General features: G+C 70.1%; 192 protein-coding genes, 2 pseudogenes and 1 riboswitch (1 of these 195 only partly in view). Of the genes and pseudogenes, 139 read left to right on the top strand and 55 right to left on the bottom strand.

Features of this window, described 5'->3' with window-relative positions:
- The 11 genes from ACLQ2Q_RS14925 to ACLQ2Q_RS14875 form a co-directional block, all read left to right on the top strand.
- Positions 1-236, top strand: the 3' end of a protein-coding gene (locus tag ACLQ2Q_RS14925) for a lyase family protein (RefSeq protein WP_425821260.1). The gene continues 1,114 nt to the left of window position 1, outside the view; 236 of the gene's 1,350 nt are visible here — the last part of the coding sequence; its start codon lies beyond the left edge, outside the window; its stop codon occupies positions 234-236.
- Positions 233-1,036 (top strand): alpha/beta fold hydrolase, encoded by an 804-nt coding sequence (locus ACLQ2Q_RS14920; RefSeq protein ID WP_425821259.1) that lies wholly within the window; start codon positions 233-235, stop codon positions 1,034-1,036. The genes ACLQ2Q_RS14925 and ACLQ2Q_RS14920 overlap by 4 nt, the downstream gene beginning before the upstream one ends.
- Positions 1,017-1,433, top strand: a complete 417-nt coding sequence (gene pcaC, locus ACLQ2Q_RS14915; RefSeq protein ID WP_425821258.1) for a 4-carboxymuconolactone decarboxylase — start codon at positions 1,017-1,019, stop codon at positions 1,431-1,433. The genes ACLQ2Q_RS14920 and pcaC overlap by 20 nt, the downstream gene beginning before the upstream one ends.
- A gap of 43 nt (positions 1,434-1,476) precedes the next feature.
- The gene (locus ACLQ2Q_RS14910) at positions 1,477-2,484 is read left to right on the top strand and encodes an acyl-CoA thioesterase (RefSeq protein WP_425821257.1); all 1,008 of its coding nucleotides are present in this window, start codon (positions 1,477-1,479) and stop codon (positions 2,482-2,484) included.
- A 184-nt stretch (positions 2,485-2,668) separates the two neighbouring features.
- A complete protein-coding gene (locus tag ACLQ2Q_RS14905) occupies positions 2,669-3,844 on the top strand; it encodes a zinc-dependent alcohol dehydrogenase (RefSeq protein WP_425821256.1) in 1,176 nt (391 codons plus the stop codon).
- A gap of 60 nt (positions 3,845-3,904) precedes the next feature.
- Positions 3,905-5,146, top strand: coding sequence for an NAD(P)/FAD-dependent oxidoreductase (locus tag ACLQ2Q_RS14900; protein ID WP_425821255.1), 1,242 nt, complete (start codon positions 3,905-3,907; stop codon positions 5,144-5,146).
- A gap of 30 nt (positions 5,147-5,176) precedes the next feature.
- Positions 5,177-6,103, top strand: coding sequence for an RNA polymerase sigma-70 factor (locus ACLQ2Q_RS14895; protein WP_425821254.1), 927 nt, complete (start codon positions 5,177-5,179; stop codon positions 6,101-6,103).
- A 111-nt stretch (positions 6,104-6,214) separates the two neighbouring features.
- Positions 6,215-6,982, top strand: a complete 768-nt coding sequence (locus ACLQ2Q_RS14890) for a 3-oxoacid CoA-transferase subunit A (protein WP_425821253.1) — start codon at positions 6,215-6,217, stop codon at positions 6,980-6,982.
- A complete protein-coding gene (locus tag ACLQ2Q_RS14885) occupies positions 6,979-7,620 on the top strand; it encodes a 3-oxoacid CoA-transferase subunit B (RefSeq protein ID WP_425821252.1) in 642 nt (213 codons plus the stop codon). The genes ACLQ2Q_RS14890 and ACLQ2Q_RS14885 overlap by 4 nt, the downstream gene beginning before the upstream one ends.
- A 1-nt stretch (position 7,621) precedes the next feature.
- Positions 7,622-8,788 (top strand): thiolase family protein, encoded by a 1,167-nt coding sequence (locus ACLQ2Q_RS14880; RefSeq protein WP_425821251.1) that lies wholly within the window; start codon positions 7,622-7,624, stop codon positions 8,786-8,788.
- A gap of 240 nt (positions 8,789-9,028) precedes the next feature.
- Complete coding sequence (locus tag ACLQ2Q_RS14875) at positions 9,029-9,892, top strand: IclR family transcriptional regulator domain-containing protein (RefSeq protein ID WP_425821250.1); 864 nt, start codon at positions 9,029-9,031, stop codon at positions 9,890-9,892.
- A gap of 128 nt (positions 9,893-10,020) precedes the next feature.
- Here the strand turns inward: ACLQ2Q_RS14875 and ACLQ2Q_RS14870 are convergent, their stop codons facing one another.
- Positions 10,021-11,010 carry a LysR family transcriptional regulator gene (locus ACLQ2Q_RS14870; RefSeq protein WP_425821249.1) on the bottom strand — a complete coding sequence of 330 codons (990 nt, stop codon included), beginning with the start codon at positions 11,008-11,010 and terminating at the stop codon, positions 10,021-10,023.
- Positions 11,011-11,238: 228 nt separating this feature from the next.
- Here ACLQ2Q_RS14870 and ACLQ2Q_RS14865 point away from each other — a divergent pair, with 228 nt between their 5' ends.
- From ACLQ2Q_RS14865 to ACLQ2Q_RS14850, 4 genes are read left to right on the top strand one after another with little or no spacing between them, the layout of a single operon-like run.
- Positions 11,239-12,528, top strand: a complete 1,290-nt coding sequence (locus tag ACLQ2Q_RS14865; RefSeq protein ID WP_425821248.1) for a C-glycoside deglycosidase beta subunit domain-containing protein — start codon at positions 11,239-11,241, stop codon at positions 12,526-12,528.
- Between the two features lie 26 nt (positions 12,529-12,554).
- Positions 12,555-14,033 carry a C-glycoside deglycosidase beta subunit domain-containing protein gene (locus ACLQ2Q_RS14860; RefSeq protein WP_425821247.1) on the top strand — a complete coding sequence of 493 codons (1,479 nt, stop codon included), beginning with the start codon at positions 12,555-12,557 and terminating at the stop codon, positions 14,031-14,033.
- A gap of 20 nt (positions 14,034-14,053) precedes the next feature.
- Entirely contained in the window at positions 14,054-14,995 is a 942-nt protein-coding gene (locus tag ACLQ2Q_RS14855) for an alpha/beta hydrolase (protein WP_425821246.1), read from the top strand.
- A complete protein-coding gene (locus tag ACLQ2Q_RS14850) occupies positions 14,992-16,473 on the top strand; it encodes a family 43 glycosylhydrolase (RefSeq protein WP_425821245.1) in 1,482 nt (493 codons plus the stop codon). The genes ACLQ2Q_RS14855 and ACLQ2Q_RS14850 overlap by 4 nt, the downstream gene beginning before the upstream one ends.
- Before the next feature lie 12 nt (positions 16,474-16,485).
- On the opposite strand, the gene ACLQ2Q_RS14845 is transcribed toward ACLQ2Q_RS14850, so the two are convergent.
- The 4 genes from ACLQ2Q_RS14845 to ACLQ2Q_RS14830 form a co-directional block, all read right to left on the bottom strand.
- A complete protein-coding gene (locus ACLQ2Q_RS14845) occupies positions 16,486-17,115 on the bottom strand; it encodes an SGNH/GDSL hydrolase family protein (protein WP_425821244.1) in 630 nt (209 codons plus the stop codon).
- Between the two features lie 50 nt (positions 17,116-17,165).
- Positions 17,166-19,334 carry a glycoside hydrolase family 3 N-terminal domain-containing protein gene (locus tag ACLQ2Q_RS14840; RefSeq protein WP_425821243.1) on the bottom strand — a complete coding sequence of 723 codons (2,169 nt, stop codon included), beginning with the start codon at positions 19,332-19,334 and terminating at the stop codon, positions 17,166-17,168.
- 86 nt (positions 19,335-19,420) lie between these two features.
- The gene (locus ACLQ2Q_RS14835; protein WP_425821242.1) at positions 19,421-20,722 is read right to left on the bottom strand and encodes an ABC transporter substrate-binding protein; all 1,302 of its coding nucleotides are present in this window, start codon (positions 20,720-20,722) and stop codon (positions 19,421-19,423) included.
- A gap of 249 nt (positions 20,723-20,971) precedes the next feature.
- Entirely contained in the window at positions 20,972-24,190 is a 3,219-nt protein-coding gene (locus tag ACLQ2Q_RS14830) for a glycosyl hydrolase (protein WP_425821597.1), read from the bottom strand.
- Positions 24,191-24,359: 169 nt separating this feature from the next.
- On the opposite strand from ACLQ2Q_RS14830, the gene ACLQ2Q_RS14825 reads away from it, so the two are divergent.
- The 12 genes and pseudogenes from ACLQ2Q_RS14825 to ACLQ2Q_RS14770 all read left to right on the top strand — a co-directional run bounded on the left by ACLQ2Q_RS14825 (position 24,360) and on the right by ACLQ2Q_RS14770 (position 35,835).
- The gene (locus tag ACLQ2Q_RS14825) at positions 24,360-25,319 is read left to right on the top strand and encodes a carbohydrate ABC transporter permease (protein WP_425821595.1); all 960 of its coding nucleotides are present in this window, start codon (positions 24,360-24,362) and stop codon (positions 25,317-25,319) included.
- Between the two features lie 5 nt (positions 25,320-25,324).
- Entirely contained in the window at positions 25,325-26,161 is an 837-nt protein-coding gene (locus tag ACLQ2Q_RS14820; RefSeq protein WP_425821241.1) for a carbohydrate ABC transporter permease, read from the top strand.
- Positions 26,162-26,320: 159 nt separating this feature from the next.
- The gene (locus ACLQ2Q_RS14815; protein WP_425821240.1) at positions 26,321-27,115 is read left to right on the top strand and encodes a TIM barrel protein; all 795 of its coding nucleotides are present in this window, start codon (positions 26,321-26,323) and stop codon (positions 27,113-27,115) included.
- Positions 27,112-28,650: a GMC oxidoreductase gene (locus ACLQ2Q_RS14810; protein WP_425821239.1), complete on the top strand. Its 1,539-nt coding sequence runs from the start codon at positions 27,112-27,114 to the stop codon at positions 28,648-28,650. Before ACLQ2Q_RS14815 ends, ACLQ2Q_RS14810 begins: the two co-directional genes overlap by 4 nt.
- Positions 28,651-28,724: 74 nt before the next feature.
- Complete coding sequence (locus ACLQ2Q_RS14805) at positions 28,725-29,141, top strand: C-glycoside deglycosidase beta subunit domain-containing protein (RefSeq protein ID WP_425821238.1); 417 nt, start codon at positions 28,725-28,727, stop codon at positions 29,139-29,141.
- Positions 29,138-30,238 carry a sugar phosphate isomerase/epimerase family protein gene (locus tag ACLQ2Q_RS14800; protein WP_425821237.1) on the top strand — a complete coding sequence of 367 codons (1,101 nt, stop codon included), beginning with the start codon at positions 29,138-29,140 and terminating at the stop codon, positions 30,236-30,238. Before ACLQ2Q_RS14805 ends, ACLQ2Q_RS14800 begins: the two co-directional genes overlap by 4 nt.
- A gap of 35 nt (positions 30,239-30,273) precedes the next feature.
- Complete coding sequence (locus ACLQ2Q_RS14795) at positions 30,274-31,314, top strand: sugar phosphate isomerase/epimerase family protein (RefSeq protein ID WP_425821236.1); 1,041 nt, start codon at positions 30,274-30,276, stop codon at positions 31,312-31,314.
- Positions 31,315-31,333: 19 nt separating this feature from the next.
- Positions 31,334-32,152: a nuclear transport factor 2 family protein gene (locus ACLQ2Q_RS14790; RefSeq protein ID WP_425821235.1), complete on the top strand. Its 819-nt coding sequence runs from the start codon at positions 31,334-31,336 to the stop codon at positions 32,150-32,152.
- A 24-nt stretch (positions 32,153-32,176) separates the two neighbouring features.
- The gene (locus tag ACLQ2Q_RS14785) at positions 32,177-32,593 is read left to right on the top strand and encodes a C-glycoside deglycosidase beta subunit domain-containing protein (RefSeq protein WP_425821234.1); all 417 of its coding nucleotides are present in this window, start codon (positions 32,177-32,179) and stop codon (positions 32,591-32,593) included.
- 32 nt (positions 32,594-32,625) lie between these two features.
- A pseudogene (locus ACLQ2Q_RS14780) lies at positions 32,626-33,788 on the top strand (Gfo/Idh/MocA family protein).
- 24 nt (positions 33,789-33,812) lie between these two features.
- The gene (locus ACLQ2Q_RS14775) at positions 33,813-34,814 is read left to right on the top strand and encodes a sugar phosphate isomerase/epimerase family protein (protein WP_425821233.1); all 1,002 of its coding nucleotides are present in this window, start codon (positions 33,813-33,815) and stop codon (positions 34,812-34,814) included.
- A gap of 25 nt (positions 34,815-34,839) precedes the next feature.
- A complete protein-coding gene (locus ACLQ2Q_RS14770) occupies positions 34,840-35,835 on the top strand; it encodes a Gfo/Idh/MocA family protein (protein WP_425821232.1) in 996 nt (331 codons plus the stop codon).
- Between the two features lie 157 nt (positions 35,836-35,992).
- Here the strand turns inward: ACLQ2Q_RS14770 and ACLQ2Q_RS14765 are convergent, their stop codons facing one another.
- The 4 genes from ACLQ2Q_RS14765 to ACLQ2Q_RS14750 form a co-directional block, all read right to left on the bottom strand.
- Entirely contained in the window at positions 35,993-36,862 is an 870-nt protein-coding gene (locus ACLQ2Q_RS14765; RefSeq protein ID WP_425821231.1) for a ThuA domain-containing protein, read from the bottom strand.
- Positions 36,859-37,851, bottom strand: a complete 993-nt coding sequence (locus ACLQ2Q_RS14760) for a restriction endonuclease subunit R (protein WP_425821230.1) — start codon at positions 37,849-37,851, stop codon at positions 36,859-36,861. Before ACLQ2Q_RS14760 ends, ACLQ2Q_RS14765 begins: the two co-directional genes overlap by 4 nt.
- Positions 37,852-37,867: 16 nt before the next feature.
- Positions 37,868-38,281 carry a hypothetical protein gene (locus ACLQ2Q_RS14755; protein ID WP_425821229.1) on the bottom strand — a complete coding sequence of 138 codons (414 nt, stop codon included), beginning with the start codon at positions 38,279-38,281 and terminating at the stop codon, positions 37,868-37,870.
- A 102-nt stretch (positions 38,282-38,383) separates the two neighbouring features.
- Positions 38,384-39,649 carry an ROK family protein gene (locus tag ACLQ2Q_RS14750; RefSeq protein WP_425821228.1) on the bottom strand — a complete coding sequence of 422 codons (1,266 nt, stop codon included), beginning with the start codon at positions 39,647-39,649 and terminating at the stop codon, positions 38,384-38,386.
- Positions 39,650-39,777: 128 nt separating this feature from the next.
- On the opposite strand from ACLQ2Q_RS14750, the gene ACLQ2Q_RS14745 reads away from it, so the two are divergent.
- From ACLQ2Q_RS14745 to ACLQ2Q_RS14700, 10 genes are all read left to right on the top strand, one after another.
- Entirely contained in the window at positions 39,778-40,839 is a 1,062-nt protein-coding gene (locus ACLQ2Q_RS14745) for a Gfo/Idh/MocA family protein (protein WP_425821227.1), read from the top strand.
- Positions 40,836-41,606: a hypothetical protein gene (locus ACLQ2Q_RS14740; RefSeq protein WP_425821226.1), complete on the top strand. Its 771-nt coding sequence runs from the start codon at positions 40,836-40,838 to the stop codon at positions 41,604-41,606. Before ACLQ2Q_RS14745 ends, ACLQ2Q_RS14740 begins: the two co-directional genes overlap by 4 nt.
- A gap of 105 nt (positions 41,607-41,711) precedes the next feature.
- On the top strand, positions 41,712-42,734 hold the full coding sequence (locus tag ACLQ2Q_RS14735) for a VOC family protein (protein ID WP_425821225.1): 1,023 nt from the start codon (positions 41,712-41,714) through the stop codon (positions 42,732-42,734).
- 88 nt (positions 42,735-42,822) lie between these two features.
- The gene (locus ACLQ2Q_RS14730; protein ID WP_425821224.1) at positions 42,823-43,815 is read left to right on the top strand and encodes a fumarylacetoacetate hydrolase family protein; all 993 of its coding nucleotides are present in this window, start codon (positions 42,823-42,825) and stop codon (positions 43,813-43,815) included.
- Positions 43,815-44,861 (top strand): cyclase family protein, encoded by a 1,047-nt coding sequence (locus ACLQ2Q_RS14725; protein ID WP_425821223.1) that lies wholly within the window; start codon positions 43,815-43,817, stop codon positions 44,859-44,861. The genes ACLQ2Q_RS14730 and ACLQ2Q_RS14725 overlap by 1 nt, the downstream gene beginning before the upstream one ends.
- A 64-nt stretch (positions 44,862-44,925) precedes the next feature.
- Complete coding sequence (locus tag ACLQ2Q_RS14720) at positions 44,926-46,062, top strand: FAD-dependent oxidoreductase (protein ID WP_425821222.1); 1,137 nt, start codon at positions 44,926-44,928, stop codon at positions 46,060-46,062.
- Positions 46,059-47,063 carry an amidohydrolase family protein gene (locus ACLQ2Q_RS14715; protein ID WP_425821221.1) on the top strand — a complete coding sequence of 335 codons (1,005 nt, stop codon included), beginning with the start codon at positions 46,059-46,061 and terminating at the stop codon, positions 47,061-47,063. Before ACLQ2Q_RS14720 ends, ACLQ2Q_RS14715 begins: the two co-directional genes overlap by 4 nt.
- A complete protein-coding gene (locus tag ACLQ2Q_RS14710; protein ID WP_425821220.1) occupies positions 47,060-48,217 on the top strand; it encodes a fumarylacetoacetate hydrolase family protein in 1,158 nt (385 codons plus the stop codon). Before ACLQ2Q_RS14715 ends, ACLQ2Q_RS14710 begins: the two co-directional genes overlap by 4 nt.
- A gap of 250 nt (positions 48,218-48,467) precedes the next feature.
- Positions 48,468-49,967 carry an MFS transporter gene (locus ACLQ2Q_RS14705; protein WP_425821219.1) on the top strand — a complete coding sequence of 500 codons (1,500 nt, stop codon included), beginning with the start codon at positions 48,468-48,470 and terminating at the stop codon, positions 49,965-49,967.
- 20 nt (positions 49,968-49,987) lie between these two features.
- Positions 49,988-51,580, top strand: a complete 1,593-nt coding sequence (locus ACLQ2Q_RS14700) for a GMC oxidoreductase (RefSeq protein WP_425821218.1) — start codon at positions 49,988-49,990, stop codon at positions 51,578-51,580.
- Positions 51,581-51,813: 233 nt separating this feature from the next.
- Here ACLQ2Q_RS14700 and ACLQ2Q_RS14695 read toward each other — a convergent pair whose 3' ends face one another.
- A complete protein-coding gene (locus ACLQ2Q_RS14695; protein ID WP_425821217.1) occupies positions 51,814-52,590 on the bottom strand; it encodes an SDR family NAD(P)-dependent oxidoreductase in 777 nt (258 codons plus the stop codon).
- A gap of 91 nt (positions 52,591-52,681) precedes the next feature.
- Here ACLQ2Q_RS14695 and ACLQ2Q_RS14690 point away from each other — a divergent pair, with 91 nt between their 5' ends.
- The gene (locus ACLQ2Q_RS14690) at positions 52,682-53,701 is read left to right on the top strand and encodes a hypothetical protein (protein ID WP_425821216.1); all 1,020 of its coding nucleotides are present in this window, start codon (positions 52,682-52,684) and stop codon (positions 53,699-53,701) included.
- On the opposite strand, the gene ACLQ2Q_RS14685 is transcribed toward ACLQ2Q_RS14690, so the two are convergent.
- Entirely contained in the window at positions 53,698-54,954 is a 1,257-nt protein-coding gene (locus ACLQ2Q_RS14685) for a glycoside hydrolase family 1 protein (RefSeq protein WP_425821215.1), read from the bottom strand. The genes ACLQ2Q_RS14690 and ACLQ2Q_RS14685 overlap by 4 nt on opposite strands.
- 285 nt (positions 54,955-55,239) lie before the next feature.
- On the opposite strand from ACLQ2Q_RS14685, the gene ACLQ2Q_RS14680 reads away from it, so the two are divergent.
- From ACLQ2Q_RS14680 to ACLQ2Q_RS14665, 4 genes are read left to right on the top strand one after another with little or no spacing between them, the layout of a single operon-like run.
- Positions 55,240-56,814, top strand: a complete 1,575-nt coding sequence (locus ACLQ2Q_RS14680) for an ABC transporter substrate-binding protein (protein ID WP_425821214.1) — start codon at positions 55,240-55,242, stop codon at positions 56,812-56,814.
- Positions 56,815-56,872: 58 nt separating this feature from the next.
- A complete protein-coding gene (locus tag ACLQ2Q_RS14675; protein ID WP_425821213.1) occupies positions 56,873-57,814 on the top strand; it encodes an ABC transporter permease in 942 nt (313 codons plus the stop codon).
- Positions 57,811-59,928 (top strand): oligopeptide/dipeptide ABC transporter ATP-binding protein, encoded by a 2,118-nt coding sequence (locus ACLQ2Q_RS14670; RefSeq protein WP_425821212.1) that lies wholly within the window; start codon positions 57,811-57,813, stop codon positions 59,926-59,928. The genes ACLQ2Q_RS14675 and ACLQ2Q_RS14670 overlap by 4 nt, the downstream gene beginning before the upstream one ends.
- Before the next feature lie 8 nt (positions 59,929-59,936).
- Entirely contained in the window at positions 59,937-60,779 is an 843-nt protein-coding gene (locus tag ACLQ2Q_RS14665) for an ATP-binding cassette domain-containing protein (RefSeq protein WP_425821593.1), read from the top strand.
- A gap of 92 nt (positions 60,780-60,871) precedes the next feature.
- Here the strand turns inward: ACLQ2Q_RS14665 and ACLQ2Q_RS14660 are convergent, their stop codons facing one another.
- Positions 60,872-61,786, bottom strand: coding sequence for a LysR family transcriptional regulator (locus ACLQ2Q_RS14660; RefSeq protein ID WP_425821211.1), 915 nt, complete (start codon positions 61,784-61,786; stop codon positions 60,872-60,874).
- A gap of 108 nt (positions 61,787-61,894) precedes the next feature.
- Here ACLQ2Q_RS14660 and ACLQ2Q_RS14655 point away from each other — a divergent pair, with 108 nt between their 5' ends.
- Together ACLQ2Q_RS14655 and ACLQ2Q_RS14650 are read left to right on the top strand one after the other, a co-directional pair.
- Complete coding sequence (locus tag ACLQ2Q_RS14655; protein ID WP_425821210.1) at positions 61,895-62,455, top strand: quercetin 2,3-dioxygenase; 561 nt, start codon at positions 61,895-61,897, stop codon at positions 62,453-62,455.
- Complete coding sequence (locus ACLQ2Q_RS14650) at positions 62,445-63,266, top strand: alpha/beta hydrolase fold domain-containing protein (protein WP_425821209.1); 822 nt, start codon at positions 62,445-62,447, stop codon at positions 63,264-63,266. The genes ACLQ2Q_RS14655 and ACLQ2Q_RS14650 overlap by 11 nt, the downstream gene beginning before the upstream one ends.
- A gap of 203 nt (positions 63,267-63,469) precedes the next feature.
- Here the strand turns inward: ACLQ2Q_RS14650 and ACLQ2Q_RS14645 are convergent, their stop codons facing one another.
- The 4 genes and pseudogenes from ACLQ2Q_RS14645 to ACLQ2Q_RS14630 all read right to left on the bottom strand — a co-directional run bounded on the left by ACLQ2Q_RS14645 (position 63,470) and on the right by ACLQ2Q_RS14630 (position 66,784).
- Positions 63,470-63,769: a tannase/feruloyl esterase family alpha/beta hydrolase gene (locus ACLQ2Q_RS14645; protein ID WP_425821591.1), complete on the bottom strand. Its 300-nt coding sequence runs from the start codon at positions 63,767-63,769 to the stop codon at positions 63,470-63,472.
- 73 nt (positions 63,770-63,842) lie between these two features.
- Positions 63,843-64,964: pseudogene (locus tag ACLQ2Q_RS14640) on the bottom strand (tannase/feruloyl esterase family alpha/beta hydrolase); the annotation flags it as partial.
- A gap of 407 nt (positions 64,965-65,371) precedes the next feature.
- Positions 65,372-66,175, bottom strand: coding sequence for an IclR family transcriptional regulator (locus tag ACLQ2Q_RS14635; RefSeq protein ID WP_425821208.1), 804 nt, complete (start codon positions 66,173-66,175; stop codon positions 65,372-65,374).
- A 39-nt stretch (positions 66,176-66,214) separates the two neighbouring features.
- Positions 66,215-66,784, bottom strand: a complete 570-nt coding sequence (locus ACLQ2Q_RS14630) for a carboxymuconolactone decarboxylase family protein (protein WP_425821207.1) — start codon at positions 66,782-66,784, stop codon at positions 66,215-66,217.
- A 147-nt stretch (positions 66,785-66,931) separates the two neighbouring features.
- Between ACLQ2Q_RS14630 and ACLQ2Q_RS14625 the strand changes: the two genes are divergently transcribed.
- The 7 genes from ACLQ2Q_RS14625 to ACLQ2Q_RS14595 all read left to right on the top strand — a co-directional run bounded on the left by ACLQ2Q_RS14625 (position 66,932) and on the right by ACLQ2Q_RS14595 (position 75,336).
- A complete protein-coding gene (locus ACLQ2Q_RS14625; protein ID WP_425821206.1) occupies positions 66,932-67,882 on the top strand; it encodes an alpha/beta hydrolase fold domain-containing protein in 951 nt (316 codons plus the stop codon).
- Positions 67,883-67,943: 61 nt separating this feature from the next.
- On the top strand, positions 67,944-68,753 hold the full coding sequence (locus ACLQ2Q_RS14620; RefSeq protein WP_425821205.1) for an SDR family NAD(P)-dependent oxidoreductase: 810 nt from the start codon (positions 67,944-67,946) through the stop codon (positions 68,751-68,753).
- Positions 68,754-68,844: 91 nt separating this feature from the next.
- Positions 68,845-69,624, top strand: a complete 780-nt coding sequence (locus tag ACLQ2Q_RS14615; RefSeq protein WP_425821204.1) for an SDR family NAD(P)-dependent oxidoreductase — start codon at positions 68,845-68,847, stop codon at positions 69,622-69,624.
- A gap of 45 nt (positions 69,625-69,669) precedes the next feature.
- Positions 69,670-70,545, top strand: a complete 876-nt coding sequence (locus tag ACLQ2Q_RS14610; RefSeq protein WP_425821203.1) for a fumarylacetoacetate hydrolase family protein — start codon at positions 69,670-69,672, stop codon at positions 70,543-70,545.
- Positions 70,542-71,417, top strand: a complete 876-nt coding sequence (locus ACLQ2Q_RS14605) for a fumarylacetoacetate hydrolase family protein (protein ID WP_425821202.1) — start codon at positions 70,542-70,544, stop codon at positions 71,415-71,417. The genes ACLQ2Q_RS14610 and ACLQ2Q_RS14605 overlap by 4 nt, the downstream gene beginning before the upstream one ends.
- A 176-nt stretch (positions 71,418-71,593) precedes the next feature.
- Entirely contained in the window at positions 71,594-72,475 is an 882-nt protein-coding gene (locus ACLQ2Q_RS14600) for a nucleoside hydrolase (RefSeq protein WP_425821201.1), read from the top strand.
- Positions 72,472-75,336, top strand: coding sequence for a family 78 glycoside hydrolase catalytic domain (locus ACLQ2Q_RS14595; RefSeq protein WP_425821200.1), 2,865 nt, complete (start codon positions 72,472-72,474; stop codon positions 75,334-75,336). Before ACLQ2Q_RS14600 ends, ACLQ2Q_RS14595 begins: the two co-directional genes overlap by 4 nt.
- Here the strand turns inward: ACLQ2Q_RS14595 and ACLQ2Q_RS14590 are convergent.
- Positions 75,311-76,687 (bottom strand): peptide MFS transporter, encoded by a 1,377-nt coding sequence (locus ACLQ2Q_RS14590; RefSeq protein ID WP_425821589.1) that lies wholly within the window; start codon positions 76,685-76,687, stop codon positions 75,311-75,313. The genes ACLQ2Q_RS14595 and ACLQ2Q_RS14590 overlap by 26 nt on opposite strands.
- A 309-nt stretch (positions 76,688-76,996) precedes the next feature.
- Between ACLQ2Q_RS14590 and ACLQ2Q_RS14585 the strand changes: the two genes are divergently transcribed.
- Positions 76,997-78,445, top strand: coding sequence for a M1 family metallopeptidase (locus ACLQ2Q_RS14585; RefSeq protein ID WP_425821199.1), 1,449 nt, complete (start codon positions 76,997-76,999; stop codon positions 78,443-78,445).
- Between the two features lie 12 nt (positions 78,446-78,457).
- Here the strand turns inward: ACLQ2Q_RS14585 and ACLQ2Q_RS14580 are convergent, their stop codons facing one another.
- Complete coding sequence (locus ACLQ2Q_RS14580) at positions 78,458-79,861, bottom strand: MFS transporter (RefSeq protein ID WP_425821587.1); 1,404 nt, start codon at positions 79,859-79,861, stop codon at positions 78,458-78,460.
- A 181-nt stretch (positions 79,862-80,042) separates the two neighbouring features.
- On the opposite strand from ACLQ2Q_RS14580, the gene ACLQ2Q_RS14575 reads away from it, so the two are divergent.
- From ACLQ2Q_RS14575 to ACLQ2Q_RS14545, 7 genes are all read left to right on the top strand, one after another.
- Positions 80,043-80,243: a hypothetical protein gene (locus tag ACLQ2Q_RS14575; RefSeq protein ID WP_425821198.1), complete on the top strand. Its 201-nt coding sequence runs from the start codon at positions 80,043-80,045 to the stop codon at positions 80,241-80,243.
- Between the two features lie 151 nt (positions 80,244-80,394).
- Positions 80,395-81,048: a GNAT family N-acetyltransferase gene (locus tag ACLQ2Q_RS14570; protein ID WP_425821585.1), complete on the top strand. Its 654-nt coding sequence runs from the start codon at positions 80,395-80,397 to the stop codon at positions 81,046-81,048.
- Positions 81,049-81,205: 157 nt separating this feature from the next.
- The gene (locus tag ACLQ2Q_RS14565) at positions 81,206-82,126 is read left to right on the top strand and encodes a cyclase family protein (protein ID WP_425821197.1); all 921 of its coding nucleotides are present in this window, start codon (positions 81,206-81,208) and stop codon (positions 82,124-82,126) included.
- Between the two features lie 324 nt (positions 82,127-82,450).
- The gene (locus ACLQ2Q_RS14560; protein WP_425821196.1) at positions 82,451-82,831 is read left to right on the top strand and encodes a hypothetical protein; all 381 of its coding nucleotides are present in this window, start codon (positions 82,451-82,453) and stop codon (positions 82,829-82,831) included.
- A 9-nt stretch (positions 82,832-82,840) separates the two neighbouring features.
- Positions 82,841-83,974 (top strand): o-succinylbenzoate synthase, encoded by a 1,134-nt coding sequence (gene menC / locus ACLQ2Q_RS14555; RefSeq protein ID WP_425821195.1) that lies wholly within the window; start codon positions 82,841-82,843, stop codon positions 83,972-83,974.
- 2 nt (positions 83,975-83,976) lie between these two features.
- Entirely contained in the window at positions 83,977-84,894 is a 918-nt protein-coding gene (locus tag ACLQ2Q_RS14550; RefSeq protein ID WP_425821194.1) for a hypothetical protein, read from the top strand.
- Positions 84,895-85,010: 116 nt separating this feature from the next.
- A complete protein-coding gene (locus ACLQ2Q_RS14545) occupies positions 85,011-86,513 on the top strand; it encodes an alpha-hydroxy-acid oxidizing protein (RefSeq protein ID WP_425821193.1) in 1,503 nt (500 codons plus the stop codon).
- Between the two features lie 48 nt (positions 86,514-86,561).
- Here ACLQ2Q_RS14545 and ACLQ2Q_RS14540 read toward each other — a convergent pair whose 3' ends face one another.
- Complete coding sequence (locus ACLQ2Q_RS14540) at positions 86,562-91,100, bottom strand: DUF7507 domain-containing protein (RefSeq protein WP_425821192.1); 4,539 nt, start codon at positions 91,098-91,100, stop codon at positions 86,562-86,564.
- Between the two features lie 199 nt (positions 91,101-91,299).
- Between ACLQ2Q_RS14540 and ACLQ2Q_RS14535 the strand changes: the two genes are divergently transcribed.
- Positions 91,300-92,685, top strand: a complete 1,386-nt coding sequence (locus ACLQ2Q_RS14535) for a glycine--tRNA ligase (protein ID WP_425821191.1) — start codon at positions 91,300-91,302, stop codon at positions 92,683-92,685.
- A 26-nt stretch (positions 92,686-92,711) separates the two neighbouring features.
- On the opposite strand, the gene ACLQ2Q_RS14530 is transcribed toward ACLQ2Q_RS14535, so the two are convergent.
- Positions 92,712-93,278: an HhH-GPD-type base excision DNA repair protein gene (locus tag ACLQ2Q_RS14530; RefSeq protein WP_425821190.1), complete on the bottom strand. Its 567-nt coding sequence runs from the start codon at positions 93,276-93,278 to the stop codon at positions 92,712-92,714.
- Positions 93,279-93,429: 151 nt separating this feature from the next.
- Here ACLQ2Q_RS14530 and ACLQ2Q_RS14525 point away from each other — a divergent pair, with 151 nt between their 5' ends.
- From ACLQ2Q_RS14525 to ACLQ2Q_RS14510, 4 genes are read left to right on the top strand one after another with little or no spacing between them, the layout of a single operon-like run.
- Complete coding sequence (locus tag ACLQ2Q_RS14525; RefSeq protein WP_425821189.1) at positions 93,430-96,117, top strand: FtsX-like permease family protein; 2,688 nt, start codon at positions 93,430-93,432, stop codon at positions 96,115-96,117.
- Positions 96,114-98,870, top strand: coding sequence for an FtsX-like permease family protein (locus tag ACLQ2Q_RS14520; RefSeq protein ID WP_425821188.1), 2,757 nt, complete (start codon positions 96,114-96,116; stop codon positions 98,868-98,870). Before ACLQ2Q_RS14525 ends, ACLQ2Q_RS14520 begins: the two co-directional genes overlap by 4 nt.
- Positions 98,867-99,907, top strand: coding sequence for an ABC transporter ATP-binding protein (locus ACLQ2Q_RS14515; RefSeq protein WP_425821187.1), 1,041 nt, complete (start codon positions 98,867-98,869; stop codon positions 99,905-99,907). Before ACLQ2Q_RS14520 ends, ACLQ2Q_RS14515 begins: the two co-directional genes overlap by 4 nt.
- Positions 99,904-100,689 (top strand): ABC transporter ATP-binding protein, encoded by a 786-nt coding sequence (locus tag ACLQ2Q_RS14510; RefSeq protein ID WP_425821186.1) that lies wholly within the window; start codon positions 99,904-99,906, stop codon positions 100,687-100,689. Before ACLQ2Q_RS14515 ends, ACLQ2Q_RS14510 begins: the two co-directional genes overlap by 4 nt.
- Positions 100,690-100,706: 17 nt before the next feature.
- Here ACLQ2Q_RS14510 and ACLQ2Q_RS14505 read toward each other — a convergent pair whose 3' ends face one another.
- Entirely contained in the window at positions 100,707-102,008 is a 1,302-nt protein-coding gene (locus ACLQ2Q_RS14505; protein ID WP_425821185.1) for a glutamyl-tRNA reductase, read from the bottom strand.
- Between the two features lie 63 nt (positions 102,009-102,071).
- On the opposite strand from ACLQ2Q_RS14505, the gene hemE reads away from it, so the two are divergent.
- The 11 genes from hemE to cofD all read left to right on the top strand — a co-directional run bounded on the left by hemE (position 102,072) and on the right by cofD (position 112,030).
- On the top strand, positions 102,072-103,127 hold the full coding sequence (gene hemE / locus ACLQ2Q_RS14500) for a uroporphyrinogen decarboxylase (protein ID WP_425821184.1): 1,056 nt from the start codon (positions 102,072-102,074) through the stop codon (positions 103,125-103,127).
- On the top strand, positions 103,124-104,569 hold the full coding sequence (hemG, locus tag ACLQ2Q_RS14495; protein WP_425821183.1) for a protoporphyrinogen oxidase: 1,446 nt from the start codon (positions 103,124-103,126) through the stop codon (positions 104,567-104,569). Before hemE ends, hemG begins: the two co-directional genes overlap by 4 nt.
- A 123-nt stretch (positions 104,570-104,692) precedes the next feature.
- Positions 104,693-105,109, top strand: coding sequence for a hypothetical protein (locus tag ACLQ2Q_RS14490; RefSeq protein WP_425821182.1), 417 nt, complete (start codon positions 104,693-104,695; stop codon positions 105,107-105,109).
- Positions 105,109-105,519 (top strand): phage holin family protein, encoded by a 411-nt coding sequence (locus ACLQ2Q_RS14485; protein ID WP_425821181.1) that lies wholly within the window; start codon positions 105,109-105,111, stop codon positions 105,517-105,519. Before ACLQ2Q_RS14490 ends, ACLQ2Q_RS14485 begins: the two co-directional genes overlap by 1 nt.
- A complete protein-coding gene (locus tag ACLQ2Q_RS14480; RefSeq protein ID WP_425821180.1) occupies positions 105,509-105,811 on the top strand; it encodes a hypothetical protein in 303 nt (100 codons plus the stop codon). Before ACLQ2Q_RS14485 ends, ACLQ2Q_RS14480 begins: the two co-directional genes overlap by 11 nt.
- A gap of 52 nt (positions 105,812-105,863) precedes the next feature.
- Complete coding sequence (gene hemQ, locus ACLQ2Q_RS14475) at positions 105,864-106,577, top strand: hydrogen peroxide-dependent heme synthase (protein WP_425821179.1); 714 nt, start codon at positions 105,864-105,866, stop codon at positions 106,575-106,577.
- A 46-nt stretch (positions 106,578-106,623) separates the two neighbouring features.
- A complete protein-coding gene (gene hemC / locus ACLQ2Q_RS14470) occupies positions 106,624-107,625 on the top strand; it encodes a hydroxymethylbilane synthase (protein WP_425821178.1) in 1,002 nt (333 codons plus the stop codon).
- Complete coding sequence (locus ACLQ2Q_RS14465) at positions 107,622-108,431, top strand: uroporphyrinogen-III synthase (RefSeq protein WP_425821177.1); 810 nt, start codon at positions 107,622-107,624, stop codon at positions 108,429-108,431. The genes hemC and ACLQ2Q_RS14465 overlap by 4 nt, the downstream gene beginning before the upstream one ends.
- Positions 108,428-109,417, top strand: a complete 990-nt coding sequence (gene hemB / locus ACLQ2Q_RS14460) for a porphobilinogen synthase (RefSeq protein ID WP_425821176.1) — start codon at positions 108,428-108,430, stop codon at positions 109,415-109,417. The genes ACLQ2Q_RS14465 and hemB overlap by 4 nt, the downstream gene beginning before the upstream one ends.
- Positions 109,414-110,763 carry a glutamate-1-semialdehyde 2,1-aminomutase gene (gene hemL / locus ACLQ2Q_RS14455; protein ID WP_425821175.1) on the top strand — a complete coding sequence of 450 codons (1,350 nt, stop codon included), beginning with the start codon at positions 109,414-109,416 and terminating at the stop codon, positions 110,761-110,763. The genes hemB and hemL overlap by 4 nt, the downstream gene beginning before the upstream one ends.
- A 304-nt stretch (positions 110,764-111,067) precedes the next feature.
- Complete coding sequence (gene cofD, locus ACLQ2Q_RS14450; RefSeq protein ID WP_425821174.1) at positions 111,068-112,030, top strand: 2-phospho-L-lactate transferase; 963 nt, start codon at positions 111,068-111,070, stop codon at positions 112,028-112,030.
- A gap of 94 nt (positions 112,031-112,124) precedes the next feature.
- On the opposite strand, the gene ACLQ2Q_RS14445 is transcribed toward cofD, so the two are convergent.
- Genes ACLQ2Q_RS14445 through cofG form a run of 4 tightly spaced genes read right to left on the bottom strand, consistent with a single transcriptional unit; the run spans position 112,125 to position 117,965 of the window.
- On the bottom strand, positions 112,125-112,808 hold the full coding sequence (locus tag ACLQ2Q_RS14445; RefSeq protein ID WP_425821173.1) for a 2-phospho-L-lactate guanylyltransferase: 684 nt from the start codon (positions 112,806-112,808) through the stop codon (positions 112,125-112,127).
- Positions 112,805-113,824, bottom strand: coding sequence for a glucose-6-phosphate dehydrogenase (coenzyme-F420) (gene fgd / locus ACLQ2Q_RS14440; protein WP_425821172.1), 1,020 nt, complete (start codon positions 113,822-113,824; stop codon positions 112,805-112,807). The genes ACLQ2Q_RS14445 and fgd overlap by 4 nt, the downstream gene beginning before the upstream one ends.
- Positions 113,821-115,287 (bottom strand): flavin-containing monooxygenase, encoded by a 1,467-nt coding sequence (locus ACLQ2Q_RS14435; RefSeq protein ID WP_425821171.1) that lies wholly within the window; start codon positions 115,285-115,287, stop codon positions 113,821-113,823. Before ACLQ2Q_RS14435 ends, fgd begins: the two co-directional genes overlap by 4 nt.
- Positions 115,284-117,965, bottom strand: coding sequence for a 7,8-didemethyl-8-hydroxy-5-deazariboflavin synthase CofG (cofG, locus tag ACLQ2Q_RS14430; protein WP_425821170.1), 2,682 nt, complete (start codon positions 117,963-117,965; stop codon positions 115,284-115,286). The genes ACLQ2Q_RS14435 and cofG overlap by 4 nt, the downstream gene beginning before the upstream one ends.
- Before the next feature lie 115 nt (positions 117,966-118,080).
- On the opposite strand from cofG, the gene ACLQ2Q_RS14425 reads away from it, so the two are divergent.
- Positions 118,081-118,524, top strand: a complete 444-nt coding sequence (locus ACLQ2Q_RS14425) for a hypothetical protein (protein WP_425821169.1) — start codon at positions 118,081-118,083, stop codon at positions 118,522-118,524.
- On the opposite strand, the gene ACLQ2Q_RS14420 is transcribed toward ACLQ2Q_RS14425, so the two are convergent.
- Positions 118,525-119,349, bottom strand: a complete 825-nt coding sequence (locus tag ACLQ2Q_RS14420; RefSeq protein WP_425821168.1) for an ABC transporter permease — start codon at positions 119,347-119,349, stop codon at positions 118,525-118,527.
- A gap of 2 nt (positions 119,350-119,351) precedes the next feature.
- Positions 119,352-120,698: an ATP-binding cassette domain-containing protein gene (locus ACLQ2Q_RS14415; protein ID WP_425821167.1), complete on the bottom strand. Its 1,347-nt coding sequence runs from the start codon at positions 120,696-120,698 to the stop codon at positions 119,352-119,354.
- Positions 120,699-120,835: 137 nt separating this feature from the next.
- Here ACLQ2Q_RS14415 and ACLQ2Q_RS14410 point away from each other — a divergent pair, with 137 nt between their 5' ends.
- The 9 genes from ACLQ2Q_RS14410 to ACLQ2Q_RS14370 all read left to right on the top strand — a co-directional run bounded on the left by ACLQ2Q_RS14410 (position 120,836) and on the right by ACLQ2Q_RS14370 (position 128,530).
- Positions 120,836-121,906, top strand: a complete 1,071-nt coding sequence (locus ACLQ2Q_RS14410) for an enoyl-CoA hydratase/isomerase family protein (protein ID WP_425821166.1) — start codon at positions 120,836-120,838, stop codon at positions 121,904-121,906.
- Between the two features lie 36 nt (positions 121,907-121,942).
- Complete coding sequence (locus ACLQ2Q_RS14405) at positions 121,943-122,821, top strand: LssY C-terminal domain-containing protein (RefSeq protein WP_425821165.1); 879 nt, start codon at positions 121,943-121,945, stop codon at positions 122,819-122,821.
- Positions 122,818-123,342 (top strand): hypothetical protein, encoded by a 525-nt coding sequence (locus tag ACLQ2Q_RS14400; RefSeq protein ID WP_425821164.1) that lies wholly within the window; start codon positions 122,818-122,820, stop codon positions 123,340-123,342. The genes ACLQ2Q_RS14405 and ACLQ2Q_RS14400 overlap by 4 nt, the downstream gene beginning before the upstream one ends.
- 307 nt (positions 123,343-123,649) lie before the next feature.
- Positions 123,650-124,474 carry a hypothetical protein gene (locus ACLQ2Q_RS14395; RefSeq protein WP_425821163.1) on the top strand — a complete coding sequence of 275 codons (825 nt, stop codon included), beginning with the start codon at positions 123,650-123,652 and terminating at the stop codon, positions 124,472-124,474.
- Between the two features lie 10 nt (positions 124,475-124,484).
- Positions 124,485-125,099, top strand: coding sequence for a DUF222 domain-containing protein (locus ACLQ2Q_RS14390; RefSeq protein ID WP_425821162.1), 615 nt, complete (start codon positions 124,485-124,487; stop codon positions 125,097-125,099).
- A 470-nt stretch (positions 125,100-125,569) separates the two neighbouring features.
- On the top strand, positions 125,570-126,502 hold the full coding sequence (locus tag ACLQ2Q_RS14385; protein ID WP_425821161.1) for a DnaJ domain-containing protein: 933 nt from the start codon (positions 125,570-125,572) through the stop codon (positions 126,500-126,502).
- A gap of 70 nt (positions 126,503-126,572) precedes the next feature.
- Positions 126,573-127,406 (top strand): endonuclease/exonuclease/phosphatase family protein, encoded by an 834-nt coding sequence (locus tag ACLQ2Q_RS14380; protein WP_425821160.1) that lies wholly within the window; start codon positions 126,573-126,575, stop codon positions 127,404-127,406.
- 58 nt (positions 127,407-127,464) lie between these two features.
- Positions 127,465-128,076, top strand: coding sequence for a hypothetical protein (locus tag ACLQ2Q_RS14375; protein WP_425821159.1), 612 nt, complete (start codon positions 127,465-127,467; stop codon positions 128,074-128,076).
- A 241-nt stretch (positions 128,077-128,317) separates the two neighbouring features.
- The gene (locus tag ACLQ2Q_RS14370) at positions 128,318-128,530 is read left to right on the top strand and encodes an SLC13 family permease (RefSeq protein WP_425821158.1); all 213 of its coding nucleotides are present in this window, start codon (positions 128,318-128,320) and stop codon (positions 128,528-128,530) included.
- Positions 128,531-128,568: 38 nt separating this feature from the next.
- Here ACLQ2Q_RS14370 and ACLQ2Q_RS14365 read toward each other — a convergent pair whose 3' ends face one another.
- On the bottom strand, positions 128,569-128,919 hold the full coding sequence (locus ACLQ2Q_RS14365) for a VOC family protein (RefSeq protein ID WP_425821157.1): 351 nt from the start codon (positions 128,917-128,919) through the stop codon (positions 128,569-128,571).
- Positions 128,920-129,128: 209 nt separating this feature from the next.
- Between ACLQ2Q_RS14365 and ACLQ2Q_RS14360 the strand changes: the two genes are divergently transcribed.
- From ACLQ2Q_RS14360 to ACLQ2Q_RS14345, 4 genes are read left to right on the top strand one after another with little or no spacing between them, the layout of a single operon-like run.
- Complete coding sequence (locus ACLQ2Q_RS14360) at positions 129,129-130,856, top strand: ABC transporter ATP-binding protein (RefSeq protein WP_425821156.1); 1,728 nt, start codon at positions 129,129-129,131, stop codon at positions 130,854-130,856.
- Positions 130,853-132,928, top strand: a complete 2,076-nt coding sequence (locus ACLQ2Q_RS14355; protein ID WP_425821155.1) for an ABC transporter ATP-binding protein — start codon at positions 130,853-130,855, stop codon at positions 132,926-132,928. Before ACLQ2Q_RS14360 ends, ACLQ2Q_RS14355 begins: the two co-directional genes overlap by 4 nt.
- Before the next feature lie 47 nt (positions 132,929-132,975).
- Positions 132,976-133,917 carry an HAD family hydrolase gene (locus ACLQ2Q_RS14350; RefSeq protein ID WP_425821154.1) on the top strand — a complete coding sequence of 314 codons (942 nt, stop codon included), beginning with the start codon at positions 132,976-132,978 and terminating at the stop codon, positions 133,915-133,917.
- Between the two features lie 37 nt (positions 133,918-133,954).
- The gene (locus ACLQ2Q_RS14345; protein WP_425821153.1) at positions 133,955-134,332 is read left to right on the top strand and encodes a PLDc N-terminal domain-containing protein; all 378 of its coding nucleotides are present in this window, start codon (positions 133,955-133,957) and stop codon (positions 134,330-134,332) included.
- Between the two features lie 63 nt (positions 134,333-134,395).
- Here the strand turns inward: ACLQ2Q_RS14345 and ACLQ2Q_RS14340 are convergent, their stop codons facing one another.
- Entirely contained in the window at positions 134,396-135,289 is an 894-nt protein-coding gene (locus ACLQ2Q_RS14340) for a formylglycine-generating enzyme family protein (protein ID WP_425821583.1), read from the bottom strand.
- A 70-nt stretch (positions 135,290-135,359) separates the two neighbouring features.
- On the opposite strand from ACLQ2Q_RS14340, the gene ACLQ2Q_RS14335 reads away from it, so the two are divergent.
- Positions 135,360-136,505, top strand: coding sequence for an AI-2E family transporter (locus tag ACLQ2Q_RS14335; RefSeq protein ID WP_425821152.1), 1,146 nt, complete (start codon positions 135,360-135,362; stop codon positions 136,503-136,505).
- Between the two features lie 28 nt (positions 136,506-136,533).
- Here ACLQ2Q_RS14335 and ACLQ2Q_RS14330 read toward each other — a convergent pair whose 3' ends face one another.
- The 4 genes from ACLQ2Q_RS14330 to ACLQ2Q_RS14315 are packed head-to-tail and all read right to left on the bottom strand — an operon-like array spanning position 136,534 to position 139,839.
- Complete coding sequence (locus tag ACLQ2Q_RS14330; RefSeq protein WP_425821151.1) at positions 136,534-136,908, bottom strand: SHOCT domain-containing protein; 375 nt, start codon at positions 136,906-136,908, stop codon at positions 136,534-136,536.
- 9 nt (positions 136,909-136,917) lie between these two features.
- On the bottom strand, positions 136,918-137,346 hold the full coding sequence (locus ACLQ2Q_RS14325) for a DUF6325 family protein (protein WP_425821150.1): 429 nt from the start codon (positions 137,344-137,346) through the stop codon (positions 136,918-136,920).
- 47 nt (positions 137,347-137,393) lie between these two features.
- A complete protein-coding gene (locus ACLQ2Q_RS14320; protein ID WP_425821149.1) occupies positions 137,394-138,065 on the bottom strand; it encodes a GAP family protein in 672 nt (223 codons plus the stop codon).
- 10 nt (positions 138,066-138,075) lie between these two features.
- Entirely contained in the window at positions 138,076-139,839 is a 1,764-nt protein-coding gene (locus tag ACLQ2Q_RS14315; RefSeq protein ID WP_425821148.1) for a SulP family inorganic anion transporter, read from the bottom strand.
- 159 nt (positions 139,840-139,998) lie between these two features.
- Between ACLQ2Q_RS14315 and ACLQ2Q_RS14310 the strand changes: the two genes are divergently transcribed.
- Positions 139,999-140,658, top strand: a complete 660-nt coding sequence (locus ACLQ2Q_RS14310) for a hypothetical protein (RefSeq protein ID WP_425821147.1) — start codon at positions 139,999-140,001, stop codon at positions 140,656-140,658.
- A gap of 23 nt (positions 140,659-140,681) precedes the next feature.
- Here ACLQ2Q_RS14310 and ACLQ2Q_RS14305 read toward each other — a convergent pair whose 3' ends face one another.
- On the bottom strand, positions 140,682-142,553 hold the full coding sequence (locus tag ACLQ2Q_RS14305; RefSeq protein ID WP_425821146.1) for an alkyl/aryl-sulfatase: 1,872 nt from the start codon (positions 142,551-142,553) through the stop codon (positions 140,682-140,684).
- A gap of 67 nt (positions 142,554-142,620) precedes the next feature.
- Positions 142,621-144,066: a DUF2252 domain-containing protein gene (locus tag ACLQ2Q_RS14300; RefSeq protein ID WP_425821145.1), complete on the bottom strand. Its 1,446-nt coding sequence runs from the start codon at positions 144,064-144,066 to the stop codon at positions 142,621-142,623.
- Positions 144,067-144,193: 127 nt separating this feature from the next.
- Here ACLQ2Q_RS14300 and ACLQ2Q_RS14295 point away from each other — a divergent pair, with 127 nt between their 5' ends.
- Both ACLQ2Q_RS14295 and ACLQ2Q_RS14290 read left to right on the top strand, forming a co-directional pair.
- Positions 144,194-144,892 carry a hypothetical protein gene (locus tag ACLQ2Q_RS14295; protein ID WP_425821144.1) on the top strand — a complete coding sequence of 233 codons (699 nt, stop codon included), beginning with the start codon at positions 144,194-144,196 and terminating at the stop codon, positions 144,890-144,892.
- Positions 144,889-146,376 (top strand): hypothetical protein, encoded by a 1,488-nt coding sequence (locus tag ACLQ2Q_RS14290; protein ID WP_425821143.1) that lies wholly within the window; start codon positions 144,889-144,891, stop codon positions 146,374-146,376. Before ACLQ2Q_RS14295 ends, ACLQ2Q_RS14290 begins: the two co-directional genes overlap by 4 nt.
- Here ACLQ2Q_RS14290 and ACLQ2Q_RS14285 read toward each other — a convergent pair.
- Positions 146,281-147,693, bottom strand: a complete 1,413-nt coding sequence (locus ACLQ2Q_RS14285; RefSeq protein WP_425821142.1) for a D-alanyl-D-alanine carboxypeptidase family protein — start codon at positions 147,691-147,693, stop codon at positions 146,281-146,283. The genes ACLQ2Q_RS14290 and ACLQ2Q_RS14285 overlap by 96 nt on opposite strands.
- Positions 147,694-147,729: 36 nt before the next feature.
- Positions 147,730-147,840, top strand: a riboswitch (TPP riboswitch).
- On the opposite strand from ACLQ2Q_RS14285, the gene ACLQ2Q_RS14280 reads away from it, so the two are divergent.
- The 3 genes from ACLQ2Q_RS14280 (at position 147,832) to ACLQ2Q_RS14270 (ending at position 150,706) form a co-directional block, all read left to right on the top strand.
- Positions 147,832-148,470 (top strand): ECF transporter S component, encoded by a 639-nt coding sequence (locus tag ACLQ2Q_RS14280; RefSeq protein WP_425821141.1) that lies wholly within the window; start codon positions 147,832-147,834, stop codon positions 148,468-148,470. Its footprint overlaps the riboswitch before it by 9 nt.
- A gap of 8 nt (positions 148,471-148,478) precedes the next feature.
- On the top strand, positions 148,479-149,927 hold the full coding sequence (locus ACLQ2Q_RS14275; RefSeq protein ID WP_425821140.1) for an ABC transporter ATP-binding protein: 1,449 nt from the start codon (positions 148,479-148,481) through the stop codon (positions 149,925-149,927).
- Positions 149,924-150,706: an energy-coupling factor transporter transmembrane component T family protein gene (locus ACLQ2Q_RS14270; RefSeq protein ID WP_425821139.1), complete on the top strand. Its 783-nt coding sequence runs from the start codon at positions 149,924-149,926 to the stop codon at positions 150,704-150,706. The genes ACLQ2Q_RS14275 and ACLQ2Q_RS14270 overlap by 4 nt, the downstream gene beginning before the upstream one ends.
- A 139-nt stretch (positions 150,707-150,845) precedes the next feature.
- Here ACLQ2Q_RS14270 and ACLQ2Q_RS14265 read toward each other — a convergent pair whose 3' ends face one another.
- The 3 genes from ACLQ2Q_RS14265 to ACLQ2Q_RS14255 all read right to left on the bottom strand — a co-directional run bounded on the left by ACLQ2Q_RS14265 (position 150,846) and on the right by ACLQ2Q_RS14255 (position 153,712).
- Positions 150,846-151,349: an SRPBCC domain-containing protein gene (locus ACLQ2Q_RS14265; protein WP_425821138.1), complete on the bottom strand. Its 504-nt coding sequence runs from the start codon at positions 151,347-151,349 to the stop codon at positions 150,846-150,848.
- A gap of 12 nt (positions 151,350-151,361) precedes the next feature.
- On the bottom strand, positions 151,362-152,702 hold the full coding sequence (locus tag ACLQ2Q_RS14260) for a glutamate decarboxylase (protein WP_425821581.1): 1,341 nt from the start codon (positions 152,700-152,702) through the stop codon (positions 151,362-151,364).
- 287 nt (positions 152,703-152,989) lie between these two features.
- Complete coding sequence (locus ACLQ2Q_RS14255; protein WP_425821137.1) at positions 152,990-153,712, bottom strand: phosphotransferase; 723 nt, start codon at positions 153,710-153,712, stop codon at positions 152,990-152,992.
- A 30-nt stretch (positions 153,713-153,742) separates the two neighbouring features.
- Here ACLQ2Q_RS14255 and ACLQ2Q_RS14250 point away from each other — a divergent pair, with 30 nt between their 5' ends.
- The 4 genes from ACLQ2Q_RS14250 to ACLQ2Q_RS14235 all read left to right on the top strand — a co-directional run bounded on the left by ACLQ2Q_RS14250 (position 153,743) and on the right by ACLQ2Q_RS14235 (position 156,770).
- Positions 153,743-154,276, top strand: coding sequence for a YbhB/YbcL family Raf kinase inhibitor-like protein (locus ACLQ2Q_RS14250; protein ID WP_425821136.1), 534 nt, complete (start codon positions 153,743-153,745; stop codon positions 154,274-154,276).
- A gap of 68 nt (positions 154,277-154,344) precedes the next feature.
- Positions 154,345-155,118 carry an SDR family NAD(P)-dependent oxidoreductase gene (locus ACLQ2Q_RS14245; protein ID WP_425821135.1) on the top strand — a complete coding sequence of 258 codons (774 nt, stop codon included), beginning with the start codon at positions 154,345-154,347 and terminating at the stop codon, positions 155,116-155,118.
- Positions 155,119-155,151: 33 nt separating this feature from the next.
- Positions 155,152-155,937 carry an enoyl-CoA hydratase/isomerase family protein gene (locus ACLQ2Q_RS14240; RefSeq protein ID WP_425821134.1) on the top strand — a complete coding sequence of 262 codons (786 nt, stop codon included), beginning with the start codon at positions 155,152-155,154 and terminating at the stop codon, positions 155,935-155,937.
- Positions 155,934-156,770, top strand: coding sequence for an SDR family oxidoreductase (locus ACLQ2Q_RS14235; RefSeq protein WP_425821133.1), 837 nt, complete (start codon positions 155,934-155,936; stop codon positions 156,768-156,770). The genes ACLQ2Q_RS14240 and ACLQ2Q_RS14235 overlap by 4 nt, the downstream gene beginning before the upstream one ends.
- A gap of 19 nt (positions 156,771-156,789) precedes the next feature.
- Here ACLQ2Q_RS14235 and ACLQ2Q_RS14230 read toward each other — a convergent pair whose 3' ends face one another.
- Together ACLQ2Q_RS14230 and ACLQ2Q_RS14225 are read right to left on the bottom strand one after the other, a co-directional pair.
- Positions 156,790-157,428, bottom strand: coding sequence for a LysE family translocator (locus ACLQ2Q_RS14230; protein WP_425821132.1), 639 nt, complete (start codon positions 157,426-157,428; stop codon positions 156,790-156,792).
- Positions 157,429-157,504: 76 nt separating this feature from the next.
- A complete protein-coding gene (locus ACLQ2Q_RS14225; protein ID WP_425821131.1) occupies positions 157,505-157,972 on the bottom strand; it encodes a GNAT family N-acetyltransferase in 468 nt (155 codons plus the stop codon).
- Between the two features lie 107 nt (positions 157,973-158,079).
- Here ACLQ2Q_RS14225 and ACLQ2Q_RS14220 point away from each other — a divergent pair, with 107 nt between their 5' ends.
- The 3 genes from ACLQ2Q_RS14220 (at position 158,080) to ACLQ2Q_RS14210 (ending at position 161,732) form a co-directional block, all read left to right on the top strand.
- Complete coding sequence (locus tag ACLQ2Q_RS14220) at positions 158,080-160,047, top strand: ABC1 kinase family protein (protein ID WP_425821130.1); 1,968 nt, start codon at positions 158,080-158,082, stop codon at positions 160,045-160,047.
- A 68-nt stretch (positions 160,048-160,115) separates the two neighbouring features.
- Complete coding sequence (locus ACLQ2Q_RS14215) at positions 160,116-161,129, top strand: aldo/keto reductase family protein (protein ID WP_425821129.1); 1,014 nt, start codon at positions 160,116-160,118, stop codon at positions 161,127-161,129.
- A 120-nt stretch (positions 161,130-161,249) separates the two neighbouring features.
- Positions 161,250-161,732: an NUDIX domain-containing protein gene (locus ACLQ2Q_RS14210; RefSeq protein WP_425821128.1), complete on the top strand. Its 483-nt coding sequence runs from the start codon at positions 161,250-161,252 to the stop codon at positions 161,730-161,732.
- Between the two features lie 68 nt (positions 161,733-161,800).
- Here the strand turns inward: ACLQ2Q_RS14210 and rox are convergent, their stop codons facing one another.
- The gene (gene rox, locus ACLQ2Q_RS14205) at positions 161,801-163,228 is read right to left on the bottom strand and encodes a rifampin monooxygenase (protein WP_425821127.1); all 1,428 of its coding nucleotides are present in this window, start codon (positions 163,226-163,228) and stop codon (positions 161,801-161,803) included.
- Between the two features lie 62 nt (positions 163,229-163,290).
- Between rox and ACLQ2Q_RS14200 the strand changes: the two genes are divergently transcribed.
- Complete coding sequence (locus ACLQ2Q_RS14200) at positions 163,291-164,316, top strand: alpha/beta fold hydrolase (protein WP_425821126.1); 1,026 nt, start codon at positions 163,291-163,293, stop codon at positions 164,314-164,316.
- A gap of 122 nt (positions 164,317-164,438) precedes the next feature.
- Positions 164,439-165,104, top strand: coding sequence for a methyltransferase domain-containing protein (locus tag ACLQ2Q_RS14195; protein WP_425821125.1), 666 nt, complete (start codon positions 164,439-164,441; stop codon positions 165,102-165,104).
- 27 nt (positions 165,105-165,131) lie between these two features.
- Here ACLQ2Q_RS14195 and ACLQ2Q_RS14190 read toward each other — a convergent pair whose 3' ends face one another.
- The 4 genes from ACLQ2Q_RS14190 to ACLQ2Q_RS14175 all read right to left on the bottom strand — a co-directional run bounded on the left by ACLQ2Q_RS14190 (position 165,132) and on the right by ACLQ2Q_RS14175 (position 169,118).
- A complete protein-coding gene (locus tag ACLQ2Q_RS14190) occupies positions 165,132-166,010 on the bottom strand; it encodes a hypothetical protein (protein ID WP_425821124.1) in 879 nt (292 codons plus the stop codon).
- A gap of 75 nt (positions 166,011-166,085) precedes the next feature.
- Positions 166,086-166,541: a GbsR/MarR family transcriptional regulator gene (locus ACLQ2Q_RS14185; protein WP_425821123.1), complete on the bottom strand. Its 456-nt coding sequence runs from the start codon at positions 166,539-166,541 to the stop codon at positions 166,086-166,088.
- Between the two features lie 4 nt (positions 166,542-166,545).
- Positions 166,546-168,207, bottom strand: a complete 1,662-nt coding sequence (locus ACLQ2Q_RS14180) for an ABC transporter permease (protein WP_425821122.1) — start codon at positions 168,205-168,207, stop codon at positions 166,546-166,548.
- Positions 168,204-169,118, bottom strand: a complete 915-nt coding sequence (locus ACLQ2Q_RS14175; protein ID WP_425821121.1) for an ATP-binding cassette domain-containing protein — start codon at positions 169,116-169,118, stop codon at positions 168,204-168,206. Before ACLQ2Q_RS14175 ends, ACLQ2Q_RS14180 begins: the two co-directional genes overlap by 4 nt.
- Before the next feature lie 190 nt (positions 169,119-169,308).
- Here ACLQ2Q_RS14175 and ACLQ2Q_RS14170 point away from each other — a divergent pair, with 190 nt between their 5' ends.
- From ACLQ2Q_RS14170 to pulA, 8 genes are all read left to right on the top strand, one after another.
- Positions 169,309-170,010, top strand: a complete 702-nt coding sequence (locus ACLQ2Q_RS14170) for a GntR family transcriptional regulator (RefSeq protein WP_425821120.1) — start codon at positions 169,309-169,311, stop codon at positions 170,008-170,010.
- A complete protein-coding gene (locus tag ACLQ2Q_RS14165) occupies positions 170,007-171,533 on the top strand; it encodes an MmgE/PrpD family protein (RefSeq protein ID WP_425821119.1) in 1,527 nt (508 codons plus the stop codon). Before ACLQ2Q_RS14170 ends, ACLQ2Q_RS14165 begins: the two co-directional genes overlap by 4 nt.
- Positions 171,534-171,654: 121 nt before the next feature.
- The gene (gene prpB / locus ACLQ2Q_RS14160) at positions 171,655-172,554 is read left to right on the top strand and encodes a methylisocitrate lyase (RefSeq protein WP_425821118.1); all 900 of its coding nucleotides are present in this window, start codon (positions 171,655-171,657) and stop codon (positions 172,552-172,554) included.
- A 10-nt stretch (positions 172,555-172,564) separates the two neighbouring features.
- The gene (locus ACLQ2Q_RS14155) at positions 172,565-173,749 is read left to right on the top strand and encodes a bifunctional 2-methylcitrate synthase/citrate synthase (protein WP_425821117.1); all 1,185 of its coding nucleotides are present in this window, start codon (positions 172,565-172,567) and stop codon (positions 173,747-173,749) included.
- Positions 173,746-174,201, top strand: a complete 456-nt coding sequence (locus ACLQ2Q_RS14150; protein WP_425821116.1) for a hotdog fold thioesterase — start codon at positions 173,746-173,748, stop codon at positions 174,199-174,201. Before ACLQ2Q_RS14155 ends, ACLQ2Q_RS14150 begins: the two co-directional genes overlap by 4 nt.
- An 85-nt stretch (positions 174,202-174,286) precedes the next feature.
- The gene (locus ACLQ2Q_RS14145) at positions 174,287-174,616 is read left to right on the top strand and encodes a YciI family protein (protein WP_425821115.1); all 330 of its coding nucleotides are present in this window, start codon (positions 174,287-174,289) and stop codon (positions 174,614-174,616) included.
- 2 nt (positions 174,617-174,618) lie between these two features.
- Complete coding sequence (locus ACLQ2Q_RS14140; RefSeq protein ID WP_425821114.1) at positions 174,619-175,803, top strand: thiolase family protein; 1,185 nt, start codon at positions 174,619-174,621, stop codon at positions 175,801-175,803.
- A 173-nt stretch (positions 175,804-175,976) separates the two neighbouring features.
- Complete coding sequence (gene pulA / locus ACLQ2Q_RS14135; RefSeq protein WP_425821113.1) at positions 175,977-182,063, top strand: pullulanase-type alpha-1,6-glucosidase; 6,087 nt, start codon at positions 175,977-175,979, stop codon at positions 182,061-182,063.
- A 111-nt stretch (positions 182,064-182,174) separates the two neighbouring features.
- On the opposite strand, the gene ACLQ2Q_RS14130 is transcribed toward pulA, so the two are convergent.
- Positions 182,175-182,663, bottom strand: coding sequence for an Hcp family type VI secretion system effector (locus tag ACLQ2Q_RS14130; protein WP_425821112.1), 489 nt, complete (start codon positions 182,661-182,663; stop codon positions 182,175-182,177).
- A 373-nt stretch (positions 182,664-183,036) separates the two neighbouring features.
- Positions 183,037-185,265 carry a choice-of-anchor I family protein gene (locus ACLQ2Q_RS14125; protein ID WP_425821111.1) on the bottom strand — a complete coding sequence of 743 codons (2,229 nt, stop codon included), beginning with the start codon at positions 185,263-185,265 and terminating at the stop codon, positions 183,037-183,039.
- A 177-nt stretch (positions 185,266-185,442) separates the two neighbouring features.
- Here ACLQ2Q_RS14125 and ACLQ2Q_RS14120 point away from each other — a divergent pair, with 177 nt between their 5' ends.
- The 3 genes from ACLQ2Q_RS14120 to mmsB are packed head-to-tail and all read left to right on the top strand — an operon-like array spanning position 185,443 to position 189,073.
- Positions 185,443-186,963 carry a CoA-acylating methylmalonate-semialdehyde dehydrogenase gene (locus tag ACLQ2Q_RS14120; RefSeq protein ID WP_425821110.1) on the top strand — a complete coding sequence of 507 codons (1,521 nt, stop codon included), beginning with the start codon at positions 185,443-185,445 and terminating at the stop codon, positions 186,961-186,963.
- 2 nt (positions 186,964-186,965) lie between these two features.
- The gene (locus ACLQ2Q_RS14115; RefSeq protein ID WP_425821109.1) at positions 186,966-188,111 is read left to right on the top strand and encodes an acyl-CoA dehydrogenase family protein; all 1,146 of its coding nucleotides are present in this window, start codon (positions 186,966-186,968) and stop codon (positions 188,109-188,111) included.
- Between the two features lie 53 nt (positions 188,112-188,164).
- The gene (gene mmsB / locus ACLQ2Q_RS14110; protein WP_425821108.1) at positions 188,165-189,073 is read left to right on the top strand and encodes a 3-hydroxyisobutyrate dehydrogenase; all 909 of its coding nucleotides are present in this window, start codon (positions 188,165-188,167) and stop codon (positions 189,071-189,073) included.
- Between the two features lie 102 nt (positions 189,074-189,175).
- On the opposite strand, the gene ACLQ2Q_RS14105 is transcribed toward mmsB, so the two are convergent.
- A complete protein-coding gene (locus tag ACLQ2Q_RS14105; protein WP_425821107.1) occupies positions 189,176-194,335 on the bottom strand; it encodes a glycoside hydrolase family 3 N-terminal domain-containing protein in 5,160 nt (1,719 codons plus the stop codon).
- A 224-nt stretch (positions 194,336-194,559) separates the two neighbouring features.
- Here ACLQ2Q_RS14105 and ACLQ2Q_RS14100 point away from each other — a divergent pair, with 224 nt between their 5' ends.
- The gene (locus ACLQ2Q_RS14100; protein WP_425821106.1) at positions 194,560-195,336 is read left to right on the top strand and encodes an enoyl-CoA hydratase-related protein; all 777 of its coding nucleotides are present in this window, start codon (positions 194,560-194,562) and stop codon (positions 195,334-195,336) included.
- A 12-nt stretch (positions 195,337-195,348) separates the two neighbouring features.
- Here ACLQ2Q_RS14100 and ACLQ2Q_RS14095 read toward each other — a convergent pair whose 3' ends face one another.
- Complete coding sequence (locus tag ACLQ2Q_RS14095; protein WP_425821105.1) at positions 195,349-195,882, bottom strand: MarR family winged helix-turn-helix transcriptional regulator; 534 nt, start codon at positions 195,880-195,882, stop codon at positions 195,349-195,351.
- A gap of 107 nt (positions 195,883-195,989) precedes the next feature.
- On the opposite strand from ACLQ2Q_RS14095, the gene ACLQ2Q_RS14090 reads away from it, so the two are divergent.
- The 3 genes from ACLQ2Q_RS14090 to ACLQ2Q_RS14080 are packed head-to-tail and all read left to right on the top strand — an operon-like array spanning position 195,990 to position 199,637.
- Positions 195,990-196,766, top strand: coding sequence for an electron transfer flavoprotein subunit beta/FixA family protein (locus tag ACLQ2Q_RS14090; protein WP_425821104.1), 777 nt, complete (start codon positions 195,990-195,992; stop codon positions 196,764-196,766).
- 9 nt (positions 196,767-196,775) lie between these two features.
- The gene (locus ACLQ2Q_RS14085; protein ID WP_425821103.1) at positions 196,776-197,762 is read left to right on the top strand and encodes an electron transfer flavoprotein subunit alpha/FixB family protein; all 987 of its coding nucleotides are present in this window, start codon (positions 196,776-196,778) and stop codon (positions 197,760-197,762) included.
- A 3-nt stretch (positions 197,763-197,765) separates the two neighbouring features.
- The gene (locus tag ACLQ2Q_RS14080; RefSeq protein WP_425821102.1) at positions 197,766-199,637 is read left to right on the top strand and encodes a cytochrome b/b6 domain-containing protein; all 1,872 of its coding nucleotides are present in this window, start codon (positions 197,766-197,768) and stop codon (positions 199,635-199,637) included.
- On the opposite strand, the gene cofE is transcribed toward ACLQ2Q_RS14080, so the two are convergent.
- Both cofE and ACLQ2Q_RS14070 read right to left on the bottom strand, forming a co-directional pair.
- Positions 199,634-200,431, bottom strand: a complete 798-nt coding sequence (gene cofE / locus ACLQ2Q_RS14075) for a coenzyme F420-0:L-glutamate ligase (protein WP_425821101.1) — start codon at positions 200,429-200,431, stop codon at positions 199,634-199,636. The two genes, ACLQ2Q_RS14080 and cofE, sit on opposite strands and share 4 nt — an antisense overlap.
- A gap of 10 nt (positions 200,432-200,441) precedes the next feature.
- Positions 200,442-200,948 carry a GNAT family N-acetyltransferase gene (locus ACLQ2Q_RS14070; RefSeq protein ID WP_425821100.1) on the bottom strand — a complete coding sequence of 169 codons (507 nt, stop codon included), beginning with the start codon at positions 200,946-200,948 and terminating at the stop codon, positions 200,442-200,444.
- Positions 200,949-201,066: 118 nt separating this feature from the next.
- On the opposite strand from ACLQ2Q_RS14070, the gene ACLQ2Q_RS14065 reads away from it, so the two are divergent.
- The 6 genes from ACLQ2Q_RS14065 (at position 201,067) to ACLQ2Q_RS14040 (ending at position 210,010) form a co-directional block, all read left to right on the top strand.
- On the top strand, positions 201,067-201,627 hold the full coding sequence (locus ACLQ2Q_RS14065) for an acyl-CoA thioesterase (protein WP_425821099.1): 561 nt from the start codon (positions 201,067-201,069) through the stop codon (positions 201,625-201,627).
- 144 nt (positions 201,628-201,771) lie between these two features.
- Positions 201,772-202,440: a hypothetical protein gene (locus ACLQ2Q_RS14060; protein ID WP_425821098.1), complete on the top strand. Its 669-nt coding sequence runs from the start codon at positions 201,772-201,774 to the stop codon at positions 202,438-202,440.
- 116 nt (positions 202,441-202,556) lie between these two features.
- On the top strand, positions 202,557-206,255 hold the full coding sequence (locus ACLQ2Q_RS14055) for a proline dehydrogenase family protein (RefSeq protein WP_425821097.1): 3,699 nt from the start codon (positions 202,557-202,559) through the stop codon (positions 206,253-206,255).
- A gap of 168 nt (positions 206,256-206,423) precedes the next feature.
- Positions 206,424-208,301, top strand: a complete 1,878-nt coding sequence (gene nhaA, locus ACLQ2Q_RS14050; protein ID WP_425821096.1) for a Na+/H+ antiporter NhaA — start codon at positions 206,424-206,426, stop codon at positions 208,299-208,301.
- Positions 208,302-208,506: 205 nt separating this feature from the next.
- Entirely contained in the window at positions 208,507-209,094 is a 588-nt protein-coding gene (locus ACLQ2Q_RS14045; protein WP_425821095.1) for a hypothetical protein, read from the top strand.
- The gene (locus tag ACLQ2Q_RS14040; RefSeq protein ID WP_425821094.1) at positions 209,048-210,010 is read left to right on the top strand and encodes a DUF222 domain-containing protein; all 963 of its coding nucleotides are present in this window, start codon (positions 209,048-209,050) and stop codon (positions 210,008-210,010) included. The genes ACLQ2Q_RS14045 and ACLQ2Q_RS14040 overlap by 47 nt, the downstream gene beginning before the upstream one ends.
- A 246-nt stretch (positions 210,011-210,256) precedes the next feature.
- On the opposite strand, the gene ACLQ2Q_RS14035 is transcribed toward ACLQ2Q_RS14040, so the two are convergent.
- Positions 210,257-210,607, bottom strand: a complete 351-nt coding sequence (locus ACLQ2Q_RS14035) for a nuclear transport factor 2 family protein (protein ID WP_425821093.1) — start codon at positions 210,605-210,607, stop codon at positions 210,257-210,259.
- Positions 210,608-210,770: 163 nt separating this feature from the next.
- Between ACLQ2Q_RS14035 and ACLQ2Q_RS14030 the strand changes: the two genes are divergently transcribed.
- From ACLQ2Q_RS14030 to rocD, 5 genes are all read left to right on the top strand, one after another.
- Entirely contained in the window at positions 210,771-211,241 is a 471-nt protein-coding gene (locus ACLQ2Q_RS14030) for a hypothetical protein (RefSeq protein WP_425821092.1), read from the top strand.
- Complete coding sequence (locus ACLQ2Q_RS14025; RefSeq protein WP_425821091.1) at positions 211,241-211,465, top strand: helix-turn-helix transcriptional regulator; 225 nt, start codon at positions 211,241-211,243, stop codon at positions 211,463-211,465. The genes ACLQ2Q_RS14030 and ACLQ2Q_RS14025 overlap by 1 nt, the downstream gene beginning before the upstream one ends.
- Entirely contained in the window at positions 211,462-212,574 is a 1,113-nt protein-coding gene (locus ACLQ2Q_RS14020) for an NAD(P)-dependent alcohol dehydrogenase (RefSeq protein ID WP_425821090.1), read from the top strand. The genes ACLQ2Q_RS14025 and ACLQ2Q_RS14020 overlap by 4 nt, the downstream gene beginning before the upstream one ends.
- 123 nt (positions 212,575-212,697) lie before the next feature.
- The gene (ddaH, locus tag ACLQ2Q_RS14015) at positions 212,698-213,603 is read left to right on the top strand and encodes a dimethylargininase (protein ID WP_425821089.1); all 906 of its coding nucleotides are present in this window, start codon (positions 212,698-212,700) and stop codon (positions 213,601-213,603) included.
- The gene (rocD, locus tag ACLQ2Q_RS14010) at positions 213,600-214,820 is read left to right on the top strand and encodes an ornithine--oxo-acid transaminase (RefSeq protein WP_425821088.1); all 1,221 of its coding nucleotides are present in this window, start codon (positions 213,600-213,602) and stop codon (positions 214,818-214,820) included. Before ddaH ends, rocD begins: the two co-directional genes overlap by 4 nt.
- On the opposite strand, the gene ACLQ2Q_RS14005 is transcribed toward rocD, so the two are convergent.
- A complete protein-coding gene (locus ACLQ2Q_RS14005; protein WP_425821579.1) occupies positions 214,817-216,445 on the bottom strand; it encodes a molybdopterin-dependent oxidoreductase in 1,629 nt (542 codons plus the stop codon). The two genes, rocD and ACLQ2Q_RS14005, sit on opposite strands and share 4 nt — an antisense overlap.
- Before the next feature lie 201 nt (positions 216,446-216,646).
- Between ACLQ2Q_RS14005 and ACLQ2Q_RS14000 the strand changes: the two genes are divergently transcribed.
- From ACLQ2Q_RS14000 to ACLQ2Q_RS13980, 5 genes are all read left to right on the top strand, one after another.
- Positions 216,647-218,968: a CHAT domain-containing protein gene (locus ACLQ2Q_RS14000; protein ID WP_425821087.1), complete on the top strand. Its 2,322-nt coding sequence runs from the start codon at positions 216,647-216,649 to the stop codon at positions 218,966-218,968.
- Positions 218,969-218,979: 11 nt separating this feature from the next.
- Complete coding sequence (locus ACLQ2Q_RS13995; RefSeq protein WP_425821086.1) at positions 218,980-219,306, top strand: CU044_2847 family protein; 327 nt, start codon at positions 218,980-218,982, stop codon at positions 219,304-219,306.
- A gap of 74 nt (positions 219,307-219,380) precedes the next feature.
- Positions 219,381-221,120, top strand: coding sequence for a circularly permuted type 2 ATP-grasp protein (locus ACLQ2Q_RS13990; protein ID WP_425821085.1), 1,740 nt, complete (start codon positions 219,381-219,383; stop codon positions 221,118-221,120).
- Between the two features lie 192 nt (positions 221,121-221,312).
- Positions 221,313-222,245, top strand: coding sequence for an alpha-E domain-containing protein (locus ACLQ2Q_RS13985; protein WP_425821084.1), 933 nt, complete (start codon positions 221,313-221,315; stop codon positions 222,243-222,245).
- A complete protein-coding gene (locus tag ACLQ2Q_RS13980) occupies positions 222,242-223,087 on the top strand; it encodes a transglutaminase family protein (RefSeq protein WP_425821083.1) in 846 nt (281 codons plus the stop codon). The genes ACLQ2Q_RS13985 and ACLQ2Q_RS13980 overlap by 4 nt, the downstream gene beginning before the upstream one ends.
- A 44-nt stretch (positions 223,088-223,131) precedes the next feature.
- Here the strand turns inward: ACLQ2Q_RS13980 and ACLQ2Q_RS13975 are convergent, their stop codons facing one another.
- Positions 223,132-225,381: a CHAT domain-containing protein gene (locus tag ACLQ2Q_RS13975; protein WP_425821082.1), complete on the bottom strand. Its 2,250-nt coding sequence runs from the start codon at positions 225,379-225,381 to the stop codon at positions 223,132-223,134.
- Between the two features lie 496 nt (positions 225,382-225,877).
- Between ACLQ2Q_RS13975 and ACLQ2Q_RS13970 the strand changes: the two genes are divergently transcribed.
- The 3 genes from ACLQ2Q_RS13970 to ACLQ2Q_RS13960 all read left to right on the top strand — a co-directional run.
- A complete protein-coding gene (locus ACLQ2Q_RS13970) occupies positions 225,878-226,900 on the top strand; it encodes a PASTA domain-containing protein (RefSeq protein WP_425821081.1) in 1,023 nt (340 codons plus the stop codon).
- 43 nt (positions 226,901-226,943) lie between these two features.
- The gene (locus tag ACLQ2Q_RS13965) at positions 226,944-227,891 is read left to right on the top strand and encodes a hypothetical protein (protein ID WP_425821080.1); all 948 of its coding nucleotides are present in this window, start codon (positions 226,944-226,946) and stop codon (positions 227,889-227,891) included.
- Positions 227,892-227,893: 2 nt separating this feature from the next.
- The coding region (locus tag ACLQ2Q_RS13960) for a hypothetical protein (RefSeq protein ID WP_425821079.1) at positions 227,894-228,081 on the top strand (188 nt) is incomplete at its 3' end.

The raw sequence follows: 228,081 nt of genomic DNA, 5'->3' as shown, positions 1-228,081 counted from the left end.
CGAGCACCAATGGGCGAATCCTCGCCGAGCGGCTCTCGATCGCGCTCCGCGCGGTTCTCGGGAAGGACGCGCTCTCCGCCCTTCTCGCGGGCGGCGAAGACCTTGCGGACGCTCTTCGCGCGATGCCCGAGCTCGAGGGCATCGATGTCGACGCCCTGCTCGACCCGGCCGACTACACCGGCCTCGCCGGTGACCTCGTCGACGACGTGCGCACTCCGAGGGACGCGGCCCGGTGATCCCGGCGATCGCGATCACGGCTCCGGCCGGTCCCGAGGGCGGTCCTCTGCTGGTTCTCGGTCCTTCACTCGGCACGTCGACGATCCTGTGGGCCGACGTGATCCCGTCCTTGGCCGCTCGATGGCGCGTGGTCGCCTGGGATCTGCCGGGGCACGGAGCCTCGCCCGGTGCAGCCGAGCCGTTCACCGTGGGTGAGCTCGCGGATGCCGTCGCCCGGCGGATCGAGGACCTCGGCGGCGGTCCGGCGCTCTGTGCCGGGGTGTCGCTCGGCGGTGCGACCGGGCTGGAGCTGTGCCTCCGGCATCCGCGGCTCGTTCGCTCGGCGGCGATCGTGGCATCGGGCGCGCAGCTCGGCGACCCCGCATCGTGGGCCGAGCGCGCCGCCCAGGTGCGGGCCCAGTCGACGTCCTCGCTGATCACCGCATCCGCCGGCCGATGGTTCGCACCGGAGTCGATCGCCCGACGCCCCGAGCTCTCGGGCCGCCTGCTGCACGCTCTTCGGGAGGCGGACGACGAGAGCTATGCGCTCTGCTGCGAGGCGCTCGCCGCCTACGACGTGCGCCCCAGGCTCGGCGAGATCGAGGTGCCCGTGCTCGCCGCATGGGGCGAGTTCGACGCGGTCGCTCCCGAATCGAAGGCCGCCGAGGTGGCCGCCGGCGTACGCGACGGACGAGCGCTGCGCATCGCGGATGCTGCGCACCTGCCTCCCGCGGAGCAGCCCGACGCCGTCGCCGACGCGCTCCTCGAGTTCTTCTCCGAGATCGAACGAAGGGGCGAGGATGCCACGACCACAGGGTGACGGACTCCGCGACGGCGAGCGCTACGAGCAGGGCATGGTGGTGCGCCGCGAGGTGCTCTCGGACGCCCACGTCGACCGGTCCATCGAGAACACGACCGACCTGACCGCGGACTTCCAGGACTTCATCACCCGCATCGCGTGGGGCGACATCTGGTCGCGGCCCGGCCTGGACCGGCGATCCCGCTCAGTGGCCGTGCTCACGTCCCTCATCGCCCACGGACACCACGAGGAGCTCGCGATGCACCTGCGGGCCGCGCTGCGGAACGGGCTGACGGTGGACGAGATCAAGGAAGTGATCCTGCAGTCCGCGGTGTACTCGGGCGTCCCGGCCGCGAACTCCGCGTTCCGGATCGCGGGCGAGGTGTTCGCCGACGCGTCGCGGGACGCCGGTCGATGAATCCGGCCCGGGTCTTCTGCGCCGACGGCGATACGCTGACGCCGTGAGCACACCGACGGCACCCGCGCGAGGCGTTCCCCGCGACGACCGGATCACCCTCCGGTTCATGAGCGTTCCCGGTGACACCGCGGCGGGCGGACGGTCGGTCGCGGCCGGCAGCGTCATGGAGTGGATCGACAAGGCCGGCTACGCGTGCGCCGTCGGATGGGCGGCCGCCTACTGCGTGACCGCGTACGTCGGCAATGTGCGGCACCGGCGCCCGATCGCGCCCGGCAGCCTCATCGAGGTGAACGCGCGCATCATCCACACCGGGCGCAGCAGCATGCATGTGGTCGTGACGGTGTCCTCGAGCGAAGTGGAGCGCCACGACTACCGCCCGGCGACGACGTGCGTGCTCGTCTTCGTCGCCAAGGGCGCGGACGGGAAGCCGGCCGAGGTTCCCGCGTGGCGGCCCGCATCGCGCTCCGACCACAAGCTGGCCGAGGCGGCCCTCGACCGGATCCCGGCGCGCACCGAGATCAAGCGACTCATGCTGGAACAGGAATACACCGAGGCGTCGAGCGCCCCGCGCGTGACGATGCGCTTCCTGGTGCCGCCCAGCGTCGTGAACTGGGGCGGCAAGGCCCACGGCGGCACGGTGATGCGCTGGATCGATGAGGCGGCGTACGCCTGTGCGGCCTCGTGGATGCGCGACGGCGATGGCGCCAGCGAGGCCGTCGCCGTGTACTCCGGCGGCATCCACTTCTTCGCGCCCGTGCGCATCGGCGACCTCGTCGAGGTCGACGCGCGGCTCATCCACACCAGCGCGCACAGCATGCACATCAGCATCCGCGTGTCCTCCGCCGATCCCCGCACGCCGCACGAGCAGACGCTCACGACTCTGTGCATGAGCGTCTTCGTCGTAGCCGGCGCCGCCGGGGTGGCGCTGCCGGTGCCCGAGTGGGAGCCGTCGACCGACGAGGACCGGCGGCTCGATTCGCACGCGCGGCAGCTCATCGAGCTGCGCGAGCACATCGTGCCGATCCCCGCTTCGCTGACGCTCGAGGCCTGACCCTCCCTGCCGAGGGGACGCATTCGGCGGCTTCCCGGCCCCTGAAGCCGCAGGTTGCGTCCCTTCGCGGGGCGGGGGATTCTCTCCTCGGGCGCGCGGAAAGGCAAGGGGTGGCGCGGGTCGCACCCGCGCGACACCGTGGCATGAGGATTCGACTCGCCGAGTCGACCGGGGAAGGCGGATGATGAAGGCTCTCACTTGGCAGGGCAAGCGCAAGGTCAGCGTCGACGAGGTCGAAGACCCTCGGATCGAGCACGACACCGACGCGATCGTGAAGATCACGTCCACGGCGATCTGCGGATCAGACCTCCACCTCTACGAGTTGTTCGGACCCTTCATCGACCCGGGTGACATCCTGGGCCACGAGTCCATGGGCGAGGTCGTCGCCGTGGGCAGCGCGATCACGAAGCTCGCGGTCGGCGATCGCGTCGTAGTGCCCTTCAACATCGCCTGCGGGCTCTGCTTCATGTGCACGCACGGCCTTCAGTCGCAGTGCGAGACCACCCAGGTGAAGGAGTACGGCAGCGGCGCGGCCCTCTTCGGCTACACGAAGCTCTACGGACAGATCCCCGGGGGTCAGGCCGAATACCTGCGCGTCCCGCTGGCCGATCACAACCACATCCCGATCGGCCGCGAACTGCCGGATCAGCGCTACCTGTTCCTCAGCGACATCCTGCCGACCGCATGGCAGGGCGTGAAGTACGCCGATGTGCCCGATGGCGGCACCCTGGCCGTGATGGGGCTCGGTCCCGTCGGTCAATTCGCCGCGCGCGTCGGCGTGCACCTGGGCTACCGCGTGCTCGCGGTCGATCCCGAGCCCGAACGGCGGCAGATGGCCGCTCGGCATGGCGCCGAGGTGTTCGACCTCACCGACGACATCGTCGAGGAGCTTCGTGACCTGACCGATGGACGCGGTGTCGACTCCGTTGTCGACGCCGTCGGGATGGAGGCGCACGGCAACACGGGGATCAAGGTCGCCCGGGACGCGATCGGGCTGCTTCCCGACCCGGCGGCTCGACTCCTCATGGAGAACGCAGGCGTGGACCGGCTGGCGGCGCTGTATTCGTCGATCAATGTCGTGCGTCGTGGCGGGACCGTCTCCCTGAGCGGCGTCTACGCGGGCGAAGCCGACATCCTCCCCATGAAGACCATGTTCGACAAGCAGGTGACCTTGCGGATGGGGCAGTGCAACGTCAAGAGGTGGATGGATGACCTCGTGCCGCTCGTCGAGGACCCCGCCGACCCGCTGGGCGTCATGGATCTGACCACGCACGAGCGACCCCTTGAGGAAGCACCCGCGCTGTACGAGATCTTCCAGAAGAAGGAGGACGGCTGCATCAAGGTCGTGCTCAAGCCCTGACCCGGCATCGGCCCGATGGCGCTCATGTCACAGGCGACAGGCCCATCTCGTCTCGTGGGTATGAGCGCATTCAACAGAGCATCACACAGCACCCGCATGCGGGTCCTCGTCGTCGGCGGCGGGTTCGCGGGCGCCATGGCTGCCGTCCGCCTGGCAGGCAGGTCGAAAGGGCGCGTCGAGGTCACCGTGGTCAACCCGCGGGCCGCATTCGTCAACCGCATCCGCATGCACCACGTCGCCGTCGGACGACCGGTCCCCTTCCCCAGCCTGTCGAGCCTGCTGGGTTCGGGCGTGACATTCGTCGAGGGGTATGTGACGGCGCTCGAGCCGGAGCTCGGTCGGGCCGAGGTGTCGGGGCCGGCCGGCATCCGCACCGTCTCGTTCGACAGGGTCGTCCTCGCCACGGGGAGCACCACCGAGCGGGCACCCATCGCGGGACACCAGCACGTGTACGGCGTCGGTGACATCGACGCCGCGCACAGGCTTCGCCCGGCGCTCGCCTCCTTGTCGGAAGGGTCCACTGTGACCGTCGTCGGCGGTGGGCTGACGGGACTGGAAACGGTCGCCGAGATCGCCGAGAGCCGGCCGGACCTGGATGCCCGACTTCTCACGGCCGGCGAGATCGGCGGGTGGTTCGACACCCGAGGCCAGGAGTACGTGCGCGGAACGCTCGGCCGACTTCGCGTCGACGCCGTCGGCGGCACGCGGGTGCGCGCCGCCGAGCCGGGGCGGCTGCACCTGGACAGCGGCATCGAGGTGCCGTCGGACCTCACCGTATGGTGCGGCGGCTTCGCCGCGCCGCCGCTGCCACGCGAGTCCGGGATCGCCGTGGACGAACAGGGCGCAGTGCTGACGGATGCCGCGATGCGGTCGATCTCGCATCCGTCGGTTCTGGCGGTCGGCGACAGCGGCCACGCACCAGGACCCGGCGGCGGCCGCTACAGCATGTCGTGCCAGTTCGCCTTCCCGTCCGGCGCCCACGCGGCGGACGTGCTGCTGCGGGAAGCCCTCGATGACGCCGGCGAGAACCCCGGCCGCGAGGACGCGGACGCCCTCGACCTCGGATTCCTCGGGCGATGCGTGAGTCTGGGCCGGCGCGCCGCGATCCTGCAGCTGACCGACAAGGAAGACGTCGCGACAGGACGGTCGGCCGTCACCGGGCGCACGGCCGTGATGATCAAGCGGGTCCAGCTCGCCGGCATGGCGGCGGCCGTGAGCACCGAGCGTCGCCTGCCCGGCCTCGTGAGATGGCCGAAGGGGGAGCCGGTGACTGCACGCCACACCCAGACGGTGACAGGCTGAGAGGTGCCGGCGCAGGAGGGAGAGGGCGAAATGACGCGTGTCGCCGAGTTCGAAGAGCTTCGTCCGCTTCTCTTCTCGATCGCCTACAGGATTCTCGGCAGCGTCTCCGAGGCCGAGGATGCGGTGCAGGACACCTGGGTCAGGTACGCGGCATCCGCGACCGAGCCCGCATCGGTGAAGTCCTTCCTCGCGGCTGTGGTGACCCGCACCTCCATCGACGTCCTGCGCTCTGCGCGCGCCCGGCGGGAGACCTACGTCGGGCCATGGTTCCCCGAGCCGCTCGTCGCGGATCCCTATGAAGATCCCGAGCGGGCCGCCGAGCTGGCCGACTCGGTGTCGATGGCCGCGCTGCTGCTGCTCGAGAGGCTGAGCCCGCTCGAACGGGCCGTGTTCGTGCTGCGCGACGTGTTCGGGTTCGAGTTCACCGAGATCGCGGCGGCCGTGGACCGATCCGAGGCGGCCTGCCGTCAGCTGGCGGTGCGCGCCCGCCGGCACATGGAGGAGGGCCGGCCCCGGTTCGCTGCCGAGCACCGGGAACGGGAGGAGCTGGCGGCGAGATTCTTCGATGCGTTCCGCGAGGGCGATGTGGACGGGCTCAAGGAGCTGCTGGCGGCGGACGTCCAGGCCATCGCCGATGGCGGCGGCAAGGGCCCCGCCTTCGTTCACCCCGTCGTGGGGGCCGACAACGTCTCGAGACTGGTCGGCGCATTCGCGCCGCTCTTCGGCGGCGTCGGGCTGGTCCCGGAACTCCACGACATCAACGGCCAGCCGGGAGCGATCTTCCACGACCGCGAGGGCAGGGTGGTCGCGATCATGGTGCTCGATGTACTCGATGGACGCATCCAGACAATCCGCACGGTCGTGAACCCGGACAAGCTCGAGCATCTCGGACCGGTCGCGGACGCGTGGGCGATGCGCGACCAGATGCTCGAGATGCGCCGCCGCTCACGGGAGTGACGGTCGAGCCGAAGGTGCGGACGCCCGACGAGGGCACCGATGGCGGCGGCATCCGATCACTGGTATCGTTGCGTAGCGAACACGTGTACGCACAGCGAACAGCGAGGCCTCATGATCGACAAGACGGTTCCGGATGTCGACGCCGCCGTCGCCGGCATCCCCGACGGCGCGACGGTGATGATCGGCGGGTTCGGCCGCGCCGGGCAGCCGGTCGAGTTGATCGACGCCCTCATCGCCTCGGGCGCATCCGAGCTCACGATCGTGAACAACAACGCGGGCAACGGCGACACCGGCCTCGCCGCCCTCCTCGCGGCGAAGCGTGTGCGCAAGATCGTGTGCTCCTTCCCCCGGCAGAGCGACTCCTGGGTCTTCGACGGGCTCTACCGCGCGGGGGAGATCGAGCTGGAGCTCGTGCCGCAGGGCAACCTGGCCGAGCGCATCCGGGCCGCGGGTGCCGGCATCGGCGCGTTCTTCTCACCCACCGGGGTCGGCACGCAGCTCGCCGAAGGCAAGGAGTCCCGCACGATCGAGGGCCGCGACTACGTGCTCGAGCATCCGATCCGAGCCGACTTCGCCCTGATCTCCGCGCTGAAGGCGGATCGATGGGGCAACCTCATCTACCGGCGCACCGCGCGCAACTTCGGCCCCATCATGGCCACCGCGGCCGCCCAGACCATCGTGCAGGTCGACGAGATCGTGCCGCTCGGCGGGCTGGACCCCGAGGTCGTCGTGACGCCCGGCATCTTCGTCGACCGCGTCGTCGCCGTCGGTGAGCGGGCCTGGCTGCGCGACGGCGTCTTCCTCGGTGGCGTGGATGTCGCCGGCGAGCCACTCTCTGGTGCCCCCTCGCCCTCGACCACCGGGGAGGTGACCCGATGACGACACGCATCAGCCGCGACGAGCTCGCGCGGCGCATCGCCGCCGACATCCCGGAGGGTTCGTACGTGAACCTCGGCATCGGAGCGCCGACTCTGGTTGCGAACTTCCTCCCGCGCGACCTGGAGATCATCCTGCATACGGAGAATGGGATGCTCGGCATGGGCGAGGCGCCCGCTCCGACCAAGGTCGACCCCGACCTCATCAACGCCGGCAAGCAGCCCGTCACCGAGCTGCCGGGTGCCGCCTACTTCCACCACGGCGACTCGTTCGGCATGATGCGCGGAGGCCACCTCGACGTGTGCGTGCTGGGCGCATTCCAGGTGAGCGAGGGCGGCGACCTCGCCAACTGGTCGACGGGTGAGCCGGGCTCGATCCCCGCCGTCGGTGGTGCGATGGATCTGGCGATCGGCGCGAAGCAGATCTTCGTCATGACCGATCTGCTCACCAAGCAGGGCGGCTCCAAGCTCGTCGCCGAGTGCACCTATCCGCTCACCGGCGTCGGCTGCGTCACCCGCGTCTACACCGACTACGCCATCTTCGATGTCACCGCGGACGGCTTCCGCGTGCGTCAGCTGTTCGGCGACAACACCGTTTCGGAGCTCTCGGAGCTCACCGGACTCGCACTCGAAGGAGACTGAGATGACCGCGAGCTATATCTATGACGCCGTGCGCACCCCGTTCGGACGGTACGGCAAGGGCCTCGCCGACGTGCGCCCCGACGACCTCTCGGCCGTCGTGATGCGCTCGATCGTGGAGCGCACGGGGCTGGATCCCGCCCGCATCGACGACGTGCTGTGGGGCGACGCCAACCAGGCCGGCGAGGACAACCGCAACGTCGGACGCTTCGGCGCCCTGCTCGCCGGCTTCCCCTCGACGGTGCCCGGTACGACGATCAACCGCCTCTGCGGATCGTCGATGGATGCCGTCATCCAGGGCAGCCGCGCGATCGAGACCGGCGACGCCGACATCATCCTCACCGGCGGCGTCGAGTCGATGAGCCGCGCCCCGTACGTGCTCGAGAAGGCCGCCAAGCCGTTCCCCGCTGGCAATCAGACGATCTGGAACACCTCGATCGGGTGGCGGATGGTCAACCCGAAGCTCCGCAAGGACTGGACGATCAGCAACGGCGAGAGCGCCGAGAAGCTGGCCTCGGTCTACGGGATCACGCGCGAGGCCCAAGACGCGTTCGCCGCCGCGAGCCATCGCCGCGCCGCCGAGGCGTGGGCCGCCGGCGTCTACGACGGCGAGATCGTGCAGGTCGAAGGGCATGAGCTGGCGCGCGATGAGGGCATCCGCGACGATTCGACGGTCGAGACGCTCGCCGGCCTGAAGCCGGCCTTCGCCGCCGACGGCACCGTGACAGCGGGCAACTCGTCGCCTATCAACGACGGCACGTCCGCGGTGCTGCTGGGTGCAGAAGGGGCGATGGATGCCGAGCCGCTGGCGCGGATCACGGGCCGCGGGGTCTTCGGCAACGATCCGGATGTGTTCGGAGTCGCTCCGGTCGAGGCGGCCAACCGCGCGCTGGCGCGCGCCGGTCGCACGTGGGCCCAGGTGGACTTCGTCGAGCTCAACGAGGCGTTCGCATCGCAGAGCCTGGCGTGCCTGCAGCTGTGGACCGAGCTCGACCCGGACAAGCTGAACATCCACGGCGGCGCGATCGCCATGGGGCACCCGCTCGGGGCCTCGGGCGGCCGCATCATCGGCCACGCGGCGCACGAGCTCAAGCGTCGCGGCGGCGGGGTCGCAGTCGCCGCGATCTGCATCGGCGTGGGCCAGGGCCTCGCCGTCGTGCTCGAGCGGTGAGACGGCCGCCACCCGCCGTACACAATGCAGGACTTCGGACTATCCGCAGGGCCGTCGGAGGCGGATTGTCCTGTGGATCGCGTGATCTCCTGCGTTGTGCATCGAGCCCGGGCTCGGCGACCGGCATGCCCCGGTCCCCGAGCCTGTCGAGGGGTCGAGGGGTCGACGCCTCGACAAGCTCGGCGACCGGGTGGGTAGGGTGAGCCGGTGACTGACGGCCGGGCAGGGGAGGATGAACGGATGACCGACGCCGACCCGCGGTCGCTGAGCGAGCGCCAGCGAGACGAGGCGCCCGACGCCGACCCGCGGTCGCTGAGCGAGCGCCAGCGAGACGAAGCGCCCGCACCTGCGGCCGGCGAGGAGTTCGTGCAGTCGCTCGCCCGGGGGCTGGCGGTCATCCGGGCGTTCGATGCGGAGCATCCGGAGCTCACCCTCAGCGACGTCGCCCGGCGCACGGGCCTCACCCGTGCCGCGGCTCGTCGATTCCTGCTCACCCTCGAAACCCTCGGCTACGTGAGGTCGGACGCGCGCGCCTTCGCCCTGACCCCCCGGGTGCTCGAACTCGGCTTCAGCTACCTCTCGGCCCTGTCGCTCCCGGGGATCGTGCAGCCGCACCTCGAAGCCCTCTCCCGCGAGGTCGGCGAGAGCGTCTCTGCGGCGGTGCTCGACGGGCCCGACATCGTCTACGTCGCCCGCGTGCCGACGCGGCGCATCATGAGCGTGCGCATCACGATCGGCACGCGGTTCCCCGCCTATGCGACCAGCATGGGGCGCGTGCTTCTCGCCAGCCTCGCGTCGGGCGAAGTGGATGCCGCGGCATCCACTCTGCCCGCTCTCACCGAGCGCACCGTCACCGAGCCGGCCGCGCTCCGCGCCGAGCTGGCCCGCGTGAGCGACCAGGGCTGGGCGCTCGTCGACGGGGAACTCGAGCCGGGCCTGCGCTCCATCGCCGCCCCGCTGCATGCCCGCGACGGCGCGGTCGTCGCGGCGATCAACGTGTCGACGAGCTCGACCCGCGACTCGGTCGAGCACCTGCTCGAGGCCTACCTCCCGCTGCTCCTCCGCACGGCGCAGGCGATCGACGCGGAGCTCCGGCTCGTCTGAGCGCACCCACCCACCCGTGGGACGCGAGCCCACCCAGGCTTCCACGTCCCCGCCTGACCGTTCCACAGGCACGCGAAAGGACGCAAAGTGCGGCAACCCCTGGAGGGATTCCCGCGCTTCGGGTCCTTTCAGCCCACAGGTGCGGGGGCGTGGGGGGATGCGAGGGCGTCGTGGGTCGGGGCGACTTCGTGAAGGCCGGCGGCCACGAGAGCGGCCGCCTCCTGGAAGATCGCCCGCATCCACGCGTGCTCGGGGTCGCGGTTGTGCACGGGATGCCACCAGAGCGCGTTGACCACGGGTGTGGCGTCGAACGGCGCGGGCAGCACGCGGATGCCGCCGACCTTCTGCGCAAGGGGAGCGAGGCCGGCCTGCAGCAGCCCCAGCCGATTGGTTCCGGTGATGAAGTGCGGCAGCGAGAGGAAGCTCTCGACGACGGCCTCGACGTGCGGCTCGATCCCGAGCTGCTGGAGCTGTCGAGCGGCGGACGTGAACGCGGTCCGCGTCTGATACGTGAAGACCCACGGCAGCCGCCCGAGGTGCTCCATCGTGAGTTCGTCGCCGATGGCCTCGTTCGACTCGGAGGCGAGGATCACCCAGTCGTCCCGCCAGAGGTCGGCGTAAGGGAGGTCGGTGAGGTACCCGTGCGGGATGACCATGCCGTCGACCGAGCGCAGCCTGGTCGAGACCTCCTCGACGATGGCCGGGTTGTGCAGCATGAAGCGGAATCGCACGCCCGGCGCCCGCTCGGCCGCGAGCTTCGAGACCGCCGTGCCGATCGTGGCGAATCCGTAGTCCGAGCCGTAGACCGAGAACTCGCGTGTGGAATCCCGGGGGCTCCAGCTGGCCTGACTCTCGAAGACGCGCCGTGCCGCCTCGAGCGCCGTCGTGGTGTGCTCGGTGAGGCGGATCGCCAAAGGTGTGAGCTCGTAGGTGTTGCCCCGCCGGGCGAGGATCGGGTCATTGAAGTGGGTCCGCAGGCGCGCGAGCGAGGCGCTGAGGGCCGGCTGGCTCAGGTGCAGCCGCTCCGCGGCGCGCGTCACGCTGCGCTCGGTGAGCAGGGCGTCGAGCGCAACGAGCAGATTCAGATCGAGCCGGGAGAGCAGCGGTTGATCGGACACGGCGATGTGTTCCTTAGAGTCGGGATTTCTCGTGCTCAGTGTATCCGCCGCATCTATGGAATCCAGGGCCTCATCGGTCGGGACGATGATCAACCCGCGTTCTCGTTATGCGCGCATCCATCATTCTTACGCGTGTATGCGACATAACGCTGATACGGTGAAGACGGCTCAGCGGCGCGCACAGGGGACCGCCGGCCGGAAATCCCTCCCACCAGAGAGCGAGCATCGATGCTTCTCGAGCGAGACCTCATCCAGTCCACGGGCTTCCGAAACGTGCGGGACGGGGATGCCATCGTCGGATTCCAGTTCCACGTGCGCATGCAGTCGTACCGCGGCATGGCGGCATCCCTGATCGACGGCATCGCCGTCAGAGTAGGCGATCTGGTCGATGTCGGCCCCGAGGTTCCGCTCTGGACCTTCGGAGGTCGCACCTACACGCTGCGGGAGCTCTGGGAGAGCGAAGGCGTTCGCTGGCAGCTCGAAGAGCCGGGCGTCGTCACGGTTCCCTTCCCCGGCGGGCTGCCGGAAGGCATCCACGAGGTCTCGGTCGAACTCCGCCTGCGGATGTCGTACATCCCTCTCGAGCACCAGCCCAGCGTCTTCCGCGCCACCAAGCGCATCACGCTGACCTCCGACCTCGACGGCGGACCCTTCAAGTACGGCGTCTCGCTCTACAGCTTCATGCACGACTACGGAACGGTGCTGGATCTCGAGACGGCGCTTGCGGCGGTGGCGGATGTCGGCGCCACCGGTGTCGAGATCCTCGGCGAGGGCCACGTCGCGAACTACCCCGAGCCGTCGACCGCGTGGATCGACGCCTGGTTCGGGCTGCTCGAGAAGTACTCGCTCGAGCCGACGAACTACGGCTCGTGGATCGACACCCGGCTGCACCCGGGCCGGAGCATGTCGGCCGAGGAGGGCGCGGCGACGCTGCAGCGAGACCTGCGCCTGGCGAAGCGCCTCGGATTCCGCTTCGTGCGGCCCAAGATCGGTGTGGTGTCGAGCGATCTCATCCCCGACCCGATCTGGACCGAGTCCGTCGAGCGGAGCCTCGACCTCGCCGCCGAGCTCGACGTCGTGATCTGCCCGGAGATCCACTCGCCGACGCCCATCAAGCATCCGGTCGTCGACGACTACATCGCGCTGATCGAGCGCACCGGCACGAAGCATTTCGGGCTGCTCATCGACACCGGCATCTTCCAGGACCGCCCGATCCCGCTGCGACCGGGTGAGACCCGCGAGACCCGGCCGGCGTTCCTCGACGGCATCGGAGTCGACCCCGCCGACCTGGTCGACATCGGCAAGTACATCGCCTTCGTGCAGGCGAAGTTCCACGACATCGACGACACCCTCGAGGATCAGCAGATCCCCTGGGAGCCGGTGCTGCGGGGCCTCCGCGACGCCGGATACAGCGGGTACCTCTCCAGCGAGTACGAGGGCGACCGCACGCCGTGGCGCTCGCTCGAGCAGATCCGGCGCCAGCATTCGCTGATGCGCCGCGTCGCCTCTCAGCTCTAATCCCCTTCACCCGAACAGGACACGACATGCCCAACGGACTCCTCTCCGACGACAGCCTTCGCACCCACCCGGACGGGCTGGCTCTCTCGCTGACCCTGCCGTGGTACCGCAGCCTCTGGCTCTCCTCCGTCGGCACGCTCAGCGTCACGATCGACGGTGCGCCCGTCGATCCCGCCGACGTGACGTTCGAGCTGGCCGGCACGCGCTATACCCTCGAGCAGCTTCCGGAGCAGAGCGACGTGCTGTGGTACCTGCAGGAGCACCCGCTGCTGATCGTGCGGCGCGATGCCCCGATCGCGCTCGGGGAGACGCATGAGGTCGAGATCTTCGGCGAGCTGCGCCTGCCGTACATGCAGATTGCCCCGGGGCAGGACGGCGGTCCCGGGATGTACGTGCCGAACATCGTCCGCCAGTCGCTGACGCTGACGGCGACGGATCGGGACGCCCCGGCCCCGGCGCTCGTCTCCGACGTGCCGCCGCCACCCGCCGCCACGGAGGACGACCCCTTCAAGCTCGGGCTGACGCTGTACTCCGCCAGCGGGGAGTTCCGCGCCGGCTGGTACGACTTCGACGGGCTCCTCGACCGAGTCGCCGAACTCGGCATCGGCCCGGGTATCGAGATCGTCGCCTCCCAGGTTCTGCGCACTTACCCCCAGGTCACCGACGAATTCGTACGCACGTGGCGTGCGGCTTTCGACCGGCACGGGTTCGACGAGAGCTCCTTCGGCGCCAACCTCGACATGGGGCGCCGGCGGGACCGCGACATGACGCCCGACGAGGAGTTCGAGTTCAGCGAGGTGCTCTTCCGAGGAGCCAAGAAGCTCAGGTTCCCGCTCGTGCGCATCCAGAGCGCCAAGCCCGAGCTGCTGCGGCGGCTGCTGCCGGTCGCCGAAGAGCTGGACCTCAAGCTCGCGTACGAGATCCACGCGCCGATGGGGCCGAACTCCCCCGAGATCCTGAAGGTGCGCGAGGTCTACGACCAGCTCGACTCGCCGCTCCTCGGCTTCGTCGCCGACTTCTCATCGACGATGCATGCGATGTCGCCGACCCTCCTGCGTGCGGTGCGCAAGGCCGGTCTGGACGACGCGTCCGTCGAGCGGATGCAGGAGATCTGGGCGACCGATGCGTCCATGCGCGAGCGCCAGCAGGAGTTCATCGGCTACCTGCAGTCCCGCGACTTCGACCCGGGTCGCCTCGGCTCCTTCGCCCACCTGGCCTTCAACATGCAAGGGCACGTCGATCCCCGCGAGTGGGGCGACATCATGCCCCAGATCCTCCACGTGCACGCGAAGTTCTACGACATCGACGAGAACGGCCAGGAGCCGGCCATCGACTATCCCGAGCTCGTCCGGGTGTTCGTCGACGGCGGCTACCGCGGCTATTGGTCGAGCGAGTGGGAAGGTCACGCGTTCGCCGAGACGGGCGAGGTCGACCCGCTGCTGCTCGTCCGCAAGCAGCACGACCTGATCCGCAGCAGCATGCGCGCGGTCCGGCAGCCGGCGTAGCTCGAGGGCCCCGAGACGACATGACGCACAGCGACCCGATCACTCCCGTCGACGCGGGTCTACCGGACTTCCGGCGGCTTCCCGTTCCGGACGCGCTGGTCTGGCTGGCCGAGCACGGCGAGCCCGATGACCCGCGCACGGACATCGACACGGCTTCGCTCGTGCGGCGTTTTCCCCACCTCGCATCCGTGGAGACCACGGACGAGTCGATCACGGGTCCGAACGGGCCGGTGCCGATCCGGCTTTACCGGGATCCGTCGGCCAGTCCGACCGGCCGCGCCCTTGTCTGGGTGCACGGCGGCGCGTTCATCGGCGGCCACCTCGACATGCCGGAGTCGAACTGGTTCGCGCGGGAGCTCGCCAGCCGCGGCATCCCGGTCGCCGCCGTGGACTACACGAAATGCCTCGGGGGCGTGCACTACCCGACGCCCTCCGACGACGTGCTGGCCGCCTGGCTGCATGTCAGGGATGCCGCGGGTGAACTGCTCGGGGTGCCGCCGACCGCGCTCGCGCTGGGGGGCGCGAGCGCGGGCGGTGCGCTCACTGCCGGTGCCGTGACGCGCCTGCGGGACGCCGGCGACAAGCTGCCGGACCGCTTGGTGCTCGTGTACCCGTTGTTGCATCCCAACGGACCAGCCCCTTCCGCGGAGGTCGACGCGGAATCGCCGCACGGACAGCTGACGATGAATTACGCGGGGAGCACCGATGCCCTCGCTGATCCCCACGTCTTCGCGGGACTCGGCCACGGCCGCGACTTCCCTCCCACGCTCGTCGTCGTCTGTGAGCTGGACGAGTTACGTCCGTCCGGAGAGATCTTCGTGGCAACCCTTCGGGCGGCCGGGTCCGAGGCCACCCTCTACACCGAGGCATCCGCCCGCCACGGACACATCGATCACCCGGGGGCGGAGGATGCGCTGCGCACGATCGCCGCGATCGCCGACTGGTTCGGAGGCTCCGCGTGACGAAGGTGACCTTCCGCAACCCTGTGCTCGCCGGCGACCGGCCGGATCCCGCCGTCATCAAAGTCGGGGACGAATACTGGATGACGTACTCATCGTTCGAGGCGGCGCCAGGGCTTCTGCTCTACCGCTCGACAGACCTCGTGAACTGGACGTATGAGTGCGCGGCGCTGCCCGAACCGATCGGCAACACCTTCGCGGTGGACATCGCCGAGCACGACGGGCACTTCTACATCTACATCCCCTTCATCCCGACTCCGTGGTCGACGCTGACGGATGCCTCGATCTTCGTCATCCACGCACCGGCGATGAGCGGACCGTGGTCCGAGCCGATCGATCTGGGAATCCGCGGCGCCATCGACCCCGGACACGTCGTCGGAGAGGATGGCCGGCGGTACCTGTTCGTCAGCGGGGTGCGGCGCATCGCGCTCGCTGACGACGGGCTCTCCACCATCGGCGAACTGGAGCACGTGTACGACGGCTGGCGGTACCCGGACGAGTGGGTCACCGAGTCGTACGCGCTTGAGGGGCCCAAGCTCTTTCGCAAGGACGGCTGGATCTACCTGGTGAGCGCCGTGGGCGGGACGGCGGGCCCGCCCACGGGTCACATGGTGATCGTGGCGCGGTCGCGCTCCGTGCATGGGCCGTGGAAGAACCACCCGCGCAACCCGATCGCTCGGACGACGGAGGCCGCCGAGCGCTGGTGGTCCCGAGGACATGCGACCCTCGTGCCGGGGCCGGCTCGGGCCGATGATTCCGACTGGTGGATGGTCTCGCACGGCTACGAGAACGGCTACCGCACGCTGGGCCGTCAGATCCTGCTCGAGCCGATCCGGTGGAGCGAGGACGGCTGGCCGGAGGCAGCGCTCGCGGATCCCGGGGCCGAGATCGAGGCGCCGTCCGGAGCGGATGGTCAACGGCCTCCCGCGGGATTCGAGGACGACTTCGCGACGCTCTTGCTCGGCGAGCGCTGGGCCTTCCACGCGCCATCCCGCGGTGAGGGCGGGCGGATCCGGGTCGAGGACGGCATGGTGATGGCGGGCAAGGGCACGTCGCCCGCTGACACGTCGCCCCTGGCCATGCTTACCGGCGACCACTCCTACGAAGTCGAGGTGGAGCTGACTCTCGAGTCCGCCGGCGTAGAGGCGGGTCTGCTGCTGTTCTTCAACAACCGGCTCTTCTGCGGGATGGGAATCGACGGCGAGCGGATGCTGAGCTACTCGGGCGGCATGCGCACCCACTGGCGGGAGCCGGTGGGTTCGAGTGATCGCATCGCGCTCCGCATCCGGAATGATCAGCACATCGTGACCGGCTGGTATCGGCTGCCCGACGGTGAGTGGATTCGTCACGCCGTGCGCTACGAGACGTCCGGCTACCACGCCAACACGATTGGCGACCTGCTGAGCCTTCGCCCTGCGCTCTACGCGACGGGGAACGGCTCGGCTCGTTTCAGGAACTTCCGCTACCGCCCGCTCCCCTGAGCGCACAAGCGGCTAGTGCTTCGCCGCCTCCCACCAGGTGTGCGCGAGCAGCTCGTTGCCGGCGTCGGTCGGGTGTATCCCGTCGGCGAGGAGCGTCCGCGCTCCCTGGGACGCGGCCGCCTGCGCGAGGATGGTGTCGAGAGGGATCAGCTCGGCGTCGAACCGGGACGCCAGGTCCCGCACGACGGCGATCTTCTCGTCGAGGTCTTCTTCGTGCCAACGCGCCTGGTCGGCCGTGAACGGCACGAGGAACGGCTCCATGAGCACGAGCCGGTCCAGCGCCGAGGCCCGTTGTGCTTGGTCGAGGATGCTCGCGTAATCGGCCTTGAAGTCGGCGGTGCTCGTGGGGTCTGCCTCGTCGTATCGGCGCGCCGTGTCGTTGATGCCGATCAGAACCGTGAGCACCGAGGGCGCGATGCTCAGGCAGTCCTCGGTCCACCGCCTTCGCAGGTCCCGCACGCGGTTGCCCGCGATCCCGCGATTGACCACGGTCATGCCGGTCCCGGCATCCCGGGCCCTCTCGGCAATCCGGCGGACGAAGCCGCTACCGAGCGGTGCGTACTCGGAAGTCCTTCGGTAGTAGTCGGTGATGCTGTCACCGATGAAGAGTGCAACGGTGCCGTCTTCGGGAATGGGGTGCATTCGATCTCGTTCCTTCGCTTGAAGAATGGTTCCGCCGGCCGACGGAGACCTCAGATCACCCGCAGCTCGACGAACTGCGTGTGCTTGAGGGCGCCACCGATGTGCAGGTGGAACGTACCCCGCTCGACGCGGAAGGAGGCGCCGACGCCGTCCGTGACCCAGAACCCCAACTGCTCCTGCCCCACCGAGAACTCGATGACCGCCCTCGCGCCGGGTTCGAACGTGCGGCGCTCGAAGGCGACGAGGCGACGAACGGGGGCAGCGACACTCGCCACGAGATCCTCTATGAAGAGCTGAATCACCTCGTCGCCGCGACGGCCTGACGTGTTCGTCACATCGAGGGACAGTGTCACGGCCTCGCCCGCATGGACCCGCTCGAGTTCCAGCTCCGCAACGGTCAGCCGTGGCTCTCCGTGGGTGAAGGTGGCGTAGCCGGAGCCGTGCCCGAAGTCGAACTCGGGCCCGAGCTCCGAGTCCAGGTACTTCGAGGTGTATTTGTCCTGAACGTTGTCGGGACCGTGCAGCCCCACGTCGGCGTGCTCGAGCTCGAGAGCGCCGCCGGTGGTCGCCGGGCGGCCTGTGTTCTCATGTGCGTAGTAGACCGGGACCTGGCCGACGGAGCGGGGAAAAGACATCGGAAGCCGCCCGGCGGGATCGCGCTCGCCTGTCAGCACGTCGACGATGGCCGCCGGCGCCTCGGTGCCGCCGTGCCACACCTCCAGCACCGCCGGTGCCTTGTCGATCCAATCGGCCACCACAAGAGGGCGACCGTTGGCCAGGACGACGACGAACGGGATGCCGCATCCGGCGATCGCGCGGATCAGGTCGGCCTGCCGGCCGGGCAGCCGCAGGTCGCTGCGCGACGCCGCCTCGCCCGAGAGGGCCGACGGCTCGCCGACGCAGATCACGATGGCGTCGACGATTCGCGCCGCCGCGACGGCCGCGGCGATGTCGTCCGATCCGTCCCCGAGGAATGAGACTCCGGGCACCACCTGCACCTCGGTCGCCGGCCAGCGGGCGCTCAGCTCGCCGGCGATCGACCCGGACGGCGCCGCGAAGGATTGCGTCCAGGCGCCGAGATGATCCGTCGAGTCGGCGTACGGACCGGTGAGCAGCACTCGCGCCGGTGCCGAGAGCGGCAGCGTGCCGTCGTTCTTCAGCAGAACGGCGGCGCGGGCCGCGGCGCCCCGAACCAGTTCGCGCGCGGCCGCCGTCGGGGCGACCAGCTCGGCGTCCTCGTCGACGTACGGGTTCTCGAACAGGCCGAGCGACTCCTTCAGGGCGAGCACCCTGGCGACCGCGTCGTCGATGCGGGCGCCGTCCAGCACGTCCGGTGTCAGGGCGGCGGCGACATCCGACGGCGCTCCGCCCATCTCGACATCCAGCCCCGCCTCGTACGCCATGCGGACGGCCTGCACCATGTCTTCGGCGACGCCGTGCGGGAGCAGGTTGCGAACTCCGTCCGCGTCGCCGACGACGATGCCGCCGAATCCCCATTCGGACTTCAGCACATCGGTGAGGAGGTGCCGGTTCGCGTGCATCGGGATGCCGGAGACGGTGTTGAAAGACGCCATCACGGCGGCGGCCCCGGCGTCCACCGCGGCCCGGAACGGCTCGAGGTACACGTTTCGCAGGCGGTGCGTCGACACGTCGACCGCGTTGTAGTCTCGGCCGCCCTCCGGCTGGCCGTAGGCGACGAAGTGCTTGGCGGTGGCGGCGATGCTGTCGGCTGCGGCCAGGTCGGTGCCCTGGTAGCCCCGCACCATCGCGGCTCCGAGAACGGCGTTGACGTGGACGTCTTCGCCGAAGCCCTCGACGACACGACCCCAACGCGGATCGCGCGAGACGTCGATCATGGGCGAGAACGTCCAGGTCACCCCTCCGGAGCGGGCCTCGGTCGCCGCCAGGCGGGCGAGGCCCTCGACGAGCTCGGGGTCGAAGGCGGCGGCCATCGCGAGCGGCACTGGTGCGATGGTGCGCTGGCCGTGAATCACGTCGAGTCCGATGAGAAGGGGGATGCCGAGCCGGGTGTGCTCGACGGCCTCCCGCTGCAGCGCGTTGGTGGCGGCCGCCGAGCGCGGCCAGAATGTCGAGCCGATGCCCGCACGGACGAGCGCCGCGGCGTCTTCCGGGCGAGGGCGGAAGACGATCTGGAGCTGCCCCAGCTTCTCGGCCCAGGTCATCCCGTCGATGAGCTGCTGCACTCGGGGGCTCGTCATGTCTCTGTTCTCTCTGGGCTCTGTCTATGGGCGAAATGCCGCAGCCCAGGAACCGGGATCCCTGGGCTGCGGCCGGAAGTCGGGGACTACTCGCCCCAGGCGGCATCCATCTCTTCGAGGACCTGATCGACGGTCTTCTGACCGGTCAGCAGGCCCTGGACGCCGGTGCCGAGGGTGGTGTACACGTCCGGGTTGGGCCATCCGGCATTGGGGACGCCGGTGTAGGCGCCGGAGGCCAGCAGCTCGCCGATCGGCTCGTAGGCAGGCGACAGCGTTTCGGCGTCGATACCCGTGATCGGAACCGCTCCCGACAGTTCGGCGAAGGCAGCCGCCTGCTCGGGCTGGGCGACCCAGTCGAGGAACTCCTGAGCGGACGACTTGACGGCGTCTTCCGAAGAGGCGTTGATGGCCCACGCGTAGTTGGCGCCGGTTACCGTGAACGCATCCTGACCGTCCGCAGGCGGGAACGCCTGCACGTTGAGCTCGGATCCCGTCGCGGTGCCGATCGACGCCGCTGCGGAGCCGGGCACGGCCGCCGTGAGCGATGTGCCGCCACCGAGACCGGCCGTGATGCTGTCGAACGTGCCGCCCGCCGCGCCGTCCTGGAAGCAGCCGCTGTCATTCATCTCGACGATGTCCTCCAGCACGTCCTTCCAGCCACTGTCGGCGAAGGTGACGTCTCCGCTGGCACGCTGCTCGTTCCAGTCGGGGTTCTCCGCGTATACCCGCGTCGCGGAGATGAGCATGGAGAACAGGCCGGTGTTGAAGGGGACGCCGCCGGCGAGGACCGAGAAGGTCTTGCCCGCATCGCGTGCCTCCGTGCACGCCGCGAGGAGATCGTCGTAGGTCTCCGGGTAGTCGATGCCCGCCTCTTCGCCGGCGGTGACGTTGAACACCATGCCGACCGGCGTGATGGCAGTGGGCTGGGCGTAGGTCTCACCGTCGATCTGGAACTCCCCTTCGCTCCCGGCCGGAAGCAGGCCGGCCGAGGTCTCATCGAGCGGCTCGAGGAAGTCGGCCTCTGCGAGGGTGATGACAGAGATCGGCTGGCCGGTTCCCGGTGAGAGGATCATGACGTCTGCGGCATTGCCGGCCTGGAGCTGCGTCGTGACCTGCGAGTTGTAGGCGTCGGACGGGTAGGGGATGACCTCGATCTCGACGCCGGTCTCTTCGGTGTATTTCGCGGCGGTCTGGGCGTAGAAGTCGTCGGCGTCATTCGCCGCGGCGACCATCATCGAGAATCCGGCCGCGCCCCCGTCGCCGGAGCCGCCGTCTGAATCGCCCGAGTCGCCGCCTCCACCGGTGCAGCCGGCGAGGAGGAGGGCGCCCGTCACCGGGATCGCGAGGAGCGTCCACCGGAGGTGCCGTGTGGCTGTCTGCTGTGACATGTCAAGCCTTTCATGACGTCGTTGTCGCCAGAGCGGGTGCTGGCGCGGCCGGTGGCCGCAGATCCAGCGTGGCACACATAAGCGCTATTCCGACATAAGGATTGCTGATGCACGGCAAAAGGGGCGCTGATCTGTGCGCCCCCGTTACGGACGGCACCCGTGGGTTTGGGGCGGATTCCCTCCCGTGGGGCGCGAATGGTGCGCCCCGAAGGCGGGATCGCGCCCCAAACCCTGCCGGAAGGTCGGGGGTCAGCCGATCCGCTGCGCCACGAGCGTCACGGGCCCCGCCAGCCCGGCGGGGAGGGGCGCCGCCGCCGGCTCATAGACGTCGGCCATGGGCGCGAAGATCTCGCCTGTGGCCGCGGATGCCTCGCCGATGAGCCGGTTGCGCCACGGGGTCGTCACTTGCACCTCCAGAACGTTCCCGCCCTCGCGGATGGCGGCGGTCACGTCGACCTGGAACGGCGCGGTCCATGCGATTCCGCAGTCCGTGCCGTTCACGAGCACCCGGGCGATGTCGCCGACCTGCCCGAACTGCACGAGCAGTCGGTCGGCGCTCGCCGAGACGGCATCCAGGTCGAACGGAAGACGATAGACGCCCGTGCCGGAGAAGACGCGCGCCTCGGCGTCGAGGTCCGTCCAGAGCCGGGGTCGCGGCTCCATGTGCACGTTCTCGCGCCCCGGAAGGTGCAGCATCCACGCCCCCCGCAACTCGATGCCGGTCTCACGCGCGATCGGCGCATCCGCATCGGTGCCTTGCATCACGAACACGGAACCGAACGCGGGCAGAGACAGCGCGAACGACCGGATGTCGCCCTCCGTGCCGGCGGCAGGGAGCGCGTTGCGGGTCAGCATCACCGGGTCCCAGCCGACGAGCGGGCCGACGGAGGCCGGCACCCGCACGGTGACCTCGATCGGCTCGCGCTTCGGATTGGCGAGGAACGTCACCCGGCGCCCGTCGATGAGGCGGGCGATCTGGCGGACGGGGCCACCCTCCACCACGAACTCGGCCGCCTCGCCCAGCTCGGCGAGCGCGGCCGCGAGATCGTCCGTCGCGATCATCCGGCCCGCTGCACCCGACCAGATGCGCTCGCAGGCTGCATCGAAGTCCGCGGGTTCGTCGGCGAGCGACGGCGAGGACAGGGGCCGCTCTCCGACGACGGTCGCTCCCGCCGCGAGCAGGCGCTCGATGTGCCCCAGGCTGGACACGGTCAGTCGCCGGCTCGCTCCTCCCAGGTAGAGCACCCGATAGGTCGCGCCGGCGGAGGCCAGCCGGCCGTTCTCGACACGCAGGATGTCGCGGAGCGCGTCGGCGCCGATGTAGTCGAAGTCGAACCCCGGAGGAACCGACTCGTCCGTCCGGTGCTCGAAGAGCCCGGTAACCGGTGCCTCCTCGCCGACGAAGACCGCGATGTCGACCGCCGGCCGGCCGGTGTTCAGCATCGCCGCGCACCGCGACAGATAGTCGATCCACGGGCGAGCGACGCCCGCCCAGGTCTCGTTCACGGTGAACGCCTGTCCCAGGAACGGGGCCAGGGCGATCCCGGGCGGCGGCGCGGTGATCGGCTGGTGCGGAGAAGTGTGGATGCAGAAGCGGGTCACCCCGAGCGCGAGCTGCAGATCGGCGACATGCTTGAGACTCTGCGGCGTCGAGCTCCATGGCCGCTCGAACGACGTGAACGCCTCGGAGCCGGTCCACTTCTTGTCGTACACGTGGGCGACGGATGCCGCGCCCTTCAGGTCGGCGACGTACGTCGGGCGCGGCTCCCCCTGCGGTCCGAACGTCCACATCGCACCCATCGGCACGTCGGCGTGCGAGCGCATGGCGAGGTCGTCGCCGAGTTGCGGCCTCCCGTCCTCGAGCGCTTCGGCGTAGTGGACCATCCCGTGCCGGTGCGCCACCGACGCGATCGTGCCGTAGTAGGCCGAGGCGAAGAGCTCGGCGATCGTGCGGCGATAGTCGAAGAGGAATCGATCGGATTCCGCGGCCGAGCCGACGACGAAGCCGGCAAGGGCGGGAAGCCACGGCGTCGGGTCGTACCCCCGTGATTGCCGGAACTGCTCGAGGATCCGCTCCGTCCAGTTCTGGGGGCCCGCCTCGATGCTGTCGCTCAGCAGGGCGCCGATGGGGCCGCGATCCGCGTCGGCGGCGCCGAAGGTGCGCGAGAGGTACGACTCCAGGTACGCCGCGACCCGCGCTCCATCGAGCTTGTCGATCTCGAGGCCCGTGACGTCGGTGAGGGCGGGACCGTTGGTCTGGCCCGTGAGCGAGGCGCCGAGTCGCAGCACGCGCCAGCGACCCGCCGGCGCGTTCCAGTGCAGGATGCCGCTCTTCACCTGATCTGTGAGATCGACGACCCCGGCCGGATCGAGCGTGCCGCCGCTCACCCCGGGATCGGTGTCGACGGCGAAGTAGTCAGCCACGACGCCGAAGCCGGCCTTCTCCTCCGCACGATGCACGCGCCCGCCCGGGCGGAGCACGAACTCCGAGACCCGGAATTCGGATGCCCGCCGGAGGACGGGTGGGAGGCGTACGCCGTCTCCGACCGGGGGCAGCGCGTCGGCGGCGCTCGCCGCGGAGAGGACGAGGCGGAACGTACGTGCCCGCACCGGCGGGAAGGCGGCCGTTCGGGCCGGGACCGCCGTCGCCGGCAGTTCGATCACGTCGTGGAACGCGATCCCGTTCTGGCTGGCCTGCAGAACGGCCGTCGGTGCCGGCGCCGCCCCGAATCCCCGTGGCCCCGGCAGCCCGACGGTGATCGAGCCGACCCACGTCGGCTCGGCGAAACGCTGCTCCACCCAGGTCGCGGACCATCCGTCGGGGTCGCGCGGCAGTTCGATCGAGGAGGCGAACGACCCGTCGCACAGGGGAGACCAGTCCTCGACCTCGCCGGCCGCGGCGAACGAGTCGGGTCGAAGGGTCTCGTGGTCGTCGTCGGCCGCAAACGCCAGCACCCGCCAGTCCGACGAGAACGACAGGGCCCCGGCATCCGTCCCCCAGCGGGGGCAGTCCTGATAGAGACCGGCCGTAGCGGGCAGGGGAGGGAGCGGGATCGCTAGCGGCCCGCCCCCATCGACCAGCTGCTCCGACCAGACCACCTTCTTCATGGCATCCGCGGGCTCGACCCACGGGGCGCCGGCGGCGCTCCAGCCGGCGGAGGTGGCGACGGCGAACTCCAGGCCGAGCTCTTCGGCCGTGCGGGTCGCCACGGACACCGCTTCCGCCCAGGCGTCGCTCCCCGGCCGAACGGCGTGTGGAACGACGAGCGGCACGCCCATGCCTCCGTCGAAGAGCTGCACGCCTCGCACGCCGACGGCGTGCAGCCAGCGCAGATCCCGCCGGATGCCGTCGACGTCGACGTTGCCGTCCATCCAGTGCCACCACACTCTCGGTCGCGCCGAGTCGGGCGGCTCAACGAACGTTCGCCAGAGCTCCGTTCGCAGGTCGTCGCCATTGTCCCGATGCATGGTGGTCACCGACGAATTGTCCCAGCGTGGGGCTGCCCTTGCCCGGCCGGGGCCACTTATACCCGATATCGGAAGTACTTATGTGTGCTTTCGACGCAAGCGTGTGATAGTAGACCGCGAGCGCTCCATGACGATGATGGGGCACCCCGACAACGAGGTCAGAGAGCAGATGACAGTGACGATCGACGAGAACAGTACTCGCACCCTCACCGTGCCCCCTCGAGCCCGGCGCACGCCGCCGCCGCGGGACCGTCGCAAGCCGTTGCTGCAGTTCGGTCACTGGTGGTGGGCGCTGCCGGCGATCGTATTGGTGATCGCGGTGCACTACGTGGCCACCCTCACCGGGGGATTCTTCGCGTTCACGAACTGGACCGGCCTGGGCGACTGGGAGTTCATCGGCCTCGACAACTTCGTCCGGATCTTCAACGATCCGCAGCTGCTCGGGGCGGTGTGGAACACGCTGTTCCTGGCGTTGGCGTCGGTGCTGCTCACCAACATCTTCGGCCTGCTGTTCGCGCTGGCGATCAACCGGATGCTGAAGTCCAGGTACATCCTGCGAACCCTGCTGTTCATGCCCGTCGTGCTCAGCCCCCTCGCCGTCGCCTACGTCTGGAAGTTCATCTTCCAGTTCAACGGACCGCTCAACGACCTGCTGGGATTCCTCGGTTTGGAAGAGCTGCAGAAGGTCTGGCTCGCGGATCCCACGTGGTCGATCTGGGCGATCCTGATCACCGTCGTCTGGCAGCAGACCGGCTTCACGATGGTGATCTACCTGGCAGGGCTCGCCTCGGTTCCCGTCGAGGTCGAGGAGGCCGCCGCGCTGGACGGCGCGGGCATCTGGGGCCGCTTCTGGAACGTCACCGTTCCCGCCATCCGCCCCTCGATCGCCATCGCGACCACCCTCGGCATCATCCAGGGGCTGCGCATCTTCGACCAGATCCTCGCCCTCACCGGCGGTGGACCGGCCGGCGCGACCGAGACCCTCGCGACCGAGGTCTACAAGCAGGCGTTCTCGCTCGGGCAGTTCGGCTTCGGCTCGGCGCTCGCGCTCGTGCTCACCGTGATCATCCTGGCGTTCGCCATCCTCCAGCAATTCGTCACCCGCGACCGCGACGCCGGAAGGGCCTGAGAAACATGTTCCGCTATACCAAAGCCACCGCGGCCCGTGAGGTCCTCGTCTGGATCATCACCCTTCTCGGGCTCCTCCCGTTCTACATCCTCATCGTCACCTCGCTGAAGAGCGACGAAGAGGCGCTGACCACCAGCGCCGTCGCGCCGCCGACGTCGATCGACTTCAGCGCGTTCGTCGAGGTGCTCACCACCACGGGCCGCAACAGCATCCCGATGAGCATCCTGAACAGCGTGATCATCACCGCCGGCGCGATCTTCGGCCTGGTGCTGCTCGGCTCGGTCGCGGCGTACGTGATCGCCCGCCGCACCCGCCGGTGGACGACCTGGACGTACTACCTCGTGCTGATCGCCATCATCCTGCCCGCGCAGCTGGGAACCGTTCCCCTCTACATCGGCGCGCGCAGCGTGGGGCTCACCGGCAACGCGATCGGCATGATCCTGCTCTGGATCGCCATCCTGCTGCCCCTGTCGGTGTTCCTCTACGCGAGCTTCTTCCGCGGGCTGACCACCGAGTACGAGGAGGCCGCCGTCATCGACGGTGCGTCGCCGACCCAGGCCTTCTTCCGGGTCGTGCTGCCGTTGATGGCGCCGGCCACCGGAACCGTCGCCATCCTGGCCGGCCTCATCGTCTGGAACGACTTCTTCAACTCGCTGATCTTCCTCGGCGGATCCACCACCCAGACCCTGCCCGTCGCGATGTACACATACGTCGGTGGCCTCGTCTCGGCCTGGAACAAGATCTTCGCGGTGGTCATCATCTCGATGATCCCGATCCTCGCGTTCTACATGTTCGCGCAGAAGAAGTTCATCCAGGGCTTCGCCGGCGGACTGAAGGGCTGATCCGCCGCGCGGACATCCATCGATTCGAGAGCGGCCGGATCGTCGAGCTCGGGAACCCGCGGGGTCCCGAGCATGCCGCCCACGACCATCCGATGTTCTGACCCTACGACAAGCTCAGGGACCGTCCTTCGACAAGCTCAGGAACCGAAAGGCACATATATGTACCAGCTCGCACCCAACATCGAACTGCTCTTCACCGAGGCCGGCGACTACCACGACCGCGTGCGCGCGGCCGCGGCATCCGGATTCGACGCCGTCGAGATGTGGGGGCCGACCGGGGTCGACGCCCCGACGACGCCGAAGGACCTGCCCGCGCTGAAGGCGGCGCTCGAGGAGACCGGAACGCAGCTGACGGCGCAGCTTGCCGAGCCGCGGACGCAGTTCATGATCCCGCCGTGGGACCACTCGGAGTTCTACCGCAAGCTCGACGAGGGCGTCGAGATCGCGCACCTCCTCGGTACACCGCGCATCGTCGTGGGAAGCGGCACCGGGTTCGGCGGGTGGAAGCGCCAGGTGCAGCTCGACAAGCTGATCGAGATCTACCAGAAGGCCATCGCCCAGATCGACGGGTCGGGGATCACGCTGGTGCTCGAGCCTGTCAACGTGCGGGTCGACCACCCCGGCTCGCTGCTGGATCGCACCGCCGAGGGCGTGTACGTCGCTCGTGGCGTCGACTCGCCGAACTTCGGGGTGCTCTACGACATCTACCACTCCGCCGTCGAGGGCGAAGACATCGAGACTGAGCTGGCGAACGCCGGCTCCATCATCAAGTACGTCCAGCTGGCGGATGCCCCAGGCCGCGGCGAGCCCGGCACCGGTGACCTCGACTGGCCGGCCACGCTGGCCGTTCTCCGCGGCTCCGGCTACGACGGGCCGATCGGCCTCGAGTACTATCCGCAGGCCGCCTCCGAGGAGTCGGTGCGCTACATCCGCGACGTGGCGGCGCAGGCATGACAGGCCGCTACCCGGAGCGCGTGGATGTCGCGATCGTCGGCAGTGGTCCCGCAGGTGCCGCGTACGCCCGCATCCTGAGCGAGAGGTCACCGGAAGCCACGGTCGCTGTGTTCGAGGTCGGGCCGATCGTGACCTCCCCGCCGGGGGCCCACGTGAAGAACATCGCCGATCCCGCCGAGCGCGCCAGCGCGCAGACGCGCTCGGAGGGCCCGCACGCGCAGGAGAGCGCCGATCGCACCGGCGGCATCGTCAAGACCACGCAGCGACGCGCCCGCCCGGGCACGTTCCTGCTGGAGACCGGATACCAGGTCGAGGGTGAGGACGGGCTGCCCGTGGCGGCCATGTCGAGCAACGTCGGCGGAATGGCCGCGCACTGGACGGGCGCGTGCCCGCGGCCGAACGACAGCGAGCGGATCGCGATCCTCGACGCCGACGGCAGCTTCGACGAACTGCTGTCCGAGGCCGAGCGGCTTCTCGGTGTGACGACCGACGCGTTCGACAGTTCGCCCTATGGCGACCTGGTGCGCACGCGCCTCGCGGCCGCCGAGGATGCCGGTCGCATCGCGACGACGCGGGTGCAGCGGATGCCGCTCGCCGTACACCGCAGGGAGGACGGCAACCTCGTCTGGTCGGGCTCGGATGTCGTGTTCGGCGACGTCACCCGCGCCAACCCGCGATTCACGCTCTTCGACGAGTCGCTCGTCACGCGCGTGCTGATCGAGGACGGCCGGGCGAGCGGCGTCGTCGTCGAAGACCGGCGCACGGGTGAGAGCGCAGAAGTGCGCGCCCGTTTCGTCGTCGTCGCCGCAGATGCACTGCGCACGCCGCAGCTGCTCTGGGCTTCCGGGGTCCGTCCCGACGCACTCGGCCGGTATCTCAACGATCAGGCCCAGATCGTCTTCGCCGTGCGCATCCGCGACCTGCCGACCACCGACGCCGAAGGCGGCGGCGCCGCCACCGGCCTGAGTGAGTACAGCGGTGTCACGTGGGTGCCTTTCACCGACGGCATGCCCTTCCACGGGCAGGTGATGCAGCTCGACGCCTCACCGGTGAAGCTCGCGGACGACGACCCGGCCGCGCCCGGCTCCATCGTTGGCCTCGGCCTGTTCTGCGCGAAGGACCTGCAGGCCTCGGACCGCGTGGAATTCTCCGATCGCGACGTGGACGGATACGGGATGCCGGCGATGACGGTGCACTACCGGCTCACGGCGCGTGACCACGAGGTGATCGCCCGCGGCAAGGACGAGATCGTGCGACTCGGCAAGGCCGTGGGGGAGCCGCTGGATGACCGCCCCTTCGTGATGCCCCTCGGCGCCTCGCTGCACTATCAGGGCACCACCCGCCTCGGTGCAGTGGACGACGGGTCGAGCGTGTGCTCGCCTCAGGGGCAGGTGTGGGACGTCCCTGGACTGTACGTCGCCGGCAACGGGGTCATCCCGACCGCCACGGCGTGCAACCCGACGCTGACCGGAGTGGCCCTCGCCGTCAACGGCGCGCGCCATATCGCCACTGCGCTGGCCGAAAGCCCCGAATAAGTCGATTCCTTGACTTATGTTGAAATCTAACATTAGACTGTAGAAACACGGACAAAGTAGTCAAGGAGGACGATGTGATCCCCGACCGCATCATCGAGCAGGGAACGCTCACAACGGACGGACCGCGCACCGCGGTCGAAGTTCGGCTGCCGTGGTACCGCGCTCTGCCGGGCTCATGCATCGCCGGCGCGAAGCTCAGCGTCGACGGCGTGGAGGCTCCGGCGGAGTCGCTGCGCTGGAGCATGAACGGCCGGGAGTTCGGCTTTCCCGAGCTCGTCGACGAGACAGGTGAGTGGTGGTTCCCCACCGACTCGGCCGTGTTGTCCGGCGAGCTGCCGGTCACGCCTGGCGAAGACCACGAGGTCCGCGTCGATCTCACGCTGTTCATCCCGTACATCATCATCTCGGACACCGAGACGCTCCACATCGAAGAGCACGACGTCAAGACCATGACCCTTCGACAGGCTCAGGGACCGGAGACAGCAGCATGAGTACACTCGGTACTCCCATTCAGGGCGTGACCCTCTACAGCTTCACTCGCGCGTTCCACGGCCGCGAGTACGACCTCGAAGGGCTGATCCGCAAGGTCGCCGCCGAGAGCTACGGCCCCGGCCTCGAGATCATCGGGTTCTCCAGCTTCCGCGGATTCCCGCAGATCGAGGACTCCTTCGCGGGCTGGTTCCGCGATCTGGTCGAAGAGGTCGGCCTCGTGACCACCTCGCTCGCAGTGAACGCCGACATCGGCATCCACCGCGATCGCCTGCTCACGCAGGACGAGCTGATCGACTACATGACCCTGCAGATCAAGGCGGCGGCCAAGCTCGGCTTCCCGATCGCGCGCGTGCAGATCTCCATCGAGCCTGACTCGATGGAGGCGCTCGCTCCCATTGCGGAGGCGCACGGTGTCACCCTCGCTCTCGAAGTCCACGCGGATCAGTACGCGTCGCATCCGCGCATCCTCGCGCTGCGCGACCGCTACGAAAAGGTCGGGTCGCCGTTCCTCGGCTTCACGATGGACTGGGGGGCCACCGTGAGCGGCTTCGCGCCGTCGCTCATCGAGGCGTACCGCCGTCGCGGCGCGTCGGACGAGCTGCTCGGCAAGTTCGTCGACCTCTGGAACACGTATTACGAGCAGGGTCCGCCAGCCGACCAGGCCGAGCACGGTCGGCGGTTCGGCTCGTTCATCGGCCTCGCCGCGCAGAACGGCCGCCCCGATCTGGGCATCGACGTCGGCATCAACGGCACCGGCCTGTTCGGCCCGGCCCGGGTGGACGACTGGCTCGAGATCATGCCGTGGATCAAGCACGTGCACGGCAAGTTCTTCGGCATCGACGAGACCGGTGAAGAGCCTTCCGTTCCCGTGCGCGACCTGATCCGTCTGCTCGTCGAGAACGGCTACTCCGGCGCGATCTCCAGCGAGTACGAGGGCTGGCACTGGAACTACTGGCAGAGCCCGTTCGAGATCATCGCCGGCGAACAGGCGGTGCAGCGCTCCGCCGCTGCCGATGCCGGCTCGCGGATGATCACGGATGCCGCCGAGGCGCGCAGCATCCTCCATTCCCACCTCGCTCAGCCCGTCCGCGGCTGACACCGACCCTTCGAGAAGTTCAGGGACCAACAGACATGACTGAAGACAACGGCATCGCCGGTACCGGCATCAAGCTCGGCATCACCCTCTACTCCTTGACGTCCGAGTTCGCCGCGGGCCTGTACACGCCCGAGACCCTCATCAAGGCGGCCGCCGATCACGGGCTGGGGCCGGGCATCGAGTTCAACATCGCCCAGATGCTGCGCACGTACCCGGATGTCGACGATGAGTTCGTGAAGATCTGGCGCGACGGCATGGATCGCTACGGGCTCGAGCCCAGCGCGATCGGCACGAACCTCGACATGGGGCGCCGCAAAGAGCGCGACATGACGCCGGACGAGGAGCACGACTTCCTGGCGCGTCAGCTCAAGACAGCGCACACCCTCGGCTTCAAGAAGATCGTCATCCGCTCGCACGGCAAGGAGCTGCTGCGCAGCCTTCTGCCGCTGGCCGAGAAGTACGACCAGAAGCTCGGGTACGAGATCCACGCGCCGTCGGGACCGAACGATCCGCAGGTGCTGCAGATGCGGGAGATGTACGACGAGCTCCAGTCCGACCGCCTCGGCTTCACGGCCGACTTCTCGTCGACGATGCACTCGCTCTCGCCGACCCTCCTCCGCACACTCAGCCAGATGGGCATGGACGAGAAGTACTTCCCGGTCATGGACGAGATCTGGCACGAGCCGACGCCCATGTACGTGCGCAACCAGAAGTTCGAGGACTTCCTGATCTCGGAGGGCGTCGACCCGCTCCGATTCGGCCCGTTCACGCGCCTCGCGTTCAACATGCACGGGCTGGTCCCGCCGGAGGAGTGGCTGGACATCATGCCGCAGATGTTCCACGTGCACGCCAAGTTCTACGACATCGACGAGAACGGCGACGAGCCCGCTATGGACATCCCGCGCATCGTCCGGCAGTTCGTCGAGGGGGGCTACCAGGGCTACCTCTCCAGCGAATGGGAGGGTCACGCCTTCTCCGACCTCGGCGAATCCGACCCGATCGAGCTGGTCAAGAAGCAGCACGCGCTCATGCGTCGCGCCATCGAAGAGACCGTGAGGGAGAAGGCCGTTGTCTGAGGCACTCAGGGCGGTCCCCGTGGTTCGACAAGCTCACCAACCAGTCGAGGGGTCGTCCGACGCTTCGTCCGGCTCAGCGACCGTTGCCGAACTCCAGGCCGAGCTGGCGACCCTCCGCGAAGAAGTCGTTGCCGTCCGCGCTCTCGCGCAGCGGGCGCAGGATCGTGGCGCGGTCGAGAACCTCTTCAACCGCTACATGTACCTGCACAACGCGTTCCAGGACGAGCAGATCATCCCCCTTTGGGTGAGCGAGGGCACGCCAGGCATCCGTGCGCGCTACACGAACGCCGGCGAGTACACGACGTGGGAGAGCGTCACCCGCTACCACCGCGATCGGCCGAGCCCGGAGGGCAAGCTCATCCTGCACGCGACGACGACCCCCGTGATCGAGGTCGCCGCCGACGGCGAGACGGCCAAGGGCGTCTGGCTCATGGCCGGCACCGAGTCGGGCCTGACCGACCCCGAGGTCGCCAAGGAGTTCCCCGACATGTACTCGCCGGGCGAGGTGCTGGGAAAGAAGGTGTGGGCGCACTGGGTCTGGTGCAAGTACGCCATCGACTTCCGCAAGCAAGACGGCGAGTGGAAGTTCTGGAAGTTCCGCTGCTACGAGCTCGCCCGTGCGCCGTTCGAGGAGAACTGGGTCAGCTTCGGCCTGAAGAACCAGGGCGCCTTCGACCTCGACCTCATGTACTTCGGCGACGACGGCAAGCCGGTCTTCATGCCCCCGGCCGACCAGCCGGCGCCGGACAAGAACCACCCCTACAGCCCGTCGACCGTCCAGAAGCTCGAGCCCGTACCGCCCGTGCCGCACGACACCTTCACCGACACCTTCCACTGACCCACCGCAACCGAGGAGCCGACCATGGCCACCCACAACTCCCTCTTCTCCGAGAAGGACGTCCACCGCCGCGACGACGCGATCGCCGTCTCGGTACAGCTCCCGTGGTACCGCAGCCTGTGGCTGTCGGCCGTCGACGACGTGGCGGCATCCGTCAACGGCGTCGCCGTTCCGAAGGAAGACCTGCGGTTCGAGCTGAACGGCACGAGCTACCGCATCGAGGAGCTGCCCGAGCAGTGGGACACGCTCTGGTTCGTCGCCGACAAGCCCGAGGTCGTCATCCCCCTCGATCACGCTCCGGCCGCGGGCGAGAAGCTCACCATCGAGGTCGTGCTGACGATGCGGCTCCTGTACATGCAGATCGCGCCCGGCACCGACGGCGGCCCTGGTCGCTACGTCACCAATCGCGTTCCGGTCGAGCGCGAGGTCGTCCTGGCATGAGTGCGGGCACGGCGCGGCCGCTTCGCGTCGCGATGATCGGCTACGGCTTCATGGGCGCCACCCATTCCGTGGGCTGGCGCCAGGCGCCGCGGATGTTCGACCTCCCCGAGGCGGTCGAGATGGCCGTGATCGTCGGCCGCAACGCCGAGGCGGTTGCCGGGGCCGCGGAGAAGTGGGGCTGGGCCGAGTCGGCGACGGACTGGCGCGAAGTGATCTCCCGGGATGACATCGACATCGTGGACATCGTCACCCCCGGCGACTCGCACGCCGAGATCGCGATCGCCGCGCTCGAGGCCGGCAAGCACGTGCTCGTGGAGAAGCCGCTCGCGAACACGGTTGCAGAGGCGGAGGCGATGGCGGATGCCGCTTCCAGAGCCGCCGCGCGCGGCGTACGCTCGATGGTCGGCTTCACCTACCGGCGTGTTCCCGCGGTGACCTTCCTTCGGGACCTGATCGCCGAGGGCGTCGTCGGCAACGTCCAGCAGGTGCGCGCGGCGTACCGCCAGGATTGGCTCGTCGACCCCGAGATGCCGCTGGCGTGGCGCCTGCAGAAGGAGCATGCCGGTTCCGGCGCCCTGGGCGACATCGGCGCGCACATCATCGATATGACCCAGTTCGTGACGGGTCAGACCGTAGACGCCGTCGCGGGCACGATCGAGACGATCGTGAAGGAGCGCCCGCTCCTCGGATCGGGCTCCGGTCTGTCGGGCACCGCTGCGGAGGGATATGGCGAGGTCACGGTCGACGACGTCGCCCTGTTCACCGGGCGCCTCTCGAACGGCGCGCTCGTCTCGTTCGAGGCCACCGGTTCGCCACCGGCCGGAAGAACGCGCTGACGATCGAGGTCTCGGGCGACAAGGGCGCGCTCGCGTTCGACCTCGAAGACCTCAACAGCCTGCAGTTCTACGACCGCACTGCCCCCGCCGACCGCCAGGGCTTCACGAAGATCCTCGTCACCGAAGCGCAGCATCCGTACGTCGCCGCGTGGTGGCCCGCCGGCCACATGCTCGGCTACGAGCACGGCTTCTCGCACCAGGTCGTCGACCTGGTCACCGCGATCGCCGAGGGAACCGACCCGCACCCGTCCTTCGCCGAGGGTCTGTCGGTGCAGCGCGTGCTCGACGCCGTGGAGCGCTCGAGCGAGCACGAATCCGCCTGGGTCCGCATCGCCGCGGGCGTCCCGGCATCCGTCTGACGAATCCGACCGAAGGAGAGCGCGATGGCGCGTCCGATCACCCTGTTCACCGGCCAGTGGGCCGACCTCCCGTTCGAAGAGGTGGCCCGCCTCGCCGGCGAGTGGGGCTACGACGGCCTCGAGATCGCCTGCTGGGGCGACCACCTCGACGTCTCCCGCTGGGACGACGCCGACTATGTGCAGTCGCGGCTCGACATCCTCGAGCGCAATGGACTGAAGGTCTACGCGATCTCCAACCACCTCACCGGCCAGGCGGTATGCGACGACCCGATCGACGAACGGCACCGCGACATCCTGTCCGACCGGGTCTGGGGCGACGGGGATCCGGAGGGCGTGCGGCAGCGCGCCGCGGAGGACCTGAAGGACACGGCTCGCTTCGCTGCGAAGCTCGGTGTGAAGACGGTCAACGGGTTCTCGGGATCGTCGATCTGGAAGGCCGTCGCGATGTTTCCGCCGGCCTCGGACGAGTACATTGCACGCGGGTACCAGGATTTCGCCGACCGGTTCAACCCCATCCTCGACGTGTTCGAAGAGGTGGGAGTGCGGTTCGCGCTGGAGGTGCATCCCTCCGAGATCGCGTACGACTACTGGAGCGCGAAGGACACGCTCGAGGCGATCGGCCACCGCGAGAGCTTCGGCTTCAACTTCGACCCGTCGCACTTCGTCTGGCAGCAGCTGGACTACGTCGCGTTCGTCCTCGACTTCGCCGCCCACATCTTCCACGTGCACGTGAAGGAGTCGATCACCAACCTCGACGGGCGCAACGGCGTGCTCGGTTCGCACCGGCCGTGGGCCGACCCGCGCCGCGGCTGGACCTTCGTATCGACCGGTCACGGCGCCGTGCGGTGGGAGCCGCTCTTCCGCGCGCTCAACGCGATCGGCTACGAAGGTCCGACGAGCGTCGAGTGGGAGGACGCGGGCATGGACCGGCTGATCGGCGCCCCGGAGGCGCTCGCCTTCGTGCGCCGGCTCGCGGAGATCACGCCACCCGCCGCTGCGTTCGACGCGGCGTTCTCGTCGAAGTAGCCGACTCGCGCGCGAGGATGAGGCGATGACAGAGCGACTCATCGGCATCGGCATCCTTGGTGCCGCCGGCATCGCCGAGCGGGCGATCGTGGAGCCGGCGCGCGTACTGGAGGGCGTGCGGGTGATCGCAATCGGCGCACGCGACCCCGCTCGTGCGCGCACCGCGGCCGCTCGCCTCGGCGTGCCCGAATCCGGGGACTACGAGATGGTCCTGAACCATCCCGACGTCGACCTCGTCTACATCCCGCTGCCCTCAACCGTTCAGGCGGATTGGGCGGTGCGGGCGCTGCAGGCCGGAAGGCACGTGCTGTGCGAGAAGCCGCTGTCGGCGAACGGCACGACCGCGGCGCAGATCGCCGAAGCCGCGGACGCTGCGGGCAGACGCGCCTTCGTGGGTTTCCACTACCGGCTGCACGGCTTCACCCGCCGGCTGCTGGAGGTGCTCACATCTGGCGTTCTCGGCGATCTTCAGCGCGTGGAGTTCGACTTCAGCATCCCGCACTTCGTCGTCAAGCCCGGCAACATCCGGCTGGACGGCGACCTCGGCGGCGGGTCGTTCATGGACGTCGGCTGCTATGCCGTCGATCTGACCCGTGCCGCGTGGGGAGAACCCAGGGTGGTCTCGGCCGAGGCGGTTCTCTCTGCCGATGATCCGCGTGTCGACCTTCAGATGGATGCCGAGCTGAAGCTGGCCCGCGGCATCCCGGCCCGCATCCGCTCGTCGTTCATCGGCGACGACCAGGGCAGCATGTCGCTGCGGGTCGTCGGGACGGCCGCGCAACTGGAGGCGACGAGTGTCATCGTGCCGCAGTGGGGTGCCGAACTGCGTGTCACCGCGAGCGATCGCGTGGTGATCGAGGAGAGGGCCGTCGACGGCGAGAACAGCTATGCGCGACAGCTCGAGCACGTGGCCGCTGTGCTGCGCGACGGGTCGCCCAGCCCGCTGGACGCGGCGCTCGGCGTCGGCACGATGAGAGTCGTCGACGAGGTCTACCGGGCGGCCGGTCTGCAGCCGCGCTGAACCGCGCGGTGCCGCTGGCGCCGACTGCTGCCTGGCGCCGAGTGCACGGCCTGCCCTCGAGTGCACGGGATCCCCACGCGAGGAGGCCGTGCCTTCGGCGGGAAGCCGTGCACTCGGCGCGCAGAAGCCTGGCGGCACCTTATTGTGCGCCGCGGGCTCAGCCCTCGTGGTTGTAGTACGGCCAGGGCAGGAAGCGGCGCTCGCCGCGGCGGTCGGGGCCTTCGAGAGCGACCTCGCCCGTCGCCGCCCACTCGACGCCACGCGGAAACATCCGGATGAACTCGATGCGCCGGAACGTGTCGGTGTCGTGGCCGATCGTGATCGTGAACGACCGGCCGGCCCCGTACTGGTTGATCCATGCGAGAGGCTGGTCGGTGTTCATGCCGTTCAGGGCGGGGATGCCGCCGTCGGGGATCACCACCGGATAGTGCGACATCGGCCAGACCGGCGCGTTCTCGTAGGCCTCGAGGTCGTCGAACGTCGTCAGCAGCACTTGAGCGCCCTCGTACATCTGCACACCGGTGAGGATGTCGTCGCCGGTGACCGTCCATGTCGCGTTGATGCCCTCGGTGATCGGGTGCCGCGGCTCGGCGGTCTGCAGGAGCGCCTCGCCCCACGGCCGGGGACGGAGGCCCGTCTCGTACGCACTCAGCTTCGCGCCGCGCATGACGTTGTACTCCTCGGGGTATCCCCAGGAGTCCTCCTGAGCGGCCGAGCCGTGGAACCACACGATGCCCTTGCCGTGGTCGTGCACGAAGCGCAGGAGCGCAGCATCCGTCTCTTCGCCGAATCCCACCGCCTTGTCGAAGTAGCCGTCGCGGCCCTCGAACACGACGATGACGACGTCGTACTTGTCGATGATCTCCGCGCCCAGACCCCTCGGGTCCTCGACGACGCGCACCTTGAACCGACCGGTGTCTTCCAGCAGAGTCGTCAGCCACTGGTTGTGCTGCCGGAAGCTGCGGTGCTCGTTGTCGTGCTCGATCGTCATGTGTCCGGACAGGATCAGGACGTTCAGAAGGGTCATCGGATGTCTCCGTTCAGGGTGCGTCGGGCCAGCGCGAGGTGTTCCCTGGTCATCTGGGTGGGATCATCGTCGAGCCACTCGTGCCCGCCCCACTCGCTGCAGAGGGTGCCCGTGAACTGCGTCCCCGCGAGCTCGGCGCCGAGGTCCCTGATCGGGTTCGAGACGCGGCCGTCGACGTCGTGCAGGTCCCAGAATTTGAGGTGGAACGCGCCGACGAGGGGCAGCACGCCGCGCAGATCGGCGGCGTGCGACCGTCCGAATCGGATCAGCATGTTCATGTAGAGCGTGTGGATGCCGGGGGGCACGGCACCCGAGCGGAGCAGATCGACCACGGCGGTCGCTGTCGACGGGTCGCGCCACGCGTCGCTCAGTCGCTGCACGAGACCCACGGGAATTCCGGCGGAGCGCAGACGCGCGAGGTAGGTGACGGGCAGTGCAGGCATGAGCATCGAGATGTCCACCAGCAGGCGCACACGCGAATCATCGAGCTCGTGGATCACCGCGATCGCCGCCGCAGTGGCGGGAGAGTCGGGCGTCTGCTGCCCCTGGATCTCCTCGAAGAGCACGAGGTCGCGGGCGTGCAGTTCGGGCAGCAGACGGCGCAGCAGGGGCTCGCCCGCCTGGCCGATGGGCAGGCGCACGCCCACGGCACCGAGCCGCTGGGCGGCACGCAGTTGGGGCAGCAGGAACCCGAGGCGTTCGTCGTCGGTTCGCCTGCGGCCGCCGGGCAGCCAGTCGTCCAGGCTCGCGCCGACGATGCCGACCGAGCCGCCGGCGTCGTCCAAGTCCTGACGGAGCGCATCGACTTCCCCGTCGATTGGTTCGGGGAAGGAGCGCCACAGCTGTCCGGGCTCGAGCTCGATGGTCGAGGCGACTCCGGTGCGGACGATGCCGACGGCGATGTCGGGCGCCGGGGTTTCGGCGGCGATGACCTCGGGGGTCCAGTTGAAGGCGCTCGCCGCCAGGGTCAATCCATCCGGCAGGGACACGGTGTCCTCCTCAGGTTCAGGCGACATCGCGCGAAACCGTGCTGCTGAATGCCGCGGCATCCAGCACGAGCGGACGCTCGATGCGGAAGGGCAGGGTCAAGGGGCCGTCCGGGCCCGTCTGCAGGTAGGGAACCGCGAGGCGAAACGACACCGCGACGTCGTGTGCGCCGGCATCCAGCGCCCGGTCCGCGCGGAGGACGATCCGATCCTGCAGGAACCACCACCCGGTCTCCCGCGCCAGAGCCGCGGGCTCGATGGCGCGATCTCCGAGCTCGATGGTCAGCGGGTCGACGCGTGCGCCGTCGATCGTGAGTTCAGGCTCGAGCAGGCTGGCGATCGGAAGCGAGCGGATCCACGGGAGTCCGAGCCGCACGGCGAAGCCGTCGTCGGTGGTGGTCAGCGCGTCGTCGCGCAGGGCGGAGAGCGTCATCGGCATCCTCGTGTCGGCACGCCGGACCCTTCCGGCTTACGCACCTACTCTACATGCTTATGTCGAGAACCCGCAAAAGTAGTGCAGCTCGCCTGGGTGGACTCAGTACGCGGCCTTGACGCGCTCCACGCTGGGCCGGCCGTCGGCGAACCACTTCGGGAAGGTCGCCGTGAACAGCTCTTCGCGCACCATCTCGGCGCCGCCGCGCAGCGGCTCCCGCAGGTCGTTCGCGGACTGCACGATGCTGAGATCGCGCGTCGCGAGCGGCAGCGAGAGCTCGTACACGCGCTGACGCACCTCGGCCAGGAAGACCTCACCGGCCGCGGTGACGGCCCCGCCGATCACGATCACGCCCGGATTGAACATGTTGACGAGGGTGGCGATCGACTCGCCCACGACGCGGGCCGAGCGCTGCACGAGGCCGATCGCGAGGGCGTCGCCGCTCTCGGCGGCCACCGAGATGTCCTCCGGCGTGAGAACTTCTTGCTTCTCGAGGTGCTGTGCCAGCTTGCCGCCCGCGCCCTCGGCGACCGCGGCCGTGGCCTCGCGCACCAGCGCCCATCCTCCGGCGACGGCCTCGAGGCAGCCCACCTTGCCGCAGCGGCACTGTGCATCGGAATCCCGCACCCGCACGTGGCCGATATCTCCGGCCGCACCGTTCGCCCCGCGATGAAGGCGTCCGTGCGACAGCAGGCCGGCACCGATGCCCGAGCCGACCTTGCAGTAGATGAGGTCCGGCTGCTCGTCGCGCCGCTTGGCGCGCTCGCCGAGTGCGAGCAGGTTGACGTCGTTGTCCACCCACACCGGCGCGTTGTAGTGCTCCTCGAAGCGACGTCGAACGTCGAAGCCGTTCCAGCCCGGCATGATCGGCGGCGCCACCGGCCGGCCCGAGACGAAGTCCACCGGCCCTGGTACTCCGACCCCGATGCCCCACACCGGCTCGCTCGGGAGTCGCTCGAGCAGCTCGTCGACCATCGTCATCGCCGCCTCGAGCGTCTCCGCCGGCCCGCGCGAGATGTCCCACGGGCGGTGGGTCTGATCGAGCACGTCGCCATCGAGCGCCGTCACGCCGACGTGGATGTGCAGGGCCCCGAGCGCGCAGACGATCAGGTGTCCCTGCTCGCCGCGGAACCGCAGGGTGCGCGGGGCGCGTCCCCCCGACGACGGTCCGAACTCGCCGTCCTCGATGTAGCCGAGCTCGATCGCCTGGTCGACGCGCTGCGCCACGACACCGCGGCCGAGACCGGTGATGCGTCCGATCTCCGGCCGCGTCGCGGCCTCGCCGGTTCGCACCATGTTGACGATGCGCAGGAAGCTCGTGACCTCATCGGTCTGCGCGCCGAAGCGCAAGGTCGACTGCTTTGCCATGCCTGATTCTGACACAAGCTATGCGCCTTTCAGCCCAGCATCCGCCATCTATGGCCAGAAGGCACGTCACTTATGTATGCTTTCGTCCCAAGTGACTAAACCCGGTCCCCCGACGAAGCGGAGCAGGCATGCGGCATGGAGTCGGGGTGATCGGCGCCGGTCCGGGGCTGTGGGCCCTACACGCTCCCACGCTGGCCCGGCTCTCGGACGAGCTTCGCATCGTGCATATCGCCGACGCGGGAAGCGGCACCGCGGAAGTGATCGCAGGGCGCTCCGGCGCCCGCTGGTCATCCGGCATCCACGACCTGCTCGCCGATGCCGCCGTCGACGTCGTCGTCGTCTGCAGCCCGCCGGCCGTCCACGCGGACCACGTGCTCGCCGCCGTCGCCGCAGGCAAGCGGGCCATCTTCTGCGAGAAGCCGCTGGCGACCAGCGAGGCGGATGCCGCGAGGGTGATCGACGCCTGCAGGGCGGCGGGCGTCGCGCTGCTGGTCGGAACCAATCACCTCTTCGACGGCGCGTGGAACCGGGCGAAGCACCACCTGACCGCCGCCGGAGGCCAGGTGCGTGCCCTTGCCGTGACCATGGCGCTTCCGCCCAACGACCGCTACCACGACGTCGTGACGGAGAGCACGCCGGCAGCGCCGCGAGCCGGCGGGCCGCCGCTGGCGGATCCGAACGTCGCCGCATCCGTCGTCCGTCAGCTGCTCGTGGGGCTCGCTGTGCACGACCTGCCGCTCCTGCGCGACCTCGCGCCGGACCTGGAACGAGTCGTCTACGCGCGCGCCATCGCGCCGATCGGCTACGCGGTCGGGTACGTGGCGTCGGGTGTGCCCGTGCGGCTCACGACCGTGATGCTGCCCGGCGGCGCCGATGCCCTGTGGCGGCTCGACATCACGACCGACGACGAACGCATCGAGGTGACCTTTCCGCCGGCGTTCGTGCACGACGGAAGCGCCGCCGTCCGCGTGCGATTCGCGGACGGCCGGGTCACGGCCTATCCGCCCGAAGTCGAGGACGGGTACGTGGCCGAGTGGCGCGCGCTGCTCGATGCGCTCGGCGGAACGGTCGAGGTGCAGTACGACGAGCTCCTGGAGGACGCCCGGTACGCGTTGCGCCTGGCGGATGCCGCGGCGGCGGCCGTGCTCGCCGGGTCGTCGGTCTCGCCGGCCGAGGAGGTCGTCTCATGATCGGCGTGGTGGCTGAGGTCGAGTCCTACCGCGTCGCGGTCGCCGAGCTTCCGCTCAGCACGCGGCTCGCGGATGACCGGGCGGGCGCGATCGTCGTCGTCGAGGGAACGGCCCGGTGGTGCGACGGCGTGCGGGCGGCTGCTGAGGCGGGAGCCGCGGCGGTCGTCGTGTCGCGACCGGTGGCGGTCGGCGCCGAACTCGTCGAAGCGCTGGTGGCAGACCTCGGATCGCTCCCCGTCCTCATCGAGAGGCCGTTCCTCCGGCACGACACGGTCGCCGACCTGCGCCGCGTGCGCGACGCCGATGCGGCCCGGCCCGCGGTGGTCGCCGTCGACGCGGTGGCCGCGGCATCCACGTTCGATGTCGTGCTGCGCGACGCCATCGGCTGGCTGCGTGTGCTCTCGGGCGGGCGCCCGACGCTGAAGGCCGCGGGCGACGGGACGGCATTGATCGAGACCGCCGATGGCGGGAGCGGCCCGGCGGTGTTGACGGCCGTCCGCGTCCTGGCCGGATCCGACCGCGTGAACGCCCTATCGCTGGGCGAAGTGCGCGCGGAGATCGACGCGTCGGAGGCCGGCGGCGTCGTGTCCACGACGACGCCCATAGGCCGGACGACACTTCCGCGACGGCACGAATCACACGAGAGGCTGACCCTGCGGCGGGCGCTGGATGCCGTCGCCGGCGGGTCGGCCACCACCGATCTCGCCGAACTTGCGGAGGACGCGCATCTTGCCGCGCTGGTGTCGCGAGGCATCCCGCGCCTATAAACATCACTGATCCATCGGATCGTGAAGTTGCCATTCCTGGATACGTCGATCCTGAGCGAAAGTGGGATTCGGGACAACCCGCACGCTTCATCGAAAGGATCGAAGATGATCAAGCTTCTCTCCCACCTCTCCTACGTGGCCATCACGACGCCGGACGTCGACGCATCCGTCGACTTCTACGTGAACCAGGTCGGGCTCACGGTCGTCGACCGGATCGACGGCGCCGTGTACCTGCGCTGCTGGGGCGACTACTACAAGTACTCCGTGGTCGTCGTCCCCGGCGACGAGCCGTCGCTGCAGACGATGGCGTGGCGCACCTCGAGCGCCGAGGCGCTCGAAGAGGCCGCGAAGCGCATCGAGGCCGCCGGCGCCCAGGGCGAGTGGGTCGACGACGTGCCGCACATCGGCCGCGCCTACCGCTTCACCGGCCCCTTCGGGCACAGCATGACCCTGCACTGGGACGTCACCCGCCACCACGACACCGAGGGCGACGCGGCATCCATCTACCCCGACCGTCCCTCGCGCCGCAGCAAGGTCGCCGGCGCCCCGCGTCAGCTCGACCACGTCACGATCGCGACGAGCGATGTCGACGGCTTCGTGAAGTGGTATGTCGACACCCTCGGCTTCCGCTTCATGGCGCGCACGGTGCTCGACGAGGCGCCCATCTCGGTGTTCTCCGTGCTCACGACCAACGAGAAGTCGCACGACCTCGGCGTCGTGCTCGACGGCTCGACCAAGGCCGGCCGCATCAACCACTACGCCTTCTGGGTCGACACCCGCGAAGAGCTGCTGATCGCCGCCGACGTGCTGGGAGAGAACGGCTACCCGATCGAGTACGGCCCGTCGATCCACGGCATCGGCGAGCAGAACTTCCTGTACTACCGGGAGCCCTCGTCGCTGCGCATCGAGCTCAACACCGGCGGCTACCGCAACTACGTACCGGACTGGGTGGCGAACACCTGGCGTCCGTCGCAGGGCTCGAACAACATGTACCGCAACGGCGCGATGCCGATGTCGATGACGGAGTCGTTCCCGCCCGCCGACGGCCCGAGCGCGACCGAAGAGGGCGTGCCCGACGAGATCAAGGAAGCGCTGTTCAACCCCTACGCCAAGCACGGCCAGGGCTGATTGAATCGGGCGGGGGCGGCCGGGGTGCCGTTCCCGCCCTCACCCGTCCCGGGCGCCCCACCGCCCCGGGATGACACAGGAGGAACACATGACATCGTCGTCGAACGGACTATCGGCCCCCTTCGCGCTCGCGCGCTTCCGCCAGGGGGCAGACGTGCGACTGGGGCTCGTCGCGGGGGATCGGATCAGACTCCTGGATGCCGCGGCCCTCGGCGCCCCGGATCTCAACGCCTTCCTCGCCGCCCCGGACTGGGACCGCCTCGGCGCGCTCGCCTCCGATGAAGAGGGCCAGTGGATGCCGCTGGCCGACGTGACGCTGACCGCTCCGGTCGAGCCGCGCCAGGTGCTTCAGGCGGGGGCCAACTACCGCCAGCACGTGATCGAGCTGGTCGCCGCCGGGCTGACGCAGAACTCCGACCGCACGCCGGACGAGGCACGCGAGTTCGCCGCCAAGATGATGGACGACCGCGCCGCGAACGGCGAGCCGTACTTCTTCATCGGCCTGCCGGCGTGCGTCGTGGGCGACGACGTGCCGCTCGAGCTGCCCGCCTACAGCGACGTGCACGACTGGGAGCTGGAGCTCGCGGTCGTGATCGGCCGCGAGGCGTTCCGGGTCTCGAAGGACGACGCGCTCGACCACGTCGCCGGCTACACGATCATCAACGACATCACCACGCGCGACCTCGTGTTCCGAAAGGACATGAAGGAGATCGGCACCGACTGGTACCGGGCGAAGAACGCGCCGGGCTTCCTGCCGACGGGACCGTTCCTCGTGCCGGCGCCCTTCGTCGACGGAGGCTCGGTCAACCTTCGGCTCGAGCTCAACGGCGATGTCATGCAGGACGGGAACAGCAGCGACCTGCTGTTCGACATCCCGGCCCTCATCAGCGGCGCGTCGCAGACGATGCCGCTGCTGCCGGGCGACATCCTGCTCACCGGAAGCCCCGCGGGCAACGGCCAGCACTGGAAGCGGTTCCTCCGGGACGGCGACGTCATGACCGCCTCCATCTCGGGGCTCGGGACGCAGGTCGTCCGCTGCGTCGCGGCCTCCTCGGTCGCCGAGCCAGTCGAGGCGTCCTGATGACCGAGGCGACTGCTGAACCGGTTGGTGAGCCTGTCGAACCACAGGGACCGCGCCCTAGCGAGGAGCCCGCGGACCTCGACCGAACGAACCCGGAGGCGGAGATCGGCGCGCGCGCCGAGGCGTTCCGCAATTGGGGGCGCTGGGGCGAGGAGGACGTGCTGGGCACGCTCAACTTCATCGAGCCGCAGAAGCGGGTGGATGCCGCGGCCCTCGTGCGCGAGGGCACGGTGATCTCGCTCTCGCAGTCGTTCGACACGAACGGCCCGCAGAAGGGCTGGCGCCGGCGCACCAACCCGGTGCACACGATGACCGACACGGGCGTCGACGCCGAGCGCGGCAACCAGGGCTTCCCGCACGGCATCGGCGGTGCCGACGACGTGATCGCGATGCCCCTGCAGTGCTCGACCCAGTGGGACGGCCTCGGCCACATCTTCGACCACGGCATGGCCTGGAACGGCCGCCGCGCGGGCGACGTCGTCACGAGCGAGGGCGACCTCGTCACGGGCATCGAGCACGCGGCATCCGTTCTCGTCTCGAGGGGCGTCCTGCTGGATGTCGGCCGCCACCTGCGGCCCGAGACGGGCGAGCTGCCCGACGGCTATGCCGTCACGACCGCCGACCTCGAGGACACGATCCAGGCACAGGGCGCCTCCGCCACCGTCGGTCGCGGCGACATCGTGCTTGTGCGAACCGGCCAGCTGGCTCGCGCGCGCCGGGACGGGTGGGGCGACTACGCCGGAGGTCCGGCGCCAGGGCTCTCGCTCACGACCGCCGGTTGGCTGCACCGCACCGAGATCGCGGCGATCGCGACCGACACGTGGGGTTTCGAGGTGCGTCCGAACGAGTTCGGCGCGCCGGCCTTTCAGCCGCTTCACCAGGTCGTGATCCCGAACCTCGGCCTCACGATCGGCGAGATGTGGGACCTGGAGGCGCTCGGCGCCGCGTGCGCGGCATCCGGCCGCTACGACTTCCTGCTCTCGGCCGCACCGCTTCCCATCACGGGTGCGGTCGGCTCGCCCATCAATCCCGTCGCGATCCTCTGATCGCCCCGCCCGAACCCGAATCAGAAAGAACACCCGCAGTGAAAGAGAACAGAGAGGTTCTGACATGACCGCAGTGCAGAAGGTCGCGATCGTCGGCAGCGGCGTCGCGGGACTCGCCGCCGCCATCCAGCTCGCCAAGGCGGGGGTCCACGTCGACTTGTTCGAGGCGAAGCCGGAGCTCAGCACGCAGGGATCCGGCATCTCGCTCCAGGGGAACGCGCTGCGGGTGTTCGGCGCGCTCGGCGTGTGGGACGACATCCGCGCCGCCGGCTACGCGTTCGAGGGCTTGAACCTCCGAGCCCCGGGCCCTGGAGCACCGATCGTCGCCCAGCTTCCCGACATCAAGGCGGGCGGGCCCGAGTATCCGTCGTCGATGGGGATGCCGCGGGCGGATCTCACCCGCATCCTGCTCGAGCACGCCGAACGCGCCGGTGCCAAGGTCCACTTCGGCAGGAAGATCACCGGTGCGGATCTGCGCGCCGACGACGCCGTCGAACTGTATGTCGACGACGAGTCGGTAGGCGAGTACGACCTGCTGATCGGCGCCGACGGCCTGAACTCGGCGGTGCGGGATCTCATCGGCATCGAGACCAAGCCGCAGCCGACCGGCATGGGCATCTGGCGCACGTTCGTCTCGCGTCCGGCCGAGGTGGAGCGCACCGAGCTGTACTACGGCGGCCCGGTATACATCGCCGGCTACACGCCGACGGGCCAGGACAGCATGTACGCGTTCCTCGTCGAGAAGGCGCAGGACCGGTTCGGAACCTCCGACGAGGACGCGACCCGCATCATGCTCGAGGAGTCCCGGGCCTACGACGGCCCGTGGAACTCGATCCGGGCCGACCTCGAGGCGGGTGCGAACGCGAACTACACCTGGTTCACGTCCCACCTGGTCGACGGCGCCTGGAACCGCGGCCGTGCCATCATCATCGGCGACGCCGCGCACAGCTGCCCTCCCACCATCGCCCAGGGCGCCGCCCAGGGCCTCGAGGACGCCTACGTGCTGACCGAGCTGCTCGTCGCACGGGATGAGCTAGACCAGCAGCTCTGGGACGACTTCCACGCCCGGCGCGTGCCGCGCGCCAAGGCGGTGGTGGAGGCATCCGTGCAGCTCGGCCAATGGCAGATCGACGGCAATCGCGATGCGGATGCCGGCGGCCTGATCTTCGGCATCGCGAAGAAGATGGCGGAACCCGCATGACCACCGACGTCCACGCCCACCTCCTCCTTCCCGCGATGCACGCCGAGGTCGAGCGCCGCGCGCCCGAGCTGGTCGCCGAGGCCGCGGAGCTCGAGAAGCGCCGCAACGGCATCGAGAGCCTGCAGGCATCCGGGGCCATGGTCGGCGCGCGCATCCCCAAGCTCACCGACGTGCGGGCGCGGCTCGCCGCCATGGACGAGCAGGGCGTCGACCGCCAGTGGGTCAGCGTCTCGCCCAACCACTTCTACCCGTGGGCGCCCGAGGGGCTCGCGGTCTGGGTCGCCATGGAGACGAATCGGCTCGTCGCCGAACACGTCGCCCAAGCGCCGGACCGGCTCATCGGGCTCGGGGTCGTGCCGCTGCAGCATCCGTCGCGGATCGTCGAGTATCTCGACGACGCGGTGCTCGGACGCGGGCTCGCGGGGGTCGAGATCTCATCGTTCGCCGGCGATGTGGAACTCTCGGACGAGCGCCTCGAGCCCTTCTGGGCTCGCGCGGCCGAGCTCGGCTGCATCGTATTCCTGCATCCGTTCGGCTGCAGCCTCGACGAGCGCCTGGACCGGTTCTACCTCTCCAACACCGTGGGGCAGCCGACCGAGAACGCGGTCGCGCTGTCGCACCTCATCTTCGCGGGCGTGCTGGATCGGCATCCGGGCCTGAAGGTCGTCGCCGCACACGGCGGGGGCTACCTGCCGACGGTGATCGGCCGCTCGGACCGCGCATGGGACGTGCGGCCCGAGGCGCGACGCTGCGAGCACCGGCCCTCGACCTACCTCCGTAAGCTGTGGTTCGACACGGTCGTGCACGACGAGCGGACGCTGTGGGCGCTGGTCGAGGTCGCCGGAGCAGACCGCGTCGTGCTCGGCAGCGACTTCCCCTTCGACATGGGACTGGATGACCCTGTCGCCTTCGTTCGGGATGCCGGGCTCGAGGCCGCGGTGACGGAGGCGATCCTCACCGGCAACGCCGAGGCGCTCGTCGACACGAGGGTCAAGGCATGAGGATCGCCCGCTGGACCCTTCTCTCGGTTGCTGAGCCTGTCGAAGCACAGGGACCGGGTGTGGGAGAGGGATTCGTCGTCGGCGACCACGTCGTGCCGTTCCCTGATGGCCTGACCGTCGCCGATGTGCTCGTGCAGGGGCTGAATGCCGCACGAGCGCTCCACGCGCGGGTCGCCGAGGATCCGGTCCCTGAGCCGGAGGCGGTCCCTGAGCCGGAGGCGGTCCCTGAGCCGGAGGCGGTCCCTGAGCCGGAGGCGGTCCCTGAGCCTGTCGAAGGGTCGACGCCTCGACAAGCTCGGCGACCGGAGCAGTCAGCTCGGCGACCGGAGGCGCGGTCCGGGTCCTTCCCCCTCGCCGATGTCCGTCTGCTCGCCCCGCTCGTCCCGGCGGCGATCCGTGACTTCGTGGCGTTCGAGGAGCACGTAGAGGGCATCAGCGCATCTGTCGACGGCAAGGGCGAGGTCGTGCCCGAGTGGTACCAGGCGCCGACCTTCTATTTCACGAACACGCACACGGTCCTCGGACCTGGCGATGCGGTCGCTCCCCCGATGACCGAGCGTCTTGACTTCGAACTGGAACTCGCGGTGGTCGTGGGCTCCGTCGAGGGCTCCGACGGGCGGAATCTGACACCGGATGCCGCGGCATCCCACATCTTCGGCTACACGATCATGAACGACTGGTCCGCCCGCGATCTCCAGGCCCGCGAGATGAAGGTGCGCCTGGGCCCGGCGAAGGGCAAGGACTTCGGTACTGCCCTCGGTCCGTGGATCGTCACGGCCGACGAGGTGCAGCAGTACCTCGACGCCGACGGCTTCCTGGCGGTCCGCGCCGTGGTCTTCGTGAACGGCGAGCTCATCGGCGAAGACCTCGTGTCGAACATGGGCTGGCCCTTCCCTGAGCTGGTGGCGTACGCATCCCGGAACTCCCGAGTCGTGCCCGGCGACGTGCTGGGTTCCGGCACGGTCGGCAACGGCGGATGCCTCGGCGAGCTGTGGGGCCGCAACGGCGAGCTCACCCCTCCGCCGCTGGCCGAGGGCGACGAGGTGCGCATGGTCGTCGAGGGCATCGGCGAGCTCGTCGGGACGGTCGGCCCCCGCGTCCCGGCCCCCGCCATCCCGCCTGCCCGTCCTCGCTCGCGCACCCGCCGGCGCTGACCCCGCCTCTCCTGCCCCTCCAACCTCGTCTCACTCCACCGCGAAGGGACGCAATCGGTGCCCTCAGCCGAGGAATTCTCGCGTTGTGCGTCCCTTCGGCACCGCCAGACTCACGGCTTTGGTTGCTTTTGGACTAAAGAGGGCATAGAATCGACATGACGTCGGGATCCGCGAGATCCGTTCCTCTGCGTGAAGCAGCGCAGGGGGCACACCCCGTCGCGTCGACCGCCCGATCGTTCGGGTGACTCGCATGCCACTCTCCCCGTGGAGGCTCCGCCTCCTCATCGTCTCCCTTCTCACCGTCTCCTTCCTCGGTGCGCTCGACCACACCGTGGTGGCCACCTCGCTCGCCACCATCACCGGCGAGCTCGGCGCCGTCGAGCAGATGAGCTGGGTCATCGTCTCGTACACCCTCGCCAGCACCGTGCTGCTGCCCGTGCTCGGAAAGCTCGCCGACCTCGTCGGCGCGCGCCTGATCTTCCTCTCGAGCCTCGCCCTGTTCCTCGTCGCGTCGCTGTTCTGCGGGCTCGCACAGGACATCACACAGCTCGCAGCGGCGCGCGTCGCCCAGGGCATCGGATCGGCCGGCCTCCACCTCATGCCGCAGACGATCGTCGGCGAGGTCGCCTCGCCGCGCGAGCGTCCCCGCGTGCTCGCGCTGATCGGCGCCGCCTTCCCGATCGCGATCCTCGTCGGCCCGCTCGCGGGCGGCCTCATCACGGATGCGTGGGGCTGGCGCTGGGTCTTCTGGATCAACATCCCGGTCGGGATGATCGCGCTGGCGCTCGCGGTCGTCGCCGTGCCGCACATCGCCGGCCGGTCGGGCAGGCGGTTCGACATCGCCGGGGCCGTCGTGCTCGGGATCACGGTCACCGCCTTCGTGCTGGCCGCGGGCTGGGCGAGCGCGGGTGCCAGCGGCGGCGGTGCCCCGGTGCTGATCGCTGCGCTCGTCGCCATCGTCGGGTTCGCGTCGTTCATCGCGATCGAACTGCGGGTGTCCGAGCCGGTGGTGCCACTGCGGCACTTCGCCAACCGCACGATCCTCGTGTGCATCGTCCTGTCGACGGTCATCGGCGTAGGGCTCTTCTCCGTCGTCTCGTATGTGCCCACGTACATCCAGATGGCGTACCGCACGACCGCGACCGTCTCGGGGCTCGTTCCCATCGCGACGGTCTTCGGGATGCTGGTGAGCACCCTCGTCACCGGCTCGCTCGCGAGCCGCACCGGCCGGTACCGCATCTTCCCGATCTTCGGCACGATCGCGGCGGCCGTCGGGCTGCTCGTGATGGCGCTCCTGCCCGCCGGGATGCCGCTCTGGGTGCCGATGCTCGCCATGGGACTCGTCGGAATCGGCACGGGCTCGTTCATGAACATCATCGTCGCCGTCGCCCAGAGCGCCGCGCCGCGTTCCGACACCGGCAGCGTCACGGCCACTGTGAGCCTCGTGCGCCAGGTCGGGTCGACGACGGCGACCGCGATCGTCGGCGGGTTGATCGGGGCGGGAGTGACACTCGGGCTGCCCGCATCCCTGGATGCCGCGACCCTCACGCCGCAGGCCGTCTCCGCCGCCTCGCCCGCGGTGCAGGCCCAGGTGGCGGAGCTGTACTCGAGCGTGCTGGCGCCGATCTTCGTGGGCCTCGCCCTCGCCTATGCGGTCGGCATCGTCGCGGCCCTCCTGCTCCCGCAGGGGCGGCTGTCCGACGAGCACGATGCCGCACCCCTGACCACGGCCGAGACGGCCGTCGCGTGACCACTCGAAGGAGAGACGCCATGTCATTCGAATCGCACACCTCGCACCACCCCACCATCGCCATCGTCGGCAGCGGGCCGATCGGCTCCGCCTACGCGCGCGTGCTCGTGGAGCAGCTGCCCGAGGCGCGCGTCGTGATGTTCGAGGCGGGTCCGCAGCTGACCGCGACGCCGGGCGAGAGCGTCCGGAACATCGCCGACCCCGCCGAGAAGGAACGCGCCCGGGAGATGTCGCAGGGTCCGCAGGCCGGAGACCTCCGCGAGTCGCTCGGCCTTCCGTCCGGCGTGGTCGTCGAGGGGATGTTCACCGCTCGCCAGGGCACGCATCTGCTCGACTTCGGCGGGGAGGGGTCGGCGACGGCGCCGACCTTCCCCGCCGCTGCTGCCGCCACGAATGTCGGCGGCCAGGGAGCGCACTGGACCTGCGCCACCCCGTCGCCGGCCTTCAGCGAGAAGATCCCTTTCATCGCGGACGACGAGTGGGACGACCTGCTCGAGGTCGCGAAGGGCCTGCTGCACGTGCAGAGCGCGGCCTTCGCCGATTCGGCGATCGGGGAGGGGATCCGCGCGCTGCTCGAAGAGGACTACGCCGGCGAGCTGCCCGAGGGCTACGGACCCGGCACCCTCCCGGTCGCGGGCGACCCGCAGCCCGACGGCACCATGCGCTGGGCCGGCGCGGATGTCGTGCTCGGCCCGCTCATCGACCCGTCCTCACCCCTCAGCGAGCGCTTCGAGCTGCGTGACCTGACGCTCGTGCGTCGCATCGAGATAGAGGACGGACGCGCGACGGGCGTGACCGTCGAGGACCTCCGCACGCGCGAGACGCGCTTCATTCCCGCCGACCTGGTGGTCGTCGCGGCCGACGCCTTCCGTTCGCCCCAGCTGCTGTGGGCATCCGGCGTGCGCCCTTCCGCGCTCGGTCGCTATCTCACCGAGCACCCCGTCGTGATCTCGACCGTGGCGCTGGACGCCGGCAGGATCGGCCGCTTCGCCACCGAGGAGGACCTGGATGCCGAGATCGCGCACCGTTCGCTCAACCCCGCCGATCCCGTGGCCGCCGTGAACCGCATCCCCTTCTCGGAGCCGAGTCACCCGTACTCGCTGCAGGTGATGTACGCCGAGAATCCGCCGTTCCAACTCGACCCCTCGCATCCGGCGGCGGGCAACCGATGGGGCTACGTGAACATGGGCTACGGCGTGCGCAAGCGTCCGCGGGTGGAAGACGGCGTCACCTTCGACGACGAGAACCTCGACTATCGCGGCTTCCCGAACATGACGATCGAGTACGAGCTGACGGATGCCGAGATCGCCGAGATCGCGGCGGCCACCGAGCGCCTGAAGCGGGCGGGCAGCGCGCTCGGCGAGTTCATCGCGCCGCCGCGGCTGCTGCCGAACGGCTCGAGCCTGCACTACATGGGCACGACCCGCATCGGCGAGATGGATGACGGCACCTCCGTCGCGGACCCCTGGTCGCGCGTGTGGGGCGTCGACGGACTCGTCGTCGGCGGCAACGGCACGATCCCGACCGCGAACACGATGAATCCGACCCTGACCAGCGTCGCGGTCGCCGTCCGCGGCGCCCGGAAGGCCGCGGAGGAGCTCGCGGCATCCTGACCCACCACCCTCCGCGAGACTGCGTCTGCGCGCCGAGGGAGCAGGCAACCCCCTCAGTTTCGGCGCGCGGACGCAGTCTCACCTTCGGGATCGGGATCGCGATCGGGATCGGGTTCGCAGTGGGGATCGGGTTCGCAGTGGGGATCGCGATCGGGATCGGGATGGCGGTCCGGATCCGGCTCGGATCGCTGTAGCGGGCCGGATCGCCGTCGAGGTCGGGCCGGCGGCTCGCGTCAGTCGCCCCGGGCGATCCGGTCGGCCATGTACTTGACACCGGCCGACGACGTCGAGCCGCCGTCGACCGGGATCTCCGCGCCGGACACATAGGCCGCCGCATCCGAAAGCAGGAACGCCACCACCTGGGCCACCTCGTCCGCGCTGCCCACGCGCTCGAGCGGCGTCAGCGCCAGCTGTGCGTCGCGCATGACCGCGGGCGCCCCCGCGGTCATCGGCGTCTCGATGAACCCGGGATGCACGATATTGACCCGGATGCCGCGTGGCCCGAGCTCGGTCGCGGCGACGTGGGTCAGCCCGCGCAGGCCCCACTTGCTCGAGGTGTAGGCCACCGGGTAGTGGGCGTTGAGGGCGGCGGACGAGCCGATGTTGACGATGGAGGACCCTTCGCCCATCAGCGGTGCGAGAGCCTGGATGCCGAGCATCGGTCCGGTGAGGTTCACGGCGATGACCCGATCCCAGTCCGCTCGGGCGGTGTCGCCCAGTCGGCTGCGATGGGTGATCCCGGCGTTGTTCACAAGCCCGCGCAGCGGCTCCCCGCCGAGCTCTTCGGCGAGGTCCGCCGCGAGGGCGGCCCATGCTCCTTCATCGGCGACGTCGAGCCGCCGATACGCGGCGCCCGTGCCGTCCAGCTCGGGGGCGGCGTCCGCCACATCGGTTGCAAGAACGCGCGCACCGGATGCCGCGAGTAGGCGTGCTGCCGCGAGCCCCTGTCCGCCCGCGGCGCCCGTGATCACGACGGTGCGGCCTTCGAGCCCTGAGTCGGTGCTGATCATCGTGGCTCCCAGAGGTCGGCGGGCGCGGCGTCACCGAGCCCACACCTCGACGCTAGCCGCGGCATCCGTTCGAGGGAATCGGCGGTCGCTGATGGGGGGCATCACGAGTACCGGGCCGGCCACGGTGGCGGACCCGACGGCGACGGTGCAGAATGCGGGTATGACGGCGGATGCGCTGGGGCCCGTCCCGTCCGACGGTGACGACGCGACACCGCTGACGGATGCGCAGCGCGCGCTCCGCGTCTCGATGCTCGCCACGGAGCACTGGAGCCTCCTGGCCTCGCGCAGCACCACCCAGAGCGAGGTGCTCACCCGCATCGCGATCTTCCTGACGCTGGTGTCGGTCGGGCTCTTCGCCCTCGGCGTCATGGGCAACGCGACCCAGTTCCAGGGGTGGTTCGGCGTCGCCGCGCTCGGCGTGCTGCTGCTGCTCGTCGTCCTCGGTATCATCACGGCCCTCCGCGTGTTCAACGTCGGGACCGAGGACGCGGCCTACGTGCTCGCCATGAACCGCCTGCGGGGGGCGTACGTCGACCTCGACCCGGGGCTCGAGCGATACCTGATGACGTCGCCGGCCGACGACGAGCCGGGGCTCGAGCGCACCTACTTCCCATTCGCCAGCCGAGCGGGGACGCAGGTGCTGGCGAGCTCCATGGTGCTCATCCTCGTCGTCGAGTCTGTTCTCATCGGCCTATTCCTCGGCAGCCTCCTCTACGCCCTGTCCGCACCCGTCGGCTGGGCGGTCGCGGTCGGCGCCGTGTTCGCCCTCGCATCCCTCGCGCTCTGGCTCTGGTCGGGCTACCGCTCCTACCTGCAGGTCTGGCGTGCGCACACGCCGCTGCGCACCACTCCCGGGACCGGATCGGGCGCGGCCACGGCCGCACCTGCGCCGGCGCCATCGGCGGAATCCGCATCCCCGGTGCGAGTGTCGCCCGAACCGTTCCCCGTGTCGCCGGAACCGCAGCCGGAACCAGGCACACCCACCCCCGCACCCGCTGCGCCCGCGCCGGAGATTCCCGTGATCTCAACGCCCGCGGCGGCATCCGCGCCTCAACGGAGCGACGCGAACGAAGACCCGCCGCTGCGCCGCTCCCGCCGACGCGCAGACTAGCTTGTCTCGCCGGTCGCCCCGCGCGCTTCGCGCACGAACCGCCCGTACACCTCCGAGCTCGGCTTGGCCGTGCGCTCGAACGTCTCGCGATCGACGCTGTGCAGGCCGAGCTTCGGGCCGTAGCCGAAGATCCACTCGAAGTTGTCCATCAGCGTCCAGTGGCAGTAGCCGATCACGGGGACACCCGCGGCGATGGCCTGCCGCAGCCCCTCCAGCGACGGCTCGATGAAGGCGGCGCGGATGGTGTCATCCTCGGTCCCGATGCCGTGCTCGCTCACGAGCACCGGAACGCCGCTGACGGGGTAGACGTACTCCACCGCGCCGCGCAGGGAGTCGGGCTCGACGGCCGTGCCCATGCCGTTCACCGGATCGCCCTCGGGCGGCGCGACGTGCCCGTCGGGGCCGTAGACGATGCGCTCGTAGTTCTGCACGCCCACGAAGTCGTCGTCACGGGCGAGCTCGAGCCAGTGCTCGTACACCTCGGCGCGCTTGCGGTCGCGCAGCTGCTCGCCGCCCGGTGCCGCCACATCGTCGACGATGGCGAGGGACAGGCCCACCGGCAGATCCGGGCGCTTCGCCTTGATCGCCGCCTTCGCCGCCTTGTGCCCGGCCGTCATGCCGGCGCGCATACCGGCGAAGTCCTCGTGCAGCATCACATTGCCGGCGCGGTAGCGCTCGACGCCCGCGGCTCGACCCGCCGCCTCGAGCGTCGCGCGCTCGAGCTCGGGGATGAAGTCGGGGAGCCCCGCCCACGTCAGCATCTCGGGCAGGTCCGGCTCGTTGAAGGTCACCGCGAGGCGGATGCGGTCGCCGAAGCGGTCCATCACGACGCCGCAGTAGCGGGCGAAAAGGTCGGGCGCTCCGGCATCCAGCCATGCCCCGCGGGCGGCGAACCAGTGCGGTGACGTGAAGTGATTGAACGTCACGATCGGCGCGAGACCCCTGGCGAGGCATCCGTCGATCATCGCCTCGTAGTGCGTCAGCGCGTTCTGGGAGAACTCGCCCTCGCGGGGTTCCACGCGCGCCCATTCGACCGAGAACCGGTAGGCGTTCAGGCCCATGCCGGCGACGAGGTCGAGGTCGGATTCCCAGCGGTTCCAGCCGTCCGTGGCCTTTCCGGAACGGTCCTGGAAGATCGTCGGCGTCACGTTCTCGAGGAACCACGTATCGCTGTCGACGTTGCCTCCCTCGTTCTGGTGGCCGGCGGTGGCGACGCCCCAGAGGAAGCCCTCGGGAAAAGTGTCTGCGGTCATGATGCGCCTTTCGGATCGACGAGGTGGACGCCGAGGAACTCCACCGCGCGATGGCTCGGGGGAATCAGGGCGTACCCCTGGGATCGGCTTTGTTTGCTCTATGAAAGCATGTTTCACTGGGTTAACACCAGCGCAGCGGCCGACGTTAGGCCGTCGCTAACGGTTCGGAGTCGGATCCGAATGGCCAAACCACACGGAGCCGGTCACTCTGAACTCAGGACCGGTTGCCCGACCACGGTCCGCGACAGCGAAGTCCGCAGCACCACACCGATCACAGGAGATCCGATGTCACGATTCATCACAGCGCGCGGCGCCGGCGCCCTTGCCGCCGTCGCCGTCACAGCCCTTGTCCTCAGCGCCTGCTCCGGCGGCGGCAGCGATGGCGGGGCGGCGTCCGAAACCGGCGCGGCGGCCGACACGGCGAAGCTCGTCATCGCGACCGACTCGGATCAGGCCGCGTTCGGCTACGACCCGATCCGCTACGGCAGCGGCCAGCGGATGTTCTTCGAGGGCATCTACGACTCGTTGTTCGTGCTCGATCAGGACGGCAAGGTCGTTCCGCAGCTCGTGACGAACTTCGAGTACAGCGAAGACCAGACGCAGCTGACGCTCGACCTCGACACCGCCGCGACGTTCACCGACGGAACCACGCTCAGCGCCGACCTGGTGAAGCAGAACCTCGACTCGCGCGGCGATCCGGACCTCAGTGGTTACTCGGCGTTCGCGACCGGTGGTCAGAACGAGATCACCGACGTCGTCGTCGTCGACGAAGACACGGTCACCCTGCAGTTCGCCGCAGCCAAGCCCGGCTTCGAGTCGAACCTGGTCTCGCCCACGGGCATGATCGTGGGCCCCGCCGGCGTCGCCGACCGCGGCAGCCTGGACGCCACCCCCGACGGATCAGGTCCGCTGACCGTGGATGCCGATGCCACCGTCAAGGGCAACTCCTACCTGCTGGTGAAGAAGGACGACGCCGACGCCGACGCGTACGCGTTCGATTCCTACGAGTTCCGGCCGATCCTCGACCCGCAGGCGCGCGTGAACGCGGCCATCTCGGGCGAGGTCGATCTCGCCAACATCTCCGCCGACACGCAGGCCCAGGCCGAATCGGCGGGGACGGGGCTCGTCGCCAACGGCGGGACGATTCAGAACATCATCGCCTTCGACAAGACGGGCGCCCTCGGACCGCAGTGGGCCGAGCCGCTCGTATACCAGGCGCTCTCCACGGCGATCGACCGCGAGGCGTACGTCGCTGCCGTGCACCCCGGTGAAGTCCCGACGGCGAACGCCCTGCCGGCCGACAGCCCGGGCTTCGTTCCCGAGCTCGACGAGCAGTACGCCTACGACCCCGAGGCCGCGAAGGACCTCCTCGCCGAGGCGGGCTACCCCGAAGGATTCGAGTTCGACTTCACGATCAGCCAGGGCAGCCAGCGCGACATGGAGGCGATCCAGCCGTACTGGGAGGCCATCGGCGTGAAGATGAACCTGAAGAACGCGGCATCCACCGAGGAGCTCTTCACGGTCGTTCAGACCGAGCCGCTCGGCGGCCCGATCCCGTTCCAGTGGACCAACCCCCTCGGTCCGGTCTTCGGGGCCCTCTTCGGCTTCGCGAACTTCCACGGCGCCGAGAACGCCGAGATCCAGGCGGCGGCCGGTGCCTACGGCGCGGCCCAGGGCGACGAGGATGCACAGGCGGCGGCCCTTCAGGACCTGAACGCCGCGATCGTCGATGCCGGCTGGCTGATCCCGCTCTTCGAGCAGCTGGCTCCGTGGGCGTACAGCACAGAGAAGCTCGCCGAGCCGATCTTCCCCGGCGCTGAGGCGTTCCCGCTCCTCGCGTCCCTCACGCCCGCATCCTGATCGCATGCCGGTGCCGGTGGTCGTGAACCGCCGGCACCGCATCAGAAGGAGTGATGAGATGGTCCTCTTCGTTCTGAAACGGGTCGCCTGGGCGGTCCTGACGCTGCTGATCGCGTCGTGGATCGCCTTCGTGCTCGTACACGTCTCCGGCTCCACGCCCGGCGGCGTGGCCCTCGGGCAGTCGGCGACACCCGAACAGGTCTTCGCGTACAACCAGTCCATCGGCTGGTACGACCCCTGGCTGCAGCAGTACTTCGCGTGGGTCTGGCAGGTGCTCCAGGGCAACCTCGGCGTCTCGCTCATCGACGGGCGCCCGATCGGGCCCGACATCGCGAAGCGGCTTCCCGTCACGGCCGCCCTCGCCCTGGGCGGAACGCTGCTGAGCGCGGTCATCGGGGTCGTGCTCGGCGTGATCGCCGCGGTACGAGGGGGTGCGGTCGACCGCGGCATCACCGTGGTCACCGGCATCATGCTCTCCCTCCCCGCGTTCTGGGTCGGCATCCTGCTCGTCTACGTCTTCGCGGTGCAGCTCCGCCTGCTGCCCGCAACGGGCTTCGTGCCCTTCGAGATCAGCCCGGACAAATGGTTCCGGTCCCTGGTGCTGCCGGTGCTCACGATCGCCCTCACCTCGGCCGGCTTCATCGCGCGGCAGACGAGGGCATCGATGGCCGAGGCCCTCGCCCAGGAGCACATCCGCACGCTCCGCGCCGTCGGCACCCCGACGATGCGCATCGTCTACGTCCACGCCCTGCGGGGCGCGAGCCTTCCGATCCTCGCGAGCGTGGCGATTCAGTTCATCGTGCTCTTCGGCGGTTCGGTGATGATCGAGCTGCTCTTCGCGCTGCCCGGTATCGGTCAGGCCATGCAGGCCGCGGTCGGCTCCGCCGATCTGCCGTTCGTGCAGGCGCTCGTACTGGTCGCGACGCTCGTCGTGGTCCTCGTCAACGTGCTGCTGGAAACCCTCAATCGCACCCTCGACCCGAAACTGCGCACATCATGACCGTTTCAACGACCGCGATCCTCACCATCCGCCGCTCCGAGAAGCGGCGAGCGGGCCGGCTCTTCCGCTCGCCCACCGCCGTGATCGCGCTCATCTGGCTGGTCGGCCTGGTCGTCGCGTCGATCACGTCTCCGCTCTGGCTGCGCTACGGACCGCTCGAGCAGGACCTCTCCGCCGTGCTGCAGGGACCATCGCTCGCCCACCTGCTCGGCACCGACGAACTCGGCCGCGACCTGCTCTCGCGCATCGTGACGGCGGCCGCTTCGACGCTTGCCATCGCCTGCATCCCGCCGATCGTCGCCGTGGCCATCACGGTGCCGGTGACGCTCTGGGCCGTGCGCAGCCGGCGCGCCGAGGACGTCATGAACCGCGTCAGCGAGATCGTGATGTCATTGCCCGGCACCGTCATCCTTTTGGCCTTCATCGCCGCGGTCGGCACCAACATGCCCCTCGTGATGACCTTGCTTGGCGTTCTGCTGTTCGGTGCGCTCTACCGCATCTTCTTCGGACAGGCGAAGAACCTGCAGAAGCAGCTCTTCGTCGAGGCCGCCACCGTCGACGGCGTGCGGCCCACAGCCGCGAGCTTCCGGCACGTGCTGCCGAACATGTCGACCACGGTCATCGTGCAGTTCGTGCTCTTCTTCGGGGTCGGCATCATGATGCAAGCCGGCCTCGCCTTCATCGGACTCGGCCCGCAGCCGCCGACACCCACGTGGGGCGGGATGATCCAGACGGCCTCGCGGTTCATCTTCCAGCAGCCGTGGATGATGGTGCCCACGGGCGCCGTGCTGGCGCTGACGATCATCGCGGCGAATGCGCTCGCGGACGTGCTCTCGGGCGGTGCGGCGACTCCGCCGCCGCTGGTGGCGCTGCGTCGCAAGCGGCGGAAGAAGGGCGCGGATGACGAATACGTCGTCGCCGTCGCCTCGACGCCCACGGCATCCGTCCCCGCTGCATCCCTCCCACGCGAGGCCACGGCGCTGTTCCCCGTGGAACCGCTCAACGACTACGAGGACGCGGTCGCGCTGCCGGCGGACAACGCCGTTGCCAGCGCTCCGGCTCTCGCCGAGCGCACCGGAGTAGGCGGACCCGCCGCCGACGGCGAGCTGATCGTGGAGGACCTCGTGCTCGGCGTCGACGGCGGTCCCGCCCTCGTCACCGGGGTCTCTCTGCGCGTGCGGCCCGGCCGCGTGATGGGGCTGGTCGGCGAGTCGGGCTGTGGCAAGAGCGTGACCTCGTATGCGCTGCTGGGACTGCTCTCGCCCGGACTGTCGGTGCGATCCGGCCGCATCCAGTGGGGCTCGGTCGACCTGGCCAAAGCCGACGAGCAGACACTCGCCGAGGTGCGCGGCCACGAGATCGCCTTCATCTCGCAGGAGCCGAGCCGCGCCCTCGACCCGATGTTCACGATCGGCTGGCAGCTGGGGGCCGCCATCAAGCGGCTGCGCAAGGTGGGGTCGCGGAAGGCGCGCGAGATCGCGCGGGAACTGCTGAACGACGTCGGCATCGTCGACCCGCCGCGCGTGCTGAAGAGCTACCCGCACGAGATCTCCGGCGGCATGGCGCAGCGCGTCGCCATCGCGCTGGCACTCGCCGGATCGCCCCGGCTGCTGGTCGCCGATGAGCCGACCACCGCGCTCGATGTCACGATCCAGGCCGAGATCCTCGCGCTGCTGCGGGGCCTGATCGCCTCTCGCGGGATGTCGATCATCCTCGTCACGCACGACCTGGGGGTCGTCGCCGACCTCTGCGACGACGTCTCGGTCATGTACGCGGGCCAGATCGTCGAGACCGGTACGGTGCGCGACGTGCTCGTCCGGCCGGAGCATCCGTACACGATGGCGCTCCTCGCCGCCGATCCGCACGCCATCGTCGAGTTCGAGGGGACGACCCGGCTCGCTTCGATTCCGGGACAGGTTCCGCTGCCGGGTTCTTGGACGAGCGGATGCCGCTTCGCGCAGCGCTGCCGATTCGCCAAGGAGCAGTGCATGACGGCCATCCCGCTGCTGCCGCGCGCCGAGGGCGATGGCGGTGTGCGCTGCATCCGCCGCGACGAGGTGCGGGGCAGGCAGGAAGAGTGGCGCGAGCCCGTTGCGATCGGAGGGGAACTGTGACCCGTCTCATGCAGGAGATGGATGCGGCGGCCACGCCGCTGCTGGAGGTGCGCAACCTCGTCATCCGGTACAGCAAGAAGGGCGCGCCGGCGGTCGACGACGTGTCGTTCAGCATCGCCCGCGGCGAGACCCTCGGGCTCGTCGGAGAGTCGGGCTCGGGCAAGACGACGATCGGGCGGGCGATCCTCGGACTGCAGCCCGTCACGAGCGGGCAGATCCTGTTCGAGGGCCACGACATCACCCGAGCGGGGGCTTCGCAGCGTCGTGCCCTGCAGGGTGATCTGCGGGCCGTGTTCCAGGATCCGTTCTCCTCGCTCAACCCCCGGCGTCCGATCGGCGACGCGATCAGCGAGCCGCTGCGCGTCGCCGGAGTGGCGCGCTCGGAGCGGGATCGACGGGTGCAGGACGTGCTGGATGCCGTGGGCCTCGCCCCCGGTTCGCAAGCTCGGTACCCTCGCCAGTTCTCGGGGGGCCAGCGACAGCGCATCGCGATCGCGCGGGCACTCGTCACGGATCCCCGGCTGGTCGTCTGTGACGAGGCGGTGAGCGCCCTGGATCTCTCGACCCAGGCGCAGGTGCTGAATCTGCTCGCCGACCTGCGTGCCGGGGCGGACCTCGGCTACCTGTTCATCGCGCACGACATGGCGGTGGTGGAGTTCCTCGCCCAGCGAGTGGTCGTGCTCAATCGCGGTCGGGTCATCGAACAGGGTCCGACGCTCGAGGTCATGCGCAACCCCCGCGAGCACTACACGCGTGTGCTGATGGCAGCGTCTCCCGTTCCCGATCCGGACGAGCAGGCACGTCGTCGCGATGCGTGGCAGGCGCTGAAGGCGGCCGCGCCCGCCGCGTGATCGCGCACCGACTTCGGAGATTCCCGCCTCGATCGGCCGATGAGCCCGAGAGGGGCCGAACTTCGCGACATTCTCCGAAGTTCGTGCGCGCGTCAGTGGAACGTCGGCGCCGCCACCAGGGGAGACAGCGACTGCGCCGTCTCACGAAACGCGTTGACCATCGGGTTGCGGCTGTCGGTGAGACTGCAGAGCACGATCGTCGCCGGCTCGATGTCGTGGATCGGGATGAAGGCCAGCTCGTCGCGCCGATAGTGGGAACTGGCCGACTGACCCGCGATATTGACGCCGGCTCCCGCTGCCACGAGCTCGAGCAGACCTTCGACGCTGTCGGCGGTCGGGCCGCGCTTCGGGCGCGATCCATCCGGACGCGGGTCCACGATCCACCAGTCGACGACCTCTGGCACGCCCTTCGCGACTGCGACGAAGACCTCGTCGTTCGTGTCGAGGATCGAGATCGACTCCCGCCCGACGAGCGGGTGGTCGGCCCGGACGACGAGCACGCGCGCTTCCCGCCACAGGGGTTCCGCACGCACCCGCGGCGGCAGCCGCATCGGCCACGGGGCGAAGACCACGTCCACGCGTCCGCCCTCGAGCTCCTCGGCCACGTCGAAGAACCCGAGCCGGCGCATCTCGATCCGGGCCTGCGGGATGGCCTGCATCGTCGCCGCGATGGCGGCGGTCGTGAGCGTCCCCGCGCCCGCCGCAACGACGCCCACCCGCAGCACCGGCGCATTCCGATCACGCTGAACCGATCGACCCCAGCTGAGCAGCTGATCGTGGTCGTCCTGCACACGCCGGGCGAGGGGCAGCAGTTCGCGTCCGTAGGTGGTGAGCTCGACCTTTCGGGGGCTTCGATCGAACAGCTTCACGTCGAGCTGCTGCTCCAGCCGGCTGATCTGCTGGCTCAAAGAGGGGGGCGTGATGCTCAGTCGCTCAGCCGCGCGACCGAAGTGCAGCTCCTCGGCGAGCACGCAGAAATATCTGATCACGTGGATGGGGACATCCATGGCCTGATCTTAGTCTCCGGCTAACGCCGAGTAGGTAGCTCGAACTGGCCCGCGGTGTCACCCGCGCGCAGACTGAGACCACCCAGACTTACGCGGAGGTAAGCAGAAATGACACTGGAGTCGCCGAAGCAAGAGCTTCACCCCACGCACGCCGGCATCCTTCCGGGAGCGCCCAAGCCGTTCTACCTCGACGACGGGGAGGGCGAGAAGAGCGTCGTCTTCGACACGCTGTTCGACATCCTCCTGACCGGCGACGAGACCGAGGGACAGTTCGACGTCTTCACGTGCGAGGGCAACCAGGGACAGATCATTCCCGCCCACATCCACCCCTACACGCACGAGATCTTCTACGTCGTCGACGGTGCCGTGCACCTCTGGATGGACGACGAGCAGGGCTCCAAGAGCGACCGCGTGCTGACCCCGGGCGGGTTCGGCTACGTGCCGAAGGGCACCATCCACGCCTTCCGGCTCGAGTCGTCGAACTCGAAGATCATGGGCGTGAGCTCGGGCGGCTTCGGCCGGTTCTTCCACGCGATGGGACGGCCGACGACGAAGCCCGGCATCCCCTCGCCCGACGAGTTCTACATCCCCACGTACGACCAGATGCGTGCCGCCGGCGAGCTGTACGGCACGGTCTTCCGCCCCGACTACAAGTTCCTTGACGACTGAATCCGCTCCGGCGGCGGCCGGAGGGTCGGACGATGGCCGCACAGTGCTCCGCGATCTCGTCTTCGCCGAGCCGGTGGGCTTTCGCCCGCTGAGCCTCGATCTGCACCTCGCGCCGGTCGGGTCGCCGCTGATCGTCTTCGTGCATGGCGGCGGATGGCGCATCGGCAGCCGGCGGATGTTCTGCCCGACCATGGCCGATGACGATCCGTTCGGTCGTATCGTCGCGGCCGGGTTCACGGTCGCGTCGGTCGACTACCGGCTGAGCGCTGAGGCGAACTCGCCCGCTCAACAGGATGACGTCGCGGCGGCTCTGGCGTGGCTCGCCGAGCGCGCCCACGAGTTCGGCGCGGACACATCGCGCATCGTGCTGTGGGGGGAGTCCGCCGGTGGGACGCTCGCGGCTCTCGTCGGACTGAGACCGGATGCCGGTGTCCGAGGTGTCATCGACTGGTACGGGCCGTCCGAGCTCGTCGCGATGGGCGAGCAGCTCGGCAATGTCCACGATCCCGCGTCGCGGGAGGCGGAGTGGCTCGGCGTGCCGGCGGGCGATGATGCCGCGCGGGCCCGCGCCGCGAGTCCTGCGCTGCAGGTGCACGCGGACGCGCCGCCGTTCCACCTCGCGCACGGGCTCGCCGATTCCGCGGTCCCGCCGGAGCAGAGCGAGCTGCTCGCCGGCGCGCTGGCAGCGGCCGGGGTGCCGGTCGAGCTCGAGCTCGTCCCGGGCGCCGGCCATATGTGGCAGGGCGAGGATGTCGACCGCCTCGGTCTCCTCGACCGCGCGCTCGCCTTCGCTCGCCGCGTCACGTCCTGACCCGCCCGGTGTTCTGTCGATCGCGCTTTCCCGGTCGCTGAGCGACTCTTCGTCTCGCTTCGCTCGCTCAGGGACCGAAAGGCGGTTCTGTCCCGGCCCCGGTCGCTGAGCGAGCGCCAGCGAGACGAAGCGCGGTGACCCGACCTCGTGAAGCCGGTCCGCGCCCCGCCTCGCTTCGCGCTCAGGAGTCGACGCTCAGCGGCTCAGCCCGTCACGCACTGGAACGACGCGGCATCCGCGATCGATCCCGACCCGGTGTACTGCGGCCAGGACGGGTACTCGCACATCGGCCGGGACCGGTTCGCTCCCTCATTGGCGTCGAAGGCGACGAGACCCGTCGGGGCGACATCGTCCTCGACCCACGCCGTGAGGGTGCCGAGCCCGTCGTACTTCGCGTTGAACGGCCCCTGGCCATGACCCCAGCCGGGAACCTCGTAGAAGCGGAGGAACGAGTCCAGCTTCTCCTCGCCGAATGCGGCCACCTGCCGCTCGTAGTACTGGATGGTGTTGTGCGGCGTGATGAAGTCGTCCGCTGTGCCGTGCGTGAGCAGGATCTTTCCCTCCGCGCGCCCGGAACGGCTCGAGGCTCACATCCGTGACGTCCATGATCTTTCCGACCTCCTGGATGCGGTCGGCCCAATCCGCCGGGTCGAACACCATCGTGTCCAGCGACGGATCGCGGGTGACGATGTACTTGGACGTCTGGTCGAGGATGATGTACTGCAGCGCCTCGGAGCCGTCGATCGGGTTGGAGGGCACCGGATCGGTTCCGAAGCCGGCGAAGCCCTGATAGAGCGCGCCCTCGAACAGCGCGCTCTTCGCGAAGACGCTGTTGCCCGCGATCTCGAAGCCGAGGTCGTAGTCGGTGGCGATCTTCACCGCCGATGCGAGTTGGGCATCCGAGAGACACGAGTCGCCCTCGTCGGCACCGCTCGGACACCTGAGCACCGTGACGTCGAAGGCGTCGTTGCAGCCGGACACGTTGCTGATGACCTGATCGTCCGCGCCGTCGAGCCCGTCGCACGTGGCGTACACCGTGTCGGTGATGAGCTTCGTCTTCGCGGGGCTCAGCCATCCGGCTCCGCCGTTGCCGTACAGCGCGTCGCGGAAGTTCACCGCCCCCTCGTGCATCATCGTGACGTTGTACGCGGGGTAGTTCGCGATGACGCCGTCATAGTCCTTCGGATACCGCGCCGCCGCGTCGAGCGCCTCGTGGCCGCCCTGCGAGCCGCCGGCGAAGTAGAAGTACGACGGCTTCTTCCAATAGGCCGCGGCGATGAGAACCATCGCCGCATCGTGCGCCTTCTTCACCGACTGCTGGCCGTAGTTCAGGAGCGCTTCGTCGTTGAGCCCGAACGTGCCATCGAAGCCGGGTCCGCCCTGGTGACCCCCGTCGCTGCCGAGAGTGACGTAGCCCTGGTCGATGGGAGCGGGTTCACCGACCGGCTGTGCCGAGTACTGACCGAGCCCCGTGACGAGGCTTCCGTCGTACCCGCCACCGCCGAACTGCAGTGCGCGGCCGTTCCAGTCCTTCGGCAGGTTCACTTGGAATTGCATGCCGGGAGCGCCGGCGTTCTTCGGCCAGATCCAGCCGACGACGCTGCAGTAGCCCCCGGCATTCCAGGTCGCCGACTCGACCGCCGCGCCGCCCGTCGGCAGTCCGATCAGCTGCTGAGGGATCTTGATGTACTTCAGCACCGAACAGACCCGCGGGCCGAGTTCCGGGGGCCCAGCGGGTCGGTGCCGCCGCGGCGGCACCGCCTCCGGCAACCAGTGATGCGATCGTGACCGCTCCGACCGCGACTGTCGCGGCGAGCCTCCGTATCCGATTCATTGACGCTCCTTCGCGCTCGGTTGGTCTCCCCCGCAGTGGCGCCGATCTTGTTCGTACGATCGTTAACAATCTTGGCGACAGGAGGCAGGCTAGCCCGCGCGGCGAGTCGGCACAATGCCCGAATCAACCCGGATCGAGTTGGCGCCCTTCGTCTCGTCGCTGCGCTCTGCGCTCGGGGACCGGGGCTCGCCGCTGGCTCCTACCGGTCGCTGAGCGCCCTTCGTCTCGTCGCGGCGCTCCTCGCTCGGGGACCGGAGTGTGGTCGCGCCGCTCAGGTGGCGCGCAGCAGCCGCGAGATCTCGTCGGCCGTCGCCCGCAGGCGCTTCAGCAGCGGTCCGCGCAGCGACGCCACATCGTGCCGGGAGGACGCGACGGCGATGTTGATCGCCGCGGCCGGCTTCCTCTCGTCGCGGCCGAACACCGGCACCGACACCGAACGCAGACCCGCGGCCACTTCCTGATCCTGCAGGGAATAGCCCTGCTCGCGGATCGCTTCCAGGCGCTCGCGCAGATCTTTGAGCGACCTCGCGGCGTTGGGTCCGGCATCCGCCCCGAAATCATGGTTCGCCAGCGTCGCCCGGAGCTCATCGTCGCTGAGGTATGCGAGCAGCAGCTTGCCCATCGACGTGTAGGCGGCCGGCAAGGTCGAGCCGACCTGGATGTTCGCGGTGACGAGATCCGAGTTCCGCAGCCGCGCGAGGTACAGCACCTGATCGCCGACGAGCACTCCGAGATTGACCGTCTCACCCGACTCCTCGGCCAGGTGGCGCAGCGGCTGTTCACTCAGCTGCACGATGCTCGACCCTCGCAGGGCGGCCGAGCCGAGGAGCAGGACCGCGACACCCGGGCGGATGCTTCCGTCGGGCAGGCGCTCGAGGTACCCGCCTTCCTCGAGCGTGGCCACCACGCGAAACGCCGTCGGCATCGGGATGCCGGTGCGATCGCAGATCTCCCGGAGCTTGAGCGAGGTCACCGACTCGTCGAAGAGCCTCAGCACGTCGAGACCCTTCGCGAGGGCCTCGATGCGATAGCGGCTGCCGGGCTTTGCGACCTCGGCCCTGTCGTCGGCTTTCATAGAGTGGAAACGTATCTCAGCCTCGCGCGGCCCGCAATTTCACCCGCCGACACGGAACACCCGCAGCTGAAGTGCCAGCGTGGAGTAGTACCCGACGAGCGAGGTCAGTTCGAACACGACGGCATCGCCGAGAGTGGTGGATGCCTCCGCCCAGCGCACGTCATCGAGATCGCCGTCGAGCAGCGCCACCACGGTGTGGCCGACGACCGCCTCGTCGCCCTCGAACGATGACAGGTCCTCCGTCCGGATCGCGCTCAGTTCCGCCTCGGTAAGGCCCACCGCTCTGCCGATGGCCTCGTGTGCCTCGCGCTCGAAAACGCTGTGCCACCGTGCGGCCACCAACAGGATGGCGATCTCCCGCGCGCGATCGGTGAGGTGTGTGCGGTACCGGATCGCGGCGCCGAGGTGCTGCAGGGCGGCGCCCACGGCGGGCGACAGCAGCAGCGCATCGAAGGGTCCCCGCAGCGAGCCGTCCTCGGCGGTCAGCGCGAAGTGCTGCGGCCCCTGGGCGCGGGGGCCGCCCACGATCGCGTCATACAGCGCGCGCTGGTCGGAGTTCAGCGCGGCGGGCGGCCTCGGCTGGATGCGCGGCTCGAGAGAAGCTGCCATGGAATTCCTCCTAGGCCAGTGGGTGTGAATCTGATTCAATCAGTAAAAGTCACTTTTGCTTAGCGAATAGAGCGAACCGCAGGAGCCCGGGCCGACCGCACGAACCGGGCTGACCGCACGACCCGCGCGAACCATTGGAGGACCAGCATGGCCGAGATCCACGATGTCGCCCTCACCGCCGCGGAGTTCGACTTCCGCCTGCGTGTCTACCCGGCGCCCGAGCCGACGGGCGGCGTGCTGGTCTGGCTCCATGGCGGGGCCTTCATGTTCGGCACGCTCGACATGCCCGAGGCCGACCAGGTCGGTCGGCGGCTCAGCGCCGCCGGCACGACCGTCGTGTCGGTCGACTACACGCTCGCGCCGCTCGACGCGCTCGACGCACTCGGCCCGCCCGAGCCTCGTGAGGGGATGCCCACCCCCGAGCAGATGAAGGCCGAGATGGATGCCGCCGGCCCGCGTGCGGCCTATCCCGTGGCGTCCCTCCAGACTGTCGCCGCTTTCGACTGGGCGGTGCAGAACGCCGGGCGCTTCGGCGGATCACCGGGGCGGGTGGCCCTCGGCGGGGCGAGCGCCGGAGGGAACCTCGCCGCCGGGGCCGGAGTACGGCTCCGCGACCGGGCGTCGGCAGACGGCGCAGCTGCTGTGCCGAGCGCCCTCGCCCTCGTGTACCCGGTGCTGCATGCCCCGCTGCCGCCGGCGAGCGAGGAGCTCGTGGCGCTGCTCGCGGGGCTCCCGCACTCACTCACCTTCCCGCCTGAGTCAACGGACGCCATCAACCGCAACTATCTCGGTGGCGGCGACCCCCGCCAGGCACACGCGATCGAACCGTACGCCTTCCCGGGCGGACACGACATGACCGGCTTGGCTCCGACCCTGATCGTGACCGCTGACCGGGATCGCCTGCGCGCCTCCGGCGAAGCGTTCGCGGCCGAGTTGGCGCTGGCCGGCGTCGACGTCCGGCTCGTGCGGCTCCGCGGCGCGCTGCACGGCTTCCTGAACGAGCTGGGCGATCCGGCGGCCGAAGCGACTCTCGCGCTGCTCGCCGATGCTGTCGCGGGAGCGCCGGCCGCGTTGACACCGGCCCTCAGCGTCCGCTAGATTCATTGAGCGAAAGCAAATTTCACTCAATGAACACACCCGACCACGCGAGGAGGCGCCGATGACGGTCCCGAACATCATCGACGCCGCGCTCGGGGCATCGACCCACGCCGACACCGGCTGGCTCGGCCTCGAGGGCGCCCGCGTGCTCATCGCCGGCGCCGGCGGGATCGGCGGCGCGTGCGTGCTCGCGTTCGGGGGGGCCGGGGCATCCGTCGCCGTCGTCGACCGCGACGCCCGCGCACTCGACGCGATCGGCGCCGACCTGAGCGCCATGGGAGCCCCGCACGCGCTGATTCAGGCCGATCTGACCGAGCATGGGGCCGGCGGCCGCGTCGTGGCCGAGGCGGTCGAGCGCCTGGGTGGCCTCGACGTCCTGCTGCATGCGGTCGGCATCAATGACCGCCGGCCGATCCTCGACTTCACCGAGGACGAGTGGGACATGATTCTGCGCGTCAACCTCTCCTCGCTCTTCGGCCTCGCGCAGGCCGCCGGCCGCCACATGGTCGAGCAGGGCCACGGCCGGGTGCTCGCGCTCTCGAGCGTTTCCGGGCTGCTCGCCCATCACTCGCACGGCCCATACGCCGCCTCGAAGGGCGGCATCAACCAGCTCCTGCGCGTCATGGCGCGGGAGTGGGCATCGGCGGGTGTCACCGTCAACGCCCTCGCGCCCGGCTACATCGAGACGCCGCTCACCGCCGACCACCTGTCCAAGCCCGGCAAGCGCGAGGAGCTGGAAAGCCTCGTTCCCGCCGGACGGCTGGGAACCCCCGACGAACTCACCGGTCCGGCGCTGTTCCTCTCTTCGCGTCACGCCGGTTTCATCACGGGACACGTGATGTACATCGACGGCGGACGCACGCTGGTCTGACACACACAGTTCCCCGCGCCCGAGCCCTGAACCCTGAGCTTGTCGAAGGGTCGAAGGGTCGAGGGGTCGAGGGGTGGAAAAGGAGATCACCATGGCAGACATCTATCCCCGCTTCGCCGGCAAGACCGTGCTCGTCACCGGCGCCGGCACCGGCTTCGGCGCCGAGATCGCGGTGCGCGCGGGCCAGGAGGGCGCGAAGGTGGCCGTGCACTACCGGTCGTCGAAGGCGGGCGCCGAGGCCACCCTGCAGCGCATCCGGGATGCCGGCAGCGACGGCATCCTGGTGCAGGCCGACATCGGCTCGTGGGACGCGATCAAGAAGATGGCGGATGAGGTGTTCGAGGCGTTCGGCACGCTCGACGTGCTCATCAACAACGTCGGCGACGTGTCGAGCGAGCAGATGTCGTGGCAGGAGCTGACGCAGGAGGCGCTGGACGCGGTCATCGACATCGACGTCAAGGGCACGCTGCTCATGACCCACGAGTTCGGCGCCCGGATGCTGGAGCAGGGGCACGGCAGCATCGTGCAGGTCGGGTCGACGGTCATCGTCCGGGGCAGCGCGCGGGCGCCGCAGTACGCCGCCGCGAAGTACGCCATCCTCGGCATCACGAAGTCGTACGCCAAGGCCTTCGCGCCGACGGTGCGCGTCAACACGTTCGCGCCGGGCTTCATGGAGACCGAACGCCTTCTGAACCGCGAGGACTGGAAGAGCGGCCGTCGGGAGGTGCTGCTGTCGCAGACGCCGATGGGCGTCATCCCGCCTCCCGAATTCGTCGCCGGAACCTGCCTGTGGCTCGCGACCGACGAGGCCGCGCACCTGACCGGCTCCTACATGCTCGCCGACGGCGGCTTCAACATGGTCGGCGCGTGACCCTTCGACGGGCTCAGGGACCGAAAACACAGGAGGAATAGACACATGAAGCTCATCACCTTCGACGGCGGACGCGTCGGCCGGCTCGAACTCGAGGAGGGCATGGTCATCGAACTCGACGTGCCCTCGACCCGCGAGTACTTCGAGCGGGGCGGCGAGGTCGGCGAGACCGGCGAGCGCCTCGCCTTCTCCGACGTGAAGCTCGAGGCGCCGATCCGCCCCAAGAAGTTCTTCCACACGGCGGGCAACTTCGCCGACCACCACAACGAGCTCGCCGCGGTCGACTGGTCGCATCCGGTGCACAAGGGCATCGTGTTCTTCCAGAACGTCGACGCGATCATCGGCCCGGACGACGCCATCGTGTACCCGGAGAGCCTCACCAAGGAACTCGACTACGAGCTCGAGCTCGCCATCATCATCGGCAAGTCCGGCAAGTTCTTCGGTCCGGACGAGGCGCAGGACTACATCGCCGGCTTCACCGTGTTCAACGACATCACGGCGCGCGACATCCAGCGCAAGGAGATGGAGTCGGGGGTCTTCTCCTTCAGCAAGGGCATCGACACGTTCTGCCCCATCGGCCCGTGGATCGTCACCGCCGACGAGGTGCCCGACATGCACGAGCTCCCGATGCAGCTGCGCGTCAACGGCGAGGTGCGCCAGCAGGGCAACACGAACCAGACGCGCATCAGCTTCCCGCACCTGGTGGCATACCACTCGCCGCAGATCTACAGCGCGGGCGACATCATCACGACGGGCACGATCTCGGGGGTCGCCGCTGTGCAGCCGAACCCGTTCGACTTCTACCTGAACCCCGGCGACCAGATCGAGGCCGAGATCACCGGCATCGGCATGCTCCGCAACCACGTGGTCAGCTGGCAGGACGCCTACGGCGAGCCGGCGCCGGAGCGGGTGGACTGGTGAGGCTCGCCAACCTGGCGGGGCGCGCCGTCGTGGTCACCCCTTCGACGGGCTCAGGGACCGGCGGGGCAACAGCCTCGGGAGCCGGCGCGGTGGACGTGGAGCGTGCGTCGAACGGCCGTTTCGGGCCTGATCCGCAGGCGCTGTTCGACGAGTGGGACGCTTTCGCCGCGTGGGCGGGGCAGGTTCCGGATGCGCCATCCACACCCCTCGACGAATCCGCTCTGCGCGCGCCCGTCCCGCGTCCCCGGCAGGTCTTCGCCATCGGCCTCAACTATGCCGAGCACGCGGCGGAGGCGGGATACCCGCCGGATGCGATGCCGGTCACCTTCACCAAGTTCCCGACGAGCATCGTCGGGCAGGACGAGGTCATCGAGCTCCCCGACGGCAACGTCGACTGGGAGGTCGAGCTCGTCGTCGTGATCGGCCGCGAAGGGCACAAGCTCGACCGTCACAGCGCGTGGGACCACGTCGCCGGCCTGACCATCGGCCAAGACCTCTCCGAGCGCATCACGCAGCTGCAGGGCTCTGCGCCCCAGTTCAGCCTCGGCAAGTCGTTCCCGGGCTTCGGCCCCACCGGGCCCTGGCTCGTGACGCCCGACGAGTTCGCCGACCGCGACGACCTCGCCATCTCCTGCACCCTGTCCGGGGAGCAGATGCAGTCCTCGCGCACGTCGATGATGCTCTACGACGTGCCGGAGCTGCTCGTGCGCCTCTCCGCCGTCTGCCGACTGCTGCCGGGCGACATCATCTTCTCGGGCACCCCGGCGGGCATCGGCAACCGTCGCACGCCGCCGCGCTTCCTCGGTCCCGAGGATGTGCTCGTCAGTGAAATCGAGGGCATCGGCACCCTCACCACCCGATTCACCCGCTGATCCCGGTCGCTGAGCGGAAACCCGGTCGCTGAGCTGAACCCGGTCGCTGAGCTGAACCCGGTCGCTGAGCTGAACCCGGTCGCTGAGCTGAACCCGGTCGCTGAACTGAACCCGGTCGCTGAGCTGAACCCGGTCGCTGAGCCTGTCGAAGCGTCGAACGACACAAAGGAGTCCACATGGCCGCCACCCGCTGGCGAGCGATCGTCGACAACGACTTCGCCGGCGACCCGGACGGGCTCGTCTCGCTCGCCCACGTGCTGCTCACGGATGACGTCCGCGTCGAGCTGATCAGCTGCACGCCGGTCGATCCGGGTCTCGCGGGGCTCGTGGGAGTCGATCCCACGTCCACCGCGGCCCTGGGCGGGCGGGAAGCGCACGCGCTGCTCGAGGTGCTGTCGATGGAGGGCCCGGACATCGTCGTGGGCGCCGAGGCGTTCGGGTCGGGCGCGGAACCCTCCGCCGCCGCCCAAGCGATCGTCAAGACCTGCATGGCCGATGGCGATGTCCCGCTGGCGATCCTGTGCGGCGGTCCGCTCACGAACATCGCCGCCGCGATCGCGCTGGAGCCGCGCATCTGCGAACACGCGACCTTGGCGTGGATCGGAGGCAGCGGCGCCGCATCTTCGGGCGACGGCGCTTCCCCCGAATACAACCGCGATACGGATGCCGCGGCCGCAGCCTTCGTCCTCGCATCGTCCATCCCCGTCGTGCAGGTGCCGCGCGAGACGTACGAGCGCCTCCGGGTCTCCCTCGCCGAGGTCAAGTACGACCTTGCCCACGGATCCTTTCTCGGAGCGTGGCTCGCGGACCGCCTTCTCGACGTGCCGCACTTCGTGACCCTGCACGGGGCGATCACGCTGGGCGACAGCGCGCTGGCCGCCCTCGTCGGGCTCGACGCGACGTTCGGACCTCCGTCATCCGAACGCGGGCAGACGAGTACCGGCGAGCGGTTTCGCCGAACGGTCAGCGACATCGACATGCGGCTGCTGTGGGGCGATTTCCTCGCGAAGCTGCGACTGCACGAACGCGAGTCTCACCACCGGGAGGACGCTCGATGACCGACCCCGAATCGACGGCGAGTGGATGCCGGGACCTCAGGGTCGAGTATCTTCGCGCGCCGATCGGCATCGGCGTGCGAGTGCCCCGCTTCTCGTGGATCGCCGATCACGCGCAGGATGCGTACGAGCTGGAGGTGTCCACCGCGGACGGCCGCTCGGTCTGGCGCAGCGGAACGGTCGCCGGCGCGGAGACATCGCTGGTGCCCTACGCCGGCGAGTCTCTCGGCTCGAACTCGGCCTGCAGCTGGCGCGTGCGCAGCCGGGCTGCCGGCGGAGTCGACGGAAATTGGACCGAGTGGGCGACATCCACGTTCGAGACCGCCTTGCTGGACGCGGCCGACTGGGTCGCCGCGTGGGTCGAGCCGGCCCAGCAGGATGCCCTCGTCGAGCGCTGGAGCATCCTCGACTGGATCCGCGGCCTCGGCCCCGACAGTCCGCCGGAGGAGCGGCTGCGCCCGCCGCAGCTGATCCGCCAGTCGTTCGTCGTGCCGAGGCGGCTCGCGCGCGCCCGCCTCTACGCCACCGCCCGTGGCGTCTACTCCGCGTTCGTCAACGGCCGTCGAGCCGATGACCAAGTGCTCGCGCCGGGGTCCGACAGCTACGAACACCGCATCTCGGTGCAGTGCTACGACGTGACCCAGGCGCTCACCGAGGGCGAGAATGTGCTCGGGATCGCACTCGCCGACGGCTGGTGGGCCGGCCGGCTCGGCCTCACGGGTTCGAGTGCCCAGTTCGGCACCCGGACCTCCGCGATCTGGCAGCTGCAGCTCGACTACGCCGACGGAACGACCGAGGTCGTGGCATCCGGGACCGACGCGCGCAGCGCGCCCGGCCCGTGGGCGTACGCCGACCTCTTCATCGGCGAGCAGTTCGACCGCCGGGCGATGCCCGTCGGCTGGGATCGCGCCGGCTTCGACGACCGCGAGTGGACGCCGGTGGCCGACGTCGGCCGCGACCACAGCCTGCTGCGTCCCTTCACCGGCGAGCCCGTCCGTCGAGTGAACGACTTGGCGCCGGCACAGATCACCGCAACCGCCGAGGGAGCGATCGTGGATTTCGGCCAGGTACTGGTCGGTCGGGTGCGCCTCCGGTTGCGCGACACGACCCCGGGTCAGCGGGTGATGATCGAGCACACCGAGACCCTCGCGGCCGACGGCACGTGGTTCGCGAACATCACCGGGATCAACAAGGAGCAGGCGGACGTCTACGTCGCGGCCGGCGGGGGCGCCGAAGGCGACGCTGAGACCTGGGAGCCGGAGTTCACCTTCCACGGGTTCCGGTACGCGCGGATCAGCGGACTCAGCGCTCCGCTCCAGCCGGAGGACGTCACCGCCGTCGTGCTGGCGAGCGACCTGGAGGAGACCGGGTCGTTCTTCACCTCCGACGAGCGCCTGAACCGCCTGCACGAGAACGTGGTGTGGAGCCAGCGCGGCAACTTCCTCTCCATCCCGACGGACTGCCCCCAGCGCGAGCGCGCCGGCTGGGCCGGTGACCTCCAGGCGTTCGTCGGGGCGGCCGCCAACAACGCGCAGATCGTTCCGTTCCTCTCGCGGTGGCTCGAGAACCTCCGAGCGGATCAGCTGCCGGACGGCCGCATCCCCATCTTCTCGCCCCGTTCCCCCTTCGACGCGGAGGCTGCGGCGAGCGCCCAGGGGATCGGCGCCATCGTGGCCGCGGCCGGCTGGAGCGACGCGATCGCGATCGTGCCGTGGACGCTGTTCGAGCGGTACGGCGATCGTCATGTGCTCGAGGAGAACTACGACGCGATGCTGCGCTGGATCGAGTACCAGCACCGCATCGCGGCATCCGAACTGCCCGACGCCCTCGTGGGCGCGGATCTGCCCGAGGAGCGTCTCCGCGCCCAGGCCCTGCTCTACAACACGGGCTCGCACTTCGGCGATTGGCTGACGCCGAGCACCATGGAGGGCAAGCCGACGCACGAGGCCATCGGCATCGCACCGGCGCTCACGAGCGAATACATCGCGCCGATGTTCCAGGCGCAGACGCTCGCGATCGCCTCGCGTGTCGCGTCCGTGTTGGGCCGGGACGCGGATGCCGCAGGCTTCGCCACCAGGGCGGCCGACGTGCGCGCCGCCTTCGCGGCGGAGTACGTCGACGAGCACGGCGACCTGCCGGTGCGCCTTCAGGGGGTCTACGTGCTCGCGCTCGCCTTCGGCATGGTGCCGGGCGAACGACGCGCGCGCACGGCGGCGCGGCTCGTCGAGCTGATCCGCGACCGGGGCGATCGCCTCGACACCGGGTTCCTCTCGACCCCGCACCTGCTCGACGTGCTCTGCGACTCCGGCTATCCGGAGGTGGCGCGCGCCCTCCTGTGGCAATCCGAGATGCCCTCATGGCTCTATGAGGTGGACCGAGGCGCGACAACGATCTGGGAGGCGTGGGACGCGATCGCCCCCGACGGTGAGATCCGGCCCATGTCGTTCAACCACTATGCGCCGGGGAGCATCGACGACTGGCTGTATCGCTGGGTGGCCGGCATCCGCCCGACCTCACCCGGCTACCGGACCGCGGTCCTGCAGCCCGACTTCGACGCGGGGGTCGACGCGGTGCGCGCCTCCGTGGGCACCCCCTACGGCCCGCTCGCGGTGGAGTGGACGCGGGCGGGAGACGCGGCATCCGTCACCGTCGAGGTGCCCCACGGGGTGACCGCGACCCTCCGCACGCCGGAGGGCGAGCTGCCGCTGGATGCCGGGCGCAGCACGCACCGGGTGGAACTGACTACCGCACCCTCGCCTCAATGGGGCTCCGCCCCAAACCCCCGAGGTGCTACCGCACCCTCGCCTCAATGGGGCTCCGCCCCAAACCCCCGAGGTGCTACCGCACCCCTCTCATCAGCCTGAGCACGGGCTTGACCGCGAAGAGCAGGGCGGCGCCGATCCCGATCGCGATCAGGCCGAGGATCGCGAAGTAGGGAAGCTCGTTGTCGACGTCGAAGAACTGGGCCAGCCATCCGGAGATCGCCGTGCCGAGCGCGACCGACAGGAAGAACAGGGCGACCATCTGGGTGTGGAATGCCTCCGGCGCGAGCTTCGTGGTGACCGAGAGGCCGACCGGTGAGAGCAGCAGCTCCGCGACGGTGAACACGAAGAGGATGAGCACGATCGCGAGCAGCGGCGTCGAGTTCGCCCCGCCGCCGGCGAACGGGATGAACAGCAGGAACGCGAGCCCCATGATCATCGTGCCGAGCGCGAACTTCACCGGGGTCGAGGGCTGACGCGTGCCGAGCTTCGTCCACAGTGCGGCGAAGACTCCGGAGAGCACGATGATGAACACCGGGTTGATGGACTGCACCCACGACACCGGCATCTCCCAGCCGAACAGGTCGCGGTTGAGCTTCTTGTCGGAGTAGATGGTGAGCACCGTGAACTGCTGCTGGTACAGCGACCAGAATCCGACGCTCACGATGAAGAGCGGGATGAACCCGAAGACGCGCGAGCGCTCGGTGGGAGTGATCCGCTTGCTCGAGAGGATGACGGAGAAGTAGGCGATCGTCGAGCCGAGCACGGTCACGATGACGACGGCCGACAGGTTGTCGGCGCGGATGACTCCGAGGAGGATCAGCACCGCGATGAGCGCGATGCCTGCGACCGCCAGGCCGATGAACAGGCCGTAGCGGGACCGGGGCAGCGGATTGCGCACGACCCGCGACTCGGCCGGCAGGTCCTTGCGTCCGAACGAGTACTGCAGCAGTCCGATGCCCATCCCGACCGCGGCGATCGCGAAACCCCAGTGGAAGCCGAGGGCCGACTGCAGCAGGCCCGTCAGGATCGGACCGAGGAAGGCTCCGAGGTTGATGCCCAGGTAGAACAGCGAGAACCCGGCATCGCGGCGCGGGTCCTCGGGGGTGTACAGGGTGCCGACCACGGAGGTCGCGTTGGCCTTCAACCCGCCGGATCCGAGGGCTACGAGCACGAGGCCGACCCCGACGCCCGTGAACCCGGGCAGGATGGCGAGCGAGATGTGACCCGCCATGATCACGACGGCGCTGACGAACAGCACGCGCTCCGAGCCGAACATGCGGTCGGCCAGCCACGCCCCGACGATCGTGGACAGGTAGACGGCGCCGCCATAGGCCCCGACGATCCCGGCCGCGGTGGTCTCGTCCATCGCGAGGCCGCCCTCGGCGACGGAGTAGTAGAGGTAGATGAGGAGGATGCCCTGCATCCCGTAGAAGCTGAAGCGCTCCCACATCTCGACGCCGAACACGTGCGCCAGCGCCCACGGCTGCCCGAAGAACCGGGTATCGCGGTCGCCGGGATGGCCTGGCTGACCGAGGACCGGTGCCGCGCTGACGGTGGCCGCGCGAGCGTCCGCGCGGGTGCGGGGGGCATCCGTGTCCGAGGTGGGGGGTGCGACCGGCGCCGGCTCCGAGCCGTCGTGCGTCTCGTCCATGCGGTCAGGGTAGTGCTCGCCGGGCTCGGGCACGACCCCCGGGGCCAACCATGGCGCTGCCCGGAACCGCCGTCTAGCCTGGGGGAACCGAGACCGCTGGAGGCCCGCATGCCCGCTCGACGCCCCGCACCGCTGAAGATCCCGCTCGCCGCCGCGAGCGTCCTGGTCGCCTCGCTGTGCATCGCACCCGCCGCACACGCTGCACCCGGCAACCCCGGCACACCGCGGTACGGCCCCGGGACGGCAGGGGTGGGCGACCCGTACTTCCCCCTCGCCGGCAATGGCGGGATCGACGTGCTGCACTACGATCTCGACCTCGACTACACACCACCGGCTGCCGGGGCGCCGCTGACCGGCGAGCTGCAGGGCGTGGCGACGATCGACCTGGTCGCGACCCAGGATCTCCGCAGCTTCAACCTCGACCTTCGTGGGCTGACCGCCACCCAGGTCGTCGTCGGTGGCAAGGCCATGGCGTTCTCGCAAGACGACAAAGAACTCGTCGTCAGCCCGCGCCCGAAGCTGAAGGCCGGCGCACAGACCGAGGTCGTCGTGACCTACGGCGGCACGACGACCCGGCCGGAGGACATCGAGGGGGCGCTGTACGGCTGGGTCACAACAGCCGATGGCGCGATGGTCGTCAACGAGCCCGACGGCGCACCGACGTGGTTCCCCGCGAACGACCACCCCACCGACAAGGCGTCGTACTCGTTCGAGATCACGGTGCCCGAGGGGCTCGTGGCCGTGGCGAACGGACTCCTGCAGGGGTCCGAGACCTCTGCCGGCCGCACAACGTGGCTGTGGGATGCGCCCGACCCGATGGCGGCCTACCTCGCGACCGCGACCGTCGGCGACTTCGCCTTGTCGCAGTACACGGCGGCCAACGGCACTCCGATCATCGACGCCATCGACGCCGACCTCATTCCCGAGAACCGGGACATCACCAACGCGTCGCTTGCGCTGACCGGAGAGATGCTAACCTTCTTCGAGGAGCGGTACGGCCCGTATCCCTTCATCGCCTACGGCGCGATCGTCGACGACGATTCGGTGGGCTACGCGCTCGAGACGCAGACGCGCTCGTTCTTCTCTCGCGTTGCCCGCGAGGGAACCGTCGCCCATGAGCTCTCCCACCAGTGGATGGGTAACCACGTCAGCCCCGAGCGCTGGTCGGACATCTGGCTCAACGAGGGCTGGGCGACCTACTCCGAGTGGCTCTGGAGCGAGGATCAGGGCCGTGCCACCGCCGAGGAATCCTTCCAGGAGGTGCTGGCCATTCCCGCCGACGACGAGTTCTGGGAGACCGTTGTGCGGGACCCGGGGCCGTTCGGCATCTTCTCCGGTGCCGTCTACGACCGGGGTGCGGCGACGCTGCACGCCCTGCGAGGCGAGATCGGCGACGACGCGTTCTTCGCTCTCGCGAAGACGTGGGTCGCCGAGTTCGGCGGCGGCACGGCATCCACAGACGACTTCATCGCGCTGTCCGAGTCGGTTTCGGGCCAGCAGCTCGACGCCTTCTTCGACGTCTGGCTGGCCGCCCCGACGAAGCCGGTGAGCTGGTAGCGCTGCGGGGAGCTACTCCGGCAGCGACGGATGCCGCTCACCCGGCGCGCGGTGCGCCGGGATGAGCAGCGCGAGCACCAGCGCGGTCAGCGCCCCTGCGCCGGCGAGCAGGTAGGTCAGCTGGAATCCGGCCGCCGAGGGGATCTGCATGCCGTCCTGCACGGTGGACGACGAAGCGAGCACGGCACCCATCACCGCCGCCGCCGTGCTCGTGCCGAGCGACCGGAACAGCGCGTTGAGCCCGTTGGAGGCACCCGTCTCGTTCTGGGGGACCGACCGCATGATGAGCATCGGCATGGCGGCGAACCCGAACCCGATGCCCACGCCGATGAGCAGATTCGAGACGAAGATGTGCCACACCTCGCTGCTCGCGATCAGCACGAACGCGTAGGCGGCGACGAGGGCGGCCGCGCCCATGATCAGCAGCACGCGAGGCCCGACGACGCGCGACAGGCGGCCCGACACCGGTGACAGCACCATCATCACGAGGCCGGCAGGCATCACGATGAGACTGGCCGCGATGAGCGACAGGCCGAAGCCGGCTCCGGTCTCGAGCGGAAGCTCGAGGATCTGCGGGAAGACCACGTTCGAGGAGAACAGCGCGAACCCCATCCCGATCGAGGCGAGGTTGGTCAGCAGCACGGGTCGACGGGCGGCGATCCGCAGGTCGAGCAGCGGCTCTGAGATGCGCAGCTCGAACCAGCCCCACACCAGCAGCACGAGGACGCCGCCGAGACCGAGGGCGAGCGTCGGCGTGGAGAGCCAGCCCCACTCGTTGCCGCGGGAGATGGCGAGCAGGATGCCGGTCAGCCCGATCGCGAGTCCCGCCGTGCCGACGTAGTCGTAGCGCCCCGGCGTGCGCAGCACGCTGACCGGCACGATCCAGAGCACGAGCGCGAAGCAGACGGCCCCGAGCGCGGCGGCCAGCCAGAACAGCAGGTGCCAGTCCGCGTACTGGGTGACCAGGGCGCTGATCGGCAGCCCGAGCGCCCCGCCCACCCCGAGGGTCGCGCTGATCAGGGCGATCGCGCTGCTGACCCGGTTGGTGTGCAGCACGTCGCGCAGGATCGCGATGCCGAGCGGCACGACGCCGGTGACGGTGCCCTGCAGGGCGCGCCCGACGATGATGCCGAGCAGGCTCGTCGAGAACGCCGCGATGATCGAGCCGACCACGAGCAGCGCGAGCAGCAGCAGCACGATGCGGCGCTTGCCGTACATGTCACCGAGCCGGCCGGCGATGGGGGTGAAGATCGCCGAGGCCAGGAGAGTGGCGGTCACCACCCAGGCGGTGTCCTCGCGACTGGCGTTCAGCAGCTCGGGCAGCTGCGCCTGGATCGGCACGACGAGCGTGAACATGAACGAGGAGGCGAGGCCGGCGAACGCGAGCACGGCGATGATGGCGCCCTGCCGCGGCATCCGCGTGAGGCGCCGTCTTTCGTCCTCTTCGCGGGAACCCATCGCTTCAGGCTATCGGCGCGCGCTCGGCCGTCGGACCGGGCCCAGCCCGTGGGCGAGGAGCGGGCGATGGCCGGAAACCGCGGGCTCTGCCGTTGTCAACCCTCTTCTTGTCGCTGCAGGAAAGGGCGACGGTGACCGTATGACCTACAGATCCACTCGTCCCGGCGCACGGTCGTCCGGGTCCGCCGTCGGTCATGCGACCGCGGTCACGCTCGGCGCGAGCGGCATGGACAGCGGGCACACGTGGGTCGACCTCGGGACGATACCCGGCATGACGATTCCCGGCGGCACCGACCGCCCGCGCCCCTGGCGGCGGCTTCGGAGCCTCTTCCGCGCCTGAGCGGGCTGCACACGCCGGGTGGCAGACTTCACCCATGAGTGATGCGCCCGGTGTTGCCGATCAGCACGAACCCCGCAGCGCCGCCGAAGCGGCAACCAGCGGTCCTGCAGCGCCGGGGCCCAGCATCCGGAGCCTCACCACCGTCGACGAGATGCAGGAGGCATCCGACCTGCTGCGCGACGTCTGGGGCGGCGACCGCAACACGATGCCGGCGCCGCTGCTGCGGGCCCTCGCCCACTCCGGCAACTACGTGGTCGGCCTGTTCGAGGGGCAGCGGATGGTGGGGGCATCCGTCGCCTTCTTTGAGGCGCCGGCGCGGCGTGCGATGCACTCGCACATCACCGGGGTGCATCCCGACCTGCAGGGCCACGGCATCGGCCGCGCGCTCAAGCAGCACCAGCGCGAGTGGGCGCTCGCCCGCGACGTCGGGCACATCTCCTGGACCTTCGACCCCCTCGTCGCCCGCAACGCGCACTTCAACCTCCGCGTCCTCGGCGCGCGCGTGACCGAGTACCTGCCCGACCAGTACGGGCCGATGGATGACGGCATCAACAGCGGCGATGAGTCCGACCGGGTGATGGTCTCGTGGGCGCTCGCCGCGCCTCCGGCGCCGACACCCGCGCCCGAGTCGGTGGTCGCCACCGTCGCGGTGCCGCACGACATCGAGACGATGCGCCGGGACAACGCCGCGGATGCCGCGCAGTGGCGCGTACGCGTGCGGGACGCGTTCCTCGGCCACCTGACCCACGGGCTCGTCGTCGGCGGCTTCGACGACTCGCAGGGGTATCTGTTCGTCCGGCGCTGAGTCCTGGTCTTCGGCCTTCGGGAGGCGACGCGCCTTCGGGAGGCGACGCGCCTTCGGGAGGAGATCCGCGGTCGGGAGGGCCGGAACGGCGGGATTCCTCCTCCGGACGGCAGATCTCCTCCCGTGGATACGGGCCCGCCGCTCATAGGCTGGCGGAATGTCCGACTCCCGCGCCGCGGCGCAGTACCGCGCCCACTTCGACTTCACTCTCCGCTTCGCGAACGGCGGCGGTCTGACGGGCGAGGGGTTCCGGCTCGACGTTCCATCGGCCGACATCGCCGAACCCGAGCTCGAACTGCTGCTCGTGCGACACCTCCGCCTCGCGCTCGTCGACACGGTGAGCCTCACGGGGCTGCGGATCGTCGAGGAACCCCACCGCGGCAGCCGGGATGTCGAGGTGCCGGTGGCGCGCACGGCCCGCGTCGTCGACCTGAGCCACCCGATCCGGGCGGGGCTCGTGACCTATCCGGGCCTGCCGGCCCCGACGATCACCCCGCATCTGACACGTGAGGACTCCCGCGCGAAGTATGCCCCGGGAACCGAGTTCGCGATCGACGTCGTGTCCATGGTCGGCAACACCGGCACCTACCTCGACAGTCCGTTCCACCGGTACGCGGAGGGTCCGGACCTCGCCGGGCTCGCGCTCGAGACCCTCGTGGGGCTCCCGGCCGAGGTGTTCCACCTCACCGACGCGGCGGAGCGCGGCATCCGCCCCGCGACGCTCGCCGACCGCGACGTCCGGGGTGCGGCCGTGCTGCTGCACACCGGGTGGGACCGTCACTTCGGCACTCCCGAGTACGCGACCGGGTCGCCCTTCCTCACCGAGGCGGGCGCTCGGTGGCTGATCGACGCCGGGGCGGCGCTGGTCGGCATCGACTCGCTGAACATCGACGACACGGAATCCGGCGGCGAGCGTCCGGCCCACACGCTGCTGCTCGGCGCGGGCATCCATGTGGTCGAGCACCTGACGAACCTCGGGGCCCTGCCGCCGCGCGGTGCGAGATTCACCGCCGCACCTCCCGCGGTCGAGGGCTTCGGGACGTTCCCGGTGCGCGCCTTCGCCGAACTGCCGGCCTGAGCCCCGGTCGCCGCCCTCGGCACGCCGCCGGTCCAGCATCCGCCGCTATGGCATCGACCCCTAGCCCTCACCCCTCCGCCTGCACGAACTTCGGAGCGGATCACCCACTCCGGCCCTTTCTCGCCGATTCGCCCGAAGTTGACGACACTCTCCGAAGTTCGTGACGCCGCGCCACCCCCAGCTCACCCCTCCGCACGCACGAACTTCGGAGCGGATCACCCACTGCGGCCCTTTCTCGCCGATTCGCCCGAAGTTGACGACACTCTCCGAAGTTCGTGACGCCGCGGCCCACCCGTGACCGCCGGCCGACGGTATCGTGCCGGGATGACGATTCCCGCCGACTGGACCCCGCACCGCCGCGACGACGGCGAGCTCATCGGGTGGATCCGGCCCGACGGCGACCTCTGGGTGCCCGTCTCGCTCCTCGGCCACGACGCGTCCGAGCCCCGCGAGTGGCTGGAGGCCGAAGAGGTGCTCGAGGCGAGGGGCCTCTCGTGGCTCGCCGACGTCTGGATGCTGGAGCGCGAAGGCCGCGATCCGCTCAGGGTGAGGATGGTCGAGGTCACGCCCGAACGGGTCGTCGTGCAGACCGATGACTTCGGCGCGATCGACATGCCCGTGCAGCGGCACGAGCTGCCGTGGCCCTCACCGGCCGTCCTCCGCCCGGCGCGGCCGACCGACCCGCTCGCCACACCATGGGGTTAGCCTGAGCGCATGCCCATCGCCCGGCCAGCGGCATCCATCGCACTCGACGGTTTCGAACTGCGCGTGCTGCAGATCCCGCTCCTGTCGCCTTTCACGACGTCGTTCGGCACCGAGCACGTGCGCGAGGTCATCGTCATGCGGGCGCTGACGGCCGACGGCGACGGCTGGGGAGAGTGCGTCACCGGTGCGGCGCCCCTGTACTCCAGCGAGTACACGCAGTCCTCGTGGGATGTCGCGCTCCGCTACCTCATCCCGGCCCTTCTGAAGCGCGAGCAGGTCGCCCCCGAGGATGTGGCTCCGGCGCTCGCGCCCTTCGTCGGACACCGGATGCCGAAGGCCGGCCTCGAGCTGGCCGTGCTGGATTCCGCCCTCCGGACCGAGGGCCGCTCGCTCGGCGACTACCTGGGCGCCGAGCGCGACCGCGTGCCGTCGGGGGTGTCGGTGGGACTGCAGAGCGACCCGGCCGCCCTCGTGGATGCCGTCGGCGGCTACCTCGACGAGGGGTACGTGCGGATCAAGATCAAGATCAAGCCGGGCCGGGATGTCGGGGACACGGGCGCCGTCCGCGACGCCTTCGGCGACATCCCGCTGCAGGTCGACGCGAATTCCGCGTACACCCTCGACGACGTCGTGGCCCTCGAGCAGCTCGACCGTTTCGAGCTGCTGCTGATCGAGCAGCCGCTGCAGGAGGACGACCTCGTCGACCACGCGACCCTGGCGAGACGGCTCCGCACGCCGGTGTGCCTCGACGAGTCGATCGTGTCGGTCAAGGCGGCGGCCGACGCGCTCGCGCTCGGGTCCGCCTCGGTGATCAACGTCAAGGCGGGGCGGGTCGGCGGCTACCTCGAGGCGGTGCGCATCCACGACCTCGCGCGCGGGGCGGGCGTGCCCGTGTGGTGCGGGGGGATGCTGGAGACCGGCATCGGGCGCGCCGCGAACGCGGCCCTCGCGGCGCTGCCGGGCTTCACCCTGCCCGGCGACGTCTCGGCATCGTCGCGCTTCTACGCCCGCGACATCGTGACCGAGCCCGCCGTGCTCGAGGACGGGCATGTGCGCGTCCCGACGGGCCACGGCATCGGCGTCGAGATCGACGCCGTCGCCCTCGACGAGTTCACCGTCGCCCGAGAGACCGTGCGGAGGTAGGGATGGGTTCTCGGATGCGGGGCGCGGCCCTCGCAATCGCGGCCTTGCTGCTCGCCGGCTGTGCCGCCCCAGGCCCAGGAGTCGGAGGCTCGGGAGCCGGAAGCCAAGGAGAGGGCACACCCACGCCGTCCCCCACCGCCGTGCCCCTGCCGGAGGGCATCTCGGTCGAATTCATGCAGCTGCGCGCCGACGTCGCGAAGCGCGCCGCCCAGATGCGCGTCGTGAACGGATCCGATACGGATCTCGAGATCACCCGGCTCTCCTTCGAGGACGACTGGTTCGTCGAGCCCGCGGTGCGGGACCGGGTCTCCCAGCTTCCGGCGGGACGCACCCTGGACCTCACGATCCAGCTCACCCCCTCGGAGTGCGACGACGAGCCGGAGCCCTCCGACCGTGTCAGCCGCGTGGTGATCGAGTACTCCGCCGAGGGGAGCGCCTTCACGTCCACGGCCGACCTTCCCGATCCCCTCGAGGTGATCCCCGCCCTGCACGCCCGGGAGTGCCTGCTGTCCGACCTGGAGCGCTCCACGGCCGTCGCGTTCACCGCGTTCCAGCCTTCCGAGACCGGGCAGGCGGCGACCCTCACCCTGACGCTCACGCCGACCGGCGATGCGGCGAGCGAGGTGACCGCCATCCGATCGACGAACCTCCTCTCGGTCGGTCAGGTCGACACGGCCGCCGACGTCTACCCGCTCGGTGTCGTCGTCCGCGAGGGCACGACCGATCCGATCGTCATCGACCTGCCGCTCGTGCCCTTCCGCTGCGACCCGCACGCCGTGCAGGAGGACAAGCGGGGCACGATCTTCGCCCTGGATGTCGCGATCGACGGCCAGGCCGGGGATGTCAACCTCGCCGCGCCGGAGGAGATGAAGGGGCAGATCCTCGACTGGGTCGCGGACTGGTGCCAGTTCGGCTCGTAGCGTGCGCGCGGGGAGCCGGGATCAGCGAGGGAGCCCCATCCGGGACGTGGAAGCGCTCCAGAGGGTGCAGACCTGCGCTCCGGAGGGCGCAACCCGGCCGACCCTATGCTGATCGCATGGCTCAGAGCAGCGTCGCTCCGCACGACCCCGCCGCCGCGCGGGGCAGTTCCCGCCGCACCCAATCGGAGATCTACCGAGCGGGCATCAGCGGCACGAGGCCCTCCGTCCCGGTCGACGCGGATGCCCTGGAGGCAGCCGCCCGCAAGACGCTGGGCGCTGAGGCCTTCGCCTACATCGCGGGCGGAGCGGGTGCCGAGCGCACGGTGGCCGCCAACCGGCGCGCGTTCGAGCGCTGGCAGGTGTGGCCCCGCCCCCTGCGCGACGTCGCGGAGCGCGACCTGTCGATCGAGCTGCTCGGCCGCCGTCGCCCGACGCCCTTCGTGCTGGCTCCGCTCGGCGTCATGGAACTCGCGCACCGAGACGCCGACATCGCGGTAGCCAAGGGCGCGGCATCCATCGGCGTTCCGTACACGCTCAGCAACCAGGCGTCGTTCGCGATGGAGGATGTCGCGGCGGCCGCGCCGGCGGGGGTCCGGCTCTTCCAGCTGTACTGGTCGGCGAACGACGATTTGAACGGCTCCCTGCTGCGGCGGGCAGAGGCATCCGGCTGCGAAGCCATCGTCGTCACGCTCGACACCCACCTGCTCGGCTGGCGCACCCGCGACCTCGATCTCGCCTACCTGCCCTTCACTCGCGGACTGGGGATCGCGCAGTACACGAGCGATCCGGTGTTCCAGCAGCTCGTGCGCGAGCGCGTTCGGACGGCGGGCGACCCCTCGACGGGCTCGGGGACCGGGGTCGCTGGGTCCGGCGACCCCTCGACAGGCTCGGGGACCGGGGTCGCTGGGTCCGTCGACCCCTCGACGGGCTCGGGGACAGGGGTCGCTGGGTCCGTCGACCCGGCGACAGGCTCGGGGACCGGGGTCGCTGGGTCCGTCGACCCCTCGACAGGCTCGGGGACCGGGGTTCGGATGACCGCCAAGACCGTCGCCGCCGGCATCCAGATCGCGCGCAAGGGCAGCGCACTGACGGGCGGCGGCCTGCGGGACTCGCTGCGCTCCCCGCTCCCGCGCGCCGCCGTCGAGACCTTCCTCGACGTGTTCTCCACACCGGCCCTGACGTGGACCGACCTCGCGAAGGCCCGGGAGTGGACGACCCTGCCGATCATCCTGAAGGGGATCCTCCATCCCGACGATGCGACCAGGGCGATGGATGCCGGGGTGGACGGCGTGTGGGTGTCCAACCACGGCGGCCGTCAGATCGACCAGTCCGTGCCGGCCCTCGCCGCCCTGCCAGGGGTCGTGGACCGCGTGCGCGGGGCCGTGCCCGTGATCTTCGATTCCGGCGTGCGGGGCGGCGCCGACGCCTTCATCGCCCTCGCGCTCGGCGCCACGGCCGTGGCGATCGGGCGCCCCTATGCCTACGGCCTGGCGATCGCGGGGGAGGCGGGTGTGCGCGAAGTCCTGCGCAACCACATCGCCGAGCTCGACATCACCCTGGGCCTCTCCGGATTCACGTCCATCCGGGATGTCGGGGCCGAGGCCCTTCGCGAGGCCTGAGCAACCCCGGTCCCTGAGCCGGTCGAGGGGCCGTCCCCTGCTGGCGGCTCAGCCCGCGACGCCCTCCCGCCGGCGCCGGGACCACACGAGCAGCAGCACCCCCGCAAGAGTGAGCACCACCGCCCCGAGCGGAGTCGCGCCGGCGTCCGTGCCGCCCGTGGCGGGGAGCGAACCGCCGCCGCTACCGCCACCGCTACCTCCACCGCCGCCCGGGTCGACGACCGCCACGACGGTCGTTGCCGCGGTCAGCGTCGACGACTCGGAGATCGCGGTCGACGTGGATGCGGTCACCGAGTTCTCGAAGGTGCCCGGGGTGTCGATCGTCGCGACGACCTCGACGGTGGCGATGTCATCCACCGGGAGGAGCCCGATGTCGCACGTGAGGGTCGCTGCGTCGATCTCGCACCCGGGCGTCGGCGTGGAGACCGGCGTGGTGCCCGCCGGGAAGGGGTCCTCGAGAACGACGTCCTCCGCGTCGGCCGACCCCACGTTCGAGACGGTCATCGTGAAGGTCACGGCTCCGCCGGCGATCACGGACGGCGGATCGACGGTCTTCGTGACGTGCAGCTCGGCGAGACGAGGCGTGCCCGTCACGATCGCCGACGACGAGTTGTTCGCGAGATCGGGGTCGAACACGTCCGGAGCCTCGCGTGAAGAGCTCGCCACGTTCTCGAATGTGCCTTCCTCATCCACGCTGGCGACGATCGACAGCGTCGCCTGTGGCGGCGGCTCGCTTCGACCCGGCCCGGGCAGGTTGACGGGAGGCAGATCCGGAATCGTCCATACCCCTGTGGACGCGTCGTAGGTGCCGACGCTCGGCGTCGCCGAGAGGACGGTCAGCCCGGCGGGCAGCACGTCGTCGACGAGGACCTCGCCCGACGCGTCAGGGCCGTAATTCCAGACGTCCACCAGGAACGTCACCTCGTCCCCGACGAAGACGATCGGATCAATGACCCCCTTCTCGACGACGATGTCGGCCGCCGGGACGAACAGATCGGCGTCGTCGATGTTGTTCAAGAGGTCGGGGTCGGCCTGGTCGACTCCGAGCACCACGGCAACGTTGCGGGTCCATCCGGTCCGCTGCACCTCGATCACGACAGTCAGCGTTCCGGAGGCGCCATCGGCGAGCGCTCCGATGGTCCACACACGCGTCACCGGATCGAAAGTCCCGACCGTTGTGGACGTGCTGACGATGGTGGCCGCGGGCATGATCGGATCGAATGCGACGACGCCCGTGGCATCGTTGGGTCCGCTGTTCGCGACGACGAGGGTATACGTCACTTGATCGCCGGGGCGGGAGGTGCTGGGGTCGGCCGTCTTCGAGATCGACAGGTCGGCCAGGACGATTCCGGTCACCTGCACGGACGCACTGTTGTTCGTCGGATTGCTGTCGGTCTGCGTCAGCGAGGTGAGGGTGACGGTGTTCACGAACGAGCTCGGCTGCGCGACGGTCGCCACGATGGTGAGGGATGCCGCGGCCCCGGACGCCAGGGATGCGAGCGTCCACTGCCCGGTCAGCGAGTCGTATGTGCCGTCGCCGGTGTGCGAGACGTAGGTGAGGCCCGCGGGGAGCTCGTCGGTCAGGACGACTTCGGTCGCGGTCGCCGCGGTGGGATCGGGGATGTTCTCGGCGGTGATCGTGAACTCGACCTGCTCACCGACCGGAACGGCATCCGGCGACGCTCCCGAGGGCACCGTCACGGACTTCTCCACGGCGATGTCGAGTTCGGGCTCGGCCGAGGTGACCGTGGCCGAGGAGGAGTTGTTCGACGGGTCGGGGTCATCCACGACGGGTGAGCCGATCGTGGCGGTGTTCACGAGGGTTCCCGGTTCGTCGATCGTCGCCGTCACGGTGGCTGTGACGTTCTGCTGACCCGGGGTGATCGTGCCGATCGTCCACGTGCCGGCATCCGCGGTGATCGTCCCCACCGACGCCGTCGCGCTGAGCACCGTGACTCCAGTGGGGAAGACGTCGGTCACGACCACCTGGAGCGCGGTCTCCGGACCGAGGTTGCTCGCCTGGAGCTGATAGGTCACCTCATCGCCGACCGTCACGACCTGGGGGAAGACGGCCTTCACGACCGCGAGGTCCGCGACGGGGTGCACCACGCTGAGGGTCGCCGAGTCGGAGTTGTTCGTCGGGTTGCTGTCGGGTGGGATCGGGATGCCGGTGAGCGAGGCGAGGTTGACATAGGTGCCCAGCGCCGCGCCGATCACGGTGATCGTGCGCGTGGCCGCCTGCCCTACTCCGAGCGTCCCGATGGTCCAGATCCCCGTCACCGGATCGTACGTGCCGTTGTCGGGATCGCCGGGACCATCGGCCACGAACGTGAGGCCGGGCGGCAGCACGTCGCGGACCTCGACGCCCGAAGCCGGCTGCGGTCCCGAGTTCGTGGCCGTGACGGTGAAGGTCGCCGTCTCGCCGAGCGGGATCTCGGCGCGGTCCACGGACTTGACCACCCCGATGTCCATGGAGGGGATGACGGGGTTGATCGTCGCGGAGGCGACGTCGTTCGTCGGGTCGCGGTCAGGTTGATCCGTCGCCGACCTCGACGCCGTGTTCGTGAACGGCGTACCGGTGTTCACGGTGGCGATGATCTCAAGGCTCTCGGTCTGACCGGTGGCGAGTGTGCCGATGGTCCACGAGCCGGTCGCCGGATCGTAGGTTCCCGCTGATGTGGTCGACGACTGGTAGACGATGCTCTCGACCGGTTCGCCGTCCGGGACGACGTCCGTCACGATGACGCCGGTCGCCGTCGAGGGGCCGTTGCCCGTCGCGGTGATGGTGAAGGTGACGTCGCTGCCCACGAGCGGCGCGTCGTCATCGACCGTCTTGGTGACCCCGACGTCCGTCGCGACCGGGATCTGCGCCTGCACGGGGCCGGCCGTCACGACCTGCCCGATCGGCGTCTGGGCCGTGACCGACGCCGTGTTGACGAGGAACCCCGCGGAGTTGATCTCACCGCCCTGGATCGTATGGGATCCGGAGCAGGTCATGCCTGTGCCGGGATCCAGCTGCCCGGCCTGGCAGGTGATTGCGGCCGGTGCGATGCGGTCGTCAGTCACGACGAAGCCGCGCACGTTGGTCCCGCCTGTGTTCGTCAGCGCGTACGAGTAGGTGACCTGCTGCCCGATCGAGTAGGGCGGCGGGGTCGTCACGGACTTCGCGATGGTGATCGATGAGACCAGCGGAACCGTGACGGTCGCCGGGGGCGAGACCACGGTGCCCCCGGCACCCGGCACCGCCGTCGCGGTGGCCACGTTGACGACCTGGCCGGCGTCGACATCCGCCTGCGTCACGACATGGGAGCCGTAGCAGCTCGTCGAGGATCCGACGGCCGGAGCCGTCGTGAGGCTCGTCGTGTCGCAGGTGATGCCGCTCGTGGCGATCTGGTCGTCGGTGATGAAGAGTTCGGTGACCGGGGCGCCCGTGTTGGTGACGATGTACTGGTACGGGATCTCGGTGCCGACGATGATGATCGGCGGGAGCGGCTGCCGACCGGCCCTCCTGTCGATCTGCTTCTCGAGCTGGAGGCTCGCGAGCGGGATGATCGTGTCGATGCTCGTCTGGCGGATGAGATGCACGTCGTTGGACCCGCCCGTCGACGCGGAGAATCCGAATTTATAGGTCGACGGGGTGTTCGGGGGTGCCGGGATAGCGAGCTCGGTCACCCACGGACCAGCATCCGTGTACCTCACCTGAACGATCACCCGCGCGACGGGGTCGGCGGCCGTGACCGGGGTTACCTGGACATTGACGGTCCGCTTGGACGCGTCGAGGCTCGCAGCACGGAGCGTGCCCGAGCCGCCGTTGAGGGTCGTGCCCGGCTTCGTGGGGTTGGTGATGGGCTTCGGCACCGTGGCATCGAGCCAGCAGTAGCCGCTCAGCCCGGCGCCGGGGCCCCGAAGCGTGATGACGTTCGGGGCGATTGCGCCGGAGGCGTTCGTCGGCGAGCGCTGGCCCGCCGGACAGTTCGCGCCGCGGTTCTCGCCATCGTCGAAGAAGTTGCCGAACGCGTCCAGGCCGACGCCGAGATAACCGCCGTTGACGCCCGGCTCGCCATTGCGCTGCGCGTAGCCGAGGCTGCCGCCGAGGCCGCCGGTCTGCGTGAGCGAGGTCGAGCCGTCGACGAGGAAGAACCCGATGCCGTCGGCGCCGTTGCCGCCGTACTGGTACTGCTCGAAGGTGACCGAGATGCCGCTGCTCGCGGGGATGGGCTTGTTGTAGAGGATGCTGCCCGCGCGGTTGCCCGCGGCATCCGTCAGCTGGAGATACCCGTTCGGCGCGCCGTTCATCGGCGGCACGGGGCCCGTGCGGTGCGCAACGCACGAGGGGATCTGTGCTTCGCCGGGAAGCGGCACCGCTCCCGATGGGGCACCTGTCAGGCAGGTGTCTCCCTGGATGCTCCACGCCGGATCGGCGGCGGAGGCCCCGGTGAAGGTCTCATCGACGATCGGCGAGCCGCTGGTCGGGGGATCTGCCGCCGCCGGCAGCGCGACCGCGATCAGTCCGGTCGTGGCGAGCAGAATGGCCAGCGCCATCGGGAGGATGTGGTGCCTGCGGTGCGTCGTGGACGTACGCGTCACAGTCGGCCTCTCATCGAAGGTGCGTGCCAGGGCCCCGTGCCGAGTCAACCACAGGGGCCTCACCGAGCAACACCCTCAACATGCGCCCACCGCGGCCCGAGAGCCGCGTGCGCCGAGCCTGCGACGACTAGGCTTGGCGGATGCCGCGGCGCAGTCGCGCCGGATGCGTTCTCCCCCCGTCCCGACCATTGGAGCCACCATGGCCGAGCTTTCACGTCTCGACAAAGTCATCGCCCTCGCCCGCCACCGCGGCTTCGTCTTCCAGGCGGGTGAGATCTACGGCGGATCGCGGTCGGCGTGGGACTACGGGCCACTCGGCACCGAGCTCAAGGAGAACATCCGCCGCCAGTGGTGGCAGACGTTCGTCCGCGGCCGAGGCGATATGGTCGGCCTCGATTCCTCGATCATCCTGCCCAAGCGCGTGTGGGAGGCATCCGGCCACGTCGCCACCTTCAGCGACCCCCTCGTCGAGTGCCTCAGCTGCCACAAGCGCTTCCGCGCCGACACCCTCGTCGAGGACTTCGAGGCGCGCAAGGGCCGTCCGCCGGAGGGCGGCCTCGCCGGCGTGCCGTGCCCGAACTGCGGCACGCGCGGCCAGTACACCGAGCCGAAGGCCTTCTCGGGCCTGATGAAGACTTACCTCGGCGTCGTCGACGACGAATCGGGCGTGCACTACCTCCGCCCGGAGACCGCCCAGGGCATCTTCGTCGACTTCAACAACGTCGTGACGGCATCCCGCAAGAAGCCGCCGTTCGGCGTCGGCCAGGTGGGCAAGGCGTTCCGCAACGAGATCACCCCCGGAAACTTCATCTTCCGCACCCGCGAGTTCGAGCAGATGGAGATCGAGTTCTTCACGCCGCCGGCCGAGGCGGGCGAGTGGTTCGAGCACTGGGTGGAGGCGTGCTGGAGCTGGTTCCTCGATCTCGGCATCAGCGAGGAGAACCTCCGCCGCCACGACGTGCCGGAGGAGGACCGGGCGCACTACTCGGCGGGCACGATCGACATCGAGTACAACTTCGGCTTCGCCGGCTCCAGCTGGGGCGAGCTGATGGGTGTCGCCAACCGCACCGACTTCGACCTCAAGAACCACTCCGAGGCCTCGGGCGTCAGCCTCTCGTACTTCGACCAGGCATCGGGCGAGCGGTACATCCCGTACGTGATCGAGCCGTCCTTCGGCCTGACGCGGGCCATGATGGCGTTCCTCGTCGACGCGTACCACGAGGAGGAGGTGCCGAACGCGAAGGGCGGCACCGACATCCGCACCGTCCTGAAGCTCGATCCGCGCATCGCCCCCGTCTCGGTGGCGGTGCTGCCGCTCTCGCGCAACGAGCAGCTCTCGCCGATCGCCCGCGAGGTCGGTCAGTCGCTGCGGGCGAGCTGGAACGTGGACTTCGACGACGCGGGCGCGATCGGTCGCCGGTACCGCCGGCAGGACGAGATCGGCACGCCGTTCTGCGTCACGATCGACTTCGACTCGCTCGAGGACCGAGCCGTCACCGTGCGCGACCGAGACACGATGGCGCAGGAGCGGGTGCCGCTCGACGGACTGCACCCGTACCTCGCCGAGCGATTGAGGGGCGCGTAGCGCGTCGGTGTCGCCTTGCGTCGTGGTCAGGCCTTCGCCGCGGCCTTCATCGCCTTCTTGTGCTCTCGGACCTTGGCGAGCGAGTCGGGCGAGACGATGTCGGCGACGCTGCGGTACGACCCCTCCTCGCCGTAGGGACCGGCTGCCTCACGCCAGCCATCCCCCTCGTATCCGTACTGCTTGCCGAGCAGGGCGAGGAAGATCTTCGCTTTCTGCGCGCCGAAGCCGGGCAGCGCCTCGAGGCGCCGGAGCACCTCCGAGCCGTCCGGATCGCCGTCCGTCCAGATCGCCGCCGCATCGCCGCCCCACCGGTCGCGGATCTCGGCGCAGAGCGCCTGCACGCGCCCGGCCATCGAGCCGGGGAAGCGGTGCACCGACGGCGGCACCTTGAACATCGCGGCGAACTCATCGGGATCCGCGCCCGCGATCGCCGAGGCATCGAGGGCGCCCGTTCGTTCACGGATCTTCTTCGGTCCGGCGAAGGCCGTCTCCATCGGCACCTGCTGGTCGAGCAGCATCCCGATCAGCAGCGCGAGCGGGTCGCTGGTGAGCAGCTCGTCGGCCGCGGGGTCGCCGGTGATATGAAGGGTCATCCCTCCAGTGTGGCACCGGGCATCCCGTGTCACACCGGCGAGGGGCGTTAGGTTAGGCAGACGCGCGCCACGACGCCGGGCCGCGACCGCACCGCTTCACAGAACGAATCCCCGCCGCATGCCGACCGCCCGCGCACCGCGTACCCACGCGATGACGGCCACGCGCCTCGCGCTCGTGCGGGTCGGGGCGTACCGCAGCCTGCTGGCGGGGATCGCCATCACGGTCGCGATGTCGGTGGCGCTGCTCTGCGGGCTCTCGGCATGGGTTGCGGTCGATACGCGCCACGCTCTCCGCGCCGCGTTCGCGGATGAGGCGACGTCGTACGCGCAGGTGCAGACCCGCATAGCGGATGACAGGACGAGCCAGAATGCCGCGGCCGACGCCCTGTTCGCCGATCTGTTCGGCGACGCGGCCCGCATCCAGCGCACCGACGTGGGCGAGGGCGACAGCACCAGGGTGGCGTGGCGCATCACCCCGCGGGCCGATCTGCTCGATCCCGGCAGGCTGGCACGGCTGAGCAGCGGCGTCGATGCCCTGCCCGATGCCTTCAGGGCATCGGATGCTGCAGTGCAGGGCAGCGAGGATTCGGGCGACCTCGCCGAGGCGCTGGATGCCGCCGCGATCGGCGTCGCCGCGGCATCCGCGATTGCTCCCGTGCCGGTCGCGCTCGTTGCCGTGCTGGCGTGGTTCGCCGTGCTCGAGCTGTCGCGGCTGCTCGGCGCCGCCCGGGGCCGCGAGTCGGTGCTGCTGCGCGCGCGGGGCCTGTCGCGGCGTCAGCTGTCGGTGCTGACGACCGCCGAGTCGGCCGGTCTCGCGCTGCTCGCGACCGCACTCGGCCTCGGCACGGCGGCGGCGGTGCTCGCGGTGCGCGACGGGGGGCCGGGAATCGCCGCCGCCCTGGCGGGGTGGCCGCTCGCGGTCGCCGCGGCCGTGACGTTCGCGCTGACCCTCGGCCTGCAGGGCGCTCGTGCCGCCAGACAGGCGGGCACCGCAAGAGCCGGTGCCGGGCGTATCGGACGCGCCGCGACCAGCGGCGCAGCGGTGCTCTTGGTGCTTGCGGCCGGCGTCTTCGTGTGGCAGGCGCTCAGCAGCCGCGGTGCGGCGCCCGACGACTCGTGGCACGCCATCGCGCTCGCCATCGCCCCCGCGCTCGGGGTGGCGGCGGTCGCCGTGCTGGCGGTGCTGATGTTCGCCCCCGCCGCGCGCGTCGTGGCCGTCGCCGCTGCCCGACGGGTGGGCTTCTCGCCCGCCGAGCCCGCTCGTCAGGTCGCGCGACGGGTGATGGCGTTCTCGACCGCGATCGCCATGATCGCGATCGCCGTCGCGGGCGCGACACTCGCGGCGGGCTACCTCGGCACGTGGCGCGCGGCCTCCGACAACGCCGCGCGGCTCGGAGCCGGGGCCCAGCTGCGCACGGTCGCCTCGATCGAGGTGACGCCAGAACGCATCGCCCCGGGGCTCGAGATCGACGGCGTGTCCGTCGTGACACCGGCCCTGACCGCCGATCTTGTGATCGGCGACGGCGGCGCATCCCTCGTGGCACTGCGGAGCGACAGCATCTCGCGGGTGCTGCTGCCCGTCGAAGGTATGGTCGATCCGGATGCCGTTGCGGCCGCGCTCGCGTGGGAGGAGACATCCGCAGCGCTCCCCGACGCGGCCACGGGCCTGCGCGTGACCGCCCGGGTGACGACGGCCGTGCCCGAGGCGGCTCAGGCGCTGCGCATCGGCGCCTGGGTGACGGATGCGACGGGGACGCCTGCCCGGGTGTCGTTCGAGAGCGCGGTGCTCGATGACGGGCAGTCGGGATGGGCGTTGACCGCGGAGGCGGCGCTTCCGACGGGCACCGCCCCGTGGCGCCTCCTCTCGGTCGACGCGACGCGCGACGCCTCGTCCCAGGGCGTGAACCTCCTCGTCTCGGATGCCGAGCTGGCCTCGCTCGAGGGCGCAGCGGCGCAGGGGCTCGAGGTCGAGCCCCTGCCGGAGCCCTCGGTGCTGCTGCACGGATTCGGTGCCGAGGCGGTCTCGGGGGCCGCCATCTGGAGCGGCGCGGGGCTCGCGCCGCCGCCGACGCCCGCGGTGATCAGTCAGGAGCTGGCCGATGGCCTGGGACTCGAGCAGGGCGACCCCGTCGACACCCGGTTCGACGGGACCGGCCGCACGGCGGCCCTCGTCGTGGCCGGTATCGCCCCTGCCATCGCCGGGGCGTCATCGAGCACCGCTGTCATGGTCGCGCTCGACGCGCTGTCCCAGAACCTCCTCGACGCATCCCCTCAGCCGGGCTTCGCGACCACGCCCCTGCCGCCGAACGGCGTATGGGCCGCCGGCCGGCCGCGGGCGGCCGCAGACCTCGGAGACGCCATCGGCGCGCCGGTGCAGAATCCCAGCGACGCGGCCGCGGCGATCACCTCGGGCCTCGTGCCGGCATGGTGGGCCTCGGCGGTCGGCGGGGCGGCACTCGCCGGTGTCGCCCTCGTCGCCCTGCTCGCGGCCCTCGCGGCGCAGCGCGCGGGCGAGGTGCTCGTGCTGCGTGCCCTCGGCAGCCCGCCCCGCGAGCAGTCCCGCTCGCGGGTCGTCGAGGCGCTGTTCGTCGCCGTGCTCGCCGCCGCGCTCGGCCTGGTGGGCGGCCTGATCCTCGCCTCGATACTCGTGCCGGTGATGGCCGAGACGGCTGTCCCGGGCGCCGTCGTGGCCACCGGCGGGCGACTGGTGCTGCAGCCCGGGGCTCTGCTCGCCGCCCTTGCCGTGCTCGCCGTCGCGCTCGGGGCGGCGGCCGCGCTCACGGCGTACGCGGTCCGGCGGCAGGCGTCATCGACCAGGCTCGAAGAGGCCGCGCCGTGATCCGCGGGCTCTCGACCCCGGCGCTGTTCGGCCGGCACCTGCGCACCGCACCCGGTGCCTCGCTCGCCGTCGCGCTGCTCGTGCTCGTGCTCTCGGCCCTGGCCGTGCTGGCCCCCCTCGCCATCACCGCGGTCAGCGATGCGGGGCTTCGGTACCGCCTCGACGGCGTCTCTCCGCTCGTGCGCGATGTGGACTCGTCGGTGGCGCAGGCTCCGCAGGTGATGCCCGGCGCCTCCGACCTGCCCGAGGCGACCGTGCTCGTATGGGGCGGATTCGAGGCGGCGCTGCTGAAGGCCCGCACCGATGCGGGAACGCCGCTCACCGGGGTGCTGGGCGATCCCTCCTACGTGGTGCGGATGGGGCGCATCGAGCCGTGGAGATCGTTCAACCTGTCGTGGGCGCTGGATCCCCGCTTCGCCGATCGCATCGAGCTCGTGGACGGCTCGATGCCGGCGGCGCCGCCTGAGGACTGGTGGGAGCAGTTCGGTCACGGCCCGCAGAAGCCCGTGGCGGAGCGGCCGCCGATCGAGGTCGTGCTGTCGGAGGAGAGCGCGGCCGACATGGAGTGGCCGGTCGGCGAGACGCGGCCCTACCCGCTCGCTCAAGGCTTCGAGGGTGATTACCCCTATCGCCTGAGCGGTGTCTATCAGCCCGTCCACCCCGACGACCCGTACTGGCTGCACGCGGGCGATGTGCTGGCGCCGGCGGTCCGCTACGACGGCGAGAACCAGGCCTACGTCTACGCGACGGGCTTCGCCGATCCCGGCTGGCTGACGGTGCTGCAGGCGTTCGATCCGGTCCAGACGACGGTCTGGTATCCGTTCGATCCCGGCGCCGTGACCGCGCAGAACGCCGGAGACGTGCTCGCCGACCTGCGCGGCTTCACGAGCGTCTCCCAGCCCATCACCCGGGGCGACACCGGCATCGGCATCACCGGTCTCACGTTCCGCAGTGGCGCCATCCCCGTGCTCGAGCGCGCCGTCGCGGAGGGACGCGTGCTGGTGGCGCTCGTCGCCATGCTCGCGGCCGGGCCCGTCGGCGTGGCGGCCGCCGTGCTCGTGCTCGGTGGCCGCATGATGCTCGAGCGGCGCCGCTCTGCGCTCGCCCTCCTGTCCGCCCGAGGCGCCGGATCGTCGGAGCTGCGCCTGCTCATGGGGATCGAAGGGCTCATCGTGGCGGCTCCGGCCGTCGCGGCAGGGGTTGCCCTCGGATACGCGGTCGCAGCGGCGACCCTCTCCGACGTGGGCGCCATGCCGAATCCGCTGCAGGCGCCGGCGATCCTCCTGATCCCCGCCCTGCTCGGGATCGCGCCGTCGGCGCTGCTGGCGGTCTCGTCCGGCTCCCCGCGTCGCGCGGAACGGGCCGACGCCCCGACACGGCGGTCGGCCTGGAGACCGGTGCTCGAGTGGACAGTGGTCGGCCTTGCAGCGGTCGCGACGACGGTGCTGGTGCTGCGTGGGATGGGTGACCCCACCGCGCCGCTCGATCCGCTGGTCGTCGTCGCGCCGCTCCTGCTGGCCTTCGTGGTGTGCATCGTGACACTGCACGCCTACCCCGTGCTGCTGCGCGCCCTCCAGTCTCGGGTGCAGCGGGCGGTGGGATTCACCGGGTTCGTCGGCGCCGCGCGGGCGCTGCGCGATCCGAGCACGGGGGTGGCGCCGGTGCTGGCCCTGATCGTCGGCATCTCGATCTCGGTGTCTTCCGGGGTGATGCTCTCGACGCTGGAAGCCGGCATCGCCCGCTCATCGCAGCTGCAGGCCGGCGCCGACCTGCAGCTTCAGACCGGTCGATTCGAAGAAGGGGCGGCGGATGTCGTGGCCGGCCTCGACGGCGTCGCGGCGGTCGCGGCGGTGGCCGAGGCGCGCAGCATCGAGGTGCTGGTCGATTCGGCGCGGCGCCTGGCCCCCGTGTACTTCGTCGACCAGCAGTCCCTCGCCGCTGTTCAGGGGCGCGACGGCACCGTGCCCGAGGGTGTCTCGCTGGCGGATGGGAGCGAGCCGATCCCGCTGCTCCTGTCAGAGCGAGCGGTCGAGGTGCTCGAGCCGGGCAGCGAGCTGAGCGTCGGAGGAGAGCCGGCCGAGGTGGCGGGAACGGCCGGAGACACGGCGCCCTTCACGTCGCTGAGCGCGTGGCTCCTCACCGCCGACGCCTACATGGAGGCCGTCAACGGGCGGCCGGCTCCCGTCGTCAGCATCCTCGTGAGGCTCGACGCGGGCGCCGATCCGACCGCAGTCGCGATCGCCGCGCAGGAGTCCCTCGGCGACAACGTGCGCACCCTCACGCCGGCCTCAGTGCGGTCATCGATCGAACAGGGGCCCGCGGCATCCGCCCTTCGCGTGACGCTCATCGCCTGCATCGCGCTCGCTGCGCTGCTCTGCGCGATCGCGGTCGTCATGACGCTGGTGCTGGGTACGGGTTCGCGGTCGCGCATCCTCGCGCTCCTGCAGACACTCGGCGCGCCGCCCCGGTCCGGGTCGGCGATCATCGCCTGGGAGCTCTGGCCGGCGTGCGCGGCGGCGATCATCGCCGGAACGCTCTACGGCTTCGCGCTGCCGGCGCTGCTGCTGCAGGTCGTCGACCTGCGCCCCTTCACCGGGGACTCGGCACAGCCCGCGTATGCGGTCGACCCGCTGATCCTCTTGGCCGCGATCGGCGGCTTCCTCGTCGTGACCGCGGTCTTCACACTGATCGCGCTCACGATCTCCCGCCGCGTGCGCGCCGCATCCATACTTCGAACTGTGGAGGATTCATGACCGCCCCCGTCCTCAGCGGCGCGTCGACGACACAGGATGCCGAGCCCGACATCCTGTGCGCGGACCTCGTGCGCATCTTCACGGCTCAGGGCGTGGAGGTGCAGGCGCTGCAGGGATTGAACCTGCTGATCGAGCGGGGCGAGCTCGTGGCGGTCGTCGGCGCGTCCGGCTCCGGAAAGTCCACGCTGCTCTCGATCCTGTCGAGCCTCGACACCCCCACCGCGGGGGTCGCGCGCGTGGCCGGGCGCGACCTGCTGACGATGTCGGCGCGCGAGCGCGTGAGGTTCCGGCGGGAATCGGTCGGGTTCGTCTGGCAGCAGACCTCCCGCAATCTGCTGCCCTACCTGACGGCGGCCGAGAACGTCGCCGCCGCACTCGCGATCACGGGCACGCTCAGAGCGGCCAGTGCACGGGCCGAGCGCGTGAACGCGCTGCTCGACCTGCTGGGTGTCGCGCACTGCGCCGACCGGAGGCCCGCCCAGCTGTCGGGAGGCGAGCAGCAGCGCGTCGCGATCGCGGTCGGCATCGCCAACGAACCGCGCGTGCTGCTGGCCGACGAGCCGACGGGCGAACTGGATGACGAGACCAGCGCCCACGTGCTCGAGGCCATGCGCTCCGTCAACCGCGAGCTCGGCGTCACGACGCTGATCGTCACGCACGACGCATCGGTGTCGGAGCACGTGGCCCGCACCGTGCAGATCCGGGACGGGCGCACCTCGACCGAGGTGCTGCGCTCGACCCAGGTCGACGAGCACGGCGCGGAGCACAGCATCGCCGAGGAGTACGCGGTGCTCGACCGCGTCGGCCGACTGCAGCTTCCCGACGAGTTCGTCGCGGCCCTCGACCTGCGCGAGCGCGTGCGCCTCGCGCTCGAGCCCGACCACGTGGCCGTGCGTCCCGGCGCTCCCGCCACGACAAGCAGCGCTGGCAGCACCGACAGTACGGACAGCACGGGCAGCACAGGCCGCACAGACCGCATACACAGCACAGGCAGCACACACAGCACAGGCAGCACAGACGAGGAGCACCCCGCATGACCACCGGTATCGTGCTGCGTGCGGAGGGGCTCACGCGTACCTTCTCCTCGCCCGCCGGCGACGTCCATGCGTGCGCCGACGTCGACCTCGAGCTGCGTTCGGGCGAGATCCTCGTCGTGCGCGGCGCGTCCGGCGCGGGCAAGACCACACTCCTGAACCTGCTGGGTCTGCTCGACCGCCCGACCGCAGGGCGAGTGTGGATCGGCGACACCGAGACGACGGGGCTCGACGAGGACGCGCTGGCGCAGCTTCGCCGGCACAACCTCGGCTTCGTGTTCCAGTCGTTCGGGCTGATCCCCGTGCTCTCGGCCGCGGAGAACATCGAGCTGCCCCTTCGCATCGCCAGGACCCCGCCGGCCGAGCGCACCGCCCGCGTCGCCGATGCACTGGCCCTGGTGGGCCTGCAGGCTCACGCCGCGCAGCGCCCCGCGGAGCTCTCCGGCGGCCAGCAGCAGCGCGTCGGCATCGCCCGCGGGATCGTCACGCGCCCGCGGATCCTGATCGCCGACGAGCCGACCGGGCAGCTGGACTCCCGCACTGCTGGCACGGTGATGGATCTGATCGGCGACCTGGTGCACACCCAGGGGCTCGCCGCGGTGGTCTCGACACACGACCCCCTGCTCGTGCAGCGCGCCGACCGCTTGATCGAGCTGTACGACGGCCGCATCACCTCGGAGACCCTGCGCGGGCGGGTTGCGGGCCGCGAGGATCAGCGTGGAGAGACCGTCTCCCGCACAGCGCCGCTCACGCGTGCGGAGGCACGCGCCGCTCGCGGGGAATGAGGGTCGAAGGGCGCCGGTCAGCCGGCGGCGAGCTGGTCGGGGCTGCCGGCCGCGGACTCGCCCGGCTCGTCGACCTCGATGCCGAAGAGGGTGTTGAGGGCGGCGACGTACTCCTCGGCGCGCCCCGCTTCCGCGAGCTCGTGGGCCCGGGTCGTCGGCGTGTGCAGCAGCACGCCGACGAGGTGGCGCAGCGACTGCTCGGTGCGTCCGTCGTCGCCGCGGGCCTGCGCACGGGCGATCTCCGACTCGAGCACGCCGAAGACGTGCGTCCGAAGGGCCACGACCGCCGGGGTGAGGCTCTGCCGTTCGCCGACGATCGCGAAGCGGCGGGCCGCGTCGCTCACGACCTGCCGAGCGGCATCCGTCGCCTGCAGCTCTTCGAGGGGCGCATGCAGACGGATCGTCTCGAGGTCGAGCAGCGCCACGCCGGGAACGGACGAGACGTCCGGGTCGACGTTGCGGGGGAGGCCGAGGTCGATGATCAGCCGGCGGTGCGCACCCTGCGTGCCGGCGGCGAGGGCACCCGTGCGCAGGGTCTGCGCCGTCAGCACCGGCGCTTCGGCGCTCGTGCAGGTCACGACGAGGTCGGCGCCCGCGGCGGCCGCGGCGTAGCCGGCGTCATCCACCGCACGAATGCCGTGCTTGGTCGCGAATTGCGACGCGCGTCCCGAGGGGGAGTACACGCGGATGTCGGTGGCGCCGTGATCGCGCAGGGCGGCGAGGGTCGCCGCCGCGTAAGAACCGGTGCCGACCATGAGCACGCGCTGCGTCGCCCAGTCCGCGATGCGGCTGTCGGCCAGGTCGAGGGCGAGCCGGACGAGCGACCGCCCGGCACGGCCGAGAGCCGTGGCGTTCTTGACGCCGCGCTGTGCCTCGGTCGCGCGCTGGAAGAGGCGCTCGAGTTCGGGGGAGGTGGTGCGGTGGCGCCGCGCTTCGGTCAGCGCGCGACGCACCTGGCCCGCGATCTCGCCCTCGCCGACGACCACGGATTCGAGCCCGGACGCGACGGCGAAGAGGTGCTCGGCGACGGCGGGGCCGGTCACGACCGAGTACGAGCCTTCGAGCTGCGCGGTGGTCACGCCGGTGGCGGCCTCGATCGCGAGCATCGCCGCTTCGACGCCGACGGCGCCGGCCGCGGTCACGGGCTCGTCCATGTCGATGTACGCCTCGAACCGGTTGCAGGTCGCGAGCACGACGGCCCCCTGAACGCATTCGTCGTGCTCCGCGATGAGCGGAGCGACGTCGCGGGTGTGCAGACTGAGCCTCTCGAGGAGGTCGAAGGGGGCGGTCTTGTGACTCGCCGTCACGCACAGCAGCACGCATACATTCTACCGGGCCGCGCAACGCCGCCAGGCCAGAGGGGCGGGTGCGAGGATGGGAGTATGCCCCTGGTCGATGCCCCGCTGCTGCGCGCGCCCCTTCTGAGAGCGCTGAAGGGCGATCGACCAGAGACCGCGCCGGTGTGGTTCATGAGGCAGGCCGGCCGCTCGCTGCCCGAATACCGCGAGCTGCGGGTGGGTACGCGAATGCTGGATGCCTGCCTCACTCCGGAGCTCGCCGCCGAGATCACCCTGCAGCCGGTGCGTCGCCACCGGGTCGACGCGGGCATCTTCTTCAGCGACATCGTGGTGCCGCTGCGCCTCGCCGGGGTCGACGTGCACATCGAGCCGGGCCGGGGTCCCGTCTTCGCGCAGCCGATCCGCACCGCGGACGACGTCGCCCGCCTCATCGCGATCGACCCTCGGACCGTGTCGGCCGCCGCCGACCCGATCCGCGAAGCCGTCGGCATCGTCACCGCCGAGCTCGGCGAGACGCCCCTCATCGGCTTCGCCGGAGCGCCCTTCACCCTGGCCGCCTACCTCGTCGAGGGAGGCCCCTCCAAGGAGCACCTGCGAGCCCGCGCGCTGATGCACGCCGACCCCGCCTCGTGGCACGCGCTCGCCGGGTGGCTCGCCGCGGTCTCTGGCGCGTTCCTCTCGGCGCAGGTCGACGCCGGCGCCTCCGCCGTGCAGCTCTTCGACTCGTGGGCGGGTTCGCTCTCGCCCCAGGATTACCGCGCCTTCGCCGCCCCGCATTCCGCGGCGGCGCTCGACGCCGTGCGCGGACGCGTTCCCCTCATCCACTTCGGTGTCGGCACCGGTCCCGTGCTGGCGGACATGCGGCTGGACGGACGGGCGGATGCCGTCGGCGCCGACTGGCGGATGCCGCTGGACGATGCTGCGGCGATCCTCGGACCCGACACCACGGTGCAGGGCAACATCGATCCCGCCCTGTTGGGAGCCCCCTGGCCGGTGCTCGAGCAGCACGTTCGCGACGTGCTGCGCCGCGGCCGCGCCGCCAGGGCCCATATCGTGAACCTCGGGCACGGAGTGCCGCCGGACACCGACCCCGACACCCTGACCCGCATCGTCGAGCTGGTGCACGCGGAGTCGTCGTGAGCGGCGAAGCCCTCGAGGAGCTGGCCGCCCACGCCCGCGAGACGCGCGTCGTGGTGATCGGCGCCGGCATCGCCGGGCTGGTGGCCGCCTACGAGTGCGCCAAGGTCGGCATCCGCGTCGCCGTCTTCGAGCAGTCCGGCCTCGTCGGCGGCTCGGTGCGCACGGCGGACGTCGGGGGCATCCCCCTCGACGTCGGCGCGGAGAGCTACGCGACCCGCGGCGGCCACGTGCGCGCACTCGTCGAGGAGCTCGGCCTCGGCGGGAGCATCGTCGCACCCACCCCCGGTGGGGCATGGGTCGTGGGGCTGCCCGCGTCGCCGGGCGCGGCGCCGCTCCCCAAGGGCGGGGTGCTCGGCATCCCCGACAACCCCTTCGCCGACGACGTCCGCCGGGTGATCGGGTGGCGCGGCGCCTGGCGTGCCTATCTCGACCGCGTGCGACCGCCCCTGACGATCGGGCACGAGCGCAGCCTCGGCAGGCTCGTGCGAACGCGGATGGGAACCGCCGTGCTCGAGCGCCTGGTGGCTCCGGTGACCACGGGCGTCTACTCGTCGCACCCGGACGACATCGACGTGGACGTCGCGGCCCCCGGCCTGAACGCCGCGCTGACCCGCGCCGGCTCCCTGTCCGGCGCGGTGGCGGTGCTGCGTGGCGAACGCACGACGGCCCCCGGGGCGGCGATCGAGGGAATCGATGGCGGGGTGTACCGGCTCGTGGAGGCGCTCCTGGCACGGCTCGACGAACTAGGGGCCGAGGTGCACACCGGCGCGACCGTGGAGTCCGTCGATCGGGTGGGCGAGCGCTGGACCGTCTCGGTGGCGGGGCAGGAGGAGGAGCGCGCGGATGCCGTGATCGTCGCCACCCCCGAGGCCGCCGCCCGGCGCCTGCTCGCGACGGCCGTGCCCGCGCTCGGGACCGCGGCCCTGCGTCCGGGCCCCGACGTGCACGTCGTCACGCTCGTGCTCGACGCGCCGGCGCTCGACGCGCACCCCCGCGGCACCGGCGTGCTCACCGTCGCCGGTGCGAGGGCGGCGAAGGCGCTCACGCACTCCACCGCCAAGTGGCCGTGGCTCGCCGAGCGCATGCCGGCCGGGCGGCACGTCGTCCGCGTCTCCTTCGGCAGCCAGGGCGAGCCGCCCGCGACCACCGGGCTGAGCGACGAGGACGCCGCCGCGCTGGCCCTCGCCGAGGCATCCGCTCTGCTCGGCGTGCCCCTCTCAGCCAGCCAGCTGGTCGACGCACGGCTCGAGCCTTACGGGCAGGCGCAGCCGGCCTCGGTGCTCGGTCAGCGCGATGCGGCCGCCGCGGCACGCGGCGCGATCCACGGGGTGGACGGGCTCGCGGCCACAGGCGCGTGGCTCTCGGGCACCGGCCTCGCCCAGGTGGTGCCGGACGCGATCGCCGAGGCCGAGAGGGTGCGCCAGTCGGCGCTGTGGGGCTGAAATAGGCGGTTAAGCACTCCTGACCGCCCGGTGTCAAGGGTTACGACGGGTGGATGCCGACTTCGGCATGCGGGGCTAACCTGGAGGCAGATCAGCAGGAAAACCCGAGCGTAAGGAGACCCCATGAAGGGCAAAGTCGGACTCGTCATCGGCCTTGGAGCGGGCTACATCCTCGGCTCCCGCGCCGGCAAGGAGCGCTACCAGCAGATCAAGGAGCAGTTCCTGAAGGCCTGGAACACCGAACCCGTGCAGCAGCAGGTGACCAAGGTGCAGGACTTCGCGAAGTCCAGCATCGCCTCGCTGCCGTCGGCCGTGTTCGATGGCGCGGTCAAGGTCAAGAACGCCGTCACGAAGCAGGGAACACCGGGCGAGAAGCTCGACTCGGGCATCAAGGCCGGTCAGTCATCGGCGGAAGACGTCAAGAAGGCCGCGGCCGAGACGGCCGCAGCGGCGAACGCCTCATTCGACGAGGTGGCCGCCCCCGCGAACGGCGATGTCACCGGACCGAACGCCGCGTCGCTGCCCACCGGCCAGATCTGATGACGACACCACGGGGCTTCCGCGATCGCGCGGACGACAGCCTCTTCACGCTCCTGGGCGACGTCCCGGAGCTGGTGCGCAACCTCGTCGTCGCAGAGGTCGACAGCGCCAAAGTGTGGGTGACCAAGACGGCGAAGGACGTCGGGGTGGGCGCCGGGTGGTTCGTCGCCGCCCTGTTCTTCCTGTTCTGGTCGATCGCGGCCTTCGGGGCGTTCGTCATCATCGGCCTTTCCTCGTGGTGGCCGGCCTGGGTGTCGGCGCTCGTCGTGTTCCTCTTCCTCGTCGTCGTGGCCCTCGTGCTGGCGCTGCTGGGCTATCTGCGCTTCCGTAAGATGTCCAGCAGCCGCACGCCCGTTGACTCGGTGCAGCAGGACGTCCGCATGGTGAGAGAGGTCGGCGATGAGTTCTAGCAGCGCGATGGCACCGAAGAAGCAGGTGCCCGTTCCCGTTCCCCGCACGGCGGTTCCGCTCGGGATCTCCGATCCGGTCGAGAGTGCGCGGGCCGAGCTCAAGGCCGCGCTGATGGCGATCGAAGTGAAGGCCAATGTGCCCAAGCGGCTGACGACCGCCACCGACGACGGCGTGCGCAAGGCGCGCGTCTTCGCACGCCGTCAGCCGGCCGCCGCGATCGCCGCCGTCGTCAGCATCGCCGCAGCCGTGGGCACTGCCGTCTGGGCGGCGGTGCGCGCCTACGCGCGCTGACCCGTCGGACCGTGCGTTTGGCCGCGAGCACGTGGCGGGACAGACTGGACCCATGGCCGAGTACTTCTCACCCGCGCCCTTGCAGGATTCACCCGACCCGCTGACGGCATCGCCGAGCGGTTTCACGCTGTGGGCGGTGTGGCGGCGCGATCCGGTGCGGCCCGTCGTCGAACCGGACGACACGGAGCTCACGGCGATCGTCGACCTGGTGGAGCAGAGCGGCGTCACCGTGCGCGGCTTCTACGACGTGAGCGGGCTGCGCGCCGACGCGGACCTCATGGTGTGGCTGCATGGACCGCTGCCCGAGGACCTGCAGCGCGCGCTGCGCCGACTTCGCCGGACGGAGCTGCTGAAGAACCTGCTGCCGACGTGGAACGCGATGGGCGTGCACCGCGACGCGGAGTTCAACCGGCAGCACGTGCCCGGATTCCTGCGCGACATCCCGCCGAAGAGGTGGCTCTGCCTCTACCCGTTCGTGCGGAGCTTCGAGTGGTACCTGCTGCCGGAGGAGGAGCGGCGGCGGATGCTGGCCGAGCACGGCCGCAAGGGGGCGGCCTTCACTGGCGTCCTCGCGAACACCGTGGCCTCGTTCGCCCTCGGCGATTACGAGTGGCTGCTTCCGCTCGAGGCCGACGAGGTGACCGAGCTCGTCGACCTGATGCGCGACCTCCGTGCCACCGACGCGCGTCGGCACGTGCGGGAAGAGGTGCCCTTCTTCACCGGGCGCCGTCTCGAGCTGCGCGAGATCGCCGAGGTTCTCCAGTGAGCCGGCGTGGGATGAGGGCCGCGGCGCACCACGGGGCAACGTGCCCATGACGGCGCCGCTGCGGCTCGGCACCCGGCGCAGCGCCCTGGCGCTCGCCCAGTCGACCCACGTCGCCGACGCGCTCGCGGCCGCCTCCGGCCGGAAAGTCGAGCTCGTGCCGATCGTCTCCGAGGGCGATGTCTCCCGCGCCTCGCTCGCGGAGCTGGGCGGCACCGGCGTCTTCGCGACTCGCCTTCGCGAGGCGCTCCTGGCGGGCGAATGCGATCTGCTCGTGCATTCGCTCAAGGATCTGCCGACGGCCGACCCGCCCGGCCTCACGATCGCGGCGATTCCGGTGCGCGAGGATGCCCGCGACGTCGTCGTGACCCGCGACGGCACGCCCCTGCACCGCCTGCCGGCCGGCTCCACGGTCGGCACCGGATCGCCTCGCCGCATCGCCCAGGTGCGCCGGCACAACCCGCGCATCCGCGTTCAGGACCTCCGGGGCAACGTCGACTCCCGCCTCGGGCGCGTGCGGGACGGCGAGCTGGATGCCGTCGTGCTGGCCGCCGCCGGATTGTCGCGGCTCGACATCCTGAGCTCGCAGCAGTTCGGGTTCGAGCCCCTCGGGCTCGCCGAGTGGCCCACCGCCGCCGGCCAGGGGGCCCTCGCCGTCGAAACGCGGGCGGATGCCGCATCCGATCTGCTCGAAGTGCTCTCCCGGCTCGACGATGCGGCGACCCGCATCGCGGTCACGGCCGAGCGCACCGTGCTGTCCGAACTCGAGGCCGGCTGTCATGCCCCCGTCGGGGTGCACGCCCGGCTGCTCGCGGGCGAACTGCGGGTTCGTGCGGTCGTCTACGCGCCGGGCGGCGATCGGCGCCTGGCCGTCGACAGAACAGACAGCGTGGACCCGGGGTATATTCGATTGCAAGGCAGTGGCAATGGAGCGGACGCTGCCGATGGCACAGACCCGATCGTCCGCGCTCGCGGTATCGGGCACGCTGTCGCCCATCGGCTGCTCGAACGTGGGGCAGCCGGCCTGGTACCACGAGAGTCAGCCCCATGAACCCAGCCTTCGGACACCCGAAACCCGACAAGCCCCTCGTCGGGTGGCGCGTTCTGGTGCCCCGAGGCGGTCCGTGGGGTGATGGCGTGGCCGCGAGCCTTCGAGCGCAGGGTGCCACTCCCGTCGTGGCGCCGCTCATCAACTTCGCACCGGCGAACGATCTCGAAGCGCTCGATGCGGCACTGGCCGATCTCGAGGCGGGCCACTTCGACTGGCTCACGGTCACAAGCGCGACCACGGTCGATGTGCTCTACGCGCATCGGACGTTCATCCCCGCCCGCACCCGCATCGCGGCTGTCGGTGAGACGACGGCGGCGGCCCTCCAGGCCGCCGGCTACCGGGTCGATCTGGTTCCCGATCGCGACAACTCCGCCGCCGGCATGGCCGAGCAGCTCACCGCCCTCGAGCCGGCGCCCCCGCCGCGGCGCATCCTGACCCTGCGGAGCGAGATCGCGAAGCCCGTGCTGACGAAGTCGCTGATCGCCGCCGGCCATGACGTGCGCAGCGTCGTGGCGTACCGCACCGTCGGCGTGCCGGTCACCGAACGCATCGCGCGCGACGTGGCGAGCGGCCGCATCAACGCCATCCTGGTGACGAGCGGCTCGGTCGCCGAGCAGGTGTACGCCCAGTTCCCCGAGATCCCGTCTGAGACCGTGATCGCCGCGATCGGCCCCCGCACCGCGAAGGACGCCCGCAAGGTCGGCCTCTCCGTGGATGTCGTCGCCGACCGCCAGACGGTCGATGCGCTCATCGAGGCTGTTTCTCAGTTCAAGCTCCCGCACGCCGCCGACGAGTTCCAATCGTGAGCTTCCCCACCCACCGCCCTCGGCGGCTGCGGCAGTCGCCCGCCGTGCGGCGGCTCGTGCGAGAGACGCACCTCGCGCCGTCGCAGCTCGTCCTGCCCCTCTTCGTGCGGGAAGGGCTGAGCGAGCCGGTCCCGATCGGCTCGATGCCGGGGATCGTCCAGCACTCGCTCGACTCGCTCCGGCGCGCGGTGGCGGATGCCGCTGCCGCCGGCGTCGGCGGCGTCATGCTCTTCGGCGTTCCCGAGGTCCGCGACGGCAGGGGCTCCGGAGCCGACGACCCGGACGGCATCCTGAACGTCGCGACCACGGCCGTCGCGGCCGAAGTAGGCGACGCGCTGGTGGTGCAGACCGACCTCTGCCTCGACGAGTTCACCGACCACGGCCACTGCGGCGTGCTCGACGAGCGCGGCGGCGTCGACAACGACGCGACCCTCGACCGCTACGCCGCGATGGGCCTCGCGCAGGCGCGTGCCGGATCCGCCATGCTCGGCCTGTCCGGCATGATGGACGGCCAGGTCGGCTTCGTGCGGGCGGCTCTGGATGCCGAAGGCTTCTCGGACACGCTCCTGCTGGCGTACTCGGCGAAGTACGCCGGCGCGTTCTACGGACCGTTCCGAGAGGCCGTGGATTCCCAGCTCAAGGGCGACCGCCGCACGTACCAGCTGGACCCCGGCAACGGACGCGAGGGCGTTCGCGAGGCGCTGCTCGATGCCGATGAGGGTGCGGATGTCGTCATGGTCAAGCCCGCGCTGCCCTACCTCGACGTGCTGGCCGAGGTGCGCGCCGCCGTGGACATTCCCGTGTGGGCATACCAGGTGTCGGGCGAGTACGCGATGATCGAGGCGGCCTCGGCGCACGGCTGGATCGACCGCCGCGGGGCGGTGCTCGAGTCGCTGCTCGGCATCCGCCGGGCCGGAGCGGACGCCGTGCTCTCCTACTGGGCGGTCGAGGCCGCCGGCTGGCTGCGGGACGGAGTCCGATCGTGACCGTTCTTCATCCCTCCGATGCCAACGACGAGCTCTTCGCGCGTGCGCGCGCCGTCATCCCCGGCGGAGTGAACTCGCCCGTGCGCGCGTACGGCTCCGTCGGCGGCACGCCGCGGTTCCTTGCCTCGGCGAGCGGGCCGTACGTGACGGATGCCGCCGGCCGGACCTACGTCGACCTCGTCGCCTCGTGGGGCCCCGCGCTGCTCGGGCACGCGCATCCGGAGGTCGTCGAGGCCGTCCGCGAGGCGGCGAGCAGGGGTCTGTCCTTCGGCGCACCGACCGGTGCCGAGGTGGAGCTCGCCGATCTGATCGCGGGCCGTGTCGTCGCGCCGGACGCGCCCGTCCCCACGCCGATCGAACGCGTGCGCCTCGTGTCGACGGGCACCGAGGCGACGATGACCGCGATCAGGCTCGCCCGCGGGTACACCGGCCGCGACCTGCTCGTGAAGTTCGCCGGGCACTACCACGGGCACTCCGACGGGTTGCTGGCGGAGGCGGGGTCCGGCGTCGCGACGCTCGCGCTGCCGGGCTCGGCCGGCGTGCCGGCACCGGTCGCCGCGCAGACGCTCGTGATCCCCTACAACGACCTGTCCGCGGTGGACGAGGTCTTCGCCGCGCACAGCGACCGCATCGCGGCCGTGATCGTCGAGGCCGCCGCCGCCAACATGGGCGTCGTGCCGCCGCTTCCGGGCTTCAACACGGCCCTTGCCGAGCGCGCGCACGCCCACGGGGCGCTGCTGATCATCGACGAGGTCCTCACCGGGTTCCGTGTGCACCCGGCGGGCTTCTGGGGGCTGCAGGCGGCGCAGGGCGAGCACTACACCCCCGACATCTTCACGTTCGGCAAGGTCGTCGGCGGAGGGATGCCGCTCGCCGCGCTCGGCGGACGCGCAGACATCATGGAGCGGCTCGCGCCCACCGGGCCGGTGTATCAGGCCGGAACCCTCTCGGGGAACCCGCTCTCGGTCGCCGCAGGGCTCGCGACGCTGCGTCTGGCGACGCCCGAGGTGTACGCGCGGGTGGATGCCGCCGCCGACGCGGTCGCGACGGTCCTGTCGTCCGCCCTCGCGGCCGAGGGCGTGGAGCACGCCGTTCCCCGGGCGGGGTCCCTGTTCGGGCTGGTGTTCGCCGCTTCGGCCCCTCGGGACTACGCCGCGGCGCAGGCGCAGCAGTCGTGGCGCTACCCGCCGTTCTTCCATGCGATGCTCGACGCGGGCGTCTCGCTCCCGCCGAGCGTCTTCGAGGCCTGGTTCCTGACGGCGACGCACGACGACGAGGCCCTCGGCCGGATCATCGAGGCGCTCCCGGCCGCGGCCCGTGCCGCGGCATCCGCCCCGCGTCCTTAGGGCGCCGCGCGCCCCTTCGCCGCTTCGCGCTGCACGGCGTTCGTCGAGCTGCCGCGCCGACGGAGCGCCCTCGGCGCCCCCGTGCCGCTTCGCGCTGCACATTCCTGCACGCGCGGCTCATGTTCGCGCAGCGCGCGTCGAGAAGTGCAGCGCGAAGGGCGGCGCGAAACGCCGCAGGGGAACCACCCCCTGCCCGGCGTTACTCAACCCTGCGCGAACCTCAGCGCAGACGTGCGTACGTCGAAAGAGAACACCGGAACCCGCGCGACACGCCGGTGCCGCAGCCGCCGGTAGGGTCGAACGAGTGCGCATCCTCATACTCGCCGGAGGCGTCGGCGGCTCGAAGTTCACCCTCGGAGTCCGCGCGGCGGCCGGTCACGACGACCACATCACCGTGGTCGCCAACACCGGCGACGACCTGTGGCTGAGCGGAGTACGGCTGCAGCCCGACGTCGACTCCATCGTCTACGCGCTCGCCGGCGTCAATGACACGCACCGGGGCTGGGGCCGCGCGGGGGACACGGAGCGGGTCAACGAGGAGCTGCAGGCGTGGGGCGCCGGCTGGCCCTGGTTCACCCTCGGCGACCTCGATCTCGGCACGCACCTCGCCCGCACGGGGTGGCTTCGCGACGGCGCGACGCCGACGCAGGTGCTCGATCGGATGTCTCGCCGCTGGCCCCTCGGCGTGCACCTGCTTCCCATGACCGACTCAGAGGTCGACACCATCGTCACCGTGCGAGACCAGGATGGCGAGCGGCCCATGCACTTCCAGGAGTGGTGGACGCGGTGGCGGGCCGCCCTCGAACCGGTGCGCTTCGAAAATCCGGGCATGGCCGAGGCGCGGCCCGCACCCGGAGTCGCCGAGGCGATCGCCAACGCCGACGTGGTGCTGCTGGCACCCTCCAACCCCGTCGTCTCGATCGGGCCCATCCTCGCGGTGCCCGGCATCAGGGATGCGCTCACGGCGACGCGCGCGGCGGTCGTCGGCGTGTCCCCCGTGATCGGCGGCCGGGTCGTCCGGGGCATGGCGGATGTCTGCCTCGCGGCGATCGGCGTCGAATCGAACGCCTCGGCCATCGCCGCGCACTACGGAGCCCGCGCGAGCGGGGGAGCGCTCGACGCCTGGCTGCTCGGCGAGGAGGACGAGGCACTGGCCCCCGAGGTCGAAGCCGCCGGCATCCGTGCTGTCGTGGCGCCGCTGTGGATGCGCGACGAAGCCACCTCGGCCGCCCTCGCCAGTGCCGCGCTCGGCGCCGGGCGACGTTGACTCCCGACCCGAGCGCGTGGCATCCGGGCCGTGTGCACGGGTTTGGGGCGCATTCCCTCCGCTGGGGCGCACGAGACGCGCCCCGACGGACGGATCACGCCCCGAGGTTCGGCAGAACCCGAGGCGGCGAGGCGGCGAGCAGCGCGGCCGTTCGCCGGCCGAGGCCGAGCGCCGTGGCCTGCGCCAGCTGATCGGCGGTGTCCACGTCGCGGCGCAGGGTCGAGTCCTCCGGCACGGGCAGCGCCGCGAAGCCGAGAGCCAGGTGCGCGGCGAACGACCCCTCGCCGAAGGCCGAGCTCCACGGGATGCCGGCACGCGCGGTGACCAACGTGGAACCGGTGCCCTCGGCATCCGCCACCACCCCCCGGTCGACAATCGCGGCGGCCGAGAGCGCCGCGGCCAGATCCTCTGAGCGCAGCGCCGGCAGGTCCCCGAGCAGGGCAGCCCGCGGCATCCCCTCGCCCACGGCGGCCGCCCCACGTGCGATGGCCCCGTTCAGTCCGCCGGCGAGCACGGTGGGCGGCAGGGTCAGCGCCTCGGCGGCGCTCGGCGTCTCCTCGACGAAACGCAGACCCGGGATGTCCGCCGCCTGCAGAACGAGCCCGGCGTCATCCGTCACGACGACGACCCGCTCCACCGCTTCGCACGCCGCCGCCGCCGCGATCGTGTCCAGCGCCACCGCGCGGGCGATCGCCACCCGGTCCACGGCGTCGACGGCGAGCCGTGACTTGCCCAGGACCGACGGCTTGACCGGGACGAGGACCGTCCAGCCGGTCATTCCGGATGCCGCGCGCGCAGCCGCGGCAGGATCTCGGCGCCGTACGTCCGAAGGAACTCCTCCTGGTCGTGCCCCGGGTCATGGAACACGAGGTGGCGGAAGCCCAGGTCGATGTACCGCGAGATCGACTCCACGTGCTCTTCCGGGTCGTCCGACACGATGAACCGCGACGCGACGCGCTCGATCGGCAGCTCCGCCGCGAGGCGCTGCATCTCCAGGGGGTCGTGCACGGCCATCTTCTCCTCGGCCGACAGGGCGAGGGGCGCCCAGAACCGGGTCTTCTCCAGCGCCACCGCGCGGTCCGGGTGGTAGGAGACCTTCACCTCGATGAGGGTGTCGATCGCGTCGTCGGCCCGGCCCGCCTTGGACAGTCCTTCGCGCAGCGCGGGCAGCAGCGTGTCGGTGTACAGCTCGGGGGCCTTGCCCGACGTCGTGATGTAGCCGTCGGCGATGCGACCCGCCAGCCGCGTCGCCGCCGGGCCGGAGGCGCCGATGTAGATCGGCACCTTCTGGTCGGCCGGTGGACGGTCGTAGATCGTCGCGTCGTGGGTGGAGTAGTAGGTGCCCTCGTAGGTCACCCGGTCCTCTGCCCAGAGTTTCTCGATGAGCGCGATCGCCTCCTTCATGCGCTGGAAGCGCTCGGGCGGCTCCGGCCAGTCCAGCCCCAGGGTCACCTCGTTGAGCGCCTCACCGGTTCCCACACCCAGGATGACGCGGCCGGGGTAGAGCACGCCGAGCGTCGCGAAGGCCTGCGCAACGACCCCCGGGTGGTAGCGGAAAGTCGGCGTCAGCACCGAGGTGCCCATCACGATGCGCGAGGTGCGCTCGCCGAGCGCGCCGAGCCATGGGAGGGATGCCGGGGCGTGGCCGCCCTCGTGCATCCATGGCTGCAGGTGGTCCGACACGAACACCGAATCGAAGCCCATCTCCTCGGCGAGCACGCCGAACTCGAGCAGCTCGCGCGGGCCGAACTGCTCGGCGGATGCCTTGTACCCGAAGCGCAGGGGGATGGTCATGGGGTTCCTTCCGACAGCGGCGAGGGTTCGCGGGCGAACGCCGCGGGATCGATGCGGGCGAGGCGCTCGCGGAACTCGGCGACCGTGCCGGGCCAGAGCAGGGTCAGGCGGCCGGAGCGCTCGTCGACGTACCAGTTGCGGCATCCGCCGGCGACCCACGACGTGCTCGCGGCCCGGTCGTCGATCTCCGACGTGTACGCCTGTTCGGCGTCGGCGTGCGCGTCGATCGTGCGACCGTCGGCGAGGCAGCGGAGCACGAACTCCGACTGTGCCTCCATCATGAGCACCGCGGAGTTGTGGCCGAGCGACCCGTTGGGCCCGTTCAGCACGAACAGATTCGGGAACCCGGAGATCAGCGTCGAGGCGACCGAGGTCATCCCCCGGCTCCAGTGTGCGGCGAGCGTTTCTCCGTCGGAGTTCTCGACCAGATCGGCGTACGGCTGGCGCGCCGCCTCGAAGCCGGTGGCGAGCACGAGGATGTCGGCGTCGTAGCGCGCTCCGCCCGCCGAGACGAGAGCCCGCCCCTCGACCGCCGCGAGCGCAGATGCCTCGAGTGTCACGGCGCCGGACACGACGGCCGGGTAGAAGTCGTCGGAGAGCAGGACGCGCTTGCACCCGAAGGCGTAGTCGGGCGTGAGAGCTTTGCGCAGCGCGGGATCGGGGACCTGCGCGGTCAGGTGCGAGAGGGCGATCGAGCGAGCGGATGCCGCGGCCGCGACGTCTCCGGAGCGCGAGGCGTAGCGGGCCTCCCCCTCGGTGTACAGGTCCGCGCGCAGGCGCGCGAGCGCGCCGGCGTCGCTGGCGAACGCCAGGCGCTCGGCATCCGTGTATACGCGGCCCTCGCGCGGGACGATCCAGGCGGGCGTCCGCTGGAACAGGGTCACGGCGGCGCCGCGCCGGACCAGCTCGGGCACGAGCTGCACGGCGCTCGCACCGGTGCCGACGACCGCCATGCGGGCTCCGTCGACGGCGACGGAGTGATCCCAGCGCGCGGAGTGGAACAGCGGGCCGCGGAAAGACTCCAGCCCCGGGATGTCGGGCACCGACGGCTCGGTGAGCCGCCCGCACGCCAGGACGAGAGCTTTCGCCTCGATGCGGCGCGCATCGGCGCCGCCGACGTCGAGCTGCCACAGGTCGCCGTCCCAGCGGGCCCGCAGCAGCGGGGTGTCCAGCTCGATGTGGTCGCGCACCTGGTCGGCGACGCGATCGAGGTAGGTCCTGATCTCGGCGCCCCGGGCGAAGACGCCCGACCAGTGCGGGTTCGGATGCTCGGCGAAGCCGTAGAGGTGCGAGGGCACATCGCAGGCGACGCCCGGATAGGTGTTGTCCCGCCACGTTCCGCCGACGGAGTGCCCGCGCTCGAGCACGAGGAACGACTCGCGGCTCTCGCGGCGCAGCGCCAGCGCCATGCCGATGCCGGCGAAGCCGGCCCCGACGATCGCCACATCGATCGGCGCGCTCACGAGTGCGCCTCGCGGTAATCCGTCGTACGCAGGCGGAAGGGCCGGAACAGTCGGCGCGCGATGCGCGCGGCATCCGCCGCGGGAAGCTCGAGTCCGTACTCCGCACCCACCCGCGGCAGCACACGGCCGTCGAGCAGCGACCCGCCGAGGTCGTCGGCACCGGCACCCAGCAGCACCGCCGCGTCCTCGCGCCCGACCCGCGTCCACGGAACCTGCAGGTGCGGGATCGATCCGCTCAGCATCAGCCGCGCGACCGCGAACATGGCGCGGTGCTCGCCGATGGGCGATCGGCCCTCGACGAGGGGCACCCCGTGCCCTGGCAGCGGGATGGGCACGAACTCCGTGAACCCGCCTCCGGTCGCTGAGCCTGTCGACGCGGTCTGGATCGCGCGCAGGGCACGAAGGTGCGCGATCCGCTCGGCCGCGGTCTCGACGTGCCCGTAGAAGAGCACCGAGGTGGAGCGGAAGCCGGCGCGGTGCGCCGCGACGATCGCCTGCGTCCACCGATCGATCTCGAGGTCGCCAGGGGCGACGAGCGCACGCACCCGTTCGCTCAGCACCTTGACGCCGGTGCCGGGCACGGTGTCCACACCCGCTTCGCGGAGCGCCGCGAGCGCGCCGTCGAGCCCGAGCCCGCCTCGTTCGGCGAGGTCGACCACATCCGCCGGGCGGAAGGCGTGCAGGTGCACCCGCGGGGTCGCCGCCTTGATCGTGCGGGCGATCTCGAGGTAGCCGAGCGGGTCTTCGGATGCCGGCAGCATGCCCTGCACGCAGAGCTCCGTGGCGCCGAGGGTCCAGGCATCCGCGGCGATGGCGGCGAGGTCGTCGAGGCCATAGGTGTCGGGTTCGCCCGTCGGGGCGGCGCGGAAGTTCGTCGACGCCACGTTGCGGTTCACCACCAGGCTCACCGCCTCGCCGACGGTGTACCTCCGCACATCGTCGGCCGTCGACGTCAGTGTGTCGAGGTCGGCACCGGTGGCCAGCAGCAGCCGCTCCCATTCGGCGTCGTCGAGCGAGAGCGGGTCCGAGGCGGCCGACTCGAGGAGTCGTGCGAACCCGTTCGAACCGGTCCCTGTGCCTGAACCGGTCCCTGTGCCTGAACCGGTCCCTGTGCCTGAACCGGTCCCTGTGCCTGAACCGGTCCCTGAGCTTGTCGAAGGGTCGTCCCCACCCGCCGACGACGCCTCGACAGGCTCGGCGACCGGGGTGGTTGTCGACGCCTCGACAGGCTCGGCGACCGGGGTGGTTGTCGACGCCTCGACAGGCTCGGAGACCGGGGTGGTTGTCGACGCCTCGACAGGCTCGGCGACCGGGGTGTTTGTCGAAGCGTCGACAGGCTCGGCGACCGGGGTGGTTGTCGACGCCTCGACAGGCTCGGAGACCGGGGTGGTTGTCGACGCCTCGACAGGCTCGGCGACTGGACGCTCGGCCGCTGGGCGCGTCGTGCCGGCATCCGCTCGAGCGAGTCCCGACTCGGGATCCGCCAGGGCCAGCGTCGCCGGCGTGATCGCGGCGTCGAGCCACTCGTCCGCCGCGGCGATGTAGGGGCCGTGCACCGTGAGCCGCTCGCGCAGGTCGAAGCCGAGCTCCGCGGTGCGGGCGGTCAGATCATCGAGGTGCGGCCACGGCCGCTCCGGATTGACGTGGTCGGCGGTGAGCGGCGAGACGCCGCCCCAGTCGTCGGCGCCTGCGCGCACGAGCAGTGCGAACTCCTCGGGGTCGGAGAGATTCGGCGGCACCTGGATGCGCATGTGCGGCCCCAGCACCAGCCGGGCGACGGCGACCGCCGACACATACTCGAGGAGGGACGCATCCGGAGCGTCGTGCATCGCGGTGCGGGGCTTCGCGCGGAAGTTCTGCACGATCACCTCCTGCACGTGCCCGTGGCGCTCGTGCGCGTCGCGGATGGCGACGAGCGACTCGGCGCGGTCGCGCAGGGTCTCGCCGATGCCGACCAGGATGCCGGTGGTGAAGGGGACCTTCGCGCGTCCGGCATCCTCGATCACATCCAGCCGCAGCTGCGGATCCTTGTCCGGCGACCCGTAGTGCACCTGCCCGGGTTCCTCGAACAGCGCGCGCGAGGTGGTCTCGAGCATCATGCCCATCGACGGAGCGGTTGGGCGCAGCGCGCGCAGCTCGTCGATGGACATCACGCCGGGGTTCAGATGGGCGAGCATCCCGGTCTCGGCGGTGACGAGCCGGGCCATCGCCCCCACGTAGTCGAGCGTGGAGGCGTAGCCGTGCTCGTCGAGCCACGCCCGGGCCTGCGGCCAGCGGTCCTCCGGCCGGTCGCCGAGCGTGAACAGCGCCTCCTTGCAGCCGAGCGCCGCGCCCTGCCGGGCGACCGCGAGCACCTGCTCCGGCGTCATGAACATCGGCTTGTGCATCTTCAGCAGCTGGCCGGGGGTGTCGACGAAGATGCAGTAATGGCAGCGGTCGCGGCAGAGGGTGGTGAGCGGGATGAAGACCTTGCGCGAGTACGTGAGAACACCCGCGCGGCCGGATGCGGTGAGCCCGGCGTCCCGCATGCCGGCGGCGAGTGCCAGCATCCGTTCCCTGTCTTCCTCGTCCGCGCGCAGCAGCTCTTCGGCGTCGTCGGCGGTGAGCCGCGCGCCCGCAGCGGCCCTGGTGAGCGCCGGGCTCGCCAGGTGACCGGAGGCGCGTTCGAGCAGGGTCACACGTCCAGTCTCGCACCGTCGCCGCGCGGCCGGGGCCGGTGCCACGGGCACGATCGTTGCCGCTCTGTGAGCAATTCCCAGGGTTCGGCGACCACCTCGCTGGCAGACTAGAGGCATGGTGACTCTGCTGCTGGATCAGACGCAGCTCGAGGTCGTGCTCTCGATGACCGAGCGTGCGCTGTCATTCCGCAAGGGGAATGTCGTGGTCGATCGGTCCACGATCACCAAGGTGCAGCTCACGGATGACGCCTGGACGTGGCTCCGCGGCGTGCCGAGCCCCGGCACCTATCTCCGAGGCGTTCTCGCGATGGGTGCCTGGAAGTCAGCCGGAGGCACCGACTTCGCGCTGGTGCGCAGGCACCGCGCGAGCGTCGTGATCGACCTCGAGGGTGACGACCAGTTCGAGCGACTCATCCTCACCACACGGCACGGGTTGGCGCTGGTAAAGGCGCTGCGGCTGGACGTGCCTGAAGAGGCGTCGGATGTCGTCGACATCGCTGCCGCGGCGGCCAAGAAGCCGCGGGCGCGCCGGGCCCCGAGCCCGGCGCCCGCGACCTGATCAGGTGACGTCGCGGTGCCAGCTGGTGAAGTTTCCGATCACCAGCAGCACCACCGCGTACCCCAGCAGCACGAGTCCGCCGACCCACCACTCCAGCGTCGCCACGGGGGCCGCCGATGGTCCGCCGAGACCCGTGAAGAAGCTCTGTCCGACAAGGGCATCGCTTGCGGCGCCTGGTAGGTACTTCGTCAGCTCTCCCAGCCAGTCGATGAGCCCGCCCGCGATGCGGAGCACCGGCTCGACGACCTGGGTGAAGGCGAGCACGATCACGATCGCCACGACCTGATTGCGCACGACCGCGCCGATGCCGATGCCGATGATCGCCCACAGCACGAGGGCGAGGATCGCCCGGCCGAGCAGCAGCCATGTGTCTCCCGACGAGAGCAGGGGATCGATGTCGTAGGCGGCCAGGATGCCGGCTGCGGGGCCCACCGCGGAGACGACCGCGATCACTCCGAACAGCAGGCCGAGGACGATGCCGGCTGCGACCTTCGCCGCGAGCGCGATGCCGCGAGCCGGGGTGGCGAGGAATGTCGGGGTCAATGTCTGGTGCCGGAACTCCGAGGTCACGATGAGCGTGCCGATGAGCAGCGGGAAGACGTACCCGATCGACGTCGCGATGCTGTACATGACGAGCGGCAGGCCGGCGGGGTCAGGCGGCGGTGAGCCGGCTTCGGAGCCGAGCTGCCCCGTGGACAGGGCCCCGAAGAGGCCGGCCATGCCCGCGGCGAGCATTCCGACGTAGAGGACGAGGACGACCGCCAGGATCCACCAGATCGCCGTCGTGAAGACCTTGGTGAGCTCGGAACGAATCGCTGCCGTCATCTTCATCGCCGCTCACCCCCTTCATCCTCGGTGCTCGTATCGCCCGAGTCCTCGTCCGGGGGCTCCTCCGTCGGGTCCGGGAGAGGCTCGTGGATGCCGGAGGAACTCTCGGTTTCAGGCTCGGCTGTCTCCGCGTCGATGCTCTCGATGGCGGTCTCGTCGTAGGCCGCGAAGAACCGGTCCGCGTCGGCGTCCGAGTCGGAGCGGGAGTCGTCTTCGGCCTCCGCGGCTGGCTCTTCGACGGGCTCTTCATCGACCGGATCCGGCGGGACGTCGTCCACGGGCGGCACATCATCGTCGGGCTCGGCTTCGGAGGCGGGGATCACGTCGATGACCCCCGTGCTCGCCACGGAGAATCCGGCGGTGGACGCGGCGGGCGTCGTGGCCTCGTCCGCCACTGCGTCGTCGGGGATGGCGGCCGCGCCACCGACCGCCGGTGCGGCGCTCTCGTGCACGCGGGCGCCGTCGACCAGCTCGAGGAAGATCTCCTCGAGCGAGGGCCCGCGGCGCTGCAGTGACGACAGGGCGACGCCTGCAGAAGCGGCGACCGCGCCGATGTGGACGGTGTCGGCCGCGCGGACGGTGAAGCCCGACCTCAGAACCTCGAAGGCCACGCCGGCGCTGCGCAGGGCGTCGGCGAGCGCCGCGCGGTCCGGCGCATCGACGACCACGGCCTGCTCGGTCTGATCGGAGAGTTCGTCTAGCTGTCCCTGGAAGACCAGCCTTCCGCGGGCGATGATGAGCAGCGAGTCGACGGTCTGCGACACCTCGGACAGCAGGTGCGACGAGACGAACACCGTGCGGCCCTCGCGGGCGAGTTGGCGCAGCAGCCCGCGCATCCACTTGATGCCCTCTGGGTCGAGTCCGTTCGCCGGCTCGTCGAGCACCAGCACGCCGGGGTCGCCCAGCAGGGTGTATGCGAGTCCGAGGCGCTGCCGCATCCCGAGCGAGAATCCGCCGACCCTGCGTCCCGCGACATCCGAGAGTCCGACGAGGCCGATGGCGTCGTCGATACGTGAAGCGGGGAGACCGGCGGCCTGCGCGTAGACCTTCAGGTGGTTCGCCGCCGTGCGGCCGGGGTGGAAGCTGGACGCCTCGAGGGCAGCACCGACGGTCTGCAGGGGGTGCGAGAGCTTGGCGTAGGGGACTCCGCCGATCGTCGCGGTGCCCTCCGTCGCTCGGACGAGGCCGAGCAGGATGCGGAGGGACGTGGTCTTGCCGGCCCCGTTCGGACCGAGGAAACCCGTCACGGCCCCCGGTTCCACGCGTGCGGTGAACTCCGACACGGCGGTCACCGGACCGAAACGCTTGGTGACGCCGGAGAACTCCAGCACCTGACCGTCGGGCATGCCGAAGCCTCTCCTCATGTGGGCAGTTCCCCCCATCTTGGCGGAAAAGGCCCGTCGGCAAGTCCCGCCCTCCACAGGCACGGGGTGGCGCAGGCGTGGGAGGTGCGCAACGCGAGCGCGGGAGTAACGTTGCCGACGTGACAGACGCGACACACGCCCCGGATTCGAGGGTGCGTGCCCGCACCTCCGGCGGCCTCGGCCACCTGACCCTGGATCGGCCGGAAGCCATCAACGCCCTGGACCTCGGGATGATCCGCGACCTCGAAGCGACCCTCGACGCGTGGAGCACGCACCCCGACGTGCAGCTCGTCCTGCTCGACGGCTCGGGCGAGCGCGGGTTCTGCGCCGGCGGCGACGTCCGCGGACTGTACGAGCAGATCGTGGCCGGGGAGGCGGATGAGACCGGTGGCTTCTTCCGCGAGGAGTACGCCCTCAACGCGCGCCTGGCCGAGTACCCCAAGCCGGTCGTCGTCTTCGCCGACGGCATCACCATGGGCGGCGGCATCGGACTGGCGGGGCACGCCGCGATCCGCATCGTGACCGAGCGGTCCCGGCTGGCGATGCCCGAGACCCGCATCGGGTTCACACCGGACGTCGGAGGCACCTGGCTGCTGGCCCACGCACCGGGCCGGCTGGGTGAGTACCTCGGGCTGACCGGCGCCTCGATGACGGCATCCGATGCCATCTATGCCGGCTTCGCCGACCACTTCGTCCCTTCCGATCGCCTTTCGTCCCTCGCGGAGGCGCTGGAGACCCGGGCCGACCCGTCGAGCCCGACCGAACTCGTGCTGCTGTTCGACGAGTCGGTCGAGCCCGGCCGGCTGAGGGCCGACCAGGTCTGGATCGACGACGCCTTCTCTGCCGACACCGTCGCCGAGATCATCGGCCGGCTGCGTGCGAGCGACGCGGATGCGGCATCCGCCACCGCCGATGCGCTCGAGCAGCTCTCGCCCACGGCCCTCTCCGTCACCCTCGCCGCCGTGCGGGCGGCGCGCGAACTGCCCGACCTGCGCGCGGCGCTCGCCCAGGAGTACGCCCTCGGGATGTGGTTCGCGACCACCCAGCCGGATCTGCGCGAAGGCATCCGCGCGCAGCTGGTCGACAAAGACCGCAACCCGAAGTGGAACCCGGCGGCGATCGCCGACGTGCCGTCGGAGCGCCCGGGCGAAGCCCTGGCGCACAGTCCGCGGATCCCCCTGTGGTCATGAGCGAGCCGGCCAGATCATGAGCGAGCCCGCCACATCATGAGCGAGAGTGAGGATGACCGTGCGAGGCGCCGGCGCCGACGGCGATACTCGCGCGGGGTCGCCCTGGATTGGTTCTTCTTCATCTTCGCGGGGCTCTCGTCGATCTGGCTGGCCTACCTGAGCTTCACGGAGAGCTTCCGCGTCGGCTGGTGGGGACTGCTGGCGGCGGTGCTGTTCTGGGCGCTGCTGGCGTATCTGGTGCTGCCGAGACTGCATCGGATCCTCACCACGATCTACGTTCCCGAGTACTTCATCGGTCGGGCTCGTACGAGCGACGGACTGCTCGGCGACCCGGTGAACCTCGCCCTGATGGGGGAGGCCGACCAGATCCACTCGGCCATGGAGGCGGCCCACTGGACGAGGGCCGACCCGGTGACGCTCGCGTCGTCGTGGGGGATCATCACGTCTACGCTCAGCCGTCGGAGCTATCACCAAGCGCCGGTCAGCCCGCTCTTCCTGTTCGGGCGCCAGCAGGACTTCGCGTACCAGCAGGAGGTCGACGGCAACCCGGCCCAGCGTCATCACGTGCGGTTCTGGAGGTGCCCGGACGACTGGCTGCTCCCGGGCGGCATCCGGGTGGACTGGCTCGCCGCGGGCACCTTCGACACCTCGGTCGGGCTGTCGCTGTTCACGCTGCAGGTGACGCACAAGATCGATGCCGACACCGATATCGAGCGCGACCACATCGTAACGACGATGACTGCCGCCGATCCGCGTATCTCGGTGGATGTGGTGCGCGACTTCTCCACGGGCTACCACGCCCGGAACGGGGGTGGCGACAGCATCCGGACCGACGGCGACCTGCCGATCGTCGACGTGCGACGGGTCGTGGGCTCGGCGCCGCCGCTGCCCACGCACTCCGCGGAGGCGACGTGACGGAGAACAAACGGCCGGCGTACGAACCCGCGGCGCGGCTGCTCGAGCGCACCCACTACGACCCGGACATGCCGCGCCCCCTGGCGACGGTCGCCGGCGCGGCGCTCGTGCTTCTGCGCGTCGTGGCCGGCATGTTCTGGCTCGGGGCGCTGGTGCTGCAGATTCCCGACCTTGTTGAGACCTCTCAGATCACGCTGGAGGCCGCCTCGGATGCGCAGGCTGCGTCGTTGGGAATCACGGTGGTGCTGGTCGTCGGAGGAGTCGGGCTCCTGGTGGAGGCGCTGCTCGCATTCCTCATCTATCGAGGGGTGAACTGGGCCCGGGTCCTGGTGATGGGGTTCTCGGTCGTGTCGGTCTCGTTCTCGTTCGCGGCGTGGTGGGCCGAGGACCAGGAGATCACCATCAACACGACGTTCGTGACGCTCGCCTTCGACATCCTCGTCCTCCTCGCCCTTTCGAGCCGGGATGCCGCGGCCTACGCACGCCGCAACGAGGGCCGCCCGCCGGAGTCGGGCGCGTGAGCGCGTCGGAGCGTCCCAGTCCAGGTGGCTGAGCGAGCGCAGCGTCGTTCGGCTCCTCGCTCAGTGACCGCTTCGCGTGATGAATCGCCCTCAGCCGTGACTCTGAGCGCTTCAAAGCGTTCTATCCCCGGTCGCTGAGCGAGCGTAGCGAGACGAATCGCCTAGGAACCTCCGCGGAGCGCCGGCGGTGTCGTCGCTTCCTCCACAGGGAGCACCCGAATTAGGGTTTGAACAGGGCCTGGTTTGTTTTGCTGATCTGGGCTGTTCCGGCGGCTCGGATGTCGGTGGTTGACGGTTGAATGAACCCATGCACCCACTCACCGACACCCTCCAAGCGCTGGAGACCGCGCTCGGTGAAACGGTCGCCGCCGCGTTCGCCGCGGACACCGTGTCGGGGCTGGGCGACGAGGACCTGCTCACGGTGATCGTGGCCGCGGGGCGGATGATCCGTCGGGCGGAGGCGGTGCTGGTGGAGTGCACCGCGCAGGTGCAGGACCGTTCCGCCGCCGCCTCCCTGGACGGGCGGCTCACCACCCGGATGGGGTGCCGGTCGGTGTCCGAGCTGGTCCAGCGCGCCACGCTCGCCTCGAAGCAGACCGTCACCGGGTACGAGCGCGCCGCCCGCGGGGTGCACCAGCAGGTCGCTGTGTCGTCGGGGCAGAAGCTGCCCGCCCCGTTTCCGGGGATGCGGGCCGCGCTGATCGACGGCGCCGTCGGTGTCGACGGTGTCGTGGCGGTGCTGGCACCGTTGTCCCATCTGGCGATGACCGCGGGACGCGCCGCGCACCTGGCCGCCGACGAGGAGTTGGCCGCCTGCGCGCGCGGTGTGGGGGTGGATGCGGCACCCCCGGCGACCGCGGAGGAGCTGCGCGCGTTCGCGCAGGTGTGGGCGGTGTTCCTGGATCAGGACGGCACCGAACCCCGCGACGCGGCCGTGATGCGCACACGCGGGGTCACCCTGGGGATCGCCCGGGACGGGGTGATCCCGTTCCGCGGGAACCTGCTCCCCGAGGTCGCCGCCCAACTGCAGCGCATCTTCGACGCACTGCTGAACCCGAAACTCGACGGCCCCCGGCTTCACCCCCACCGACACCACGGACGGCGACGATGCGGGGGAGCGGGTGTTGCGTGATCAGGCGGATATGCGCACCCGGGCGCAGAAGCAGCACGACGCCCTGGCGACCGCCCTCAGCGTCGCCGCCCGGTCCGGGGAGCTGCCCACCCTGGGTGGGGCCGCGCCGACCCTGGTCGTCTCCGTCCGCGCCGCGGACCTGGCCGCAGGCACCGGGTACGCGCACCTGGACGGCACCGACCAACCGGTCCCGATCGGGGTGGCCCGGCACACCGCCTGCGACGGGGTGGTGCAACGCGTCCTGATGGACGATCACGGTCGGATCGTGTCGATCGGAACCCTGGACCGGGTGTTCAACCACCACCAACGCAAGGCGATCACCCTCCGCGACGGGGGCTGCATCATCCCCGGCTGCCACATCCCCGCCGCCTGGTGCGAGATCCACCACGTCACCGACCACGCTCTCGGCGGACCCACCCACACCGACAACGGCGTCCTGCTCTGCTGGCACCATCACCGCACCCTGAACACCAACGGCTGGAACATCCGCATCCAGCACGGCACCCCCCACGTCCGCGGCCCCTCCTGGTGCGACCCCTCCGGCCACTGGCGGCCCACCACCACATCCCCCACCCGCCTCCACGACCGCATCAACCAACGCCAACGACTCGTGGACCTGACGTGAGCGCGAACGCCAGAAACACCCGCCCGGACCGGGTCGGGAGTGCGGGCGCAGCCAAAGACGGGTGCTGACGATCCAACGCACCCGGTCGCTGAGCGAGCGCAGCGAGACGAAGCGCCCCTGCCCGGAGGGCAATCCCGGTTGGTCAGCGACCTTCGTCTCGTCGCTGCGCTCCTCGCTCAGGGACCCGACGATGGATTCACGATGCTACGGAACCGGCCCGAGCAGTTCACGATGCTCAGGGACCGGAACGAGTAGTTCAACGAGGCTCAGGGACCGGAGGATGCGGTTCTCAATGCCCAAGAACCGCTCTCGCACCGTGGCATCGCCCTTCATCCGATTGCTGGGCTGCTCCCTCGACACCGGCGAGCGGGTCCACGCTCTTCGCCCCGGGCGAACCTGAGAGCCGCTCCGGATTCCGGCGGGTAGCCTGTAAGCCGCCCGGTGGCCGGGCAGCCTGAGAGGAGGCGCCGGTGTTCGACAGTCCGCTCTCCGCGTCCGCCTACCAGGTGCTGGGCGTCGACCCGGACGTCGACGTCGAGGGCCTCCGCAAGGCGTACCGCCTGCGCCTTCGCCAGACGCACCCGGACACCGGTGGCGACGCCGCCGTCTTCGTGAGCGTCCAGCGCGCGTGGGAACTCGTCGGCACCCCCGAGGCACGGGCCGCCTATGACCGCGGGCACGGGTTCGGAGCCACACCGCCGCCCGCCGACTGGTCCGGATGGCGTCCGGCGCCGCGTCCGCCCGCCGACACGCGGCCGAAGGCGCGGTCCCAGGGCCAGCCGGGCGGCTGGCGCCGCGAGCGCTACCTCGACCTGATGCGCGAATGGGTCGGGCGTGGCGTCGCCCTCGATGACCCGTACGACCCGGCCCTGGTCCGGCGGGCTCCGCGGGAACTGCGGCGGATGCTGGCGGACGCACTCGCCGAGGAGGCCACCGCTCGCGTCGTCTCCGACCTCGGCATGGGATTCACCGTCTGGCACGATGTCGCGGCTGCCGGCCGCGGCGGCGGCAACGACGACAAGCTCGACCACATCGTGCTCAGCCCGTCGGGGCTCTACGCCGTGCTGTCGGAGGACTTCGGCGGCCCGGTCGGCGTCCGCCGCGGCGAGCTCACGGGCGAGGGCGTGGACGGGTCGCCCGTCGCCGACCTGCTCGGCCGCATGCGTGTCGTGGCCAGGGCGGCCGGCGTGCGCTTCGGCGGAGCCATCGTCGTGCTCCCGGATGAGGACCTCGACCAGGCGGTCATCCCGCTCGGCCGCGTGCGCGGCATCCCGGTCGTCGCGGTGGCCCGCGGCGCGCTCGGCAACCTGCTGCGGCAGGGCGTGCCGGGCGCCCGGTCGATCGGCGGCAACGAGATCTTCGACATCCGCACCCGCCTGCAGCAGACCGTCCGCTTCGTCTGACCCTGCAACGGCACCTGAAGCACGCCCGCAACCCGACCCCCGGCCCTCCACCCGTGGTTACGCTTTATGGATGCCGGGCGACGCGTTGATCGGTCCGGTCGAGCCGCCGGACCTGCACGTCATGACCTACAACATCCGGCGGCGGGCCGCCCGCGTCTCACCCCGCAGCCCCGACTACGGCCCCCGGCGCCGCCCGCTCCTGCGCGCCATCCTCCAGCGCGAACTGCCGACGATCGTCGGCATCCAGGAGGCCATGCCCGATCAGGTCGCCTTCGTCGCCGACGTGCTCGGACCTGCGTACCGGGCGGTGGGTCGGGGGCGCAACCCCGATGGCAGCGACGAGCGGTGCGCCATCCTCTACGACACTCGCCGGATCGCCCTGGAGCGCTGGAGTCAGCTCGCGCTGTCGGACACCCCGGATGTCGCGGGCTCGAGGACGTGGGGAAACCTGCTGCCCCGCATGCTCGTGAGTGCGAACCTGATCGACACAGCCACCGGCATCCCGTTCCGCGTGCTCAACGCGCACCTCGACCACCTCTCGCGAGCCGCGCGCGCCCGCTCCGCCGAGATGATCGTCGATCTCGTGCGTCGGAGCGACCTGCCGACCCTCGTGCTCGGAGACATGAACAGCGATACTCGATCGGCCCCGTACCGCACCCTGACATCCGGTCCGCTGCGCGCCGCGTGGACCGCCGCCCGGGTCCGCCTCACGCCCGAGTGGGACACGTTCTCGCGATACCGAGCACCGAAGACCGGGGGCAAGCGCATCGACTGGATCCTGGTGAGCGACGCGGTGACGGTGGATGCCGTCGGCATCAACGCCGTGCGCTTCGATGGCGCCGCGGCGTCCGATCACGAGCCGGTGCAGGCGCGCATCCGCTTCGAATCGACAGCCCTTCCCTGATGCTCGCGATGGCGTGGGATCGGGCCGCCCCGGTTCCACGCCGCCTACGCTTGGGGGGATGAAGGCGACATTCCTCCGGCCGGCTCGCGGGGTCGCGGAGCTCTGTGCGGATGGCGTGCGCGTGCTGGGTGTGCTGAGCATCATCGCCGCCATGATCTGGTGGTCGCCGGTGGATGTCGCGGTCTTCGCCCTCGTGCTGCTGGGTCTGGTGATCCCGCGCTTCCTCGGCATCCGCCCCGCGCTGGACGCGGCCTTCGGGATCGCTCTTCTCGTCGCCGGCTGGAGCGCCGTTCTCGACACGTACGCTCAGGTGCGCTATTGGGACCTCGTCGTGCACTTCGCGCTGAACGGACTTCTCGCTGCGGTCCTCTACATCCTCGCCGTGCGGCTCGCCGTCGTGCCGGATCCCGCCACCGAACAGGTTTCCCGCGGTGCGATCGTGAGCCTGACGGTGGCGTTCGGGCTCGCGGCCGGCGTGGTCTGGGAAGTCGCCGAGTGGGCGGGCCACACCTTCGTGGACCCGACCATCTACGTCGGCTACGAGGACTCGATCGGCGACCTGGCGGTCGGCGGGCTGGGAGCGCTGGTGGCCGGACTGGCCGGCAGATACCTCTCGGCCGAGAGCCGCTACATCGCGACACCGGTGCGCCTGAGCTCGACGAGGTCCTGACGCCCGGCGGAGCCGCGTCGGTACGCTGCCCGCATAGATCCGATCGTCCCCACGCTCTCGATCCTGTTGCTCTCGGTGATCGCGTTCGTCAGCGGCCGGGTGCCGCTCGCCATCGTGGCCATCGGGGTGTCGCTCGCGCTGTTCCTGTCATCGGACGCGCGGGAAGCGGACGATTCCGGCTCACGGCGATCATCGGCGCGCTCGTTGCGGTGCTCGCGGCCTCATCAGCATCAATGGCGCGGTGGCCGCGCTGCTTCCCGTTGTCGTCGTCGTTGCCGTGCGGGCGAACATGGTGCCGTCCAAGCTGCTGATGCCGCTCGCGTTCGCGGCGAGCGCCGGTTCGCTGCTGACGCTGACCGGCACTCCGGTGAACCCCATCGTCTCCAGTGCCGCCGTCGACGCCGGTGGCAGCCCTTCGGGTTCTTTGAGTACGCGCTCGTCGGCCTTCCGCTGACCGTGCTGTCCGTGCTGTTGATGGCCGCCTGCGCCGACCTACTGCGACCAGACCGCGAGTTCGTTGCCGGCCGGATCGACGAAGTGGAACCGCCGCCCACCGGGGAACGCGTAGATGTCGTGCAGCACCGTGCCGCCCGCGGTCGTCACGCCCTCGCGCGCCGCCTCGAGGTCCTCGACGTAGATCACGACGAGCGGCATCCGCTGCTGATGCTCGTCTGCGACCGCGTTGATGCCCGCGACCGTGCCGCTGTCCGACGTGTCGAGATATTCGCCGTAGTCGGTGAAACCCCAGCCGAAGGCGCTCTCGTAGAACGCCCTGGCGGCGCGCAGTGCGCCCGCATCGCCGGCGGGAAACTCGACGAGATCGATCTGATTGTGCTTCGTCATGACATAGGCGTAGCATGACCCGGCGACATCCGCGGCCCGGCACCGAAGGCGGGCATCCGGGGGATCGTGCACGCGGGACCCCCGCCCTCTTTCCGCCCTCAGCGGACGACGCCCCCGATCACGCGAGCGTGTCGGCGGTTCGTGGCACGCTGGAACGTCGGCGTCGCCCGCACACATCAATCCTCGCCATCCCCCTTTCGGAGACTCCCGTGCTCGGCAAAATCCTCTTCCAGTACTTGAAGCAGTACCGGTGGCTCCTGCTGGGGGTGCTGGTCTTCCAGTTCATCTCCGCCATGGCGTCGCTGTACCTGCCGCGGCTCAACGCCGACATCATCGACAACGGCGTCTCCAAGGGCGACACCGCGTACATCTGGTCCACCGGTTCGGTGATGCTGGCGATCTCGCTCGGCCAGATCGTCGCGGCAATCATCGCGACGTACTTCGCCGCCCGGGCCGCGATGGCGGCGGGGCGCGACATCCGCCGCGACGTCTACGAGAAGGTGAGCGGCTTCTCCGAGCGCGAGGTCTCCAAGTTCGGGCCCGGCTCGCTCATCACCCGCAACACCAACGACGTGCAGCAGGTTCAGATGCTCGCCATGATGGGCGCCACAATGCTCGTGACCGCGCCGCTGCTGGCGATCGGCGGCGTGATCATGGCCGTCCAGCAGGATGCGCAGCTGAGCTGGCTCATCGCCGTCTCCGTGCCGCTGCTGCTCGTGTTCGCCTTGGTCATCGTCAGCCGGATGGTTCCCCTCTTCCGCTCCTTCCAGAAGAAGCTCGACGCGGTCAACCGCGTCATGCGCGAGCAGCTCACCGGCGTGCGGGTGGTGCGGGCATTCGTGCGCGAAGACATCGAGGAGGAGCGGTTCGCCGTCGCCAACACCGACATCATGGTCGTCGGCCGCAAGGTGGGCTCGCTCTTCGTACTGCTGTTCCCCGTCGCCATGCTCGTGCTGAACGTCACCGTCGTCGGCGTGATCTGGTTCGGCGGCATCCAGGTGAACGAGGGCAGCGTCGAGATCGGCACCCTCTTCGCCTTCATGCAGTACGTCGGTCAGATCCTGATGGGCGTGCTGATGGCGAGCTTCATGACGATCATGATCCCGCGTGCCGCGGTGTCCGCGGAGCGCATCGGCGAGGTGCTCGCCAGCGAGTCCACCCTGACCCGCGCCGAGAACCCGGTCACCGAGTTCCCGGAGCCCGGATCGGTGGAGTTCGACGACGTCGAGCTGACCTATCCCGGAGCGGAGTTCCCCGTCGTGCGCGGCATCAGCTTCCGCGCGGGCAAGGGCGAGACCGTCGCCATCGTCGGTTCGACCGGTTCGGGCAAGACGACCCTCATCTCCCTCATCCCCCGCCTGTTCGATGTGACGGGCGGCGCGGTGCGGGTCGGCGGCGTCGACGTGCGCGATGCCGACCTCGACGAGCTCTGGAAGGGCATCGGCCTCATCCCGCAGCGCCCCTTCCTCTTCAGCGGCACCATCGCCTCCAACCTGCGGTTCGGTCGCGAGGAGGCGACCGATGAGGAGCTCTGGAAGGCACTCGAGATCGCGCAGGGAAAGGACTTCGTCCAGGAGATGGACGGCCAGCTCGGCGCGCGCATCGCCCAGGGAGGCACAAACGTCTCCGGCGGCCAGCGCCAGCGCCTGGCGATCGCGCGCGCGATCATCCACCAGCCGGACGTGCTCGTCTTCGACGACTCGTTCTCCGCCCTCGACCTGACGACCGATGCCCGATTGCGGCAGGCGCTGTGGCGTGAGCTGCCGGATGTCACCAAGATCGTCGTCGCCCAGCGCGTCTCGACGATCACGGAAGCCGACCGGATCGTGGTGCTCGAAGACGGGCAGATGGTCGGCCACGGCACCCACGAAGAACTGTTGAACACGAACGAGACGTATCGCGAGATCGTCCAGTCCCAGCTGGGGGTAGAGGTATGAGCACGCCGGACACCCTCACAGAGGAGGAACGCCTCGAACTCGAGCTGGCCGAGCAGGCCAGGCAGAATTCCGGCGACTGGGACAGCGTCAAGCCGGGCAAGGCCGCGGACTTCGGCAAGAGCTTCCGGCGGCTGATCGGCCTCCTCCGGCCGCACGCCGTCGCGTTCACCTTCGTCTCGATCCTCGGCGCCATCGGCGTCGTGCTCGCCGTCATCGCCCCGAAGCTGCTGGGTGAGGCCACGAACATCGTGTTCGAAGGGGCGGTCTCCAACTCCCTCGGCGCGCAGTTCCCCGCAGGCACGTCGCAGGAGCAGGTCGTCACCGCGCTGCGCGCCGCCGGGCAGACCGATATCGCGAACATCGTGGGCGAGATGAACGACTTCGCGGTCGGCGCCGGCGTCGACTTCGAGGCGCTCCGCATGGTGATCGTCGCCGTCCTGGCGATCTACGTCGTGTCCTCGTTCCTCAGCTGGATCCAGGGCTTCGTGATCAACATCATCATGGTGCGCACCATGTGGCGCCTGCGTGAGTCGGTGGAAATCAAGATCAACCGGCTTCCGCTGTCCTACTTCGACAAGGTCCAGCGCGGCGAACTGATCTCCCGCGTCACGAACGACATCGACAACATCACGCAGACGATGCAGCAGTCGCTGTCCTCGGTGGTGACGTCGGTGCTCACCGTGATCGGCGTGCTGATCATGATGTTCTCGATCTCCTGGCAGCTCGCCCTCGTCGCCCTCGTGTCGCTTCCCCTCATGGCCGTCATCTTCGGCGTGATCGGCCCGCGCTCGCAGAAGGCGTTCAACACGCAGTGGCGCAAGGTCGGTCGCCTCAACGCCCGCGTCGAGGAGTCCTTCTCCGGTCACGCGCTCGTCAAGGTGTTCGGTCGCGAGGCCGACTCGCGCGAGAAGTTCCAGCTCGAGAACGAGGAACTTTACGAAGCGAGCTTCAAGGCGCAGTTCCTCTCCGGCATCATCATGCCCGGCATGATGTTCATCGGAAACCTCACCTACGTCGGCATCGCGGTGCTCGGCGGACTGATGGTCGCCAACGGACAGCTGCGCCTCGGCGACGTGCAGGCGTTCATCCAGTACTCCCAGCAGTTCACCCAGCCGCTCTCGCAGCTGGGCGGCATGGCCGCGGTCGTGCAGTCCGGAGTCGCCTCCGCCGAGCGCGTCTTCGAGCTGCTCGATGCCGAAGAGCAGGAGCCGGACTCGGTAGATGCGCCGGAGCCCCTCGACGGCGAAGGAGTCATCGAGTTCGAGAACGTGCGCTTCTCATACACCCCCGAGCGCCCCCTCATCACGGACCTCTCGTTCCGGGTGGAGCCTGGCCAGACGGTCGCGATCGTCGGCCCCACGGGTGCGGGCAAGACGACACTGGTCAACCTGATCATGCGCTTCTACGAGCTCGACGGCGGCCGCATCCTGCTCGACGGACAGGACATCGCCGAACTGACGCGCGACGACGTGCGGTCGCGCACGGGAATGGTGCTTCAGGACCCCTGGCTGTTCGCCGGAACCATCCGCGAGAACATCCGGTACGGCCGCGAGACGGCCACGGATGAGGAGGTCATCGAGGCGGCCAAGGCGACACGCGTGGACCGGTTCGTGCACTCCCTTCCGGAGGGCTACGACACCGTCCTGGACGAGGAGGCGTCGAACGTCTCGGCGGGCGAGAAGCAGCTGATCACGATCGCCCGTGCGTTCGTGTCCCAGCCGTCGGTGCTCATCCTCGACGAGGCGACGTCGTCGGTCGACACCCGCACCGAGCTCCTTCTGCAGCACGCCATGGCCGCGCTTCGCGAGGGCCGCACGTCCTTCGTCATCGCGCACCGTCTCTCCACGATCCGCGACGCCGACCTCATCCTCGTGATGGAGCACGGCGACATCGTCGAGAAGGGGACGCACGACGAGCTGATCGCGGCGGAGGGCGCCTACTGGCGCCTCTACCGCTCGCAGTTCGAGCAGGCGGCCGCCGAGACCGATGAGCAGCTGGCGCGCATGGAGGCCGACGTGGCAGACGTCTCCGGCGCGGAGGAAACAGCAGGAGCCGCCTCCTCGTCGTCGTGACGCGCAGGGAGTAGGTTCGGACTCGCAACAACCTGTGAGAGGACACCGTGCCGAAGCTGCTCCCGTCTTGGCGCGACACCGCGACTCGCCGCGCCATCATCGACTTCGTCGAGTCGGTGAGCGGCGACGGCGCCGACGCGGTGCCGATCGCCGAGCGCATCGCGGTGTTCGACAACGACGGCACGCTCTGGACCGAGAAGCCGATGCCGACGCAACTCGCCTACATCGTCGAGAAGTGGGCGGCCCATGCGCAGCACGACCCCTCCTTGGCGGAGCGCCAGCCCTACCGGGCTGTCGCAGCCGGCGACCTGGGGTGGCTCGGAGCAGCCCTCGACAAGCACTATGCGGGCGACGACGAGGATCTCCGGACGATGATCGGCGCGCTGGTGTCCCTGACCGACGGAGTCAGCGTCGAGGACTACGAGAGCGAGGTCGCCGCGTTCTACCGCGATGCGACGCACCACGTTCTGCGCCGACCTTACGCGGATGTCGTCTACCAGCCCATGCTCGAGCTGCTCCGCTATCTGGAGCAGCACGGCTTCACGTGCTACATCGTCTCCGGCGGCGACCGCGATTTCATGCGTCCGATGACGGAGGCGGCCTACGGCATTCCCCCTGAGCGGGTCATCGGCTCGGCGCTGGGGCTCGCGTATGACGCGGAGGGGAACGTCGTCCGCTACGGGGCGTCCTTCTCCTTCATGGATGACGGGCCCGAGAAGCCGGTGCGGATCTGGTCGCGCATCGGGCGGCGCCCCCTGTTCGCGGGCGGCAACTCGAACGGCGACATCCCCATGCTGAGGTTCGCTCACTCACCCGACCGCCCGGGTTTCTCCCTGCTGATCCACCACGACGACGACACGGGGCGCGGCGATGACCCCTACGACGAGGGCGCCGAACAGGCGCTCGCGCTCGCGAGTGCCGGGCCCATCACCCGGGTCAGCGTCAAGCACGACTGGAGCACCGTCTTCCCCCCGGAGCCCGCGAGCTGACCGCGGCGCTCCCCCACCAAACAAGAAAGGGTCCGACATGGGCTTCTCCGATTACCTGGTCTGGCTGTTCTGGGCGTTCATATGGATCTCGTTCATCTGCGTCGTCATCTTCATCATCTTCGACCTCTTCAGCGACCACACCGTGAGCGGCTGGGGCAAGGCGGGATGGATCATCCTGATCTGCTTCTTCCCCGCGCTCGGCGCGCTGATCTACCTGATCGCGCGCGGCAAGGGCATGGCCGAGCGGCGGGCGTACGGCAATCAGACCGTCGCGGAGGACGACGACTACAAGCCGAGAAGGTTCGACAATCCTGCCGACGAGATCAGCAAGGCCAAGGCGCTCGCCGACCAGGGCGTCATCAGCCAGGGCGAGTACGAGGCGATCAAGGACAAGGCGCTGCGCGCAACCGGCTGATCACCGTGGATAGTCTCGAGGGGTGACCACCCCGGCGGCGCCGGCCTCGAGAGAGGTCGCCGTTCAGCGTGCGCAGCGGAATCCGATGTGCGTCATGGCGGTGTCCTCGGCCTGGGCGCTGCGCGCAGCGGGGCGGTAGCGCAGGCAGTACTCAGGCGCGCAGAGGTGAGAGCCGCCCTTGAGCACCCGCCGCGGGATGCGAGAGCCCGGCTCTGCGCTCCGGGCCGCGAGGAGATTCGTCCGCAGGCCGGCGTCGACGCCCGAGACACCGGGAAGGGGATGCCGCGGCTCGTAGTAGTCGCTCGTCCACTCCCACGTGTTGCCGGTCATGTCCATCAGGCCGTATCCGTTCGCCGGGAAGGTGCCGACCGGAGATGTTCCCACCCAGCCCGCGGCACCGGTATTCCGGTAGGGGAATGCGCCTTGCCACGTGTTCGCCAGCACCTCGCCCGCCGGATTCTGCTCGTTGCCCCATGCGAACCGCGCGCCGGTGAGCCCGCCCCGCGCGGCCCACTCCCACTCGGCCTCGGTGGGGAGCCGCTTGCCGGCCCATTCGGCGTACGCGGTCGCATCCTCGAAGCTCACATGCACAACCGGATGCCGCGGCCGCTCGTCGATGGAGGAACCGGGCCCGAACGGCTCGCGCCAGCGGGCGCCGGGCTGCCAGCGCCACCACTGCCGCCAATCGCGCAGGTCCACGGGGCCGGCCGTCGGGGTGAACACCAGGGCGCCCGGCACCAGCTCTGCGGGATCGGCTCCGGGGAAGTCGGCGGGATCGAGGTCGCGCTCCGCGACCGTGACGTAGCCCGTCGCCTCGATGAAGGCGGCGAACTGCTGATTGGTGACCGGGTGCGCATCGAGCTCGAAAGGCTCGATGACCCGCTCGTGCACCGGTCCCTCGTCGGGGTAGAACTCGGCGGACCCCATACGCAGCGTGCCGCCCGGGATCGCAATCATCTCGGCCACCCCCCAACGCTAACCTGCGCCGGGAGAGGCGGCCGATAGTCTGGCCCCCGGAAAGGCCGCCATGCCACGAAACGATGAATCTCCGGCGCTGCTGTCACCGATGCTGCGCACGCTGCTCGGCCTCGCCGCCGCGGTGATCGCGCTCGCCGGCCTGTACTTCGCGCGCGAGCTCGTCGGCCCGCTCGTGCTCGGTGCGGTGCTCGTGATCATCTGCCAGCCCCTCCGCCGGCCCCTCGAGCGGCGCGGCTGGCCGCGCTGGCTCGCCACGACAGCGGTGATCGTCGTCGCCTACGTCATCCTTGCGATCCTCGCGTTCCTGCTCTTCTACGCCGGAAGGCAGTTCGTGCTGCTCATCGGCGACTATGCCGATGAGCTCGAGGCGACCGCCGACAACGTCGTCGCCTGGCTGCAGTCCGTGGGGCTCGACGAGCAGGCGGCGGATGCCGCGGCCGGCGTGCTCGACCCCTCCGCGCTGGTGGGGCTGGCCACGTCCCTCGGCGGCACGGCGCTCGGCATCCTCACCGCGTTCTTCTTCGTGCTCGCGTACGTCATCTTCATGGCGGCCGACGGCGCGCGCTACGAGAACGCGGCCCAGCGCTTCGGAGCGGCGCGGCGGGGAACGCTCGAGCGCATCGGGCGCTTCAACTCGGGGGTCCGCCGGTACTACGTCGTCAACGCGAGCTTCGGCGCCGTGGTCGCGATCGTCGACGGGCTCGCCCTGTGGGCCCTCGGCATCCCGGTTCCGGCCGTCTGGGCGATCCTCGCGTTCGTGACGAACTTCGTGCCCAACATCGGCTTCGTGCTGGGGCTCATCCCGCCCGCGCTGCTAGCGCTCGTGGTCGGGGGCTGGCCGCTGATGCTCATCGTGATCGCGATCTACTGCGTCGTGAACGTGACCCTGCAGGTGCTCGTGCAGCCCAAGTTCGTCAGCGACGCGGTGAACCTCAGCCTGACGCTGAGCTTCTTCTCGGTGATCTTCTGGACGTTCATCATCGGCCCGCTCGGCGCGATCCTCTCCATCCCGCTCACGCTGCTGGTGCGCACACTCGTGCTGGAGGGCGATCCGGACGCGCTGTGGCTGCGGTGGCTGTCGGGTGACACGGATGCCGCGCCTCGAGCGGCCGCGTCTCCCATGCCCGCCCGCGGCGGCGAGAGGCCCCCGCCGCCGCAGAAGCGGGGACGGGGGCCGGTCGGACGCTCGCGCTGACGCGCGACTCCTCGGGCTCGGCGGTCGCTCAGCCGAGCAGCTTGGCCTTCGCGGCGGCGAATTCCTCGTCACTCAGCACGCCCGCGTCCTTCAGTGCCGCGAGCTTCTGGATCTCCGCCACGATGTCGGTGCCACCCGCGGCCGCGGCCGGCGCGGCGGGTGCCGGCGGAGGCGGGGGAGCGTACTGCGGCTGCGCGTACTGCGCCGCCGCCGCCTGAGCGGCGGCGTCGATCTGCGCCTGCTGCTGCGCCGCCTCGTACTGCTCCTGCTCGTACTGGTCCTGCGCCTTGCCCTGCTGGCGGCGCTGCATGCCGCCGCTGACCGCGGTGGCGGTGCCGGCGACGACGGCGGTGCGGGCGGCGAGGCCGACGAGGCCCGGGCGTCCCATTCTGCGAAGGGGCATCTTCTTCTCCTAGTTCTCTTCTGCGGCGTCGATGACCGCGTTGACGATCGGTGCGGGAATGCGCTCGGTACGCAGCACGACGCCGCCGGACTCGGCGACCTTGCTCGCGAGTGCGCGGGCGTACAGCAGCTCCAGCGCCAGCAGCACTGCCGAAGCGCCGGGCGGGATGAGCTCGGCGAACTCCTCGATGTCCTCGCTGCCCGCGAGACCGAGCGCGACCAGCTCGAGGTTGCCGAGCCCGAAGTTCTCGGCCTCGTCCTCGATCTCGACGACCTCGAGGTCACCGTTCTCCGACTTGGAGATGATCACGAGGTCGAGCAGGCGCACCAGCCCGGCCTCGATGAGGTCGGCCAGGGCGCCGAACACGCCGGGGGAGGGCCGCTCCCCCTCGAACCCGACGAGATACAGCTCGACAGGACCGTACTTGAAATCAACCATTCCGTTTCCTTTCTTCTCCGGCGCCCGCGAACGCGGGCGCGGGGTGTCTAAAAGCTCGCGATCCCCTTGCCGATCAGCACGGCGCCGATCACCAGGAGCAGCACGGCCATGACGGTCGCGTTGTTCTGTACGAGCCAGGTCCGCAGCGACTCGAGGGGTCCGGCCATGCTCTTCGCGGCGACGAGGTAGGCGATCACGGGGATCGCCACGGAGCAGGCCGCGAGAAGGGTGAACACGAGGATCGCCACGACGGTCGCGCCCGCCTCCAGGCCCGCGCCACCGATGACGAGGCCCGCGCCGGCGCCCATCAGCAGGTTCTTGGGGTTGACGGCGGCGAGGAGGAAGCCGAGCCCGAATCCCTTTCCGGCCGTCATCGTGTCGATCGCCGACATCCATTTCGGCAGAGCGGCCTGCTCACCGGGGGCCGGGCGGGAGCGCCACTGCCGGAGGGCGAGGAAGAGCAGCCCCGCCCCCAGCAGCAGCTGGATGACGCCCTGGACAGGCTTGGCGGCATTGTCATCGTTCTCGGGGAGCACCGACGAGAGAAGCGTGAAGAGCGTCACGGCGACGACGATGCCGACCACCCAGCCGAGCAGGAAGCCGACGCTCGTGCCCTTCGCCTTGGGCGAGAGCAGCATCAGGATTGCCGCGATGATCGGGATCGGGCTGATCGCGACTCCGACGGCGAGGGGGAGGATGTCTCCGAGTACCTGGCCCATGATGTCCTGTCTAGTTGCTGCTGCGGGTGATGTGAGCGGCTTCCGTCGGCGCGCCCGGGGCCGGTACGTCCGGGTGCTCGGGGACGGCCGGGTGGCCGAAGAGGCGGTCGCGCAGCTTTTCACGCCATCCCATGGGCGGCGCGAGAGCGTCGGTCGCTGCCCGGTTCGTGGGGTACACGGTCTCTCCCTCAAGGATTCCGAACACCGTGAGGCGCTCGCGCGCGCCGGGGCGGACGCGGCTGAAGGACAACACCACGCCTTCGCCGCGCAGCCACCCCTTGAGCGCCGCGAACGATTCGGCCGCGGTGACATCGACATCGCTGACCGCCTCCATGTCGATGACCAGGTCGTGCACAGGCCCCTGATGCGACTGGCTCACCGCCTGCTTGACCGCCTGCGAGAAGACGTCGCCGTTGGCGAAGAACAGGGGTGCGGCGAGCCGGATCACCACGACGCCCGGCACCGTCACAGAGCCTGCGGGGCTCCCGTCGAGGAGGGAGTCGGTGGGCGAGTCGTTCGTCGCCAGCACGTCGATCGCGGGGTTGGCGGCGCGCTTGGCGAGGTTGATCAGCGCGAGCACGAAGGCGACGACGATGCCGGGGATCGAGCCGATGAACAGCGTGACCAGGAAGCACGTCGCCGCCACGAGGAACTCGAAGCGGTCCAGACGCCACAGCGAGCGGAACTCGCGGATGCCGAGGAGCGGCAGGATCGCGACGGCCACGATCGCGCCGATCGCCGGCGAGGGGATGTCGGCGAGGAGGGCGGTGCCGAAGAGCAGCAGCAGGAGGGTTCCCGCCGCGAGAACGAGCGAGGGCAGCTGCGTGCGCGACCCGGTCTGGTCCATCGCCGCCGTGCGCGACGTCGACGATCCCATGGCGAAGCTCCCGCTCGCGCCGGCGGCGATATTGCCGAGGCCGAAAGCGAACAGGTCGCGATTGGGGCTCGTCGGGTAGCGGTTCTTCTCTGCGTAGGAGCGCGCGACCAGGAGGCCTTCGGCCGTGGTCACCATCGTCAGCGCCATCGCGGACGGGATGAGCCAGAGCCATGCCGCCCACTCGAGGACCGGCCAGGTGAGGGCCGGCGGCCCGGCAGGGACCTCGCCGAGCACGGCGACCCCCGCATCGTCGAGGTCGGCGATCATCACGAGGATCGTCGCGAGGATGAGCACGACGAGGGCCCAGGGGACCGCCCCGAGGTAGCGCTTGCCGAGCAGCAGGATGGCGACGGAGAGGACGGAGATCGTCAGCGAGATCACATTCGTCGTCGGCAGCCCGAGCACGAGGTCGGTGAGCTTCTCGACGAACTCACCACCCGAGTTGATCGAGATCCCGAGCATCTTGGCGATCTGGCTGATCAGGATGTCGAGGGCCAGGCCTCCGACGAAGCCGACGAGGATCGGCTTCGAGAGGAAGTTCGCGAGGAAGCCGAGTTTGAAGACCGCGAGCAGCAGGAACATCAGGCCGGACAGGATCGCCTGTGCGAGGGCGAGCGTCGCGTACTCCTGCGAACCCGCGACGGCGAGACCGCCGATCGACGACGCCACGAGGGCCGCGGCCGCGGCATCCGGAGACAGCACCAGCTGCCGGGAGGAGACCACCAGCGCGTAGATCACGGTGGGCACCACCAGCGCGTAGAGCCCCGCGGTCGGCGGGAGCCCGGCGATCTGCGCGTAGCCGATGTTGAGCGGGATCGCGATCGCGAGCAGAGTCACACCCGCGACGGCTTCGCGAACGACGTTCTGTCGCGTTAGTCCGGCGAGCGGCTTCTGCATCAAGGCTCCGAAGGGCGAGGGCGCCGCGGAACGCGGCATCCCGAACCTATCGCCCGCACGGAGGGGCTGCCAGCGAATGACGCCGGATGGACCGACTTTCACATGGATCGGATGACGAGCATGCCCGGCCCACCGGAAGAGGGGCAATACCGTAGCCCTATGAGCCGACTCCCCGCGACGACGACTGCGAGCGCGACGCCTCCCGCCGACGGGCCGCCCAGGTACAGCGAGGCGCACGAGCTCATCGCGGTCATCCTGCTGTCCCTCGTCGCGGTGCTGACGGCGTGGTGCGGCTTCGAGTCGAACAAGTGGGGAGGCGACTCCTCGGTCGCATTCAGCGAGGCATCCGCGGCGCGCATCGAAGCCGCCGACTACGACAGCCAGGCCCGAGACGCCCGCGGGTTCGACCTCGCCGTCTATTCGCAGTGGGTGCTCGCCGAGGCGAATGGAGACACCGAGCTGGCGGATTACATCGAGGCCCGGTTCTCGGAGCAGTTCGCCGCCGCCTTCGACGCATGGATGGCAGACGGCCAGGAGGAGCGGGGTCCGTTCCAGCGCCCCGAGTACGTGCCGCCCGGAACCGAGAAGGCGGCGGCGGCGAAGGAGCGCGCGGATGCCAAGCAGGCCGAGGCCCTGGACTTCAACGAGAAGGGCGACAACTACTCGCTGATGACCGTGATGTTCGCCCTCGTGCTCTTCCTGGCGGCGATCGCGCAGCGAGGCATCTCGCCGCTGGCCACCCGAATCATCCTCGGCCTCGCCGGCGGCCTCGCGCTCGTCGGCCTGGTCGTGCTGCTGACGTTCCCCGTCCGCGTCTGACGGCGTGATCCGAGACGCCCTCGTCAGGGAACGACGATGTTGAAGGCCGGGTCGCCCTGGTCGAGCACACCCATCAGGGTGCTGAGCGCGGTGGCGTCGCCCGTGATGTCGAGCCCGGGGGAGCTGACGTCGCCGGCCATCACCGCGAGCAGGCGAGGCTTCGTCGTCGTGATGGTGGCCGTCGCGCCGGGGTCGATCTCGGCCTTGCGCTGGATGAGCACGCCGTTGCGGAGCGTCAGCCGGTAGGCGGCATCCAGATCGGTGAAGACGACGTTGATCGAGAGGTCGAGGTCCCACGCCTTGGGGCCGTTCACCGAGATCGCGAGCGCGTCGAAGAGCTGCTCCGGCGTGAGCTGCGCGACGATCGCCGGAGCAGAGGTGGCGGTGGGGGTTCCGAAGTTGCCGTCGCGCAGCTCGGTCGCCCCGGAGAGGAAGAAGTTGCGCCACGTGCCGTTCTCGGCCCCGTAGCCCAGCTGCTCGAGGGTGTCCGCCAGCAGTGCGCGGGTGGCGGCGTGGTGCTCCTCCGTGAAGATCGCGTGGTCGAGCAGTGTGGCCGCCCACCGGAAGTCACCGGCATCGAAGGCCGCCTGGGCGAGCTCCACGACGCGGTCGAGGCCGCCGAGTGCCTCGACGTAGCGCTTGGCCTGCTCGGCGGGCGGGTGCGGCCAGAGGCGGGTCGGGTTGCCGTCGAACCAGCCCATGTACCGCTGGTAGATCGCCTTGACGTTGTGGCTCACCGAACCGTAGTAGCCGTGCGTGCTCCACGCGTTCTCGAGCGCAGGGGGCAGCTGGATGAGCTCGGCGATCTCCGCACCCTGGTAACCCTGGTTGATCAGGCGCAAGGTCTGGTCGTGCAGGTAGGCGTAGAGATCGCGCTGGATCGAGAGATACTGCACCACCCGCTCCCGGCTCCAGGTCGGCCAGTGGTGGGATGCGAACGCCACGTCGGTGCGGTCCCCGAACGTGTCGATCGCCTCCGTCAGATACTGCGACCAGACGTGGGGGTCTCGAACGAGCGCCCCGCGAAGTGTCAGCAGGTTGTGCAGGGTGTGGGTGGCGTTCTCCGCCATGCAGAGAGCGCGGTACTTCGGGAAGTAGAAGTGCATCTCCGACGGCGCCTCCGTACCCGGCGCCATCTGGAACTCGATCTCGACGCCGTCGACGACGTGCGTCTCGCCGGTGGTCGTGATCTCCAGGGTGGGGACGATCATGCCCACCTCCCCGCTGGAGGTCGTCTGGCCGAGACCGGCCCCGACCTGGCCCTGCGGCCCGCGGGCGAGTACGGCGCCGTACATGTAGCCGGCCCGCCGTGACATCGCGGTGCCGGCGTAGACGTTCTCGGCGACCGCGTGCTCGACGAAGCCCTCGGGGGCGATCACCTGCACGGCGCCCGAGTGCACCTCGGCCTCGCTGGTGACGCCGAAGACCCCGCCGAAGTGGTCGACGTGGCTGTGCGAGAAGATCACCGCCACCACGGGGCGCTCGCCGCGGTGTTCGCGATACAGGGCGAGCGCGGCCGCGGCCGTCTCGGTGGAGATGAGCGGATCGATGACGATGACGCCGGTGTCGCCCTCGACGAAGGTGATGTTCGACAGATCGAACCCCCGGCCCTGGTAGATGCCCTCGACGACTTCGTAGAGGCCCTGCTTCGCAACGAGCTGCGACTGACGCCACAGGCTCGGGTGCACGGATGCCGGGGCGTCGCCGTGGAGGAAGGCGTAGCTGTCGTTGTCCCACACCACGTGGCCGTCGGGCCGCGTGATGACACCTGGCACGAGGGCCGCGACGAAGCCGCGGTCGGCGTCGTCGAAGTCGGAGGTGTCGGCGAACGGCAGCGAGGCGGAGAGCGCCCGGTGGGCCTCTTCGACGGCGGGCGTGACGGGCTTGTTCTGCATGGGGATCCGTTCCGAATGGCGGGGTGGTGCGGCGGAATGCCCGAGCTGCCGGCATCCGGAGGAGAAGTCAGAGGCCCGGGGTCGCCTTCAGCCTGCCAGAGTCGATGGCCGCGATGAAGGCCTGATAATCGGCGTCGTTCTGCTCGGCGTAGGCCTCGGCGAAATCGGCGATGGATTCCTCGAAGGTCGTCGACTTGCCGAGGTACGCGGCGATCGCCACGCGGTCGCCGGAGCGGGCGTGTGCGCGCGCCAGGGTCTCGCCGCAGATGCGGGCGTACAGCAGCGCACCACGGGGCACCATCACCTCCGGATCGAGCGAGCCCTTCCAATCGTGCAGCTGTCGCACGTAGAAGTCCCGCGAGACACCGTCCTGCGGGGCCTGCACCCGCTGCCAGCCGAGGAAGATGTCACTCGAGGCCTGCATGATCCGCTGGCCGCGCACCACGCGCTCGCCGTGCTCCTCGTACTCGCTCGCACCGAGGAAGCGCTCGAGCACGGACTCCTGCGCTTCCTTGGCCTGCAGGAAGAGCGGGTCGGCGTCGTCACGGCCGGTGAGCAGGATGATCCAGGCACGGGTCCCCACGCTGCCGACCCCGACGACCTTTCGGGCCATGTGCACGTAGGTGTACTCGGGAAGCGGGTGTCGCCTCGAGGGAAGAGTGGTCTGGTACGACGCGAGGATCTCCCGCATCGCGGCCTCCGTCTGTTCGGTGCTCTGGCTGGAGCCGACGATGTCCTCCACCGGAACGATCATGGGTGGCTCGGAGACGATACGCAGGCGACCGCCCTCTTTCGTCACGAGCTTCTCGAAGGCGCGCATCCGGTCCTTCGTGAGCGCCTTGGCGACGATCGATTCGAAGCCCTTGAGCTGTCGCTTCTCGGCCGTGCCGGCCGCCTTCTCCTCCCGCAGCCACGACTGCACCTGCTCGGCATCGAGCTTGTCGTACCAGGCATCCAGCACCGACTCCCCTGCCGCCTTCAATATCCGCTCCCGGTAGCCGCGGCCGGCCGCGAGGAGGATCTCGCGCCGTTCCTCGTCGGTGAAGCCGCGATGCCGGCCGGCGATCTCGAAGCTCGCGACGAGGCGCTTGACGTCCCATTCGAAGGGCCCGGGCAGCGTCTCGTCGAAGTCGTTGATGTCGAAGACCAGCCGGCGCTCCGGCGAGCCGAAGAGACCGAAGTTCGACAGATGGGCGTCACCGCAGAGCTGCACCGTGAGCCCCGTGCTCGGCGTGGTCGCGAGGTCCGCCGCCATCAGCAGCGCGGCGCCGCGATAGAACGTGAACGGGGAGACCATCATGCGTCCGTGCCGCACGGGGATCAGCTCGGGGACGCGCGAGGTGGCCTGCTCCTCGAGCAGCGACACCGGATCGGTGCGGTTCTCGCCCGGCAACCACTCGGCATGGCTCGACCGCGGGGTGTGCACCCGCACCGCCCTGCCGTACGCATGGCGGCCCGCGAAGTCCGAGGGCTGCGGCGGGATCGGATCCGTTGCGGTGGCGTGCTCGCTCATGACATCTCCTCACATCGACGTGTTCGGTCCCGCACGGCACCGAGGTGGCCACAGTCTGTCACCCGGCGGCTCGGCAGAATACTGTCAGTCCCACGACGCCTGCGCGTCACCGAGAAGGGATGAATCCATGTCGGATGCCGCTGCTCCCGTGCCCGCCGCCGCCCCGGTCAGACGACCGCTCAACTCCCCGCGAGCCGCCGCTCTCGCAGGTGTGCTGTTCGCGCTGCTCTTCACGACGTCCCTGGTGCTCCTGCGCTCGACCCTGCCGGACCGGCTGACCGACGACTCGAGCTGGCTGGATGCCGGCGCCGCCGCGCGGCTGAACATCGGGCTCGCGCTCGTCCCCTTCGCCGGCATCGCGTTCCTGTGGTTCATGGGCGTGATCCGCGACCGGTTCAAGGAGACCGAGGATCAGCTCTTCTCGTCGGTGTTCATCGGCAGCGGTCTGCTGTTCCTGGCGATGGTGTTCATGACGGCGGCGCTCGCCGGCGGGATCGTCACCACCATTCCGCTGATCAGCGACGATGGCAGCCGCACGGAGGTGGCGACCTTCGGGCGGGCGGTCATGCTCCAGGTCAGCAACGTCTACGCCCTGCGAATGGCCGGCGTGCTGCTGATCTCCCTCGGAACGATGTGGCTGCGCACGGGGGTCATGCCCCGGTGGTTCGCGGTGATCACGTATCTCGTCGCCCTCGTGCTGCTGTTCGTCACGACGCTGAGCCTCTGGGCGACGCTGATCTTCCCCGTCTGGGTGCTCGCGGCCAGCATCCTCATTCTCGTTTCGAACTACCGTCGGGGAGCGGCGAGGGCCACTATGGGCTCATGACCTCGCCAGCAACAGCCGCATCCAAAGATGACGCCGAGGCCCTCAAGGCCCGGATCGCCGCCCTCGAAGCGGAGAACGAGCGGCTCGCATCGCTCGCCGAGACCGCTCCCATCGATCCGCTCGTCGCGGGCGCCGAGCCCGTGCCGAGGAAGCGGAACGGATGGCGCGCCTTCGTCTCCGCCCTCTGCATCGTGATCGCGTCGATCCTTGTGCCCGTGTCCGTCGTCGGTGCATGGGCGCGGGTGGAGCTGGTCGATCCCGACCAGTTCGTCTCGACCTTCGGGCCACTCGTGGATGACCCCGACGTGCAGGCGATGGTCATCGACCAGGTGACGACCGCCGTGAACGAGCAGGTCGACATCGCGACCATCACGAACGACCTCTTCGACGGCATCGCACAACTGGATCTGCCGCCGCGTGCGCTCGCGGCGATCGATCTGCTGCGCACCCCGGCGATCCAGGGCGTCGAGGGTCTCATCGATCAGACCGTCTCGCGGGTGGTGGGGTCGACCCAGTTCGAGGACATCTGGGACAGCGCCCTGCGCGCGAGCCACCGAGGGCTGGTCGCCGCGGCGACCGGGGGCCAATCGGGCGCGGTCGTCATCGAGGACGACGGCACCGTCGGCATCCAACTCGGCCCCATCGTCGCCGAGGTGAAGCAGAGGCTGGTCGACCGCGGGGTCACCTTCGCCTCCGCCATTCCCGAGGTGAACCGCACCATCGTCGTGGCCCAGAGCGACTCCCTCGCGACCATCCGCGTGATCTACAACCTCGCCGTGACGGCGGGCTATTGGATCCCCGTGCTGATGCTCGCCCTGTTCATCGCCGGGATCGCCTTCGCGCGCCGGAAGACCACGGCCGTGCTCGGATCCGGCATCGGGCTGGCGCTGGGTGGGCTGATCCTCGTGATCGCGCTGAGCAGCGGCGTGACGGTGGTCGGGATCACCGCGGGCAATCTCGGGCTTCCCTCGGGTGCCCTCGTCTCGATCTACGAGCAGGTCGTCGGCGCCATGCGCCAGACCGCCGTCGTGCTCACGGTGCTCGGGATCGTGATCGCCGTCTTCGCGTGGACGCAGGGTCGCTGGGCGGGTTCCGTCGCCACGCGCCGCGCGGTCACGAGCCTCAACCACTCGATCCGGCGAGCCGTCTTCTCCCGGGGTGCGCACACGGGCGGCTTCGGCATCTGGATGGACCGCCAGCGCGTGCTCGTGCGCACCGTGATCGCGGTGCTCGCTGTCATCTGGCTGTGGCTGCTGCGTCCGCTCGGGGTGGGCGAGATCTTCACCGTCGTACTCGTCGCCCTCCTCGTCTGGTGGATCTGCGAGCTGGTGCGACGGCCGTCCGCCGAGGTTCTCGTCGTCGACGCAGAGGCGCTCGATCCGGACGTCTCAGTCGATGCCGAAGAGCTCGAGCGGGTGGGTCAGGCGCCACCAGGCGCTGGGACCCTCGATGTCGTCCGCGAGCACGACGGTCGTACTGTCTGAGTCGAGCGGCCCGCTCACCGAGAGCGTGCCGACTTCGTCGCCTTCGCCGCGAGCCTCGCCGAGGGAGAAGGAGGTCGTGGTCGAGCCGATCCCGCCGTTCCACAGCACGACCTCTGCATCGGCGGCGGTTCGGATGTCGACATCCGATCCCCACTCGGTCGTGACGGTGCCCACCGCGGTTCCGCTCACGACCGAGGGGAACGACTGCAGCGACGCCTCGAGCTCGGCGTAGAGGGCGCGGGACGCGGCCAGGCGCTCCTCATCGTCGGGCTGGCCGAGCACCGCGGCATAGAGGCGGACGGGCGTCTCGCCGATCATGATGTCCTTGGCCGAGAGCAGATTCCAGTCCTCGCGCAGCGACCCCGTCTTGATCCCCTTCACCCCGGCGTCGGTGAGCAGACCGTTGGTGTTCTCCACCAATCCCGCCCCCGGCAGGTCCACCGCGGTCTTCGCCACGATCTCCGCGATCACCGGGTTCGACATCGCCCGCTGTGCGAGCGGGAGAAGCGCCTCGGGCGACGCCGCATTGCGGGAGTCGATGCCCGTCGGGTCGGCGATCGTGATGCCGGGCACCCCGTGCAGGCGCAGCCAGTCGTTGGCCGCACGTGCGAAGACGGCGTCCGAGGGCCAGATGGCGGCGGCGAGGTGGTCGGCGTAGTTGTTGGCCGAGCCGATCAGCATTCCCTCCAGCAGCTGGTACTGGCTGAGCGTGCCGCCCACGGGCACCTCCAGCGCCGACTCGTCGTCGCTGCGGTACTGCCAGTACGCCGTCATGTCGCGGTCCGTGAAGCGGTACTCGGGGCCCTCTTCGCCGACGGCGAGGGGCATCTCATCCAGGACCAGCAGCGCCGTGACCACCTTCGTGATGCTGGCGATGGGCGTCGACTCCGCGGTCGACGCGAGGGGCGCGCCCATCCCGGCCACGCTGATCGCGGCGCCGCCCTCCACCGGCCACGGCGGCGCTGCCGCGGGTGCCGCGACGGCCTGCACCGTCAGAGCCTCCACGACCGGCGGGACGGCGTGCAGCGGCCAGAGCAGCGTGGCGGCGGCGTAGGCGCCGGCCAGAAGGCCGATCAGCGCCGCCGGCATGAGAACGCCAGGCCGCCACGGCGAGCGGTGCGGCGCGTCGGTCAGGAGGTCCGCCTGAGGGGCAGGGATGTATGGGGCGGTGCCGAGGCTGAAGCCGGAGGTGGTCGTCGTATAGGCGACATCGGTGCTGTCGACCCACTCCAGCGCGCGGGGGGTCGGCGCCGCCCGCAGGGCCGCGCGCGACGTGGAGCGCCCGGTGCGCTCGGGCGCGGCATGTGGAGCGGTCACGAGCCAAAGGTACAACGCTCGACGGGCGTATACTCGACGCGAACACACGGGAGTCCGGTGAGCCGGGCTGAGAGGAAGCGAACCACGCTTCGACCGTCGAACCTGATCTGGATCATGCCAGCGCAGGGAGGAGCCTTCATGCACACGTCCACGTTCCGTTCGCCGTCCCCGGTGAAGCCCCGAGGATTGGCCGCCGTCGTCTGGCGCTGGCGGGTCGTCGACATCGTCGTTGCCAGCGTGATCGGGGTTGCGTCATCCCTGATCTTCCTGCTGTGGAATGTCGGCTACGAACTGCCGTCCACGGTCCTCACCCCGCTCCTTCCCGGTCTGCAGGGGCTTCTCGCGGGCCCCTGGCTGTTCGCCGGCGTCCTCGGCGGGCTGATCATCCGCAAGCCGGGCGCGGCTGTGTACACCGAGCTGGTCGCCGCCGTCATCTCCGCGCTGATCGGCAACCAGTGGGGGCCGCTGACCATCGTGTCGGGTCTCGTGCAGGGGCTCGGCGCGGAGCTCGTCTTCTTCCTGTTCCTCTACGCGAGCTGGCGCCTTCCCGTCGCGATGCTGGCCGGTGCGGGCGCGGGCCTCGCGTGTGGGATCAACGACCGCATCCTCTGGTACCCGGGCGCCGATACCGCGTTCACCGTCATCTACATCGCCAGCACCACCGTGTCGGGTGCGGTGATCGCCGGGCTCGGCTCGTGGCTCATCGCCCGCGCACTCGCGGCCACCGGGGCGCTTTCCCGCTTCGCGTCGGGCCGCGAGGTGTCGCGGCGCGTCTGAGCTCCCGGATGGGAAAGGTCCGCCCGGCGGCCGTCGCGGCGGAGGGGTGGGCGTGGCGGCACGCGACCCGGCTGAAATGGGCGCTGTCGGATGTCTCCTTCCACGTCGACCCCGGAGAGCGCGTCCTGCTGCTCGGTGCCTCCGGATCGGGGAAGTCGACGCTGCTGCACGGGCTCGCCGGCGTGCTCGGCGGTGACGACGAGGGCGAGTCGCGCGGCGCGCTGCTCGTCGACGGGATGCCGGCGGCCGACGCCCGCGGGCGCGCCGCCCTCGTGCTGCAGGACCCCGACAGCCAGGCCATCCTCGCCCGCGTGGGCGACGACGTGGCGTTCGGCGCGGAGAACCTCGGGGTGCCGCGCGAGGAGATCTGGCGCCGCGTGCGGCACGCCCTCGAGGCGGTGGGGCTGGATGTCGCGCTCGACCGATCGACATCGGCGCTGTCCGGCGGGCAGAAGCAGCGGCTCGCGCTGGCCGGCGCCCTTGCGATGCAGTCCGGGGTGCTGCTGCTGGATGAGCCGACGGCGAACCTCGACCCGGACGGGGTGCGCGAGGTGCGCGACGCCGTCGCGCGGGTGCTCGATGCCACCGGGGCGACGCTGGTCGTCGTAGAGCACCGCCTTGCCGCCTGGCTGCCGATCATCGACCGCGTGCTCGTGCTGGGCGAGGGCGGAGTGGTCGCCGACGGATCGGTCGACGCCGTGCTCGGTGCGCACGGCCAGGAGCTCGCGGCGTCCGGCGTGTGGGTCCCCGGCATCCCGCCCGCCCACCCTCCGGCGCCGGGAACCGGCCCGGGCAGGACCCTGCTGCGGGCCGGCGGCCTCGCGGTCGCGAGGGTGCGGGACGCTCCCGTCGCCGCCGGCGTGGACGTCGATGTGCGCGGCGGCGAAGTGCTGGGGATCACCGGCCCGAACGGGGCGGGCAAGACGACGCTCGGACTCACGCTGGCGGGGCTGCTCCCGCCCCACGGGGGGCGCGTGCAGGCATCCGACGATCTCTCTCGTGGGATCAAGGGGGATCCGATCCGGTGGTCCTCCAGAGAGCTGCTCACGCGCATCGGCACGGTCATGCAGGACCCGGAGCACCAGCTGCTCACCACGACGGTGCGCGCGGAACTGGAGGTCGGACCGCGTGCGCTCGGGCTCGGAGACCGGGAGGTGGCGGCGCGCGTCGGCGATCTGCTCGAGCGCCTGCGGCTGGACGGTGTCGCCGAGGCGAACCCGTACACGCTTTCGGGCGGCGAGAAGCGGCGACTGACGGTGGCGGCGGCCCTCGCCACCCGCCCGGCGGTTCTCGTGCTCGACGAGCCGACTTTCGGACAGGATGCCCGTACGTGGGCGGAACTGGTGGCGATCATCGCCGGCCTCCGGGATGCCGGGACCGCCGTCGTCGCCGTGACCCACGACCTCGACGTGCTCGATGCGCTGCGGGCGCGCGAGGTGCGGATAGGGGCGCTGTGAACGCGCCGACGGTGCGCCGCGGGCCGGTCGCGGGGGTGAACGCCGTGGCCAAACTCGGCGCGGCGCTGCTGATCGCGCTCCCGCTCGTGCTGACCATCGACTGGGTGTCGGCGGCCGTCGCGCTCGGGCTGGAGTCGGTGCTCTTCGCGTTCTGCGGTCTGACCTGGCGGGAATTCTGGCGGCGCACGTGGCCGGTGTGGCTGGCGGCTCCGCTCACGGCGGTCACGATCGCGCTCTACGGAGCCACGAGCGGCGAGGTGTACGCCCAGTGGTGGCTCGTGCGGATCAGCGAAGGGTCGCTGTCGCTCGCGCTGGCCACCTTCTTCCGCGTGCTGGCGATCGCCTTGCCGGCCGTTGTGCTCTTCGCGACCGTGGATGCGACCGACCTCGCCGACGGCCTGGCGCAGATCGTGCGCCTGCCCGCCCGCTTCGTGCTGGGCGCCCTCGCGGCGATGCGTCTCACGTCGCTGCTGCGGGACGACTGGGCCGCGATGGCGCTGGCGCGCCGCGCGCGCGGCGTGGGCGACTCGGGGCGCCTGCGGCGCTTCCTCGGCATGACGTTCGCCCTGTTCGTGCTGTCCATCCGCCGAGGCTCGAAGCTCGCGACGGCGATGGAGGCTCGGGGATTCGGCGGCCCGGGCGCGCGGACGTGGGCTCGGGAGTCGGCGTTCGGATGGCGCGAGTGGGTGCTCATGGCCGTCGGCCTGGCGATCTCCCTCACGGCGGTGGCGGCTGCGGTGCTCGCGGGCACGTGGAATCTGATCCTCGGCCCCTCCTGAGCGGATGGCGCTGGCACATCGTTTGCTCTCCGGTCCCTGAACGAGCGAGACGAAGGGCGCCGGGCGGCTCGTCGAAGGGCGCACCGGTGGTCACAACGGGACCGCCACCGGCTATCGGGGAACGCTGCGATCCGGGCCCTCAGCCGCGCAACGCCGCGTACTGCTCGCTCATCGCCGGGTAGTACGCATCCCACTCGACCGCGTCCACGTCTCGTCCCGAACGCATCGCGACGAGGCGGTCCAAGTAGTACTCCCAGCCAGGTCCCACCGACGCGAGGTCGACACCGGGGTCGAGCCGCTGCCCGAAGGTCAGCATCGTCTCGTCGCCCGCCTCGGAGAGCTCGAACCACAGGTGCCAGGCGCCCGCGGGCGACGACGTGTCGCCCGCGAAGCGCCGCGGCGGATCGCACTCGAGGATCGTGTACCGCTCGGCCTCGACATCCTGTCCCTCGGCGGTCATGAAGAAGTCGACGTGACCGGACGCCGGATCGCCCTCCCACCGGCCGATCCACCCTTCGAGGCGATCGGACGCGGTGAGGTCTCGCCACGCGTCTTGCGCCGACCCGGCCAGTCGCCGCGTGATCGTGAGGTGCGGCACATCGTCGATGTGCCGCACCGCTCCATGAATGGCCGGCGCCGTCATGCGGGCCCGCTCCTAGTGGGTGAAGGAGGACACGAGGCCCTCGGTCGGCATGGGGGACTCGAGACGGTCGAGGTAGTCGACCGCCTCTTTGATGTCGAGCACGAGCGACTCGGCGAGGTTGCGGCTCAGGCCGTTCCGCACGACGATGCGCTGCACCGTGAGGTCGGAGAGGTTGTCCGGCATCGGGTACGCCGGGATGAGCCAGCCCTTCAGTCGCAGGCGCTCAGAGAGGTGGTACAGGTTCCACTTGTCGGTGTGACCAGGTGTCAGCTGCCAGGCGAACACCGGAATGTCGCTTCCGTCGTTCCACAGGTCGAAGGCATCCATTTTGGCGATCTCGCCCGACAGGTAGAGTGCGACATCCTGCGATGCCTTCTGCACCTTGTAGTACCCGTCCCAGCCGAGGCGCAGGAACAGGTAGTACTGCAGCAGCACTTGCGCGCCGGGGCGCGAGAAGTTCAGGGCGAACGAGGGCATGTGGCCGCCCAGGTAGGTGACGTCGAAGACGAGTTCCTCCGGCAGGTCGCCGGTGGTGCGCCATACGACCCAGCCGAGTCCGGGGTAGACCAGCCCGTACTTATGGGCCGACGTGCTGATCGAGACGACGCGCTCGACACGGAAGTCCCACTCGAGTTCGGGTTGCAGGAACGGCGCGATCATCCCGCCGGAGGCTCCGTCGACATGGATCTTGACGTCGAGACCGGTATCGGCCTGGATCTTGTCCAGTGCCGCCGCGATCTGCGCGATCGGCTCGTACATGCCGGTGTACGTGACACCCATGATCCCGACGACGCCGATGGTGTTCTCGTCGACGTACTTGTCGAGCTCGAACCCGTCGAGCACCCTGTGCTCGTCGGAGATCGGCACGTAGCGCGCCTCGACATCGAAGTAGTTGCAGAACTTCTCCCAGCAGACCTGCACCGCGCTGGAGAGGATGAGGTTCGGCTTCTCGGTCGATTCGCCGGCCGCCCTGCGGGCGAGCTGCCAACGGCGCTTGAGCGCGAGTCCGCCGAGCATGCAGGCCTCGGACGAGCCGATCGTCGACGTGCCGATCGCCTTCTCCGACGAAGGCGCGTTCCACAGGCTCGCCAGCATCGTCCAGCAGCGGGTCTCGATGGCCGCGGTCTGCGGATACTCGTCCTTGTCGACCATGTTCTTGTCGGCCGTCTCGGAATACAGCTTGGTCGCGTACGGGTCCATCCAGGTGCCCACGAACGTGGCGAGGTTCAGGCGCGCATTGCCGTCGAGCATCGCCTCGTCGTGCACGATCTGATAGGCCGTCTCCGGCAAGGATTCGCCGTCCGGCATCCGGTCCAGCGGAAAGTCCGTTGCCTCACCCGCCCGCGCGAACATCGGATTGAGCTGGTTGGTGTCGCCGAGGCCGGTGAAGGCGTGTGTCGACTCGCTGGGCTTGATGGGCTCGGACGTGGGGGGAGAAACGGTCATTGCTACGGCTCCTGCCTGGTGGCGTGAATCAGCGCATTCGAAGCCGTGCGGCCTGGGATTCTCATCGCACGGCGAGCGGCCTGTTGCTCAGTGTGGGCCCTGCGGGGATATCGGTGCAAGGAAACACTTCGCTCCGGGATCCTGCCTACGCCCGCCGCCACCGGGCACGCATCACGCGATCCGCGTGATGCGGATCAGGTGGCGTTCCAGAGGTCGCGGTAGAAGGCCAGACGCTGCCGGTCGGGCTCCACGCCGTATGCCGCGATGAGCGCGTCGTGCCAGCCGGGACCGTAGTTCCATTCGGTGCTCATCGAGGCGACGGCGATATCGGCCCACCGGTCGGCGACTCCCAGCTGCCCCAGATCCACATGGGCGGTCCACCGCCCGTCGTCGCCGATCAGGGTGTTGGGCGAGCACGCGTCGGCGTGGCAGACGACGGCGCGTTCGATGGCGGGCGCGTCGGCGAAGCGGGCCGGCAGCTGGATGCCGCGTGCCGCGGCGTTCGCGATCCGGCTCGGCACATCCCACACGAAGGGGCATTCCCCCACCGGAAGTGCTTCATGCAACGCGCGAAGCCCTTCGCCGATCGCGCGCACGGCGGTCGCGGGATCCGCGAGCCAGCGCGGCGCCACCGCGCTCTCGCCGGGCAGCGCCTCGGTCACCAGCCACTCGGCATCGGCGTCGGCGCCGTACTCGATCATCCGGGGCACCGGTGTGTACGGGGCCGCCCACGCAAGCCGCGTCGCCTCGTCGGCGAGCGATGTCTCGAGGTTGTGCGGGCACCATTTGATGTAGCGCGAGCCCGCGCGGAACGTCAGGCCGCCATAGTCGTTGCGCCACACCGGCGCGAGGCCGTCGCGGCCGGCGAGCGTCTGCACGACCGCCGGGGCGGCGACGGCTTCGGCGGGGATCGACACCCCTCCATCCTCGCGCGTAGCGTGGGGGCCATGCTCGACTACGACCCGTACGCCTTGCTGAACCCCCTGCCCTCGTTCGAGGTGACCAGCGCCGAGATCACTGACGAGGCGCCGATTCCCCGCAGCATGTACGCGCCGGACTGGGGCGGCGAGTCCCGGTCGCCCGCGCTGGAGTGGAGCGGGTTCCCGCCCGCGACGAAGAGCTTCGCGGTCACCTGCTTCGATCCCGACGCCCCGACGGGAACGGGCTTCTGGCACTGGGCGGTCTACAACATCCCGGCATCCGTCACGAGCCTGCCGGGCGACGCCGGCTCGGCGGACGGGCGGCTGCTGCCCGAGGGTGCGATCACCCTGCCCAACGAATACCGGCAGACGCAGTTCGAGGGCGCAGGCCCGCCGGAGGGGACCGGCGTCCATCGGTACCTGTTTCTCGTGCACGCCGTGGACGTGCCGGAACTCGACCTGCCGGATCGCTGCACGCCGACCGTCCTCGCGTTCCATCTGCACTACCACTCGCTCGCGCGCGCACGCGTCGTTCCGGTCGGCACATACGAGCGGTCGTGATCCAGCGCGTCAACGTGGCACTGGGTTCCGCGTAGGCTGGCACTGGATCCCCGTTCGAAGGAGAACGCATGAACATCGAAGGCTCGAGCGCCCTCGTCACGGGCGGCGCCAGCGGGCTGGGACTGGCGACGGCGCGCCGCCTTGCGGCCGCTGGTGCCGCCGTCACCATCCTCGATCTGCCGTCCTCGCCGGGCGCCGAGGTCGCCGCGCAGTTCGGGGGCGCCTTTCTCGCCGCCGACGTCACGAGCGTCGACCAGGTGCGGGAGGCCGTGGCGGGCGCCGCCTCTGCCGGGCCGCTGCGCGTCGTGGTGAATTGCGCCGGCATCGCGCCGCCGGCCAAGGTGCTCGATCGTGACGGAAACCCCGGTTCGCTCGACGACTTCGAGCGCATCATCCGCATCAACCTGATCGGCACGTACAACGTGCTCTCGCAGGCATCCGCCGTGATGGCGAGGACCGAGCCGGGAACGGTGGACGGAGAGAGCGGAGAGCGCGGCGTGATCGTCAACACCGCCAGCGTCGCCGCGTTCGACGGCCAGATCGGCCAGCCCGCGTACTCGGCGAGCAAGGGCGGCGTGCACGCCATGACCCTGCCGGTTGCGCGGGAGCTCGCGAGGTACGGCATCCGGGTGTGCACCATCGCCCCCGGAATCATGGAGACGCCGATGCTCAAGGGCCTCCCACAGGCTGCGCAGGATTCCCTCGGCGCGCAGGTTCCGCACCCCTCGCGCCTCGGGCGTCCGGATGAATATGCCGCGCTCGTTCTGCACATCGTGGAGAACGGCTACCTGAACGGCGAGACCATCCGGCTCGACGGTGCGATCCGCATGGCACCGAAATGATCCCGCGCGGCGGACGCATCAGAAAGGCACCCCATGAGTGAGCGCATCCTCTTCACGGTCGAAGGCGGCCTCGGCCGCATCACCCTCAACCGGCCCGATCGCATGAACGCCTTCGACGATCGGATGGCCCATGCGTGGGCCGAGATCACTGTCGAGGCGACGACCCGCGCCGACGTGCGCGCCATCCTCCTCGAGGCGGAGGGCCGCAACTTCTGCGCAGGCGGCGACGTGATGTCGATGGCGGCCGGTGCCACGGGCACCGACATCACCGAGCTCGCCGGAGTGATCAACTCCGGCATCCGCGCCCTCGCGGAATCGTCGTTGCCCGTCGCGGTCGCCGCACAGGGCACCACGGCCGGCGGCGGCCTCGGCATCCTGCTCACCGGCGACTACGCCGTGATCGGCGAGAACTCGCGCATCGGCAGCCTGTACGCGAACATCGGGCTGACCCCCGACCTCTCGGTGTCGGCGCAGCTTGCGAAGGCCGTCGGTGAGCGGCGCGCGCTGCAGCTCGTGCTGCGGGACCGGATGCTGAGCGCACAGGAGGCGCTCGAGTGGGGTCTCGTCGCCGAGGTCGTGGCCCCCGACGAGGTGCGGTCGCGGGCGGAGGAGGTCGCGCGGTTCTGGCTGGCCGGTGCCGCCCAGGCGTACGGCCAGGCGAAGCGCCTCGTGCGCGACTCGTCCGCCAGGTCTTTCGTCGACCAGCTCGCCGAGGAGGCGCGTTCCATCGGCGCCTCGCTCGACACCCCCGACGCCCAGGCGCGCGTCGCGGCCTTCGCCGCGGCATCCGCCCAGAAGCAGGACCGGAGAACCGCATGACCGATCAGCCCCTCGCCGGCAAGACCATCCTGATGTCCGGCGGAAGCCGCGGCATCGGCCTCGCCATCGCGCTGCGCGCGGCCGCCGACGGCGCCAACGTCGCCCTGCTCGCCAAGACGGACACCCCGCACCCGAAGCTCGAGGGCACGGTGCACTCCGCGGCGGAGCAGATCCGGGCGGCCGGCGCACAGGCGCTGCCGATCGTGGGCGACGTGCGCAACGACGACGACATCACCGAGGCCGTGCTGAAGACGCAGGGCGAGTTCGGCGGCATCGACATCGTGATCAACAACGCCAGCGTCATCGACCTGTCGCGCTCGCTCGACCTGCCGGCGAAGAAGTACGACCTCATGCAGGACGTGAACGTCCGAGGAACGTTCCTGCTCTCGCGCGCGGCGATCCCGATCCTGCGCGAGAGCGAGAACCCGCACATCCTGTCGCTGTCGCCGCCGCTGAACCTCGACCCCAAGTGGCTCGGTGCCCACACCGGCTACACCCTGGCGAAGTACGGGATGACGATGGTCACGCTCGGGCTCGCCGCCGAGTTCGCCGACGACGGGATCGCAGCGAATACGCTGTGGCCGCGTACGACCATCGCCACGGCTGCCGTGCAGAATCTGCTCGGCGGCGACAGGGTCATGGCGGCGAGCCGTACCCCCGAGATCTACGCCGATGCGGCCTACGAGGTGCTGGTCATGCCCGCGCGGGCATACACCGGACAGACGCTCATCGTCGAGGACGTGCTGGCGGATGCCGGCATCACCGACCTCTCCGGCTACGCCGCCGTTCCCGGCACGCCGGAGGAGCGGATGTTCCCCGACATCTTCCTGTAGGAAGCCGCCGGAACGCGGATCAGTGCTTGGTGCCCGAGAGCGCGAGCACGCCGCCGAGCCCGATCATCAGCCGGCCACCCGTGGCCGACATGGCCGCGAGGCGCTTCGGCGATCGCCCGAACCAATCGCGGGCAGCGCTCGCCGCAAGCGCCCACACCGAGTCGCAGACGAGGGCCAGCGCCACGAAGATCATCCCGAGCTCGAAGAGCTGCAGCGGGACCGCGCCGCTGTTCAGATCGACGAACTGGGGAAGGACCGCCACGAAGAAGGCGATCGTCTTGGGATTGGTGATTCCGACGACGAACCCCTCCGCGAGCTGGCGGCGCCGTGAGCGGGGTAGTGTTCCCGCCTCGACGCGTCGCGCCGCCTCGTTGCGGTGACGGATGGCCTGGATGCCCAGGTAGACGAGGTAGGCGGCGCCCGCGAACTTGAGGATGGTGAAGAGCAGAACGGACTGCGCGACGATCGCGCCAACGCCCAGGGACACCGCGACGACGATGGGGATGACCCCGAGCGCGTTGCCGAGCACGCTGAGCAGGCCGCCCACTCGCCCGAGCGCCAGCGTCCGGCCGATCGTGAACAGTACGCTCGGTCCGGGAATGACGATCAGGATGATCGCGGCCACGAGGAAGCCGAGCAGGTTGTCGAGAGGAACCACGCGCTCACCCTAGTCCTGCCGCACTCGGGCCCCGCGGTCTTCGCCCGCCCCGCGGTCTTCGCCGGTCGCACCGCCTTCAGCGCAGCCGTTTGCGGAGGAACACCTGCTCGATGCCGTCGTCCTCGGTCACGCGCTCCGTCTCGACGTACCCGTGCCGCTGGTACAGCCGCAGGTTGGCCTCGCTGAGGGAGCCCGTGAACAGCTCCGCCTCCGCGGCATCCGAACGCTCCTCCACCGCCGCCAGCAGCTTCGAGCCGATCCCGCGCCCCTGCATGTCGGGCGCGATGGCCAGCCGTCCGATCAGCAGCAGGTTGCCGTCCCGCTGGGCTCGTACCGCGCCGACCATCCGTGGCCCCAGAAAGGCGACGCAGCCGAGATTCGACACGAGTTCGGCCTCGAGTTCTTCACGCGTCTGCGTCAGTGGCGGCATGTCGACGCTGCGATAGATCAGTGCCTCCGAGACGAAGGCCGCCCGCTGCAGGGTGAGCACCTCGCCCGCGTCGCGCGGTTCGATGGGGCGGATGGAGAGGGCATCCTCGTTCACTCCTCCACCGTACGCCGGGGGGTACCGACGCCCCGGCAGCGTCGGCGGCATGGCAAGACTCGGAGATCGCCGCGCACGCGCTCCCGATGGCTGACAGAATCTGAGGCATGCCCACCTGGCTCGTCTTCACGCTGGTCGCGCTCGCATTCGCCGCCGTTGCCACCTGGGTGTCGCGACGCCTGCTGGACACCCAGGTCGGGTGGGTGCGGTCGGTGATCATCTCGGTGGCCGTCTTCCTGCTGAGCACCCCCCTGGTGATCTACATGCTGGAGCAGACGCACGTCTATGCGGACGGCGAGTTCCTGGTCGGCTGGCCGGTCGTCGTGACGTTCGTCGCGTTGATCGTGGGATGGGTGTTCGCCGTCGTGGTGGTCGTCATCGTCATCAGCGAGTTCCTGATCCCCACCCGACCGCTGCGCAATCCGGTCGTCGTGATCCGCCAGGCGATCAAGCGGCGCGACCGGGCGAGGCGCTACGCGCAGATCGTCGTGATCGCCTCCCGGCATGGGCTGGGTCTGTACCAGAACCGCGCGCGAGGCTACAGCGAGGAGCTTCCGGAGGCGCTCGTCTCCGCATTGAACGAGGCCGGAGTGACCTTCGTGAAGCTCGGCCAGGTGCTCTCCTCTCGCGAGGACGTGCTGCCGCCCGAGTTCATCAGGGCCCTTTCGACGCTGCAGATGGACTCGACACCGATCCCCTGGGCGGAGGCCGAGGCGGCCATCCGCGCAGAGCTGAAGCGTCCCTTGGACGAGGTGTTCCTCTCGGTCGATGAGGTCCCCCTCGCGGCGGCATCCGTAGCGCAGGTGCACACCGCGAAGCTGCTGGATGGCGCGCGGGTCGTCATCAAGATCCAGCGTCCGCGTGCACGAGCGCAGGTGACGACCGACCTGGACATCCTCGAGCGGCTCGCGGCGGACGCCGAGCGCCGAACGGAGTGGGCGCGCGACCTCGGGGCGCGCGCGCTCGCGGGAGAATTCGCGCGTGCCCTGCGCGACGAACTGGATTACCGCGTGGAGGCCACCAACACCGAGATGCTCCGGGAGGCGATCGCCCAGTCGCGGTCCGCGGCGCTGAATATCCCGAAGGTGTACCACGACCTCTCCACCGCCCGGATGCTGGTGCTCGAGCGGGCGGATGGCATCCCGTTCAGCCGGCTGACGCCGAAAACCCTCGAGCCGGAGGCCGCCCACGCGGTCGTCGATCTCGTCGTCGACTCGGTGTTCGAGCAGATCGCGGTGCGCGGCGTCTTCCACGCGGACCTGCACGCAGGCAACGTGGTCCTCGCAGGCGACCGGACGGTCACACTGATCGACTTCGGCGCGGTCGGCGTGCTCGAGCGGAGCGTGCGCAGGCTCCTCGCGCCGCTGCTGGTGGCGATCGCGAACGAGGACGACGTGTCGGCCACGGACATCGTGCTGCTGCTCTGTGCGCCGATGTCGGGCGGAAGCGTGGAACAGACCGCCCTCCAGCACGACATCGGCGCGATCCTCACCCGGGTGACGCACGCGCCAGGGGGAGAGAACGTCTTCAGTGCGCTGATCGAGGTGCTTCGCAAGTATCGGCTGGCGATGCCGCCGTCGCTGCTCCTCGTCTTCCGCACGCTGACCTCGCTGGAAGGCACGTTGCGCAGGCTCGTGCCCGGCTACGACATGGTGGGCCGCGGGTTGGCGCGGGCTCCTCAGATCGCGTTTCAGCTCTCCTCTCCGCGAAGAGTCGCGCTGGACCTGCAGGCCCAGTCGGCGATCGTCGCCGAACAATTGCGGCGGCTCCCGCGCCGCATCGAGGGGATTACGTCAGCACTGCAGGACGGCACCTTCTCGGTGCGCATACGAGCGCTGGAGAGCGTGGATGACCGTCGGTGGGTCGACTCCATCGTCGGAGAGGTCACGGCAACCCTCGTCGGCATCGCGCTCGTGGCCACCGGGTTCTTCCTCGCCGTCTCCGACGTCGGGCCCGCTCTCACAGACGACGTGCGGGCGTTCTCCTTCCTGGGCAGCGTGCTCGGCCTCGGCGGCATGCTCCTCCTGCTGCGAAGCCTCAGTGGAGCCTTCCGGCGGCGCAGCGCCGACGGGTGACGACGCAGGCCCCGGCCTCGGGCTGCTCGAGCGTCTGCGACCGAGTGCAGCCCGGTAGCGTTGGAGTCATGGTGAACTATCGCTACCTCGGAAACAGCGGCTTCAAGATCTCTGAGATCACATACGGAAACTGGGTGACGCACGGCTCCCAGGTCGAGAACGACAAGGCCATCGACACGGTGCGCGCGGCTCTCGAACTGGGTATCACGACCTTCGACACGGCGGATGTCTACGCCAACACCGCGGCGGAGTCCGTGCTCGGTGAGGCGCTGAAGGACGAGCGCCGCGAGTCGCTCGAGATCTTCACGAAGGTCTACTTCCCGACCGGACCCAAGGGTCCGAACGACACCGGTCTCAGCCGTAAGCACATCATGGACTCGATCAACGGCTCCCTGAAGCGCCTCGGCACCGACTACGTCGATCTCTACCAGGCCCACCGCTACGACTACGAAACCCCGATCGAAGAGACCTTCCAGGCGTTCGCGGATGTCGTCCGACAGGGCAAGGCGCTGTACATCGGCGTCTCGGAATGGACCGCCGAGCAGCTGCGTGAGGGTTCCGCCCTGGCGAAGGACCTCGGCATCCAGCTCATCTCGAACCAGCCGCAGTACTCCATGCTCTGGCGGGTCATCGAGGGCAAAGTCGTGCCCGCCTCGGAAGAGCTCGGCATCTCGCAGATCGTGTGGTCGCCGATGGCCCAGGGTGTGCTGTCGGGCAAGTACCTCCCCGGCCAGCCGGTGCCTGAGGGCAGCCGCGCCACCGACGAGAAGAGCGGTGCGCACTTCATCAAGAGCTTCCTCGACGAGGACGTGCTGACCGCGGTCCAGAACCTGAAGCCGATCGCCGAGCAGGCGGGGCTCACGATGCCCCAGCTCGCGATCGCATGGGTGCTGCAGAACAAGAACGTCGCCGCCGCGCTCGTGGGCGCGTCGCGGCCCGAGCAGCTGGCGGACTCGGTGAAGGCCTCGGGCGTCGTGCTCGACGCCGAGGTGATGACCGCGATCGACCAGGCGCTCTCCGGGGTCGTTCAGGACGACGCCGAAGACACGTACCGCGTCTCGCCGAAGACGCGAGTCGCCTAACAGCGAAGACGCGAGTCGCTTAACAGCCCAGACGCGAGTCGCTTAACAGCGAAGACGCGAGTCGCTCAACAGCTCAGACGCGAGTCGATTGACCGGTCAGCCGGTAGGGAGGATCCGACGATGGCGAAGATCAGCGCCGGCATCCTCCTCTACCGGCTCACACCGGCGCCCGAGGTGCTGATCGCGCACATGGGCGGCCCGTACTGGGTGGCGAAGGACGAGAGCGCATGGTCGATTCCCAAGGGTGAATTCGACGAAGACGCCGAAGGGGCGATGGATGCCGCGCGGCGCGAGTTCCTCGAGGAGCTCGGCGTCGACTCGCCCGACGTCGCCTACGCGGAACTCGGCACGTTCCCGTACTCGTCGGGCAAGAAGATCGTCGTGTTCGTCGGCGACGGTGCGACGTTCGAGGCCTCGGACCTCGAGTACGGCACCTTCGAGCTGGAGTGGCCGCCACGGTCCGGCCGGATGCAGACCTTCCCCGAGGTCGACCGGGCGGAGTGGATGCCGGTGGACGAGGCCCGGCCGCGGCTGGTGAAGGGACAGCGCCCGGCGCTCGACGCGCTCGCACGGCACCTGGAAGAGCTCGGCGCGAAGTCCTGAAGCGCGCGGCATCCCGGCCCGTCCATCGCGCGCTGTTCGCTCTTCGGCCCGCGTGCGAGGGGCGCGGATCAGGTCGTCGCGGGGCCGAACCACCGGGGCAGAGTGCGCAGCAGATCGCTCTGGTTCTCGCCGGCCCACGCCACGTGGCCGTCCGGTCGCAGCAGCACGGCGGGCGCCGGCAGCTCGGCGCTGCGGTCGGCGACGCGGTCGACCCGGTCCTCCCACCCGGCGACGGACAGCCCGCCCGTCTGGTCGAGGAGCAGGCCGCGGCCCTCGCGCGTCAGCTCGTACAGCCGACCGGTCGACAGCCGGATGTCGCGCAGCCGCCGCCCGATCAGGTCGTTCCCGTTCCCCAGGTCGTATCGCACCCCGATTCCGGTCACCTTCTCGATCACGAACCGGTTGACGTTCTCGAAGGCCATCAGTTCGGTGAGCAGTCGGAGCACCGCCTGCGGACCCGGTTCGGCCGAGATGAGCACGGCCTGGGCGCGCGTGGTGTTCAGCACGTCGGCGGCGACGGGACGGCGCTCCGCGTCGTAGGTGTCCAGCAGCCCTTGTGGCGCCCAGCCGTTCACCGCGGCCGCGAGCTTCCAGCCGAGGTTGAACGCGTCCTGGATGCCGAGGTTGAGACCCTGGCCGCCGAGCGGCGGATGTACGTGCGCGGCATCGCCGGCGAGGAGCACCCGTCCGGTGCGATAGCGCTCGGCCAGGCGGGTGGCGTCGGTGAAGCGGGAGAGCCAACGCGGGGAGTGGGCGCCGAAGTCGGTTCCGGCGAAGGCCCGAAGCTGCGTCCGGAACTCCTCGAGGGTCGGCGGCGTGGTGCGGTCCTCGGCCACCGTCGCGGCGGGGACCACCGCGCGGTGCAGCCCGTTCCCCGTGGGTCCGATCCCGAATCCTCTGTGCGTCTTGCGCACCTCCGCCACCAGCGCCGCCAGCTCCTCCGGCGGTGCGGTGACCTCCAGCTCGGCCAGCAGCCATTCCGTCTGCGCGGGCTCGCCGGGAAACCCGACACCCGTCACCCTGCGCACGAGGCTGCGACCGCCGTCGCAGCCGACCATCCACCGGGAGCGGCGACGCGTTCCGTCAGCCAGCTCGACCGTCACTCCGTCCTCGTCCTGCTCGACGCCCACCACTTCGTGCCCACGTTCGATCTCCGCCCCGATCTCGGCGGCGCGCTCTGCCAGCAGACGGTCGGTGACCGGCTGCGGGATGCCGAGGACGTAGCCGTGCGCGGTGTCGAGGTCGGGCGGCCATGGTTCGTCGATCGCGGCGAAGCGCGTGGCGCCGGGGTACTGCTGCCCGTGCTCCAAGAAGCGCTCCAGCAGGCCCCGCTGATCCAGGATCTCGATGCTCCGTGGATGCAGGCCCAGCGAGCGGACCATCCGGCTCGGCTCGGCCTCACGCTCCAGCACCAGCACATCGACGCCGTGCAGCCGCAGCTCGCTCGCGAGCATCATCCCGGTCGGGCCGCCCCCGCTGATGATCACTTCGGGCATCCGGTTCTCCCGCCTTGCGCCTTCTCCGTCCCGGTGTCGCGCGCGAGAATCATAATGGACGCGTGCAACAGCGCGTGGGCCGGCTGCGGATGGCCGATGGTACGGAGGTCGCGTATGCGTCGGTCGGTGCCGGACGTCCGCTGCTGTACGTCGACGGCTGGCTCAGCCATCTGCAGCTGAGCTGGGAGCACCCGGAGGAGCGCGCGTTCTACGAGAGCCTGGCCGACGGATGCCGACTCGTGCGGTACGACCGGGTCGGCTGCGGGCTGTCGGGGTCATCGACCCGGCGACCGTCTCTGGCGTTCGAACTGGAACAGCTCGCCGCAGTCGCTGCGGCGCTGGGCCCGGAGCCCTTCGACCTCATGGGCACCTCCATGGGCTCGTTGGTCGCGGTGGCCTGGGCCGCCGCGCACCCGGAGACCACCCGGCGTCTCGTGCTGTACGTCGGGTGGGCGGTCGGCGCTGATGTCTCGCCCCCCAGCGCGCGAGAGCACGTCCTGGGGCTGGTCGAGTCGCACTGGGGTCTCGGAGCCGACGTGCTCACCGACATCTTCGCCCCGGATGCCGATCCCAGCGCGCGCCGGGAGTTCGGCCGGTATCAGCGGGCGAGCTCGTCCGCGTCGACCGCACGGGCGCTGCTGGCGCTGAGCTACGAATTGGACGTCCGCGACCTCCTCGCGCAGGTCCGCGCTCCGACGCTCGTGGTGCATCGCGCCCAGGACCGCGCAGCGCCCGTCGAGCAGGCCGCGGCACTGGCCGAGGGGATCCCGGGCGCCCAGCTGGTTGTGCTTCCCGGGCGTTCCCATCTGCCGTACGCCGGAGATGCGCACGCGGTGGTGGCGCCGATCCGCCGCTTCCTCGGCCTGCACGCGCGGCCGCGCGCACCGCGCACCCTGACTCCCCGGCAGGCTCAGGTCGCCGGATTGGTCAGCGAGGGCTGCACGAACCGCGAGATCGCCACGCGACTGGGCATCGACGAACGGTCCGCCGAGGGCCACGTCGAACGGATCCGCGTTCGCCTGGGTTTCAGAACCCGAGCGCAGATCGCCGCCTGGTACGTGTCCCGACACGACGAGCTGGGCCGCTGAAGTGGGGAGCGCTCACGCGAGGGCCTGAAGTCGGGGCCGAAGTGAGGTATTTCCACGCCTGAAAGGGGGCACGGACTTCCGCAGACTGGTGTCGTCCGCAACCGAGACCCGCTGGAGCAGCCATGACCGAGACCACCGCAGTCGCCCCGTCCGAGACGGAATTCGAGCAGCACGCCTTTCGCGGGCGGCTGAACGCCGCGTTCTTCAGCGTGATGGACCCCTACATGGAGGCGAATCTGCGCAGCCGCAAGCAGCGCTTGTTCGCCGATCTCCCTCCCGAGGTGGTCGAGATCGGGTCGGGCGTCGGCGCGAACCTCCGCTACCTGCCCGTCGGCAGCACGCTCGTATCGATCGAACCGAACCGATACATGCACGACCCGCTCCGGGATGCGGCGCACCGCCGTGGCGTGCGGCTCGACCTGCGCGAGCGCATGGCCGAGCAGACGGGTCTTCCCGATGAGAGCGTCGACAGCGTGATCTCGTCGCTCGTGCTGTGCTCGGTGCAGGATCCCGCGGCGGTGCTCGCGGAGATCCGGCGCATCCTGCGACCCGGAGGCACCTTCCGATTCCTCGAGCACGTGGTCGCGCCCGCCGGCACGCCGACGCGCGCTGCCCAGCGCATCCTCCGCCGTCCATGGGCCTGGGCGTTCGAGGGCTGCTCGTGCGAGCGCGACCTGGAGCAGTCGATTCGAGCGGCCGGCTTCGCGAGCGTCACGGTGGAGCGGTACCGTCTCCACACGCCGTTCCTGCCCTTCAACACCCACATCGCCGGCGTCGCGCAGGCCTAGCCGTGCGCGGGGCGGCATCGTTGGCGGTCAGTCCACGGCGGGCTGTGTGGTGACGGACAGACCGGGGCCGAGGGTGTACCGGATGGACTGTCCCGGCGGGTACACCGCCTCCACCGACGTGTCGGAATATCCGGAGGGCAGCACGATCGATATGCCGTGCGCCTCGATGGTCTCGGGGTACCCGCACGCGATCACGGGCGTCTCCTCGTTGCTGACGATGAGACACACCGCCCCGTCGATCGTCGGCCCGGCCCACACCGATCGCCCGTTCATCCCCCCGTAGGGGCGCAGTTCGCTGTGGATGATGCGGCTTGCGAGCACCTGAGGACTGGCGGTGGAGAGCACGTCGTCGCGCAGCCTGTTGAGGAAGGCCTCGTAGCCCTCCTCGGACGACCGGGGCCGGTCGCCGCCGGGAAGGACCGCTTCGACCACCGCGCTCCTCGGATCGGGGTCCGCCACAGGGACGGAGCGATCCCACCACGCCGCGGCTCCGAGCGCGACGGCGACCGCCGCGGTGCCGGCCACGAGCGCGGCGTGCCATCCGGGGCGCCGGCGCGGCGCGGCGGCCGTGTGCATCGGCCCGGCGACCGTGTGGATCGGGTCGGCGACCGCGGGCAGCGGGTCGGCGTCGGCGTCGGCGCGCAACGATGCGGCGATCGTTCCCGGTGGCCCGGCCACCGGCTGCGGATGAGCCGCCGTCGGAGGCACATCCGCCGCGTCGGCCCGCGAAGCTGCAGTGTCGGGTTCACGCAGGCCCGCGGCGGCCGCGCGGTGCTGCAGGGTGCGGTCTTCGAGCTCCGTCAGGCGGGCGAGCGCGACAGGGTCCTTCGCGATGTCGGCGTCGGCCGAGTAGGCCCGGCGGCGCAGTGCCGCGAGCTCCGCCCACTCATCCGACCGACCCTCCACCGGGACCCCCGCTTCACGGATTCAGGCTAACCCCGTTCGCGGGTATCGAGGCCCTGATGCCGGGTGCCGGCATCCTCAGTCGCTGTGTGATCGCTCCCACTCGACGACGAGCTGCGGCATCCGCTCAGCGAGGAAGCGCATGAAGTCCGCCACACGCAGCGCGCGCGCGACCGAGAGTGGCGCGTCACCGTTGTCGGCCGCGATCGCCTCCATTGCCTCCGCCAGCTTCGCGTACATCGGGGCGTTGGCCATGACGATCGAATGCCATCCGTCGTCCATGAGGTCGTAGCGTGCGATCCGATCGCCAGGTCGCGAGAGGCGCTGGATCATCCGCAGCGACTGCAGGTACCGCACGGCGCCCGACACTGCCGCGGCCGACACTCCCAGGCGATCCGCCAGTTCGGCCGCGGAGTATCCGGAGTCGGGAGACCCGACGAGCGCCATCATCACCCTCGCCGGCATCCGGGGCATCCCGGCGCCTGCCAGCATCCCCGCCGCCTGCTCGGCCGTGTCCACCCCCCGGTGCTCCATCCCCTCACCCACCGGTCACCAGTTCGCGCCGCCGCATGAGGGCGAGGGATGCCGCCACCCCGAGACCCGCCGCGAACAGCAGCCACCACCCGCCTCGGGCGTCGACCTCGCCGCCGCTGAGCATCGGCGTCGCGGCGAAGGGGGAGAGGTGCACGGCCCAGTCGGGCATGCCGAACAGCGGTCCGAACAGGCCCAGCACGGTCGCCAGTGCGACCGACGACCAGCCGACGCCGATGGTCGCACGAGGCGCCACCACGAAGATCAGGCCGGTCAGACCAAGGAACACGGTCGCCGCCAGAGCCTGGCCGACGCCGGCGACCACGGCGTCGTCGAGCAGATCGCTCGAGTCGCTCCCCATGCCGAGGGCAGCGCCTCCGACGGCGATCGCCGCTATCAGGATCACGGCCGCGAGCCCCACCGACAGAAACGACGCGAGCCACCGCACTCGAGAGAGAGGCGTGGACAGCAGCAGTTCGGCCGTCCCGTGCGTCTCCTCCTGCCGTGCCCGCACCACCGTCTGCACGGCGCAGCACGCAGCGAAGATGCCGACCATCGTGAAGAAGGTCACGAGCACCCCCTCCTGGAGTGACCCGGTGTCGCCGGCGATCTGCTCGAGCACATTCGCGACCGCCGGATTCTGCGCACCCAATTGGTCGATGACGCTGCCGAGCGACGTCGCGAGCAGCCCCACGATGGCGGCCCCGACGCCCCACGCGATCACCGCCGGGTAGGTGAGGCGCCAGACCAGAGCGCTCGGCGACGACAGGGTCGCCGTGGCATCCGCTCTGCCGTTGCGCTCCGGAACGAACGCCCCACCGACGTCCCGCGCCCTCTGGAGGGCGAGAGCGGCGACCACGAGCACGATGGCGACGAGGAGCGTGAGTATCACCGGACCGATCGCGTCGTCCGAATACGGGCGGGTGTTCTCGGCCCAGGCGAAGGGTGAGAGCCAGGCCACCCACGAACTGGTCATGCTCTTCAGATCATCGCTCGGCGTACCGAGGGCGTTGCCGATGCCGGCGAGGAGGAACGTGCCGAGCAGCACCGCCATGGCGAGTGAGTTGGCGCCCCGCGACGTGCGCATGAGCTGCGCGGCGACCAGCCCGAAGCCGAGGAAGAAGAACCCCACGGACGCGACCGCGAGCCCCATCACCGTCGAGCCGCCGGCGTCGAGGCCGACGGCGACGAAGGCCAGGGCCGTGAGCCCGCCCAGCAGGACGTTCGCACCGATGCCGTGCAGCAGGGTGGCGATCGTGGGCAGCATCCGGGCAGCGGGGGTCGCGGAGACGATCTCGGCGCGGCCGGCTTCCTCGTCGCCCCGCGTGTGCCGCACCGCGAGGAACGAGCTCATCAGAGCGGCCAGCATCGCCAGCCACGGAACGATGAGGAAGGCGATGAACTCGCCATCACCGGAGCCGGACGGAAGGCCACGGAACAGCAGGATGACCGGGTTCGCCAGGGCGGCCGCGAGGATCGATGCCCGCTCCTGCTCCGTGCCATAGGTCTCGGCGACGCCCGCGAAGGACGCGTAGGCGAGGAGCGCGGTGCCGAGGATCCACATCGTGAGCTGGCGCCAGTCGCGGCGGATGCGCTGACTCGAGAGGGCGCGGAGCGCGTCAGCGAGCCGGGAGTGTGGGGCGGAGCCCCGCTCTGGGAGCGCGTTCATCTCGACAGCTCTGCGAGGTCGTCGCCGTAGTGCCGGAGGAAGAGCTCCTCCAGCGAAGGCGGCTGGATGCGCAGGCCCGCCACGCTGCGGCTCGCCAGGTCGGGAAGGACGGACGGCACGGCATCGCTGTCCACCGTGAACCGAACACGCCCGTCGGCGGTGGTGACATCGTGGGCGGCCGCGATGCCGGCGACGACCGCGGCATCCGTCCCTTCGAACGACACTTCCGTGCGCGTGAGGTGGCGCAGCTCGGGCAGGGTGCCCGACTCGACGATCCTGCCGGCGCGGATGATCGACACCCGGTCGCAGAGCTGCTCGACCTCGGAGAGGATGTGACTGGAGAGCAGCACGGTGGAACCGGCCGCGCGGATGCGGGCGATCTCGCTGCGGAACATCACCTCCATCAGGGGGTCGAGGCCGCTTGTCGGCTCGTCGAAGATGTAGAGGTCGGCCGGCACCGCGAAGGCGGCGATGAGCGCCACCTTCTGCCGGTTGCCCTTGGAGTACGCGCGCCCCTTCTTGCGCGGGTCGAACTGGAACGCCTCCATGAGCCGCGCCTTCTCGTCGCGGTAGACCGGGTCGTGGCGGGAGGCGCCGCGCAGCCGGGAGAGCAGGTCGATCGCCTCGCCGCCCGAGATGTTCGGCCAGACGCTCACGTCGCCCGGGACGGAGGCGATGCGGCGATGCAGGGCTACGGCGTCGGTCCACGGGTGGCCGCCGAAGACGGATGCCTCGCCCGCGGATGCGCGCGCGAGCCCGAGCAGGATGCGGATGGTGGTCGACTTGCCGGCGCCGTTCGGGCCGAGGAAGCCATGCACCTGTCCTTGGTCGACCTCGAGGTCGAGGCCGTCGAGAGCGCGGACCCGGCCGTAGCGCTTGACGAGCCCGGCCGTGCGGATCACTGTGGTCATGTCGCCGAGAATACGCGCGTTTCACAAATTTGTGAAGACAATGCATTCTCGCGAGGGGTCGCGCGCTGTGTATACGAAGGGCTGGCACTCCTGGTCTTTGTAGCGCGCGACGCGGTTGTTTGTATACAATGTGGCGAGATCGATCGACGCGAACTCGGCCGATGGATGCTGGATGGGTGAGGAGGTCGGCATGCGCGCCAGCGATCGTGCATACGCGACGCTCCTCGAGGAGATCCAGAACGGACTCCTACCGGCTGGAGCGGTGCTCGGCGAGGTCGAGCAGGCCGGACGCCTGGGGGTCAGCCGGACTCCGCTGCGGGAGGCGCTGGGTCGCCTTGCGGCGGACGGGCTCGTCGAGCAGCAGTCGCCGCGCGTCACGGTCGTCACCGGGGTCGACGCCGCCGACATCCGCGAGCTGTTCGAAGTGCGCCGCGCCCTGGAGGAGACGGCCGCTCGCCTCGCCGCAGAGCGGGGCGACGCCGAGGTCTTCGACGCGCTCGCCGCCGAGTTCTCGCACGCGGAGCTGGGCGCTGATGGCGAACTCGATGCGTACTACGCGCTCATCGCCCGCTTCGACGCCGCGCTCGACGAGGCCGTGCGCAACGACTACCTGACCGGCGCGCTCCGCACGGTCCGCACCCACCTCGTGCGGGTGCGCCGACTCGCGCGGGACCGCCCGGCCCGCCTCGCTCAATCGGTCGCCGAGCATCGGCTGATCGCCGCCGCGATCGCCGATCAAGACGCCGAGCTGGCGGCCCACGCCACGCACGTGCACCTGCACAACGCGCTCACGAACATCCTCGACTCCCTTCCGGAGCCCCCGACAGACTCGGGGGCCGCAACGTCCCGTCGCGTCCCGAAGGCCCTGCACCCCCAGAAAGGCCATACATGACCATCACGCACCACCTCCGCGTCCACCGCAGCGACGAGCAGCTCGCCCGCGAGGGACAGCTCGCCTGGCGCATCGCCGAGATCGCGACCGACCCCGTGGATGTCGAACCGGAGGTGGTCGACATGATCATCAACCGGTTCATCGACAACGCGGCCGTCGCCGCGGCATCCCTCACCCGCGCGCCCGTGAGCGCCGCCCGCCAGCAGGCGCTCGATCACGCCGTGTCGATCGGCGGCTCCGGCGCGACGATCTTCGGCTGCGCCGTCGAGCGGCGGTCGAGCCCGGAGTGGGCGGCATGGGCCAATGGCGTCGCCGTGCGTGAGCTCGACTACCACGACACGTTCCTGGCGGCGGACTACTCGCACCCCGGCGACAACATCCCCCCGATCCTCGCCGTCGCCCAGCACATCGGATCCGACGGCGCGGCCCTGGTGCGTGGCGTCGCGACCGGCTACGAGATCCAGATCGACCTCGTCAAGGCGATCTGCCTGCACGAGCACAAGATCGACCACGTCGCCCACCTCGGCCCGTCGGCGGCCGCGGGCATCGGAACGATGCTCGGGCTCGACACCGAGACGATCTATCAGGCGGTCGGGCAGGCGCTGCACACCACGACCGCGACGCGGCAGAGCCGCAAGGGCGAGATCTCCACGTGGAAGGCGCACGCCCCCGCCTTCGCCGGCAAGATGGCCGTCGAAGCGGTCGACCGCGCGATGCGCGGCGAGACCTCGCCGAGCCCGATCTACGAGGGCGAGGACGGCGTGATCGCGTGGATGCTGGACGGTCCGGACGCCGCGTACGAGGTGCCGCTGCCCGCCGGCGGGGAGCCCAAGCGGGCGATCCTCGACTCCTACACGAAGGAGCACTCGGCCGAGTACCAGGCGCAGGCCTGGATCGATCTGGCCCGCAAGCTGCACACCGAGCGGCCGGACGCCGGCGACCCCGCCAAGGTCGAGTCGATCGTGCTGCACACGAGCCACCACACCCACTACGTGATCGGCTCCGGGTCCGGCGACCCGCAGAAGTACGACGCCACGGCATCCCGCGAAACGCTCGACCACTCGATCCCGTACATCTTCACGGTGGCGCTGCAGGACGGCGCGTGGCACCACGTCGACTCCTACACCCCGGAGCGCGCAGGCCGAGAAGACACCGTGGCGCTGTGGCACAAGGTCACGACCGCGGAGGACGCGGAGTGGACGCGCCGCTACCACTCCACCGACCCGGCCGAGAAGGCGTTCGGCGGCCGCGTCGTGATCCGCTTCACCGACGGCACCGAGCTGGTCGATGAGATCGCGGTGGCGGACGCACACCCGCTCGGCGCGCGGCCCTTCGCCCGCGAGGACTACATCCGCAAGTTCCGTCTGCTGGCCGAGCCGGTGCTCGCCCCGCACGAGATCGAGCGCTTCCTCGAGCTGGTGCAGCGCCTGCCCGAGCTGACGCCCGCCGAGGTCGCGCAGCTGACGATCGTCGCGAAGATGGGCGTGCTGGCGGGCGCGCCGGCCCCGAAGGGGCTGTTCTGATGCGCGCCGCGTACCGGATTCAGGCTGAGCGGACCCTGCGGGCCCTCGAAACCCCCGCCGCGTCGACTTCCGCCCCGTCCAGCCTGAGCGCGGCACGCCCTGCGCTGGGGAGGAACCGCTGATGCTGTACTCCCAGACACCGGCGGCCGAGAAGCGCCGGCTCTTCCGGGAGCGGCTCTCCAGCGGCGAGCTGCTGCGCTTCCCCGGCGCCTTCAACCCCCTCAGCGCCCGGCTCATCGAGCGCAAGGGCTTCGACGGCGTCTACATCTCCGGCGCGGTGCTGAGCGCCGATCTCGGACTCCCCGACATCGGCCTCACCACCCTCACCGAGGTCGCCGGCCGCGGGCAGCAGATCGCGCGGATGACCGAGCTGCCGGCGATCATCGACGCCGACACCGGGTTCGGCGAGCCGATGAACGTGGCGCGCACGATCCAGACGCTCGAAGACGCGGGCCTGGCCGGCACGCACATCGAGGACCAGATCAACCCCAAGCGCTGCGGACACCTCGACGGCAAGGCGGTCGTCGACGAGCAGACCGCGATCAAGCGCATCCGCGCTGCGGCCGACGCCCGCCGTGACCCCAACTTCCTGATCATGGCGCGCACCGACATCCGCGCCGTCGAAGGACTCGAGGTCGCCATCGACCGGGCGAAGGCACTGGTGGATGCCGGCGCCGACGCGATCTTCCCCGAGGCGATGCGCGACCTGGGCGAATTCGCGGCGATGCGCGAGGCGCTCGATGTGCCGCTGCTGGCGAACATGACCGAGTTCGGCAAGAGTGAGCTGTTCTCGAGCTCGCAGTTGGCGGATGTCGGCATCAACATCGTCATCTGGCCGGTGTCGCTGCTGCGCATGGCGATGGGCGCGGCGGACCGCGCCCTCGACACATTGAACGAGGATGGACACCTGACGTCGAAGCTCGGAGAGATGCAGCACCGCGCCGACCTTTACGAGCTTCTCGACTACGAGGGCTACAACCACTTCGACACCAGCGTCTTCAACTTCGAGATCCAGCGCTAGGAGCACCCGAATGACTGAACCAGAGATCAAGAAGGGCCTCGCCGGGGTCACCGTGGACTACACCGCGGTCTCGAAGGTCAATCCCGACACCAACAGCCTGCTGTACCGCGGCTACCCCGTGCAGGAGCTCGCGGCCACGCAGCCGTTCGAGGCCGTGGCCTTCCTGCTCTGGAACGGCGAGCTGCCGACCGCCGAGGAGCTCGAGCGATTCCGGAGCCTGGAGCGCTCGCAGCGGGCACTGGATGACAACGTCAAGACAGCGATCGATCTGATCCCGCTGACGTCGCACCCGATGGACGTGGTGCGCACCGCCGTCTCGGTGATCGGCGCGTCGGACCCCGAATCGGAGGATTCCACTCGCGAGACGAACCTCCGCAAGAGCATGGTGCTGTTCGCCAAGCTTCCGGCGATCGTCGCCTACGACCAGCGCCGTCGCCGGGGGCAGGACATCATCCCCCCTCGCGACGACCTCGACTACTCCGCGAACTTCCTGTTCATGTCCTTCGGCGAGGAGGCGGATCCCGTCGTGGTCGAGGCGTTCAACGTGTCGATGATCCTCTACGGGGAGCACTCCTTCAACGCGTCGACCTTCACCGCACGGGTCATCACGAGCACGCTGGCCGACCTGCACTCGGCGGTCGTCGGCGCCATCGGCGCGCTGAAGGGAGCGCTGCACGGCGGTGCGAACGAGGCCGTCATGCACATCTTCGATGAGATCGGCGAGGCCGCCGCCGTGGAGGTCTGGCTCGATCAGGCGCTCGCCGAGAAGCGCAAGATCATGGGCTTCGGGCACCGCGTCTACAAGCACGGCGACTCCCGCGTCCCGACGATGAAGGCCGCACTCGACACGCTCGTCGAGCACTACTCGCAGGACCCGTCGAGCCGAGCCCGCGAGCTCGCGGCGCTCTACGACGAGCTCGAGAAGCAGTTCGTCGCGCGCAAGGGCATCTATCCGAACCTCGACTACCCCTCGGGCCCGGCATACAACCTGATGGGCTTCGACACCCTGACGTTCACGCCGCTCTTCGTCGCATCCCGGGTCACCGGATGGACCGCGCACATCATCGAACAGGCGGCATCCAACGCCCTCATCCGCCCCCTGTCGGCGTACAACGGCGTCGACGAGCGGCACATCGAGGGCTACGTCCCACAGGCCGAAGACACGGCACAGCGTGCCGAGGAGGCGGCCGGGTGAGGATCTGGTTCGGCGACGTCGGCATCATCGACCTCGCCGCCATGGCGCGCGGGACCCTGATCGAGAACCTCGGGATCGAGATCGTCGAGGTCCGCGACGATGCCCTGGTGGGCCGGATGCCGGTCGACCACCGAACGGTCCAGCCGGCGGGCGTCCTGCACGGCGGCGCGTCGATCGCCCTTGCCGAGACGCTGGCATCGTGGGCCGGCTACCTCGCCGTCGACCGGGAGCGGTTCCACGTCGTGGGGCAGGAGATCAACGCGAACCACATCCGCCCCGTGTTCTCGGGCTGGGTCACCGCCACCGCGACACCCGCAGCCCTCGGTCGCCGATCGCAGGTGTGGGAGATCCGGATCGTCGATGAGGCCGGCAAGCTGGCGTGCATCTCCCGGTGCACCCTCGCGGTGATCGAGCAGCGCAGCAGCTACGGCACGCCGGAACAGCGGTCCTGACAAGTTTCTTTTCCGGAATGGTCGAGAACCCACCGGATGGTTCGACGCCCTGGATGAAACCGTTCCACGAAGGAAGGATGATTCCATGAAGTACATGATGTTCGTCGTCAGCTCCGCCGCCCCCGACGAGGTGCCGGACGACTCCGACGTCGACCTGTGGGTCGAGCCGCTCGACGCGAGCGGCAAGCGGATCATGGGCGAGGTGCTCGAGCCGCCGACTGCGTCGACGGTCGTGAAGGTGCGCGGCGGCAAGACCCTGGTCACGCGGGGACCCTACGCCGAGATGGTCGAGGTGATCTGCGGATTCGACATCCTCGAGTGCGAGAGCCTCGAGGAGGCGGTCGAGATCGCATCCCGTCATCCGATGGCCCGCAACGGCCAGCTGGAGATCCGTCCGTTCATGCAGTGGGAGTAGCCATGCCCAGAAGTGCCGTTCTCGTCGACGCCGTCCGCACCCCGACCGGCCGGGGCAAACCGGGGGGCGCGCTGAGCGGCGTGCATCCCGTCGACCTCGCCGCGGGAGTTCTGAGCGCCCTGCTCGAGCGCAGCGGCCTGGAGTCGCGTCAGATCGATGACGTGATCCTCGGATGCGTGAGCCAGGTGGCGGATCAGAGCGTCAACATCGCCCGCAACGCGGTGCTGGCGGCCGGCTTCGACGAGACGGTGCCTGGTACGACGATCGACCGCCAGTGCGGGTCGAGCCAGCAGGCTGCGCACTTCGCGGCGCAGGGAGTGATGGCCGGGGCGTACGACATCGTGATCGCCGGTGGGGTCGAGTCGATGAGCCGGGTTCCGCTCGGCTCATCGGCCACCGGCGGCACGCCCGGCTCGCCGCGCCTGCGTGCCCGCTACCCGGAGGGGCTCGTCAATCAGGGAGTCTCGGCCGAGCTGATCGCGCAGCAGTGGGGCTTCTCGAGGGAGCGGCTGGACGAGTTCTCGGCCGAGTCGCATCGACGGGCGGCGGATGCGTGGGCCCGGGGCGACTTCGATTCCCAGGTTCTCCCGGTGGAGGTCGACGACGGAACTCCCGTCTCGATGGACGAGACGATCCGTGCGTCCACCACGGCCGAGGGGCTAGCCGGGCTCAACCCTTCATTCCGCACCGACGCGCTGGCCGCACGATTCCCCGAGCTGGAGTGGCGCATCACGCCCGGCAACTCGTCGCCGCTCACCGACGGAGCCTCGGCTGTGCTGATCATGAGCGAGGAGAAGGCGGCCGAGGTCGGGCTCACGCCGCGCGCGCGATTCCACGCGTTCGCCGTGGTCGGGGACGATCCCCTCCTCATGCTCACGGGGCCCATCCCCGCCACGCGCCGGATCCTCGAGCGCAGCGGCCTGAGCATCGACGACCTGGACGCCTACGAGGTGAACGAGGCTTTCGCATCGGTCCCCCTGGCGTGGGCGGCCGAGGTCGGCGGCGACCCGGAGAAGCTCAACCGCTGGGGCGGGGCGATCGCGCTGGGACATGCACTCGGCTCATCGGGCACGCGCCTGCTCGGCACGCTGCTCGCTTCGCTCGAGGCCACGGGCGGTCGCTACGGACTTCAGACGATGTGCGAGGGCGGCGGCCTCGCCAACGCCACGATCATCGAGCGTTTCTGACGCGAGGGCGGGTGCAAGCGCTTACATGAGGCGGGAGGACGCGGGTAGCGCGCTCGCGCTTCATGAGGGCATTCTCATTCTGTAAGCGCTTGCAGTTTGTCGGACGCCTTTGCTACGGTCACAGGACGCACCGGGGCACGTCGCCGTGCCCTCTTCCCCAATGGAGCACCCCTGTGTCGAAGACGACCCCCGCACGAGCACGCCGCCTGCTCGCCACAATCGTGTCTGCCGCCCTCGTGCTCGCCGGGAGCGTCGCGCTTCCCGCGATCGCCGCGGCGCCGGCCGCCGCAGCCGATCGCACGTTCGCGGTGGTGGGCAGTTTCCAGAGCGAGCTCGGCTGTGCCGACGACTGGCTCGCCGAGTGCAACGTGACGGACCTGGCGCCGACGGATGCCGAGAACGTGTATGCGGCGGAGTTCACGGTGCCCGCCGGCACGTACATGTACAAGGTCGCGGTCAATGACTCGTGGGACGAGAACTACGGGGCCGACGGCGTCCTCAAAGGCGACGACATCCCCCTCACGATCGAGGGCCCCGCGACACTGCGCTTCCTGTTCGACGATGTGACGCATCGGATCGGGCTCGAGGTCGTCTCGGTCCGCGGGGGTTACACCGCCGACGACGATGCGCTGGCCGCCGCGCCGGTTCGCCAGCCGGGCAGCGACGAGCAGTTCTACTTCGTGATGACCGACCGGTTCGCCAACGGGGACTCCTCGAACGACACGGCGGGGATCGCCGGCGACCGGTTGGCGCACGGCTTCGACCCCACCGACAAGGGCTTCTACAACGGCGGCGACATCGCGGGCCTCCGCGCGAACCTCGACTACATCAAGGGTCTGGGCACGACGGCCATCTGGCTCACGCCGAGCTTCAAGAACCGTCCCGTGCAGGGCACCGGCGCCGACGCCTCCGCGGGCTATCACGGCTACTGGATCACGGACTTCACGCAGATCGACCCCCACCTCGGCACCAACGAGGAGCTCGAGGCGTTCATCGACGAGGCCCACGCCGAGGGCATCAAGGTCTACTTCGACATCATCACGAACCACACCGCCGACGTCATCGACTACGCCGAGAAGGAGTACGGCTACAAGAGCCTCGCCTCCAGTCCCTACACCGACGCGGACGGCAACGAGGTGGACATCGCCGCCAAGGCCGGCGACCCCGACTTCCCGGAATTCGACCCAGCGACGTCGTTCCCGTACACGCCCGTCGTGACCTCCGAGACGAAGGTCCCGGAGTGGCTCAACGACCCGACGCTGTACCACAACCGCGGCGACTCGACCTATGCCGGCGAGTCCGTCACGTACGGCGACTTCTCCGGGCTCGATGACCTCATGACCGAGAACCCCAAGGTCGTCGACGGCTTCGTCGACGTGTACGAGCAGTGGATCGACCGGGGCATCGACGGCTTCCGCATCGACACGGCGAAGCACGTCAACTTCGAGTTCTGGGAGAAGTGGAGCGCCGAGGTGCTCGACTACGCCCGCACGGAGGCGAACAAGCCCGACTTCTTCATGTTCGGCGAGGTCTACGACGCCGACCCGATCAAGCTGTCCCCCTACGTTCGCGACACCGACATGAACTCGGTGCTCGACTTCACCTTCCAGTCCGGCGCCCAGACGTTCGCCGAGGGCAAGTCGACCAAGGCGCTGCAGGCGCTGTTCGATGGCGACGACCACTACACGACGCCCGACAGCTCGGCGACCGCGCTGCCGACCTTCCTCGGCAACCACGACATGGGCCGCATCGGATACTTCCTCCGCGACGCGGGAGACGTCGCGCAGCGCGACGAGCTCGCGCACGAGCTGATGTTCCTGACCCGCGGTCAGCCCGTGGTCTATTACGGCGACGAGCAGGGCTTCGTCGGCGCCGAGCCCGGCAACGACAAGAGCGCCCGTCAGACGCTCTTCGCCAGCCAGGTGGCCGAGTACCAGAACCAGCCGCTGGTCACCGGCGAGAACGCCGGATCGGTTGATCGCTACGACACCGCCGCGCCGCTCTACACGCACATCGAAGAGCTCGCGCAGCTGCGCGCATCCAACCCGGCCCTCGCGACGGGGGCGCAGATCGAGCGCCACGTCACCGATGGCGCCGGCGTCTACGCATTCTCCCGGGTCGACCGCGAAGAGAAGACCGAGTACCTCGTCGCGCTGAACAACACCACGACCCCGCAGACGGTGTCTTTCACGACGCTGACGGCGGACGCCGCGTACGCGCCGCTGTACGGCGGCGGGGCTGCGGTGAGCACGGATGCCGCGGCCGCCGCATCGGTCACCGTTCCCGCGCTCGGCACGGTGGTCTACAAGGCTGACCGCACCGTCACGGCGCCGGCAGAGGCATCCGCCATCACCGTCTCGGCCCCCGCCCCAGGCGCCGGGCTCAGCGGCCAGGTCGCCGTGTCGGCCGATGTCGCCGACGACACGTGGAGCGAGACCAGCTTCGCGTGGCGCGTGGTCGGCTCGAATGACTGGACGCCCCTCGGCACGGCCGAAGACACCGATCCCCGCGTGTTCCACGACATCCGCGGCCTCGACGCGGGCACGCTCGTGGAGTACCGCGCGGTGACGACGGATGCCGCGGGTCACCGATCCGCGGCCTCCACCTACGCGTCCGTCGGGAACGCGGTCACCCTCGTCGAAGACGAGGAACCGGAGCTTCCCTACGAGCCCGAGCCCCAGAAGGCGGACGACTACGACTTCGCGAGTGTCCCCGGCAGCTTCAATTCCGAGCTGGGCTGCACGGGCGGCGACGGCGGCAACTGGGACCCCGCGTGCGACCAGGTGCAGATGACCCTCGTCGACGGGATCTGGAGGCTGTCGCTGCCGGAGCTCAAGGCCGGCAGCTACGCGTACAAGATCGCGACCGACAAGAGCTGGGATGTCAACTTCGGGGCCGGCGGCGTCCAGGGCGGCGGGGACATCGCGCTCGAGCACCTCGGCGGTCCGATCACGTTCTACTTCGACCCGCGCACCAAGAACATCCGATCCACGGCCGATGGGCCGATCATCACCCTGGCGGGCTCGTTCCAGAGCGAGCTCGGCTGCACAGGCGGCCCCTCCAACGGCGACTGGCTGCCTTCGTGCCTGGCGGCGATGATGTTCGACCGCAACGGCGACGGGACCTTCCAGTTCACGACCGACGACCTGCCCACCGGCTCGTACGCCGTGAAAGTCACCCACGGCCTGAGCTGGGACGAGAACTACGGCGCCGGCGGCGTGCCCGGCGGCCCCGACATCACCTTCTCGGCCGTAGAGGGCGCAGTCACCGCCTTCCTCTACGACAGCGAGACTCACGTGCTCACGGTCGCGTCGACCGCCGCAGCGGTGGAAGGGGTCGGCACGTCGCAGGCGCACTGGATCGACGCGGACACCATCGCGTGGCCGGCCACGCTCGGCGCCGGAACGCAGTGGCAGCTGTACTCATCCCCGGAAGCCGGCCTCGAGATCGAGAACGGCGATGTCACCGGCGGCGAGGCGCTGCCGCTTGTGCCGATCGAGACGGGGCTCACGGCGGCTCAGAAGGAGCGGTTCCCCGCTCTTGCGGACTACCGCGCCGTCAGGGTCGAGAACCAGGACCGCGACGCGGTGGCGGAACTGCTGAAGGGTCAGCTCGCGGTCGCCCAGCGGAACTCGAGCGGGAAGCTCACCGCCTTCACCGGCGTGCAGCTCCCCGGCGTGCTGGATGACCTCTACGCCGACGAGCTCGAGGGGAAGGCGCTCGGCGTCTCGTTCCAGGGCAACAAGCCGACCTTCCGGCTCTGGGCGCCCACCGCCCAGGCGGCGACGCTGCTCACCTGGGAGCCGGGTGCCACCGGCGCCCCAGAGCGCCACGAGGCCGCCTGGGACGCGGCATCCGGCACCTGGTCCGTCGTCGGCAAGGCGGCGCTGAAGGGCGCCGAGTACCTGTGGGAGGTGCGCGTGTACGCGCCGACCACGCGTGCGATCGAGACGAACGAGGTCACCGACCCCTACTCGGTGGCCCTCACGGTGAACTCGGAGCGCTCGGTCGCGATCGACCTGCGCGATAAGGCTCACCGGCCCAAGGGCTGGGAGAAGGCCGAGGCCCCGGTCATCGACAAGCCCGTCGACCGCACGATCTACGAGCTGCACATCCGCGACTTCTCGATCACCGACGAGTCGGTCCCCGAGGCCGAGCGTGGAACGTACAAGGCGTTCACTCACGAGGACAGCGCCGGCATGACGCAGCTCGCGCAGCTGGCCGAGGCCGGGATGAACACCGTGCACCTGCTCCCGTCGTTCGACATCGCGACGATCGAGGAGGACCGGGACGAGCAGGCGGTGCCCGACTGCGATCTCGAATCGTTCGCACCGGCTTCGGAGGAGCAGCAGGCCTGCATCAACGAGATCCGCGACGCCGACGGGTTCAACTGGGGCTACGACCCGTACCACTTCTCGGCACCGGAAGGCTCATATGCGGTCGACCCGAACGGCGGGGCGCGCGTCGCCGAGTTCCGCTCCATGGTCGGGGCCCTGCACCAGACCGGCCTGCAGGTAGTGCTCGACGAGGTCTTCAACCACACGGCGCAGTCCGGCCAGGAGCCCCGCTCCGTGCTCGACCAGGTCGTGCCGGGGTACTACCACCGACTGAACAACGTCGGTGCGGTCGAGACCTCCACCTGCTGCCAGAACGTGGCGACCGAGCACGCCGCGGCCGAGAAGCTGATGGTCGACTCCGTCGTCACGTGGGCCCGCGACTACAAGGTCGACGGCTTCCGCTTCGACCTCATGGGGCACCACTCTCGGGACAACATGCTGGCTGTCCGCCAGGCGCTCGATGAGCTCACGGTCGAGAAGGACGGCATCGACGGCAAGGCGGTCTACCTCTACGGCGAGGGCTGGAATTTCGGCGAGGTGGCGAACAACGCGCTCTTCGAGCAGGCCACACAGGGCCAGCTCGGCGGCACCGGCATCGGCACCTTCAACGACCGTCTGCGTGATGGCGTGCACGGCGGCAGCCCGGTCGCGGGCGACTCGACGTACGAACAGGGCTTCGGCACCGGGCTCGAGACCGATCCGAACGGCCAGACGCCCACGCGGACCGGCCTGCGCGACCTCGGCGAGCAGACCGACCTCGTGAAGCTGGGCCTCGCGGGCAATCTGAAGGACTTCTCCTTCGAGGCGTCCGACGGAACCGTCAAGAGCGGAGCCGAGGTGGACTACAACGATGCCCCCGCCGGCTACGCCGACGAGCCTGCGGAGGTCATCAACTACGTCGACGCACACGACAACGAGACGCTCTACGACCTGTCGGTGCTGAAGCTGCCGACCGAGACCTCGATGTCAGACCGCGTGCGCATGAACACCGTGCAGCTGGCCACCGTGACGCTCTCGCAGGCCGTCTCGTTCTGGCACGCGGGCACCGAGCTGCTGCGCTCCAAGTCGCTGGATCGCAACAGCTACAACTCCGGCGACTGGTTCAACCGCATCGACTGGGAGGGGAAGGAGTCGACGTTCGGCTCCGGCCTCCCGATGGCCGCCGACAACGAAGAGAAGTGGAACATCATGCGTCCGCTGCTCGAGAACCCGGCGCTCAAGCCCGGTCCTGCCGACATGGCTGCGGCCGAGGCATCCGCACTCGACCTCCTGCGTCTGCGCTCGGAAGTGGACCTGCTGCGCCTCGGTTCGGCCGAGCTGATCAAGGAGAAGGTGTCATTCCCGAACGGCGGAGCGGATGCCGCGCCGGGCGTGATCACGATGCTCATCGATGACCTGGTGGGCGAGGACGTCGACCCCGAGCTCGAGGGCGCGCTCCTGGTGTTCAACGCGTCGCCCGATCCGGTGACCCAGACCGTCGGCACCCTCGCCGGTCGCGCGTTCGCCCTGGCCGACGCGCAGGCGAACGGCGCGGACGCGGTCGTGAAGACGACGACGTGGGATGCCGCGACGGGCACCGTCACCGTGCCGGCGCGATCGGTAGCGGTGCTGGTCGATCAGGAGTCGGTGGACACCTTCGTCGCCGCTGCTCCGAACCGGATCGCCGCGAAGTCGGGAACGCCGGTCAAGGTCGTTGGCCGCATCCTCGCGGCCGACGGCTCGGCGCCGGTCGGCACGGTGACCGTCTACGACCGCGGCGTCGTCATCGCCACCGCGGAGCTCTCGGCGGACGCCGATGGCAAGGTGGACATCGCGCTGCCGGCCCTCGGACGCGGCCTGCACCTCCTCCGCACGACGTTCACCGGCGGCGATGCCTACAACGACTCTCGCGCGGTCATCCCGGTGCCCGTGCTGATCTGGTGAGGTGCGGCCTCGGCCGGTGACGGCCGAGGCTGGTGATCGCCGGGGAGTCGGTGATGGCGGGGTTCGGCGGGCTGCGGCTCGCCGGACCCCGCCTTCGTCATCCGTCGCCGCTCACCAGGGTTGCGAGGACTCGATGTCCCACCCGCCGGAAACGGCCTGGCCGGCACCGCCGGATGCGTCCTGCGCAAAGGTCGTCAAGCGGATCCGCCCATAGGTGAGCGACGTGGCATCCGCCAGAGTCGCCCCGGCACCGGCGACCGAGAGCGCCGAGACGACAACCTCCTCGAGCTCCCACCTCGCCGTCACCCTCGGGCTCTCCCCTGGTGCGACCGCTTCGAGCACCGCCCGGCGCAGGTGGAGGCCGCGGGCGCACGCGTCTGGCACGCGCGGGGTGGCGCTGCCAAGCCAGCCGGCGACATTCAGGGGGCCGAAACTCACGCGCCCGGCTCCGCCACCGGCTCCCCCGCCGTGCCCGGACCCCGACCCGGCGGGCTGCGACATCCCCCAGTCGACCCCCGTGACCTCGATCCACCGTTCATGCCCCTTGGCGGCGGAGTCGCCCGGGATCCCGTCCAGCTGCAGGTAGAGATCGATCGACATGTCGCGCTCCGTTCCGGCGTCGCACCCTGCGCCGTCGTGGCCAGGATCCCACTCGGGCAGCGCCCGCGAAAGGTCACCCGGGCTCGCGCCCTGAACCCGCACTTGGCGCGCCAGCGCGTCGCAGCGGCTCGCATCCGCTCGGCTTCGCTGGTCGCAAGGTGCGGGTGGTGCGCGCGTGAACCCGCACTTAAGGCCCAGCGAGTTCAGTTCCCAGAATCCGGTGGGTTCGCTGGTCGCAAGGTGCCGGTCCCTGACCTGTCGACGCGCGCTTAGCGCCCACCGAGCGAAGGGGGCTAGCGCCCGCCAAGTGCAATGCCTCGCCGTCCCGCACGCCGCGCGCCCGCCCGCCACGCGAGTGCAACGCGCGTCGGCGTCAGCGCACGACCACGATTCCCGCACCGGCCGTCGGCGACACCGTACCGCTCCCGGCATACGTCACGAGGACGGGATGGATGCCGCGGGGCAGCGTCCCCGCCGGCACGGTGACCGCGCCGGCGGCCAGCTGTCCGGTGAGCACCCTGCCCGCGACCCGGACGGTGATCGTGCCCGTGGCCGAAGGCCCCGACACGGGGAGCACGGCGACCCGGATGGACACGGCATCCTTCGTCGTGAAGACCACCCTGTCCGTCGTTGCCGTGGCCACCGCCAGGTAGCGTGCCGTGACCGGCGCGCTGTCGGCCGTCGCCGTGTGCGTTGCTGCCGTCGCCGTCACGCGCACGCTGAGCGCGCGGCCCTGGTCGGCGGGCTTCACGCGGTACTCGGCGTTGGTCGCACCGGCCAGGGGAGACCCGTCCCGCAGCCACTGGTAGGCGAACGCCGGTCCGTGCGCGTTCCACTCGCCCGGTGTCGCCGTCAGCACGCGGGCCACGTCGGGCGAACCCGAGACGGTCGGCGGCGAGACGTTCGTGAGAGCCAGCGCGTCGGTGATCGAGAAGAGCGTCGTCGTGCCCGACACCTCATTCGCCACCGCGAGCAGCGGCGTCCCGGTCACGGAGGATTCCGCCGGGATGAACACCAGCCCCTCCGGCCCCAGGTCACCGGCGCCGGAGAGCACCGCTGCCGGGTCGTCGGCATCCTCGACCGAGACCGAGAAGTCGCGGTTGCCGATGTAGGTGACGAAGCGGGATGTCGCGGGCTCGGTGATGTCGAAGACGGCGATGCCGCCCACCCGCTCGAAGCCGATGAATGCGTACGAGCGCCCGCTCAGGGTGCCGATCGTGAGACTCTCCGGTTCCGGCCCCTTGTCATCGCTCCGGCCCTCGAGGTTCGATGCCGTGTGGTTGGAGTTGAAGAACCCGGGGTTGGCTGCGGCGATGATGCGCTCGAAGGCGTCCCCCGAGTCGAAGACCTGCTGTCCGTCGGTGCTCCAGATCGAGAACGACCGCCCGCCGAAGGCATAGAGCTCGTCGTAGCAGCCCTCCGCCTCGTCGAAGCCGAGCTCGCGGGTCACGTTCAGCCGGCCGAGGGCGGCATCCGGCGTATACGCCTCGAGGTTGTCGCAGACAGGACCGTAGCCGTCCTCCTCGAGGTCCTTCACGCGAGACGGCTCGACGTAGTCGCCCCACTCGCGGGCATCGCCCTCGTTCGCCGTGACGAGGTAGGTCTCGCCGTCCACCGCGTAGGACTGCAGCCCGTCGGGCATGTACACGCCGTGCAGGCCCGGGTAGGTCTCGATGTTGATCGTGGGGGCGCCGTTCGGGTCGCGATCGCTCGCGTCGAGGCCGTTGCCAGGGACGCCGTGGTCCTTGAAGCCGAGCGGCAGGATGTCGGTGACCGCGGCGGTGCCGAGATCGAGAACCGCGACCGCGTTCGCCTCCTGAAGGGCCGCGTACGCCGTGTCGCCGTCGATCGTGATGTACTCCGGCTCGAGGTTGCGGCTGACCGGCAGGTCGTCGCCGTGCGGGGTCGGCCCGAAGACGCGCACGCCCTCCGGCAGGGCCTCGCCCTCGAAGGCGTGGAAGTCCGCCGTGCGCACGTCCGTCTGCATCGGCGCCGTGAGTTCATCGAGGTCGGGCAGGCTCACGATCGAGACCGATCCCTCCGGATCGATCGAAAAGTCCTCGGCCGGTTCGCCCTCGTTGGCGACGACGGCGTACGAGCCGTCGGCCGAGATGGAGACCATGTCGGGCAGCGCGCCCACGGTGACCCCGCCGAGAGAAGCGGATGCCGCATCCGGGGCGTTCGCGTCGAAGAACACGAGGTGACCGGGGTCGGTCTTCACCGGGGCCTCGAAGGCGATCACGCCGAGTCCGTCGGCGCGCACCGCGACCGAGTTGGCGACGCCGTCGGAGCTGATCTGGAATTCCTTCACAATGTCGGCCGGGTCGGAGTAGTCCAGCACGTCGACCGAGCCGGCCTGCGCGTTGACGACGAACAGCCGGTCGCCATAGGGGACGACGATCTCGGCGCCCGACTGGTCGAAGAGCCCGCTCTCGAAGGTGCCGATCGGCTCGAGTTCGAGCGCGGCGTCGTCAGCCGAGTAGATGATCGGGTCGGCGACGATCGCAGCGGATGCCGCGGTCAGCGGCGCGGCGACGAGCGCTCCGCAGGCGGCCAGAGACGCGGCCGCCAGTACGCTGCGGCGGGGGAGAAGAGAAGGCATCGATGTCCTCGGGTCCGGGATGTCGCACGGAATGTGCCGCACCCTTTCGTAGTGAGCGCCGGTGTCCGCCGGGTGAACGTCTACCCAACGGTTCAGCGGCTGGTCGTCCTGCGATATAGTTGGATGTCCAGCTAAAATGGCCATCGTGCCAATGACGGCGCGGGAGGAGTCGACAGAATGACTCGTGACCTCACCCATTTCGTGGGCGGAAAGCACGTCGACGGAACATCAGGGCGGTTCGGCGACGTCTTCGACCCCAGCAGCGGCACCGTCCAGGCCCGCGTCCCGCTCGCCAGCACCGCCGAGGTCCGAGCCGCGATCGGCGTGGCGGCGGACGCGCAGCTCGAGTGGGCCGCGCAGAACGCGCAGAGGCGCTCCCGCGTGCTGCTGCGCTTCCTCGACCTCATCGGCAAGGACATGGACAGCCTCGCCCGCCTGCTCTCCAGCGAGCACGGCAAGACCATCGACGACGCCAAGGGCGACATCCAGCGGGGCGTCGAGGTCATAGAGTTCGCCGCCGGCGCCCCTCATCTGCTCAAGGGCGAGTACTCGAGCGGGGCCGGCGGCGGCATCGATGTCTACTCGATGCGCCAGCCCCTCGGCGTGGTCGCGGGCATCACTCCCTTCAACTTCCCGGCGATGATCCCGCTCTGGAAGGCCGGCCCCGCGCTCGCCGCAGGCAACGCCTTCCTCCTCAAGCCGAGCGAGCGTGACCCCTCGGTTCCGCTGCGGATCGCCGAGCTGTTCCTCGAGGCAGGGCTTCCCGCAGGTGTCTTCAACGTCGTCAACGGCGACAAGGAGGCCGTTGACGCGATCCTGCACGATGACCGCGTCAAGGCCGTAGGCTTCGTCGGGTCGACGCCGATCGCGCAGTACATCTACGCCACCGCCGCAGCCAATGGCAAACGAGCGCAGTGCTTCGGCGGCGCCAAGAACCACATGATCGTGATGCCCGACGCCGACCTCGACCAGGTGGCCGATGCACTCGTCGGCGCCGGCTATGGATCGGCGGGCGAGCGGTGCATGGCGATCTCCGTCGCCGTTCCGGTCGGCAAGGAGACGGGGGACGCGCTCGCCGCGAAGCTCACGGAGCGGGTGAAGCACCTCAAGGTCGGCCCGGCCCTCGAAGACGGGAACGACTACGGTCCGCTCGTCACCGCCGACGCCAAGAAGCGCGTCGAGCACTACATTCAGCTCGGGGTGGATGAGGGCGGGACCCTGCTCGCGGACGGCCGAGGGTACAGCGTCGACGGCTACGAGAACGGGTTCTACCTCGGCCCGACCCTCTTCGACGACGTCACCGCCGACATGGCGATCTACCGCGAGGAGATCTTCGGCCCGGTGCTGATCATCGCCCGCGCCGAGGACTACGAGCAGGCGCTCGCGATGGCCACCGACCACGAATACGGCAACGGCGTCTCGATCTTCACGCGCGACGGCGACGCGGCGCGTGATTTCGCCGCCCGCGTCGAGGTCGGGATGGTCGGGGTGAACGTGCCGATCCCCGTGCCGATCGCGTACCACACGTTCGGCGGCTGGAAGAAGTCCGGCTTCGGCGACCTCAATCAGCACGGCCCGGACGCGTTCCGGTTCTACACGAAGACGAAGACCGTGACGAGTCGCTGGCCGTCCACCACGCTTCGTTCGGCTCAGCAGACGAAGGAAGGGGCGAGCTTCGTCATCCCGACGATGCACTGATCATGTTCACCACCTACACAGACGAACGAGCGGCCCTCGTCGAGGCCGTCCACGATTTCGCCGCTGCCGCTCTCGCCCCGAACGCCGCCCGCTGGGACGCGGAGAAGCACTTCCCCGTCGACACCCTCCGCGAGGCGGGCGAGATCGGCCTCGGGGGCATCTACGTCGGGGAGGATGTCGGCGGCTCCGGCCTCTCTCGCCTCGACGCCGTCGCGATCTTCGAGGAGCTCGCCAAGGGCGACGTGACGATCGCCGCCTACATCTCGATCCACAACATGGTGGCGTGGATGATCGACGCGCACGGGACCACCGAGCAGCGCCGCCAGTGGCTGCCGCGGCTCGTGACGATGCAGGACCTCGGCAGCTACTGCCTCACGGAGCCTGGAGCGGGTTCGGATGCCGCGGCCCTCACCACGTCGGCGGTGCGGGACGGCGACGACTACGTGCTGAACGGCACGAAGCAGTTCATCTCGGGTGCCGGCACCTCGGCGGTGTACGTCGTCATGGCGCGCACGGGCGAGCCCGGGGCGAAGGGCATCAGCGCCATCGTCGTCCCGGGCGACGCCCCGGGGCTCGGCTTCGGACCGAACGAGAAGAAGATGGGCTGGAACGCGCAGCCGACCCGGCAGGTGATCTTCGACGACGTGCGCGTTCCCGTGTCCAACCTGCTCGGCGCGGAAGGCGACGGCTTCGGCATCGCCATGAAGGGCCTGAACGGAGGCCGCGTCAACATCGCGGCGTGCTCGCTCGGCGGAGCCCAGTGGGCGTTCGACAAGGCACTGCGCTACGTGCAGGAGCGCGAGGCCTTCGGCGGCCCGCTCTCAGCGAACCAGTCGGTCGTGTTCACGCTGGCCGACATGGAGACCGATCTGCAGGCCTCGCGCGCGCTGCTCGAGCGCGCCGCGGAGAAGATGGATCAGGGCGCTCCGGATGTCGCCATCGCCTGCGCGATGGCGAAGCGATTCGCGACGGATGCCGCCTTCGGCGTCGCCAACACCGCCCTGCAGCTGCACGGCGGGTACGGCTACCTGCAGGAGTACGGTCTCGAGCGCGTCGTGCGCGACCTGCGCGTGCACCAGATCCTCGAGGGCGCGAACGAGATCATGAAGCTCGTCGTCGGGCGCGGCCTCCTGGCCACGAGCCGCTGAGTTCGGAACCCGCCGCCGCATCCGCTTCTGACACCGACCGCAAAGGAGCAGTCATGACCACCATCGCCTTCCTCGGACTCGGGCACATGGGCGGCCCGATGGCCGCCAATCTCGTGAAGGCCGGGCACCGCGTGCTGGGCTACGACCTGGTGCCGGCGGCGCTCGAGGCCGCGACGACGGCCGGCGTCGACGTGGTCTCTTCGGGGCAGGATGCCGCGGCATCCGCCGACCTCGTGATCACGATGTTCCCCGGCGGCCGGCACGTGCTCGATGCGTACCGCGGCTCCGAGGACACCCCCGGGCTGCTCGCGGTCGCGAAGCCCGGCACCTTGTTCATCGATTGCTCCACCATCGCCGTCGACGAGGCGCAGCAGGCGCACGAGCTCGCAGAGGCCGCGGGGCATCGCAGTCTGGACGCTCCTGTGTCGGGCGGAGTCGTCGGCGCCGAGAACGCCACGCTGGCGTTCATGGTCGGCGGATCGGAGGAGGACTTCGCCGCGGCGCTGCCCGTGCTCGAGGCGATGGGCCGTCGCATCGTGCACTGCGGCGGACCCGGCCTCGGCCAGGCGGCGAAGGTCTGCAACAACATGATCCTGGGCATCTCGCAGATCGCCGTCGCCGAGGCGTTCGTGCTGGGTGAGCGGCTCGGGCTTACGCATCAGGCGCTGTTCGACGTGGCATCCAACGCGTCAGGGCAGTGCTGGGCGCTCACGACCAACTGCCCCGTACCGGGGCCCGTGCCGACCAGCCCGGCCAACCGGGACTACCAACCGGGGTTCGCCGGCGCTCTCATGTCGAAGGACCTCGGGCTCGCGGAGCAGGCGATCGACCTCACGGGCGTCGACGCGCGCCTCGGGCGCCTCGCGCGCGAGATCTACCGGGACTTCGCGGCGGGGGACGGCGCCGGGCAGGACTTCTCGGGCATCATCCACACCGTCCGCGCCCGCAGCACGGAGGCGTAGCCCGTCAAGCAGCACGGAGGCGTAGCCGGTCAAGCAGCGCTGCGGCGTAGCCGGTCGAGCAGGAGGAGGGGTTGGGGCGGCCGGCCCGAACCCCTCCTCCTTTCACAGCACCAGCAGGATGCGTCCGACGGAGGTGGGCGCGAAGGTGCCGTCGCCGGCGTATCTCACGACCACGCGGCCCGTCCCCGTGGACTTCGGCAGGGGAATGCGAGTGGTGCCATCAGCGCCGAGGGTTGCCGTGCCGCGCTTCTTGGCGTTCACCCACACCTCGACGGTGCCGGTCGGAACCGCACCGGCGACCCCCTCGACCTGCACGTCCACGACCTTCTCCGCGGAGCGCCTCACCACCCAGCGCGTGCCGTCCGTGGAGAGCTCGGGCTCGGCGCGGACGACGCGGTAGTCCGTCTCCGCCGACTCGGACGCGAGGATCGGGGGATCGGAGGACTCGGAACCCGGGTACTCGGCGGTGAGCGTGTGGGCGCCCACCGCAAGATTCGCCGGCAGGACGGCCGAGCCGACGGCCCGCCCGTCCCCGTCGGCGGCGAGGTCGATCGTGGCCACCTGCACGCCGTCGGACAGCACGGCGACCGTCCCCGTGGGGGACGTGCCGCCGGGCAGGGCGCCGTCGGCCGTGACCAGCACGCGCGCGGTCGCAGGGCTGCCGAAGGCCGCTTCGGCGCGCGTCACCGACAGCGTGATGGCGGATGCCACGGGAGCGACCGCCTCGATGCCGGCCACCTCCGCGAGGAGGGCGACGGCCGTGCCGGGGTCGCCCGCCATCAGCGCGTGCTCGGCGTCCGCGGTGATCGCCTCGGCATCGGAGGGAAGCCCGTCGCGACCCGTGACGACGGCATCCTGCGCGAGATCGCGCACGAGCGAGACGACGAGCCCCGCGGCTCGTGCGGTCGCCCGGTCCTCGCCGCCGAGGACGGCCGCGGCATCCGCGATGAGCGCCAGCGCCTCTTCCGCGGAAGCCGGATCGAGGTCCTTGACGCTCCACACGTCCGCGTCGAGGATCGCCTGCACGGCGTCGCGGGCGTCACCGGCGGGGAGCCCCGCGACCGCCTCGTCCAGTCGGTCGCGGCCCGAGTCGGTCCGCAGCCCCCAGCCGTAGGCGTACTCGGGGTCGTAGTCCTCATCGCCCACGTTGATCGGAACCTGCTCGGCCGACGCGGGCCATGTGACGGGGAGCCGGCCCGTGAAGGGGCGGTCGCCGAACAGGGCGTCGGCGACTCCCGCGCCCTCCGAGCCGGGCAGCCACGACGCGACCAGTGCATCGATGTCCGGCAGCTGATCGCTGACGAGCTGCGGACGGCCCGCCACGACGAGCACGACGCACTCGACGGCGGCGCAGACGGTGTCGATGGCGGCGCGGTCCGCCGCCGAGAGCGAAAGGCTCTTGCCGCTGTTGCCGACGTCGCCGACGCCTTCCGCGTACGGGGTCTCGCCCACCACGACGATGCCCGCACCGGCGTCGCCGATCGGGGCCGAGGCATCCTCGGAATAGGTCACCGCCGCACCGGGGGCGACCTCGGCGATCCCCTCGAGGATGCTCGTGCCCTGCGTGATGTCGCCCGATCCGCCCTGCCACGAGATCGTCCAGCCGCCCGCCTGGTTGCCCAGGTCGTCGGCGTTGGAGCCCGCGAGGTAGATCTTCGCGTCCTTCGCCAGGGGCAGCACGCCGTCGGCGTTCTTCAGCAGCACCTGCGAGGCGCCGGCGGCCTCCCGCGCGACGGCGCGGTGCTCCGCCCCGCCCACGGCATCCTGCCCTGACCGGTCCGCGAACGGCTGATCGAACAGACCGAGGGCGAACTTCTGGGTGAGGATGCGCGTCACGGCGTCATCGACGCGCGCCTCGGTGATCACCCCGGCGCCGACCCCGGCCGCCACCGCGTCGATGAACGCGGCGAAGTTGTAGGGCGCCATGGCCATGTCGACGCCGGCGTTGACGGAGCGGGCCGCCTTCTCGGCGTAGGTGCCACCCGGCAGCTTGTCGATCCCCTCCCAGTCGCTGACGAGGAATCCGTCGAAGCCGAGCTCGCCCTTCAGCAGGTCGTTGTTCAGCGCGCCGTTCTCGTGCATCCGCACGGGTTCGCCGCCCGCGATCGACACCGCGGAGTACGAGGGCATCATCGAGCCCACGCCCGCGGCCATCGCCGGCTCATAGGGCTCGACGTGCAGGGTCCGCAGCTCTTCGAGGGTGCCGACGCGTGTCACGCCCTGGTCGATGGGGTAGCCGGAACCGGTCTGCGGAACATAGGTCGTTCCGCCGTCGCCCACCCAGTGCTTCGCCGTGGCGAGCACCTCGTCGGCGCCCGTGATGTCGCCGGGGTCCTCGCCCTGGAGGCCGACGGTGGCGGCTTCGGCGAACGAGCGGACGAGCGCCGGATCCTCGCCGAACGACTCGTAGCTGCGCCCCCAGCGCTCGTCGCGCGAGACGCACAGGCACGGGGCGAAGGTCCACGGCACGCCGGTCGCACGGACCTCCTCTGCCGTGGCGCGCGAGGCGGCCTCGACGAGGTCGGGGTCGCGCGTGGCTCCGAGCCCCTGGTTGTGCGGGAAGATCGTCGCGCCGACGACATTGTTGTGGCCGTGCACGGCATCCACCCCGTAGATCAGGGGAATCTGCAGCCGGGTCGAGAGCGCCTGGCGCTGGAAGGCATCCACCATGTCGGCCCATCCGGCCGCCGTATTCTGCGGCGGAACGGAGCCGCCGCCGGAGAGCACCGAGCCGAGGCCCAGGGTGGCGATCTGGTCGGGGGACTGCAGACCGAGGCGCTCCGCCTGCGCCATCTGCCCGATCTTCTCGGCGAGCGTCATCCGAGCGAGAAGATCCTGCACGCGCTCCCCGTTCGTCAGTGAGTCATCGAGGTAAGCGAGACCCACGGCGTTCAGCACCACGCGCGGCTGGGTCGGCACCGTCGCGCCCGCCGCTTCGAGGGTGAGCACGAGGGAGCGGGAGACATCCTCCGGCGCCGTCGCGAGGGTGGGGACGTCGATCGTCTGCGAAGACCCGGATGCCGTGCCGGCCGGGAAGACGAGCGAGCCCGACGTGGCTTCGTAGTGCGTGCCGGCCTCGGCGGTGCCCGCGGCATCCGCGTAGGTGACCTCGATGTCGGCCGTCAGCGGTTCGCCGTCGGTCGAGGTGACCATCACCGGGACCGATGCCGTCTCACCCGGCTCGACGAGGGTGACGTCGGGACTCGACACGACGGCGGTCGCGACGGGCGCGGCGGAGCCGTAGAGCTCGACATCGTCGATGGCCCAGTCGACGGCCGCGGCGGTACCGGGCACGAACGTCACGGCGTAACCCCACGATGCCGTCAGGTCCAGGGTTCCGTTGCGCGTCGCCGCGTCACCCGGCTGGTACCCGCCCAGCTGGAACTGGTCGAACGGCAGCTCGACGACCTTCCATCGGCTGCCGTCCGGCGACCAGTTGTCCTTGAAGTTGGCGTACCAGAGCTCGGCGTGCTCGCCGTCGGTGCCACCGTCTTTGATCTCCACCTTGATGTCGGCACCGGCGGTCGGAGAGGCGGGACGCGTGTCCTGTGAGGCGTACCAGAGCAGGCGGATGCCGCGGTACGACGACCAGTCCTGCCCGGCCTCGAGGTTGTGGCTGTAGCCGCCCCACCCGCCGGAGGGAATGAGGTAGTCGCCCGAGAGCACGTGGTTTCCCGCGGGCGCGCCGTCGCGGTCCCGCTCGGTCGCCTCCAGCCCGACGACCGAGCCGTCGGATCCCCAGGTGAACAGGCCGACCGTCGTCCCCGGTTCTGCGAAGGGCACGTCGCCCTCGGCGTCGTCGAGGGTGGTCGCGCGGGTGTAGAGCGCGATGTCGTCGAACGTCCAGGCGCCGGCGCCGAGGTCGGTCAGCGTCACGGCGAAGCCGGTGGATGCCGTGGGGTCGAACCGCGCGTCGGAGGTGGGGTTCCCCTTCAGGCGCAGCTGCGCGAACGGGACGTTCACCTGCCGCCATCCGGCGGTGTCGTCGGTCACGGACCTCTCGAACAGCTGTCCGCCCGACTTGAGCTCGTAGCGGAGCAGCCCGCCACCGCCTGTGCCGAGGAACCAGAACGTGAAGCCGTCGTAGTCCGACCAGTCCGTCGGCGAGATGTCGTGCGTGAATCCGAACCAGTCGCCGGGGGCGGGCGTGGCGCCCACGGTCGCGACGAGGGCGTGGTTGCCGTCCGATGCGCCGTCGCGCGCGGCCTCCGGCGCGCTGAGCACGGGTGTCACATCGGCGTTTATGCCCCACGTCGTATATCCGGCCGGCACACCGGACTCGAAGTCGTCGAGCACCTCGACCTCGTCGACGTCGGGCAGCTCGCCGTGGGGCGTCACCGTCACGGTGGCGGTCGCGCGGGCGCCGAGCACGAGCCCGGCAGAGGGGTCGGAGAGGGTCAGCTCGATCGTCTTGGGCGGCGAAAGGGGACCGTGGTCGACCGTGGCGACCGACACGGATGCCGCCGTCTCTCCCGCGGTGAATGTCACGATCTCATCCACCGCGGTGTAGTCGCCCGGTGCCGAGGCCGTGCCGCCGGTCGAACGCACCCGTACGCTCGTATCGGCGGTCGCCGGCACCGCCAGCACGACGGGAACGGTCGCCGTCTCGCCGGCGGGCACGGACAGGCCGGATGTGCCGAAGACCGTCGCCACCTGACTCGGGGTGCCGTAGACCTCGAACGAGAACAGTGAGTAGCCGTACCAGTGCGGGCGCGCGGGATCCCAGTCGAAGCTCACGCGCTCGTTCATGAGCACGCGCACGTAGCGGGCCCCCGAGGCGCCCGAGATGGCGAGGTCGTCTGTGCCGCCGCCCGCGTCGGGGACTTCCTGCACGGTGGTCCACGACGTCTCGTCTTCGGGTGCCGTCGTCGCGACCTGGATGTCATAGTCGGCGGCATACGCGGCTTCCCACGCCAGCACGACGCGGTCCACGGCCGCGGGGGCTCCCAGATCCACCTGCAGCCATGCCGTGAACGGCACGTCCTCGTCCGGCCCGTTTCCGCTGGCCCAGCGCGTGGCCGGGTCGCCGTCGATCGCCGCGGATGCCGGGAACGAGCCGTCCGCGTCGTCCTGGGCTGCCGAAGCCGACGCCGTTCCGGCGAGCGCCAGGTCGCCGGGAGCCGCTGCCGCCGGCACCGCCGCGAACGGCACCACCGCCAGGGGCATGGCGAGCGCGAGCCCCGTGAGGAGCGCGAGGGGGCGCCGGCGGTCGCGGAAACCGCGTGCGGTGGCGGCGAGCGTGGGGATGGGGGAGGACGGCACGGCAACTCCTTCGTCGCTGGTCGCGCCTCGCGGCGCGGCCCGCATCGCCGAGGTGGGGTGGCGAGGCCCGAGGACTCCTCGAGGCGGCAAGGCAGGCTCCCTCAGGGAACCACGATCGCTTACAGATCGGTAAGGCCCCGATTATCACGTTTCGGTAACGGGCGCGAAGGCGGGGCGCGTGGATGCCCGGCTAAAGTGATCACGCTGACCATGACGGAGGACCGATGACGGACTACGAGACGATCCTGGTGGAGACGCGCGGACGCGTCGGGTGGATCACGGTGAACCGGCCCGGGGCGCTGAACGCCCTCAACAGCCAGGTGATGCACGACATCGCCGACGCATCCACCCGCTTCGACGAGGACGAGGCGATCGGCGCGATCGTCGTCACCGGATCCGAGCGGGCCTTCGCCGCCGGGGCCGACATCAAGGAGATGGAGTCCAAGACCGCTCTGGAGATGGTCATGGGCGACCACTTCGGCGGCTGGGCCCGATTCGCCGGTGTGCGCACGCCCACGATCGCGGCGGTGTCCGGTTACGCGCTGGGCGGCGGCTGCGAGCTCGCGCTGATGTGCGATATCATCCTCGCGGCCGACACCGCGACCTTCGGTCAGCCCGAGATCAATCTCGGAGTGATCCCCGGCATGGGCGGCACTCAGCGCCTGGTGCGGGCCATCGGGTACTACAAGGCGGCCGAGCTCGTGCTGGCAGGCCGGCCCATGAAGGCCGACGAGGCCGAGCGCGCCGGGCTCGTCTCGCGGGTCGTCCCGGCCGAGGACCTGCTCGCCGAGGCGGGCAAGACCGCCGATGCGATCGCGTCGAAGTCGCTGCCGTCGCTCTACGCCGCCAAGGCCGCCCTCGACGCGGCCCTCGAGACGACGCTGGCCGAGGGCATGCGCTTCGAGAAGCAGGTGTTCTCCGGGCTCTTCGGCACCGAGGACCAGAAAGAGGGAATGGCGGCCTTCCGCGAGAAGCGGGCGCCGAACTTCACCAACCGCTGACCCCCTCCCCGGCTACAGCGGGTCGGGCTGGGGCTTCGGATCGCGGAAGTCCCCGGCGTCGCGGCGGAACCGCGCGAGGATCCGCACGAGCTCGACCGTGTCGTCTTCGGTGAGCCCCGGTTCGGCGAAGACCTCGGCGTTCAGGGCCTCCGTCGCCTGCTCCACCAGCTCGCGGCCGGCGGGCGTCAGCGCCACGAGTGCGGCGCGCCCGTCCGCGGGATGCGGCTCGCGCACCACGAACCCGTCTCTGGCCAGCCGGTCGACGGTGTGAGTCACGCTGGTGGGATGCACCTGCAGCCGCGCGATGGCGCTGCCCATCGGCATCCGTCCCTCCCGGGTGAAGGCCAGCAGGCGCAGCATCTCGAACCGGGCGAAGGACAGACCGAACGGCTTCAGCGTCTTGTCGATACGCGCCATCATGAGCTGCTGGGCGCGGATGACGGAGGTCACGGCCGACATGCCGGATGCGGCATCCACCCACCCGTGCGCCACCCACTGGCGCTTCGCCTCGGCGATCGGATCGACCGGGAGCGGTCCACGTGCCATGTGCGCCCCCCTTCCTCGCACCCACGGTAGCCGGTCGAGGGGCGCCCGCCGGGCGAACGGGCCGGTCGCGCGAACAATAGACTCGAAGGGCAAAGGAGCGACGTCGAATGAAGATCATCGTGCTGGTCAAGGAGGTTCCCGACACCTACGGGGACCGCAAGCTCTCCCTCGAAACGGGGCTCGCCGATCGCGCGGCGAGCGACACCGTGCTCGATGAGATCGGGGAGCGCGCACTCGAGGTCGCGCTCACCCACGCCGACAAGAACGCCGACACCGAAGTCGTCGTGATGTCGATGGCGCCGGGGGAATCCGCGACCACGGTGCGCAAGGCGCTCGCGATCGGAGCCGCCAGCGCCGTTCACATCGCCGACGAGGCGCTCGCGGGGGCGGATCTCACGCTGACGGCCCAGGTGCTCGCTGCGGCCATCCAGCGCACCGGGTACGACCTCGTGATCACGGGCAACCTGTCCACCGACGGGACCGGTGGGGTGATTCCGGCGATGATCGCCGAGCTGCTGAACGTTCCGCAGCTCACGGCGCTCACGTCGGTCGAGATCTCGGCCGACGGCGTGAGGGGCCAGCGGGCGACGGATGCCGGCACGATGGATGTCGCCGCACCGCTGCCCGCCGTCATCTCGATCACCGAGCGGATGCCGGACGCGCGGTTCCCGAACTTCAAGGGCATCATGGCGGCCAAGAAGAAGCCGTTCCAGACGATGACGCTCGCCGACCTCGACATCGACGCCGAGGACCACTCGTTCTCGCGCTCGATCGTGCTCTCGATCGCGGAGAAGCCGCCGCGCTCCGGTGGCGTCAAGATCGTCGACGAGGGCGACGCGGGCGAGAAGCTCGCCGAGTTCCTCGTGCAGAACCGGCTGGTGTGAGGAAGAGACATGACCGAATACGCAGCTGATTCCATCCTCGTGCTGGTCGACGTGATGCCTTCGGGTGAGCTGGCGAAGAGCGCAGCCGGACTGCTCGGCGCCGCCGCCGGCGTCGGCACGCCCGTGGCGCTGATCGTGGCGGAACCTGGCGCTGGTGCTCCGGCGGCCGAGGCTGCCGGAGCGCTCGGCGCCGCCTCGGTCCTCGTCGCCGAGATGGCCGACGTCACCACGTCGCTCACCGTGCCGACCGTCGACGCCCTCGTGGAGGCGTTCGACCACGTGCGGCCCGATGCCGTGCTGATCTCCAACTCGATCGAGGGACGGGATGTCGCGGGGCGGTTCGCCGCCCGCTCGCGTTCGGGGCTGCTCGTCGATGTCGTGGGCGTCGCCCGTGACCAGGAGGGCGTGCTCGCACACCACTCCGTCTACGGCGGGTCGTACAGCGTCGACGCCGCCGTGACCTGGGGTGCGCCGGTCATCACCGTGCGCCAGGGCGCGATCGAGGCGAGGGCGGATGCCGTCACCCCTCGGGTCGACACGCTGGAGGTGCGCGCCTCGGGCAAGGCGGCGGCATCCATCGCCTCGTTCACCGAGGCGGAGCAGACCTCCACGCGGCCGGAGCTGCGCGGCGCGTCCAAGGTCGTGTCGGGCGGACGCGGCCTCGGGTCGCAGGAGAAGTTCGCGCTCGTCGATCAGCTCGCGGATGCCCTAGGGGCGGCCGTCGGGGCGTCCCGGGCTGCTGTCGACGCGGGCTACATCCCACAGACCGCTCAAGTGGGGCAGACGGGGGTGTCCGTGTCGCCGCAGCTGTATGTCGCGCTGGGCATCTCCGGGGCGATCCAGCACCGCGCCGGCATGCAGACCGCGAAGACCATCGTCGCGATCAACAAGGACGCCGACGCCCCGATCTTCGACATCGCCGACTTCGGCGTGGTGGGCGACCTGTTCACCGTCGTTCCGCAGCTGATCTCGGCCCTCGAGGCCCGGAAGGCGTAGGCGATGGCGACGCTCCCACCCGGGCAGACGCTGCGCCGCGGCCTTCCGCGCCGCCCCGGCGGCGAGCCGTGGCCACCAGCACCCGCGGCTGCGCCCGCGGACTCCACGGCCGAAGCCCCGGTGGCCGCAGCTCTGGTCGCTGAGCCTGTCGAGGCGTCGCACACAGCAGCCCCGGCCGCCGCCTCCACAGCCGCTGAAGCTTCGGTCGCCGAGCCTGTCGAGGCGTCGCAGACCGCAGCTCCGGTCCCCACGGCCCGGGCCGCCGCCGCCGCCCCAGTCGCCGACCCTGTCGAGGCGTCGCCCGCTCCGGCCGCCCGACCCCTTCGCCGCGGCCTGCCGCGCGTTCTCGGCGGCGAGCCCTGGCCTGCCGCGGGCATCACCGCAGCCGCGGTCGCAGCGTCCACCGCTCCCACTCCGGCGAGTCCCGCGGCTCCTGCACCGGTCGCTGAGCCGGTAGAAGCGTCGCCCGCAGAGGCCGCGCAACCCGAGCCCGCCGCCGCACCCGCCGTCGCGGCGGCCACCGAGGCATCGGTCGACGCGCCTGCCGGCTCCCTCCGCCGAGGCCTGCCGCGTGTGGCCGGCGGCGACCCGTGGCCACCAGCGTCCGCGGTTCCGGCCGCGGCGGCGAGGCGGGACGCTTCGACAGGCTCAGCGACCGGGGCCACGGCAGCGGCAACGGTCTCAGCGGTGCCCGCCGAGGACGCTTCGACAGGCTCAGTGTCCGGGGTTGCGGCAGCGGCAGCTGCAGCGACCGACGACGCTTCGACAGGCTCAGCGACCGAGGATGAGGTTGCTGAGCCCGCTCCGGCGCCCGACACCGCGATCGAGGTCCGCCCCGCGGCATCCGCCGTCGCCGTTCCGGCGGGCCCGCGGCCCCCGCTCCCCTTCACCCGCACCGTCTTTCCCGGCGTCGCCGCGGCCTCGCGCCCCTCAGCTCTTCCCGAGCCCGTGCCCGACACCTGGGCGAACCGGCTCCGCCGCCCGTCATGGCCGCTCGCGATCAGCGGACTGCTGGGCGCACTCGCTCTTCTGATCCTGGCGCTGATGGCCGTCTTCGCCGTCCGCTGGGCCATCACGCTGCCGTTCATGCAGGATTTCCTGACGGCGTATCCCGGCGAGTACCCGCTGCCCGAGGGCTCGCAGCCCGGCTTCCCGGCATGGCTGCAGTGGCAGCACTTCTTCAACACCTTCCTCATCGTGCTGATCATCCGCACGGGCCTGCAGGTGCGCACCGACAAGCGCCCCTCGGTGTTCTGGACCCCGAGGTGGTCGAAGAACGGCAAGGGCAAGATCAGCCTGTCGCTGTGGTTCCACCAGTCCCTCGACGTCCTGTGGCTCGTGAACGGGCTGCTGTTCATCGTGCTGCTGTTCGCCACCGGGCACTGGGTGCGCATCGTGCCGACCAGCTGGGAGGTCTTTCCCAACGCCCTGTCGGCCGCCATCCAGTACGTCTCGCTCGACTGGCCGACCGAGAACGGCTGGGTGAACTACAACAGCCTGCAGCAGCTCGCCTACTTCGCGACCGTGTTCATCGCGGCGCCCCTCGCGGTGATCACGGGCGTTCGGATGTCGGGATTCTGGCCCAAGAACGCCAAGGCGCTGAACAAGGCCTACCCGATCGAGTGGGCGCGGGCCGTGCACTTCCCGGTGATGCTGTACTTCGTGGCGTTCATCATCGTGCACGTCGCCCTGGTCTTCGCGACAGGTGCGCTGCGCAACCTGAACCACATGTACGCCGGCAGCGATGCCGTGAACTGGGTGGGGTTCTGGATCTTCGTCGGATCGATGGTGATCATCGGAATCGGCTGGATCGCGGCGCGTCCGCTCGTGCTCGCACCGATCGCCGCCCTCTCGGGGAAGGTCAGCGGGCGCTAGGAACCGTCGCGGGCCGGGGCGGCAGACGCGCCGCCCGCGGCTGCTCCGGCCGCGAATCCCTCGGCGTAGGCCTCATCGGCGCCCAGCCGGAACATGTCGCGCTCGGCGGGGCGAATGATCGAGCGAGCGCCCGGCAGGTCGAGCGAACCGACGAGGTCGGCACGGCCGCGGATGACGGCGACCGGAAGGCCGGCCGCCTTGCCCTTGACCAGGTCGGCGGCCGACGCGAGCTCGTCGCCGACGCACGGCATGGAGACGACGAGGGGCCGGCCATCGGCATCCGTCTGCCCCCGCAGATCATCGATCACCTCGACGCCCGCGGCGCCGATGGCGCAGTCGGTCTGGCCCTCGCGCCAAGCCCTACCCAGGGTGTCGGAGATGAGCACGCCCAGCCGGATCCCGAGTCGCTCGCGCAGCCCCGCCGCGAGTGCGCGCGCCGAGGCATCCGGGTCGACGGGAAGGAGCAGGACGGTGCCCTGCGGGGTGTTCGAGGCGTCGACCCCCGCGGCCGCCGAGACCATGCCCAGCCGGTTCTCGACGATGCGCGTCGTGGATCCGTTCGGGGTCGTGCGGGTCGCCACGACACGGACCGTCTCGGCCGTGATGGCGTCTTCGCGGTCGGATGCCTCGACGAAGCGACCCTCGGCCTTCGAGACGATCTTCGATGTCACGACGAGGATGTCGCCCTCCTCGAGTGCGGCGGCGGACGCGAGGACAGCGTCCGAGATCACCCCGACGAGGTCGGTGCCCGACGTGATTTCGGGTATGCCCGGAAGGGCCCAGATCTGCAGCACCCGCGCGGCGTCAGCGAACGAAACGGACCTCGGTGAGCGACTCCCCGAGGAAGGGCTCGACGTGGCTGGCGCCGTCGGCCGTGAAGCCGTTGCGCACGTAGAACCGGTGCGCACGGGGGTTGTCGTCCGCGACCCACAGGTACAGCGGCTCGTTGTCATCGACGGCGGCGTCGAACAGCTTCTGGCCGATGCCGGTGCCGTGCCACGCGTCCAGCAGGTAGATGAAGTACAGCTCCCGGGACCGGGGGGCGTCGTCGTCGCGAGCGGGTCCCGAACCGACGAAGCCGACGATCTCACCCTCTACGAGCGCGGCCGACATGCGGTACTCCGGCCCCTGAGCGGCCCAGTGCGTCCACAGTTCCGCCATGCGACGGGGCGATACGCGCTCCAGAGCGGCCTTGCTGATGAGGTGGTCGTATGTCTCGTGCCAGCAGGTGGCATGCACGCGGCCCAGAGCCTCAGCATCCACATCGCGAACCGGTCGGACGATGACGTCGGTCTGGAGTTCGGCATCCATGGCCAGACTCTACGCGCGGCGCGGCGCCGGGGGAAATCGAGCGAAAGCCCTTGACAGGGCTGTCGGAAGGCCACAAACGAATCGGCCTCGGGGGGAGGATTCACTACGCTCGGGCCTCGTGAATGTGATCTGGCGCACCCTCCTGACCATCTGGCGCGCGAAGGTCCTCCTTCGACGAGGCGGGCGCATCGATCCCGTGTCGATCGGACGCGTCAGGCTCCGCACCATGCCGACCGATCTGGACCTGCTCGGTCACATGAACAACGGCCGCTACGCGTCTCTGTTCGACCTCGGTCGCTTCGATCTGCTGATCCGCACCGGCATCTGGGACGTGCTCAACGCGAAGGGCTGGTACGCCGTCGTCGCGAGCGAGACGATCACGTTCCGCAAGTCGCTCGAGCTCTGGCAGCGCTTCACCGTGGAGTCCCGGCTGCTCGGGCACGATGACCGGTCGGTGTACATGATGCACCGCGCGGTCGTGGGGGGCGAGGTCTATGCCGAGATGATCGTGCGCGCCCGATTCCTGCGCCGAACGGGCGGGATCGTGCCGCACGACGAGCTGTTCGAGGCGCTGCACCGACCCGACGATCTGCCGCCGCTGGCCCCGTGGATCTCCGAGTGGGCGGCGGGCTCTGCGCTCCCGTCGACGCGCGTCTCGGCCCCCAGCGTCTGGGGCTAGCGCACCCCGAGGCCGGGAATAGGCCGGTCTAGCCCAGGAAACGGACACGCGCAAGGCCGTTGCCCGGCGGCCGCTTCTGCGGTTGTGTCGAAGGAGCGCACTCGATGCGACCGCATCGCTGCGCGCACCGAAGGGGGAGTTCCCATGGATACGTCCGTACTCATATGGATCATCGTGGCCGTCGTCGTAGTGGCCGTCATCGTCGGCATCGTGCTCATGACGTCTCGGCGTCGCGCCGAGCACCAGCGGCAGGTTCAGCACGACAAGGCCGAGAAGCTGCGCGAAGAGGCGCGCCAGGCCGAGCTGGCGGCGCGCGAGCGCGAGGCGAAGGCCGCACAGGTGCGTGCCGACTCCGCATCCGCAGCCGCCGAGGCCGAGCAGGCCAAGGCCCGTGCACAGCAGGCCGACGTCGAGGCGCGTCGCCTCGCCGACAGCGTGGGCGAGCACGATTCGGATGCCGCGAAGCAGCGCCAGGCGCAGGCCGAAGCGCTGCGCAAGGCCGACGAGATCGACCCGCTCGTGAACACCGATGGCTCGCGCGGCCAGACCGTCGACTCCGACGCCCGCGGCGTCCCGGCCGCCACCCGCGCCGACGCCCGCGACACCGGCAGCACGGCCGGCACCCGCACCACCGCAGAGATGCACCAGTCGGGCGTCCCCGGCTCCGCGCCGGCGGACACGCGCAACACCGCGCCGGACGGTGTCGGCGGCTCCGGATCGCAGCACGGCGATCCCGTGATCGCCGGCGAGACCACGACCGACACCCGCACCGATGCGGAGACGCGCCGCCCGGGCGACGAGCGCCGGGTCTGACGACTGCTCGCGAGGGGTCGAGTGAGCGCCCGACCCCTCGCTGAGCTGGCGCCGGCCTGCGGCGCCGCCCCGCGGATCGCCGGTCACCGAAGATGCGGCGGTCGTAGGCTTGTCGCATGTCCTATACACCTCTTCCGGCGCCACAAGCGCCGGCCACCGACCTGGCCGCGCGGGCCATCGAACTCGCGCAGCGCTGGGTGACCGAGAGCGATGAGGCTCAGGTCGATCCCGCCGCCGAGCGGCTCGCCGGAGTGCTCCGCGACCCGAACGGTCTCCCCTTCACCCTCGGCTTCGTCGACGGTGTGATGCGGCCCGAGAGCATCGTCGCCGCGGCATCCAATCTGCACCGCGTCGCCCCTCTCGTGCCGGGGTTCCTGCCCTGGTACCTGCGCGGTGCCGTGCAGCTCGGCGGAGCGATGGCACCCGTGCTGCCGACCCCGGTCGTCCCGATCGCCCGGCGCGTGCTGCGCGAGATGGTCGGCCACCTGGTGGTCGATGCCCGGCCCGAGAAGCTCGGCCCCGCGATCGCCAAGATCCGGGAGAGCGGTGCACGCCTCAACCTCAACCTGCTCGGCGAGGCCGTGCTCGGCGAGCGCGAGGCGCTCCGCCGGCTCGACGGCATCCACGAGCTGATCCGTCGCCCGGACGTCGACTACGTGTCTGTCAAGGTGTCGGCGATCGCGAGCCACATCTCCATGTGGTCCTTCGACGACGTCGTCGACAAGGTCATCGAGCGGCTGATGCCCCTCTACCTGACCGCGGCCGGTGACCCCTCGACGGGCTCGGGGACCACGTTCATCAACCTCGACATGGAGGAGTACCGCGACCTCGACCTGACGATCGCCGTCTTCACGCGCATGCTGGAGGACCCCCGGCTGAGCGATCTCGAGGCCGGCATCGTGCTGCAGGCCTACCTGCCCGACGCGCTCCCCGCCCTGCAGCAGCTCACCGCATGGGCGAAGGAGCGCGTGGCGGCGGGCGGGGCGCGCATCAAGATCCGCCTGGTGAAGGGCGCGAATCTCGCGATGGAGCGGGTGGATGCCGTGATGCACGGCTGGCCGCTGGCCACCTACGACTCGAAGCTCGACTCCGACGCCAACTACCTGCGGTGCCTCGAGTACGCGCTCGAGCCCACGCGCTCGAGCGCCGTCAAGATCGGGATCGCCGGCCACAACCTCTTCGACATCGCCTACGCGTGGCTGCTCGCCGGCGAGCGGGAGGTGCGTGAGAGCGTCGAGTTCGAGATGCTGCTCGGCATGGCGCAGGGCCAGGTCGCGGCCGTCGCCCGGGATGTCGGACACGTGCTGCTCTACGTGCCCGTGGTGCGGCCCGACGAGTTCGACGTGGCGATCAGCTACCTCGTTCGCCGGCTCGAAGAGAACGCATCGAGCGAGAACTTCCTCTCCGCCGCATTCGAGCTCGCCGACGACCCGTCGATGTTCGAGCGCGAGCGGGACCGGTTCGTCGCCTCGATCGCCCGATCGCACGATCCGTCGCTGCCCATCGGGCCGAAGCGGAGGCAGGACCGGCGGGCCGCGGTGGCTCCCGTCGGCGACGCCCGGGTGCTGCGTGACGCGCCCGACGCGCCGGACGCCGCGGGGGCCGCGGACGACGACGGCCTGACGAAGGCGGTGCTGGATATCGAGCCCCCGGCCGAGGCATCCGTGTTCGGCGGTCAGCACGTCGTCGAGACCGCGGTCTACGAGACGCGCGAATCTTCGCCGGCCGCCGGCGCGACCGGCTTCCGGAATGCGCCGGACACCGATCCTGCGCTGCCCGCCAACCGCGCGTGGTCCCGCGACATCCTCGGCCGCATTGACCGGTCGACGGCAGGCGATGCCACGACCGACGCCGCCCGCATCGACGACGAGTCGGTGCTCGAGGCGACGATCGCGCGCGTGCAGCAGGCCGCGGTGGCGTGGGGCGGGCTTCCGGCGGCGGAGCGTGCCGCCGTTCTCCAGCGTGCGGCGCGCGCCCTCGAGGCCCACCGCGGCGAGCTGATCGAAGTGGCTGCCTCGGAGACCGGCAAGGTGTTCGCAGAGGCGGATGTCGAGATCAGCGAGGCGGTCGACTTCGCGAACTACTACGCGGCGACGGCACGGGAGCTCGACCGGGTGAGCGGGGCCGTCTTCGAGCCGTCGCGACTGACGGTCGTGGCCCCGCCGTGGAACTTCCCGATCGCGATCCCCGCCGGCGGAGTGCTGGCCGCGCTCGCGGCCGGGTCGGGCGTGGTCTTCAAGCCGGCTCCGCAGGCACGCCGGTGCGCCGCCGTGGTGAGCGAGGCGCTCTGGGAGGCGGGGGTTCCTCGCGACGTGCTCGCCCTCGTCGACATCGAGGAGGGCGCGCTCGGCCGGCGGCTGATCGCGCACGAGGCCGTGGATCGCGTCATCCTCACGGGTTCGTGGGAGACGGCCGCCCTGTTCCGATCATGGCGACCCGAGCTCCCCCTGCTCGCCGAGACCAGCGGCAAGAACGCGATGATCATCATGCCCTCCGCCGACCTCGACCTCGCGGCGGGAGACCTCATCAAGAGCGCCTTCGGGCACGCCGGGCAGAAGTGCTCGGCGGCATCGCTCGCGATCCTCGTCGGGCCGGTGGCCCGCTCCAAGCGCTTCGCCCGGCAGCTCGTCGATGCGACGCGCTCGCTGCGGGTCGGGCCGCCGAGCGATCCGCTGTCGGAGGTCGGTCCGCTCATCGAGGCGCCGCAGGGCAAGCTCGCGTGGGCGCTGACGACGCTGGACGAGGGCGAGAAGTGGCTCGTCGAGCCCCGGCCGCTCGCGCCGCGCGCCATGGGCCCTGGTGTGGACGTCGACGCGCGATTCTGGTCGCCCGGCATCCGCACCGGCGTGCAGCCAGGGTCGCGGTTCCACACCGAGGAGTTCTTCGGGCCGGTGCTGGGCGTGATGCACGCCCACTCGCTGTCGCACGCGATCGAGCTGCAGAACGCGGTGGCCTACGGCCTGACGGCCGGGCTCTACACGCAGAACCCGAACGATCTCGCCGTGTGGCTCGACCGTGTGCAGGCCGGCAATCTGTATGTGAACCGCGGCATCACGGGCGCCATCGTGCAGCGGCAGCCCTTCGGCGGGTGGAAGCGCTCATCGGTCGGGGCGGGCACGAAGGCGGGCGGTCCGAACTACCTGATCGGCCTCGGGTCGTGGCGGGCGACGGCGGGCGGGGCGCCCTCCTCGACGCTGCACCTGCGGGGGCTGGACACCCGGATCACCGCCCTGATCGAGGCGGCCCAGCCTTCGCTGGACTTCGCGTCTTTCGAATGGCTTCGGCGGGCGGCGCTGTCGGATGCGGTGGCGTGGGACCGCGAGTTCGGACGGGTCCGGGATGTCTCCGACCTGGGTGTCGAGCGGAACCTGTTCCGATACCGGCCTGTGCCGGTCGCTCTGCGCGCGACGGGCGACGCCACCTGGCAGGCGCTGCTGCGTGTCGTCGTGGCCGGAGTGCGCACCGGGTCGCAATTCACCCTCAGCACGCCGGTGGGCCTTCCCGCCGACGTGCGGCGCGTGCTGGGCGAGCTCGGCACGCCGGTCTCGGTCGAGACCGATGATCAGTGGCTCGAGCGGATGTCGGGCGACGGCCGGCCGCCGCGGGTGCGCCTGATCGGCTCGCCGGGAACGGTGTCTGCACTGCACGGGGCGCTGGCGATCGCCGTGTCGGGCGATCCAGATCTGGCGGTGTACGCGAACGAGGTGACGACCGCGGGGCGGATCGAGCTGCTTCCGTTCCTGCACGAGCAGTCGATCACGATCACCGCACACCGGTTCGGCAACCCCGACGCCTGGAGCGCCGACGTCATCTGAGCTGACGGAAGACGACCACGGGGATCGAGCGGGAAGGTATCCGACCGGATTGATTGGACCGAGAAGGACCCGATGGGAAGGGATCCGACCCGGCCGGACTTGACACGTAGAGGGAACCGGAGTGCCGCCGATTGCCGGTCCCCCCATCGTGCGAGAGAATGCGGGCGTATGTCGAACCTGACCATCATCCAGCGATCCCCCGATCCCGAGCAGGTCGTCGCGCAGTCGCGTGCGCACCGGTCGATCGCCGCGCGCATCCGCGACCTGGGCCGGAACCGCATCGGGGCGCTTCTCCTCCTGATCGCCACGGTCGTGGCCATCGTCTGGGCCAATGTCGCGCACGGCTCGTACGAGGCGTTCTGGGAGACCCACCTCACGGTGGGGGTGGGCGATCTGCAGCTGGACTTCACCCTGCACGCGCTCGTCAACGACGCCCTCATGGCGATCTTCTTCTTCACGGTAGGCCTGGAGGTGCGCCGCGAGTTCGCGATCGGAGAGCTGACCAGCTGGTCGCGGGCGATGGTGCCGGTTCTCGCGGCGATCGCCGGCCTCGCCCTTCCCGCTCTGCTGTTCGTGATGATCGCGGCGGACTCCGGGCAGGCGCACGCGTGGGGCATCGTGATCTCCACGGACACCGCCTTCCTCGTCGGGGCGCTCGCCCTGATCGGACCGCGCGTCCCCGGGCGGCTGCGGGTGTTCCTGCTCGCGCTCGCCGTGGTGGATGACATCGGGGCGCTCAGCATCATCGCGCTCGTGTACACCGAGAACTTCAATCCCCTGCCGCTCGTTCTCGCGGCCATCGGACTCGCCGGCGTGTACTTCACGCGCTACCTGCGGGGCGGGCGCGGTCCCGTCTACGCGACCCTCGCCGTCATCGTCTGGCTGTGCTTCCTCGCTTCGGGTGTGCACCCGACGCTCGCCGGCGTCGCGATCGCCCTGCTGGTGCCGGTGTACCGGCCCGACCGGCGCGACGTCGAGCACGCCCTCGATCTCGCTCGCACCTTCCGGCAGTCCCCGAACACGGAATACGCCCGGGCGGCCGCCAACAGCCTGCGGGAGTCGATCTCGATCAACGAGCGGCTGCAGTCGGCGTACGCACCCTACGTCGCCTACGTCATCCTCCCCCTGTTCGCACTGGCCAACGCGGGGGTGGTGCTCAGTCCCGAGATCCTCGGCGCGGCGATCGTCTCTCCGCTGACATGGGGAATCGTCGCGGGACTCGTGGTCGGCAAGTTCCTCGGGGTCTTCGGCGCCGCGGCCGTGCTGCGCGTGCTCAAGCTGGGCGAGTTCGGACCCGGGCTCACCCTGGATCGCATCGCCGGCGGCGCCGCGCTCTGCGGCATCGGCTTCACGATCTCGCTGTTCATCGTCGACATCGCCATCGAGGACGCCGATTCGCAGAACGAGGCGCGGGTGGGCGTACTCGCGGCATCCGTCCTCGCGTTCCTGATCGCGACGCTCGTCTTCCGCATCTCGGACGCATTGCGCCCCGACGTGGAGGTCGGTCAGACGCTCGCGCGCCCTGTAGACGCGCGGCGCGACCATGTGTTCGGTGCTGCCGACGCGCCGTACACGATCGTCGAGTACGGCGACTTCCAGTGCGGGTTCTGCCTCAAGGCGTCGGGCTCGATCCAGGAGGTGCACAAAGAGCTCGGCGACCGGCTGCGCTACGTCTGGCGGCATGCGCCGCTCACCCAGTACCACCCGAACGCGCTCGCGGGCGCGGAGGCGGCGGAGGCCGCCGCCATGCAGGGCAAGTTCTTCGAGTTCGAGCGCGGACTGTTCGCCGATCAGGAGAATCAGCGTCCCTCCGACATCGTCCGTCTCGCTCGTGAGCTCGGTCTCGACGTCGAGAAGTTCGAGCGTGATCTGACATCACCCGAAGTCACCGGGCGCGTGCGGGACGACATGCTGGATGCCGAGGCGATGGGCATCACGTCGGTTCCGACCCTCTTCGTCAACGGCCGGCGCCACACGGGTCCGTACGATGCGCAGTCCCTCATCCGGGCGCTCGGCGAGGCGGAGCAGTCGGAGCCTGTTCGGTAGGACTCGGCGGGGGATGCAGCTCGGGGCGGAACAGCCGTCGAACGACCACGATTCATGGCCCCATCATGCCGATCGCGATCGAGGCCGGAGCAGGGTTCGCACAACGCTCACAGGATCGGAACTCCGGCGTGGCCCGCGAGGACGATTCACTCGAGCGATGACGAGAGCGCATCTGATGTCGGAGGCTGCCCGTACAGTCGTATATATGTACGAAACTCTCCGATTCGATGATTCGCTGACGGGCGATCCGGGTCGGTTCATCGATGCGCGCGACGTGCTCGACGGGGACGTCGAGGTCCTTGCGAGAGGACCGTGGAGTCCCTCCTCCGAGGAGTCGTTCGACGCGGGGCTGTCCGAGCTGGAGGGGGCCGTGATGCGCTCGCGGGTGCTCGTGGCGGACCAGTACCGCATCATGGGTGAGGTGCTCGATGCGGCGGCCGATGATCCGGCGCCCTGGGTGGGTCGGGACCCGACTCTCGAGCCGGACTGGTTCGATCCTCGGGGTCGGTCCGTCGGTTCGATCCGCCGAACGAGAAGCGAGGTCGCGATGCGCGCCGCGGGCGCGGACATCGCCGTGCGACTGCGGATCGCGGAAGGGACGGTGCACGCCCGGGCAGGAAACGCTGGAACCCTGAAGCGGCGGTGCCCGCGGGTGTGGGAGGGATTTCTGTCGGCCGGATCGCTGAGGCGAACGCGGTCACCGCCGCGCAGCTCGCCGGCAGCCTTCCCGATGACGCACGAGAGGCGTGGGACCGCTTCGACGCCCAGGTCGCTGCGTCGGCCGAGTCGTTGACGGCGGGAAGTTCCGGATCCGCGCGCGGGTCATTCGCGAACGTCTGCACCCGGAGTCGGTGGAGGTCCGCCACCGCAGGGCAGCGGAAGACCGGCGGGTCTGGGTGACGCCGGAGCTCGACGGGATGGCGACGGTCGGCGCCTTCATGCCCGCGGTCGACGCCCACGCCGCGCTTGCTCGGGTGACCGCTGCGGCGCGCCACCTGAGCTCGTGCGAAGGCGAGACGCGCACGTTCGCGCAACTCCGCGCCGACGCCCTCTCCGACTTGATTTCGTACGGCGAGGCCGCGAATGAGCGCGCGCACGACGGCGACGCAGGTGCTTCAGGGGTCCGCGCGCAGATCGAGGGCGGTGGCGGCGGCGAGCGTCGGAAGGGGCCAGGGGGCGAGACGGCGGGAGTTCCCGGCTCCGGCCACCCGGCCGGTTCCGACCGACGGCCCGGCGTCGTCGCATCCGTGGCGATAACGATCCCCGCGCTCACACTGCTCGGTCACGGCGGGGAGCCGGCCATGCTCGAGGGCTACGGCCCGATCGATCTGGACACCGCGCGACGGCTCGCAGCAGGCGCGACGTGGTGGATCCGAGTGCTCACTCATCCGGTGACAGGGACGGTGCTCGATGTCGACCGCGGGGCCTACCGCGTTCCCGGAGCGCTCCGCAGATGGCTCGGGGTGCGGCATCCGCTGTGCATCTTCCCCGGTTGCCGCCGGCCGTCCGCCGAATGCGACGTCGACCATTCGATCGATTGGCAATACGGCGGTGGCACCCGCGACGACAATCTCGCGCCGCTCTGCCGGAGTCACCACACGATCAAGCACGAAAGCCTCTGGGCGATGGCGCGCGATCCGGTCACCGGAGACATCGCGTGGACCAGTCCGACCGGATACACCACGAGCGCCGATCCGCCGCCCTTCTGAGTCACGTGGCCACGGTCCGGTCTTCACGACGCGGCGCCCCGGTCGGGCCGTCACGACGCGGCGCCCGGTGGGATCGTTACGACGCGGCGCCACGGTCGGGTCGTCACGACGCGGCTACACGGTCGGGTCGTCACGACGTGCGCGCGGTCCGGACGATACGACGCCGCGCCCGGTGGGGTCGTCGCGGCGCGGCGCCCGGTCGGGCCGTCGCGACCCGGGCGCCCGGTCGCACGGTCGTTCGCGGCGCTAGTCGAGGACCGCGTAAAGGCGGGAGATCCGACCATCCCTGACGAGAGCGATGTCACTCCCGGCCAGAACGGGATCTTCTCCTGGTGCACCGAGCTGCCAATGGAACAGCACGGCGTCGTCGGCGTGCTGGACCGGCCTCCTCAGGGAGAACCGGGTGCTCGGCCCCATCATCGCCGCGAGGGCATCGATGCGTCGGATGAAGTCCTCTCGCCCATCGACCGCACCGTCCTGATCCACGTACCGAACGTTCTCGTCGAACAGACGCTCGATCGCCGTACGACGTCGATCGGGGTCTGCCTCGTTCGAGACGTCCGCTAGGTAGGCGGCGACGAGGTCTTCGGGATTCACCCCTCCATGTGCCGCTGCTGTCCACTGTGCCGTCGCCCGAGCCCGAGCCCGAGCCCGAGCCCCAGCCCCCGCGCCGTCACCCGTGGCGTCACCGTCGCCCGCGGCTCTTCGCACTGGTGTAAAGAATTCTTGACACAGGGATCCAGAGGGCGTACCGTCATCCGTGTCAAACATTTTAGACATCGAAGGGCGGGCGATCATGGGATACGCCGAACGCAACACCTGGGCCCAGCTGATCGCGAGTGCGGGTGGAACCGCCGTCTATCTCGCGATCGTGCTCCCGCAGCTTGCCACCACGCCTGTCAGCGAGATCGACTGGGTGTGGCCCATGATCTGGACGATCGTCGGTGCGATCATCGTCTCGATCGTCCTCAGCATCCTCTGGGGCATCTTCGCCGGGATGGCGAATCCCGAGGCGGGGCACACCGCCGACCTTCGAGACCGGGAGATCGAGCAGCTCGGCGACCGCGTCGGTCAGGCGTTCATGGTGATCGGCGGCCTTGTCGCACTCGTCCTTGCGATGGTCGAGGGACCATGGTTCTGGATCGGCAACGCGATCTTCCTCGGATTCTTCCTCTCGGCGTTCCTCGGCGGACTCACCCGCATCGTCGTCTACCGCCGGGGGATGCCGTGATGGTGAAGCCGACGAAGGTCACCAATTCCATCCGCGCGGTCCGCGAGACGCAGGGCATGACGCAGGCCGAACTCGCCAGGCGCATCGGCGTGACCCGCCAGACGGTCATCGCGATCGAGCAGGAGAAGTACTCCCCGTCGCTCGAGCTGGCGTTCCAGATCGCCCGCGTCTTCGGCGTGGGACTCGACACCCTTTTCCAGTACCCAGAAGGACACCCCTCATGAGCACCCGAATCCCCGCACCCGACCAGACTCCGAACGCCACTCCGAACGCCATCCCGAGCCCCACCCCGAACGCCGGCGCGACTCCCACCCGGACCCGCACGATGGACGCCTGGATCCAGAACCACTACGGCGGTCCGGATACCGCGCACGTGGTCCGCGCAGACGTTCCGAATCCGGGTCACGACGAGGTGCTGGTGCGGGTTCGCGCCACGTCCCTGAACGCCGCGGACACCCACATCATGCGCGGTGACCCCCTGCTGCTGCGGCTCTTCTTCGGCGTTCGCCGGCCGAAGGAGCGTACGCGGGGACGGGATGTCGCCGGCACGGTCACCGCCATCGGGCCGGACGTCGTCGAGCTCGCCGTCGACGACGAAGTGCTCGGCGAGCTGGCGGGAGGCGGCCTCGCCGAATACGTGAAAGCTCCCGCATCCCGGCTCGTGCGGCGCCCCGCGAACCTCGGTCCCATCGCCGCCGCCGCCCTGCCGCTCGCGGGCGGCACAGCCTGGCAGGCCATCGAGAGCGGCGGCGTCGCCGAAGGCCAGCGCGTGCTGGTGATCGGGGCATCCGGCGGCGTCGGAACCTTCGCGGTGCAGCTCGCCGCCCATCGCGGGGCCGAGGTCTGGGCGCTCTGCGGTGCCCGCAGCCGCGGGCTGGTCGAGCAGCTCGGTGCGTCCCGCACGTTCGACTACACGCAGACGGATGCCTCGGCTCTGCCCCCGGCATCCTTCGATGTCATCATCGACATCGCCGGAACCGCCCCGCTCCGCGCCCTCCGCTCCCTGTTGCGCCCCGGTTCCCGGAAGCAGCGCGGAGGCACGCTGGTGCTGGTCTCGGGCGAGGGCGGCAGGGTCCTGGGGCCGATCGGCCGCATGCTCCGCGCGGCGCTGCTCGCCCCGAGCGGCCGCGGCCGCCGCATCCGCCCGCTCGCCGCGGTCACGAAGCCCGACGTCACGAGCCGGCTCGCGGCCCTCGCCGCGGACGGCTCCATCCGCTCGGTCATCGAGCGCACCTGGCCCCTCGGGGAGGCGCGCGAGGCGCTCGCGCACGTGGATGCCGGCCACACCGTCGGCAAGGTGGTCGTGCTGATCACCCCGGAGGATCCGACGTGAGACAATAGGTGCTGGCGTGCCTGAGTCGCACCCTTCCTCCCGCGCTGTTTCATAGAAGCGCGGCGAGTCGAAGGGCCGCCTGGCCCCTGGACAGCGTCCGCCGCCCCTTCCAGAGGAGCACACATGTCCACGCAGAACATCGCCGCCCTTCGACCGGCTCAGGGACCGGAGTCGGCCGCTGCTGTGACCCGCACGCAGCACCGCCGCCGCTACCTGATGTGCCGCCCCGAGCACTTCACGGTCAGCTACACCATCAACCCCTGGATGGTGCCCGCGAACCCGACCGACACCGCCCTCGCGGTCCGGCAGTGGGAGGCGCTCTACGACACGTACATCGAGCTCGGCCACGAGGTCGAGCTGATCGACCCCGTCGACGGGCTGCCCGACATGGTCTACACCGCCAACGGCGGGTTCCTCATCGACGGCATCGCGTACGGCCCGAAGTTCCGCTTCCAGGAGCGCGCCGGCGAAGAAGGCCCTTTCATCGAGTGGTTCCGCGCGAACGGCTTCGACACGCGCGTGCCGGAAGAGGTCAACGAGGGCGAAGGGGACTTCCTGCTCGTCGGGAACACGATCCTCGCCGGCACCGGCTTCCGCTCTACCGGCGACAGCCACCGCGAGATCGGCGAGATCTTCGGCCGCGAGGTTCTCACGCTCACCCTGACCGACCCCCGCTTCTACCACCTCGACACCGCTATCGCCGTGCTCGACCCGGTCGAGGGCGTCGAGAACGGCGGCCCGGAGCGCGCCAACATCGCCTACCTGCCGGCGGCGTTCGACGCGGAGAGCCAGGCGCTCCTCGCCGAGCGCTACCCCGACGCGATCCACGTCTCGGACGAGGACGGCGCCGTGTTCGGCCTCAACTCGGCGAGCGACGGCCGCAACGTGATCATCTCCCCCCGCGCCAAGGGCTTCGAGCGGCAGCTGCGCGACCGCGGCTACCACCCGGTGCTCGTCGACCTCTCCGAGCTGCTGCTCGGGGGCGGCGGGATCAAGTGCTGCACCCTCGAGCTGCGCGGCGCGTCATGACGTCCGTCGCAGACATCGACGACACCGCCCGCATCATCGCGGCCGAAGAGGAGCACGTCGCGCACAACTATCACCCGCTCCCCGTCGTGATCGCCAGGGGCGAAGGCTCGTGGGTGACGGATGTCGAGGGCAAGCGCTACCTCGACCTGCTCTCCGCCTATTCGGCGCTCAACTTCGGGCACCTGCATCCGGCTCTCGTCGCCGCCGCCCAGGAGCAGCTCGGCCGCCTCACCCTGACCAGCCGGGCGTACCACAACGATCGCCTCGGCGCCTTCGCCGCGGCACTCGCCGAGCTCTGCGGCAAGGACCTCGTGCTGCCGATGAACACCGGCGCGGAGGCGGTGGAGACCGGCATAAAGGTCGCCCGCGCCTGGGGCTACCGGGTCAAGGGCATCACGCCCGACCGGGCGATGATCGTGGTGGCCGGGGGCAACTTCCACGGCCGCACGACGACCATCGTGGGCTTCAGCGACGATGCGTCCGCCCGCGACGACTTCGGTCCGTACGCACCGGGTTTCGTGACGGTGCCGTTCGGCGACGCCGATGCCCTCGAGTCTGCGATCGACGAGAACACCGCCGCGGTGCTGCTCGAGCCGGTGCAGGGCGAGGCCGGGGTCATCGTCCCACCGGAGGGCTACCTGCGCGCCGTGCGCGAGATCACCGAGCGCAACAACGTGCTCTTCCTCGCGGATGAGATCCAGTCGGGCCTCGGCCGGGTCGGCGAGACGTTCGCGTGCGACCGCGAAGGCGTCGTGCCCGACCTGTACCTGCTCGGCAAGGCGCTCGGTGGCGGCATCCTTCCCCTCTCCGCGGTCGTGGGGAACACCGACGTGCTCGGCGTTCTCCGCCCGGGCGAGCACGGCTCGACGTTCGGCGGCAACCCGCTGGCCGCGGCCGTGGGCCTGCGCGTGGTCGAGATGCTGTCATCCGGCGAGTTCCAGCAGCGCGCCCGGGCGCTGGGTGAGCACCTCGAGCAGCGCCTGAACGGGCTTCTCGGCCACGGCGTCACCGGCGTGCGCATCGCGGGCCTGTGGGCCGGCGTCGACATCGACCCCGCGGCGGGAACCGGGCGCGAGGTCGCGGAGCGGCTGCTCGCACGCGGAGTGCTCGTGAAGGACACGCACGGTCAGACCATCCGCATGGCCCCGCCGCTCGTCATCCGCTCGACGGAATTGGACTGGGCCGTGGAGCAGCTGCGCCTGGTGCTGGAGGGCTAGTCGAAGACCGCCACCGTGCGCCAGTGCCAGCCGGTGGCGCCGTCGGGCACCACGCCCACCTCTTCCTCGGTCTGCAGCTCGCCGGCCTTGCTCGTGGCGCGGCACCGGAGAACGTGGTCGCCCTTCTTCGCGGTCCAGGGGATGCTCCACTGCACCCAGGTGTCGTTCGAGATGGCGGTGGCGAGCGTCGCGGGGCGCCACTCGCCCTCGTCGATCTGCACCTCGACGCCCTCGATGCCGACCTGCTGCTGCCAGGCGACGCCGGCGATCACGGTTTCGCCGGCCCTCAGGCCCTGACCGCCGGCCGGCACGTCGATGCGCGACTCCAGTTTGATCGGGCCGCGCTCCGACCACCCACGGTCGGTCCAGTACGCGCGCTGCTCGTCGAACCGCGTCACCTCGAGCTCGGTCACCCACTTCGTCGCCGACACGTAGCCGTAGAGCCCCGGCACCACCATCCGCACGGGAAAGCCGTGCTCGACGGGCAGCGGTTCGCCGTTCATGCCGATGGCGAGGATGGCGTTGCGGTCGTCGGTCAGCACCTCGAGAGGGCTGGATGCCGTGAACCCGTCGATCGAGCGCGAGAGCACCATGTCGGCATCGGCAGTCGGCTTCGCGCGGCTGAGCAACTCGCGGATCGGGTAGCCGAGCCACAGCGCGTTGCCGATCAGCCCACCACCCACCTCGTTCGACACGCAGGCGAGCGTCGTGACGCTCTCCTCGAGCGGCAGCGCGAGCAGCTCGTCCCACGTGAGCTCGACCTCATTCTCGACCATGCCGTGGATGCGCAGCTTCCAGGTGGCTGGGTCGACCTGCGGCACGACGAGCGCCGTGTCGATGCGATAGAACCGCTCGTTCGGCGTGATCACCGGCGCAAGCCCCAGGATCTCCAGCTCTGCGGCCGCCGGCACCGGCGGGGCGGCGACGGCCGGGGCCGGAAGGCGCAGCGCCTCGCGGATCACCGTGATGCCCCGGGTGCCGGCATGCACGGCGGTGGCGCCGAGCGTCGCGAGCACACCGAGGGCCGTCGCGGACCCCGCCCAGACGAGCACGCGACGGCGCCCCGGGTCGGGGGCGCCGGCGGCGCCCGAAGGGCTGGTGTCGCCGGGCGCGCCGGTCTCGCCCGGCGCGCCGGTCTCGCCGGGCGCGCCGGTCTCGCCCGGGGCGCCGGTGGCGGCATCCGGAGTCTTCTGCCTCTGCCGCAGGATCAGCAGCAGCGCCCCCGCTGACACCGCGCCGGCGAGCATCGACGGCAGCCATGCGAATCCGGCGGCCTGCGCGCGCGTCATCGCGGCGACCGCCCCGATTAGCCCGATGACGATGAAGACGATGCGGCCCCACGGCGGGCGGCGAAGATCCAGGATGCCGGCGCCGGCCGCCACGGCGAGCAGCACGATCGCGATTCCCACGAGCAGTGCGACCTTGTCGGCCGTGCCGAAGAGCGCGATCGCCGTGTCTTTCGCCCACGGCGGCGCCGCGTCGATCAGTGCGCCGCCGATCGCGGCGAACGGGCTGGATTCCGGGGCGATCAGGGCCGCGGAAAGCTCGCCCACGCCGGCGCCGAGCACCGCCGAGGCGACACCCGCGAACGCGGCCGCGAGTGTGGTCCGCGTCGTGCGGTTCAGCGCCACGCTCCGAGCCTAGGCCGCGCAGCGCGCCGACGGGCCGGCGGGGGCGCGGAAGTCGGACGCTCGCCGCCGTCGCCGGCTCGGTGTCCGCCGGAGGCTCGCCGCGAGTCGCCCGGTGGTACGGTGTGGCCATGTTCTCGGACAGGGGTGTGGGAGGCAACTGCGTGCGGGGCTCGTCGGGCGACGAATTCGACGGACATGGACGCGGTCGTTGAACTCGAGATAGCCCCGGGGCCCGAACCGGGCTCGTACGCGGTGCACGTCGTGCGTTCCCTCGCCGGCGGGGAGCCGTCGGCCACGATCGTCCTGGATGTCGATGAGATCCTGGCGGGCCTTCCGCAGCTCGAGTCGAGCATCCTCGCATCGGCAGTGTCCGCCCGTCGCGTGCTGACCAGCAGGGAGTCGGCGCTGCAGGCGATCGGCGTGCGGCTCTTCGAGACGGTGTTCGCCGGCCGGATCGCCGGGGTGTACCGGGCCAGTGCGGCGGTGGCGTCCGAGCGCGAGATGGTCACGCAGCTGACGCTGCGCCTCACGGCCCCCGAGCTGGCCGCCCTGCCGTGGGAGTCGCTCTACGATCCGGAGGTCGGAGGATATCTGAGCCGCAAGGGAGCCGTCATCCGCCGGGTCTCCTCGCCGTACGCTCCGGAGATCCCCTCCGTGCGTGCCCCCCTGCGCATCCTCGGCATCATCTCGTCGCCGCGCGGCCTCGCCGCGCTCGACGTGGAAGCCGAGCGAGAACGTCTCGAGGCGGCGCTGCACGATCATCTGCGGGAGGGGCGGGTCGAGCTCAGCTGGCTGGAGGATGTGACCTGGGGAGGACTGCACAACAAGCTGCTGCGGGAGCCGTGGCACGTTCTGCACTTCGTGGGACACGGAGGGTATGACCCTCAGTCCGATGAGGGCCTGATCGCCCTCGTCGGCCGAGAGGGACGCGCCGACTACGTGCCGGCGAGCAGCCTCGCCGACCTCATCAACGAGGCGGAACCCACGCCGCGGCTCGTCGTGCTCAACTCGTGCGAATCGGGAGCCACCGGAACCACCGATCTCTTCGCCGGCACCGCGGCCACACTCGTGAGAAGCGGAGTCCACTCCGTCGTGGCGATGCAGTTCGCGGTGAGCGACTACGCCGCGCTGGCCTTCGCCCGCGGCTTCTACGTCGCGCTGGCCAGCGGCCGCCGACTCGGGGATGCCGTGCGCAGCGGACGGATCGGCATCCTCGGAACCAACCGCGACACGCTCGAATGGGTCACCCCCGTGCTGTATCTGCGCGGAGACGACACGCGACTCCTCGACGCCGTGCCCCTGGTACGCGGTGTCGCCGAGGAGGGTGGTGCTGTGAGCGGTGCGGATGTCGGCGCCGCAACGGTTCACGGCGCGGCGGTGGGCGGCGCGGCGGTCGGCGCCGCGGTGGTCGGCGGGGCAGCGGTGGGCGGCGCCCTCGGCGCGGTGCCGGCCGATGCATTCGGCCCCCCGACCGGACCGGCGACCGGCCCGGTGGCCCGCGAGGTGGCCGGTGATGCCTTCGGCCCGGTGCCCGGCGAGTCGCCCGGTGAGGCGCAGAGCGATGGGTTCGGCCCCGTGGTCGGCGAGGGACCCGACGAAGACTCCCGCCCGGTGCCCGACGTTCCGGATGCTCCGGTTGCTGCGAGTGCGCCGGCGGTTGCGGAAGTTCCGGTTGCGGCGGCTGCCCCTGCGGATCCGGATACTCCGGTTGCTCCGGTTGCGCCCCTCGTTCCGGATGCTCCGGCTGCGGCGGCTGCTCCTGCGGTTGCGGATACGGATGCTCCGGTTACTGCAGCTCCTCCTCCCGCAGCCGCGGCTCCTCCCGCTGCGCTGGATACTTCCGTTGCTGCGGCTCCGCCTGTCGCTCCGGCTGCTGTTGGTCCCGAGACTCCGGCTGCCGCGGGTCCTCCCGTTCCTCCGGTCGATGAAGCGCCGCGCGAGACGCGTCCCCGGCGACGTGTGCCGGCACTGCCGATCATCCTGGGCGTCGCCGCCGTCCTCGTGCTCGCCGGGCTCGCCTGGGCCGGAATCGCCCTGTGGGGTGCTCTCACCCCTGATCCCGCTTCCACCGCGGAGGCCGACGGACCGACCCCGTCGGCTGCGGCCTCCCCCTCCACCTACCCGGCGGTCCAGCTGGACGTTCCCGCGGCGGCCGCGTGGACGCCGTCCGGTGTGACGTGCGACATCGGCGACGAGCTCCGGATCACCGCCACGGGCACGATCCTGCACGAGGACAATCCGAATTCCATCGTGCCGCCTGACGGCCTGCTCGCGCCGGACGGATCGCCCGACCCCGTCTACCTGCCCTTCGGGATCGACGAGCTCCCGGGCGTGGCGACCGCCAGTCTCATCGGAAGCCTGGACGAGAACGAGCCCTTCTTCGTCGGCTCCGACGTCACCTACGTGTGCTCCCGAGCCGGGCAGCTGTACCTCGGGATCAACGACGTAGGTCTGCCCGGAAACAGCGGCGCCTGGCAGGCGACGGTTCAGAGGACCGTCGATCCGACCACCGACTGAGGAGCAGCATCATGCGACTTGTGACATACACGACCGAGGACGGCTCAGAGGTGACGGTGCAGGTCACCGAGGAGGACGGGATGCCCGGGGGTGTCGTGACCCGCGGGCTGCCTTCGCGCGAGGTGGTGACCCGGGCCGAGCAGGGGCTGGATGACGCGCTGTCCAAGGTGCAACCGGCCGTGCGGTCGATGGTGCGGCAGCTGCGGTCCTACGCGGATGAGCCGGACGAGTTCCACGTCGAATTCGGCATCCAGCTGAGCACGGGGGTCGGCGCCTTCATCTCGGCCAGCGCGACGGCCAACTTCCGGGTTCTGATGGTCTGGAACAGGCGAGACTGAGGCGGCTCGGCCGAGGAGGGTCCCCGCCCGACGCCGAAACACAGCGGCAACACACCCCGGACTAGGCTCTCCACATGGGTGACTTGTTCGACGGCTACGGGTCGACACTCGCGCCACGCAAGACCACGGGGGGCATCCCCGCGTTCGACGAGATGTTCGGCGGCCCGGAGCATCCCGGTGCTCCGGCCGAATCCCGATCGGCCTACCGGGAGCTCTACCAGGCGCTCGCCCAGATGACGCAGGAAGAGCTGCGCGGGCGCACGGAGTCGCTTGCGAGCTCGTATCTGGCGCAGGGCGTCACCTTCGATTTCGCCGGCGAGGAGCGTCCGTTCCCGCTGGATGCCGTTCCGCGGGTCATCGCGTACGAGGAGTGGTCGCGCATCGAGGCGGGCGTCAAGCAGCGCGTTCGCGCGCTGGAGGCGTTCCTCGACGATGCGTACGGGCGCCAGTACTGCGTGCGCGACGGGGTGCTGCCCGCGCACCTGATCGCGTCGTCGCAGTACTTCTACCGTCAGGCGGCCGGCATCCACAGTTCCAACGGCGTGCGCATCCAGGTGTCGGGCATCGACCTGATCCGAGATGAACACGGCGAGATGCGGGTGCTCGAAGACAACGTGCGCGTGCCGAGCGGGGTGAGCTACGTCATATCGAACCGCCGGGTGATGGCGCAGACGCTGCCCGAATTGTTCGTCTCGATGCGCGTGCGCCCGGTCGGCGACTACCCGAACAAGCTGCTGGCGGCGCTTCGCGCCTCCGCGCCGCCAGGAGTCGAGGAGCCCAACGTCGTCGTGCTGACGCCCGGCGTCTACAACTCCGCCTACTTCGAGCACACGCTGCTCGCCCGCCTGATGGGCGTCGAACTGGTCGAGGGCCGCGACCTGCTCTGCGCGGGCGGCAAGGTCTTCATGCGCACGACCCGCGGACCCAAGCGCGTCGATGTCATCTACCGCCGGGTCGATGACGACTTCCTCGACCCGCTGCAGTTCCGCGCCGACTCGATGCTCGGCGCCCCCGGGCTCATGCTCGCCGCGCGCCTGGGCAACGTGACGATCGCGAACGCCGTCGGCAACGGCGTCGCCGACGACAAGCTGCTCTACACCTACGTGCCCGAGCTCATCCGGTACTACCTCTCCGAAGAGCCGATCCTCAAGAACGTCGACACCTGGCGCCTCGAGGATCCGGGCGCGCTCGAAGAGGTGCTCGACCGCCTGGACGAGCTGGTGGTCAAGCCCGTCGACGGCTCCGGCGGCAAGGGTCTCGTCGTGGGGCCGGATGCCTCTCCCGCCGAGCTCGAGAAGCTCCGCACCCGCCTTCTGGCCGATCCACGGGGCTGGATCGCGCAGCCTGTCGTCATGCTGTCGACGATCCCGACGCTCGTCGAAGACGGGATGCGACCCCGCCACGCCGACCTTCGTCCCTTCGCGGTCAACAACGGCGACGACATCTGGGTGCTGCCCGGCGGCCTGACCCGGGTCGCGCTGCCGGAGGGGCAGCTCGTCGTGAACTCGAGCCAGGGCGGCGGATCGAAGGACACCTGGATCGTGGGCGGGTCAGCTCCTGGGCACGTCGAGTACGGCCAGGGCAACGGCCTTCCGGGTCTGGTCGCCGACCAGGCATCAACCATCACCGCCGCCATCCCGATCATCTACGACGGCCAGCCGGCCGTCTCGCATTCGCCCCAGGACCGCCCTCGCACCCGCATCGAGCAGCAGGAGCAGCAGCAGCAGCAGGCTCAACGCCCGGTCGCCGAGCATGTCGAGGCGTCGACCCTTCGACAGGCTCAGGGACCAAACGTGGACGGTGCAGCATGCTGAGCCGCATCGCCGACCCTTCGACTCGCTCCGCTCGCTCAGGGACCAATCCTGGACGGTGCAGCATGCTGAGCCGCATCGCCGACCCTTCGACTCGCTTCGCTCGCTCAGGGACCAGGAAGGACGGCTCATGCTGAGCCGCATCGCCGACCCTTCGACTCGCTTCGCTCGCTCAGGGACCAGGAAGGACGGCTCATGCTGAGCCGCATCGCCGAAAGCCTGTTCTGGATCGGCCGCTACATCGAACGCAGCGACGGGACCGCCCGCATCCTCGACGTGCACCTGCAGCTGCTGCTCGAGGATCCATGGATCGACGAGGACACCGCCTGCCGTTCGCTGCTCCTGGTCATGGGCTCGACGAAGGCCGACGCGGGGACGATCGTGCGCCGGGAGGACGTGCTCTCGAGACTGGCGGTCGATCGAATGAACCCGGCCAGCATCTCCTACTCGCTCACCGCCTCGCGGGAGAACGCCCGCCGGGCGCGGGAGATCGTCTCCTCCGAGCTCTGGGAGTGCCTCAACACGACGAATGCGGGCATGCCCCGGCGCCTGCAGACCGAGAAGGTGCACGAGTTCTTCAAGTGGGTGCGCGAGCGCGCGGCGCTGGCGGTGGGCATCGTCGACTCCTCCACGAGCCGAGACGAAGCCTGGCAGTTCTTCACGCTCGGGCGGAGCATCGAACGCGCCGACATGACGGCGCGGATGCTCGCCACGCGGTCGCTGACCCAGGCGTCCGGCCCTTCGTGGACCACCATCCTCCGGTCGTGCGGGGCGTACGAGGCATACCTGCGCACCTACCGCGGGATGCCGAGCGCCCGCAACGCGGCTGAGTTCCTGCTGCTCGACCGCCTCTTCCCCCGCTCGATCATCTACTCCATCTCGCGCGCGGAGGACTGCATGAGTGCCATCGACCCCGGGCAGGACCGCGTGGGTCACTCGAACCAGGTGCTGCGCGCCCTCGGCCGCATCCGCAACGACCTCGAGTACCGCCCGATCAGCGAGATCCTGAGCGAGCTGCCACACCACATGGACCAGGTGCAGAAGGTCACCCGCGAGGCATCCGAGGCCATCCGCGCCCGCTTCTTCCCGACGCAGGCCGAACCGAACTGGATCGGAGAGATCTCTTGAAACGGCTCCGCATCGAGCACGCCACCGGATTCCGCTACCTCGGCGACGTCTCGGCGTCGTACAACGAGGCGCGGATGCTCCCCGGTACGACCGACAGCCAATTCGTGCTGAGCTCGTCCCTCGACATCCACCCCTCGACATCCGTCAATGCGTACGTCGACTACTTCGGCACGCGCGTCAGCGCCTTCGATGTGCTCTCCCCGCACACCGAGCTGAACATCACCGCCCGGAGCCTGGTCGAGGTGCGGCCGCGGCCGATCGAGCACGCCGACATCTCGTGGGATCGGCTCGCGACCGAGTCGGCTCGTGTCATCGACACCGTCGAGCAGCTCGTGCAGACCCACCGCACGCGTCCGCATCCGGAGGTCGTCGAGCTCGCGCAGACCATCGCGGCGCGGCACGAGCACCCCAGCCGCGCGGCGCACGACATCGCGACGACGATCGGGGATGCCGTCGAGTACATGCACGGGATCACCGGCGTGCACTCCACGGCGATGGAGGCGTGGGAGGCGCGCAAGGGCGTCTGTCAGGACATCGCGCACATCACGCTCGGCGCCCTGCGCTCGGTCAACATCCCGGCGCGATACGTCTCGGGCTACCTGCACCCGCGTCCGAATGCGGGAGTCGGCGAGGCCGTGACGGGCGAGTCGCACGCGTGGGTCGAATGGTTCTCGGGTGACTGGTGGGGCTTTGATCCCACCAACAACATCGAGATCGGGGACCGTCACGTGCTCGTCGGACGTGGCCGCGACTACAACGACGTGCCGCCGCTGCGGGGCGTCTACGCCGGTCCCTTCAAGAGCCAGCTCTTCGTCAAGGTGACGATCACGCGCGAGGCGTAGCCGCGACTCGATCGGGAAGCGCGGTCAGCCCGCGAGCAGGACGGTCAGTCGAGGACCTGCGTCCTGATCACGGTCGCTTGGAACGCTCCGCCGTTGTTGGCCGTGCCTGCATCGTTTATCCCCAGAGCGAGCGTCCCGTTCTCGGGGCAGACGTACGTCGCCCTCGACCCGATGAAGAACGGCGACTGCTGGCCGAGGCGGCCGATCAGACCGGCGTGCGGCGCGTCCGGCAGCTCTGCGATGTTGTACTGGTGATAGCTGGGATCGGCCAGCCCGTCAGGTGAAGCCGTGGCGTCGGCCGGCGGTGCGTGATTGATCGTCCCCTCGGCGGTGATGGCCAACTCGTCGCCGGCGGCGCAGGACACGCCCGTGTCGGTCCAGGCCACGGTGCCGGGCACCGCCAGCGACACCGCCGGGAGCACCGTCGCGGTCGGTTGGGGAGTGGGGGGCGATGGGGCGTCTGTCTCCTCTGCGACCACCTGGGGAGGGTTCAGGAGCGCGAACGCTGCCCAGACGCCGCCTGCCAGGGCGAGGACCAGGACGGCGACGATGGCGACGATGATCGCCACGCGGCGGCGCGACCCGGGTGGCGTGGAGGGTGGAATCGGCGCGGCGGGCACGGGCGGCGGAGGCCGCGGAGGTGGCGGTGCGTCGGACGCGGGCGCCTCCGCGGGTGGTGAGGCGTCTGCGCGTGGTGCCGGGACCGGGACGGCGGTGGCTTCCGGTCGGGCGTCGGCATGTGCTTCGTGTGCCGGCTCGGCGGGCGCGCCCGGGGCGGGTTCGGATCCCGCTGCCGGCGCGGCAAGCTCCGGTTCGGGCGCCGGCTCGGCGGCAGGCTCCGGCGTGGGTTCGGGTGGCGGTACCGCGGGCGTTTCCGGCGCCGCCTCGGGTGCCGGTCGTGGTTCTTGGCCTGATTCAGCCGGTGCCGCCGCAGCCGCCTCAGCCGATCCCGCGAGAGCGGCTGTGGCGAGGCCGGCCGAGGCGAGCCCGACCGGACGGCCGGGTGGCGGCTCCTCGGGCGAGACGAAGAGAGACGTCTCGGCATCCGGCTCGGCATCCGTCCCGGTCGATGACGGCCCGAAATTCAGCGGATCGGAGGCCGGCCCCCGCGTCGCCACGCCGACGACCGGGCCTTCCGGCGGTATGGGAGCGGGAGGCGCATGACCGGTATCGGCTCCCGGAACACGCGGCGGCGCCTTATCGAGCACACGCGCGCCGTCCCCGCGCAGATACAGGACGGGAGTGATCCACTCGAGGGTGTCGCGCGCGATGCCCAGGATGCCGATCCGGCCGCTGCGCACCGCCTCGTCGATGCGGCGTCCGCTCGCGAGTGCGACGTAGAAGCTGCGAGAGAAGGCGAGCGCGGCCTCGTCGCTGATCGCGAACTGCATGGCCACGACCGCGTGGATGCCGCTGCGCACGAGGGAGGCCGCCGTGCCGGCGAAGAGGTCCGATGTCCCCGTCGCACCCGACTGGCAGGAATTCAGTACGACGAGGCGGGGCTGCGGGTCGGCCTCGTTCAACAGGTCGGCCAGACTGCTCGCGGTCACGAACTCGGCGCGGCCGTCCCGGCCCACCAGGGCGACGAGCCCCTCGTCGGTCTGCTCGTCGAAGCCACCGTGGCCGATGAAGTGCAGCACGTGCCAGGGCTGCGTCAACAGGATGTTCTGGACCCCGCTCCATGTCACATCCTCCAGCCACACGAGCTCGACGCTGCCCTTCTCGATGTGGTCGTGGAGTGCGAGCTCGAGGCGCTCCCTCTCGGCTTCGACGTCGAGCACCTGCAGTCCGCGTGGCGACGAGACGAGCCCGAGGATCCGCAGGGGCGGCTGAACCGGCGGTGCCTCGGCGCTGAACGGCGAGGACACGCGGCGGACGAGCGGCTCCTTGCGGCTGACGTAGCGCCCCGCCTCGGAGTCGTACATCGCCTCCCAGGGGAGCGCCGCGAGGCCGGGTGAGACGAGGCGCAGGGCCACGCGCGGCACGAGGTTGCGCTCGGACGCGACGGCGGCGCTGGAGCGGTATGCGGCGCCGATACGACCGGAGAAGACCGCCTCGAACAGCCGCACGCCGATCTCCTGGATGGCGGACTCGCTGTTCGTCATCACCCGCCGGGCGCGCACCGAGGACGCCAGAACACTGGACTCGATCCGGGGAAGGTCACCGAGGATCTCGTCGATGTCGAGAGTGATCGTCGCGGAAGGGTCCCCACCGGCGAGAGACCGCACGACGCGCACGTCGAACGAGCCGTCGGCTGTTCCGGCCCGTATCTCCAGCTCGATGACCGCATCCATAGAACCCTCGTGACGATGATGACACCGAGAAGAGGCGGCCGAAAGCGTCCCTGATACGCGGCGGCCTGGGCGAGTGACCCGCACTCGCCCGCGAAGACGAGCATCGGTTCGCGTCAGCCGCTGCCCGGCCGTCGGTTGTCACCCCGCGCCAAGCGAGCGAATTGACAACGGTGCGTGTACTTCCGCCGCGCGTCATAAGGATCACCGTCCGCCCGAACGGGGAAAAGATCTGCCAGAACGGAGGAATCCAGCTCACCGCTGTCGGCACCTACGAAGACAACTCCGAGGGACCGCCTTCGGGACCGTCGCCTACGCCGACTCCCTCTGTCGGGTGCCATGTAGCCGGTGGTACGGTGTCGCCGTGAGCGGATCGGTCGATGGGTTCGGTCCGGTGGTTCCAGCGTCGGGTGATGGGCCGCCCTTTGCGGTGGCGGGTCCGTCTCAGGTGACGCTGGATGGCTCGCGGTCGGGTGCTGGGTCGTTCACCGTTTCGAATGTGACGGGGCGGCCGGTGCGGGCGCGGATGCTGGTGCTGCCGGGGACGGGGGCGGATGCGTCGTGGTTCCAGATCACCGGCGAGTCCGAGCGGATGATTCCGGTGGCTGGCGCGGCGACGGTGGACGTGTCGGCGAAGGTCCCTGAGAAGGTCGCAGCGGGGTCATTCTCGTTCGCGCTGGGTGCGGCGTTGGAGGAGGCGCCGGATCAGGTTGTCTCCTCTCCGACGGTCGTGTTCGACGTGCCCGATCGGGAGAAGCCGCGCTTTCGCTGGTGGATCGTCGCGATCGTCGTGGGCGCCCTGATCATTCTCGCTGTCGGCGGGTGGCTGATCTATGCATTCACACAACCACCCAGCGACCCGACGCTGAAACAGGCGCCGACGATCTCCGGCGCTGCCGAAAGCGGGTCGGTACTCACCGTGGGTCCCGGGGTCTGGGACCCTGACGACGTCGTCAGGATCTACGCCTGGCAGGTGTGTCCGGACACGGCGTCGGACGAGAACGACGCGGAATGCGAAGACATCCTCGTCGGCGCCGGAGAGGCTGCCGAGGGCGCAGGAGGGTCCACCTTCGTCGTCGGTGCAGAGGAGCTGGTGGGACAGCGGATCCGCGTCGTCGAGACCGCGGTCAGAGTCGACCTCGAAGAGTTCGGAGAGGAGGGACCCGACGACCTGTCCGGGTTCCCGCAATCATCGGCCCCCTCGTCCCTGACGGATCCGGTCGAGGAGGCGGAACCGACGACGGCGCTGGTGCCGGGCGTGGTGGGATTGACATACGGCGTAGCGCAGGACCTTCTCGCGCAGGCTGGTTTCCAGATCCGCAGGGAGATTCTGGCCGGAACCCCCGTGTGCAGCCCTAAGGTCGAGGATCAAGACCCCGACGCCGGTGTCAGTGCGACCAAGGGCACGGAAGTCGAAGTGAGAATCAAGGATCGACCGCCCGTCACGTCATGCTGGACGATCGTCACCGACGACGACGTAGTGATCATGGATGACTGGCTCCCCGAGAGAGTGGGTCCATAGGATCCGACTCACTTCGGCGTGGCCTCGCTGGTACGGTGTGGCCATGTCGGGTGGTGAGGGTTTCGGGCCGGTGGGTCCGGCGGCCGCTGAGGGGCCGCCGTTCGCGGTGGCGGGGCCGGCGTCGGTGTCGTTGGATGCCGGGCGTTCGGGTTCCGGGTCGTTCACGGTGTCGAATGTGACGGGTCGGCCGGTGCGGGCGCGGGTGCTGGTGCTGCCGGGTGCGGGGGCGGACGCGTCGTGGTTCCAGGTGGTGGGGGAGTCGGAGCGGGCGATGCCGGTGGCCGGGACGGCGACGGTGGATGTGGCGGTGAAGGTGCCGGAGAAGGTCCCGGCGGGGGCGTTCTCGTTCGTGGTGGGTGCGGCGTTGGAGGAGGCGCCGGATCAGGTGGTGTCGGGTCCCACGGTGGCGTTCCAGGTGCCCGACCCGAAGAAGCGGAAGTTCCCGTGGTGGATCGTCATCGCACTGGTGGCGCTGCTGCTGCTCGCCGGCGGCGGAGCGCTGATCTGGGCCCTGACGCGGCCGGACGATCCCCCACCGACGCAGTCGCCCACGCCCACACCGACGCCGACGCCCGAAGTGCTCGTCAGTGACACGCTCAGCTTCTGGGCCGGCGATGCGATGATCGACTTCGAGGAGCCCGAGCCTCAGGTATGGCAGCGCACCTATTGCAGATTCCTGCCCGGCAGCGACCTTTGCTTCTCGGACCAGGACGTGATGGCCGCCGGCTTTCCGGCATTCGAGCCCTTGAGCGTTAGCAGCACCTCCTTCGCCGGCGTGGCGATCGCCGCGGACGGTGAGTATGACACGTGCGTGGCGGCATTGTCCGACCCCGGTGTGTCAAGCGGCGTTTCGATACCCGACCTCCCGATTCCGACGTACGTCTGCTTCATCACAGGGGCGCGCCACTTCGGCGTCTTGGAGATCTCGCCACAGGACGACGGCGTAGCCGAACGAAGGGTCCGGTACACCATCTGGGAGGGACAGGCCTGACCATGTCGGGTACAGAGGGGTTCGGTCCACGAGGTCCGGCGGCCGCTGAGGGGCCGCCGTTCGCGGTGGCGGGGCCGGCGTCGGTGTCGTTGGATGCCGGGCGTTCGGGTGCGGGGTCGTTCACGGTGTCGAATGTGACGGGTCGGCCGGTGCGGGCGCGGGTGCTGGTGCTGCCGGGTGCGGGGGCGGA

Origin of the sequence: Microbacterium sp. DT81.1, assembly GCF_049844955.1 — a bacterium.
In the GTDB taxonomy this organism is placed as follows: Bacteria; Actinomycetota; Actinomycetes; order Actinomycetales; family Microbacteriaceae; genus Microbacterium.
Note: the sequence above shows the minus strand (reverse complement) of the source record. Positions and strands in the feature narration are given on the sequence as shown.

Excerpts from the sequence above, each read along its gene's own strand:
- ACLQ2Q_RS14235 (WP_425821133.1), top strand. The coding sequence starts at position 155,934 with ATGACCGATCAGCCCCTCGCCGGCAAGACCATCCTGATGTCCGGCGGA.
- ACLQ2Q_RS14530 (WP_425821190.1), bottom strand. The coding sequence starts at position 93,278 with ATGACCCTTCATATCACCGGCGACCCCGCGGCCGACGAGCTGCTCACC.
- ACLQ2Q_RS14855 (WP_425821246.1), top strand. The coding sequence starts at position 14,054 with ATGACGCACAGCGACCCGATCACTCCCGTCGACGCGGGTCTACCGGAC.
- ACLQ2Q_RS14180 (WP_425821122.1), bottom strand. The coding sequence starts at position 168,207 with ATGAACGCGCTCCCAGAGCGGGGCTCCGCCCCACACTCCCGGCTCGCT.
- ACLQ2Q_RS14860 (WP_425821247.1), top strand. The coding sequence starts at position 12,555 with ATGCCCAACGGACTCCTCTCCGACGACAGCCTTCGCACCCACCCGGAC.
- ACLQ2Q_RS14730 (WP_425821224.1), top strand. The coding sequence starts at position 42,823 with ATGACATCGTCGTCGAACGGACTATCGGCCCCCTTCGCGCTCGCGCGC.
- ACLQ2Q_RS14600 (WP_425821201.1), top strand. The coding sequence starts at position 71,594 with ATGGCCGCCACCCGCTGGCGAGCGATCGTCGACAACGACTTCGCCGGC.
- ACLQ2Q_RS14795 (WP_425821236.1), top strand. The coding sequence starts at position 30,274 with ATGACTGAAGACAACGGCATCGCCGGTACCGGCATCAAGCTCGGCATC.
- ACLQ2Q_RS14310 (WP_425821147.1), top strand. The coding sequence starts at position 139,999 with ATGAGCCGACTCCCCGCGACGACGACTGCGAGCGCGACGCCTCCCGCC.
- ACLQ2Q_RS14785 (WP_425821234.1), top strand. The coding sequence starts at position 32,177 with ATGGCCACCCACAACTCCCTCTTCTCCGAGAAGGACGTCCACCGCCGC.
- ACLQ2Q_RS14675 (WP_425821213.1), top strand. The coding sequence starts at position 56,873 with ATGGTCCTCTTCGTTCTGAAACGGGTCGCCTGGGCGGTCCTGACGCTG.
- mmsB (WP_425821108.1), top strand. The coding sequence starts at position 188,165 with ATGACCACCATCGCCTTCCTCGGACTCGGGCACATGGGCGGCCCGATG.
- ACLQ2Q_RS14395 (WP_425821163.1), top strand. The coding sequence starts at position 123,650 with ATGCACCCACTCACCGACACCCTCCAAGCGCTGGAGACCGCGCTCGGT.
- ACLQ2Q_RS14055 (WP_425821097.1), top strand. The coding sequence starts at position 202,557 with ATGTCCTATACACCTCTTCCGGCGCCACAAGCGCCGGCCACCGACCTG.
- ACLQ2Q_RS14445 (WP_425821173.1), bottom strand. The coding sequence starts at position 112,808 with ATGACCGGCTGGACGGTCCTCGTCCCGGTCAAGCCGTCGGTCCTGGGC.
- ACLQ2Q_RS13985 (WP_425821084.1), top strand. The coding sequence starts at position 221,313 with ATGCTGAGCCGCATCGCCGAAAGCCTGTTCTGGATCGGCCGCTACATC.
- ACLQ2Q_RS14720 (WP_425821222.1), top strand. The coding sequence starts at position 44,926 with ATGACCGCAGTGCAGAAGGTCGCGATCGTCGGCAGCGGCGTCGCGGGA.
- ACLQ2Q_RS14355 (WP_425821155.1), top strand. The coding sequence starts at position 130,853 with ATGAGCACGCCGGACACCCTCACAGAGGAGGAACGCCTCGAACTCGAG.
- ACLQ2Q_RS14175 (WP_425821121.1), bottom strand. The coding sequence starts at position 169,118 with ATGACCACAGTGATCCGCACGGCCGGGCTCGTCAAGCGCTACGGCCGG.
- ACLQ2Q_RS14905 (WP_425821256.1), top strand. The coding sequence starts at position 2,669 with ATGAAGGCTCTCACTTGGCAGGGCAAGCGCAAGGTCAGCGTCGACGAG.
- pcaC (WP_425821258.1), top strand. The coding sequence starts at position 1,017 with ATGCCACGACCACAGGGTGACGGACTCCGCGACGGCGAGCGCTACGAG.
- ACLQ2Q_RS14890 (WP_425821253.1), top strand. The coding sequence starts at position 6,215 with ATGATCGACAAGACGGTTCCGGATGTCGACGCCGCCGTCGCCGGCATC.
- ACLQ2Q_RS14800 (WP_425821237.1), top strand. The coding sequence starts at position 29,138 with ATGAGTACACTCGGTACTCCCATTCAGGGCGTGACCCTCTACAGCTTC.
- ACLQ2Q_RS14840 (WP_425821243.1), bottom strand. The coding sequence starts at position 19,334 with ATGACGAGCCCCCGAGTGCAGCAGCTCATCGACGGGATGACCTGGGCC.
- hemC (WP_425821178.1), top strand. The coding sequence starts at position 106,624 with ATGACGGCGCCGCTGCGGCTCGGCACCCGGCGCAGCGCCCTGGCGCTC.
- ACLQ2Q_RS14685 (WP_425821215.1), bottom strand. The coding sequence starts at position 54,954 with ATGACCGCAGACACTTTTCCCGAGGGCTTCCTCTGGGGCGTCGCCACC.
- ACLQ2Q_RS14335 (WP_425821152.1), top strand. The coding sequence starts at position 135,360 with ATGCCACGAAACGATGAATCTCCGGCGCTGCTGTCACCGATGCTGCGC.
- ACLQ2Q_RS14215 (WP_425821129.1), top strand. The coding sequence starts at position 160,116 with ATGGTGAACTATCGCTACCTCGGAAACAGCGGCTTCAAGATCTCTGAG.
- ACLQ2Q_RS14220 (WP_425821130.1), top strand. The coding sequence starts at position 158,080 with ATGCCCACCTGGCTCGTCTTCACGCTGGTCGCGCTCGCATTCGCCGCC.
- ACLQ2Q_RS14060 (WP_425821098.1), top strand. The coding sequence starts at position 201,772 with ATGGATACGTCCGTACTCATATGGATCATCGTGGCCGTCGTCGTAGTG.
- ACLQ2Q_RS14655 (WP_425821210.1), top strand. The coding sequence starts at position 61,895 with ATGACACTGGAGTCGCCGAAGCAAGAGCTTCACCCCACGCACGCCGGC.
- ACLQ2Q_RS14660 (WP_425821211.1), bottom strand. The coding sequence starts at position 61,786 with ATGGATGTCCCCATCCACGTGATCAGATATTTCTGCGTGCTCGCCGAG.
- ACLQ2Q_RS14845 (WP_425821244.1), bottom strand. The coding sequence starts at position 17,115 with ATGCACCCCATTCCCGAAGACGGCACCGTTGCACTCTTCATCGGTGAC.
- ACLQ2Q_RS13995 (WP_425821086.1), top strand. The coding sequence starts at position 218,980 with ATGCGACTTGTGACATACACGACCGAGGACGGCTCAGAGGTGACGGTG.
- ACLQ2Q_RS14735 (WP_425821225.1), top strand. The coding sequence starts at position 41,712 with ATGATCAAGCTTCTCTCCCACCTCTCCTACGTGGCCATCACGACGCCG.
- ACLQ2Q_RS14140 (WP_425821114.1), top strand. The coding sequence starts at position 174,619 with ATGCCCAGAAGTGCCGTTCTCGTCGACGCCGTCCGCACCCCGACCGGC.
- ACLQ2Q_RS14415 (WP_425821167.1), bottom strand. The coding sequence starts at position 120,698 with ATGCCCGACGGTCAGGTGCTGGAGTTCTCCGGCGTCACCAAGCGTTTC.
- ACLQ2Q_RS14210 (WP_425821128.1), top strand. The coding sequence starts at position 161,250 with ATGGCGAAGATCAGCGCCGGCATCCTCCTCTACCGGCTCACACCGGCG.
- ACLQ2Q_RS14320 (WP_425821149.1), bottom strand. The coding sequence starts at position 138,065 with ATGGGCCAGGTACTCGGAGACATCCTCCCCCTCGCCGTCGGAGTCGCG.
- ACLQ2Q_RS14340 (WP_425821583.1), bottom strand. The coding sequence starts at position 135,289 with ATGATTGCGATCCCGGGCGGCACGCTGCGTATGGGGTCCGCCGAGTTC.
- ACLQ2Q_RS14245 (WP_425821135.1), top strand. The coding sequence starts at position 154,345 with ATGAACATCGAAGGCTCGAGCGCCCTCGTCACGGGCGGCGCCAGCGGG.
- prpB (WP_425821118.1), top strand. The coding sequence starts at position 171,655 with ATGCTGTACTCCCAGACACCGGCGGCCGAGAAGCGCCGGCTCTTCCGG.
- ACLQ2Q_RS14305 (WP_425821146.1), bottom strand. The coding sequence starts at position 142,553 with ATGCAGAACAAGCCCGTCACGCCCGCCGTCGAAGAGGCCCACCGGGCG.
- ACLQ2Q_RS14710 (WP_425821220.1), top strand. The coding sequence starts at position 47,060 with ATGAGGATCGCCCGCTGGACCCTTCTCTCGGTTGCTGAGCCTGTCGAA.
- ACLQ2Q_RS14755 (WP_425821229.1), bottom strand. The coding sequence starts at position 38,281 with ATGACGCTCTCCGCCCTGCGCGACGACGCGCTGACCACCACCGACGAC.
- ACLQ2Q_RS14405 (WP_425821165.1), top strand. The coding sequence starts at position 121,943 with ATGAGCGAGAGTGAGGATGACCGTGCGAGGCGCCGGCGCCGACGGCGA.
- ACLQ2Q_RS14120 (WP_425821110.1), top strand. The coding sequence starts at position 185,443 with ATGACTCGTGACCTCACCCATTTCGTGGGCGGAAAGCACGTCGACGGA.
- rocD (WP_425821088.1), top strand. The coding sequence starts at position 213,600 with ATGACGTCCGTCGCAGACATCGACGACACCGCCCGCATCATCGCGGCC.
- ACLQ2Q_RS14815 (WP_425821240.1), top strand. The coding sequence starts at position 26,321 with ATGTACCAGCTCGCACCCAACATCGAACTGCTCTTCACCGAGGCCGGC.
- ACLQ2Q_RS14570 (WP_425821585.1), top strand. The coding sequence starts at position 80,395 with ATGCAGGAGGCATCCGACCTGCTGCGCGACGTCTGGGGCGGCGACCGC.
- ACLQ2Q_RS14145 (WP_425821115.1), top strand. The coding sequence starts at position 174,287 with ATGAAGTACATGATGTTCGTCGTCAGCTCCGCCGCCCCCGACGAGGTG.
- ACLQ2Q_RS13965 (WP_425821080.1), top strand. The coding sequence starts at position 226,944 with ATGTCGGGTGGTGAGGGTTTCGGGCCGGTGGGTCCGGCGGCCGCTGAG.
- ACLQ2Q_RS14375 (WP_425821159.1), top strand. The coding sequence starts at position 127,465 with ATGAAGGCGACATTCCTCCGGCCGGCTCGCGGGGTCGCGGAGCTCTGT.
- ACLQ2Q_RS14820 (WP_425821241.1), top strand. The coding sequence starts at position 25,325 with ATGTTCCGCTATACCAAAGCCACCGCGGCCCGTGAGGTCCTCGTCTGG.
- ACLQ2Q_RS14515 (WP_425821187.1), top strand. The coding sequence starts at position 98,867 with ATGACCGCCCCCGTCCTCAGCGGCGCGTCGACGACACAGGATGCCGAG.
- ACLQ2Q_RS14130 (WP_425821112.1), bottom strand. The coding sequence starts at position 182,663 with ATGTCGATCGATCTCTACCTGCAGCTGGACGGGATCCCGGGCGACTCC.
- ACLQ2Q_RS14390 (WP_425821162.1), top strand. The coding sequence starts at position 124,485 with ATGCGCACCCGGGCGCAGAAGCAGCACGACGCCCTGGCGACCGCCCTC.
- ACLQ2Q_RS14550 (WP_425821194.1), top strand. The coding sequence starts at position 83,977 with ATGGGTTCTCGGATGCGGGGCGCGGCCCTCGCAATCGCGGCCTTGCTG.
- ACLQ2Q_RS14380 (WP_425821160.1), top strand. The coding sequence starts at position 126,573 with ATGCCGGGCGACGCGTTGATCGGTCCGGTCGAGCCGCCGGACCTGCAC.
- ACLQ2Q_RS14275 (WP_425821140.1), top strand. The coding sequence starts at position 148,479 with ATGGGAAAGGTCCGCCCGGCGGCCGTCGCGGCGGAGGGGTGGGCGTGG.
- ACLQ2Q_RS14770 (WP_425821232.1), top strand. The coding sequence starts at position 34,840 with ATGACAGAGCGACTCATCGGCATCGGCATCCTTGGTGCCGCCGGCATC.
- ACLQ2Q_RS14300 (WP_425821145.1), bottom strand. The coding sequence starts at position 144,066 with ATGAGCGAGCACGCCACCGCAACGGATCCGATCCCGCCGCAGCCCTCG.
- ACLQ2Q_RS14900 (WP_425821255.1), top strand. The coding sequence starts at position 3,905 with ATGAGCGCATTCAACAGAGCATCACACAGCACCCGCATGCGGGTCCTC.
- ACLQ2Q_RS14635 (WP_425821208.1), bottom strand. The coding sequence starts at position 66,175 with ATGAAAGCCGACGACAGGGCCGAGGTCGCAAAGCCCGGCAGCCGCTAT.
- ACLQ2Q_RS13975 (WP_425821082.1), bottom strand. The coding sequence starts at position 225,381 with ATGGATGCGGTCATCGAGCTGGAGATACGGGCCGGAACAGCCGACGGC.
- ACLQ2Q_RS14880 (WP_425821251.1), top strand. The coding sequence starts at position 7,622 with ATGACCGCGAGCTATATCTATGACGCCGTGCGCACCCCGTTCGGACGG.
- ACLQ2Q_RS14125 (WP_425821111.1), bottom strand. The coding sequence starts at position 185,265 with ATGCCTTCTCTTCTCCCCCGCCGCAGCGTACTGGCGGCCGCGTCTCTG.
- ACLQ2Q_RS14775 (WP_425821233.1), top strand. The coding sequence starts at position 33,813 with ATGGCGCGTCCGATCACCCTGTTCACCGGCCAGTGGGCCGACCTCCCG.
- ACLQ2Q_RS14325 (WP_425821150.1), bottom strand. The coding sequence starts at position 137,346 with ATGGTTGATTTCAAGTACGGTCCTGTCGAGCTGTATCTCGTCGGGTTC.
- ACLQ2Q_RS14830 (WP_425821597.1), bottom strand. The coding sequence starts at position 24,190 with ATGCATCGGGACAATGGCGACGACCTGCGAACGGAGCTCTGGCGAACG.
- ACLQ2Q_RS14290 (WP_425821143.1), top strand. The coding sequence starts at position 144,889 with ATGACCTCGCCAGCAACAGCCGCATCCAAAGATGACGCCGAGGCCCTC.
- ACLQ2Q_RS14465 (WP_425821177.1), top strand. The coding sequence starts at position 107,622 with ATGAACCCAGCCTTCGGACACCCGAAACCCGACAAGCCCCTCGTCGGG.
- ACLQ2Q_RS14025 (WP_425821091.1), top strand. The coding sequence starts at position 211,241 with ATGGTGAAGCCGACGAAGGTCACCAATTCCATCCGCGCGGTCCGCGAG.
- ACLQ2Q_RS14835 (WP_425821242.1), bottom strand. The coding sequence starts at position 20,722 with ATGTCACAGCAGACAGCCACACGGCACCTCCGGTGGACGCTCCTCGCG.
- ACLQ2Q_RS14490 (WP_425821182.1), top strand. The coding sequence starts at position 104,693 with ATGAAGGGCAAAGTCGGACTCGTCATCGGCCTTGGAGCGGGCTACATC.
- ACLQ2Q_RS14095 (WP_425821105.1), bottom strand. The coding sequence starts at position 195,882 with ATGGCACGTGGACCGCTCCCGGTCGATCCGATCGCCGAGGCGAAGCGC.
- ACLQ2Q_RS14425 (WP_425821169.1), top strand. The coding sequence starts at position 118,081 with ATGGTGACTCTGCTGCTGGATCAGACGCAGCTCGAGGTCGTGCTCTCG.
- ACLQ2Q_RS14250 (WP_425821136.1), top strand. The coding sequence starts at position 153,743 with ATGCTCGACTACGACCCGTACGCCTTGCTGAACCCCCTGCCCTCGTTC.
- ACLQ2Q_RS14155 (WP_425821117.1), top strand. The coding sequence starts at position 172,565 with ATGACTGAACCAGAGATCAAGAAGGGCCTCGCCGGGGTCACCGTGGAC.
- ACLQ2Q_RS14020 (WP_425821090.1), top strand. The coding sequence starts at position 211,462 with ATGAGCACCCGAATCCCCGCACCCGACCAGACTCCGAACGCCACTCCG.
- ACLQ2Q_RS14090 (WP_425821104.1), top strand. The coding sequence starts at position 195,990 with ATGAAGATCATCGTGCTGGTCAAGGAGGTTCCCGACACCTACGGGGAC.
- ACLQ2Q_RS14715 (WP_425821221.1), top strand. The coding sequence starts at position 46,059 with ATGACCACCGACGTCCACGCCCACCTCCTCCTTCCCGCGATGCACGCC.
- ACLQ2Q_RS14885 (WP_425821252.1), top strand. The coding sequence starts at position 6,979 with ATGACGACACGCATCAGCCGCGACGAGCTCGCGCGGCGCATCGCCGCC.
- ACLQ2Q_RS14620 (WP_425821205.1), top strand. The coding sequence starts at position 67,944 with ATGACGGTCCCGAACATCATCGACGCCGCGCTCGGGGCATCGACCCAC.
- ACLQ2Q_RS14625 (WP_425821206.1), top strand. The coding sequence starts at position 66,932 with ATGGCCGAGATCCACGATGTCGCCCTCACCGCCGCGGAGTTCGACTTC.
- ACLQ2Q_RS14165 (WP_425821119.1), top strand. The coding sequence starts at position 170,007 with ATGACCATCACGCACCACCTCCGCGTCCACCGCAGCGACGAGCAGCTC.
- ACLQ2Q_RS14690 (WP_425821216.1), top strand. The coding sequence starts at position 52,682 with ATGGGGGGCATCACGAGTACCGGGCCGGCCACGGTGGCGGACCCGACG.
- ACLQ2Q_RS14345 (WP_425821153.1), top strand. The coding sequence starts at position 133,955 with ATGGGCTTCTCCGATTACCTGGTCTGGCTGTTCTGGGCGTTCATATGG.
- ACLQ2Q_RS14260 (WP_425821581.1), bottom strand. The coding sequence starts at position 152,702 with ATGTTCGCGCGGGCGGGTGAGGCAACGGACTTTCCGCTGGACCGGATG.
- ACLQ2Q_RS14330 (WP_425821151.1), bottom strand. The coding sequence starts at position 136,908 with ATGCCCCTTCGCAGAATGGGACGCCCGGGCCTCGTCGGCCTCGCCGCC.
- ACLQ2Q_RS14865 (WP_425821248.1), top strand. The coding sequence starts at position 11,239 with ATGCTTCTCGAGCGAGACCTCATCCAGTCCACGGGCTTCCGAAACGTG.
- ACLQ2Q_RS14810 (WP_425821239.1), top strand. The coding sequence starts at position 27,112 with ATGACAGGCCGCTACCCGGAGCGCGTGGATGTCGCGATCGTCGGCAGT.
- ACLQ2Q_RS14480 (WP_425821180.1), top strand. The coding sequence starts at position 105,509 with ATGAGTTCTAGCAGCGCGATGGCACCGAAGAAGCAGGTGCCCGTTCCC.
- ACLQ2Q_RS14765 (WP_425821231.1), bottom strand. The coding sequence starts at position 36,862 with ATGACCCTTCTGAACGTCCTGATCCTGTCCGGACACATGACGATCGAG.
- ACLQ2Q_RS14580 (WP_425821587.1), bottom strand. The coding sequence starts at position 79,861 with ATGCCGCGGCAGGGCGCCATCATCGCCGTGCTCGCGTTCGCCGGCCTC.
- ACLQ2Q_RS14565 (WP_425821197.1), top strand. The coding sequence starts at position 81,206 with ATGTCCGACTCCCGCGCCGCGGCGCAGTACCGCGCCCACTTCGACTTC.
- ACLQ2Q_RS14265 (WP_425821138.1), bottom strand. The coding sequence starts at position 151,349 with ATGACGGCGCCGGCCATTCATGGAGCGGTGCGGCACATCGACGATGTG.
- ACLQ2Q_RS14185 (WP_425821123.1), bottom strand. The coding sequence starts at position 166,541 with ATGGAGCACCGGGGGGTGGACACGGCCGAGCAGGCGGCGGGGATGCTG.
- ACLQ2Q_RS14875 (WP_425821250.1), top strand. The coding sequence starts at position 9,029 with ATGACCGACGCCGACCCGCGGTCGCTGAGCGAGCGCCAGCGAGACGAG.
- menC (WP_425821195.1), top strand. The coding sequence starts at position 82,841 with ATGCCCATCGCCCGGCCAGCGGCATCCATCGCACTCGACGGTTTCGAA.
- ACLQ2Q_RS14085 (WP_425821103.1), top strand. The coding sequence starts at position 196,776 with ATGACCGAATACGCAGCTGATTCCATCCTCGTGCTGGTCGACGTGATG.
- ACLQ2Q_RS14705 (WP_425821219.1), top strand. The coding sequence starts at position 48,468 with ATGCCACTCTCCCCGTGGAGGCTCCGCCTCCTCATCGTCTCCCTTCTC.
- ACLQ2Q_RS14045 (WP_425821095.1), top strand. The coding sequence starts at position 208,507 with ATGTACGAAACTCTCCGATTCGATGATTCGCTGACGGGCGATCCGGGT.
- ACLQ2Q_RS14070 (WP_425821100.1), bottom strand. The coding sequence starts at position 200,948 with ATGGATGCCGAACTCCAGACCGACGTCATCGTCCGACCGGTTCGCGAT.
- rox (WP_425821127.1), bottom strand. The coding sequence starts at position 163,228 with ATGCCCGAAGTGATCATCAGCGGGGGCGGCCCGACCGGGATGATGCTC.
- ACLQ2Q_RS14825 (WP_425821595.1), top strand. The coding sequence starts at position 24,360 with ATGACAGTGACGATCGACGAGAACAGTACTCGCACCCTCACCGTGCCC.
- ACLQ2Q_RS14170 (WP_425821120.1), top strand. The coding sequence starts at position 169,309 with ATGCGCGCCAGCGATCGTGCATACGCGACGCTCCTCGAGGAGATCCAG.
- ACLQ2Q_RS14725 (WP_425821223.1), top strand. The coding sequence starts at position 43,815 with ATGACCGAGGCGACTGCTGAACCGGTTGGTGAGCCTGTCGAACCACAG.
- hemQ (WP_425821179.1), top strand. The coding sequence starts at position 105,864 with ATGGCCGAGTACTTCTCACCCGCGCCCTTGCAGGATTCACCCGACCCG.
- ACLQ2Q_RS14420 (WP_425821168.1), bottom strand. The coding sequence starts at position 119,349 with ATGACGGCAGCGATTCGTTCCGAGCTCACCAAGGTCTTCACGACGGCG.
- ACLQ2Q_RS14080 (WP_425821102.1), top strand. The coding sequence starts at position 197,766 with ATGGCGACGCTCCCACCCGGGCAGACGCTGCGCCGCGGCCTTCCGCGC.
- ddaH (WP_425821089.1), top strand. The coding sequence starts at position 212,698 with ATGTCCACGCAGAACATCGCCGCCCTTCGACCGGCTCAGGGACCGGAG.
- fgd (WP_425821172.1), bottom strand. The coding sequence starts at position 113,824 with ATGACCATCCCCCTGCGCTTCGGGTACAAGGCATCCGCCGAGCAGTTC.
- ACLQ2Q_RS14115 (WP_425821109.1), top strand. The coding sequence starts at position 186,966 with ATGTTCACCACCTACACAGACGAACGAGCGGCCCTCGTCGAGGCCGTC.
- ACLQ2Q_RS14595 (WP_425821200.1), top strand. The coding sequence starts at position 72,472 with ATGACCGACCCCGAATCGACGGCGAGTGGATGCCGGGACCTCAGGGTC.
- ACLQ2Q_RS14510 (WP_425821186.1), top strand. The coding sequence starts at position 99,904 with ATGACCACCGGTATCGTGCTGCGTGCGGAGGGGCTCACGCGTACCTTC.
- ACLQ2Q_RS14100 (WP_425821106.1), top strand. The coding sequence starts at position 194,560 with ATGACGGACTACGAGACGATCCTGGTGGAGACGCGCGGACGCGTCGGG.
- ACLQ2Q_RS14590 (WP_425821589.1), bottom strand. The coding sequence starts at position 76,687 with ATGTGGGAGCGCTTCAGCTTCTACGGGATGCAGGGCATCCTCCTCATC.
- ACLQ2Q_RS14525 (WP_425821189.1), top strand. The coding sequence starts at position 93,430 with ATGACGGCCACGCGCCTCGCGCTCGTGCGGGTCGGGGCGTACCGCAGC.
- ACLQ2Q_RS14895 (WP_425821254.1), top strand. The coding sequence starts at position 5,177 with ATGACGCGTGTCGCCGAGTTCGAAGAGCTTCGTCCGCTTCTCTTCTCG.
- ACLQ2Q_RS14745 (WP_425821227.1), top strand. The coding sequence starts at position 39,778 with ATGCGGCATGGAGTCGGGGTGATCGGCGCCGGTCCGGGGCTGTGGGCC.
- ACLQ2Q_RS14485 (WP_425821181.1), top strand. The coding sequence starts at position 105,109 with ATGACGACACCACGGGGCTTCCGCGATCGCGCGGACGACAGCCTCTTC.
- ACLQ2Q_RS14740 (WP_425821226.1), top strand. The coding sequence starts at position 40,836 with ATGATCGGCGTGGTGGCTGAGGTCGAGTCCTACCGCGTCGCGGTCGCC.
- ACLQ2Q_RS14750 (WP_425821228.1), bottom strand. The coding sequence starts at position 39,649 with ATGGCAAAGCAGTCGACCTTGCGCTTCGGCGCGCAGACCGATGAGGTC.
- ACLQ2Q_RS14585 (WP_425821199.1), top strand. The coding sequence starts at position 76,997 with ATGCCCGCTCGACGCCCCGCACCGCTGAAGATCCCGCTCGCCGCCGCG.
- nhaA (WP_425821096.1), top strand. The coding sequence starts at position 206,424 with ATGTCGAACCTGACCATCATCCAGCGATCCCCCGATCCCGAGCAGGTC.
- ACLQ2Q_RS14560 (WP_425821196.1), top strand. The coding sequence starts at position 82,451 with ATGACGATTCCCGCCGACTGGACCCCGCACCGCCGCGACGACGGCGAG.
- ACLQ2Q_RS14295 (WP_425821144.1), top strand. The coding sequence starts at position 144,194 with ATGTCGGATGCCGCTGCTCCCGTGCCCGCCGCCGCCCCGGTCAGACGA.
- ACLQ2Q_RS14700 (WP_425821218.1), top strand. The coding sequence starts at position 49,988 with ATGTCATTCGAATCGCACACCTCGCACCACCCCACCATCGCCATCGTC.
- ACLQ2Q_RS14670 (WP_425821212.1), top strand. The coding sequence starts at position 57,811 with ATGACCGTTTCAACGACCGCGATCCTCACCATCCGCCGCTCCGAGAAG.
- ACLQ2Q_RS14680 (WP_425821214.1), top strand. The coding sequence starts at position 55,240 with ATGTCACGATTCATCACAGCGCGCGGCGCCGGCGCCCTTGCCGCCGTC.
- ACLQ2Q_RS14695 (WP_425821217.1), bottom strand. The coding sequence starts at position 52,590 with ATGATCAGCACCGACTCAGGGCTCGAAGGCCGCACCGTCGTGATCACG.
- ACLQ2Q_RS14000 (WP_425821087.1), top strand. The coding sequence starts at position 216,647 with ATGGACGCGGTCGTTGAACTCGAGATAGCCCCGGGGCCCGAACCGGGC.
- ACLQ2Q_RS14545 (WP_425821193.1), top strand. The coding sequence starts at position 85,011 with ATGGCTCAGAGCAGCGTCGCTCCGCACGACCCCGCCGCCGCGCGGGGC.
- ACLQ2Q_RS14365 (WP_425821157.1), bottom strand. The coding sequence starts at position 128,919 with ATGACGAAGCACAATCAGATCGATCTCGTCGAGTTTCCCGCCGGCGAT.
- ACLQ2Q_RS14240 (WP_425821134.1), top strand. The coding sequence starts at position 155,152 with ATGAGTGAGCGCATCCTCTTCACGGTCGAAGGCGGCCTCGGCCGCATC.
- ACLQ2Q_RS14535 (WP_425821191.1), top strand. The coding sequence starts at position 91,300 with ATGGCCGAGCTTTCACGTCTCGACAAAGTCATCGCCCTCGCCCGCCAC.
- ACLQ2Q_RS13990 (WP_425821085.1), top strand. The coding sequence starts at position 219,381 with ATGGGTGACTTGTTCGACGGCTACGGGTCGACACTCGCGCCACGCAAG.
- ACLQ2Q_RS14610 (WP_425821203.1), top strand. The coding sequence starts at position 69,670 with ATGAAGCTCATCACCTTCGACGGCGGACGCGTCGGCCGGCTCGAACTC.
- ACLQ2Q_RS14315 (WP_425821148.1), bottom strand. The coding sequence starts at position 139,839 with ATGCAGAAGCCGCTCGCCGGACTAACGCGACAGAACGTCGTTCGCGAA.
- ACLQ2Q_RS14575 (WP_425821198.1), top strand. The coding sequence starts at position 80,043 with ATGACCTACAGATCCACTCGTCCCGGCGCACGGTCGTCCGGGTCCGCC.
- ACLQ2Q_RS14280 (WP_425821141.1), top strand. The coding sequence starts at position 147,832 with ATGCACACGTCCACGTTCCGTTCGCCGTCCCCGGTGAAGCCCCGAGGA.
- hemE (WP_425821184.1), top strand. The coding sequence starts at position 102,072 with ATGCCCCTGGTCGATGCCCCGCTGCTGCGCGCGCCCCTTCTGAGAGCG.
- ACLQ2Q_RS14615 (WP_425821204.1), top strand. The coding sequence starts at position 68,845 with ATGGCAGACATCTATCCCCGCTTCGCCGGCAAGACCGTGCTCGTCACC.
- ACLQ2Q_RS14195 (WP_425821125.1), top strand. The coding sequence starts at position 164,439 with ATGACCGAGACCACCGCAGTCGCCCCGTCCGAGACGGAATTCGAGCAG.
- ACLQ2Q_RS14630 (WP_425821207.1), bottom strand. The coding sequence starts at position 66,784 with ATGGCAGCTTCTCTCGAGCCGCGCATCCAGCCGAGGCCGCCCGCCGCG.
- ACLQ2Q_RS14665 (WP_425821593.1), top strand. The coding sequence starts at position 59,937 with ATGCAGGAGATGGATGCGGCGGCCACGCCGCTGCTGGAGGTGCGCAAC.